Annotated in this window: 216 protein-coding genes, 7 tRNA genes and 1 pseudogene (2 of these 224 only partly in view); 126 read left to right on the forward strand and 98 right to left on the reverse strand. The window is 69.0% G+C overall.

Translation table 11 applies throughout. From position 1 onward, the window contains the following. A protein-coding gene (locus KZC52_RS01715; protein ID WP_247622345.1) for a sensor histidine kinase crosses the window boundary here: on the reverse strand, window positions 1–1,118 show its 5' portion. The gene continues 64 nt to the left of window position 1, outside the view; only the first 1,118 of its 1,182 coding nucleotides appear in the window; the start codon lies at window positions 1,116–1,118; its stop codon lies off the left edge, out of view. Between the two features lie 163 nt (window positions 1,119–1,281). On the opposite strand from KZC52_RS01715, the gene KZC52_RS01720 reads away from it, so the two are divergent. The 4 genes from KZC52_RS01720 to glsA are packed head-to-tail and all read left to right on the forward strand — an operon-like array spanning window position 1,282 to window position 4,394. Beyond that, complete coding sequence (locus KZC52_RS01720) at window positions 1,282–2,349, forward strand: ABC transporter permease (protein ID WP_247622346.1); 1,068 nt, start codon at window positions 1,282–1,284, stop codon at window positions 2,347–2,349. Further along, window positions 2,346–3,041 (forward strand): ABC transporter ATP-binding protein, encoded by a 696-nt coding sequence (locus KZC52_RS01725; protein WP_247622347.1) that lies wholly within the window; start codon window positions 2,346–2,348, stop codon window positions 3,039–3,041. The genes KZC52_RS01720 and KZC52_RS01725 overlap by 4 nt, the downstream gene beginning before the upstream one ends. 42 nt (window positions 3,042–3,083) lie before the next feature. Continuing rightward, window positions 3,084–3,422: a YciI family protein gene (locus tag KZC52_RS01730; RefSeq protein ID WP_247622348.1), complete on the forward strand. Its 339-nt coding sequence runs from the start codon at window positions 3,084–3,086 to the stop codon at window positions 3,420–3,422. A 33-nt stretch (window positions 3,423–3,455) separates the two neighbouring features. Further along, window positions 3,456–4,394 (forward strand): glutaminase A, encoded by a 939-nt coding sequence (gene glsA / locus KZC52_RS01735; RefSeq protein WP_247622349.1) that lies wholly within the window; start codon window positions 3,456–3,458, stop codon window positions 4,392–4,394. 67 nt (window positions 4,395–4,461) lie between these two features. Here glsA and glnA read toward each other — a convergent pair whose 3' ends face one another. Next, complete coding sequence (gene glnA, locus KZC52_RS01740; protein ID WP_247622350.1) at window positions 4,462–5,886, reverse strand: type I glutamate--ammonia ligase; 1,425 nt, start codon at window positions 5,884–5,886, stop codon at window positions 4,462–4,464. A 143-nt stretch (window positions 5,887–6,029) separates the two neighbouring features. Between glnA and KZC52_RS01745 the strand changes: the two genes are divergently transcribed. Next, complete coding sequence (locus tag KZC52_RS01745; protein WP_247622351.1) at window positions 6,030–6,461, forward strand: RDD family protein; 432 nt, start codon at window positions 6,030–6,032, stop codon at window positions 6,459–6,461. A 4-nt stretch (window positions 6,462–6,465) separates the two neighbouring features. Here the strand turns inward: KZC52_RS01745 and KZC52_RS01750 are convergent, their stop codons facing one another. Continuing rightward, window positions 6,466–6,945 (reverse strand): ATP-dependent zinc protease family protein, encoded by a 480-nt coding sequence (locus KZC52_RS01750; RefSeq protein ID WP_282185356.1) that lies wholly within the window; start codon window positions 6,943–6,945, stop codon window positions 6,466–6,468. A 25-nt stretch (window positions 6,946–6,970) separates the two neighbouring features. On the opposite strand from KZC52_RS01750, the gene KZC52_RS01755 reads away from it, so the two are divergent. Then, window positions 6,971–8,158, forward strand: a complete 1,188-nt coding sequence (locus KZC52_RS01755) for a RimK family alpha-L-glutamate ligase (protein WP_247622353.1) — start codon at window positions 6,971–6,973, stop codon at window positions 8,156–8,158. 63 nt (window positions 8,159–8,221) lie between these two features. Here KZC52_RS01755 and KZC52_RS01760 read toward each other — a convergent pair whose 3' ends face one another. Then, window positions 8,222–8,929: a DUF4191 family protein gene (locus KZC52_RS01760; RefSeq protein WP_247622354.1), complete on the reverse strand. Its 708-nt coding sequence runs from the start codon at window positions 8,927–8,929 to the stop codon at window positions 8,222–8,224. A 169-nt stretch (window positions 8,930–9,098) separates the two neighbouring features. Here KZC52_RS01760 and KZC52_RS01765 point away from each other — a divergent pair, with 169 nt between their 5' ends. Then, window positions 9,099–10,571: a hypothetical protein gene (locus KZC52_RS01765; protein WP_247622355.1), complete on the forward strand. Its 1,473-nt coding sequence runs from the start codon at window positions 9,099–9,101 to the stop codon at window positions 10,569–10,571. An 11-nt stretch (window positions 10,572–10,582) separates the two neighbouring features. Here KZC52_RS01765 and sucB read toward each other — a convergent pair whose 3' ends face one another. The 3 genes from sucB to KZC52_RS01780 all read right to left on the reverse strand — a co-directional run bounded on the left by sucB (window position 10,583) and on the right by KZC52_RS01780 (window position 15,224). Then, window positions 10,583–12,307 (reverse strand): 2-oxoglutarate dehydrogenase, E2 component, dihydrolipoamide succinyltransferase, encoded by a 1,725-nt coding sequence (gene sucB / locus KZC52_RS01770; RefSeq protein ID WP_247622356.1) that lies wholly within the window; start codon window positions 12,305–12,307, stop codon window positions 10,583–10,585. Between the two features lie 69 nt (window positions 12,308–12,376). Further along, entirely contained in the window at window positions 12,377–13,750 is a 1,374-nt protein-coding gene (gene lpdA / locus KZC52_RS01775) for a dihydrolipoyl dehydrogenase (RefSeq protein WP_247622357.1), read from the reverse strand. Window position 13,751: 1 nt separating this feature from the next. Next, entirely contained in the window at window positions 13,752–15,224 is a 1,473-nt protein-coding gene (locus KZC52_RS01780) for a leucyl aminopeptidase (protein ID WP_247622358.1), read from the reverse strand. A gap of 114 nt (window positions 15,225–15,338) precedes the next feature. Here KZC52_RS01780 and KZC52_RS01785 point away from each other — a divergent pair, with 114 nt between their 5' ends. The 3 genes from KZC52_RS01785 to KZC52_RS01795 all read left to right on the forward strand — a co-directional run bounded on the left by KZC52_RS01785 (window position 15,339) and on the right by KZC52_RS01795 (window position 18,385). Next, entirely contained in the window at window positions 15,339–16,280 is a 942-nt protein-coding gene (locus KZC52_RS01785; RefSeq protein ID WP_247622359.1) for a proteasome assembly chaperone family protein, read from the forward strand. A gap of 168 nt (window positions 16,281–16,448) precedes the next feature. Beyond that, on the forward strand, window positions 16,449–17,693 hold the full coding sequence (locus KZC52_RS01790) for an RNA polymerase sigma factor (RefSeq protein ID WP_247622360.1): 1,245 nt from the start codon (window positions 16,449–16,451) through the stop codon (window positions 17,691–17,693). Beyond that, on the forward strand, window positions 17,693–18,385 hold the full coding sequence (locus tag KZC52_RS01795; protein ID WP_247622361.1) for a coenzyme F420-0:L-glutamate ligase: 693 nt from the start codon (window positions 17,693–17,695) through the stop codon (window positions 18,383–18,385). Before KZC52_RS01790 ends, KZC52_RS01795 begins: the two co-directional genes overlap by 1 nt. A gap of 67 nt (window positions 18,386–18,452) precedes the next feature. Here KZC52_RS01795 and KZC52_RS01800 read toward each other — a convergent pair whose 3' ends face one another. Continuing rightward, window positions 18,453–19,469: a sugar-transfer associated ATP-grasp domain-containing protein gene (locus KZC52_RS01800; RefSeq protein WP_247622362.1), complete on the reverse strand. Its 1,017-nt coding sequence runs from the start codon at window positions 19,467–19,469 to the stop codon at window positions 18,453–18,455. An 84-nt stretch (window positions 19,470–19,553) separates the two neighbouring features. On the opposite strand from KZC52_RS01800, the gene KZC52_RS01805 reads away from it, so the two are divergent. Then, a complete protein-coding gene (locus tag KZC52_RS01805; RefSeq protein WP_247622363.1) occupies window positions 19,554–20,258 on the forward strand; it encodes an alanine racemase C-terminal domain-containing protein in 705 nt (234 codons plus the stop codon). Then, the gene (locus KZC52_RS01810) at window positions 20,255–21,292 is read left to right on the forward strand and encodes an alanine racemase (RefSeq protein ID WP_247622364.1); all 1,038 of its coding nucleotides are present in this window, start codon (window positions 20,255–20,257) and stop codon (window positions 21,290–21,292) included. Before KZC52_RS01805 ends, KZC52_RS01810 begins: the two co-directional genes overlap by 4 nt. Window positions 21,293–21,371: 79 nt before the next feature. Here the strand turns inward: KZC52_RS01810 and KZC52_RS01815 are convergent, their stop codons facing one another. Then, on the reverse strand, window positions 21,372–21,590 hold the full coding sequence (locus tag KZC52_RS01815) for a DUF7455 domain-containing protein (RefSeq protein WP_247622365.1): 219 nt from the start codon (window positions 21,588–21,590) through the stop codon (window positions 21,372–21,374). A 179-nt stretch (window positions 21,591–21,769) separates the two neighbouring features. Between KZC52_RS01815 and KZC52_RS01820 the strand changes: the two genes are divergently transcribed. Further along, window positions 21,770–23,848 carry a DNA gyrase/topoisomerase IV subunit B gene (locus tag KZC52_RS01820; protein ID WP_372491549.1) on the forward strand — a complete coding sequence of 693 codons (2,079 nt, stop codon included), beginning with the start codon at window positions 21,770–21,772 and terminating at the stop codon, window positions 23,846–23,848. A 22-nt stretch (window positions 23,849–23,870) separates the two neighbouring features. Here the strand turns inward: KZC52_RS01820 and KZC52_RS01825 are convergent, their stop codons facing one another. After that, complete coding sequence (locus KZC52_RS01825) at window positions 23,871–24,107, reverse strand: hypothetical protein (RefSeq protein WP_247622366.1); 237 nt, start codon at window positions 24,105–24,107, stop codon at window positions 23,871–23,873. Window positions 24,108–24,309: 202 nt separating this feature from the next. Between KZC52_RS01825 and KZC52_RS01830 the strand changes: the two genes are divergently transcribed. After that, window positions 24,310–25,128, forward strand: coding sequence for an alpha/beta fold hydrolase (locus KZC52_RS01830; RefSeq protein WP_247622367.1), 819 nt, complete (start codon window positions 24,310–24,312; stop codon window positions 25,126–25,128). A gap of 12 nt (window positions 25,129–25,140) precedes the next feature. Here KZC52_RS01830 and KZC52_RS01835 read toward each other — a convergent pair whose 3' ends face one another. Continuing rightward, window positions 25,141–27,582, reverse strand: coding sequence for a DNA gyrase/topoisomerase IV subunit A (locus KZC52_RS01835; RefSeq protein ID WP_247622368.1), 2,442 nt, complete (start codon window positions 27,580–27,582; stop codon window positions 25,141–25,143). 95 nt (window positions 27,583–27,677) lie between these two features. Between KZC52_RS01835 and KZC52_RS01840 the strand changes: the two genes are divergently transcribed. Continuing rightward, a complete protein-coding gene (locus KZC52_RS01840) occupies window positions 27,678–28,748 on the forward strand; it encodes an alkaline phosphatase family protein (protein ID WP_247622369.1) in 1,071 nt (356 codons plus the stop codon). Window positions 28,749–28,759: 11 nt separating this feature from the next. Here the strand turns inward: KZC52_RS01840 and sepH are convergent, their stop codons facing one another. Beyond that, entirely contained in the window at window positions 28,760–29,845 is a 1,086-nt protein-coding gene (sepH, locus tag KZC52_RS01845; protein ID WP_247622370.1) for a septation protein SepH, read from the reverse strand. Between the two features lie 198 nt (window positions 29,846–30,043). Between sepH and KZC52_RS01850 the strand changes: the two genes are divergently transcribed. Beyond that, window positions 30,044–30,337 carry a DUF4193 domain-containing protein gene (locus KZC52_RS01850; protein ID WP_247622371.1) on the forward strand — a complete coding sequence of 98 codons (294 nt, stop codon included), beginning with the start codon at window positions 30,044–30,046 and terminating at the stop codon, window positions 30,335–30,337. An 89-nt stretch (window positions 30,338–30,426) separates the two neighbouring features. On the opposite strand, the gene KZC52_RS01855 is transcribed toward KZC52_RS01850, so the two are convergent. After that, on the reverse strand, window positions 30,427–30,891 hold the full coding sequence (locus KZC52_RS01855) for a DUF3093 domain-containing protein (RefSeq protein ID WP_247622372.1): 465 nt from the start codon (window positions 30,889–30,891) through the stop codon (window positions 30,427–30,429). A 12-nt stretch (window positions 30,892–30,903) separates the two neighbouring features. Here KZC52_RS01855 and dut point away from each other — a divergent pair, with 12 nt between their 5' ends. The 5 genes from dut (at window position 30,904) to dxs (ending at window position 37,764) form a co-directional block, all read left to right on the forward strand. After that, a complete protein-coding gene (dut, locus tag KZC52_RS01860) occupies window positions 30,904–31,356 on the forward strand; it encodes a dUTP diphosphatase (RefSeq protein ID WP_247622373.1) in 453 nt (150 codons plus the stop codon). Further along, window positions 31,349–31,936: a DUF3710 domain-containing protein gene (locus KZC52_RS01865; protein WP_247622374.1), complete on the forward strand. Its 588-nt coding sequence runs from the start codon at window positions 31,349–31,351 to the stop codon at window positions 31,934–31,936. The genes dut and KZC52_RS01865 overlap by 8 nt, the downstream gene beginning before the upstream one ends. Further along, window positions 31,933–32,679 (forward strand): DUF3159 domain-containing protein, encoded by a 747-nt coding sequence (locus KZC52_RS01870; protein WP_247622375.1) that lies wholly within the window; start codon window positions 31,933–31,935, stop codon window positions 32,677–32,679. Before KZC52_RS01865 ends, KZC52_RS01870 begins: the two co-directional genes overlap by 4 nt. A gap of 154 nt (window positions 32,680–32,833) precedes the next feature. Beyond that, a complete protein-coding gene (locus KZC52_RS01875; RefSeq protein WP_282185355.1) occupies window positions 32,834–35,668 on the forward strand; it encodes an aconitate hydratase in 2,835 nt (944 codons plus the stop codon). A 155-nt stretch (window positions 35,669–35,823) separates the two neighbouring features. After that, entirely contained in the window at window positions 35,824–37,764 is a 1,941-nt protein-coding gene (gene dxs / locus KZC52_RS01880; protein WP_247622377.1) for a 1-deoxy-D-xylulose-5-phosphate synthase, read from the forward strand. Between the two features lie 12 nt (window positions 37,765–37,776). Here dxs and KZC52_RS01885 read toward each other — a convergent pair whose 3' ends face one another. The 5 genes from KZC52_RS01885 to KZC52_RS01905 all read right to left on the reverse strand — a co-directional run bounded on the left by KZC52_RS01885 (window position 37,777) and on the right by KZC52_RS01905 (window position 43,891). Beyond that, on the reverse strand, window positions 37,777–38,472 hold the full coding sequence (locus KZC52_RS01885; protein ID WP_247622378.1) for an SPFH domain-containing protein: 696 nt from the start codon (window positions 38,470–38,472) through the stop codon (window positions 37,777–37,779). Window positions 38,473–38,676: 204 nt separating this feature from the next. After that, complete coding sequence (locus KZC52_RS01890; protein ID WP_372491550.1) at window positions 38,677–40,845, reverse strand: 3-hydroxyacyl-CoA dehydrogenase NAD-binding domain-containing protein; 2,169 nt, start codon at window positions 40,843–40,845, stop codon at window positions 38,677–38,679. Continuing rightward, entirely contained in the window at window positions 40,845–42,050 is a 1,206-nt protein-coding gene (locus tag KZC52_RS01895; protein WP_247622379.1) for a thiolase family protein, read from the reverse strand. Before KZC52_RS01895 ends, KZC52_RS01890 begins: the two co-directional genes overlap by 1 nt. A 73-nt stretch (window positions 42,051–42,123) precedes the next feature. Beyond that, the gene (locus KZC52_RS01900) at window positions 42,124–43,317 is read right to left on the reverse strand and encodes a ribonuclease D (protein WP_247622380.1); all 1,194 of its coding nucleotides are present in this window, start codon (window positions 43,315–43,317) and stop codon (window positions 42,124–42,126) included. Beyond that, window positions 43,310–43,891 (reverse strand): DUF3000 family protein, encoded by a 582-nt coding sequence (locus tag KZC52_RS01905; protein WP_247622381.1) that lies wholly within the window; start codon window positions 43,889–43,891, stop codon window positions 43,310–43,312. Before KZC52_RS01905 ends, KZC52_RS01900 begins: the two co-directional genes overlap by 8 nt. Before the next feature lie 25 nt (window positions 43,892–43,916). Here KZC52_RS01905 and KZC52_RS01910 point away from each other — a divergent pair, with 25 nt between their 5' ends. Next, the gene (locus tag KZC52_RS01910; protein WP_247622382.1) at window positions 43,917–45,071 is read left to right on the forward strand and encodes an alpha/beta hydrolase family protein; all 1,155 of its coding nucleotides are present in this window, start codon (window positions 43,917–43,919) and stop codon (window positions 45,069–45,071) included. Here KZC52_RS01910 and KZC52_RS01915 read toward each other — a convergent pair. Together KZC52_RS01915 and KZC52_RS01920 are read right to left on the reverse strand one after the other, a co-directional pair. Next, complete coding sequence (locus KZC52_RS01915; RefSeq protein ID WP_247622383.1) at window positions 45,055–45,486, reverse strand: SufE family protein; 432 nt, start codon at window positions 45,484–45,486, stop codon at window positions 45,055–45,057. The genes KZC52_RS01910 and KZC52_RS01915 overlap by 17 nt on opposite strands. Window positions 45,487–45,505: 19 nt before the next feature. Next, the gene (locus KZC52_RS01920; RefSeq protein ID WP_247622384.1) at window positions 45,506–46,399 is read right to left on the reverse strand and encodes a sulfurtransferase; all 894 of its coding nucleotides are present in this window, start codon (window positions 46,397–46,399) and stop codon (window positions 45,506–45,508) included. Between the two features lie 130 nt (window positions 46,400–46,529). On the opposite strand from KZC52_RS01920, the gene zapE reads away from it, so the two are divergent. The 4 genes from zapE to KZC52_RS01940 all read left to right on the forward strand — a co-directional run bounded on the left by zapE (window position 46,530) and on the right by KZC52_RS01940 (window position 49,978). Then, on the forward strand, window positions 46,530–47,573 hold the full coding sequence (gene zapE / locus KZC52_RS01925; RefSeq protein ID WP_247622385.1) for a cell division protein ZapE: 1,044 nt from the start codon (window positions 46,530–46,532) through the stop codon (window positions 47,571–47,573). Window positions 47,574–47,687: 114 nt separating this feature from the next. Then, a complete protein-coding gene (locus KZC52_RS01930) occupies window positions 47,688–48,926 on the forward strand; it encodes an ammonium transporter (protein ID WP_247622386.1) in 1,239 nt (412 codons plus the stop codon). Between the two features lie 32 nt (window positions 48,927–48,958). After that, on the forward strand, window positions 48,959–49,513 hold the full coding sequence (locus tag KZC52_RS01935; RefSeq protein WP_247622387.1) for a type II toxin-antitoxin system PemK/MazF family toxin: 555 nt from the start codon (window positions 48,959–48,961) through the stop codon (window positions 49,511–49,513). Between the two features lie 81 nt (window positions 49,514–49,594). After that, entirely contained in the window at window positions 49,595–49,978 is a 384-nt protein-coding gene (locus tag KZC52_RS01940) for an SPW repeat domain-containing protein (protein ID WP_247622388.1), read from the forward strand. Window positions 49,979–50,048: 70 nt separating this feature from the next. On the opposite strand, the gene KZC52_RS01945 is transcribed toward KZC52_RS01940, so the two are convergent. Together KZC52_RS01945 and KZC52_RS01950 are read right to left on the reverse strand one after the other, a co-directional pair. After that, on the reverse strand, window positions 50,049–50,717 hold the full coding sequence (locus tag KZC52_RS01945) for a response regulator transcription factor (RefSeq protein ID WP_247622389.1): 669 nt from the start codon (window positions 50,715–50,717) through the stop codon (window positions 50,049–50,051). Beyond that, entirely contained in the window at window positions 50,714–51,901 is a 1,188-nt protein-coding gene (locus KZC52_RS01950; protein WP_247622390.1) for a histidine kinase, read from the reverse strand. The genes KZC52_RS01945 and KZC52_RS01950 overlap by 4 nt, the downstream gene beginning before the upstream one ends. A 154-nt stretch (window positions 51,902–52,055) precedes the next feature. On the opposite strand from KZC52_RS01950, the gene KZC52_RS01955 reads away from it, so the two are divergent. Both KZC52_RS01955 and KZC52_RS01960 read left to right on the forward strand, forming a co-directional pair. Then, on the forward strand, window positions 52,056–52,757 hold the full coding sequence (locus KZC52_RS01955; protein WP_247622391.1) for an ABC transporter ATP-binding protein: 702 nt from the start codon (window positions 52,056–52,058) through the stop codon (window positions 52,755–52,757). Continuing rightward, on the forward strand, window positions 52,754–54,058 hold the full coding sequence (locus KZC52_RS01960; protein WP_247622392.1) for an ABC transporter permease: 1,305 nt from the start codon (window positions 52,754–52,756) through the stop codon (window positions 54,056–54,058). Before KZC52_RS01955 ends, KZC52_RS01960 begins: the two co-directional genes overlap by 4 nt. A gap of 28 nt (window positions 54,059–54,086) precedes the next feature. Here the strand turns inward: KZC52_RS01960 and KZC52_RS01965 are convergent, their stop codons facing one another. The 3 genes from KZC52_RS01965 to KZC52_RS01975 form a co-directional block, all read right to left on the reverse strand. Beyond that, a complete protein-coding gene (locus KZC52_RS01965) occupies window positions 54,087–55,415 on the reverse strand; it encodes a flavin monoamine oxidase family protein (RefSeq protein ID WP_247622393.1) in 1,329 nt (442 codons plus the stop codon). 132 nt (window positions 55,416–55,547) lie between these two features. Next, a complete protein-coding gene (locus KZC52_RS01970; protein ID WP_247622394.1) occupies window positions 55,548–56,597 on the reverse strand; it encodes a 2,3-butanediol dehydrogenase in 1,050 nt (349 codons plus the stop codon). Between the two features lie 24 nt (window positions 56,598–56,621). Then, window positions 56,622–57,173 (reverse strand): TetR/AcrR family transcriptional regulator, encoded by a 552-nt coding sequence (locus tag KZC52_RS01975; protein WP_247622395.1) that lies wholly within the window; start codon window positions 57,171–57,173, stop codon window positions 56,622–56,624. 85 nt (window positions 57,174–57,258) lie between these two features. Here KZC52_RS01975 and KZC52_RS01980 point away from each other — a divergent pair, with 85 nt between their 5' ends. Next, window positions 57,259–58,035 carry an SDR family NAD(P)-dependent oxidoreductase gene (locus KZC52_RS01980; RefSeq protein ID WP_247622396.1) on the forward strand — a complete coding sequence of 259 codons (777 nt, stop codon included), beginning with the start codon at window positions 57,259–57,261 and terminating at the stop codon, window positions 58,033–58,035. A 9-nt stretch (window positions 58,036–58,044) separates the two neighbouring features. Here KZC52_RS01980 and KZC52_RS01985 read toward each other — a convergent pair whose 3' ends face one another. From KZC52_RS01985 to KZC52_RS02015, 7 genes are all read right to left on the reverse strand, one after another. After that, complete coding sequence (locus KZC52_RS01985) at window positions 58,045–58,884, reverse strand: ABC transporter ATP-binding protein (protein WP_372491551.1); 840 nt, start codon at window positions 58,882–58,884, stop codon at window positions 58,045–58,047. Then, complete coding sequence (locus KZC52_RS01990) at window positions 58,881–59,945, reverse strand: FecCD family ABC transporter permease (RefSeq protein ID WP_247622397.1); 1,065 nt, start codon at window positions 59,943–59,945, stop codon at window positions 58,881–58,883. Before KZC52_RS01990 ends, KZC52_RS01985 begins: the two co-directional genes overlap by 4 nt. Continuing rightward, a complete protein-coding gene (locus KZC52_RS01995; protein WP_247622398.1) occupies window positions 59,942–60,970 on the reverse strand; it encodes an iron chelate uptake ABC transporter family permease subunit in 1,029 nt (342 codons plus the stop codon). Before KZC52_RS01995 ends, KZC52_RS01990 begins: the two co-directional genes overlap by 4 nt. 10 nt (window positions 60,971–60,980) lie before the next feature. Continuing rightward, window positions 60,981–61,871: a siderophore-interacting protein gene (locus KZC52_RS02000; protein WP_247622399.1), complete on the reverse strand. Its 891-nt coding sequence runs from the start codon at window positions 61,869–61,871 to the stop codon at window positions 60,981–60,983. Further along, window positions 61,868–62,833 carry an ABC transporter substrate-binding protein gene (locus KZC52_RS02005; RefSeq protein ID WP_247622400.1) on the reverse strand — a complete coding sequence of 322 codons (966 nt, stop codon included), beginning with the start codon at window positions 62,831–62,833 and terminating at the stop codon, window positions 61,868–61,870. The genes KZC52_RS02000 and KZC52_RS02005 overlap by 4 nt, the downstream gene beginning before the upstream one ends. A 105-nt stretch (window positions 62,834–62,938) precedes the next feature. Next, window positions 62,939–63,727, reverse strand: a complete 789-nt coding sequence (locus KZC52_RS02010) for a helix-turn-helix domain-containing protein (protein ID WP_247622401.1) — start codon at window positions 63,725–63,727, stop codon at window positions 62,939–62,941. Window positions 63,728–63,857: 130 nt separating this feature from the next. Beyond that, window positions 63,858–63,930: transfer RNA gene (locus KZC52_RS02015), tRNA-Val, on the reverse strand. 151 nt (window positions 63,931–64,081) lie between these two features. Here KZC52_RS02015 and KZC52_RS02020 point away from each other — a divergent pair. The 3 genes from KZC52_RS02020 to KZC52_RS02030 all read left to right on the forward strand — a co-directional run bounded on the left by KZC52_RS02020 (window position 64,082) and on the right by KZC52_RS02030 (window position 64,377). After that, a tRNA-Gly gene (locus tag KZC52_RS02020) sits at window positions 64,082–64,154 on the forward strand. A gap of 54 nt (window positions 64,155–64,208) precedes the next feature. Beyond that, a tRNA-Cys gene (locus KZC52_RS02025) sits at window positions 64,209–64,279 on the forward strand. A 26-nt stretch (window positions 64,280–64,305) separates the two neighbouring features. Next, window positions 64,306–64,377 (forward strand) — tRNA-Val (locus KZC52_RS02030). Between the two features lie 72 nt (window positions 64,378–64,449). Here the strand turns inward: KZC52_RS02030 and KZC52_RS02035 are convergent. The 12 genes from KZC52_RS02035 to KZC52_RS02090 form a co-directional block, all read right to left on the reverse strand. Then, window positions 64,450–65,241 (reverse strand): polyprenol monophosphomannose synthase, encoded by a 792-nt coding sequence (locus tag KZC52_RS02035; protein ID WP_247622402.1) that lies wholly within the window; start codon window positions 65,239–65,241, stop codon window positions 64,450–64,452. 19 nt (window positions 65,242–65,260) lie between these two features. Next, complete coding sequence (locus tag KZC52_RS02040) at window positions 65,261–65,887, reverse strand: class F sortase (protein WP_247622403.1); 627 nt, start codon at window positions 65,885–65,887, stop codon at window positions 65,261–65,263. Continuing rightward, window positions 65,887–67,044, reverse strand: coding sequence for a family 8 glycosyl hydrolase (locus KZC52_RS02045; RefSeq protein WP_247622404.1), 1,158 nt, complete (start codon window positions 67,042–67,044; stop codon window positions 65,887–65,889). Before KZC52_RS02045 ends, KZC52_RS02040 begins: the two co-directional genes overlap by 1 nt. Continuing rightward, window positions 67,044–67,886, reverse strand: a complete 843-nt coding sequence (locus KZC52_RS02050) for a DUF4397 domain-containing protein (protein ID WP_247622405.1) — start codon at window positions 67,884–67,886, stop codon at window positions 67,044–67,046. Before KZC52_RS02050 ends, KZC52_RS02045 begins: the two co-directional genes overlap by 1 nt. A 41-nt stretch (window positions 67,887–67,927) precedes the next feature. After that, complete coding sequence (locus KZC52_RS02055) at window positions 67,928–69,931, reverse strand: ArnT family glycosyltransferase (RefSeq protein WP_247622406.1); 2,004 nt, start codon at window positions 69,929–69,931, stop codon at window positions 67,928–67,930. Next, window positions 69,928–71,406 carry a glycosyltransferase gene (locus tag KZC52_RS02060; protein WP_247622407.1) on the reverse strand — a complete coding sequence of 493 codons (1,479 nt, stop codon included), beginning with the start codon at window positions 71,404–71,406 and terminating at the stop codon, window positions 69,928–69,930. Before KZC52_RS02060 ends, KZC52_RS02055 begins: the two co-directional genes overlap by 4 nt. Then, entirely contained in the window at window positions 71,403–71,813 is a 411-nt protein-coding gene (locus tag KZC52_RS02065; RefSeq protein ID WP_247622408.1) for a GtrA family protein, read from the reverse strand. The genes KZC52_RS02060 and KZC52_RS02065 overlap by 4 nt, the downstream gene beginning before the upstream one ends. Window positions 71,814–71,978: 165 nt before the next feature. Continuing rightward, window positions 71,979–72,278: a hypothetical protein gene (locus KZC52_RS02070; RefSeq protein ID WP_247622409.1), complete on the reverse strand. Its 300-nt coding sequence runs from the start codon at window positions 72,276–72,278 to the stop codon at window positions 71,979–71,981. Window positions 72,279–72,376: 98 nt separating this feature from the next. Further along, on the reverse strand, window positions 72,377–73,546 hold the full coding sequence (locus KZC52_RS02075) for a MalY/PatB family protein (RefSeq protein WP_247622410.1): 1,170 nt from the start codon (window positions 73,544–73,546) through the stop codon (window positions 72,377–72,379). A 91-nt stretch (window positions 73,547–73,637) separates the two neighbouring features. Beyond that, a complete protein-coding gene (locus KZC52_RS02080) occupies window positions 73,638–74,984 on the reverse strand; it encodes a cryptochrome/photolyase family protein (RefSeq protein ID WP_247622411.1) in 1,347 nt (448 codons plus the stop codon). A 38-nt stretch (window positions 74,985–75,022) separates the two neighbouring features. Then, window positions 75,023–75,427 (reverse strand): DoxX family protein, encoded by a 405-nt coding sequence (locus tag KZC52_RS02085; RefSeq protein ID WP_247622412.1) that lies wholly within the window; start codon window positions 75,425–75,427, stop codon window positions 75,023–75,025. Between the two features lie 19 nt (window positions 75,428–75,446). After that, window positions 75,447–76,397, reverse strand: a complete 951-nt coding sequence (locus KZC52_RS02090) for an alpha/beta fold hydrolase (protein ID WP_247622413.1) — start codon at window positions 76,395–76,397, stop codon at window positions 75,447–75,449. Between the two features lie 149 nt (window positions 76,398–76,546). Between KZC52_RS02090 and KZC52_RS02095 the strand changes: the two genes are divergently transcribed. The 3 genes from KZC52_RS02095 (at window position 76,547) to KZC52_RS02105 (ending at window position 79,495) form a co-directional block, all read left to right on the forward strand. Next, window positions 76,547–76,906 carry a YnfA family protein gene (locus KZC52_RS02095; protein ID WP_247622414.1) on the forward strand — a complete coding sequence of 120 codons (360 nt, stop codon included), beginning with the start codon at window positions 76,547–76,549 and terminating at the stop codon, window positions 76,904–76,906. Between the two features lie 121 nt (window positions 76,907–77,027). Further along, window positions 77,028–78,953: a threonine--tRNA ligase gene (thrS, locus tag KZC52_RS02100; RefSeq protein WP_247624688.1), complete on the forward strand. Its 1,926-nt coding sequence runs from the start codon at window positions 77,028–77,030 to the stop codon at window positions 78,951–78,953. Next, entirely contained in the window at window positions 78,950–79,495 is a 546-nt protein-coding gene (locus tag KZC52_RS02105; protein WP_247622415.1) for an HIT family protein, read from the forward strand. Before thrS ends, KZC52_RS02105 begins: the two co-directional genes overlap by 4 nt. A gap of 2 nt (window positions 79,496–79,497) precedes the next feature. On the opposite strand, the gene pdxY is transcribed toward KZC52_RS02105, so the two are convergent. Then, the gene (gene pdxY / locus KZC52_RS02110; RefSeq protein WP_247622416.1) at window positions 79,498–80,349 is read right to left on the reverse strand and encodes a pyridoxal kinase PdxY; all 852 of its coding nucleotides are present in this window, start codon (window positions 80,347–80,349) and stop codon (window positions 79,498–79,500) included. Between the two features lie 46 nt (window positions 80,350–80,395). Then, on the reverse strand, window positions 80,396–81,703 hold the full coding sequence (locus KZC52_RS02115) for an aminotransferase class I/II-fold pyridoxal phosphate-dependent enzyme (protein WP_247622417.1): 1,308 nt from the start codon (window positions 81,701–81,703) through the stop codon (window positions 80,396–80,398). A gap of 90 nt (window positions 81,704–81,793) precedes the next feature. Between KZC52_RS02115 and pdxS the strand changes: the two genes are divergently transcribed. The 10 genes from pdxS (at window position 81,794) to KZC52_RS02165 (ending at window position 91,946) form a co-directional block, all read left to right on the forward strand. After that, the gene (gene pdxS, locus KZC52_RS02120; protein ID WP_247622418.1) at window positions 81,794–82,687 is read left to right on the forward strand and encodes a pyridoxal 5'-phosphate synthase lyase subunit PdxS; all 894 of its coding nucleotides are present in this window, start codon (window positions 81,794–81,796) and stop codon (window positions 82,685–82,687) included. Further along, on the forward strand, window positions 82,677–83,285 hold the full coding sequence (pdxT, locus tag KZC52_RS02125) for a pyridoxal 5'-phosphate synthase glutaminase subunit PdxT (protein WP_247622419.1): 609 nt from the start codon (window positions 82,677–82,679) through the stop codon (window positions 83,283–83,285). The genes pdxS and pdxT overlap by 11 nt, the downstream gene beginning before the upstream one ends. 73 nt (window positions 83,286–83,358) lie before the next feature. Beyond that, the gene (locus KZC52_RS02130) at window positions 83,359–84,120 is read left to right on the forward strand and encodes a YebC/PmpR family DNA-binding transcriptional regulator (protein ID WP_247624689.1); all 762 of its coding nucleotides are present in this window, start codon (window positions 83,359–83,361) and stop codon (window positions 84,118–84,120) included. 45 nt (window positions 84,121–84,165) lie between these two features. Further along, entirely contained in the window at window positions 84,166–84,753 is a 588-nt protein-coding gene (ruvC, locus tag KZC52_RS02135) for a crossover junction endodeoxyribonuclease RuvC (RefSeq protein WP_247622420.1), read from the forward strand. 9 nt (window positions 84,754–84,762) lie between these two features. Then, entirely contained in the window at window positions 84,763–85,365 is a 603-nt protein-coding gene (gene ruvA, locus KZC52_RS02140) for a Holliday junction branch migration protein RuvA (RefSeq protein ID WP_247622421.1), read from the forward strand. Next, window positions 85,358–86,383 carry a Holliday junction branch migration DNA helicase RuvB gene (ruvB, locus tag KZC52_RS02145; protein ID WP_247622422.1) on the forward strand — a complete coding sequence of 342 codons (1,026 nt, stop codon included), beginning with the start codon at window positions 85,358–85,360 and terminating at the stop codon, window positions 86,381–86,383. The genes ruvA and ruvB overlap by 8 nt, the downstream gene beginning before the upstream one ends. 73 nt (window positions 86,384–86,456) lie before the next feature. Beyond that, window positions 86,457–86,849, forward strand: coding sequence for a preprotein translocase subunit YajC (locus KZC52_RS02150; RefSeq protein WP_247622423.1), 393 nt, complete (start codon window positions 86,457–86,459; stop codon window positions 86,847–86,849). Between the two features lie 55 nt (window positions 86,850–86,904). Next, complete coding sequence (gene secD, locus KZC52_RS02155; protein ID WP_247622424.1) at window positions 86,905–88,632, forward strand: protein translocase subunit SecD; 1,728 nt, start codon at window positions 86,905–86,907, stop codon at window positions 88,630–88,632. Then, window positions 88,632–89,621, forward strand: a complete 990-nt coding sequence (secF, locus tag KZC52_RS02160) for a protein translocase subunit SecF (protein WP_247622425.1) — start codon at window positions 88,632–88,634, stop codon at window positions 89,619–89,621. Before secD ends, secF begins: the two co-directional genes overlap by 1 nt. 75 nt (window positions 89,622–89,696) lie before the next feature. Then, window positions 89,697–91,946: a RelA/SpoT family protein gene (locus KZC52_RS02165; RefSeq protein ID WP_247622426.1), complete on the forward strand. Its 2,250-nt coding sequence runs from the start codon at window positions 89,697–89,699 to the stop codon at window positions 91,944–91,946. Here KZC52_RS02165 and KZC52_RS02170 read toward each other — a convergent pair. The 3 genes from KZC52_RS02170 to KZC52_RS02180 all read right to left on the reverse strand — a co-directional run bounded on the left by KZC52_RS02170 (window position 91,933) and on the right by KZC52_RS02180 (window position 94,311). Continuing rightward, on the reverse strand, window positions 91,933–92,484 hold the full coding sequence (locus KZC52_RS02170) for a type IV toxin-antitoxin system AbiEi family antitoxin (protein WP_247622427.1): 552 nt from the start codon (window positions 92,482–92,484) through the stop codon (window positions 91,933–91,935). The two genes, KZC52_RS02165 and KZC52_RS02170, sit on opposite strands and share 14 nt — an antisense overlap. A gap of 63 nt (window positions 92,485–92,547) precedes the next feature. Further along, on the reverse strand, window positions 92,548–93,900 hold the full coding sequence (locus tag KZC52_RS02175; protein ID WP_247622428.1) for a DUF349 domain-containing protein: 1,353 nt from the start codon (window positions 93,898–93,900) through the stop codon (window positions 92,548–92,550). Between the two features lie 111 nt (window positions 93,901–94,011). Beyond that, window positions 94,012–94,311, reverse strand: coding sequence for a hypothetical protein (locus tag KZC52_RS02180; protein ID WP_247622429.1), 300 nt, complete (start codon window positions 94,309–94,311; stop codon window positions 94,012–94,014). An 87-nt stretch (window positions 94,312–94,398) separates the two neighbouring features. On the opposite strand from KZC52_RS02180, the gene KZC52_RS02185 reads away from it, so the two are divergent. The 46 genes from KZC52_RS02185 to KZC52_RS02410 all read left to right on the forward strand — a co-directional run bounded on the left by KZC52_RS02185 (window position 94,399) and on the right by KZC52_RS02410 (window position 145,799). Then, window positions 94,399–95,838, forward strand: coding sequence for a replication-associated recombination protein A (locus KZC52_RS02185; protein WP_247622430.1), 1,440 nt, complete (start codon window positions 94,399–94,401; stop codon window positions 95,836–95,838). 48 nt (window positions 95,839–95,886) lie between these two features. Further along, window positions 95,887–97,194 (forward strand): acyltransferase family protein, encoded by a 1,308-nt coding sequence (locus KZC52_RS02190; RefSeq protein WP_247622431.1) that lies wholly within the window; start codon window positions 95,887–95,889, stop codon window positions 97,192–97,194. Window positions 97,195–97,344: 150 nt separating this feature from the next. Then, window positions 97,345–97,974 (forward strand): 30S ribosomal protein S4, encoded by a 630-nt coding sequence (gene rpsD / locus KZC52_RS02195; protein WP_247622432.1) that lies wholly within the window; start codon window positions 97,345–97,347, stop codon window positions 97,972–97,974. A gap of 121 nt (window positions 97,975–98,095) precedes the next feature. Next, entirely contained in the window at window positions 98,096–98,284 is a 189-nt protein-coding gene (locus KZC52_RS02200) for a hypothetical protein (protein ID WP_247622433.1), read from the forward strand. 58 nt (window positions 98,285–98,342) lie between these two features. Beyond that, complete coding sequence (alaS, locus tag KZC52_RS02205; RefSeq protein WP_247622434.1) at window positions 98,343–101,003, forward strand: alanine--tRNA ligase; 2,661 nt, start codon at window positions 98,343–98,345, stop codon at window positions 101,001–101,003. Next, complete coding sequence (gene ruvX / locus KZC52_RS02210) at window positions 101,000–101,473, forward strand: Holliday junction resolvase RuvX (RefSeq protein ID WP_247622435.1); 474 nt, start codon at window positions 101,000–101,002, stop codon at window positions 101,471–101,473. The genes alaS and ruvX overlap by 4 nt, the downstream gene beginning before the upstream one ends. Before the next feature lie 2 nt (window positions 101,474–101,475). After that, entirely contained in the window at window positions 101,476–102,993 is a 1,518-nt protein-coding gene (gene mltG / locus KZC52_RS02215) for an endolytic transglycosylase MltG (RefSeq protein ID WP_247622436.1), read from the forward strand. Beyond that, window positions 102,980–103,810, forward strand: a complete 831-nt coding sequence (locus KZC52_RS02220; protein WP_247622437.1) for a shikimate dehydrogenase family protein — start codon at window positions 102,980–102,982, stop codon at window positions 103,808–103,810. The genes mltG and KZC52_RS02220 overlap by 14 nt, the downstream gene beginning before the upstream one ends. 70 nt (window positions 103,811–103,880) lie before the next feature. Beyond that, window positions 103,881–105,110, forward strand: a complete 1,230-nt coding sequence (gene aroC, locus KZC52_RS02225) for a chorismate synthase (protein ID WP_247622438.1) — start codon at window positions 103,881–103,883, stop codon at window positions 105,108–105,110. Then, entirely contained in the window at window positions 105,094–105,612 is a 519-nt protein-coding gene (locus KZC52_RS02230; protein ID WP_247622439.1) for a shikimate kinase, read from the forward strand. Before aroC ends, KZC52_RS02230 begins: the two co-directional genes overlap by 17 nt. Then, on the forward strand, window positions 105,609–106,697 hold the full coding sequence (gene aroB, locus KZC52_RS02235) for a 3-dehydroquinate synthase (RefSeq protein ID WP_247622440.1): 1,089 nt from the start codon (window positions 105,609–105,611) through the stop codon (window positions 106,695–106,697). Before KZC52_RS02230 ends, aroB begins: the two co-directional genes overlap by 4 nt. Beyond that, a complete protein-coding gene (gene aroQ, locus KZC52_RS02240) occupies window positions 106,694–107,131 on the forward strand; it encodes a type II 3-dehydroquinate dehydratase (protein WP_247622441.1) in 438 nt (145 codons plus the stop codon). Before aroB ends, aroQ begins: the two co-directional genes overlap by 4 nt. A gap of 73 nt (window positions 107,132–107,204) precedes the next feature. Next, window positions 107,205–107,765, forward strand: a complete 561-nt coding sequence (efp, locus tag KZC52_RS02245) for an elongation factor P (protein WP_247622442.1) — start codon at window positions 107,205–107,207, stop codon at window positions 107,763–107,765. A 3-nt stretch (window positions 107,766–107,768) separates the two neighbouring features. After that, entirely contained in the window at window positions 107,769–108,179 is a 411-nt protein-coding gene (gene nusB, locus KZC52_RS02250; RefSeq protein WP_247622443.1) for a transcription antitermination factor NusB, read from the forward strand. A 54-nt stretch (window positions 108,180–108,233) separates the two neighbouring features. Continuing rightward, the gene (locus KZC52_RS02255) at window positions 108,234–111,200 is read left to right on the forward strand and encodes a DEAD/DEAH box helicase (protein WP_247622444.1); all 2,967 of its coding nucleotides are present in this window, start codon (window positions 108,234–108,236) and stop codon (window positions 111,198–111,200) included. A gap of 123 nt (window positions 111,201–111,323) precedes the next feature. Then, entirely contained in the window at window positions 111,324–112,901 is a 1,578-nt protein-coding gene (locus KZC52_RS02260) for a Rieske 2Fe-2S domain-containing protein (protein ID WP_247622445.1), read from the forward strand. A gap of 4 nt (window positions 112,902–112,905) precedes the next feature. After that, entirely contained in the window at window positions 112,906–113,421 is a 516-nt protein-coding gene (locus tag KZC52_RS02265) for a hypothetical protein (protein ID WP_247622446.1), read from the forward strand. A 68-nt stretch (window positions 113,422–113,489) separates the two neighbouring features. After that, entirely contained in the window at window positions 113,490–114,020 is a 531-nt protein-coding gene (gene pyrR / locus KZC52_RS02270; RefSeq protein WP_247622447.1) for a bifunctional pyr operon transcriptional regulator/uracil phosphoribosyltransferase PyrR, read from the forward strand. Continuing rightward, the gene (locus tag KZC52_RS02275; RefSeq protein ID WP_247622448.1) at window positions 114,017–114,982 is read left to right on the forward strand and encodes an aspartate carbamoyltransferase catalytic subunit; all 966 of its coding nucleotides are present in this window, start codon (window positions 114,017–114,019) and stop codon (window positions 114,980–114,982) included. The genes pyrR and KZC52_RS02275 overlap by 4 nt, the downstream gene beginning before the upstream one ends. Then, window positions 114,979–116,283, forward strand: a complete 1,305-nt coding sequence (locus KZC52_RS02280; RefSeq protein WP_247622449.1) for a dihydroorotase — start codon at window positions 114,979–114,981, stop codon at window positions 116,281–116,283. Before KZC52_RS02275 ends, KZC52_RS02280 begins: the two co-directional genes overlap by 4 nt. Beyond that, window positions 116,280–116,792 (forward strand): PH-like domain-containing protein, encoded by a 513-nt coding sequence (locus KZC52_RS02285; RefSeq protein ID WP_247622450.1) that lies wholly within the window; start codon window positions 116,280–116,282, stop codon window positions 116,790–116,792. Before KZC52_RS02280 ends, KZC52_RS02285 begins: the two co-directional genes overlap by 4 nt. Further along, window positions 116,789–117,934, forward strand: a complete 1,146-nt coding sequence (carA, locus tag KZC52_RS02290) for a glutamine-hydrolyzing carbamoyl-phosphate synthase small subunit (RefSeq protein WP_247622451.1) — start codon at window positions 116,789–116,791, stop codon at window positions 117,932–117,934. Before KZC52_RS02285 ends, carA begins: the two co-directional genes overlap by 4 nt. Next, entirely contained in the window at window positions 117,934–121,221 is a 3,288-nt protein-coding gene (gene carB, locus KZC52_RS02295) for a carbamoyl-phosphate synthase large subunit (protein ID WP_247622452.1), read from the forward strand. The genes carA and carB overlap by 1 nt, the downstream gene beginning before the upstream one ends. After that, window positions 121,218–122,063, forward strand: a complete 846-nt coding sequence (pyrF, locus tag KZC52_RS02300) for an orotidine-5'-phosphate decarboxylase (RefSeq protein WP_247622453.1) — start codon at window positions 121,218–121,220, stop codon at window positions 122,061–122,063. The genes carB and pyrF overlap by 4 nt, the downstream gene beginning before the upstream one ends. Continuing rightward, a complete protein-coding gene (gene gmk, locus KZC52_RS02305) occupies window positions 122,056–122,964 on the forward strand; it encodes a guanylate kinase (RefSeq protein WP_247622454.1) in 909 nt (302 codons plus the stop codon). The genes pyrF and gmk overlap by 8 nt, the downstream gene beginning before the upstream one ends. Window positions 122,965–123,029: 65 nt before the next feature. Then, on the forward strand, window positions 123,030–123,287 hold the full coding sequence (gene rpoZ, locus KZC52_RS02310; RefSeq protein WP_247622455.1) for a DNA-directed RNA polymerase subunit omega: 258 nt from the start codon (window positions 123,030–123,032) through the stop codon (window positions 123,285–123,287). A gap of 91 nt (window positions 123,288–123,378) precedes the next feature. Further along, a complete protein-coding gene (metK, locus tag KZC52_RS02315) occupies window positions 123,379–124,572 on the forward strand; it encodes a methionine adenosyltransferase (protein WP_247622456.1) in 1,194 nt (397 codons plus the stop codon). Window positions 124,573–124,588: 16 nt separating this feature from the next. Continuing rightward, entirely contained in the window at window positions 124,589–126,547 is a 1,959-nt protein-coding gene (locus KZC52_RS02320) for a primosomal protein N' family DNA-binding protein (protein ID WP_247622457.1), read from the forward strand. 19 nt (window positions 126,548–126,566) lie between these two features. Further along, the gene (gene fmt, locus KZC52_RS02325) at window positions 126,567–127,487 is read left to right on the forward strand and encodes a methionyl-tRNA formyltransferase (protein WP_247622458.1); all 921 of its coding nucleotides are present in this window, start codon (window positions 126,567–126,569) and stop codon (window positions 127,485–127,487) included. After that, a complete protein-coding gene (locus KZC52_RS02330; RefSeq protein ID WP_247622459.1) occupies window positions 127,484–128,962 on the forward strand; it encodes an RsmB/NOP family class I SAM-dependent RNA methyltransferase in 1,479 nt (492 codons plus the stop codon). Before fmt ends, KZC52_RS02330 begins: the two co-directional genes overlap by 4 nt. Window positions 128,963–128,964: 2 nt before the next feature. Beyond that, the gene (gene rpe / locus KZC52_RS02335; protein ID WP_282185352.1) at window positions 128,965–129,645 is read left to right on the forward strand and encodes a ribulose-phosphate 3-epimerase; all 681 of its coding nucleotides are present in this window, start codon (window positions 128,965–128,967) and stop codon (window positions 129,643–129,645) included. Further along, on the forward strand, window positions 129,642–129,905 hold the full coding sequence (locus KZC52_RS02340) for a phosphoribosyl-ATP diphosphatase (protein WP_017202142.1): 264 nt from the start codon (window positions 129,642–129,644) through the stop codon (window positions 129,903–129,905). The genes rpe and KZC52_RS02340 overlap by 4 nt, the downstream gene beginning before the upstream one ends. Window positions 129,906–129,943: 38 nt before the next feature. Beyond that, window positions 129,944–130,783 (forward strand): ATP phosphoribosyltransferase, encoded by an 840-nt coding sequence (gene hisG / locus KZC52_RS02345; RefSeq protein ID WP_247622460.1) that lies wholly within the window; start codon window positions 129,944–129,946, stop codon window positions 130,781–130,783. Continuing rightward, on the forward strand, window positions 130,783–131,544 hold the full coding sequence (gene hisF, locus KZC52_RS02350) for an imidazole glycerol phosphate synthase subunit HisF (RefSeq protein ID WP_247622461.1): 762 nt from the start codon (window positions 130,783–130,785) through the stop codon (window positions 131,542–131,544). The genes hisG and hisF overlap by 1 nt, the downstream gene beginning before the upstream one ends. After that, entirely contained in the window at window positions 131,541–131,900 is a 360-nt protein-coding gene (hisI, locus tag KZC52_RS02355; RefSeq protein ID WP_247622462.1) for a phosphoribosyl-AMP cyclohydrolase, read from the forward strand. The genes hisF and hisI overlap by 4 nt, the downstream gene beginning before the upstream one ends. Further along, a complete protein-coding gene (locus KZC52_RS02360) occupies window positions 131,897–132,487 on the forward strand; it encodes a Trp biosynthesis-associated membrane protein (RefSeq protein ID WP_247622463.1) in 591 nt (196 codons plus the stop codon). Before hisI ends, KZC52_RS02360 begins: the two co-directional genes overlap by 4 nt. Before the next feature lie 47 nt (window positions 132,488–132,534). Then, complete coding sequence (locus tag KZC52_RS02365) at window positions 132,535–132,765, forward strand: HGxxPAAW family protein (protein ID WP_247622464.1); 231 nt, start codon at window positions 132,535–132,537, stop codon at window positions 132,763–132,765. Beyond that, the gene (gene trpC, locus KZC52_RS02370; protein ID WP_247622465.1) at window positions 132,765–133,544 is read left to right on the forward strand and encodes an indole-3-glycerol phosphate synthase TrpC; all 780 of its coding nucleotides are present in this window, start codon (window positions 132,765–132,767) and stop codon (window positions 133,542–133,544) included. The genes KZC52_RS02365 and trpC overlap by 1 nt, the downstream gene beginning before the upstream one ends. Beyond that, entirely contained in the window at window positions 133,541–134,761 is a 1,221-nt protein-coding gene (gene trpB / locus KZC52_RS02375) for a tryptophan synthase subunit beta (RefSeq protein ID WP_247622466.1), read from the forward strand. The genes trpC and trpB overlap by 4 nt, the downstream gene beginning before the upstream one ends. Continuing rightward, window positions 134,758–135,561 (forward strand): tryptophan synthase subunit alpha, encoded by an 804-nt coding sequence (gene trpA / locus KZC52_RS02380; protein ID WP_247622467.1) that lies wholly within the window; start codon window positions 134,758–134,760, stop codon window positions 135,559–135,561. Before trpB ends, trpA begins: the two co-directional genes overlap by 4 nt. Before the next feature lie 10 nt (window positions 135,562–135,571). Next, complete coding sequence (lgt, locus tag KZC52_RS02385; RefSeq protein ID WP_247622468.1) at window positions 135,572–136,600, forward strand: prolipoprotein diacylglyceryl transferase; 1,029 nt, start codon at window positions 135,572–135,574, stop codon at window positions 136,598–136,600. A 145-nt stretch (window positions 136,601–136,745) separates the two neighbouring features. After that, window positions 136,746–141,269, forward strand: coding sequence for a glutamate synthase large subunit (gene gltB, locus KZC52_RS02390; protein WP_247624691.1), 4,524 nt, complete (start codon window positions 136,746–136,748; stop codon window positions 141,267–141,269). Continuing rightward, complete coding sequence (locus KZC52_RS02395; RefSeq protein WP_247622469.1) at window positions 141,262–142,728, forward strand: glutamate synthase subunit beta; 1,467 nt, start codon at window positions 141,262–141,264, stop codon at window positions 142,726–142,728. The genes gltB and KZC52_RS02395 overlap by 8 nt, the downstream gene beginning before the upstream one ends. A 54-nt stretch (window positions 142,729–142,782) precedes the next feature. Then, window positions 142,783–144,231 carry a pyruvate kinase gene (gene pyk, locus KZC52_RS02400; protein ID WP_247622470.1) on the forward strand — a complete coding sequence of 483 codons (1,449 nt, stop codon included), beginning with the start codon at window positions 142,783–142,785 and terminating at the stop codon, window positions 144,229–144,231. A 99-nt stretch (window positions 144,232–144,330) separates the two neighbouring features. Beyond that, window positions 144,331–145,134, forward strand: a complete 804-nt coding sequence (locus KZC52_RS02405) for an alpha/beta fold hydrolase (RefSeq protein WP_247622471.1) — start codon at window positions 144,331–144,333, stop codon at window positions 145,132–145,134. Further along, window positions 145,131–145,799 carry an esterase/lipase family protein gene (locus KZC52_RS02410; protein ID WP_247622472.1) on the forward strand — a complete coding sequence of 223 codons (669 nt, stop codon included), beginning with the start codon at window positions 145,131–145,133 and terminating at the stop codon, window positions 145,797–145,799. Before KZC52_RS02405 ends, KZC52_RS02410 begins: the two co-directional genes overlap by 4 nt. 15 nt (window positions 145,800–145,814) lie before the next feature. Here KZC52_RS02410 and KZC52_RS02415 read toward each other — a convergent pair. Next, window positions 145,815–145,897, reverse strand: a tRNA-Leu gene (locus tag KZC52_RS02415). A gap of 99 nt (window positions 145,898–145,996) precedes the next feature. Here KZC52_RS02415 and KZC52_RS02420 point away from each other — a divergent pair. After that, the gene (locus KZC52_RS02420) at window positions 145,997–146,614 is read left to right on the forward strand and encodes an ANTAR domain-containing response regulator (RefSeq protein ID WP_247622473.1); all 618 of its coding nucleotides are present in this window, start codon (window positions 145,997–145,999) and stop codon (window positions 146,612–146,614) included. Continuing rightward, window positions 146,614–147,177, forward strand: a complete 564-nt coding sequence (locus tag KZC52_RS02425) for a GNAT family N-acetyltransferase (protein ID WP_247622474.1) — start codon at window positions 146,614–146,616, stop codon at window positions 147,175–147,177. The genes KZC52_RS02420 and KZC52_RS02425 overlap by 1 nt, the downstream gene beginning before the upstream one ends. Here KZC52_RS02425 and KZC52_RS02430 read toward each other — a convergent pair. Further along, window positions 147,152–147,580: a hotdog fold thioesterase gene (locus KZC52_RS02430; RefSeq protein ID WP_247622475.1), complete on the reverse strand. Its 429-nt coding sequence runs from the start codon at window positions 147,578–147,580 to the stop codon at window positions 147,152–147,154. The two genes, KZC52_RS02425 and KZC52_RS02430, sit on opposite strands and share 26 nt — an antisense overlap. 45 nt (window positions 147,581–147,625) lie before the next feature. On the opposite strand from KZC52_RS02430, the gene polA reads away from it, so the two are divergent. From polA to KZC52_RS02460, 6 genes are read left to right on the forward strand one after another with little or no spacing between them, the layout of a single operon-like run. Further along, entirely contained in the window at window positions 147,626–150,259 is a 2,634-nt protein-coding gene (gene polA, locus KZC52_RS02435; protein ID WP_247622476.1) for a DNA polymerase I, read from the forward strand. A 37-nt stretch (window positions 150,260–150,296) separates the two neighbouring features. Next, on the forward strand, window positions 150,297–151,973 hold the full coding sequence (locus KZC52_RS02440; RefSeq protein ID WP_247622477.1) for a DUF885 domain-containing protein: 1,677 nt from the start codon (window positions 150,297–150,299) through the stop codon (window positions 151,971–151,973). A gap of 54 nt (window positions 151,974–152,027) precedes the next feature. Next, a complete protein-coding gene (locus KZC52_RS02445) occupies window positions 152,028–153,062 on the forward strand; it encodes an LLM class flavin-dependent oxidoreductase (RefSeq protein ID WP_247622478.1) in 1,035 nt (344 codons plus the stop codon). A gap of 53 nt (window positions 153,063–153,115) precedes the next feature. After that, a complete protein-coding gene (locus KZC52_RS02450; RefSeq protein WP_247622479.1) occupies window positions 153,116–153,871 on the forward strand; it encodes an SGNH/GDSL hydrolase family protein in 756 nt (251 codons plus the stop codon). Next, complete coding sequence (locus KZC52_RS02455; RefSeq protein WP_247622480.1) at window positions 153,868–154,617, forward strand: formylglycine-generating enzyme family protein; 750 nt, start codon at window positions 153,868–153,870, stop codon at window positions 154,615–154,617. Before KZC52_RS02450 ends, KZC52_RS02455 begins: the two co-directional genes overlap by 4 nt. Window positions 154,618–154,664: 47 nt before the next feature. Continuing rightward, a complete protein-coding gene (locus KZC52_RS02460; RefSeq protein WP_247622481.1) occupies window positions 154,665–155,483 on the forward strand; it encodes an arginase family protein in 819 nt (272 codons plus the stop codon). A 25-nt stretch (window positions 155,484–155,508) separates the two neighbouring features. On the opposite strand, the gene KZC52_RS02465 is transcribed toward KZC52_RS02460, so the two are convergent. Both KZC52_RS02465 and KZC52_RS02470 read right to left on the reverse strand, forming a co-directional pair. Further along, complete coding sequence (locus tag KZC52_RS02465; protein ID WP_247622482.1) at window positions 155,509–156,837, reverse strand: MFS transporter; 1,329 nt, start codon at window positions 156,835–156,837, stop codon at window positions 155,509–155,511. An 89-nt stretch (window positions 156,838–156,926) separates the two neighbouring features. Then, window positions 156,927–157,547: a hypothetical protein gene (locus KZC52_RS02470; RefSeq protein ID WP_247622483.1), complete on the reverse strand. Its 621-nt coding sequence runs from the start codon at window positions 157,545–157,547 to the stop codon at window positions 156,927–156,929. Window positions 157,548–157,597: 50 nt separating this feature from the next. Here KZC52_RS02470 and KZC52_RS02475 point away from each other — a divergent pair, with 50 nt between their 5' ends. Further along, window positions 157,598–158,446 carry a class I SAM-dependent methyltransferase gene (locus KZC52_RS02475; RefSeq protein WP_247622484.1) on the forward strand — a complete coding sequence of 283 codons (849 nt, stop codon included), beginning with the start codon at window positions 157,598–157,600 and terminating at the stop codon, window positions 158,444–158,446. 24 nt (window positions 158,447–158,470) lie between these two features. Here KZC52_RS02475 and KZC52_RS02480 read toward each other — a convergent pair whose 3' ends face one another. From KZC52_RS02480 to KZC52_RS02490, 3 genes are read right to left on the reverse strand one after another with little or no spacing between them, the layout of a single operon-like run. Beyond that, window positions 158,471–160,828: an ATP-binding cassette domain-containing protein gene (locus KZC52_RS02480; protein ID WP_247622485.1), complete on the reverse strand. Its 2,358-nt coding sequence runs from the start codon at window positions 160,826–160,828 to the stop codon at window positions 158,471–158,473. 29 nt (window positions 160,829–160,857) lie between these two features. Then, window positions 160,858–161,268, reverse strand: coding sequence for a VOC family protein (locus tag KZC52_RS02485; protein WP_247622486.1), 411 nt, complete (start codon window positions 161,266–161,268; stop codon window positions 160,858–160,860). Between the two features lie 5 nt (window positions 161,269–161,273). Beyond that, window positions 161,274–161,750, reverse strand: coding sequence for a helix-turn-helix transcriptional regulator (locus tag KZC52_RS02490; RefSeq protein WP_247622487.1), 477 nt, complete (start codon window positions 161,748–161,750; stop codon window positions 161,274–161,276). A 100-nt stretch (window positions 161,751–161,850) separates the two neighbouring features. Between KZC52_RS02490 and KZC52_RS02495 the strand changes: the two genes are divergently transcribed. Then, window positions 161,851–162,447, forward strand: coding sequence for an HdeD family acid-resistance protein (locus tag KZC52_RS02495; RefSeq protein WP_247622488.1), 597 nt, complete (start codon window positions 161,851–161,853; stop codon window positions 162,445–162,447). A 64-nt stretch (window positions 162,448–162,511) separates the two neighbouring features. Here KZC52_RS02495 and KZC52_RS02500 read toward each other — a convergent pair whose 3' ends face one another. After that, window positions 162,512–163,276, reverse strand: a complete 765-nt coding sequence (locus KZC52_RS02500; RefSeq protein ID WP_247622489.1) for an SDR family oxidoreductase — start codon at window positions 163,274–163,276, stop codon at window positions 162,512–162,514. Window positions 163,277–163,396: 120 nt separating this feature from the next. Between KZC52_RS02500 and KZC52_RS02505 the strand changes: the two genes are divergently transcribed. The 4 genes from KZC52_RS02505 (at window position 163,397) to KZC52_RS02520 (ending at window position 166,070) form a co-directional block, all read left to right on the forward strand. Next, on the forward strand, window positions 163,397–163,870 hold the full coding sequence (locus KZC52_RS02505) for an NfeD family protein (protein ID WP_247622490.1): 474 nt from the start codon (window positions 163,397–163,399) through the stop codon (window positions 163,868–163,870). An 8-nt stretch (window positions 163,871–163,878) separates the two neighbouring features. After that, window positions 163,879–164,805, forward strand: a complete 927-nt coding sequence (locus KZC52_RS02510) for an SPFH domain-containing protein (protein WP_247622491.1) — start codon at window positions 163,879–163,881, stop codon at window positions 164,803–164,805. Further along, a complete protein-coding gene (locus tag KZC52_RS02515; RefSeq protein ID WP_247622492.1) occupies window positions 164,802–165,581 on the forward strand; it encodes a glycerophosphodiester phosphodiesterase family protein in 780 nt (259 codons plus the stop codon). The genes KZC52_RS02510 and KZC52_RS02515 overlap by 4 nt, the downstream gene beginning before the upstream one ends. 105 nt (window positions 165,582–165,686) lie before the next feature. Next, the gene (locus tag KZC52_RS02520; protein WP_247622493.1) at window positions 165,687–166,070 is read left to right on the forward strand and encodes an RNA polymerase-binding protein RbpA; all 384 of its coding nucleotides are present in this window, start codon (window positions 165,687–165,689) and stop codon (window positions 166,068–166,070) included. On the opposite strand, the gene lnt is transcribed toward KZC52_RS02520, so the two are convergent. The 9 genes from lnt to KZC52_RS02565 are packed head-to-tail and all read right to left on the reverse strand — an operon-like array spanning window position 166,067 to window position 175,778. Beyond that, entirely contained in the window at window positions 166,067–167,590 is a 1,524-nt protein-coding gene (lnt, locus tag KZC52_RS02525; RefSeq protein ID WP_247622494.1) for an apolipoprotein N-acyltransferase, read from the reverse strand. The genes KZC52_RS02520 and lnt overlap by 4 nt on opposite strands. Window positions 167,591–167,601: 11 nt before the next feature. Beyond that, window positions 167,602–170,076 carry a DEAD/DEAH box helicase gene (locus KZC52_RS02530; protein ID WP_247622495.1) on the reverse strand — a complete coding sequence of 825 codons (2,475 nt, stop codon included), beginning with the start codon at window positions 170,074–170,076 and terminating at the stop codon, window positions 167,602–167,604. Next, window positions 170,073–170,831, reverse strand: a complete 759-nt coding sequence (tatC, locus tag KZC52_RS02535; protein WP_247624692.1) for a twin-arginine translocase subunit TatC — start codon at window positions 170,829–170,831, stop codon at window positions 170,073–170,075. Before tatC ends, KZC52_RS02530 begins: the two co-directional genes overlap by 4 nt. Window positions 170,832–170,888: 57 nt before the next feature. Further along, a complete protein-coding gene (tatA, locus tag KZC52_RS02540) occupies window positions 170,889–171,128 on the reverse strand; it encodes a twin-arginine translocase TatA/TatE family subunit (protein WP_247622496.1) in 240 nt (79 codons plus the stop codon). A gap of 2 nt (window positions 171,129–171,130) precedes the next feature. Continuing rightward, a complete protein-coding gene (locus tag KZC52_RS02545) occupies window positions 171,131–172,150 on the reverse strand; it encodes a helix-turn-helix transcriptional regulator (RefSeq protein WP_247622497.1) in 1,020 nt (339 codons plus the stop codon). Further along, window positions 172,147–173,139 carry a helix-turn-helix transcriptional regulator gene (locus KZC52_RS02550; protein ID WP_247622498.1) on the reverse strand — a complete coding sequence of 331 codons (993 nt, stop codon included), beginning with the start codon at window positions 173,137–173,139 and terminating at the stop codon, window positions 172,147–172,149. The genes KZC52_RS02545 and KZC52_RS02550 overlap by 4 nt, the downstream gene beginning before the upstream one ends. Then, window positions 173,139–174,068 carry an FKBP-type peptidyl-prolyl cis-trans isomerase gene (locus KZC52_RS02555; RefSeq protein WP_247622499.1) on the reverse strand — a complete coding sequence of 310 codons (930 nt, stop codon included), beginning with the start codon at window positions 174,066–174,068 and terminating at the stop codon, window positions 173,139–173,141. Before KZC52_RS02555 ends, KZC52_RS02550 begins: the two co-directional genes overlap by 1 nt. A gap of 10 nt (window positions 174,069–174,078) precedes the next feature. Further along, window positions 174,079–175,098, reverse strand: coding sequence for a tRNA (adenine-N1)-methyltransferase (locus KZC52_RS02560; protein ID WP_247622500.1), 1,020 nt, complete (start codon window positions 175,096–175,098; stop codon window positions 174,079–174,081). Beyond that, on the reverse strand, window positions 175,095–175,778 hold the full coding sequence (locus tag KZC52_RS02565; protein WP_282185351.1) for an HAD family hydrolase: 684 nt from the start codon (window positions 175,776–175,778) through the stop codon (window positions 175,095–175,097). Before KZC52_RS02565 ends, KZC52_RS02560 begins: the two co-directional genes overlap by 4 nt. Window positions 175,779–175,869: 91 nt before the next feature. Here KZC52_RS02565 and KZC52_RS02570 point away from each other — a divergent pair, with 91 nt between their 5' ends. Continuing rightward, window positions 175,870–176,718 carry a PAC2 family protein gene (locus KZC52_RS02570; protein ID WP_247622501.1) on the forward strand — a complete coding sequence of 283 codons (849 nt, stop codon included), beginning with the start codon at window positions 175,870–175,872 and terminating at the stop codon, window positions 176,716–176,718. Between the two features lie 12 nt (window positions 176,719–176,730). Here the strand turns inward: KZC52_RS02570 and KZC52_RS02575 are convergent, their stop codons facing one another. Further along, window positions 176,731–177,555 (reverse strand): undecaprenyl-diphosphate phosphatase, encoded by an 825-nt coding sequence (locus KZC52_RS02575; protein ID WP_247622502.1) that lies wholly within the window; start codon window positions 177,553–177,555, stop codon window positions 176,731–176,733. 44 nt (window positions 177,556–177,599) lie between these two features. Beyond that, on the reverse strand, window positions 177,600–178,895 hold the full coding sequence (locus KZC52_RS02580; protein WP_247622503.1) for a M20/M25/M40 family metallo-hydrolase: 1,296 nt from the start codon (window positions 178,893–178,895) through the stop codon (window positions 177,600–177,602). Between the two features lie 112 nt (window positions 178,896–179,007). Between KZC52_RS02580 and KZC52_RS02585 the strand changes: the two genes are divergently transcribed. Then, window positions 179,008–179,090: transfer RNA gene (locus KZC52_RS02585), tRNA-Leu, on the forward strand. Between the two features lie 129 nt (window positions 179,091–179,219). Here KZC52_RS02585 and KZC52_RS17635 read toward each other — a convergent pair. Beyond that, window positions 179,220–180,119, reverse strand: a pseudogene (locus tag KZC52_RS17635) (glycosyltransferase); the annotation flags it as partial. Between the two features lie 35 nt (window positions 180,120–180,154). After that, entirely contained in the window at window positions 180,155–181,129 is a 975-nt protein-coding gene (locus tag KZC52_RS02600) for a phosphodiester glycosidase family protein (RefSeq protein ID WP_247622506.1), read from the reverse strand. Window positions 181,130–181,312: 183 nt separating this feature from the next. On the opposite strand from KZC52_RS02600, the gene KZC52_RS02605 reads away from it, so the two are divergent. Genes KZC52_RS02605 through KZC52_RS02615 form a run of 3 tightly spaced genes read left to right on the forward strand, consistent with a single transcriptional unit; the run spans window position 181,313 to window position 184,441 of the window. Next, window positions 181,313–181,897, forward strand: coding sequence for a DUF4956 domain-containing protein (locus KZC52_RS02605; protein WP_247622507.1), 585 nt, complete (start codon window positions 181,313–181,315; stop codon window positions 181,895–181,897). Continuing rightward, on the forward strand, window positions 181,894–182,658 hold the full coding sequence (locus KZC52_RS02610) for a polyphosphate polymerase domain-containing protein (protein ID WP_247622508.1): 765 nt from the start codon (window positions 181,894–181,896) through the stop codon (window positions 182,656–182,658). Before KZC52_RS02605 ends, KZC52_RS02610 begins: the two co-directional genes overlap by 4 nt. Window positions 182,659–182,680: 22 nt before the next feature. Beyond that, window positions 182,681–184,441, forward strand: coding sequence for a carbohydrate-binding domain-containing protein (locus KZC52_RS02615; protein WP_247622509.1), 1,761 nt, complete (start codon window positions 182,681–182,683; stop codon window positions 184,439–184,441). Here the strand turns inward: KZC52_RS02615 and KZC52_RS02620 are convergent. After that, entirely contained in the window at window positions 184,438–185,532 is a 1,095-nt protein-coding gene (locus tag KZC52_RS02620; protein ID WP_247622510.1) for a VIT1/CCC1 transporter family protein, read from the reverse strand. The genes KZC52_RS02615 and KZC52_RS02620 overlap by 4 nt on opposite strands. 104 nt (window positions 185,533–185,636) lie before the next feature. Next, window positions 185,637–187,379 carry a DEAD/DEAH box helicase gene (locus KZC52_RS02625; protein ID WP_247622511.1) on the reverse strand — a complete coding sequence of 581 codons (1,743 nt, stop codon included), beginning with the start codon at window positions 187,377–187,379 and terminating at the stop codon, window positions 185,637–185,639. 125 nt (window positions 187,380–187,504) lie between these two features. Here KZC52_RS02625 and KZC52_RS02630 point away from each other — a divergent pair, with 125 nt between their 5' ends. Together KZC52_RS02630 and KZC52_RS02635 are read left to right on the forward strand one after the other, a co-directional pair. Further along, window positions 187,505–188,332 (forward strand): SGNH/GDSL hydrolase family protein, encoded by an 828-nt coding sequence (locus KZC52_RS02630; protein ID WP_247622512.1) that lies wholly within the window; start codon window positions 187,505–187,507, stop codon window positions 188,330–188,332. Between the two features lie 5 nt (window positions 188,333–188,337). Further along, window positions 188,338–188,904 carry a DEAD/DEAH box helicase family protein gene (locus KZC52_RS02635; RefSeq protein WP_247622513.1) on the forward strand — a complete coding sequence of 189 codons (567 nt, stop codon included), beginning with the start codon at window positions 188,338–188,340 and terminating at the stop codon, window positions 188,902–188,904. Here KZC52_RS02635 and KZC52_RS02640 read toward each other — a convergent pair. After that, entirely contained in the window at window positions 188,901–189,710 is an 810-nt protein-coding gene (locus tag KZC52_RS02640; protein WP_247622514.1) for a TrmH family RNA methyltransferase, read from the reverse strand. The genes KZC52_RS02635 and KZC52_RS02640 overlap by 4 nt on opposite strands. A gap of 83 nt (window positions 189,711–189,793) precedes the next feature. Between KZC52_RS02640 and KZC52_RS02645 the strand changes: the two genes are divergently transcribed. Then, the gene (locus KZC52_RS02645; protein WP_247622515.1) at window positions 189,794–190,633 is read left to right on the forward strand and encodes a Sir2 family NAD-dependent protein deacetylase; all 840 of its coding nucleotides are present in this window, start codon (window positions 189,794–189,796) and stop codon (window positions 190,631–190,633) included. Continuing rightward, window positions 190,630–191,217: a histidine phosphatase family protein gene (locus KZC52_RS02650; protein ID WP_247622516.1), complete on the forward strand. Its 588-nt coding sequence runs from the start codon at window positions 190,630–190,632 to the stop codon at window positions 191,215–191,217. Before KZC52_RS02645 ends, KZC52_RS02650 begins: the two co-directional genes overlap by 4 nt. Before the next feature lie 25 nt (window positions 191,218–191,242). Here KZC52_RS02650 and KZC52_RS02655 read toward each other — a convergent pair whose 3' ends face one another. From KZC52_RS02655 to KZC52_RS02675, 5 genes are read right to left on the reverse strand one after another with little or no spacing between them, the layout of a single operon-like run. After that, window positions 191,243–192,049: an HpcH/HpaI aldolase/citrate lyase family protein gene (locus tag KZC52_RS02655; RefSeq protein WP_247622517.1), complete on the reverse strand. Its 807-nt coding sequence runs from the start codon at window positions 192,047–192,049 to the stop codon at window positions 191,243–191,245. Beyond that, window positions 192,046–192,531, reverse strand: a complete 486-nt coding sequence (locus KZC52_RS02660; RefSeq protein WP_247622518.1) for a MaoC family dehydratase — start codon at window positions 192,529–192,531, stop codon at window positions 192,046–192,048. The genes KZC52_RS02655 and KZC52_RS02660 overlap by 4 nt, the downstream gene beginning before the upstream one ends. A gap of 9 nt (window positions 192,532–192,540) precedes the next feature. Next, the gene (locus KZC52_RS02665) at window positions 192,541–193,689 is read right to left on the reverse strand and encodes an acyl-CoA dehydrogenase family protein (RefSeq protein ID WP_247622519.1); all 1,149 of its coding nucleotides are present in this window, start codon (window positions 193,687–193,689) and stop codon (window positions 192,541–192,543) included. Next, window positions 193,677–195,611 (reverse strand): ATP-binding protein, encoded by a 1,935-nt coding sequence (locus KZC52_RS02670; RefSeq protein WP_247622520.1) that lies wholly within the window; start codon window positions 195,609–195,611, stop codon window positions 193,677–193,679. The genes KZC52_RS02665 and KZC52_RS02670 overlap by 13 nt, the downstream gene beginning before the upstream one ends. 5 nt (window positions 195,612–195,616) lie before the next feature. Next, entirely contained in the window at window positions 195,617–197,170 is a 1,554-nt protein-coding gene (locus KZC52_RS02675; RefSeq protein ID WP_247622521.1) for a carboxyl transferase domain-containing protein, read from the reverse strand. A 111-nt stretch (window positions 197,171–197,281) separates the two neighbouring features. On the opposite strand from KZC52_RS02675, the gene KZC52_RS02680 reads away from it, so the two are divergent. After that, window positions 197,282–197,869, forward strand: coding sequence for a TetR/AcrR family transcriptional regulator (locus tag KZC52_RS02680; RefSeq protein WP_247622522.1), 588 nt, complete (start codon window positions 197,282–197,284; stop codon window positions 197,867–197,869). Here the strand turns inward: KZC52_RS02680 and KZC52_RS02685 are convergent. Genes KZC52_RS02685 through pdhA form a run of 3 tightly spaced genes read right to left on the reverse strand, consistent with a single transcriptional unit; the run spans window position 197,866 to window position 201,340 of the window. After that, window positions 197,866–199,221, reverse strand: coding sequence for a dihydrolipoamide acetyltransferase family protein (locus tag KZC52_RS02685; RefSeq protein ID WP_247622523.1), 1,356 nt, complete (start codon window positions 199,219–199,221; stop codon window positions 197,866–197,868). The two genes, KZC52_RS02680 and KZC52_RS02685, sit on opposite strands and share 4 nt — an antisense overlap. After that, the gene (locus KZC52_RS02690; protein ID WP_247622524.1) at window positions 199,218–200,225 is read right to left on the reverse strand and encodes an alpha-ketoacid dehydrogenase subunit beta; all 1,008 of its coding nucleotides are present in this window, start codon (window positions 200,223–200,225) and stop codon (window positions 199,218–199,220) included. The genes KZC52_RS02685 and KZC52_RS02690 overlap by 4 nt, the downstream gene beginning before the upstream one ends. After that, entirely contained in the window at window positions 200,222–201,340 is a 1,119-nt protein-coding gene (pdhA, locus tag KZC52_RS02695) for a pyruvate dehydrogenase (acetyl-transferring) E1 component subunit alpha (RefSeq protein WP_247622525.1), read from the reverse strand. The genes KZC52_RS02690 and pdhA overlap by 4 nt, the downstream gene beginning before the upstream one ends. A 170-nt stretch (window positions 201,341–201,510) precedes the next feature. On the opposite strand from pdhA, the gene KZC52_RS02700 reads away from it, so the two are divergent. Next, entirely contained in the window at window positions 201,511–201,996 is a 486-nt protein-coding gene (locus tag KZC52_RS02700) for an Lrp/AsnC family transcriptional regulator (protein ID WP_247622526.1), read from the forward strand. Here the strand turns inward: KZC52_RS02700 and KZC52_RS02705 are convergent. Continuing rightward, a complete protein-coding gene (locus tag KZC52_RS02705; protein WP_247622527.1) occupies window positions 201,956–202,855 on the reverse strand; it encodes an alpha/beta fold hydrolase in 900 nt (299 codons plus the stop codon). The genes KZC52_RS02700 and KZC52_RS02705 overlap by 41 nt on opposite strands. 66 nt (window positions 202,856–202,921) lie before the next feature. Here KZC52_RS02705 and KZC52_RS02710 point away from each other — a divergent pair, with 66 nt between their 5' ends. After that, window positions 202,922–203,659: an exonuclease domain-containing protein gene (locus KZC52_RS02710; RefSeq protein WP_247622528.1), complete on the forward strand. Its 738-nt coding sequence runs from the start codon at window positions 202,922–202,924 to the stop codon at window positions 203,657–203,659. 11 nt (window positions 203,660–203,670) lie between these two features. Here KZC52_RS02710 and KZC52_RS02715 read toward each other — a convergent pair whose 3' ends face one another. Then, entirely contained in the window at window positions 203,671–204,675 is a 1,005-nt protein-coding gene (locus KZC52_RS02715; RefSeq protein WP_247622529.1) for a YihY/virulence factor BrkB family protein, read from the reverse strand. 164 nt (window positions 204,676–204,839) lie between these two features. On the opposite strand from KZC52_RS02715, the gene KZC52_RS17515 reads away from it, so the two are divergent. The 4 genes from KZC52_RS17515 (at window position 204,840) to KZC52_RS02735 (ending at window position 208,518) form a co-directional block, all read left to right on the forward strand. Then, window positions 204,840–205,766 (forward strand): helix-turn-helix transcriptional regulator, encoded by a 927-nt coding sequence (locus tag KZC52_RS17515; protein ID WP_247622530.1) that lies wholly within the window; start codon window positions 204,840–204,842, stop codon window positions 205,764–205,766. Between the two features lie 84 nt (window positions 205,767–205,850). Next, on the forward strand, window positions 205,851–206,183 hold the full coding sequence (locus KZC52_RS02725) for a DUF7882 family protein (RefSeq protein ID WP_247622531.1): 333 nt from the start codon (window positions 205,851–205,853) through the stop codon (window positions 206,181–206,183). 52 nt (window positions 206,184–206,235) lie between these two features. Beyond that, the gene (locus KZC52_RS02730) at window positions 206,236–206,841 is read left to right on the forward strand and encodes a TetR/AcrR family transcriptional regulator (RefSeq protein ID WP_247622532.1); all 606 of its coding nucleotides are present in this window, start codon (window positions 206,236–206,238) and stop codon (window positions 206,839–206,841) included. Next, window positions 206,842–208,518: an MDR family MFS transporter gene (locus tag KZC52_RS02735; protein WP_247622533.1), complete on the forward strand. Its 1,677-nt coding sequence runs from the start codon at window positions 206,842–206,844 to the stop codon at window positions 208,516–208,518. Window positions 208,519–208,686: 168 nt separating this feature from the next. Here KZC52_RS02735 and KZC52_RS02740 read toward each other — a convergent pair whose 3' ends face one another. The 9 genes from KZC52_RS02740 to KZC52_RS02780 all read right to left on the reverse strand — a co-directional run bounded on the left by KZC52_RS02740 (window position 208,687) and on the right by KZC52_RS02780 (window position 216,564). After that, complete coding sequence (locus KZC52_RS02740) at window positions 208,687–209,535, reverse strand: transposase (RefSeq protein ID WP_247622534.1); 849 nt, start codon at window positions 209,533–209,535, stop codon at window positions 208,687–208,689. A 15-nt stretch (window positions 209,536–209,550) separates the two neighbouring features. Continuing rightward, entirely contained in the window at window positions 209,551–210,711 is a 1,161-nt protein-coding gene (locus KZC52_RS02745; protein WP_247622535.1) for a hydroxymethylglutaryl-CoA synthase, read from the reverse strand. Continuing rightward, window positions 210,708–211,757, reverse strand: a complete 1,050-nt coding sequence (locus KZC52_RS02750; RefSeq protein WP_247622536.1) for a hydroxymethylglutaryl-coenzyme A reductase family protein — start codon at window positions 211,755–211,757, stop codon at window positions 210,708–210,710. The genes KZC52_RS02745 and KZC52_RS02750 overlap by 4 nt, the downstream gene beginning before the upstream one ends. Window positions 211,758–211,771: 14 nt before the next feature. Beyond that, on the reverse strand, window positions 211,772–212,833 hold the full coding sequence (gene fni, locus KZC52_RS02755; RefSeq protein WP_247622537.1) for a type 2 isopentenyl-diphosphate Delta-isomerase: 1,062 nt from the start codon (window positions 212,831–212,833) through the stop codon (window positions 211,772–211,774). Further along, the gene (locus tag KZC52_RS02760) at window positions 212,823–213,926 is read right to left on the reverse strand and encodes a phosphomevalonate kinase (protein ID WP_247622538.1); all 1,104 of its coding nucleotides are present in this window, start codon (window positions 213,924–213,926) and stop codon (window positions 212,823–212,825) included. The genes fni and KZC52_RS02760 overlap by 11 nt, the downstream gene beginning before the upstream one ends. Then, window positions 213,923–214,876 (reverse strand): diphosphomevalonate decarboxylase, encoded by a 954-nt coding sequence (mvaD, locus tag KZC52_RS02765; protein WP_247622539.1) that lies wholly within the window; start codon window positions 214,874–214,876, stop codon window positions 213,923–213,925. The genes KZC52_RS02760 and mvaD overlap by 4 nt, the downstream gene beginning before the upstream one ends. Further along, a complete protein-coding gene (gene mvk / locus KZC52_RS02770) occupies window positions 214,873–215,886 on the reverse strand; it encodes a mevalonate kinase (RefSeq protein ID WP_247622540.1) in 1,014 nt (337 codons plus the stop codon). Before mvk ends, mvaD begins: the two co-directional genes overlap by 4 nt. 38 nt (window positions 215,887–215,924) lie before the next feature. Continuing rightward, a tRNA-Ile gene (locus KZC52_RS02775) sits at window positions 215,925–215,998 on the reverse strand. Between the two features lie 29 nt (window positions 215,999–216,027). Next, window positions 216,028–216,564 carry a gamma carbonic anhydrase family protein gene (locus KZC52_RS02780; RefSeq protein WP_247622541.1) on the reverse strand — a complete coding sequence of 179 codons (537 nt, stop codon included), beginning with the start codon at window positions 216,562–216,564 and terminating at the stop codon, window positions 216,028–216,030. A gap of 140 nt (window positions 216,565–216,704) precedes the next feature. Between KZC52_RS02780 and KZC52_RS02785 the strand changes: the two genes are divergently transcribed. Then, window positions 216,705–217,190, forward strand: coding sequence for a Dps family protein (locus tag KZC52_RS02785; RefSeq protein ID WP_247622542.1), 486 nt, complete (start codon window positions 216,705–216,707; stop codon window positions 217,188–217,190). 61 nt (window positions 217,191–217,251) lie between these two features. Here KZC52_RS02785 and KZC52_RS02790 read toward each other — a convergent pair whose 3' ends face one another. Genes KZC52_RS02790 through KZC52_RS02810 form a run of 5 tightly spaced genes read right to left on the reverse strand, consistent with a single transcriptional unit; the run spans window position 217,252 to window position 222,130 of the window. Then, window positions 217,252–218,748 carry an amidohydrolase gene (locus tag KZC52_RS02790; protein ID WP_247622543.1) on the reverse strand — a complete coding sequence of 499 codons (1,497 nt, stop codon included), beginning with the start codon at window positions 218,746–218,748 and terminating at the stop codon, window positions 217,252–217,254. Continuing rightward, window positions 218,745–219,386, reverse strand: coding sequence for an FMN-binding negative transcriptional regulator (locus KZC52_RS02795; RefSeq protein WP_247622544.1), 642 nt, complete (start codon window positions 219,384–219,386; stop codon window positions 218,745–218,747). Before KZC52_RS02795 ends, KZC52_RS02790 begins: the two co-directional genes overlap by 4 nt. 35 nt (window positions 219,387–219,421) lie before the next feature. Beyond that, complete coding sequence (locus tag KZC52_RS02800) at window positions 219,422–220,420, reverse strand: Fpg/Nei family DNA glycosylase (protein ID WP_247622545.1); 999 nt, start codon at window positions 220,418–220,420, stop codon at window positions 219,422–219,424. A gap of 1 nt (window position 220,421) precedes the next feature. Continuing rightward, complete coding sequence (locus KZC52_RS02805; protein WP_247622546.1) at window positions 220,422–220,907, reverse strand: ribose-5-phosphate isomerase; 486 nt, start codon at window positions 220,905–220,907, stop codon at window positions 220,422–220,424. A 38-nt stretch (window positions 220,908–220,945) separates the two neighbouring features. Then, window positions 220,946–222,130, reverse strand: a complete 1,185-nt coding sequence (locus KZC52_RS02810; protein ID WP_247622547.1) for a ferrochelatase — start codon at window positions 222,128–222,130, stop codon at window positions 220,946–220,948. Window positions 222,131–222,253: 123 nt separating this feature from the next. On the opposite strand from KZC52_RS02810, the gene pepN reads away from it, so the two are divergent. From pepN to KZC52_RS02830, 4 genes are all read left to right on the forward strand, one after another. Then, window positions 222,254–224,806, forward strand: coding sequence for an aminopeptidase N (pepN, locus tag KZC52_RS02815; RefSeq protein WP_247622548.1), 2,553 nt, complete (start codon window positions 222,254–222,256; stop codon window positions 224,804–224,806). A 100-nt stretch (window positions 224,807–224,906) separates the two neighbouring features. Beyond that, window positions 224,907–225,983 (forward strand): mechanosensitive ion channel family protein, encoded by a 1,077-nt coding sequence (locus KZC52_RS02820; protein ID WP_247622549.1) that lies wholly within the window; start codon window positions 224,907–224,909, stop codon window positions 225,981–225,983. Beyond that, window positions 225,980–226,429 carry a globin gene (locus KZC52_RS02825; protein WP_247622550.1) on the forward strand — a complete coding sequence of 150 codons (450 nt, stop codon included), beginning with the start codon at window positions 225,980–225,982 and terminating at the stop codon, window positions 226,427–226,429. The genes KZC52_RS02820 and KZC52_RS02825 overlap by 4 nt, the downstream gene beginning before the upstream one ends. Continuing rightward, on the forward strand, window positions 226,426–228,084 hold the full coding sequence (locus KZC52_RS02830) for an FAD-binding dehydrogenase (RefSeq protein WP_247622551.1): 1,659 nt from the start codon (window positions 226,426–226,428) through the stop codon (window positions 228,082–228,084). The genes KZC52_RS02825 and KZC52_RS02830 overlap by 4 nt, the downstream gene beginning before the upstream one ends. Window positions 228,085–228,099: 15 nt before the next feature. On the opposite strand, the gene KZC52_RS02835 is transcribed toward KZC52_RS02830, so the two are convergent. Further along, window positions 228,100–228,652, reverse strand: partial view of a DUF8185 domain-containing protein gene (locus KZC52_RS02835; RefSeq protein ID WP_247622552.1) — the 3' portion only. 119 nt of this gene lie beyond the right edge of the window; 553 of the gene's 672 nt are visible here — the last part of the coding sequence; its start codon lies beyond the right edge, outside the window — the gene reads right to left on this strand; its stop codon occupies window positions 228,100–228,102.

Genomic DNA, 228,652 nt, shown 5'->3' on the forward strand with positions numbered 1-228,652 from the left:
ACGTCGAGGGTGCCGCCGAGCTGATCCACGCGCTCGCGCGTCGCGCGCAGTCCGAACGAGTCCGAACGGGCGGGGCGGTCGGCGTCCAGGCCGGCGTCGAACCCGCGGCCGTCGTCGGAGATCACGAACTCCAGGTCGCCGGGATTCAGGGTGAGGGCGATCGTCGCGGTGCGCGCATCGGCGTGCTGCACGACGTTCGACATCGCTCCCTGGGCGATCCGCAGCAGCGCGGTCTGCACGTGCATGGGGAGATCGACCGCCTCCGAGACGCGCACGTCGACGTCGAGTCCCTGCGTCGACCAGTGGTCGTCGGCCAGACGGCGGAGGGCCCCCGCGAGACCGTGGTCATCGAGGTCCGGGGGAGCGAGTTCGCGGATGAAGCGGCGCGCCTCGCCGAGGTTGTCTGCGGCGGTCTCACGGGCGAGGCGGATGTGCTCGATCCCCGGGCGCTCCGGATCCGTCCGCTCGGCGGCATGGAGCAGCATCTGGATGCTCGACAGCCCCTGCGCGAGCGTGTCGTGGATCTCCCGTGCGAGACGTGCGCGCTCCGCCAGCACTCCCGACTCGTGCTCGGTGGTCGCCAATCGGTCGCGGGTCGCGAGCAGTTCGCGCATGAGATCTTCCCGCTGCCGTGCCTCCTGAGCGAGGGCTTCGTAGCCGAGGCCGATCAGCAGGGCGACGCCGGCGCCGACGAGGGGCCCCACGACCCCGCCGACGGTCCATCCGCTGTGAAGACCGAGCGTGCAGATCGCCACCCCGGTCGCCAGGAGCAGGGCGAGCGTGCCCCATCGGCGCCCGAGCACGTGCAGGTAGAGGAAGAACAGGGGGAAGACCAGATACGCGGCCTCGGCGGTGAGGAAGACCAGGAGCACCCATTCGACGCTGACCGCCGCGAGCCACACACCCGTGAGCCAGCTCGAGCGAGAGGTCGAGCGAGCCAGCGCAGCCCCGCACCCGTATGTCGCCAGAAGCGCGACGGTGAGGGCGATCGCGGGGATGCTCGTCGGGGTCGGAGCGAGGAAGGCCCGCACGATGACGAGTCCGCACAGCGCGACGAACAGCAGGTGCAATCCCGTCCGCAACCCCGTGAAAACGGGCGTGAGCGGGGTGTGGGCCATGCCTCGAATCCTACGCTTCGGGGTGCGCACCGCATCGTCCGAAAGGACGATTCCGTCCCCCACCGAACGGCCGGTCAGGACCATGCACACGGCCGATGAGCGCGGACCCCCGAGACAGGAGAGTGGAAGCGTCGTCATTCCGACGACAGGAGAGGAACCCCGCATGTACATCGCCCTCCGCGACCTGCGCTTCGCCCGCGGACGATTCGTCCTGATCGGCACCGTCGTCGCGCTCATCACCGTCCTGGTCGGATTCCTCAGCGGACTGACCGGCGGCCTCGCGGTCCAGAACATCTCCGCCGTGGTCGGCATCCCCGGGGACCGCGTGGTCTTCGTCGATCCCGGTGCCGACGACGGCCCGAGCTTCGCCGAGTCACGAGTGACCGCGGAGCAGGCATCCGAGTGGGAATCCACCGCCGGTGTCGAATCCGTGCACCCCCTCGGCATCAGTCAGACCAGAGCGGAGTCGGAAGACACCGTCGCATCGATCGCCGTCTTCGGCGTGCAGCCCGACTTCGCACCGCAGTCGCCGGTCGCCTCCGGAGAGCTCGTGCTCTCGCGTCCCGCAGCGGACGAGCTCGGCGCGCACCTCGGCGACCCGGTAACGATCGCGGGCACCGCGTACACGGTCGTGGGTATCGGGGGAGACGACTGGTACAGTCACACGCCCGTCGTGCGGATGACCCTCGCGGATTGGCAGGCGTACGCGGAAGCGACCGGTGATCCGGATGCCTTCGCCACGGTGCTCGCGGTCACCGGTTCACCCGAGTGGGACGCGGCGGACAGCCGGATCGGCACTCGATCGACGACCATCGTCGGCTCTCTGACGGCGCTGAGCGCCTTCCGTTCGGAGATCGGGTCCCTGCTCCTCATGGTCGCGATGCTCTTCGGCATCTCGGCGCTGGTCATCGGCGCGTTCTTCACCGTGTGGACGATGCAGCGCACACCCGACATCGCGATCCTGAAGGCCCTCGGCGCCCGCACCTCGGTGCTCGTGCGCGATGCGCTCGGACAGGCGGCGCTGGTGCTCGTGGTGGGCATCGGCGCCGGGATCGGCGTCGTGTCGATCCTCGGGGCTCTTGCGGGTGCCGCGCTGCCGTTCCTCCTGAGTCCGCTCACCACCGTGCTTCCGGCCGTGCTCATGATCGTTCTCGGTCTCGCCGGCGCCGCGTTCGCCCTCCGTTCCGTCACCTCCGCCGACCCCCTCACCGCACTTGGGAGCAACCGATGATCCGCCTCGAAGACATCACCCTCACCTTCCCAGACGGAAGTGATCGCATCACCGCCGTCGACCACGTCACGCTCTCGTCGTCCCCGGGCGAGGTGACGGCGATCACCGGGCCGAGCGGCTCGGGCAAGTCGAGCCTGCTGGCGGTCGCGGCCACGCTGATCCGGCCGGACTCCGGTCGTGTCGTGATCGACGGCGTCGATGCCACGACCCTGACGGCAGATCGGGCGTCCGAACTGCGCCGCACGTCCATCGGGATCGTCTTCCAGCAATCGAATCTTCTCCCGTCCCTGACCGCTCACGAGCAACTCGTGGTCATGAACGAGCTCGGTGGCGATCGTCCGCGGCGACGCCGTGCGGCCACGACCCGACGTGCCGAATCGCTCCTCAGGGATGTCGGCCTCGCGGAGCACCTCGACAAGCGTCCGCACCAGCTCTCGGGAGGACAGCGTCAGCGCGTGAACATCGCGCGTGCGCTGATGAACGAACCGAGCGTGCTCCTCATCGACGAACCGACCAGCGCACTCGACCAGGAGCGCGGCGCGAGCATCATCGACCTCCTGCTGCGTCTGACCGACGAGCGGCGCACGTCGACGCTGCTCGTCACCCACGATCTCGTCCATCTGCCACGGATGCACTCCGTGGTCCAGCTCGTCGACGGACGTATCGATCACCCGGCCGCGGTCACGCGCTGACTGGCTCTTGCGCACTCCCGTCCCGCGACGCACCATCGGAGCATGACCAAGTACCTGATCTCGTTCCCCGCCGAAGCGATGGATCTGACGGAGGAGGAGTTCCCGGAAGTCGTCGAGACCTCGCACGCCGTGATCGACGAGGCCAAGGCCGCGGGCGTCTACGTCTTCGGCGGCGGGATCGACGAGGACGTGGCTCCGGTGCTCGTGACCGGTCGCGGTGCCGTGAGCGACGAGACGTACCCCGGGTCGCGGATCACCGGAGGATTCCTCGTCCTCGAGCTGCCCACGCGAGCGGATGCCGTCGACTGGGCGTCGCGCGTCGCGCACGCATGCCGGTGCCCTCAGGAGCTCCGGGAGTTCGGGTACGACCCGGCGAGCTGACCAGCCTCGGCCCGGGCGTGACAGGCTGGGACCATGAACTCCGCGGTCGATCCCCTCTCCTACGATCTCGACGGCGTGCGCGACCGGGCGCTGCGCGAGCGAGGGGGCGCCGTCGACGACAGCATCCCGGAACTCGCCGATGCCGACCCCGACCTGTTGGGCATCGCGCTCCTCACGCTCGACGGCGAGACGAGGGCGACCGCTCAGGCCAACGTGCAGATCAGCATCCAATCCGCCGTCAAGCCGTTCCTCTTCGCCCTGGCGCTCCAGGACCATGGACCCGCGGCTCTCGACCGTCTGGGCATCGAGCCGACGGGGGAGGCCTTCGACGCGATCAAGCTGGAGAGCGGCACCGGCCGCCCGCCCAACCCGATGGTCAACGCCGGGGCGCTGCTCACCTCGGCGCTGGTGGACGGCGCGGATGCCGCCGCCAGGAGTCGACGGATCCTCGCGGGACTGTCGGCTTTCGCGGGTCGTGACCTGAGCGTCTCCGAGAGCGTCGCCGAGAGCGAGCACCTGCTCGGTGATCGCAATCACGCGCTCGCTCACCTGATGCGCTCGGAGGGCACGCTGCAGGTCGGCGCCGACGAGGCGGTCGCCGTCTACGCCCGCGCGTGCGCCGTTCTCGTCGACGCGCGCGACCTGGCGGCCATGGGCGCCACGCTCGCCGCCGGAGGGCGGAACCCCCTCACCGGCGTCGAGGTCGTGGGGGCGGACGTGGCACGCGACGTCGTCTCGGTCATGGCGACCTGCGGCGTGTACGACGGGTCGGGGAGGTGGATGCGCCAGGTCGGTGTGCCGGCGAAGTCGAGCGTGTCCGGCGCGATCGTCCTCGCGGTGCCGGCGGCGCTGGGAGCGGCCGTGGTGAGTCCGCCACTCGACGAGCAGGGGACCAGCGTGCGCGGACATCACGTGAGCGAGGTCCTGAGCCGGGAGCTCGGCCTCCACGCGTTCGCGATGCCGCGCGGGTGACGCCGCTGCAGAACGAAAGAGCGCCCCGCCCGGCCGAAGCCGGTGGGGCGCTCTTCTCGATCCGGGATCAGACGCCGAAGTACAGCTCGTATTCGAACGGGTGCGGGCGCTGCGCCATCGGGAGGATCTCGTTCTCGTACTTATACGAGATCCAGGTCTCGATGAGCTCCTTGGTGAACACGCCGCCCTCGAGGAGGAACTGGTGGTCGGCCGCGAGAGCGTCGAGCGAGTCGAGCAGCGAGTTCGGCACCTGCGGGATGCCCTTGGCCTCCTCGGGCGGAAGCTCGTAGAGGTCCTTGTCGACGGGCTCGTGCGGCTCGGTGCGGTTCTTGATGCCGTCGAGGCCGGCCATGAGCTGCGCGGCGAAGGCCAGGTACGGGTTACCCGAGGCATCCGGCGCGCGGAACTCGATGCGCTTGGCCTTGGGGTTGGAGCCGGTGATCGGGATGCGGATCGCGGCGGAGCGGTTGCCGGCCGAGTAGACCAGGTTGACCGGCGCCTCGAAGCCCTTGACCAGACGGTGGTAGCTGTTCAGCGTCGGGTTGGTGAAGGCGAGCAGGGCCGGCGCGTGCGCCAGGATGCCACCGATGTACCAGCGCGCGATGTCGCTGAGCTGGCCGTAGCCCGCCTCGTCGTAGAACAGCGGCTTACCGTCGTTCCAGAGCGACTGGTGCGTGTGCATGCCGGAGCCGTTGTCGCCGTAGAGCGGCTTGGGCATGAAGGTCGCGACCTTGCCCCACTCGTTGGCGGTGTTCTTGACGATGTACTTGAACTTCAGGATGTCGTCGGCCGCGTGCACCATCGTGTCGAAGCGGTAGTTGATCTCCTGCTGACCCGCGGTGCCCACCTCGTGGTGCGAGCGCTCGAGGATGAAGCCGGCGTCGATCAGCTTGAGCGTGATGTCGTCGCGCAGGTCGGCCGTCTTGTCGACCGGGCTGACGGGGAAGTAGCCGCCCTTGTACGGGGTCTTGTTGGCGAGGTTGCCGCCCTCTTCCTCGCGACCGGTGTTCCACGCGGCCTCTTCGGAGTCGACCTTGTAGAAGCTCTCACCGGCGGTGACGGAGTAGCGCACGTCGTCGAAGATGTAGAACTCGGCCTCGGGGGCGAAGAACGCGGTGTCGGCGATGCCGGTGGAGGCGAGGTACTTCTCGGCCTTCTTGGCGACCTGACGCGGGTCCTTCGAGTAGATCTCACCCGTGCGCGGGTTGTAGATGTCGAAGATCATCACGAGGGTGCTCGCCTCGCGGAAGGGGTCGATGTACGCGGTGGTGACATCGGGGATGAGCTGCATGTCGGACTCGTGGATGCTGGCGAAGCCGCGGATCGAGGAGCCGTCGAACAGCTGCCCCTCGGTGAAGAACGCCTCGTCGACCGTCGATGCAGGAATGTTGAAGTGCTGCTGCACACCGGGGAGATCGGTGAAACGGATGTCAAGGAACTTGACGTCGTTCTCCTTGATGTAGCTCAGAACCTCGGACGAATCTTTGAACATGTACGACTCCTGTAAGACGGATCGATGGCTTCGGGGCCACTCGCAGAGTACGGTCGGGGGATTTCTCCACGGTATCGACTTTGTTTCGGGCGTGTTACAGCGCCTCGCCGGTCGGAGCGCATATCGGCCCTCGGTAGGCTGGGATGGTGACGGATGCTGTGAACGCTTACCCCGGTGAACGCCTCGGACTGCCCGCGTCGGGCACGGGGAGCGTCGGCCGCCTCGGACGACGCATCGGAGCGCTCCTGATCGATTACGTCGCGGCGACGATCATCGCCACCGCGTTCCTCGGTTTCGACCAGTTCGCCCTGCCCGCCGAGGCGGGACTCAGCCAGTTCGGCCCGATGGCTGTGTTCGCCCTGCTGCAGATCCTCTTCATCCCCACGGCGGGAGGAAGCCCCGGGCACCGCATCCTCGGGATGCGCGTAGTGCGCCTCGACGGCGGCTGGGTGGGCCTGTGGCGACCGATCGTGCGCACGGCGCTGCTCATCGTCGTGATCCCCGCGGTGATCTTCGATGCCGACCAGCGCGGACTCCACGACAAGGTCGTGGGCACGGTGCTGATCCGCACCTGAGCGGTCAGATCCTGCCGCGGTTCCGGCGACGGGCCTCACGCGGCGCCCGGCCCCCGAGGAACGATCGCGCGGGGTCGACCGAGAACCCTTGCCGGAGCGCCTCCCGGCCGATGAGCATGCGGAAGCCCATCTCGTCGCGGTTGCTCAGCGTGACCTCCGCCAGCACCTCGCGGTCGACGAGGCGGATGAGGAGCTCCACCACGAGGCGCTCCTGCGCGTGGCCGGAGGAGCTGCGCACCGCGCGGCGGTCGTGCACGGGGGACTCGACGACGACGGCATCCGCCTGACTGTCCTGCCAGGGCTTCACCTTGAATCTGACCCACGGCGCGCCGTCCTGATCGAACTCGTGGATGTCGAACGCGTGGAGCGATGAAGTACGTGCGCCGGTGTCGATCTTGGCCTTGATCCAGTCCACGCCGAGATCGGGCAGGCTCACCCATTCTCGCCACCCCGTAAGAGTGTTTGAATGGGATGTCTTCGTCACCCGACCATCCTGGCAGGAAATCTTCGTGAAGCTCGCAGTGCTCTCCCGTGCGCCCCAGGCGTACTCCACCCAGCGCCTCCGTGCCGCCGCGCTCCAGCGCGGGCACAACGTCAAGGTGCTGAACACGTTGCGCTTCGCGATCGACCTCACCGCGGACGAACCCGACCTGCACTATCGGGGGCGTCAGCTCAGCGATTACGACGCGATCCTGCCGCGCATCGGCAACTCGATCACGTACTTCGGCACCGCCGTCGTGCGGCAGTTCGAGCAGATGGACGTCTACACCCCGAACACCGCCAACGGAATCTCGAGCGCCCGTGACAAGCTGCGCGCGAACCAGATCCTGTCGCGGCACAACATCGCTATGCCGCCCACCGCCTTCGTGCGCAACCGCGCCGACGTGCGCCCGGCCATCGAGCGCGTCGGCGGGGCTCCCGTCGTCATCAAGCTCCTGGAGGGCACGCAGGGGATCGGCGTGATCCTCGCCCCGCAGGTCAAGGTGGCGGAGGCGATCATCGAGACGCTGCACTCCACGAAGCAGAACGTGCTGATCCAGAAGTTCATCGCCGAGAGCCGGGGCCGCGACATCCGCGCGCTCGTCGTCGGCGATCGCGTCGTCGCGGCGATGCGCCGTTCGGCGGCCGGCGACGAGTTCCGATCGAACGTGCACCGTGGCGGATCGGTCGAGGCGGTCGAGCTCGATCCGGTGTACGAGCGCGCCGCCGTCCGGTCCGCTCAGATCATGGGCCTGCGCGTCGCCGGCGTCGACATGCTCGAGGGTGATGACGGCCCTCTCGTGATGGAGGTGAACTCCTCGCCGGGTCTCCAGGGCATCGAGACGGCGACCAAGCTCGACGTCGCGGGAGCGATCATCGACTACATCGCCGGACAGGTCGCGTTCCCCGAGATCGATGTGCGTCAGCGCCTCACGGTCTCCACCGGGTACGGCGTCGCCGAGCTCATGGTGCACGGCGCCGTCGACCTCGTGGGCAAGACGCTCGGCGAGGCGGGCCTGTGGGAGCGCGACATCACCGTGCTGACGCTGCACCGCGGGGTGACGGTGATCCCCAACCCGCGCAAGCACGTCGTGCTCGAGGCCGATGACCGGCTGTTCTGCTTCGGGAAGCTCGACGAGATGCGCTCGATGGTGCCCGAGCGTCGCCGCCGGCGCGCCAAGGTGCGGCGTCTGCCTCGCCAGCCCCTCTCGGAATGAGAGAAGCGCGGCCGTCCCCCGGAGGGGAACGGCCGCGCTTCGTCTTTCTTCGGCTGTCGGCGCTCAGCGCGGACGCTGGGCGCGCACCTTGGTCGGGTCGATCCCCTTCGGGATCGGCAGCGACGACAGCGACTGCGACACCGACTCGATGCGGCGGATGACGGCGGCCATCGTGGCCTTGTCGATCGCCTTCGGGATCTTCTTGATCGTCTTGGCAAGGTCGGAGATCGCGACCTCGTCATCGCCGTGTCCGACGTAGAGCACCGTGACGGGCACGCCGTTGGCGACGCGCTGGGCCTTGCTGCGCTCCTCGTTGATCAGACGGGTGAGGCGTCCGCGCGCGCCCTCGCCGACGACGACGATGCCGCCGCGGCCGACCGCGCGGTAGACGGCCTCCTGGGTCTTGGGGTTGATGCCGACCGGGGTGTCGGATGCCTGCCAGCGGCGTCCGAGGCTGGTGCTGATGACGTGGCCGGTGGCGCCGGGCATGCCGTCGATCTTCGTGTACATCGCCGAGGTCGACAGGCGCGTCATGAGGAACATCGCGGCGAGGACGCCGAGCATGAGTCCGGTGATGCCCCAGAGCAGAAGAGTCCACCACTGCAGCGGGGGGATCAGGTACCCGACGACGAGTCCGATGAGGATGCCGCCGATGAGGATCGCGAGCTGCGCCCAGGGCAGCCAGGGGTACGCCTCCTTGGTGAACCTGAAGAGGGACTTGATCTGGGAGAAGAACCCAGGACGCTTCTCGGGTTCGGGAGTCTTTGCCATAGGGACAAGCCTACCGAGTCCCCGGTGCCGCTGATGCCGTCGTTCGCGCCGAGCGGAGCGCGATCGTCAGGGCGTCGACCGCTCCTGCACAGAGCGCGGATCGTGCGGATCCATCCCCATCAGCCCGTTTCCCGCTCTCGAGCCCTGGGCAGTGCGCTGTCATGGGGACATGACAGATGACGCAGCCGGCACCCCGAGGCCACCGCTCGTGCCGGATGCGCACCGGGTCGTCCGCTCGCTCGACGCGGCGGAGACTCCGTTCGGCGGACTGCTCGTCACCCGCGGGGAGGGCGTGGCGGTGCAGGTGGATGCCGGGGCGCTGGCGGGATGGGCCGGCTGGGGTTTCGCCGGCGCCGAGCACATCGCCGCACCGCTCGACGTCGTGCGGCGTCGCGACGGGCACGACGTGCTGCTGCCGTGGTGCACGGAGAGGGTGACGAGCCTTCTCGCGCGTCGACACGTCGTCGACGAGCATCTGTCGCTGGGGGAGTGCAGCACGCTCGTGGCGAGCGTGCTGCGGGGGATCGACGAACTCGGGGAGCCGGGGGCACGCGAGAGCGGCACCTGGTGGGTCACCGGGGAGGGACGCCCCGTGTTCGTCGTCGGGGAGGGGGAGGCCGCGTGCGCGGGCGCGGCGCGTGTGGTCGAGCTCGTCGCGGAGGGGTGCCGCGACAGGGGAATGGGGCGCGTCCTCGCCCAGGTGCAGATGGGGCTGCATCTGGGTGAGGCGCAGCCACGCGTACCGCAACGTCGGATCGAGGAGTGGGAGGAGGCTCTCCTGCAGATCGCGTCACCGCGCCCGTTGCGGTGCGACGTGCTCACGCCCGAGCGCGCGCGAGACGTCGCCCGAGCGGCGAACGCCCGTCCGAGCGAGCGGCAGGCACTGGGGCGCCGAGCAATCGCGGGGACCGGATCGGTGGAGTCGCGTCGGGCGAGAAGGGCGGAGCGGCCCAGGCTCGTCGGTGAGGCGCTCGGAGCGCTCCGGGGGAGCGTCGCGGAGACGGTGCGGCGCGTCGCTCGTGCCTTACCGGATCGGGACCCGCGGTCCTTGGCCGGACGCCCGGCCTCTCCGTCAGCGAGTGGCACACGGAATCGAACCGACGAGCGGGTCGGGCCCCGCTCACGTCGTCGGAGCCTTCTCATCGCCGCTGCGGCGGCGGTCGCGGTGCTGGTGGGCGGCCTGCTGTGGCCCGGCGGCGAGTCGGGGGAGGGTGCCGAAGGGCACGGCGCTCCGTCTCGGACGGCGCCCGAGAGTGCGACGGCCGCGGAGCCGGCGACCGCAGACGAGACGGCGGGGGCTCCGAGCCCGACGCCGGCGGCCGAGGATCTCGGAACGACTACCCCCGCGTCCGACGAGACGGCGGTTACGGCGGCTGCATCGCTGCTCGTCGGAGCAGCCGCCTGCGTCGAAGCCGAGGCCCCATCGTGTCCGGACGTGATCGCCGAGGGATCGACGGTCGATGTCGTGGAGCTGGGCGAGATCGCCGGCACCGAACCCGCCATCACTCCGGTCGACGAGTACGGCGACGTCGCGGTGATCCGTGCGGAGTCTCCGGCGGCACCGCGCATTCTCGTCCTCGTGCGGATGAACGAGAAATGGCTGGTCCGCGACGTGTACGACGTCGCGGACCAGCCATCATGAGGCGTCGGTCGTCAGGCTCCGAGCTGAGCGGCGAACTGCGCCGACTCGAGGCGGGCCTTCACCGCACCGAGGAAGCGGGCTGCGTCCGCGCCATCGATGATGCGGTGGTCGTACGAGAGCGCGAGGTACACGTACGAGCGGATCGCGATAGCGTCCGAACCGCCGACCTTGACCAGGCCGGGGCGCTTGACGACCGTTCCCGTTCCGAGGATCGCCGACTGCGGCAGGAAGACGACGGGGGTGTCGAAGAGCGCGCCGCGCGAACCGGTGTTCGTCAGCGTGAACGTGCCGCCGGCGAGTTCGTCGGGCTTCAGCTTGTTGTCGCGCGTGCGGGCGGCGAGATCGGCGATCTCGTGCGCGATCTCCGCGATGTTCTTCGACGCGGCGTCGCGCAGAACCGGGGTCAGCAGGCCACGCTCGGTGTCGACGGCGATCGAGAGGTTCTCGGTCGCCGGGTACACGATCTGGTCGCCGTCGACCGTGGAGTTCACGATCGGGAAGGCGCGCAGCGCCTCAGCGGCGGCCAGAGCGAAGAACGGCAGGAACGAGAGCTTGTCACCGGTCTTCTGCAGGAACGACGCCTTCACGCTGTCGCGGTAATCCGCGAGAGCCGTGACGTCGACCTCCACGACGGTGGTCAGCTGCGCCGTCTGCTGCATCGAGGCGACAGCGCGCTCCGCCAGCACCTTGCGCAGGCGCGACATGGGCTGGGTCGTGCCGCGCAGCGGCGACACCTCCAGAGGAGCGGGTGCGGCGGGAGCCGCGGCGGCCGGAGTGGAGCCGACCGACTCGGCGGCCTTCAGCACGTCTTCCTTGCGGATACGTCCGCCGACGCCGGTGCCGGTCACGGAGGCGAGGTCGACACCCTGCTGCGAAGCCAGGCGGCGCACCAGCGGGGTGACGTACAGGTTGTCGTTCTCGGCGGCCGGAGCCGGGGCCGCAGCCGGTGCCGGAGCGGCAGCAGGTGCCGGAGCGGCAGCAGGTGACGGAGCGGCAGCAGGTGCGGGGGCAGCGGCCGGTGCCGGTGCAGCCGCGGGCGCCGGGGCGGCGGCCTCGGGTGCGGGAGCGGCGGCCTCGGGTGCGGCCGGCGCAGCGGTGGGAGCGGCGCCCGATCCGATGCGGGCGAGCACGGCACCGACAGAGATCGTCTCGTCCTCTGCGGCGAGGATCTCCTGCAGAACACCGGCGACGGGCGACGGGATCTCGGTGTCGACCTTGTCGGTCGAGATCTCGAGAAGGGCCTCATCGACGGCGACCTCGTCGCCGACCTGCTTCAGCCAGCGGGTGACGGTGCCCTCGGTCACGCTCTCGCCGAGTTCGGGCAGGACGATGTCCTTGGCGTCGCCGGCCGGAGCAGCGGCGGCGGGAGCGGCCTCTGCGGCCGGAGCGGCCTCCGCGGCAGGAGCGGGCTCTGCGGCGGGAGCGGCGGCCTCGGCCGGAGCGGCCTCGGCAGCGGGAGCTGCGGCTTCGGGGGCGTCGTCCGCCGGTGCGGACGTGCTGCCGTCGCCGATGCGGGCGAGCAGGGCGCCGACCTCGACGGTCTCGTCCTCGGCGACCAGGATCTCCTCGATCACGCCGGTGACCGGCGAGGGGATCTCGGTGTCGACCTTGTCGGTCGAGATCTCGAGCAGGCCCTCGTCCGCCTGCACAGTGTCACCCACCTGCTTGAGCCAGCGGGTGACCGTACCCTCTGTAACGCTCTCTCCGAGCGGGGGGAGGATAACGGATGTGCTCATGACGGAGTCTCCTTCAGAAAGTTGTTCAAACGCTTGTCTAGCTTAGTGACCCTGGGCACCGGTTGGTGTTCAGAGGGCGTGCAGGGGTTTGCCCGCGAGGGCGAGGAAGGCTTCTCCGAGCGCTTCGCTCTGCGTCGGATGCGCGTGGATGAGGGGAGCGATGTCCTCGGGGTGGGCCTCCCACGCGACGGCCAGCTGGCCCTCGGTGATCAGCTCGCCGACGCGATCTCCCAGCAGGTGCACGCCGAGGACGGGCCCGTCCTTTCGGCGCACGACCTTGACCAGGCCGCCGGTGCCGATGATCTCGCTCTTGCCGTTGCCGGCGAGGTTGTACTCGTACGAGACGATCCCATCCGCACCGTGCTCGGCGATCGCGGCCTCCTCCGTCACGCCCACCGAGGCGACCTCGGGGCTGGAGTAGGTGACCTTGGGGATCTGGCTGTCGGGAACGTTCACGGGTGACAGGCCTGCGATCCGCTCCGCGACCGCGATTCCCTGCTGGAATCCGCGGTGCGCGAGCTGCAGGCCCGGCACGATGTCGCCGACGGCCCACACCCCCGGAACGCCGGTGCGCAGGTCGTTGTCGACGGTGACGAATCCGCGATCGAGCACCACACCGGCTTCTTCGAAGCCGAGATCGGCGGTCACCGGGCCTCGGCCGACCGCGACGAGCAGGTAGTCCGCGGTGAACTCCTTGCCGTCCTCGAGGGTCACGGTCACGGAGGCGTCGTCCTGGGTCGCGGTCTGGAAGCGGATGCCGAGCGAGTACTGGATCCCGCGGCGCCGGAAGGCGCGCTCGAGGCCCTTGCTCATCGCGATGTCCTCGTTCGGGACGAGATGGGGCAGAGCTTCGATGATGGTCACGTCGGCGCCGAACGAGCGCCACACGCTCGCGAACTCGACGCCGATGACGCCACCGCCGAGAATGAGAACGCTCTTCGGAACCTCATCGAGGGCGAGTGCGTGCTCGCTCGTGAGGATGCGCCCGCCGATCTCGAGCCCGGGGAGCGTGCGGCTGTACGAGCCCGTCGCGAGAACGACGTCAGCGCCGACGTAGACATCGTCCCCGACGCTCACGCTGCGATCGGCGTTCAGCCGCCCCGTGCCCGCCACGGTCGTGATGCCCCGGGCCTTGACGAGGCCTTCGAGGCCCTTGAACTTCTTCGCGACGATGCCTTCACGGTAGGCGCGGACGCCCGCGGTGTCGATTCCGTCGAACGACGCCGTCACACCGACTGCGGCCGCGTCACGCACGTGCTCCGCAACCTCGGCGGCGTGCAGCAGCGCCTTGGTCGGGATGCATCCGCGGTGCAGGCAGGTGCCGCCGACCTTGTCCTTCTCGATCAGGGCGACGGACTTGCCGAGCTCGCTCGCGCGCAGCGCGGCCGCATAGCCGCCGCTGCCGCCGCCCAGGACCACGATGTCGAAGGTGTGCGTCGTCATGTCAGGCCTCCTGTGCCGATGCGGCCGCGAAGGCGACGATCGACCGGACCATCGCCCCGGTCGGGCCCTTCTCGGTGAATCCGAACGGCGCGCTGCCGTTCTCGCCGGAACCGGCGATGTCGAGGTGCACCCAGGGGATGCGCGGAGCGTCCGCATCGTCGGAGACGCGTCCGACGAATCGACGGAGGAACAGCCCCGCGAACGAGGCGCCCGCCGCGCGGTCGCTCATGTTCGCATTGATGAGATCGGCGATGGGCGAGTCGAGGGAATCCTCCATGTAGTCCGGCAGCGGCATCCGCCAGGCCGGCTCGTCGACGGACGCGGCCGCCGCGAGGAATCGGGTCACGGCGTCGTCGTCGCCCATGACGCCGGTGTGGCGGTGCCCGAGAGCCATGACGATCGCACCGGTGAGGGTGGCGACGTCGATGATCACGTCGGGGTTCTCCCGGCTCGCGGCGACGAGCCCGTCGGCCATGACCAGGCGTCCCTCGGCGTCCGTGTTGAGCACCTCGACCGTGGTGCCGTCGAGCATCCGCAGCACGTCACCGGGGCGCGTCGCCCGGCCGGAGGGCATGTTGTCGGCGATGCAGAGCCACGCGGTGACCCGCACGGGGAGCTCCAGCGTCGCGATCGCGCGGAGCGCCGCGAGGCTGGTGGCGGCACCCGCCATGTCGAACTTCATCCCGACCATCGATGCCGCGGGCTTCAGCGAGAGGCCGCCCGTGTCGAAGGTGATGCCCTTGCCGACCAGGGCGATGTGCTGCGTCGCGCCGGCGGGGGAGTAGTCGAGGCGCACGAGGCGCGGCGGGCGGTCGGACCCCTGTCCGACGCCCAGGATGCCGCCGTAGCCCTGCTCCGTCAGAGCCGACTCGTCGAGGATCTCGACGGTGACGTCGAGGTCGGCGACGCTGTCGACCGCGCTCTGGGCGAGATCGGCCGGGCTCTGCCACTCGGCCGGGACGTTCACGAGATCCTTGACCAGCGCCACGGCATCGCCCGTGGCCTGGATCCGGGCGACCGACGCGTCGTCGAGCGCACCGTGCAGGACGACGGCGGAGGCCCGGACGGCGGGCTTCTTGGAGCGGTAGCCGTCGAAGCGGTGGCCGCCCAGAACGGCGCCTTCCGCCGCCGCCTCGGCGTACTCCTCCAGGCCGGGTGCCAGCGCCAGCGAGACCGTTTCGAACCCGGTCAGCGAACGCAGGGCGGCGCCCGCGGCGTTCCGCACGGCTTCGGCCGACGGGGTGGCTCCGATGCCGACCACGGCGAACGGCAGGCTCGTCACCTCGGGGGCGTGCACCCGTACGAAGGCGGACGCCGAACCGGTGAAGCCCACCGCCGCGAGGGCCTCGGCGAGTCCGGGATACGACTCGAGCGACGTCGCCGCATCGGCGAGATCGGGCACGACGAGCACTGCGGCATCGGCAGCGCTTCCGGGGAACTGATCGGGGGTGTGCGAGAGCACGGGAAGCGTCATGTTCTCCATCCTAGGCAAGCTGCAGGCGGCGCGGGCGCGGACGGGCGGGGGTGTGTTCGCTCTCAGCAAGACCCCGCCAGCCCCTGCGCGCCGCCGTGCTCGTAGCATGGAGGAATGCCCTTCTCCGGTGAGATCCACGAACGAGTCGCGAACGCTCCGGCGGTGCCGCCCGGACTTCCGCTGGTCATGCTGCTGACCGGCTTCACCGATGCGGGCAACGCCGTCTCCGGACTCATCGAGCACCTCCGCGAGACCGCCGACCCGCAGCCCGTCGTGGTGTTCGACAACGACGTGCTGCTCGACTACCGCGCCCGCCGTCCGGTGATCTCGTTCGATCAGGATCACCTGACGCAGTTCCGCCCCGCCAAGCTCGAGCTCTCCCTCGCGACCGACGCCCTCGGGCAGCCGTTCCTGCTGCTCGCCGGATACGAGCCCGACTTCGCGTGGAACGCCTTCGCCCGCACGGTGCTCGACCTCGCCACAGAGTTCGAGGTCTCCGGACTGAACTGGGTGCACTCGATCGCGATGCCGGTGCCGCACACGCGCCCGATCGGAACCACCGTCAGCGGCAACCGTCGCGACCTCAGCGTCGTGCACTCGGTGTGGCGCCCGCGCACCCAGGTGCCGGCGACGGCCGGCCACCTCCTGGAGTTCCGTTTCGCGGAGCGCGGCGATCGCGCCGTCGGGTTCGTGCTGCTCGTGCCGCACTACCTCGCCGAGACCGAGAACCCGAACGCCGTGATCGCGGCGGCCGAGAAGCTCATGGCGTCGACCGGGCTCGTGCTCATGCTCGACGAGATCCAGGAACGCCGCGAGGACTACCTCGCCAAGATCGACGAGCAGGTGATCGGCAACGAGGAACTGCAGCAGATGGTGCACAACCTCGAGCGTCGCTACGACGCCTACATGGCCGGCCGCAACCCCGAGGACGGCAGCTACGACGAGGGCGGCTTCAACGAGCGCGACCTCCCCAGCGCCGACGAGCTCGCCGCCGAACTCGAGCGCTACCTCGCCTCTCGGCCGTCGGGAGACGACGACAAGTCGGGGCGCGGGTGACGTTCGACGCGACGATCTCGGCGCGAATGCACCCGCATCCTTCTGCGTGTGCGATACTGGGTGTCTGACCCGTTGTCAATCGTTCCTTCCGGGGAGCGGACTTGACAAGGGTCTTACTAGTGTCCGAAATGTCCCGGAGGGGCTCTGCCGCTCCGTGAAAGGCGAAACGTGACTCCTGCCACGACCAACAAATCCCGGACGAAGAAGACTGCCGACGACGCCGACCTCGACGTGAAGGCCGAGGTCGAAGAGAAGGCTGCTCCGAAGACCGCCGCCAAGCGCGCGGCCGCGAAGCGCGCTCCGGTCAAGAAGAAGAAGGCGGACGACGTCGTCGAAGAAGACGAGGCCCCCGCCGCCGCGAACGACGATGCCTCGGGCGACGACGAGGACGACGACGACAGCAAGCCGAAGTTCACCGAGCCGCTGCCGACCGGCGCGATCGTCATCTCGTCGAACGACGACGAGGACGTCCCGGTCTACTCGACGCAGATCACCGGCGCGACGGCCGACCCTGTCAAGGATTACCTCAAGCAGATCGGAAAGGTCGCGCTGCTGAACGCGGCCGAAGAGGTCGAGCTCGCGATGCGCATCGAGGCGGGTCTCTTCGCCGAAGAGAAGCTGTCGGCGATGACCGCTGCCGAGAAGACGAGCCAGCTCGGACTCGACCTGCAGTGGGTCGCCCGCGACGGTCAGCGCGCGAAGAGCCACTTGCTCGGCGCCAACCTCCGTCTCGTCGTCTCGCTCGCCAAGCGCTACACCGGCCGCGGCATGCAGTTCCTGGATCTCATCCAGGAGGGCAACCTGGGTCTCATCCGCGCGGTCGAGAAGTTCGACTACACCAAGGGCTTCAAGTTCTCGACGTACGCCACCTGGTGGATCCGTCAGGCGATCACCCGTGCCATGGCCGACCAGGCCCGCACCATCCGCATCCCGGTGCACATGGTCGAGGTCATCAACAAGCTCGCCCGCGTCCAGCGCCAGATGCTGCAGGATCTCGGACGCGAACCCACCCCCGAAGAGCTCAGCCGCGAACTCGACATGACGCCCGAGAAGGTCGTCGAGGTGCAGAAGTACGGGCGCGAGCCCATCTCGCTGCACACCCCGCTGGGTGAAGACGGCGACAGCGAGTTCGGTGACCTCATCGAGGACACCGAGGCCGTGGTCCCCGCCGACGCGGTGGGCTTCACGATGCTGCAGCGCCAGCTGGAGCAGCTGCTCGACTCGCTGTCCGAGCGTGAGGCGGGTGTCATCCGCATGCGCTTCGGCCTCGGCGACGGTCAGCCCAAGACGCTCGACCAGATCGGCGACACCTTCGGCGTGACGCGTGAGCGCATCCGTCAGATCGAGTCCAAGACGATGGCGAAGCTGCGCCACCCGAGCCGCTCGCAGTCGCTGCGGGACTACCTCGAGTGATGCAGGCGAACGAGGGCAAGGCGCTCGAGACCAGCGTCGACGGGAAGACGTTCGCGCGCATTCCGCTGCGCACGCGCGTCGTGATGCCGGACGACGACATCGACCAGGTCATCACGGAGTACGCGGCGTCCGCCGTGCAGCCGGGTGATCTGCTCTTCGTCACCGAGAAGATCGTGGCGATCACGCAGGGGCGCTCGTACCGTCTCGACGAGATCCAGCCGCGCAAGCTCGCACTCTTCCTGTCGAAGTACGTCACCCGCACCCCCTACGGGATCGGACTCGGCATGCCGGAGACGATGGAGATGGCACTGCGCGAGTGCGGAACCCCGCGCATCCTCTTCGCCGCCGCGGTGTCCGCAGTGACGAAGGCGTTCGGCCGACGCGGTGACTTCTACCGCATCGCCGGCGACAAGGCGCGCGCGATCGACGGCCCCACCAAGCACACGATCCCGCCCTACAACCAGGCGGTCGTGCTCGGGCCGAAGAACCCGCGAGAGGTCGCTGCACGCCTCAAGACGCTGCTGGGCGGCACGGCGGAGGTCGCCGTCGTCGACATCAACGACATCGGCGGGAACATCCTCGGATCGACCCTCGACAAGGACGGCGAACGTCGGCTCGTCAAGATCCTCGGCGACAACCCGCTCGGCCAGGGCCTGGAGTCCACTCCGTTGGGCATCGTCCGCGAGATCTGACCGGTCGCGAGAACGACACGGAAAGGGCCCCGGATGCTTCGGCATCCGGGGCCCTTTCGTCTGCGTCTCAGAAGCCGATGACCTCGCGGTAGCGCGGCTTGTGTCCGGTGCGGATGCCGGTGACGCTCGGCTTGTTCTCGTACACGCCGGCACCCCAGTTGCCCTCGACGAGCACGGGGCCGTCGGGGGAGACGACGATGTCCCAGCCCACGTACTGCACCTGCGGGACGACGCGCGCGACCTGATCGATGAAGGCGCGCACCTCGTCCATGTAGGGGAGCTGGAAGTCGGCGATCCGGAAGCCCGAGTCGGGGTGCGTCTCGTGCACATGGCCGTGCGAGTCGTAGCCGGCGCCCACGGCGTGGCCGTTCTCGTCGAGCATCGTGTAGAAGCCGCCGAAGGTCATCTGGTCGCTGACCGCCCCGCGGCCGAACTTCTGCGCCATCGCTAGGATGTGCGCCTTCTCGCCGTCGAAGAACGCCGTGATCCGCGTGGTGTTGACGGTGCCGGGGCAGACCGCGGCGAGGGCGTCGTGCTGACGGATGACCTCTTCGATGAGGAGTTCGCCCCTGTTGAGGAGTCCGCGGTGGAACTCGTCCCAGTCCTCGATGTCGGCCGCGTGGTATCGGTGCACACCGGTGCCGGCCTGGCCGACCGGCTCCTTGGTGACGATCGTGCCGAGACGCTGCGTGAGTTCGCGCACGGCGTCGGCGTTGCCCTCCTCGACCACCAGCCACTCCCGGTGCAGGTGGGCGGAGAAGTGCTTGTCGAACTCGACCTTGTCCTGGAAGATCCATCGGAAGTCCGGGTGGTCGTAGCGCTGCGAGAGCTGGTTGGAGACGGGGTGGGTCATGTACGTCTCGCGCTCCGCGCGGGTCAGCATCGCGAAGTCGTAGTCGATGTAGTCCTGGAACCCGACGTTGTGCCGTGCTGCCGACCAGAGCATGTCGACGACGATCGCGGGCACGGCCTTGTGGTGCTGCTCCGACGCCTCTTTCGCGCGTTCGACGACCGATCCGACGTCGATGCGTCGTGCGCGTCCGATCAGGTAGCGGATGCGGGGCGCGAGGGAAAGACGTGACATGTGACTCCGAAGGTGAGAGGGGGTTCTCCCCAGTCTACGGTGGGCACCGATCGTCTCCTGGGAGACACCGATAGGCTGGAAACCGTGCGTGAGACGACTTCGAGTGCCCGGCCGCGGGCGATGATCTCCCGCTCCGCTCTGGCCTCCGGCGCTGCCGCCGCGCTCCACGCGGGCGGGCACGTCGCCGACCTGCGACGCGATGCCTGGGGGCACGGCGTGCTGGCGGTCGCGCACGCGGTGACGGCGGTCGGCGCCGAGCGCGTGCTCGTCGATTCGCCGGGCGTGCTCGAGGCGCTCGCTCTCGAGGGAATCGCGGCGACGCTCGACGGCGAGGCCGATATCGACTCGACACTGCTCTACGGCCTTCCCGATCGCGACGGCGTGATGCCGGTGCGCGCGGTGATGCGCCTGCACGGTCTCGTGCTCTCGACCAAGCGCCTGCGGGCAGGCGATGCGGTGTCGTACGGCTACACGTTCCGGGCCGAGAGCGACACCACGGTGGCGCTGATCACGGGCGGCTACGCCCAGGGGATCATGCGGGCGCTCGGCAACCGCGCGTCCGTCGAGATCGACGGACGCGAACGACCGATCGTCGGGCGTGTCGCGATGGATGTCTGCGTGGTCGACCTCGGCGGGGCGGATGCCGCGGTCGGAACCGAGGCGACCTACTTCGGCGGCACGGGTCCCGCTGCCCCCGGACTGGCGCGATGGGCGGAGGTCACCGGGCTCACGATGCCCGAGCTGATCACCGTCGCCGGCATCCACGCGGATCGGGGGTGGGAGGCGTGACGCGTCCCGAACTGCGGCTCGACGGAAACGTTCTGCGCGCCAACATCGCGGCGGTGCAGCGGCGCATCGCGCCGTCCGAGCTCATGATCGTCGTGAAGGACGACGCGTACGGCCATGGGCTGCCCTGGGCGGTCGAGACGGCGATCGAGTCCGGCGTGACCTGGATCGGCAGCTTCGACGTGCGCAGCGCCATCGATGTGCGGCGGGTCGCGGGCGGCGGCGCGCGTATCTTCGCCTGGGTCACGTCCACCGACGCGGAGATCGACGAGGCGCTGCTGCACGATGTCGATCTGGGCATCGGCACGGCGGACTACCTCGACCGGGTGATCGCCCGGGCGACGGCGATCGAGGTGCGTGCGCGCGTGCACCTCAAGATCGACAGCGGGCTGCATCGCAACGGCATCCTGCCGGAGGACTGGGCGGATGCCGTCGCCACCGCGCGGGCGGCCGAGGCGGCAGGCGTGCTGGAACTCGTCGGCATCTGGAGCCACATCGCCGAAGCGAGCGATGCCGAGGACGACGAGGCTCAGGCGGTCTTCCTCGAGGCCGTGCGGCAGGTGGGCGACACCGGTGCCGCTCCGACCTTCCTCCATCTGACGGCGTCTGCGGCCTCGTGGTGGCGGCCCGAACTGCGCGGCACGCTGTCGCGCATCGGCGCGTTCTGCTACGGGGTCCGCTCGGCCGACGGCCCCGAGCTCGACGGCATCCGTCCGGTCGCGACGCTGACCGCCTCGGTGGTCGACGTCGTCGACGGCGATGCGGTCGTCGCGATCGGGAGCTTCGACGGCATCCCCTCGACGCTCGCGGGGGTCGCCGTCGGCACACCGCAGGGGGCGCGGGAGCTGCGCCGCATCGATCACACCCGGAGCGTCGTCGCCGGGTGGCCGGGCGCTGCGGTGGGCGACGTCGTGCGCGTCTTCGGAGCGGGCGAGTGGGGGGAGTCGTCCGCGACGACTCTCGCCGAGCGGATCGACACCGTGGGCGAGGAGATCCTCACCCGGCTGACCGCGCGCGTGCGCCGCGTCGTCGTCTGACGCCGAGACGCGGAACCGCGGGAGGGTATGCAGAAGGCCCTCGACGCGTCACCGCGGGAGGGCCTTCGTGGAGTCGGGGTCAGACGGCCTCGACGAGACGCGCGGTCTCATCGTGCCAGCTCGTTGCGATGGCGCGGAGCTTCTCTTCGTACTTGCGTCCGTGGTGGGCGCAGAACAGGAGCTCGGAGCCGTTGACCTCGGCTGCGATGTAGGCCTGCGCGCCGCACGAGTCGCAGCGGTCTGCTGCGGTCAGGCGGAACTCGACCACGGAGGTCTCACGTTCGGTCGTTGCGTTCATCTCGGTGCCTCCTCGATTCGGGTTCGCTGGGGAGCGTGCTCAATACAACCACGGAGTGGGTGGGAGCATGCCCGGATCACGGCGTGTTTCGCTCACCGCGTACGCGCGCGGCACGCGGTGGGCCGGTCCGGGGAGTGTCGGCGGGCCGTGCGGGGTATTCGAACATAGAATCGGAGATTGTGACCGCCGAGTATTCCGCCCATCATCTCCAGGTGCTCGAAGGCCTCGAGGCTGTCCGCAAGCGTCCCGGTATGTACATCGGCTCGAACGGATCGCCCGGGCTCATGCACTGCCTCTGGGAGATCATCGACAACGCCGTCGACGAAGCCGTCGCCGGCAACGGCGCGAAGATCGATGTCATCCTGCATCCGGACGGCAGCGTCGAGGTGCACGACAACGGCCGCGGCATCCCGGTCGATGTCGAGCCGCGCACCGGTCTGACCGGTGTCGAAGTCGTCTTCACCAAGCTGCACGCCGGTGGCAAGTTCGGCGGAGGGTCGTACGCGGCCTCCGGCGGTCTGCACGGTGTCGGAGCTTCCGTCGTGAACGCGCTCTCCGAGCGTCTCGACGTCGAAGTCGATCGCGGCGGCAAGACCTACGCGATGTCGTTCCACCGCGGCGAACCGGGCCTCTTCGACGACCGCGACGGCAAGCGACCGGACGCGGCCTTCACCCCGTTCGAGCAGAAGAGCGAGCTGCGGGTCGTCGGCAAGGCTCCGCGAGGCGTCACGGGCACGCGTATCCGCTATTGGGCCGACCGTCAGATCTTCACGAAGGACGCCGCCTTCCAGCTCGGCGACCTCGAGACGCGCGCTCGGCAGACCGCGTTCCTCGTGCCGGGGCTCGAGATCGTCGTGCGCGACGAGCGCGCGGAGGAGAACGTCGAGACGAGCTACCACTACGAGGGCGGCATCTCGGAGTTCGTCGACTACCTCGCCAGCGACCCGCCCGTGACCGACACCTGGCGCGTGCAGGGCGAGGGGACGTTCAAGGAGACGGTTCCCGTGCTGCAGGCCGACGGCCACATGGTGGCGACCGAGGTCGAGCGCGTGTGCAAGGTCGACATCGCGATGCGGTGGGGGACGGGTTACGAGACCACGACCCGGTCGTTCGTCAACATCATCGCGACGCCCAAGGGCGGTACGCACCAGCAGGGCTTCGATCAGGAGCTGCTGAAGGTGCTGCGCGCACAGGTGGAGCAGAACGCCCGTCGCCTCAAGGTCGGCAACGACAAGCTCGAGAAGGACGACGTGCTCGCCGGTCTCACGGCCGTGCTCACGGTCAACGTGCCCGAACCGCAGTTCGAGGGGCAGACCAAGGAGGTGCTCGGCACGCCCGCCGTGCGCCAGATCGTGGCCCAGGTGATCCGCAAGGATCTCGCGGCTCGTTTCAGCTCCACGAAGCGCGACGACAAGAGTCAGGCGACGCAGCTGCTCGACAAGATCGTCGCCGAGATGAAGGCCCGCGTCTCGGCGCGCGCCCACAAGGAGACGCAGCGTCGGAAGAACGCTCTCGAGTCGTCGACGCTGCCGACCAAGCTCGTCGATTGCCGTACGAACGAGGTCGAGCGCAGCGAACTCTTCATCGTCGAGGGCGACTCGGCCCTGGGGACGGCGAAGAACGCGCGCAACAGCGAGTTCCAGGCGCTGCTCCCCATCCGCGGCAAGATCCTCAATGTGCAGAAGGCGTCGATCGGCGACATGCTGTCGAACGCGGAGTGCGCATCGATCATCCAGGTGATCGGTGCCGGCTCGGGGCGCAGCTTCGACATCGACGCCGCGAGGTACGGCAAGGTGATCCTGATGAGCGATGCCGACGTCGACGGCGCCCACATCCGCACCCTGCTGCTCACCCTCTTCTTCCGCTACATGCGGCCGCTCATCGAGCACGGGCGTGTGTTCGCCGCAGTGCCGCCGCTGCACCGTGTCGTGGTCATGAACCCGGGCTCCAAGCCGAACGAGACGATCTACACGTACAGCGAGCAGGAGATGCACGCGTTGCTGGCCAAGCTCCGCAAGGCCGGCAAGCGCTGGCAGGAGCCGATCCAGCGGTACAAGGGTCTCGGCGAGATGGATGCCGAGCAGCTGGCGAACACCACGATGGACCGCTCGGGGCGGCTGCTCCGACGCGTCCGCATGGAGGATGCCGAAGCCGCCGGTCGTGTCTTCGAACTGTTGATGGGTAACGAGGTCGCTCCGCGTCGCGAGTTCATCATCGACTCCTCCGACCGTCTGTCGCGCGAGGCGATCGACGCCTAGGTCGCGTTTCCGCGAACAAGGCTCATCGAGAGGGGCCGACCTCGTCCGTTCGATCTGCGTCCGCGCGGAACACGACGCGAGCGATCAATGCGGCACCACCGAGGAGGCAGAGCAACGCGAGGCCCCAGGCAACGAAGCCGAGCCACGGATTCGGATCGATCCACGCTTGAGCCTCGTCCGTTCCCTTGGCGAGCATCCAGGTGAGAAAGACTCCGATGAGAACGCTGCCCGCAAGAATGAGTCCGATCTTCTTTCCCACCCTCCGAGGCTACCCGAAAGGCCGCGCCGCGATGCGATGAGCGCGGTGGAGATCAGCCCAGCGTGCGTCCGATGCTGCCGATGACGCCGTCCGTCGGCTGACCCGAGGCGTCGCGTCGCTCCACGTCGCAAGTTCATCATCGACTCCTCCGACCGTCTGTCGCGCGAGGCGATCGGCGCCGAGATCGTCATAGGGTCGGAGCATGAGCGCTCTCGACCGACGTCTCGACCGGCCCGGAGCCGTGATCGCTTTCGCCGATGGCGGGGGAGACGGGCACCCGGTGCTGCTCGTGCACGGTGCCGGGATGGACCACACCATGTTCGACGCGCAGGCGGAGGCTCTCACGGCTGCCGGCCTGCGTGTGCTGCGTGCGGACCTCCGCGGGCATGGGGAGTCCTCTCTCGACGAGGGGGCGCGGTTCTCGGCGGACGCGGCTCTCGGCGACATCGCGGCCCTGTTGGCGGAGCGCCGGATCGACCGAGCCGTCATCGTCGGCCATTCGCTCGGCGGCAACCTCGCCCAGACGTACGCGGCCGCCCAGCCCGACCGGGTCAGCGGAGTGGTCGTGATGGATGCGAGTTGGAACGCGGGACCGCTGTCGAGTGTCGAACGCCTCGCTCTTCGTCTCGCCGCTCCGATGCTCGCTCTGGTGCCGTCTCGTCGATTGCCGGGGATGATGGCGCGTGCCTCGGCCGTGTCGGCATCCGCGATCGCGCGCACCGAGGAGACGTTCGCCCGAATGCCGAAGCCGGTCTTCCTCGACGTCTGGCGCGCGACGGTATCCCTGGTCGCGCCCGAGCCGGCCTATCGCTCGCCGGTGCCCCTCGGATTGATTCGCGGGGCTGAGGACCGGACGGGCAACATCGCCGCAGCCATGCCGCGATGGGCGGACGCCGAGGGGATCGCCGAGTACGTCATTCCCGACGCCGGACACGTCGTCACCTGGGATGCGCCGGACGAGACCTCCGCCGCACTCCTGGGTATCCTCGCCGAGGACCGCTTCGTCGCCGCGATGCGATGAGCGCGGTGGAGATCAGACCAGCGTGCGTCCGATACTGCCGATGACACCATCCGTCGGCTGACCCGAGGCGTCGCGTCGAGCTCCGGACTCGGGCAGCTTCCGTACGGCGCCGGTGGGGTCGACGGCCTGCGCGGGGCTGGCCCCGACCCAGGCCACCGTCAGCCGGTCCTCACCCTTCAGGAAGGCGTGCGCGCGCACGCCGCCCGTGGCGCGACCCTTCGACGGGTACTCCTCGAACGACGACACCTTCGCGCGCCCCGCATCGGTGCCGGGAAGGATGCTGTCGGCGCCCGAGACCGTCGCCACGACGGCATCCGATCCCGCGCCGACGACGCCGAAGAAGAGCACGGATGCGCCCGCCCCGAGCTTCACGCCGGCCATGCCGCCTGCGGGGGCGCCCTGCGGGCGCACGGCCGAGGCCGAGAAGCGCAGCAGTTGGGCGTCGGTGGTGACGAACACCACCTCGGAGTCGTCGGGTGCGTCCGCGGCACCCACGACGCAGTCCCCGGCCTTCATCCCGATGACCTCGACGTCCGGACGCACCGGAATCGAGGTCGGGACGATGCGCTTCACCGTTCCCTGCGCCGTCCCCAGCGCGATCGGGGTCTCGCTGTCGAATCGAACGAATCCGAGGATGCGTTCCCCGCGGGTGGTGATCCCGAGGTAGTCGCGCAGCGGCGTGCCTGCGGCGAGCTGCACCGAGCTGGACGGCACCGAGGGCAGGTCGACGGGGGAGAAGCGCACCACGCGCCCGGCACTCGTCAGCGCGCCGATCTCCGCCCGCACCGTCGTCTCGACCGTCGCGAGGATCGCATCGTGCTTGCTGCGGCGCGCGGGAACCGTGAGCTCCTGTCCGTCGACGAGGTCGACCCGCACCGCGCGCCCGGTCGTCGACAGCACGAGGACGGTCGGCGCATCCGCGATCTGCAGGTCGACGGCGCCCTTCGTCGCGCGGGGCTTCGGCGGTGCGGCGTTCATGAGCAGCGTGCGGCGGGGGGTGCCGTAGGCGTCCGCGGCGGCGTCGAGTTCGGTGGCGACCGCCTGACGCAGCAGCGCGTCGCTGCCGAGGAGCTCGCGGAGCGCCGCGATGTCGGCGAGGAGCGCGTCGCGCTCGGCTTCGAGTTCGATGCGCGAGAACTTGGTGAGTCGACGCAGTCGAAGCTCGAGGATGTACTCGGCCTGGAGCTCGCTGAGATCGAACACGTCGCGCAGCTTGGTGCGGGCCTGCTCGGAGTCGTCGGACGATCGGATGACCTGGATGACCTCGTCGATGTCGAGGATCGCGATCAGGAGGCCCTCGACGAGGTGCAGGCGCTCTTCGCGCCGCGCCAGACGGTAGCGGCTGCGGCGGGTGATGACCTCGAGCCGGTGGGCCACGTAGACGCTGAGCATCTCCTTGAGGCCGAGCGTGCGGGGCTGGCCGTCGACGAGGGCGACGTTGTTGATGTTGAACGAGTCCTCGAGCGGGGTCAGGCGATAGAGCTGCTCGAGCACGGCGTTCGGATCGAACCCGGTCTTGATGCCGATCGCGACGCGCAGGCCGTGATTGCGGTCGGTGAGGTCGGTGACGTCGCTGATGCCCTGGAGCTTCTTGGCCTGGACAGCATCGCGGATCTTCTCGATCAGCCGCTCGGGGCCGACCATGTAGGGCAGCTCCGAGACGATGATGCCGGTGCGACGCGGGCCCAGGGGCTCGATCGAGACCTTCCCGCGCACCTTGAGCGCGCCGCGACCGGTCGTGTAGGCGTCCTTCACACCATCGAGGCCCATGAGGACCCCGCCGGAGGGGAAGTCCGGTCCCGGCACGTACTCCATGAGCTCTTCGGTCGTCGCGTCCGGGTTCTCGAGCAGGTGCGTCGCGGCGGCCACGACCTCGATCAGGTTGTGCGGCGCCATGTTGGTCGCCATACCCACGGCGATACCGCTCGCGCCGTTGACCAGGAGGTTGGGGAACGCGGCGGGCAGCACGGCCGGCTGCTGGAACTGGCCGTCGTAGTTGGGGATGAAGTCGACGACGTCTTCATCGAGGTTCTCGGTGAGGGCGAGTGCGGAAGCGGCGAGGCGCGCCTCCGTGTAGCGGGCGGCCGCGGGACCGTCGTCCAGGGAGCCGAAGTTGCCGTGCCCGTCGACGAGCGGCACGCGGAGGGCGAAGTCCTGGGCGAGGCGCACCAGTGCGTCGTAGATCGCCGAGTCACCGTGCGGGTGCAGCTTTCCCATCACCTCGCCGACGACGCGGGCGCTCTTGACGTGTCCGCGGTCGGGGCGCAGCCCCATCTCGGCCATCTGGTACAGGATTCGGCGCTGCACCGGCTTGAGGCCGTCGCGGGCGTCGGGGAGGGCGCGCGAGTAGATCACGGAGTACGCGTACTCGAGGAAGGACCCCTGCATCTCGCTGGAGAGATCGATGTCCTGGATGCGCTCCTCGACGGGCTCGGGCGGCGGCGTTTTCGGCATGGGGTTCCTGAGGGCGTGCGGGAGCCTGTGTCAGACTGGCTCGGGTGTCCCTCATGCTACCGTCCGAGTCCGCGTCAGCCCGGAGCATCGTCGGGGTGGCGGACAACGTGTTCTCCGCGTTGAGCGGCGATGCCGGGCGTCTTCCCCGAGCCTCGTCGGTCGTGCTCGTCGTGATCGACGGCCTCGGTGCCATCGGACTGCGCGCGCACGCCGGTCATGCGCGCAACCTGACGGCGCAGATGACCAAGCGCGACGTCGCGACATCGGTGTTCCCCTCGACGACCGCCTCCGCATTGACGAGCATCCTCACCGGTGTCTGGCCGGGCGAGCACGGTCTGATGGGCTACCGCGTCGTCGACCCGGATCGCGACCTTCTCGTCAATCAGCTCACGGGATGGGAGAGTGAGGGGCTCGACCCCGCGACCTGGCAGATGGCTCCGACGATCTTCGAGCGTGCGGCAGCGACCGGGCACGGGGCGTTCGCGGTCGGACTCGCCGCCTATGCGCAGAGCGGATTCACCCGAGCGACGATGCGCGGCGCCGCCTTCGCTGCGGAGGCGCGTGCGGCCGATCGCGTGCGTCTCGCCTACGCCCTCGCCGAACAGAACCCCGGTTCCCTGGTCTACTGCTACTTGCCCGAGGTCGACAAGGCGGGGCACAAGCACGGGATGGCCTCCGCGGAGTGGCTGGCCGCGCTCGAGGACGTCGATGCCGCACTCTCCGCGCGCGTGCCGTCCGGCGTGGGAGTGCTGGTCACGTCGGATCACGGCATGATCGATGTTCCCGAACGGCGGCAGATCGTTCTCGACGAGGCTCATCTGACGGGTGTCCGGCACGTCGGGGGAGAGCCGCGCATGCTCCACGCCTATCTCGACCCCGCAGCCGACCCCGAGGAGGTCATCGCCCGGTGGCGCTCCGACCTCGCGGGCCTCGCCGACGTCGCCTCACGGGATGAGGCGATCGCCGCGGGCCTGTTCGGACCGCGGGTCGCGGATGCCGCGGCGGCGCGCATGGGCGACCTGCTCGCCGTCCCACGGGGGAACGGTGCGATCTACGACGGCACTGCCGCCGATCAACGCGGTCGCGGCATGGTGGGACAGCACGGCGGACTCACTCCCGAGGAGCGTCAGGTTCCGCTGATCGGGCTCGGTGCGTTCGCGCACTGAACCCACGAGCGTCACTCGTCGGTGCGCGCTCCGAAGACGATCTCGTCCCAGGATGGCATCGCGTTCCGGCGCCGCTTCCGCGAGGAGGATTCGTTCGAATCGGAGGGGTCACGCGGGGACGGGGGAGCATCCGCGCGGGGCTCGTCGGACTGCTCCGGCTCGAAGGCGTCCTCGAAGAGCGCGATCAGGTTGCGATCCGGCTCGTCGTCGGTGGTTGCGGCCGGCGGGCTCTGCTCAGCAGTCGGCGCGTCGTCGATGGCCGGCGAAGCCTCGCGCTGTCCGCGGCGACGACGGAGCGCCTCCAGCAGATCGGCCGTCTCGGGATTCGTGCTCTGCGTCTCGGGCGCGCGATTGATCGCCGCGGCCTGCGCCGCCGCGTTCGATCGTTCGGGAGCGGACGGCTCCTCGACGGAGACCTCGGGCGCCGGCACGAGACGCGGGCCGAACGCTCCGGAGTCGAACCGGCTGTCGTCCTTGTAGGGCGAGGAGGTGCGGTCGGACTCCACGGCGCGCAGACGCGGGATCAGCCCGTCGGGGAGGGACCCCTGGCGGGAGAGCTGGGTGGCGTCGGCGTTCAGGGGCGACAGAGCGCTGCGGCGGGGATCGAAGCTCCACCGCGCGTCGTGATCGACCTCGTTCGCCGTGAACTCCAGCTTGATGATCCAGCCGGACTCCTCTTTCCAGCTCGCCCAACGCTCGGCGGTCGCCGCGACATCGGAGAGCTTGGCGCGGATGGCCGTGCCGAACGTGGGCTGCGCGTCGGGTTCGACTTCGCTGCCGATCAGCACGGGGACGGCGAGCGCCTGTCCGATGACGTGCTCGCGCTCGGCGAGCACCGGCGCCTCGAAGCGTACGACGTCGTCGACGCTGATTCCGAGCAGCGCGGACACTTCGGATGCCGTGAGACCGGCGCGGATCTGCGCCTGGATGTCGCGCGGGCTGGCGGCGAGCTTCTGGGCGGCCGGTTCGGCCTGCCGGGTCGCCCTGCGCAGCTCCCGCTGCAGCACGTCGTCGATGGCCAGCGCGAACCGCTCGCCAGACTCGGTCGCGAGCACGAGGACTCCTGCCTCGGTGCCGACGATGGTGACGTTTTCCATGCGAATGCCCCTCTGATGGGTGTGCATTCATGGTGTCACGCGTGGCCCGGTTCGGGCGGGAATACCGTGGGCGCGCCGCGAGTTTGCTCTGTCGATCGCACCGGCATTTGCGAAATGCCTCTCGGTCATGCAAACTATGGCCGCCGAATACCCGACGGCGCACCACCACTCGCACCATGAATGTGGAGATCTAACCGCATGGCAACCGACTACGACGCCCCCCGTAAGAGCGAAGACGACTCCGAGTCGATCGAAGCCCTGAAGGAGCGCGTTCCCGACAAGCTCTCCGGATCGACCGGAGACGAGGACGCCGACAACCCGTCCAGCTTCGACCTCCCCGGAGCCGACCTCTCCGACCTCGAGCTGGACGTCGTCGTGCTGCCCGCGCAGCAGGACGAGTTCACGTGCATGAGCTGTTTCCTCGTGAAGCACCGCTCGCAGCTCGACCACGAAGAGGCCGCAGGCCCGATCTGCAAGGAATGCGCGGCCTGACGGCTCAGCGCGACGAATCACGCGCCCCGACCCTCGCGGTCAGGGGCGCGTTGTCGTTTGTGCCTGGTACTCGATCGCGGGCGGCGCGCTCAGCGCTGCGCGGTGCGGATGGCCGCGGCGAGGCGGTCGGGAGTGCGGGTGGAGACCGTCCAGGCGGTCACCGGGTCGGCGGGATCGTCGTTCGGGACGACCACGATGCCGTCGATGCCGCCGCGGATCAGGTGCCATCCGCGAGCGGGCAGTCCGGTTCCTCGGGCGTCCTTCGCATCGTCGCCCGTGAGCGCGAGCGGAGCACCCAGATGGGCGACGTCGATGTGTGCACGGCCGGCGCGGAGCACCCCGTCCTCGACCGAGACGACCGGGGTGATGAGGATGAAGAGCGCCACGAGGAGCGCCGACACGACTGCTCCGGCGACGAGCGCGACCGTCGCGCCGACCGGGACGAAGATGAGTGCCACCATGGGGCCGGCGAGCGCGACCGTGACCAGGAGCCGCAGGCTCGGCGAGAGCCGCTCGCGGTAGCGCGATCGTGCGTCGGTGGTGGGGTTCTGCATTAGCCTCATGGGGTGACCGATTCCGTTGATGTCCCCATTATCGCCGCTCAGCCGCCGGTCTATGCGCATCCCGGCGATGCCGGCGCGGACCTGACGGCCGCGGAGGCCGTGCGCCTCGAGCCGGGCGAGCGCGCGCTGGTGGCCACGGGTGTGCGCATCGCGCTGCCGGACGGCTACGCCGCCTTCGTCGTGCCGCGCAGCGGACTCGCGGCGAAGCACGGCATATCGATCGTGAACTCGCCGGGAACCGTCGACGCGGGCTATCGGGGTGAGATCAAGGTGAGTCTGATCAACACCGACACCCGCAGCGCGTACGATGTGGCGGTCGGCGATCGTATCGCGCAGCTGATCATCATGCCGGTGACGCGTGCCGTGTTCCACCCGGTCGACGAACTGCCCGAGAGCGTTCGCGGCGAGGGCGGATTCGGATCCACCGGATATCAGGCAGGGAAGAGCAATGACTGACAACACCCCCACTCCCCAGGAGTCCGCACCGCTGAACCGTGCCGTCGACGGCCCCTTCGACGACTCCGAGGCGAATCCGGTCCGGCCCTACATCGACCTCGGCGGCATCAAGATCCTGCCGCGCGAGGGCCTCAACCTCCGCCTCGAGGTCGAGGAGCAGTCCAAGCGCATCGTCGCCGTCGGTCTCGACTACGCGGATTCCTCGCTGCAGGTGCAGCCCTTCGCGGCGCCTCGCTCCGGCGGACTCTGGGACGAGACCCGGGTCCAGCTCCGTGACCAGGTCAAGGCCCAGGGCGGCCGCGTCGAAGAGCGCGAAGGCTCTCTCGGCAAGGAGCTGCTGGCGGAGGTGCCCGCCGCCGCGAACGAGGGCAGCGGGCTCCGCCTCGCGCGCTTCATCGGAATCGACGGTCCGCGGTGGTTCCTGCGCGGCGTGATCGGCGGTGCCGCGGCATCCGACCCCGACGCCGCCGCGAAGGTCGAGGATCTCTTCCGTTCGATCGTCGTCGTGCGCGGCGGCTCGCCCATGCCGCCTCGCGACCTCATTCCGCTGAAGATGCCGGCCACGCCGGGATCGGCGTGAGCGGGGCGGCCCCGCAGGGCGACCGCGAGCAGTCGGCCTCGGAGATCCTCGGCGCGGCGCTCAGCGGAGCGGCGCGCCGCGCCGGTGTCGACCCCGCCGAGGGTGCGAACACGCACACGGTCGTCTGGTCGGCGATCGGCGGATGGCGCGGGATCCTCGAGTCCGTGCTGCCCAGTCTGGCGTTCGTCGTTCTGTTCACGATCCGCCCCGAGCCGCTCATCCTCGCCCTCGGGGTGTCGGTGGGGCTCGCCGCCGTGTTCACGATCGTCCGTCTCGTGCAGAAGTCGCCGCCGTCCGCGGCGATCGGCGGGCTGGTGGCCGCGGGTGCGGCCGCCGCACTGGCGCTGATCACCGGGCGCGGGCAGGACAACTTCGTGCCCGGGCTGATCACGAACGCCGCGTACGGCACGGTCCTGCTCGTCACCGCACTCATCGGCTGGTCGCTCATCGGCATCGCCGCGGGCTTCCTCATGGGGGAGGGGATGGCGTGGCGTCAGGATCGTCGCAAGCGTCGCGCGTTCCTCTGGCTCGGCGTGGCCTGGTCGGCCCTCTTCTTCGCGCGCCTCGCCGTGCAGCTCCCGCTGTACCTCGCGGGCGAGGTGACGGCGCTGGGCACGCTCAAGCTGATCATGGGGCTGCCGCTGTTCGCGCCGATGGTCGCCGTGACGTGGCTCGTCGTGCGCGCGCTGTACCCGCCGGAGAAGCGTGAGGCGCAGGCGGCGGAGACCACGTCCGAGGCGTGATAGATTTATCTTGACATCAAGATAAATTGCAGGGCTTCTGCCTGGAGGGTCGAAGGCGCAGACTGGTTAGGTCCGCCTTGCTAGCCCCGGCCCCTCCCAGGCGAGCAAGATGGAATCGCCTGTCGCTTCCATCAGATCAGAAGGAGACGGAATCGTGTCCACGGTGAACAGCTTCGGTGCCCAGAGCACCCTGACGGTCGGCAGCACCGACTACGAGATCTTCCGCATCGACACGGTGCCCGGTTTCGACAAGCTCCCCTTCAGCCTCAAGGTGCTGCTGGAGAACCTCCTTCGCACCGAGGACGGCGCGAACGTCACGAAGGCGCAGATCGAGGCGCTCGGATCGTGGGATGCCGCGGCCGAGCCGAACACCGAGATCCAGTTCACGCCGGCGCGCGTCGTGATGCAGGACTTCACCGGTGTGCCCTGCATCGTCGACCTCGCCACGATGCGCGAGGCCGTCACGGCCCTGGGCGGCGACGCGAACAAGATCAACCCGCTCTCGCCGGCCGAGATGGTCATCGACCACTCGGTGATCGCCGACCTGTTCGGCTCCGAGAACGCCCTCGAGCGCAACGTCGAGATCGAGTACGAGCGCAACGGCGAGCGCTACCAGTTCCTCCGCTGGGGTCAGACGGCCTTCAGCGATTTCAAGGTCGTGCCGCCCGGAACGGGCATCGTGCACCAGGTGAACATCGAGCACCTGGCGAAGGTCATCTACGACCGCGAGGTGGGCGGCGTGCTGCGCGCGTACCCCGACACGTGCGTCGGCACCGACTCGCACACCACGATGGTCAACGGTCTCGGCGTGCTCGGCTGGGGCGTCGGCGGTATCGAGGCCGAGGCCGCGATGCTCGGTCAGCCCGTGTCGATGCTCATCCCGCGCGTCGTCGGCTTCAAGCTCAGCGGTGAGATCCCCGCCGGCGTCACGGCGACCGACGTCGTCCTCACGATCACCGACCAGCTGCGCAAGCACGGCGTCGTCGGCAAGTTCGTCGAGTTCTACGGCGAGGGAGTGGCCTCCGTGCCGCTCGCCAACCGTGCCACGATCGGCAACATGAGCCCCGAGTTCGGGTCGACCGCCGCGATCTTCCCGATCGACGACGTCACGCTCGACTACCTGCGCCTCACGGGCCGCAGCGAAGAGGCCGTCGCGCTCGTCGAGGCGTACGCCAAGACGCAGAAGCTGTGGCACGACCCCTCGCAGGAGCCCGTGTTCAGCGAGTACCTCGAGCTCGACCTCGCGACCGTGGTCCCGTCGATCGCCGGCCCGAAGCGCCCGCAGGACCGCATCCTCCTGTCGGAGGCCAAGTCGCAGTTCGAGCAGGACATCCTCGGATACGCGACCCCGTCGACCTCCGACTCGATCGTCGACCTCGAGTCCAAGCACTCGTTCCCGGCGTCCGACCCCGGTCAGGCCCCCGGCGACGAGGAGCCGACCACGCGTCCGGTCCACATCAACAGCGGAGCACCGGCGAACGCCTCCAAGCCGGTTCCGGTGACGACCCCCGACGGCGAGAAGTACATCCTCGACAACGGCGCCGTCACGCTCGCGGCCATCACCTCGTGCACCAACACGTCGAACCCGTCGGTCATGATCGCCGCCGGTCTCGTCGCTCGCAAGGCGCTCGAGAAGGGTCTCAAGCAGAAGCCGTGGGTCAAGACCACGCTCGGCCCCGGTTCGAAGGTCGTCACCGACTACTACGAGAAGTCCGGTCTCGACAAGGACCTCGAGGGTCTCGGCTTCTACACCGTCGGCTACGGCTGCACGATCTGCATCGGAAACTCCGGTCCGCTGATCGAGGAGGTCTCCGAGGCCATCAACTCGCACGACCTGGCCGTCACCGCGGTGCTCTCGGGCAACCGCAACTTCGAAGGTCGCATCAGCCCCGACGTGAAGATGAACTACCTCGCGAGCCCGCCGCTCGTGATCGCCTACGCGCTGGCCGGCTCGATGCACTTCGACTTCGAGAACGACTCCCTGGGCAAGGGCAGTGACGGCAACGACGTCTTCCTCAAGGACATCTGGCCGTCGCCCGACGAGGTGCAGGAGATCGTCGACTCGTCGATCTCGCGCGAGCAGTTCATCAAGCAGTACGCGACCGTGTTCGACGGTGACGAGCGCTGGCGCAGCCTGCCCACTCCCGAAGACGCGATCTTCCAGTGGGACGAGGACTCGACCTACGTGCGCAAGGCGCCGTACTTCGAGGGCATGACGATGGAGCTCACCCCGGTGAAGGACATCCAGGGTGCTCGTGTCATGGCGACCCTCGGCGACTCGGTCACCACCGACCACATCTCGCCCGCCGGAAACATCAAGCCGGGCACGCCGGCCGCGCAGTACCTGACCGAGCACGGCGTCGACCGCAAGGACTTCAACTCCTTCGGCTCGCGCCGCGGAAACCACGAGGTGATGATCCGCGGTACGTTCGCGAACATCCGCCTGAAGAACCTCATGGTGTCGGCGGTCAACGACGGTGCCGTGGTCGAGGGTGGCTTCACCCGCGACTTCACGCAGCCGGGCGGCCCGCAGTCGTACATCTACGACGCGAGCATGAACTACCAGGAGCAGGGCACCCCGCTCGTCATCTTCGGTGGCAAGGAGTACGGTTCCGGCTCGTCGCGCGACTGGGCGGCGAAGGGCACCAGCCTGCTGGGCGTCAAGGCGGTCATCACCGAGAGCTTCGAGCGCATCCACCGCTCGAACCTGATCGGCATGGGCGTCGTCCCGCTGCAGTTCCCCGCCGGTGAGAGCTGGGAGTCGCTGGGCCTCGACGGCACCGAGATCGTCTCGATCGAGGGCCTGGAAGAGCTCAACAACGGTGTGACCCCCAAGACGGTGCGCGTCACGGCCACGCCGAGCGAGCACTCGCCCGAGGGCAAGCAGGCCGTCGAGTTCGACGCGGTCGTGCGCATCGACACCCCCGGTGAGGCGGACTACTACCGCAACGGCGGCATCCTGCAGTACGTTCTGCGTTCGCTCGTCTGAGCACTCCGACAGGGGACCCGGCGCATCGTAGCCGGGTCCCCTTCGTCATGCCAGGGGGTGCGCCTCCCGGGGGATTCTCCGGGGTTGGCGGTACCATCGATGAGGCCCCGGATACCGAGTCCGCGACCGACGACACAGCAGGTGAGGAGGTGCCGATGCCCATTCTTCCGAGCATCTCAGGACCCAGGGACCTCGACGGTCTGAGCGCCGAGCAGTTGGCCGATCTGGCGCAGGAGATCCGCGATTTCCTCGTCGAGAACGTCTCCCGCACGGGCGGGCATCTCGGTCCGAACCTCGGCGTCGTCGAGCTGACGATCGCGCTGCACCGCACGTTCTCCTCGCCGGACGATCCGTTCATCTTCGACACCGGACACCAGTCGTACGTGCACAAGCTGCTCACCGGGCGCCAGGACTTCTCGGGTCTCCGCGTGCGCGGCGGTCTCGCCGGCTATCCGCAACGCGGAGAGAGCCCGCACGACGTCGTGGAGTCCTCGCACGCGTCCAGTTCGCTGAGCTGGGCGGACGGCGTCTCCCGCGCCCTCACGGCCACCGGACGCGCCGACCGCCATGTGGTGGCGGTCGTCGGCGACGGGTCGCTCACAGGGGGCATGACCTGGGAAGCGCTCAACAACATCTCCGACGACAACGACCGCAACCTCGTGATCGTCGTCAACGACAACGGGCGCTCCTACGCCCCGACCATCGGCGGCATGTCGCGCTTCCTCAACCGCGTGCGCACCGCCGCCGCGTACAAGGACCTGCACCACAAGTCCGATCGGCTCTTCCGCGCCTTCGGTCCCGTGGGGCGCGCCGTGTTCCGCGGAGTCCGCGGCGGAACGCACGGCTTCCTCTCGCGCTTCACGAACAACGAGGCCCTGTACTCGAACCTCGACATCAAGTACCTCGGGCCCGTCGATGGGCACGATCTCCCCGCCCTCCTCGAGACTCTCGAGCTCGCGAAGTCCTACGGCGCTCCGGTGATCGTTCATGCGATCACCGAGAAGGGGCGCGGCTATCAGCCGGCGCGCGACGACGACGCCGACCAGTTCCACGCCGTCGGCAAGATCGACCCCGCGACCGGCGAGACGCTCTCGTCGGGCGGTCGCGGATGGACGGATGTCTTCTCCGATGCGCTCGTCGACATCGGCTCGCGCCGCGAAGACGTCATCGGGATCACGGCCGCGATGCTCCGCCCCACCGGTCTGGCGCCGTTCGCCGAGCGATTCCCCGAGCGCGTGTACGACGTCGGTATCGCCGAGCAGCACGCCGTCGCGTCAGCGGCGGGTCTCGCATACGGGGGACTGCACCCCGTGGTCGCGGTGTACGCGACCTTCATGGGGCGTGCGTTCGACCAGGTGCTCATGGACGTCGCGCTGCACCGCGCAGGCGTGACGTTCGTGCTCGACCGTGCCGGGGTGACCGGTCCCGACGGACCCAGCCATCACGGCATGTGGGATCTGGCGATGCTGCAGATCGTGCCCCACATCCGTATCGCGGCTCCGCGCGACGGCGTCCGGCTCACGGAGGCGTTGGAAGAGGCCGTCCTGGTCGACGACGCGCCCACGGTCATCCGCTTCCCGAAGGGCGAGGTCGCCGCCGAACTGCCCGCGCTCGACCGCCTCCACGACGGCGTGGACGTGCTCGCGCGAGGCGAGAGCGAAGACGTGCTGATCGTGGCGATCGGCCCGTTCGCGGCGATGGCCATGGACGTGGCGGAGCGGTTGCGCGCCCAGGGGATCGGAGCCACGGTCATCGATCCGCGCTGGGCGATCCCGGTGCAGCCGTCGATCGTCGCCCTGGCGGCACGTCATCGTCTCGTCATCACGATGGAGGACGGCATCCGCGTCGGCGGGATCGGCACGCGCGTGCGTCAGGTGCTGCGCGAGGCAGGAATCGATACGGCGGTCGACGAGCTCGGTCTGCCCGACGAGTTCCTCGACCACGCGTCACGGGAGCAGATCCTGGCGGACGCCGGTCTCACCGCGTCGAAGATCGCGCAGGACGTCGTCGCGCAGGTGCTGGGAACACGTATCCCCGTCGCACGGAGCGCCGGGGAGACCGGCACGATCGACCTCCCGCTGCACGAGAAGCGCTGACACCCGCGCTGATCAGTTGAGCGCGTGGAGCGCGGCGACCGCCTGCGCGTCGCGATCGGTGTCGCGGAGCGCCGTCGACAGCAGGTAGCCGTCGGTGAGCGCATCGCCGGTGACCATGACGCGCACGAGCTCGACGCCGCAGGCTCGCCGTACCTCGTCAGCACTCGCGGCGATGACTCGGGTGTTGATCTCGTCGTTGTGCGGGAGCTCCGCACCGTCGAAGCCGCGGATCACGTCACGCAAGGCTGCGCCGACGATGTTCGACGCGCGCTCCTTCACGTTCACGACGTCGAGCTCGAACACCCGGAGATCGCGGCCGGTGGGGATCGGTCTCCACTCGAACGACGCGTGGACGCGATGTTGGTGCCCCTTCGCTCCCGTCATCTCGCGGGCGGGCAGGTCGGTCGCGCGGCAACGCACGTCGACGAGCCTGTACCAGTAGAACAGCGGGAACGCGCCGTGCGACCCGGGATGGAGCACGACCACTTCGCCGACAGCACCGCCGCGACTGCTCGGACGCCGCTGCGGGCGGTTCCGGATGATCGGCTTGCCGTTGCGGGTGCGGATCGCTGCCCAGCCCTCGTCCACCGTCACGATGAAGATCTTCAGGAGCGCCGGAACGACCAGCAGGATCGTGAGGATCGCGGTCCCGGTCTTGAGCAGACCCGAGAGTCCCTTGCCACCCAGCATCGAGAGGAGCATGTCCATGCACACCACTGTGCCCCCTCGTCCGCGATCGGAGTGCCGTGAACGGGCGTGAGGGCGCGCTGTTCATGCGTTGTTCGGTGCGTGTTCGCCCGACCGCCGCCGGACGGATACGGGACGGGGTCGGAACGACCGACCGTCAGCCGAGCGCGTGGAGAACGACGGAGGGGGCCGTGCGCGCTGCACGACCCCCTCCGCTGCGCGTGATCAGCGGTTCTCGACGCCCCGGATCTGCGGGGTGTGGAACGATCCTCCGAAGGCACGATCCGACGCGCCCTCCCGGTCGAGGTACGGCGAGGCGCCGCCGTCGATGAACGGCCAGCCCGCGCCGAGGATCAGGCAGAGATCGATGTCCTCCACCTCCGGGACGACGCCCTCGTCGAGCATCCGCTTGATCTCGTCGGCCAGGCCGTCCTGCACGCGCTGCAGGATCGTCGCGGCCGATGCCGGCGTGGAACCCACGGCGGGCTTCAGCAGTTTCTCGGCCTGCTTCGTCCACCCGGTGACCCGGCCGCCCTTGTCCTTCTCGACGATCGCGTCCAGTTCTGCGAGGGCGTGGAAGTTCTCGTTCGCGTAGAAACGCTCGGGGAACGCCGTCGCCATCGTGTCCTGGACGTGCGCGGCGACCTTCCAGCCGACGAGGTCGATCAACTGGAACGGACCCATCGGCAGGCCGAGCGGACCGAACGCCTTCTCGACGTCGACGATCGGGGTGCCCTCGTACACGGCGCGGGCCGCTTCCCCCATGACCTTCGCCAGCAGGCGGTTCACGACGAATCCGGGAGCGTCGGCGGTGAGCACCGCGTTCTTGCCGAGATTGCGAGCGACGACGAAGGCCGTCGACAGCGCGGCATCCGACGTGCTCGGCGTCTTCACGATCTCGATCAGCGGCATGACCGCGACCGGGTTGAAGAAGTGGAAGCCGACGAGACGCTCCGGGTGCTCCAGCTTCGCGCCGATCTCCGCGACCGACAGCGACGAGGTGTTCGTCGCCAGGATCGCGTCCTCGGCGATGATCTTCTCGATCTCGCCGAACACCTGCTGCTTGACGCCGACCTCTTCGAACACGGCCTCGATCACGAAATCGCAGTCCGCGTAGAGGCTCTTGTCGGTGGTGCCGGTGACCAGCGCGCGCAGCTTGTTCGCGGAGTCCGCGTCGAGGCGGCCCTTGGCCTCGAGCTTGCCGATCTCCTCGTGGATGTACGCCACGCCCTTGTCGACGCGCGCCTGGTCCAGGTCGGTGATGAGCACCGGCACCTGAAGTTTGCGCACGAACAGCAGGGCGAACTGGCTGGCCATGAGGCCGGCCCCGATGATGCCGACCTTGGTGACCTTCTTGGCGAGGGCCTTGTCCGGCGCGCCGACGGGGCGCTTCGCACGCTTCTGAACGAGGTCGAACGCGTACATGGATGCCGCGAACTGGTCACCCGTGACGAGATCGGCGAGGGCCTCGTCCTCACGGGCGAACCCCTCGGCCTTGGTGCCGCTCTTGGCCTTGTCGAGCAGGTCGAGCGCCGCATAGGGCGACCTCGGCACGGTGCCGATCTTGGACTCGAGCATGCCGCGCGCCATCTTGATCGCGATCGGCCACTTGGTGAGCCGCTCGAGCTTGCCGGGCTCGTTCTTCCGCTCGACCTTCTTGCCGCCGAGGACCGCATCGGCCCAGGCCAGTGAATTCTCGAGGTAGTTCGCCGCGGGGAAGATCGCGTCGAAGATGCCGAGATCGAACGCCTGCTGCGGCTTGAGCATCCGATTCTGCTTGAGCGGGTTCGAGATGACGACCTCGAGCGCGTTCTCGATGCCGATCAGGTTCGGCAGCAGGTAGGCGCCACCCCAGCCGGGGATGATGCCGAGGAAGACCTCGGGCAGCGCGACCGCCGCGGCAGAGGAGTCGACCGTGCGGTAGGTCGAGTTCAACGCGATCTCGAGTCCGCCTCCCAGCGCGAGACCGTTCACGAAGGCGAACGAGGGCACGCCGAGCTCGCCGAACTTGCCCAGCACCTTGTGGCCGAGCTGCGCGATGAGGCGGGCGTTGTCGCGCGATCCGACCTTGCCGATGTCGGAGAGATCCGCGCCCGCGGCGAGGATGTACTGCTTGCCCGTGATACCGACCGCCTGGATCTCTCCGGCAGCCGCTCGCGCGGTGAGAGCGTCGAGCGTCTCGCCGAGCTGCGTGAGCGTCGCGGGCCCGAGGGTGTTCGGGCGGGTGTGGTCGCGACCGTTGTCGAGCGTGATGAGCGCGAGCACCTTTCCCGACGCCAGGCGGATGTCGCGGACGGGCGACTGCGTGATCACCTCGCCGTCGGTGAGCGCCCGGATCGGTGCGAAGTCGACGTTCGCGTACTGTTCGGAGATCGTGTTCGCCATGCCTGCCATCACTTCCGCTTCTTGCCGTCGTAGTGCGGGTTCTCCCAGATGACCGAACCGCCCTGTCCGAGGCCGACGCACATCGCGGTCAGGCCGTAGCGGACGTCGGGGCGCTCGGCGAACTGGGCCGCGAGCTGGATCATCAGGCGCACACCGGAGGCTGCGAGCGGGTGGCCGAGCGCGATGGCCCCGCCCCACTGGTTGACGCGGGGGTCGTCGTCCGCGATGCCGAAGTGATCGAGCAACGAGATGACCTGGATGGCGAACGCCTCGTTGAGCTCGAAGAGCCCGATGTCGGAGATCGACAGGCCGGCCTTCTTCAGCGCCTTCTCGGTCGACGGGATCGGACCGATACCCATGATCTCGGGCTGGACGCCCGCGAACGCGAACGAGACCATGCGCATCTTCGGGGCGAGACCCAGTTCCTTGACCGCGCCGCCACCGGCGAGCAGCGACATCGTCGCGCCGTCGGTGAGGGGCGAGGAGGTGCCGGCGGTGACGCGACCGTGCGGGCGGAACGGCGTCTTCAGAGCGGCCAGATCCTCCATCGTGGTCTGGGGGCGGCGCCCCTCGTCCTCGGTCGCGAGTCCCCAGGCGCCCTCGGCATCCTTGATCGCCACCGAGACGAGGTCGGGCTGGATCTTGCCCGCGTCGTAGGCGGCCTGCACCTTGTGCTGGCTGAGCATGCCGAACCGGTCGGAGCGCTCCTTGGTGAGGTGCGGGAAGCGATCGAAGATGCGCTCGGCGGTGACGCCCATGTTGAGCGCTCCGGGGTCGACCATCTTCTCGGCGACGAATCGCGGGTTCGGGTCGGCGTTGCCGCCGATCGGGTGATGACCCATGTGCTCCACGCCACCGGCGAGGGCCAGGTCGTACATGCCCACCCCGATCGAGGCGCCCATGGTCGTCACGCTCGTCATCGCTCCCGCGCACATCCGCTCGACCGCGAGGCCGGGAACGGTCTGGGGGAGTCCGGCGAGGATCGCCACGGATCGACCGAGCGTGAGTCCCTGATCCCCGGTCTGCGAGGTCGCGGCGATCGCGACGTCGTCGATGCGGTCGGCCGGGACGGCCTGATTCCGCTCCATGAGACCGATGGTCGCCTTCACGGCGAGGTCGTCTGCGCGGGTGTTCCAGTACATGCCCTTTTCGCCGGCGCGCCCGAAGGGGGTGCGCACTCCATCGACGAAGAAGACGTCCGAGATCTCGGCCACTCTGCCTCCAAGTTTGTGCGGTGGCCTCAGTCTAGGGAGGCCCCGAAACGGGGAGGAATCGGTTGGATCGAACCTACGAAGCCGTGGCGGGAGCCTCGTCGGGCTGTTGCGCTGCTTCTACAAAAGCGGCGGCGATCTTCTGTGCGGTTTGTTCAACCTGCCAGGTGCGCGCGCCCAGCGCCGTCAGTGCGCCGCCGATGGCTTCCGGGGTGTCTCCCGCGGGCGCCCACGCGACGCGTCGGAGGTACTCGGGCGTCAACAGGTTCTCCGTCGGCATGTGCAGTTCCTCGGCGATCGCCTCGACCACGGGGCGCGCGGCTTTCAGGCGTGCATCGGCCTCGGGGTTGCGATCCGCCCAGGCGCGCGGGGGCGGCAAAGCGTCGCTCGGAACCCGTTCGCGCGGCAGCTCCTCGGTCGCCCGTCCGTCGACGATGGCCTGCCACCAGCGGTCGAGCTGCGTGCGGCTCGCGCGCCCCTGGAACTCCTTGATACCGGCGAGCGCCTGCTTGCTCTGCGGATTCGCCATGACCGCCGCCACCAGCGAACGGTCGGGGATGAGGCGTCCGGGGGAGACGTCCTGGGCCTGCGCATATGCTTCGCGTGCCTGCCAGAGGGAGCGCGCCACGGCGAGATTGCGGGCACCGCGCACCTGGTGCAGTCCGCTCAGACGGCGCCAGGGGTCTTCGCGGGGCGGCTTGGGTGCGCGACTCAGGGTCGCCGCGAACTCCTCGGCGGCGAATGCAGTCTTCTCCTGCTCCTCGAGTTCGAGGGCGAGCGCATCGCGCACGTCGATCAGGTGCAGCACGTCGAGGGCCGCGTACTCGAGCCAGGAATCCGGCAGGGGGCGCGTCGACCAGTCCGCGGCCGAGTGCTCCTTCTTCAGCGTGATGCCGAGCGTGTGCTCGACGACGGCGGCGAGACCCACGCGCTCGTGCCCGAGCAGGCGCGAGGCGAGCTCGGTGTCGAAGATCGTGTGCGGGTCGAGGTCGAGCTCGCGCAGCGAGGGGAGATCCTGACTCGCGGCGTGGAAGACCCATTCGACGTCGCCGATCGCCGCGTTCAGCGGCGTGAGGTCGCCGATGGCGGGCGGGTCGAAAAGGAACACGCCGGCGTCGCGGCGGAAGACCTGTACGAGGTAGGCGCGCTGGGAGTAACGGAAGCCGGAGGCGCGCTCGACATCGACGGCGACCGGTCCGGTGCCGTTCGCGAGCACGGCGCAGGCGGCGCGGAACTCCTCGGCATCCGAGATCACGGAGTATTCAGTCACGTACAGCCTTTCGCGCGCCGAGAACGGCGATGCCCTCGGAACCGGGCGGAAGACCCGCCAGCATTCCGACCAGTTCGGCCCATGCCTCGACGTGCGGACGGAACGGGCCCTGCGGAGTCCAGGACGCCCGCAATTCTATCTGTGCGCCGTCCCCTTCGAGGGCGAGGCCCCCGAATCCCTTCGACAGCGTCTTGGTGGAGGTGCCCGACGCTGCGCCGTACCGGGCCTCCCGGGAGTCGAGGGCATCGACGAGCCACGACCAGGTGACGTCGGCGAGCAGCGGATCCGTGCCGATCTCCGTCTCGAGCGGTGCCTGCGCGAAGATGACGATCCGCCACGATCCTCCCCAGCCCGCCGGTTCGTCCGGATCGTGCAGCAGCACGAAACGTCCCGTTCCGTACACGGAGTCGCCGTCGTCGTCGGGGCGGACATCGGCGGCGAGCGCGAGAGCGAAGGGCGCGAGGCCGGTCGGGGTCGGAATCTCGCGCACGGTGATGTCGTCACGGAACGCCGTCTCGCGCAGTTCTGCGGCGGCGTTCTCGAAGAGGGTCCCGGCATCGGGGGGTGCGGTCACGGCAACAGGCTAGAGTCAGGAAGCGATGAAGAGTCTCAGGCACGCCGTTGCACTCCTTCTCCCTGTCCTGCTCGCACTCGGAGCGGCGTCCGCGCTGCTCGTGCTGAGCATCGCCCGCCGGGTCGTAATGCCCACCCGGAGCGGACCCAACACGAAGATCCTCGCGGTCGACACGGGCGCGCAGACCATCGAGCTCGCTCGCACGCTCGACACCGAGCTTCCCGGGCGTTACGGGCTCTACACGACGGGAACGTACGGATACGTCAAGCTGGGTGCGGTGCTGAGCGCCGACAGCACGACCGTGCGGCGCAAGCTCCTCACCCAGATCGAGCCGGGTGCGCGCGTCGATCGCGACGCCGGTTTCAGCGGCTGGTACTACTCGGCCCCGTCGGAGCTGCATCTGCCCTGGAGCAACGTCCTCATCGGTTCGCCCGCCGGACCCTGCCCTGCGTGGTTCTTCCCCGCGGCGTCGAGCACCTGGGTCATTCAGGTGCACGGACGTGGAACGACCAGGGCCGAGTGCCTGCGTGCGGTGCCCGTCCTCCACGCCGCAGGGCTGCCGAACCTCGTGGTCTCGTATCGCAACGACGGCGAGGCCCCGCGAAGCCGCGGCGGAGCGTATGCCCTCGGAGCCGCGGAATGGCGTGACGTGGATGCCGCGATCGCCTACGCCCTCCGGCACGGAGCCGAGCGGGTGATTCTGATGGGCTGGTCGATGGGCGGTGCCGTCTCGCTGCAGACGGCCGTGAACTCCGGCAACCGCGACCGCATCGCCGGGCTCATCCTCGAGTCGCCGGTGGTCGACTGGCGCACCGTACTGCGTTATCAGGCACGAGAGGCGGGGCTCCGCGCACCGCTTCCGGCATTGGCGATGGGGGCGCTGTCCCTTCCGATGACCGCGCGACTGAGCGGGGCGGAGGACGCGATAGCGTTCGACCGCCTCGACATGGTCGCTCGCGCCGAGGAGCTCGCCGCCCCCACGCTCATCCTGCACAGCGACGACGACGGCTTCGTGCCGGCGGACGCCTCGCATGCCCTGCGGGATGCGCGCCCGGACCTCGTCACGATGCCGGTCTTCTCGGGGGCACGCCACACCAAGATCTGGAACTACGACGAGACCGGGTGGACCGCAGCGATCCGCGACTGGCTCGCGGCGCAGGGATTCAGCGCTTCTGCCTGACCTGCTTCTTCGCTCGCATGAGCATTCCCGTCATACCGCCGATGCGCAGGGGCGAGACGGCCTTGGTCAGACCGATCGCCTGCGGGTAGTCCTCGGGGATCGCCAGCACCTCGTCGGGCGTGAGCCCCGTGATGCCCTGCACGAGGATGCTCGCGAACCCCCGAGTCGTCGGCGCCTCCGGCGGTGCGGTGGCGTGCATGACGACGCGGCCATCGACGATCTCGACGTAGATGTACACGGGGGACTGGCACTCGGCGACACGTTCGCACATCTCCGGATGGTTCGCGACCTCCTCGGACACCGCGGGGAGCTCGTCCGCGAACTCCAGAAGGAGCAGCAGCCGATCGCTCTCGGGCGTGTCGAGGAAGGCGTCTCGGATCTCGGCGAGGGTCTCAGGAACGTGCGTTTCGCTCATCCCTGTCATTGTCACACGCTCAGAGCGCTCCGGGCTCCGAGCCGGTCACGATCGGAACGCGCACCGCGCTGCCCCACTCGGTCCACGAGCCGTCGTAGTTGCGCACGTTCTCGAAGCCGAGGAGGTGCTTGAGGACGAACCACGTGTGGCTGGACCGCTCACCGATGCGGCAGTACGCGACGACCTCGTCGCCATCGGCGAGACCGGCGCCGTCGCGGTAGATGGCGTCGAGTTCGGCGCGGGACTTGAACCCGCCGTCCTCCGCGACCGCCTTCGCCCACGGCACACTCTGCGCGGTGGGGATGTGGCCGGCGCGCAGAGTGCCCTCCTCGGGGTAGGCGGGGGCGGTCGTGCGCTCCCCGCTGTACTCCTCGGGCGAGCGCACGTCGATGAGCGGCTTGCCGATGTGGGCGAGCACGTCCTCCTTGTAGGCGCGAAGGAGCGTGTCGTCGCGCTCGACGATCGGGTACTCGACCGCGGGGCGGTTCGTGGCCTCGCGCGTGATCTCGCGGCCCTCGGAGATCCAGCGGTCGCGGCCGCCGTCGAGCAGACGGACGTCCTCGTGACCGAACAGCGAGAACACCCACAGTGCGTACGCCGCCCACCAGTTGTTCTTGTCGCCGTAGATGACCACCGTGTCGTCACGGGCGATGCCCTTGCGGCTCAGCAGCTCGGCGAAACCCTCGCCGTCGACGTAGTCGCGCACGACCGGGTCGTTGAGTTCGGTGTGCCAATCGACCTTCACCGCGCCGGGGATGTGTCCGGTCTCGTACAGGAGCACGTCCTCGTCGGACTCCACCACGACCAGCCCCGGCTCTCCCAGGTGAGCGGCGAGCCACTCCGTGGTGACGAGCCGGCCGGGCTCGGAGTACTCGGCGAACTTTGCGGACGACGTGTCGAACTCGATGGTCACGGGATGCTCCTCGGGGATGTGCGAGTGAAGGGGGCGGGCGGCGACGGCGTAGTGTTGTTCCGTCGCTTCGACGATAGTTCCCCGCGGTGCCGCAGGCGCCGGATTCGTAAGACTTCGACACAGGAAACGAATGACCGACACGCAGAGCACCACGGGCGTCGTGCGCCTCAGCGACCGCCAGCCGACCGTCACCGGTCCCGAGATGCTCGCGAGCCTCGTCCCGCCGCCGCAGTTCGACGGCGCGACGTTCGACAGCTATCGCGCGGATGAGTCGTACCCCTCCCAGGAGGAGGCGAAGGAGACGCTCCTGCGTTTCGCCGGGCGCGGTGCGCCGGTCAAGAAGGCGTCGTTCTTCAGCCGATCGAAGAAGGAGCCGGCGGTCAAGCCCGGCGTCTACCTCGACGGCGGTTTCGGCGTCGGGAAGACGCACCTCCTCGCGTCGATCTATCACGCCATGCCCGCCCGACGGAAGTACTTCGGATCCTTCATCGAGTACACCGCACTGGTCGGGGCCCTCGGGTACAAGAACACGGTGGATCTGCTGCGCGGAGCCGACCTCCTCTGCATCGACGAGTTCGAGCTCGACGACCCGGGCGACACGATGGTCATGACGCGTCTGCTGGGCGAGCTCGTCACCTCGGGCACGAAGCTCGCGGCCACATCGAACACCCCGCCCAATGCTCTGGGCGAGGGCCGCTTCGCCGCGCAGGATTTCCTCCGCGAGATCCATCAGATGTCGGACAGCTTCCAGACGATGCGGATCGACGGAGTCGACTTCCGTCAGCGGGCGATCGACGGGCACTCGATCGTGCTCTCCGATGAGGACTACGCCTCGGCGATCGCCTCGGCATCCGAGTCCGGGATGGTCTCCGACGACGCGTTCGACGAGGTCGTCGCGCATCTGGCGCGCGTGCACCCCTCTCGGTACATCCGCCTGATCGACGGCCTCCGACTCGTCGGGCTGCGCGATGTGCGCGTGCTCACCGATCAGTCCGAGGCGCTGCGGTTCGTCGCCTTCGTCGATCGCGTCTACGACGCGCAGATCCCGATCGCCGCGACCGGAGTATCGCTGGACCAGGTCTTCGCCGAGGAGATGCTCGGCGGCGGGTACCGCAAGAAGTACCTGCGCGCCATCTCGCGGCTGAATGCACTGACGCATTCCAGCCGCGCGTAACGCGATGGTTACACACCGACGCCGGGTGTAACCGGAGCGAAACACTCCTCGCGCCTTCCCGAAACCGGGCATCGCCACACTGGTGCTCTCAGTTACTCGGATGTGAGGTATTCCATGGATGCTCCCGGCAACATCTCCTGGGCGATCACCGCGACCGCCCTCGTTCTTCTCATGACCCCCGGCGTTGCCTTCTTCTACGGCGGCCTGGTCAAGGCGAAGAGCGTGGTCAGCATGATGATGATGAGCTTCGGCTCCATCGGACTGGTGGCCGTGCTCTGGATCCTGTTCGGCTACTCGATGAGCGCGGTCGACAGCCCCACGCAGTTCGCGGGCAACCCGTTCGCCGACTTCGGTCTCTCGGCGCTGTCCGAGGGCCCCGACGCGAACGTCGCCCTTCTCGGTGTCGCGTACGGCGCGACCTTCGCGATCATCACGGTCGCCCTGATCTCCGGCGCCATCGCCGACCGCGCCAAGTTCGGCTCCTGGCTGATCTTCGCCGGCATCTTCGCCACGGTCGGGTACTTCCCGATCGCCGCGTGGGTCTGGGGCGGCGGCTGGATCATGAACCTCGGCACCACGCTCTTCGGCGAGGACAGCGGCATCGCCGTCATCGACTACGCCGGTGGTACCGCGGTGCACATCAACGCGGGTGCCGCGGCCCTCGCCCTCGCTCTCGTCCTCGGCAAGCGCATCGGCTTCCAGAAGGGCATCCTCAAGCCGCACAACGTGCCGCTGACGCTGCTCGGTGCCGCTCTGCTGTGGTTCGGCTGGTTCGGTTTCAACGCCGGTGCGGAGTGGCTGTCGGAGGACATGGGCGGTGTCGGACTCATCGGCATCAACACCCTCGGCGCCACGGCGGCGGCCATCCTCGGTTGGATCGTCATCGAGAAGATCAAGGACGGCAAGCCCACCTCGGTCGGCGCCGCCTCGGGTGCCGTCGCCGGTCTCGTCGCCATCACCCCCGCCTGCGCCAACCTGACGCCCGGCTGGGCACTGGTCCTCGGCCTCGTCGCCGGTGTCGTCTGCGCCCTGGCCGTCGAGCTGAAGTTCCGTCTCGGCTTCGACGACTCGCTCGACGTCGTCGGCATCCACCTCGTCGGTGGCCTCATCGGTACCCTCTACCTCGGCTTCTTCGCCACCGGACAGGGCATGTTCACCGGTGGTGACTGGCGCCTGCTGGCCGTCCAGGCCATCGCCGCAGGTGGCGTGCTGATCTACTCCTTCGTCGTCGCCTTCATCATCGGCTTCGCGATCGAGAAGACGATCGGCTTCCGCGTCACGAGCGAGGACGAGATCGCCGGTGTCGACTCCGTCGTCCACGGCGAGGAGGGCTACGCGCTCACCAACGCCTGATCGCCCGAGCGCGAGCGACGTAGTGTGAACGTGTGAGTTCATCCAGGAGCATCCTCGTCACGATCGCGCAAGCGCTGCTCGACGCACTGACACCCCGAACGTCCCGGCCCCGCAAGGAGCCGGGACGTTCGGCCGTGCTGAAGGCGTCGAGAACGGATGCCGGGCGCACCCGCGGGGTCGAGACCGTGCGCCTCGATCCCGCGCACCTCGACGACGTCGTCATCAGCTACGCGCCCGATCGCGATGGCGCTCCCGATGCCGGGGAGATCATCTGGACCTGGGTGCCCTACGAGGAGGGCGACGGGCGGGGCAAGGACCGCCCGGTGCTCGTGATCGGCCGGGAATCCTCGGATCGGGTGTTCGCCGTGCGGATGACCAGCCGCTCCCACGACGGCGATCGCGACTACCTGTCGATCGGATCGGGGGAGTGGGACTCCCAGGGGCGGGAGTCCTGGGTCGACGTCGAGCAGCTCTACAGCGTCCACGATGCGGGTATGCGCCGCGAGGCCGCCGTGCTCGCGCGTGCGCGCTTCGACCGGGTCGCCGCCGCCCTCCAGCGGCGCTACGGCTGGCGCGCCGACCGGTAGGAGATTCCTCCAATCCGTTTGCGCCGGGGTGTCGAACTCCTTGCATGAGCCGCTCCCGCGGTTCCCGCACAAGGAGGCATCATGCGTTTCATCCCCACGAAGGTCCACGGAGTCCTCGACTACGTCGTCGGCATCGCACTCATCGCGGCACCGTGGCTGTTCGGATTCGCCGCCGTCGGTGGCGCAGCGGTAATCATCCCGATCGTGCTCGGTGTCGGCCTCATCGTCTACAGCCTGTTCACGAAGTACGAATGGGGACCCTTCGGGTTCATCCCCATGCCCGTGCACCTCGTCTTCGACATCGTCGCGAGCCTGTTCCTCGCCCTCTCGCCGTGGATCTTCGGCTTCTCCGGAGAAGCGCTCAACGTCTGGCTGCCGCACGTCGTCGTGGGCGTGACGGTCATCATCGTCGTGCTGTTCTCGCAGCCGCAGCCCCAGACCACGCCGCGGGCCGCCCGAGCCTGACGCGCGGACGACGGCGCCCCTCCTGTTCTGAGCGGGAGGGGCGCTCTCGTGCGCGGCGGAGGAACGGCCCTCAGCCGCCGTGAACGAGCAGACCGCTCTCGTAGGCGAGGATCACGAGTTGGGCACGGTCGTGCGCTCCGACCTTGGTCATGATGCGGTTCACGTGGGTCTTGGCGGTGTGCGGCGAGATGAACAGCTCTTCCGCGATCTCCTGGTTGGAGCGACCCCGAGCGACCATCAGCAGCACTTCTCGCTCGCGTTCGGTGAGCGAATCGAGCTCGGCGACTCCCGGTGCCGGCGCTCCTCGGACCGGCATCGCGACGAAGCGGTCGACGAGTGCGCGGGTCGCCAACGGGGAGAGCAGGGCGTCGCCGGCGTGCACGGAGCGCACGGCGCGCGGGATGTCGTCGGGCTCGGCGCCCTTGCCGATGAAGCCGCTGGCGCCCGCACGAAGCGCCTGGACGAGGTACTCGTCCTCCTCGAAGGTGGTCAGGATGAGCACGCGGACGCCCTCGAGACCCGGCGCCCGGCAGATCTGCGCGGTCGCCTCGATGCCGTCGAGCACGGGCATCCGGATGTCCATGATCACGATGTCCGGCCGATGCGCCGACACGAAGTCGATCGCCTCCCGCCCGTTCGCGGCAAGCCCGATGACGTCGATGTCGTCCTGCGCGCCGAGGATGTCGGCGACCGCCTGTCGGATCAGTGCCTGGTCGTCGACGATGAGAACGCGGATCATGACTGCTCCTTCGACCGCGGCATCCAGGCGCGGATCTTCCAGCTGCCGCCGTCGGGTCCTGCGTCGACCGTGCCTCGCACGGAGGTCACGCGCTCGCGAAGGCCGAGGAGACCGAGACCGGGGGACTCGCTGCCGCCTGGTGAGGGCGACGCGGTCGTCGGATTGGTGACCGTGATCGCGAGGCCGTCGTCGTCGGCGCGGAGCAGGAGGTGGGCGCGATGCTCGGTGCCGTGCTTGTGCGCGTTCGTGAGTGCCTCCTGGACGACGCGGTAGGCGACGAGCCCGGTCGCACCGGTGACGCGGTCGAGGTCGCCCTCGGTGCGCACCGTCACCTCCAATCCGGACGACGCGAACTGGTGGACGAGCTCGTCGATGCGGTCGGTGCCGGCCTGGGGGCCGGTGCTCCCGTCGCCGACGTCGGCCGTGCGCAGCATCGACATGAGGTCTCCGATCTCGCCGAGCACGCTGCGCGCGGCGCCGCGGATCGTCGCCAACGCCTGCTTGGCCTTCTCCGGGCGATCGTCGATCACCGAGGTCGCGACTCCCGCCTGCAGACTGATGACCGCGATCTGGTGCGCGACCGCGTCGTGCAGATCCCGGGCGATCCGCAGTCGTTCCTCGCTCACGCGCCGCTGGGCTTCGGACTCTCGGCTGCGCACCGCGCGTTCCGCCCGCTCGGTGATGGCGGAGATGTAGTCGCGCCGCGAGCGCGCCGCGTCGCCGAGGGCGGTCGAGAGCGCCACGATCAGCCCGAACTGGAACGCCCGCGGGTCGTACACGGAGCCGATCGCCGAGAGCAGGGACAACAGCATCACGGCGACGACGGCGCACGCCGCGATCAGCAGCGCGCGTCGACGGATGGTGCGCAGGGTGACCTGGTACATCGCGAGGCCGATCGCGATGCCGATACCGGGCGACAGGATGCCGGTGGCGGCTGCGGCGCCGAAGTTGACCAGGAGCGCGGCGAGCGTCAGGAGCGGCCACCGCCGTCGCCAGGGGACGATCGCGAGGGGGAGGAGCACGAGGACGAGGGAGAGCACGCTCGTCGGGCGGAAGTCGGGGATCGGAGTCGGTGCCAGGGCGAAGACGAGCACGACGACAGCGACGAGCACGTCGGGGAGCCATACCGGCATCCGCGGGCGCGGATCCGCGGGCGCCTCGGGAACGTCGGTGTGCTCTGCCATCCCCTCAGTCTGCCGTGGAACGGCCGCCGTCGCGTCGGTCGCCCGGGTCATCGGGAGTACCGCGGACGCGGTACATGCGGAACGCGATCGAGGGATGTGCGGACCCCGGCGCGAGAGGGACGCTGATATCCGTCGATCCGAACGGAGTTCTCCGATGCCCGCACCCCTTCTTCAGATCAGGGATGTCCACAAGTCCTACGGGCGTGGCCCGACCCGCTTCGATGCGCTCAAGGGGGTGAGCTTCGACGTCGGCGAAGGGGAATCGATCGCGATCGTCGGCAAGAGCGGATCGGGAAAATCCACCCTCATGCACCTGCTCGCCCTGCTCGATGCTCCGGACACCGGAACGATCGCTCTGGAGGGTGTGCAGACGGCTCGCCTGCGAGGCGCTCAGCTCAACCGCACGCGCAACAAGACGTTCGGTTTCGTCTTCCAGCAGTTCTTCCTCACCGGCGGCAACAGCGTGCTCGAGAACGTCGTGCTGCCCCTCAAGATCGCGGGCGTCCGGGCGGGCGAGCGCCGCCGGCGCGGCATGGCCGCGCTCGAGCAGCTCGACCTCGCCGACAAGGCGCGCAACCGGGCGGTGGACCTCTCCGGAGGTCAGAAGCAGCGCGTCGTGATCGCGCGGGCACTGGTGAACAATCCGCGCATCATCTTCGCCGACGAGCCGACCGGCAACCTCGACAGCGCGACGGGCGCCGTGGTCGAGGACATCCTGTTCGGACTCAACCGCGAGCACGGTATCACGCTGATCGTCGTCACCCACGACGAGGATCTCGCGGCGCGCTGCGATCGGCGGATCGTCATCCGCGACGGGCGCATCGTCGACGAGAGCGAAGAGCAGGTCGCCGCATGAGGGCCGCGGACCTCGTCGGATCGGCGATCTCGAACACGTTCCGAGCGAAGACCCGCACGATCCTCACCATCCTGGCGATCTTCGTCGGAGCCTTCACGCTCGCTCTGACCGGCGGCCTCGGCACCGGAATCAATCGGTACATCGACGACACGGTCTCGGGGGTCGGCGCCGCCGACGCGATGAGCGTCACGCGGTCGGCGGACGATGCGGCGACGGTGCCGGGCGCGACCGGCGGGGAACCGCGCGAGTACGACCCGGACGCGGTCTCGAGCGGCATCCCCGGGCAGACGGTGATCGCGCTCGATCCCGACGACGTCGCCGAGATCGAGGGGATCGATGGCGTCGTGCGCGTGGACCCCACACGCACGATCACCCCCGATTTCATCCGGGCCGGCGACGGCACGCCGTTCGTCGCCTCGGTCGGGAGCCTCATCCCGGGGCAGACGACCGTGCTCGCCGCCGGAACGGATCCCGACGACGACGCGTCGGAGACGGAGGTCGCGCTGCCCGCCGCCTACGTCGATGCCCTCGGGTTCGCGGACAACGACGATGCGCTCGGCTCCACGGTCACGCTGGGGATCACGGATGCGGCGCGCACCTCGCACACGATCAACGCGACCGTCGTCGGCATCACCGAGGAGGCGCTCGCAAGCCCAACGGGCTCGAGCATCCTCGTGAACCGATCGATGAGCGACGCGCTCGTCGAAGCCCAGACGACCGGCCTGCCCGCGGATCAGGTCGACCGCTTCGCGTCGGCGACGGTGCGGTTCGCACCCGACGCGACGGACGACGAGATCCAGGCGCTGAAGGACCGTCTGGCCGATGCCGGATTCACCGGGACGACCGTGGCCGACCAGCTCGGCACCATCACCACCGTCATCGACGGAATCGTGCTCGTGCTCAACGCCTTCGCGATCATCGCCCTGCTGGCCGCCGCGTTCGGCATCGTGAACACGTTGTACATGTCGGTTCAGGAGCGCACGCGCGAGATCGGGCTGATGAAGGCGATGGGCATGGGCTCGGGACGCGTGTTCGGTCTGTTCAGCCTCGAGGCCGCCTTCCTCGGGTTCCTCGGAAGCGCGATCGGCGTCGGGATCGCGATGCTCGCCGGCGCGGGGATCAGCGCGGTCCTGGCCGACGGCCTCCTCGCGGACCTGCCGGGGTTGACCCTCATCGCCTTCGATCCGGTCTCGATCCTGTCGATCATCGCCCTCGTGATGGTGATCGCCTTCCTCGCCGGGACCCTGCCCGCCGCCCGGGCAGCGCGAGCCGACCCCGTCGAGTCCCTGCGCTACGAGTGAGGTGCGGTCGGTGGCTGTGGTCCGTGGCTCACGGCCGGGACCACAGCCGCTCGACCGCGAGCTCGCGCCCGAGGACCCGGGCCGCCGCGCGGTGCCCCGACAGGAGCGCGGCGGGCACGGTCGCCGGGTCATCGGTCCAGGTCGCCTCTCCGGCGATGTGCAGCACGCCTCCGATCGGGGTCGCCAGGTCGTCGTGATCGGCGGTCGTCGAGCCGAGCGTCATGTACGCGTAGGCACCGTGGGCGAACGGATCGTCCTGCCAGTGCGTGCGATTCACCGCAACGGGGGCCGGCACGTCGGCGCCGAACAGCCGGCGCAGCTGCGCGAGCACCGACTCCACGACCTGATCGTCATCCCAGTCCCGCGTCTCCTGCGCCGCCGGCCCCGCGGCGAAGGTGAGCAGCGTCGGCTCGTCGTCGAGTGCGGTGAGGTCGTACCAGGAGTGCCACCATCGGCCCTCGGGCCCCTGTTGGCGGATCGCATAGACGCCGTCGTCCCAGAACCGCGCGGGGAAGCGGAGGAAGATCTTCTCGAACGCATTCATGCGCAGGCGCGACAGCGCTCCGGCGTTCGGCTCGGGCAGCGCAGGGTCGATCACCAGTGCGGGGGACTGCAGCACCCCGACCGGCACCGTGAGTACCGCCGCCGTCGCGCGGAAGACCTCGTGCGATGTGGTGGCGACCACGCCCTCCGCCGACCACTCGACACGGGAGACGGGGTGGTCGAGCCGTACGTCGAGCCCCTCCGCCAGATGCGTCGCGAGGCTGTCGTACCCGTCGGGGAAGACGACCTCGTCGCCGTCGATCGTGTCGTCGTCGAGCCCGTGAGCGGCGAGGTCCTCGATCCACGCGCCGTACTGCTCCTCGGCGCGGTGCTCGAGGTACTCGCGCACCCGCTGCGTGCGGTCGGCGTTCCATCCCTGCATCGCGAGTGCGGCCTCCGTCACATCGCGATACGACGCATCGGCCGCCGACACGGCGATGGCGTCGCGGAGCGCCGCATCCACCGCACGGATGTCGGCGACGTAGGCACGGGCATCCGCGTCGGACAGACGGATGCCGTCGGGGCCGTAGTGAGCGATCGGACGGCTGTCGGGCTGGTAGCCCCCGACCGTGAACTCCTGCGTGCGCATGCCGAAGGCGGTCGCCGCGGCCGCGACCGGGCTGCCGTCGATGCCGTGGATCCAGGAGGCGCCGAGATCCGTGACCCGGCCGGCGGAGCGATCGGTCGTCACACGGCCGCCGATGCGGTCCCGCGCCTCGAGGACGACGACGCTCAAGCCCTCCGCCCGAAGAAGTCGCGCGGCAGAGAGGCCGGCGATTCCCGCACCGATCACGATCGCGTCAGAGGTGTGCATGAGGGCTCCTTCGCCGGAGGGCATCGCAGGGGGTGATCCCGACGTTAGTCAGTCGGACCCCACCGATGGAAGAGCTCAGGGCGATGGCCGGACCGATCGCGTCGGGTCCCGGCCATCGCCCTGAGGTGCGCGTCAGGCCGACTGGACGAGGATCTTCGCCCCGGCGCCGCCACGGAGTGCGTGGATCGCATCCACGACGCCATCCAGCGGTACGTCCTTCACCCATCCGGTCGTGTCGTACACGCCTGCGGCCATCGCGGCGATGACCGCGTCGAAGTCCTCGGGGAGATACGCCAGCGCGCCGGCGATCTCGGTCTCGGCCATCACCAGCTGGGTCGGCAGGAAGTCCATCGTGCGCTCGTGGATCGCGACGACGACGACACGGCCACCCGGCACGAGGCTCGCGAGCGAGGAGGTGATGGCGGGGCCGGCGCCGGCGGCATCGAACGCCACGTCCACGCCATCGCCGTCGGTCAGAGCGGTGACGGCCGCGCCGAGGTCCTCCGTCACCGGGTCGACGACCGTGGCGCCGAGCGCCGCGATGATCGCGCGTCGATCGGAGCTGGGCTCGGACACGAGCACCTTCTCGATGCCACGGGCTTTGAGGGCGAACCACACGCCGATGCCGATGGGGCCGGCACCGGCGATGAGGGCGGTTCCCCCCGACTCCACGCCGCTGCGCGAGACGGCGTGCCACGCGACCGCCATCGGCTCGACCAGGGCGCCGAGACGCAGGTCGACGTTCTCGGGAAGCACGTGCAGCTTCGACGCGTCGACGGTCGTGAACTCGGCCATGCCGCCGCCGTCCGAGCTCAGACCGTGGAACCCGATCTTCTGGCACGCGTTGTACATGCCGTGGCGGCATGCAGCGCAGTCACCGCAGTAGTAGATCGGCCAGACGGCCACCCGGTCTCCGACCGAGATTCCGTCGACGCCCTCGCCGAGCTCGACGACCGTGCCCGAGAACTCGTGTCCGAGGATCTGGGGGAGGGTCGACCCGGTCAGCGGATGCGGGTGTTCGAAGTCGAGGCCCGCTGCCTCCGGCGTGTAGTAGACGTGCAGGTCGGAGCCGCAGATGCCCGCGAAGGCGTTGCGCAGCTTGACCTGCCCGCGTCCGGGGGAGGGATCCGCGACCTCCTCGATGCGGAGGTCCTCCTGCGCGTGGAAAACTGCGGCCTTCATGTTTCTCTCCTTTTCCGGCGGCCGTCAGCGCAGCCACCACTCCGGGGACGCCGCGAGGATGAGCCTCACGGCGCGGTCGATGTCGTCGTCGCCGCTGCGCAGCCACTCCTCGATGGAACCCACGGTGCCGGCGGCGGCGTAGGCGAACGCGATCGCCATCGCCGCGGGATCGTCGCGGAAGTCAGGGGGCACGATGTCGGGGTGAAGGTGCACCCAGAGTTCGAGGCCCGACCGGATGGACCGCTCGAGGTTGCTGCGCACGGGAGCGGCGAGCAGGGGGTGCATCGCGCCGCGGTAGACGTCCGCGCGGCGGAGGACGTGCTCGAGCAGTGCCCGCTCGCCGTCACCGATCGCGTCGGCGCGCGGGAGGATCTCCATCGCTTCGGCGATCTCGGACGAGAGGGCGTCGGCGAGGAGGTCGACGGGGCTCTCGGCATGGCGGTAGAAGGTGTCGCGGGTCACACCCGCCGCAGTGCAGATCGCGGAGGCGGTCACGTCGGCGATCGGCATCCGTCCGGCCAGATCGAGGACGGCGTCACGGAGGTGCTCCCGTGAACGTCGCGCCCGTGCATCCATGTCGCCCAGTTTATCCGACATGTGTCAGATAAGGCGTAACGTGGCGGAAAGGACGGCACCACGACGGTGCCGCAGAGAGGAAGTCATGTCAGGGTTCGAGAACAGCGTCGCGGTCGTCACCGGCGGAGTGTCGGGGATCGGAGCGGCGATCACGCGCCGCCTGGTCGATCGGGGTGCGAAGGTGTTCGTCGCCGACATCAACGCGGATGCCGTGGCCGCCGCCACCGAGACGTTCGGCGAGAACGTGGCGGGCCTGCGCACCGATGTCACCGACGAGCAGTCGATGGAAGCGCTCTTCGCCGCCGCCGTCGAACGATTCGGCCGGATCGATGCGGTGTACAACGTCGCCGGCGGCTCGAAGCCGGGCCGCGTCATCGACATGGATCTCGCGACCTGGGACTTCAACATCAAGCTGAACCTCTACGGCGCGTTCCTGGGCACGAAGCTCGGCGCGAAGCAGTTCCTCGCCCAGGGCGGCACGGGTTCGATCGTGAACATCGCATCGTTGAACTCCCAGGTGCCGATGCATTCCGGTGCCGGGTACTCGACCGCGAAGGCCGGTGTCGTGATGCTCACGAAGAACGCCGCGCTCGAGCTCGCCGAGCAGGGCATCCGGGTGAACGCGATCTCGCCCGGCCTGGTCGCCACGCCGCTCACGGGCGGACTGCTGGCCGTCTCGGGAGTCATGGACACCTATCTGGATCGCATCCCCGCGAAGCGCGCCGCCGATCCCGACGAGATCGCGGGCGTCGCGCTGTTCCTCGCGTCGGCCGACGCGTCGTACGTCAACGGAGAGAACATCGTCGTCGACGGTGCGTGGGCGACGACCGGCTACCCGGACCTGCGCCCCTTCATGGGCTGAGCCGACGGCTCACAGCGGCACGACCAGGGGCGTCCCGGCGTGCGGGTCGGGGATCACGGAGCAGGCGAGTCCGAAGACCTCCTCGACCCGCTCGGCCGTGACGATCGTCGACGGATCCCCGGACGCCACGATCTCGCCATCGCGCATCATGATCATGTGATCGGCGAAGCGCGCGGCCTGGTTGAGATCGTGCAGCACGGCGACGACCGTGCGTCCCTCGGCGTGGAGGCCATGGAACAGGCGCAACAGGTCGTACTGGTGCGCGATGTCGAGGAACGTCGTCGGCTCGTCCAACAGCATGGTCGGCGACTCCTGCGCGAGCAGCATCGCCACCCAGACGCGCTGGCGCTGTCCGCCGGAGAGCTCGTCGACCAGACGCCCCGCGAGCTCGGTCGTGCCCGTCGCCGCGAGGGCGGCGGCCACGGCGGCCTGGTCGGTGTGCGACCACTGGCGGAGGATCGTCTGGTGGGGGTGTCGACCGCGGGCGACGAGGTCCGAGACGCGGATGCCGTCCGGGGCGAGCGACGTCTGGGGGAGCAACCCGAGTCGCCGCGCGATCTCCTTCGTCGGCAGGTCCGAGATCGCTCGACCGTCAAGCAGCACCTGCCCGGTCGTGGGGCGCAGCAGACGCGCGAGCGCACGCAGCAGCGTCGACTTGCCGCAGGCGTTCGGGCCGACGATGACCGTGAACGAGCCCGCGGGGATCTCGACGTCGAGATGCGCAGACACCACGCGGCCGTCGTAGCCGATCGTGAGGTCGGCGCCCTGCAGGCGGGCGCGGGTGAGGGTCTCGGTCGTCGTCTTCGTCTTCTCGGTCATCGTCTTCTCGGTCATCGTCTTCTCGGTCATCGTCTTCTCGCTTCCTGGACGAGCAGCCAGACCAGGTAGACGCCGCCGAGGCAGACGGTGACGAGGCCGACCGGGATCTGGGTCGGGGCGAACAGCCGCTGCGCGAGCACATCGCTCGCGACCAGCAGCAGTGCGCCGAGAGCGGCGGATGCCGTGAGCGTGACGCTCGCCGAACCGGTGAGGCGGCGGGCGATCTGGGGTGCGGCGAGCGAGATGAAGGCGATCGGTCCCGCCATCGCCGTGACGACCGCGGTGAGTCCCACGCCGAGGATCACGAGCGTCAGACGCACCCCTCCGGTGCGCACCCCGAGGGCGGTCGCCGCGTCGTCGCCGAGCTCGAGCATGTGGAGACGATCGGCGAGCATCGCGACCGCGATCGCGATCGGGATGATCACGCACGCGGCGATGCCGACCTGCTCTGCCGTGATGAGGTTGAGCGAGCCGGCGCCCCAGGCGCTGGCGAGCAGGGCGACGTTCAGGTTCGCGTTGAGGACGATCCAGGTGTTCACCGAGGCGAGCATCGACGCGATTCCGATGCCGACGATGATGAGCCGGAACCCGGTGAACCCGCGGCGGAACGCCAGCAGGTACACGACCAGTGCCGTCGCGGTGCCGCCGACGAGCGCGGCGGCGGCGGTCGATGCGACGCTGACGCCGAACGTCGTGATCACGATCAACGCGCCGGTGTAGGCCCCGGCGTCGAAGCCGATCACGTCGGGGCTGCCCAGAGGGTTGCGCGTGAGCGATTGGAAGATCGCGCCGCCGATGCCGAGCGCAGCGCCGAAGACGAGTGCGCCCAGCACTCGCGGGAGCCGCCACTCGATGATCACGAGCTCGGCCCGGGGTTCCCCGAAGCCGAGGAGCGTCGCGACGACCTCACCCGCACTGAAGACCGCGTCGCCCAGGGTGAGCGCGAACACGCCGATCGCGATCGCGAGCGCCGTGGCGGCGAGGGCGACGATCGTCGCCCGCACACCGATGCGTCGGGAGAAGAAGGACGTCTGCGGCGTGAAGACGCGGCGGCCGGCATCCACCGGCGCGGTCAGGAGGTCGGCGCTCACAGCCCGCTCACCTTCCGACGACGCACGAGGGCGATGAGGACCGGGGCGCCGATGACCGCCGTCACGACGGAGACGGGCAGCTCGCCCGTGCGGAGCACGAGCCGCCCCGCCACGTCTGCGGTGAGAAGCAGCAGCGGGGCGGCGAAGACAGTGCCGAGGAGGATCCAGCCCTGATGAGGCCCGACGAACCAGCGCACGGCGTGCGGCACCATCAGGCCGACGAAGGCGATCGGACCGGCCGCGGCGGTGGCCGCACCGCAGAGCAGTGTCACCGCCACGATCGAGAGCACACGCGTGAGCGCGACACGGGATCCGAGGGCGGTCGCGAGATCGTCGCCCAGCGCGAGAGCGTTGAGCGACGGCGCGAGGCAGAAGGCGAGGACGAGGCCGATGAACACGAAGGGCAGCACGGCGTAGACGTCCGAGGTGAGCGAGGTGAGCGAGCCCGCGTTCCAGCTGCGCATCCGGTCGAAGACGCTCGGGTTGAGGAGACCGATCGCCGCCACGACGCCGCCCATCACGGCGCCGAGCGCGACACCGGACAACGTCATCCGCAACGGATCCGGGGCGGTGCGGCCTGCCGAACCGATCAGGTACACGAGGACCGTCGCCGCGATCGCGCCGGCGAACGAGAACCAGATGTATCCACTCGCGGCGCTCACGCCGAAGAAGGCGACGCCGATCACGACGCCCAGGCTCGCTCCCGCATTCACCCCCAGGACGCCGGGATCGGCCAACGGGTTGCGGGTGAAGCCCTGGATCAGTGCTCCGGCGATGCCCAGCGCTGCGCCGACCGCGAGGCCGACGATCGTGCGCGGGACGCGCATGCCCTGCACGATGGCCCCGGCGTCACCCGTGCCGACCGTGAGGCCGTGCCAGACGTCGGCCGGAGAGATCCGCTGCGAGCCGAACAGCACGCTCGCCACGCAGACGAGCGCGAGCGCGCCGGCGAGGAGGAGCACCACCAGGCCGCGGCGTGCCCCCGAAACCTGCGGTGCTCTCTCCTCGACGAGCGTCGAGGTCATACCGCGCACCTCACAGCCCGAGCTTCTCCAGCTCAGCGTCGTAGGCGTCCTCGATCTCCTCCTCGGAGCGGCCGTCGTCATTCCACATCGCCATGAGTCGCGCGTGGGTGCCCTCGTCGAGGGATTCGTAGCGCTCCCGCCAGGCTTCGGCGTTCTCGGTCCAGTAGCCGAGGACCTTGTAGTCGGTCGCCGGGAGCTTCAGGTCGTGGCGGAGGTGCTTGCGCACGCCGCGCGTGGCCTTCGTCTCACCGGCGACCCAGACGTACCCGCGCCCCGTCGGAAGCTCGGCCGCGCGCAGGATCTCCTCGATGCGCGTGGGACCGTGCCCGTTGCCGCCGTGCACCCAGTGCAGCTCCACTCCGTCCGGGGTGGTCAGGGACAGCTCGTCCTCGGCCGTCGCGACCTCGACGACCACGCGGGTACGGACGCCGCTCGGCGCGTTCTCGGCGAGGCGAGCGGCCGCCGGCAGGCCGGTGGCGTCGGCGATCAGAAGCTGCCACTCGATGTCGGCGGGGGCCGCGTAGAGCGCCTTCGGCGTGTTGACCCCGAGCACGTCACCCGGCTGGGCGCGCAGGGCCCACGCCGCCGCGATCCCCCCGTCGTGCACGACGAAGTCGATGGTGAGCTCGCGCGCCGCGGCATCCCAGTCCCGCACCGTGTACGTGCGCATCGGGGCCGGATCCACACCCTCCGGGAAGTCCCAGTAGCCGTCGTCGGTCGGGAACGGCAGGTTCGGCTCGATCTGCCCCTCGGTCGGGAAGAAGACGCGGAAGTACTCATCGCCCACCCCGGTGGTCACGAATCCATCGAGACCTTCGCCCCCGAAGACGATCCGCATCATGCCCGGGCTCAGCCGTTCGACGCGCTGCACCACGATGCGGTGCACGAGGTTGACGGTCATCCGAGGAGCGCCTTCTCGACGACGGTGAGGAACGCGTCCATGCCGCTGGGGGAGCCGTAGATCATCTCGTAGTTGTAGGGGTAGTACTCGCCGCTCTGGACGAACGAGAGGTTCTGCCAGATCGCGTTCTGCTGCAGGGCCTCGTCCTCCTCGACCCAGACGGTGCCATCCTCTTCGGCTCCGGTGAACACGACGTCGATGCCCTCGAGCTGTCCGAGCTGCTCGGGGCTCAGTTCCGCGTACTCGTCGCTCGCGGGCAGGCCGTCCTCCGTCGCGTTCATCAGGGGCGCCATCTCCAGACCGAGGTCGGCGAAGACGAGGCAGGGCACGCCGTAGCAGGACGTCGTGACCTGACCGTCCCAGTAGCCGACGTCTGCGACGACGGGGTGGATGTCGGCGGCGTCGAGGCGGGAGCGGATGTCGGCGATGCGGGCCTCGTACTGGTCGACCCACTCCTGCCACTGCTCCTCGCGTCCGAGATCGGTCGCGGCCTTCGCGACGACGTCTCGCCAGTCGCCCCCGTCGAATGCGTTGTACGTGTAGGTCGGTGCGATCTTCTGGAGCTGCCCGTCGAGGTCTTCCTCGTAGCCGAGGCCGCTGAGGATGAAGTCCGGTTCGGCCTCGAGCACGGCCTCCAGGTTGAACTCCGGGAAGTTCCCGAAGGTCTCCAGCCCCTCCAGTTCCTCTTGAGGGAAGAAGTCGGGGAAGGCCGTGAAGTCGTCGCGGATCGGCTGTGTGCCGGCGAGGTCGAAACCGAGCGTGATGAGGATGTCGAGGTCGGTCGTGTAGAAGCCGAGTGCCGCCGTCGGCTCGGCCGGGATCGTGATGTCGACGCCGGTCGGAGTCGTGAGCTCCACCGTGTCGTCCGCGGTGGAGGAGCCGCCGGCGGAGGAAGCGGCGCACGAGGTCAGGAGAAGGCAGGTCGCTGCGAGCGCGACGAGGGACACGGGCGTGGAGCGCATGGGAGGGTCTTCCGGAAGAGGATCGGGGAGCCGGGGCTTAGGTAAGGCTCGGCTTACCCAGTATGGATCCGTCCGATGTCGCGGAGATGCCACACCGTGTCGAGGTCACGCCGACTTCGCGGAATCCTCGTCGCGTCGCGCGGCGTACTCGCCGGGCGTGCGCCCGACTTCCCGGCGGAAGGCCTGCACGAACGCACTCGGCGTCGCGTAGCCGGAGCGCCGGCTCACGTGCGCGACCGTGTAGTCGGCGGAGAGCCACTCGATGGCGCGGCGCATGCGTGCTCGGGTGCGCCAGGTGGAGAAGCTCAGGCCGGTCTCGGCGACGAACAGGCGCGAGAGGTTCCGCGCGCTGGCGCCCACGTGATGCCCCCACTCCTCGATCGAGCGATCGTCGGCGGGGTCGGAGAGCAGCGCCTCGGCGATCGCTCGGGTACGCAGGTCGAGGGGGAGGGGAAGGTCGACGACGGATGCTTCGACGGGTTCGAGCAGGCTGACCACGAGTTCCTCCGCATGCAGGCGCGGTCCCGCAGCGAGGTACGGCGGAGCCTCGAGTCGGTCGAGCACGGCGCGCATCACGTCGGGCAGGGCGACCGCGGTCGTGCGCGGCGAGGGGGAGGCGATGTCGCCGTCGATGAAGGTGCAGCGGAACGAGGTGCCGGCCGCGGCGATCACGCGATGGGACGTCTCGGCGGGAATCCAGAGACCCTGCGTGGCGGGGATGGCGAAGTGTCCGTGCTCGGTCTCGGCGGTGAGAACGCCTCGCGCCCCCCAGAGCAGTTCGTGACGATCGGGGTGGGTGTGGGTGTCCCAAGCGGCCCCGTCGACCACGTCGAACTCGTTCGTTCCGATGCGCCAGACGACGCTCTCCTCGGAGTCGGTATCGGTGAGCGACATGAAGCCTCCGCTTGCCTTCCCGTGGGCAGATTAGGACACCCTAAGTTAGCACGGCGCTCGTCTCGCCGAGGGGGCGGGGCGGAACGAAGAAGCCCCGCTCCGTCGAGGCGACGTGCGGGGCTGTGATGTGTGGGCGATACCGGACTCGAACCGATGACCTCTTCCGTGTGAAGGAAGCGCGCTACCAACTGCGCCAATCGCCCATGACCCAGGGGGTCGAGAAACGATACTACCGGACGCGCGCGGGCCGTGATGACCATCCGGCGAGACACGCGCGAGATTCGCTTCCGGTTTGGACAGTCGCGGATCATCGGCTAATGTTTCATAAGTGCCCGGGACAACCGGGAACGAAATGCGGATGTAGCGCAGTTGGTAGCGCACAACCTTGCCAAGGTTGGGGTCGCGAGTTCGAGTCTCGTCATCCGCTCGAGTGCAGAGGGTCTTCTTCGGAAGGCCTTCCGCACGTGGGGTCAATCCACACGGTGGCGTGGCCGAGCGGCTAGGCACCGGCCTGCAAAGCCGTTTACACGGGTTCGAATCCCGTCGCCACCTCACTGAGAACTGAATAGCCTTCATAGGCGCGATTGGCGCAGCGGTAGCGCGCTTCCCTGACACGGAAGAGGTCACTGGTTCGATCCCAGTATCGCGCACACCACAGAAGAAGCCCCCGGAGAGATCCGGGGGCTTCTTCGTTTCTGCGTCGGGCCGACCGACGCGCCCCGTCAGGGGCGCACGGGCGGGAGCATCCGATGCGACAGTGCCCGCACCGAGCGCAGCTTCCTCCCATGGCGGAGGAAGAGCGCGAGTGCGGTGAGACGTCGCCGCAGTCCCCACCAGGTCACCAGCGACAGCGACTCCGTCACGATCGCTCCGCTCATCTTCGACTCGCCGTGCACGCGCTCGACGAAGGTGATCGGAACCTCGACGACGCGCAGGCCGCGCTCCAACGCGCGCCACAGCAGATCGACCTGGAAGCAGTACCCCTGCGAGGCGACGTGGAGCAGATCGATCCGTCGCAACGCGGCGGCGCTGAAGACGCGGTAGCCGCCCGTCGAGTCGCGTACGTCGATCCCAAGCGCCAACCGCGCGTAGAGATTGCCGCCTCGACTGAGGATCTCGCGATGGCGCGACCAGTTGACGACCTCACCTCCCGGTACCCAGCGTGAGCCGAGGACGAGATCGTGGTCGATGAGCTGATCGACGAGCTTGGGCAGCTCTTCGGGACGATGCGACCCGTCGGCGTCCATCTCGACCAGGGCCCAGTAGTCCCGTTCGAGTCCCCAGGCGAAGCCCGCGAGATACGCGCCACCCAGACCGTTCTTCTCGGTACGGTGCAGGACGTGCACCTCCGAGTGGCGGGTCGCGAGGGCATCCGCGAGGTCGCCCGTCCCGTCGGGGGAGGCATCGTCGACGATCAGGATGTCGGCATCGGCCGCCGCCAGCACGCGACCGACGATCGACTCGATGTTCTCGATCTCGTTGAAGGTCGGGATGATGACCAGGGTCTCGTTCACGGTGTGTCCTTTCGAGGGGTCAACGGCGGAGTTCGGCGAAGACGATGAGGTTGTCGAGGTAGTGACCCGTTGACGAGTCGAACACCCCGCCGCAGGTGATCAAACGCAGTTCGGGGGTCGGGACGTTGCTGTAGACGGATGCCGTCGGGAACTCGGCCTTCGCGGATTGAGCCGTACCGGTGACCGAGAAGGTCAGCGCGGCACCGTCCGAGAGGGTGACGACGATCTCGTCGCCGGCGACCAGGTCGCCGATGGCGACGAACACCGCGGGGGCGCTGGGGGAGTCGACGTGCCCGGCGATGATCGCGGGTCCGATGGCCCCGGGGACGACGCCCTCGGCGTACCAGCCGGCCATGTCGTAGTCGACCGGCGCCCCCAGACGTCCCTCGGAGTCGAGCGCGAGGTCCTCCAGCGTCGTATCGACGCCGATGGCCGGAATCTGGACGCGTATCGGAACGGCATCCGCGGCGTGCATCTCGGGCTCGGCCGGATCCTGCAGCTCTCCCGCCGAGAAGGATCCGTCGTTCGCCGACGGCGTGGTTGCGGGCTCGGTCGGTTCCCCGGGCGCCCCGCATGCGCTCAGCGCGAGCGCGAGCACCACGGCGCCCGCGGCCGCGAGCACGTTCCACGTGCGGAGCCGACGCATCAGGCCGCCCGCTTTCCGCACCCGCCGAGGGAATCGTCGCTGAGCATCGCCGTCGACAGCATCACCCACGCGTTGCCGTAGTACGTCGGATACTCGGCCGACAGTTGGGCAGCCTTCTCGAGATCGAGGGTCGCCGCCACATCGTCACCGGATGCATACGCGGATGCCGCCCGAGCGGTGTACCCGAAGGCCGATTCCTCGGAGGCGAGTGATCCACCGCCCAGGTCGAGTCGCGACGACAGCTCGCTCTCGCGATCGAGGGTCGTCAACGGCAGCGCGGCCAGCGCGACATCGCTCGCGGTGCACGACTCGGCGTAGCGCAGCATGAGGCGGGGCGCATCGAAGGCGTACTGCACGGGGTCGCCCTCGCCGAGCGGGCCCGGCATTGGTTCGATGAGCCCGTCGACGTGGACCTGCGCCCAGTCGGGCGGGAGATCGGTCGCGGTCAGGATCTCGTCGGTCACGGAAGCACTTCCCGCCTGCAGCTCATCCCACCGGGGGTCGCCCGTCGCCGCTCTGAGCACCTCGTAGGCCACGGGGGAGGCGTAGCTCGGGTTGTATGCGTACGGTTCGCGCTCTGCGGCCCAGAGTCCGGGCAACAGGATGCGACCACGTTCGGTGACCACTGTCATCCGATCAGCGATGACCGTCGCCAGATCGACGCCATCCTCGCGCAGGTCGTCGCGTCCGAATCTGTCACCGGCGAGGACGAGCGCCCGGGCGGCGTCGAGGTCGGCATCCGAGGCCGGTTCGTCGTCGACGATGGCTCCGTCGTCCCATCGCCAGGCCATCAGCCCGTCGGAACGGACGAGTTCGTCCTGCGTCCACGCCCAGATCTCATCGAACCGCTGTTCGTCGTCGGCGATGACCGCGGCGAACAGGCCGTAGGCCTGTCCTTCGCTGACGGTGTCGCCGCCCTCGTCGTGCCGGACGACGCGCCCGTCCTCGACCCATTCGTCGAGGAACGAGGTCGCGAGTTCCGCGGCGTCGAGCTCGGGCGCTTCTGCTCCGTCGGCCGGGAGAGGCGTGGACGTCGCCTCGGTGTCGGACGCCGGAGGCCCGTGATCGGACGAACTCAGCCCGATGGCGAGTGCTGCGGTGCCGGCGGTCACGACGACGGCACCCGCTGCGATGCCGACCAGTGCGGAGCGGCGCATCAGAGCACCGCGTCCAGGGCCTTCGACGCGGCGAGCAGGAGGCCCGCCGTCGACGAGAGGTACCCGCCGCCGGTGTCGACTCCGCCGTCGGGCACGTCGCCCACCGAAGCGCTGTCGAGGATCGGCAGGATCGTCAGGCCGCCGTTCGCCGTGTCGAGAACGAACAGGGTCGTGACGCTGCCCGGCTCCACCGAGACCTCTGCGGTGTCGGCCACGCCGTCGCCGGCGAGTTCGAGCGACCAGTCGCCCGCGGGGATCTCCGCGTAGCCGGTGGCCGATCCCGCCTTCGCGTCCTGGGCGATCGCATCGCCCTGGGCGGTCGTGACGTCGACCTCGGGGGTGATCGTCGACGCCTGGATGAGGCGGATGCGCGCGGAACCGGCGGCCGGCTCGCTCAGGTCGTCGTCGAAGGAACGCACCTGCAGATCGTTCGTCGGGCCGTAGGCGGCGACGGTGGTGGCAGTGCCCGAGTCGATGGTGACGGTCTCGGAGATCACCGGCACGCTCGAGCCGGAGGCGCCGGCGGGAACCATGCTGACGGTGTACGTACCCGCCGGCAGCTCCTCGTAACCCGACACATCGCCGTACCCGACGCCGTTGAGCTCGAACAGCGTCGATCCGCCGCTGACCGCCGAGACGCGCACATCGACGGATTTCGTGTCGGGGGACAGGTGGCCCAGGCGCAGCCAACCGGCCTGTTCCGTGGTCGCGGTCGGGGCCGTCGAGCTCGGTGAGGTGCCGTCGGCCGCGGTGGCGGCCAGGGGTGCCGCGGTGAGCACGAGAAGCGCGGTCGCGCTCGTGGCCAGGGTCGCCTTCAGGTGCGGGAATCGTGAGGTGTTCATGATGTTCTCCTTCTGAATGGGTCGTGGATCGTTCGGTCGGGTTACGGCAGGGTCGACTGGAGTGAGACCGAATAGCGGAGGACGACCGTGTCGCCGTCGATCGCGACATCGGCGGGCTCGTAGGTTCCGTCCAGGGACTCGACGAGGGCCTTCGCGTCGGGGCCGAGGACGCCATCGACAACGGCGGGAGATCCATCGATCGCCGAGAGCGCCACCTGGCGGAAGGTCATCCCGTCCTCACCGGAGACGATCGGGAAACCGGAGACCGACACCGATCCGGAACCGGCCAGGGTCGCGAGTACGGCGATGATGCGGGCGTCCACCTGCCCCGCCGTCAGTCGGTCGCGGTCCTGATCGCTCAGAGCCACCTCAGGATTCGTCGCGAGCTGGGCGCCGAGGGCGGCGCGGTTGGCTTCGGCAGCCTCCGCCGTCATCGCCGCTTGTTCGGCACCGTCGATGGTCACTCGGCGGACCTCGACCGCTTGGGTCCCCGAGCCGAACCTCGCGACGACGACGGAGTTGTCGATCGCCTCCTGCACCTGCGGGAAGGCGCCGGGGAACGTGCGCATCGAGTCGGTCGTCACGACGTAGTCGGCGTCGCGCCATCCGTTCGGCGATTGCGTCTGCACGGCGGGATCGGTGTCGAGCTTGTAGTACCAGATGACGTTGTCACGATCCCATCCGGCCTTCACCAGATCGACCCACATCGCGTCGTCGACGATCAGCCGCTGGTCGGGCGAGGCATTCTCGATCAGCCACCCCTGTGCACTGCGCAGGGGTTCGTCGAGGTCGGCGAGCACGAAGCCGCGCAGCTGAGTGGTCCACAGCGGCACCGCCACCACGGCTCCGATCGCCGCCACCGACACAGCTCCCAGCGCGAGACCTCTCCGCGTGGCGTTCTTTCGTCGCAGACGAGCGATCGCGCCGTCGGTGACGCCCGCGATCAGCAGCGCTCCGAACGGGATCAGCATGATGACGTACGGCACCGGGAGGTATCCGCCGGGACGCAGCATGAAGACGGTCATTCCCCACAGCAGCAGGGCGTAGGGGCGGAATCGGGGGAGGAAGAGCGCCGCGGTCGCCGAGAGGAGGCTGAGGACGATGAAGACGGGGTCGAGCTGCCACCACATCCCCAGGGTGCGGTTGAGCAGTGAGTCCGGATCCGCGAGGGATCCGCTGCCCTCGCGCGACCCGAGCTGGAAGGTGACACCCTCGATCAGGCTCACCCGTCCTGCGCCGCTGAACAGTTCGCCCTTCACCGCGGCGAGCAGCAGATAGCTCCCGCCGATCAGCACGAGGATGCTCGCGGCGACGGACAGCGTGTAGCGCCGGGTCTCTCGTCGAGCCGCGCGCACCATGACCCAGATCAGGACGGGCAACGCGAGCAGGAACGTCTCCTTGGTGAGGACCGCGATGCCGAAGGCGAGCGCCGAACCGGCGAAGGCGGCGAGCTGACCGCGGCGATTCATGGCGAGGAAGAACGCGAGCAGTAGCCACGGCACCGCGATGTTGTCGAGGTAGACCGTGCGATGGAACTGCACGGCGAGAGGCGAGAGCGCGAAGAGCAGTCCGGTGGCGGCGGCGGCGCCGCGAGACATGCCCAGGCGCCGCGCCAGAGCCCACAGCAGAACGACGGAGACGAGTGCCGCGACGAGAACCGCTTCCCGTCCGGCGAGGACCGCGATGTCCCAGCGCTCGAACGCACCGGTGAGCTGGGTGTACCCCGCGATCTGGAGCCATCCCAACGGGGGATGGTCGTACCAGTACGTGTAGTGGGCGAGTTCGCCGAGATGCGTCACCGCCCAGGCCTGCGCGGTGTACGTGCCCTCGTCGTCGATGCGCTGCGGCGATCCGCCGAGGTTGAGGAAATTGACGACAGCGCTGATCAGGAGGACCGGAAGGAGCCAGAGGAGGTCGCGCCCGTGCGCCCGTAACCAGTTCGCGAGAGGGGGACCGGGACGATGGACCGAGGTCGACGTCGAGCGCTCCTCGGCTGCGAATGCTGCCGGTTCGGTCGGCCGGGGCTTCTCGAGCGTGGTGCTCATGCGGGAACCCCCTCGGCGATCGGCGCGTCGGTGAGCGACACGGTGCCGGGCACGGTCTCGGTGTCGCGGTGCGCACCGGTGTGCTCCGTCTTCTCCCATCCACGCTCACCGCGCAGCTCTCGGAAGACGGCACGGATCGCCGCGAGTGCCAGCAGCACCTGGAAGGGGATGGTCCCGAGCACCAGGCGCACGTAGTCGAGTACGCGCACCTTCTGCCCGTACAGTCGACCGAACTCTCCGAGGCCGGCGATCTCCACGGCCACCGTCACGAGCGTCGGCGCCAGAGGGATGAACGTCAACAGCGCCACGGCCGTGGGCACCTTCACCACGAGGATCAGGAAGACGGACAGCGGGATCAGCAGGCCGGTCGCTGCCTGCAGGAACGGCATGGCGAGCATGTACCGTGCGAAAAGGCGCTGCCCGCGGGTGGGGAGTGAGCGCCACTCGCCCTTGCGGAGCACCTGCAGGAAGCCCTGGTTCCACCGCGTGCGCTGCTTGTAGAACGACTTCAGGGTGCCGGGGGTCTCCTCGCGGGTCACGTACTCGGGGCTGTAGGCCACGACGACCTTCTCGCCCTGACTCGAGAGCCGAACGCCCAGTTCGCAGTCCTCGGCGAGGCACTCGGCGTCCCATCCGTCATTACGCTGCAGGGCGTCGCGCTTCACGAAGACGGTGTTGCCGCCGAGGGGGATGAACTTCGCGCCGGCATGGAAGTGCAGGCGCGAGCGGAACCAGAAGTAGTACTCGAGCACGTTTCGCAGCGACCACCACGTGGTGCGGAAGTTCATCAGCTGCACGCCGCCCTGCACGACGGTGGCGCCGGTCTCCGAGAAGCGGGAATCGATATGGCGGAGCAGCTCGGGGTGGACTTCGTCCTCGGCATCGAAGACGCCGATGATCGAGCCCGCGGCGTGCGGAAGCGCCCGGTTGAGGGCCTTGGGCTTGTTCTTGGGGACGCTGTCGTCGACGATGACCTCGATGCGATCCGGATGCCGTGCGGCCGCTGCGCGGACGACTGCGGTCGTGCCCGGGTCGTCGTCACCCACGATCGCGATGATCTGCACGTCGGGATGCGTCTGGGCGGCGAGCGCGTCGAGCGTCTGACCCATGACCTCCTCCTCGTGCCGGCCCGGTACGAGCAGCGTGAACGTGTGCTGCGGGTCCTGCGGTTCCTTCGAGAAGGCGGTGCTGTCGTAGGTGGTCTTCGAACGCCAGGCGTACAGCATCCACCACAGGGTCGTGACGGCGATCAGCGTGAGCGCGAGGGCGATGACGACGAGACCGGAGTATCCGGCGATCGCAGCCCAGTCGACGCCGGAAGCGGTCGAGGAGGCATCGACGAGGTTCGGATCAAGCACCTCGCGGTTCGGGACGCCGTCGGGTGCCGGGGCCTGCTCCGGCGCGGGGGTGAGGAGCGGTCCGGGAGCGGGCTCGCTCTCGGTGGACGGGGAGTGAAGGGCGGGGAAGAGGATCACGATGTTGCCTCCTGCGGGGTCCGGAAGACGAGGAATCGGTACGTGAAGTAGCGGAAGAGTGTGCCGAGCAGGAGCCCGACGACGTTGCCGGCGATGTTGTCGGCAAGTGCGGAGGTGAAACCGAGCAGGTAGTGCGACACGAACAGGCATCCGGCGGCGATCAGCAGGCCGCCGCCGTTCGCGAGCAGGAAGAGGAGCAACTCCTTGACCACCGCGGGACGGCGTGTGCGTCGGAAGGTGACGTACCGATGTCCGAGCCAGGCGACGCCGGTGGCGATGGTGACCGAGATCACCTTCGCCCAGATCACCTGGTCGGGCATCACGGTGGCGCGGAGCAGGTTGTAGCCGCCCACGTCGACGACGAAGGCGATCAGGCCCACCCCGCCGAAGGAAGCGAGTTGGGGCACGGCTCTCCGCACCGCCGAGGCGATGCGGGACAGCGAGGCGAATGGCGCGGAGGGGGAGAGCGTCATACAGCGAGTTCGGAGGCCCCCAGAGGTGCGGATTGGGTTTATTCGATGATCCGCGAAATACCGGTCAAGGGTTGACCGGGCAGTGCGAGGAGCGTAGCTTCACGCGCGCGAGTCGCCGTCGCTGAAGTGCGCGACCATCCAGATGCCGCCGCCGATGATCACGGCGAGGGCGAACCCCAGGGCGGCGGCGAACCCTCCGCTCCCGTACATCCAGCCCGGGATCAGGGCGCACCCCACAGGTGCGTCCGGTTGCCAGGTGCCGACGAGCCATCCGCTCCGGCAGTAGTCCTGGATCGCCGGCGCGAGGAACATCGCGACGGCGAAACCGCCGATCGCGCCCATGACCGCCGTCCAGACCGCCCCGAACGGCGCGCCGGCGCGCGTCTCCGCTTCGCCCATCGTCGGTACCCTTTCCCCAGTGGTACCCCTCCGAGGACAGCAAAGCACGTTGCTCCAGCAGGCGGAAGAGCAATCGTCCGTGCGGAGCGAGACCGTGCTCAGTCGTTCAGAGCCTGCAGCGCCGCTGCGATCCGGCGCACCGCTTCTTCGAGGAGCGGCCGGGGCAGGGCGAAGACGAATCGGGTGAATCCGATCGCGGCCACGCCGCAGGCGGCGCCGTCCGTCATCGCGACACCGGCGTGCTCGCGGAACCACTCGCCCAGATCCCCCGTCAGCCCGGTCTCCCGGAAGTCGAGGAGCGCGATGTAGGTTCCCTCCGGAACGGTCATCCGCACCTGGGGAAGGTGCTCGGCGACCAGGGCGGCCAGTGCTCGGCGATTACCGTCGAGATAGGCGACCGTCTCGTGCAGCCACTCGCCCCCATCGGCGTACGCGGCGACGTTGGCGACCGCTCCGATCGTCGAGGTGCCGTGCCCCGACCACGCTCCTTCGCGTTCCCAGAGCTCCGCATCCCGCTCGTTCGAGACGATGATCTGCGCGCACTTGAGACCGGCGAGGTTCCACGCCTTGGACGCGGAGGTGGCGGTGAGGGTGTGACCTGCGGCGACATCGGAGATCGAGGCGTAGGGGATGTGCTGGGCGGGGGCGTAGACGATCGGCGCGTGGATCTCGTCCGAGAACACGCGTCCGCCGGCGTCGTGCACAGTCTCCGCCACCCGTTCGAGCTCTTCGCGCGTCGCGACCGTTCCGAGCGGGTTGTGCGGATTGCACAGCACGAGCAGCTCACCGCCCTCGGCGAAGGCCGCGGCCACCGCGTCGTGGTCGAGCACCCAGCGCCCGTTCTCGACGATGCTCGGCACCTCGATGACCCGTCGCCCGTGCATCGGGGGAACCATGAGGAACGGCATGTACGCCGGCGTCGGGACGATCACGGCGGCCCCCGGAGCCGTGTACTGCTCGATCGCGTACTCGAAAGCGGTGATCACGTCGGGGACCTGTTTCACCTGCGCCGACGAGATCTCCCAGCCGTAGCGAGCGGCGTACCAGGTGGCCGTCGCGGCGGCGAGCTGGTCGGCGAGATGCTGTGGAAGGTAGCCCGTGAGGCCCTGCTCGAGGGCATCGCCCACCGCGTCCTTCACCGCGGGCGCGACCCCGAAATCCATCTCGGCGACGAAGGCGCCGATGGTGTCGGGGAAGGTCGTCCACTTGACGCTCCCCGCCTCTCGCAGATCGTTCTCGGTGAGGGTGTCGATGCGGTCGACGGACATACGGGGATCCTTCACGGCAGGGGAGAGGGGGCTCCCTCGATCGTACGGGGAGCGCGCCCTGCCGGGGCCGGAGGGTCGGCCCCGCGGCGGGTCACCGATCGCGGGGTGCGCGTTTGACGACGTCGTACGCGGCGAGCGCCGCCTTCCGCGTCTCCGCGAGGTCGACGATCGGCTCGGCGGGGGCATCCGATGCCCATTGCGAGATGTACAGGCGGTTCGGATCGAACTTCTTGGCCTGGAGCTCGGGGTTGAAGATGCGGAAGTAGGGCGCGGCATCCGCACCGGAGCCGGCGACCCACTGCCAGTTGAACGGGTTGTTCGCCCCATCGGCATCGACGAGGGTGTCCCAGAACCACTCCTCGCCGCGGTGCCAGTCGATGAGGAGGTTCTTCACGAGGAACGACGCAGTGACCATCCGCACCCGGTTGTGCATGTACCCGGTGCGCCAGAGTTCGCGCATTCCGGCGTCGACCAGTGGCACGCCGGTCTCGCCGCGCTGCCACGCGTCGAGGTGCGACGGCTTCAGCCGCGGCCACGGGAAGGCGTCGAACTCGGGGCGCAGGTTCTTCGTCGCGAGGTCGGGGAAGTGGAAGAGCGTGTGCCACGCGAACTCGCGCCACCCGAGCTCCGAGAGGAACCCGCCCGCGCCGTCCGCGGAGACTGCCTCGTGCCAGACCGTGAACGGGCTGATCTCCCCCCAGCGCAGGCAGGGGGACAGGAGCGAGGTGGCTCCGGCCGAAGGCTCGTCGCGTGCGCGGTCGTAGGATCCGAGGTCCTCGTCGAGGAAGGAGCGCAGCCGACGTCGGGCGGCGGGTTCCCCGGGTTCCCAGGTCTCGCGCAGTCCCTCCGCCCAGTCCGGACGGGTGGGGAGCAGAGCCCAGTCGTCGAGGTCGTCCGATGCCGGAGCCGAGGGGATGCCGTCGATCTCGCGTGGCTCGGGGAGGGGGAGTCGCGGTGCGGGCAGCGAGAGGCACGCCCGCCAGAAGGGAGTGAACACGGAGAAGTGCGTACCGGCCCCTGTCGTCACCGTCCAGGGCTCGTGGAGAAGGGATCCCGCGAAGGAGGCGACCTCGACGCCGTCGTTCCGCAGAGCGGTCTTCAGCTCGGCGTCGATGTCGCGCTCGGGTCGGCCGTACCGGCGATTCCAGAAGACGGCGCCGGCGTCGGTATCCGCCACGACCTGGGGGATCACGCGGGCGGCGGGACCGCGGCGCAGCACCAGTGCGCCCCCACGCTCCCGCAGCCGTTCGCTCAGCGAGGCGAGTGAGTGATGCAACCACCAGCGGGCCGCTCCGCCGAGCGGTCGGATGCCGGGGGATTCCTCGTCGAGCACGTAGACGGCGAGGATCGGCTCCCCGCGATCGATCGCGGCGCGCAACGCGGGGTTGTCGGCGAGACGCAGATCATCACGGAACCACACGATCGAGGGGGAGGACATCGCCCCATTCTGGCGCTCGTCGTGCGATCGGAGAAATGTCAGCGTCGGCCTTGACTTCGACCCTCGGCGCTGGTGGCCCACACCGCCCACGCCATGAGGAGCGGCTGCAGGAACAGCCGCCCGAATCGACGGCGGTCGGTGTCGAGCCCGGGCGTGGAACGGCCGGTGCGCCACTGGTGCACGTTGCCGGGCAGCACGGCGGCGAAGAATAGCGCAGTGGCCCATCCGATCCGCGCGCGCTCCCGAGGAAGGGCGACCAACCCCGCGGCGAGCCCGATCTCCACCGCACCGGAGGCGACCACGATCGTCTCCTTGTCGAGCCCGGACATGCGCGTCGCCCAGTCCGGCACGACCACGCGGAAGCCGCGCGTCTGGACGAAGTGCAGGACGCCGATCGCGCCGAGTCCTGCGGCGAGGATCCACCGGGCGATCGTACGGGTCATCCGCTCACGCTACCCCGGTTCACTGCGGAAACGGCATCCGTTCGGCCGCCCAGCTCCGGAATGCGTCCGCGATCTCCGCCGCATGCGTGTGATGGAGATAGTGATCGCCGTCGACAGGTATCACCGTGCCGTCGGCGACGCTCGCCGCCTGGGCCTCGTGCAGGGCGACCCAGTCCGGATTCTTCTCGTTGTCGGCTACGGCGAACAGCAGCACGGGGAGATCATCGGGAAAGGTGCGTCCCTCGGCCTGCGCGAAGTTCGGGGCGATGTGCGCCATCTCGTCGAGGTACGTGGGCGCCATCGACGTGCGATGGGAGATCATCGCGATCTGCTCCCGGTCATGATCGGAGTAGGCCCCACCCTCATGCCCGACGCTGCCCACCGCGAGCAACAGGCGTGCGAGTCCCAGAGTTCGGGCGGCGCCCATGAGTCCTGTCGGGAACTCGGTGTCCATGTGCGGCTGCCCCGGCACGCTGGTGTCGATCCCGACGAAGCCGCGGAGCTCCTCGGGATGCTTCGCCGCCAGCTCGAGCGCATAGATGCCCGCGATGGAATGCCCCATCAGCACGTACGAGTCGATGTCGAGCTGTTCGAGGGCGTCGTGTACCTCCGCGACGATGTTCTCCGTCGTCCGCGCGCGTTCGGTGCCGTCGCTCAATCCGTAGCCGAGGGGTTCGATCACGACGACGCGATAGTCGGTCGCGAGGTCATTGACGAGCGGTGAGAAGTCGATCGCCGGTGACGCCGTGCCGAATCCGGGGAGGAGCACGATATCCGTGGGACCGGAGCCGGTGATCACGACGTTCATCCGATGACCGTCGACGGTGACGAAGGTCCCGTACGGCTCGATCGCCTCCTTCTCGATCTCCGACGCGACGACGTTCACGACGGTCGTCGTCGCCAGCCCCAGGGTGATCGTCGCGGTGACGGCCACGAGGGTGACGAGCCCCCTCTTCACGAACTTCTTCATCGCCAGCCTCTCCGGGCGCGCTCTGCGCCGCAGATCCAGCGTCGCGCGACGGCGCGTGCGCGCACATCGACCGGACGCGGACTCCGGCGTACCGCATCGGCGGTAGCGGACGCTCGTGCCCGGTGGTACGCGACTGCCAGACTGGCCGCATGACCGTGTTCCGCATCATCGTGCTCTTCGTGCTGGCCGCCGTCGCGGAGATCGGCGGAGCATGGCTGATCTGGCAGGCGGTCAAGGAGGAGCGCGGCTGGATCCTCGCCGTGCTCGGGGTGATGGCCCTCGGCGCCTACGGGTTCATCGCGGCACTCCAGCCCGACGTCAACTTCGGCCGGGTGCTGGCCGCGTACGGTGGGGTCTTCATCGCGGGATCGCTCGCGTGGGGCATCATCGTCGACGGCTTCAAACCGACCGTCTGGGACTGGGTGGGGTCATCCATCGCCCTCGTGGGAGCCGCGATCATCATCCTCGCTCCGGTCGTCACGCAGACGGCCACCGAGCCGGGGGCGTGACGGTCAGCACGACCCGGCCATGCGAGTAGCCTAGATCCAGACCCAGATGGAGTGATCAGTGCCTGAAAACGCCCAGCCGAAAGACGGCTTCGCCCTGTTCTCTGACCGATCCGTCGTCGCCATGCGCGTCAACGGCATCCTCAAGGACCTCGCGACCACAGTGACCGACGCCGACGAGGTCGAGGCGGTCACGATCGACAGCCCCGACGGCCTCGGTATCCTGCGCCACTCGACCGCGCACGTGCTCGCCCAGGCGGTGCAGCGCATCAATCCGCAGGCGAACCTCGGCATCGGCCCGCCCATCACCGACGGCTTCTACTACGACTTCGGCGTCGATTCGCCGTTCACGCCCGAGGATCTCAAGGCGATCACCAAGGAGATGCAGCGCATCGTCCGCGAGGGCCAGCGCTTCGTGCGCCGCGTGGTGACCGATGACGAGGCCCGCGCCGAACTCGCCGACGAGCCGTTCAAGCTCGAGCTCATCGGGCTCAAGGGCGGCAAGGAAGCGGCGGAGGGCGCCTCGGTCGAGGTCGGCGAGGGCGAACTCACGATCTACGACAACACCACCCGCGACGGCGAGGTGGTCTGGAAGGACCTCTGCCGCGGCCCGCATCTGCCGAACACGCGCATGATCGGCAACGGCTGGGACCTCACCCGCATCGCCGCCGCCTACTGGCGCGGCAGCGAGAAGAACCCGCAGCTGCAGCGCATCTACGGCACCGCCTGGCCGTCGAAGGACGAGCTGCGGGCATATCAGCACCGCCTCGAAGAGGCCGCGAAGCGCGACCACCGTCGCCTCGGCAAGGAGCTCGACCTGTTCTCCTTCCCGGAGGAGATCGGATCCGGGCTCTCGGTCTGGCACCCGCGCGGCGGCATGATCCGCGGCGAGATGGAGCAGCACGCGCGCAAGCGTCACATCGAGGGCGGCTACACCTACGTGTACACCCCGCACATCTCGAAGGAAGACCTCTTCCTGACCTCGAACCACCTCGTCACCTACAAGGACGGCATGTTCCCGCCGATTGTCATGGACGAGGAGCGCGACGACGAGGGCAACATCACCAAGCAGGGCCAGGACTACTACCTGAAGCCGATGAACTGCCCGATGCACATCCTGATCTACAAGGAGCGCGCGCGCAGCTACCGCGATCTGCCGCTGCGGTTCGCCGAGAACGGCACGGTCTACCGCAACGAGCTCTCGGGTGCGCTGCACGGTCTCACCCGTGTGCGCGGGTTCACTCAGGACGACTCGCACCTCTTCGTCACGCCCGACCAGCTCGAGGGAGAGGTCGCGAAGGTCCTCGACTTCATCCTCTCGATGCTGCGGGACTTCGGCCTCACCGATTTCGAGCTCGAGCTGTCGATGAAGGACGACGAGAAGTCGAAGTGGATCGGTTCTGACGAGTTCTGGGAGTCGTCGACCGACGCCCTGCGTCGCGTCGCCGTCGCCTCGGGACTCAAGCTCACCGAGGTCCCGGGTGAGGCCGCGTTCTACGGCCCGAAGATCGACCTCAAGACCCGCGATGCGATCGGTCGCACCTGGCAGTTGTCGACCGTCCAGGTCGACCCGAACCTGCCGGAGCGCTTCGATCTCGAGTTCATGGACACGGACGGGCAGAAGAAGCGCCCGATCATGATCCACCGCGCGCTCTTCGGTTCGATCGAGCGTTTCTTCGCGATCCTGCTCGAGCACTACGCCGGCGACTTCCCGGTGTGGCTCTCGCCGGTGCAGGTGGTCGGCATCCCCGTGGCCGAGGACTACGCCGACTACCTCGGCGAGGTCATCACGACGCTCCGCGACTCGGGCGTGCGCGCCGAGCTCGACACGTCGGACGACCGGATGCAGAAAAAGATCCGCACGCACACGACCGGCAAGGTTCCGCTGCTGCTCATCGCCGGTGAGCAGGACCGCGCCGCCGGTACGGTCTCGTTCCGCTACCGCGACGGCACCCAGGAGAACGGCGTCCCGATCGCGGATGCCGTCACCCGCATCCGCACCGCGATCGCCGAGCACGCGCTCGTGCAGACGGCGGGGGATCTGGCGTGACCCCGGAGGAGCCGCTGGAGCCTGCGTCGGACTTCGCCGGAGTCCCCGACGAGTTCCAGCGGCTCTGGACCCCGCACCGGATGGCCTACATCCAGGCGGGGCCCGAGCCGCTGCGCGAGGAGTGCCCCTTCTGCGAGGCGCCGAAGCACCCGGATGCCGAGCGGCTGATCGTCGCGCGCGGTGAGACGGCATACGTGCTGCTGAACCTGTTCCCGTACAACTCGGGTCACCTGCTCGTGTGCCCGTACCGCCACATCGCGACGTACGACCAGGCCACCCCGGAGGAGGTCGCCGAGATCGGCGCTCTGACGCAGACGGCGATGCGCGTCCTGACGGAGGTGTCGCGCTGCGACGGCTTCAACATCGGGATGAATCAGGGTGCCGTCGCCGGCGCGGGTGTCGACGGGCACCTGCACCAGCACGTCGTGCCGCGGTGGCGCTCCGATGCGAACTTCTTCCCGATCATCGCGAAGACGAAGGCACTCCCGCAGCTGCTCGGTGAGGTGCGGGAGGCCGTCGCGAACGCCTGGCCTGCGGCCTGAGTTCAGCGCACCTGACGGGCGCTGAACTGCATGCGCGGGTGCGCGTAGAACTCCTGCGCCTCGACGAGCTGCAGCTCGCGCTCCCCGGAGTCGAGCGTCGCCTTCAGCAGGTCGTAGACGCTCGATGCGGTGCGCTCGAGGGCGGTCTGCGCGCTGCCGGTCTCGACGTAGTGCGCGGTGAAGAGTGCAGCGGTGACGTCGCCCGACCCGTTGGCCTTCATCGGAAGGTGCGGCGTCTGCACGATCCAGGCACCCTCGTCGTCGACCGCGAGCATCTCGATGGTCCCCTCCTCGCGGTCCGGCCGCTCGACGCTCGTGACGAGCACCGTGCGCGGTCCCATCGCGCGCGCCAGGTCGACCGAGGCCAGCGTCGACTCGAGCGTGTCGGGCTCGGTCTCGGTGAGGAAGCCGAGCTCGAACTGGTTCGGGGTGATGATGTCCGCCACCGGCACGACCCGCTCCCGCAGCAGCACGGGGATCGCGGGCGCCACGAAGCAGCCGGACTTGGCATTGCCCATCACGGGGTCGCACGCGTAGACCGCGTTCGGGTTCTCCGCCTTGACCCGGGCGACGGCGTCGATGATCACGTCGCCGATGCCCTCCCCGCCCTGGTATCCGCTGAGCACCGCATCGATGCCGCCGAAGACGCCACGGTCCTGGATGCCGGTGATGACCTCGCGCACCTCGGCGGGATCGATCATCGGGCCGCGCCAGGCACCGTACCCGGTGTGGTTCGAGAAGTTCACGGTGTAGACCGGGAGGACCTCGACGCCGATGCGCTGCAGCGGGAACACCGCGGCGGAGTTGCCGACGTGACCGTAGGCGACGGCGGACTGGATGGAGAGGATCTTCATCTCCTGATCCTTTCTTTCAGTGCGGGTGCGTTCCCGCTTCGGGTGGTCATCGGGAAGCCGCGACGAGGTCGGCGACGAAGGCCGCGGCATCCGCGTCGGACAGATCATGGACGGTCAGCCGCAGATGCCGCGATGGCTCGGCCTTCTCGTCGAGGGCGAACTCGTCGCCGGTGCGGGCCAGCCATCCGCGGCGCATGAGCTTTTCGGCGACGGCGCGTGCGGGGCGCGGGAGCTCGACCCAGAGACTGAGACCGTCGGAGTCAGGGGCGTCGAATCCGTGGGTGCGCAGAAGCTGTGCGAAAGCGGCGTTGCGCTCGGCGTAGTGCGCGGCTGCCGTACCGATCGTCGCGAGCGCGGAAGGGTCGGTCAGCTGGGCGTGGGTGAGTCGCTGGAGGAGATGGCTCACCCAGGTCGTCCCCGGGCTGAGCCGCATCGACAGACGCTCGGCCGTCTCGGGGTCGGTGGCCGCGAGCGCCAGGCACATGTCGGGGCCGAGGAACTTCGAGACGGAGCGCACGAGGGCGAACCGCCGGTGCCCCGGTCCGATCAAGGTCTCGTAGGGGCGCTGCGAGAGCATCGAGAAGTGGTCGTCCTCGATGATCAGCACGTAGGGGTGGTCGGCGAGCACGGCGCGGAGCTCGGCCGCGCGCGCAGCCGTCAGGCTGCTGCCGGTGGGGTTCTGCGCGCGCGGAGTGCAGATGATGGCGCGGATGCCGGCGTCGAGCGCCGCGCGGAGGCCGACGACCGTCATCCCCTCGCCGTCGACCGGGACGGGCACGGCGCGGTACCCTCCGAGTCGCACCGTGTGGATGCTCGCGAGGAAGCAGGGGTCCTCGAGCGCGACCGCGTCATCGCGGGTGAGTGCCTGGGCGAGGAGTCGCTCGACGGCATCGACCGCGCCGCTGGTGACGGTGACGCGGAAGTCGGACTGGTCGAGGTCGGTGGCGATCCACTCGTGCGCCCAGGAGTCGAGGCCGCGGTCGATCACGGGCTCGCCGTACAGCACCGGTCGCCCCGTGACGCGGGCGAGCGCGGGGGACGGGTCGGGGATGAGCCGGGGGTCGGGGTTGCCCGTGCCGACGTCGCGGAGGACCGTGTCCGCCGCGTAGCCCTCCTGGGCGACCGCCTCGACGCCGGCGATCGTGGTGCCGGCGCGCCCGCGCGAGACGACGAGCCCCGCCTGCGCGAGCTGGCGGTAGGCGGCCACCGCGGTGTTGCGGTTCACGCCGAGAGTGGCGGCGAGTTCGCGCACAGGGGGGAGCGCATCGCCGGGGCGGAGGGTTCCGCGGTCGCGCAGGGCGCGCACGCTGTCGGCGATGTCTGCTGCGGTCGTTCCGGTGATCTCGGCGCTCATGGGTCCTCGACACCGATTCTAGAAGGTCCGGGACGATGCTACGGTTTGACATAGATCAAACGAGTCATTGGCTTAGCCGAGAGGAATGCGATGAACGACCAGGCAACCACCGGATCCGCGCGGGTCAAGCGAGGTCTCGCCGAGATGCTCAAGGGCGGCGTCATCATGGACGTCGTCACGGCCGAGCAGGCCAAGATCGCCGAGGATGCCGGCGCCGTCGCCGTGATGGCGCTCGAGCGGGTCCCCGCCGACATCCGTGCGCAGGGCGGTGTCTCGCGCATGAGCGACCCCGACATGATCGACAGCATCATCGACGCCGTCTCGATCCCCGTGATGGCCAAGGCGCGCATCGGCCACTTCGTCGAGGCGCAGATCCTGCAGGAGCTCGGAGTCGACTACATCGACGAGTCCGAGGTGCTGTCGCCGGCGGACTACGTCAACCACATCGACAAGTTCGGCTTCACCGTGCCCTTCGTGTGCGGGGCGACGAACCTCGGCGAGGCCCTGCGCCGTATCAACGAGGGTGCCGCGATGATCCGCTCGAAGGGCGAGGCCGGCACCGGTGACGTCTCGGAGGCGACCAAGCACATCCGCAAGATCACGAGCGAGATCAACGTGCTGCGTTCGATGACCAAGGACGAGCTCTACGTGGCGGCCAAGGAGCTGCAGGCGCCCTACGACCTCGTCGTCGAGGTCGCGGCGACGGGCAAGCTGCCGGTCGTGCTGTTCGTCGCGGGAGGCGTGGCAACACCCGCGGACGCCGCGATGATGATGCAGATGGGAGCGGACGGTGTGTTCGTCGGCTCCGGCATCTTCAAGTCGGGCAACCCCGCCCAGCGCGCCGCGGCGATCGTGAAGGCCACCACGTTCCACGACGATCCGAGTGTGATCGCCGAGGTCTCGCGCGGGCTGGGCGAGGCGATGGTGGGGATCAACGTGTCCGACCTCCCCGCGCCGCACCGGCTGTCCGAGCGTGGCTGGTAGTCCGACCGTCGGCGTCCTCGCGCTGCAGGGCGACGTGCGCGAGCATGCCGCCCTGCTCGCGGAGCTCGGTGCGGAGGTGGTGCTCGTGCGCCGCCCGGAAGAACTCGACGCGATCGACGGTCTCGTCCTGCCGGGCGGAGAGTCGAGCGTCATCGACAAGCTCGCGCGACTGTTCGGGCTCCAGCAGCCGATTCGCGCGGCGATCCGTGCGGGGATGCCGATGTACGGCACGTGCGCGGGGCTCATCCTCCTGGCCGACACCGTGCTCGACGCGATCGAGGGACAGCAGTCCTTCGGCGGCCTCGACGTCGACGTTCGGCGCAACGCCTTCGGACGTCAGTCCGAATCGTTCGAGATCGACCTCGACGTGCCGGTGCTCGGCGATGCCCCGGTGTCTGCGACGTTCATCCGGGCGCCGATCGTGGAACGCTCGGGGGCCGCGGTGGAGGTGCTCGCCGCCCTGCCCGACGGCGCGGTGGTCGCGGTGCGCCAGGGGCCGTTGCTCGGCACGAGCTTCCATCCCGAGATGGACGGTGAGCCCGGATTCCACGCGCTCTTCCTCGACGAGGCACGACGCTACGCGAGCGCACCCCGGTAGGCGACGTCTCGATTCGTTAGACTGGACGATGCCCTGGGCCGTGCCCACGGGCGGATACGACGAGTGGAGACTTATGTCCGGGCATTCCAAGTGGGCCACCACGAAGCACAAGAAGGCCATCATCGACTCCAGGCGCGCCAAGTCCTGGGCCAAGCTCATCAAGAACATCGAGGTCGCGGCCAAGCTCGGCGGCGCCGACCTCGCGGGCAACCCCACGCTGTTCGACGCGGTGCAGAAGGCGAAGAAGACCTCCGTCCCGAAGGACAACATCGACCGCGCGGTCAAGCGTGGAGCCGGAATCGGCGGCGAGGCCGTCGAGTACACCTCGATCATGTACGAGGGATACGGACCGAACGGCGTGGCGCTCATGATCGAGTGTCTGACCGACAACAAGAACCGTGCCGCCGCCGAGGTGCGCACGGCTCTCAGCCGCAACGGGGGAACGCTGGCCGACCCGGGCAGCGTCGCCTACAACTTCTCGCGCAAGGGCGTCATCGTCGTCGGTGCCGAGGGGACCACCGAAGACGACGTCATGATGGCGGCGCTCGAGGCGGGTGCCGAGGAGATCGAGCCGCACTCCGAGGGCTTCGAGATCATCACCGAGGCGACCGACCTGGTCACCGTGCGCAGCGCGCTGCAGGAGGCGGGCATCGACTACGAATCCGCCGACGTCGAGTTCGTGCCGAACCTCAAGGTCGAGATCGACGCCGACACCGCGCGCAAGGTCTTCCGCCTCATCGACGCGCTGGAGGACAGCGAGGACGTGCAGAACGTCTTCAGCAACTTCGACCTCTCGTCCGAGGTGCAGGCCGAGCTCGAGAACGACGACAGCTAGGCGCGCCACGCGCCCGACGTCGACGGTGCCGCCTAGCCTGGGGGAGTGACCTCTTCCTCGCTGCGCGTTCTCGGGATCGACCCAGGCCTCACGCGATGCGGTGTGGGCATCGTCGACGTCGACGGATCGCGTCGCGGCACGCTCGTGCACGTCGGGGTGATCCGTTCGTCTCCGGATGCGCCGATCGGCGAGCGTCTCGCGATCGTCGCCGCCGGCATCCGTGAGGTGATCGCCGCGCATTCTCCGCAGGCGGTCGCGGTTGAGCGCGTGTTCGCGCAGCAGAACACGCACACGGTGATGGGCACGGCTCAGGCCAGCGGAGTCGCGCTGCTGCTCGCGGCAGAGGCGGGTCTTCCCGCCGTGACCCACACGCCGAGCGAGGTCAAGGCCGCCGTGACCGGTTACGGATCTGCCGACAAGCGCCAGGTGCAGGCGATGATCGCCCGGATCCTGCGCCTCGACGCGCCTCCGCAGCCGGCGGATGCCGCGGATGCCCTCGCCATCGCCCTCTGCCACGCCTGGCGCCGAGGCGGCGCGGGGGCGGCATCCGCCGCGGGCGGGCTCACGCCGGCCCAGCGCGCCTGGGCGGACGCGGAGCGTGTCGCTCGAACATACGTACGACGCGGGGCCTAGGCTGGGAGGATGATCTCCTCCCTGCACGGCACCGTGCTGCACTCGACCTCCGACCAGGTCGTCGTCGAGGTGGGCGGCGTCGGCTTCTCCGTCGCCGTCCCGGCCGACGTCGCGCACACCGCGACGGTGGGGGAGCAGTTGCGGTTGCACACGAGCCTGATCGTGCGCGAGGACGCGCTCTCGCTCTTCGGGTTCGCCGAGCGCGACGAGCTGGAGGTCTTCGGGCTCCTCATCAGCGTGACGGGCGTCGGGCCGAAATCCGCCCTGGGGGTGCTGTCGCACCTCACCGTCGACCAGATCGCAGAGGCGCTGAACGCCGAGGATGACGCGCCTTTCCGTCGCGTGTCCGGAATCGGTCCCAAGACCGCGAAGCTCATCGTCGTGCAGCTCGCCGGTAAGGTGCAGCCGACGGTCGCGGCAGCGCCGAGTCCCTCGGGCGCCGTGGACGTGGTGGGTCAGGTCGCGGCCGCCCTCGTCGGACTCGGATGGTCGGAGAAGGTCGCCGCCGAGGCCGCCGCGCAGACGGCCGCAGAGGCATCCGATGCCGAGCGTTCGGCCGTCGCACCGCTCCTCCGCCGCACTCTTGCCCTGCTGGGGCCGGCACGTGGCTGACGCACTCGACGCCTCCGAGCCCGTCGACGAGACCGAGCTCGCGATCGAGGGCGCCCTGCGTCCGACGAGTCTCGGCGAGTTCGTCGGACAGCAGAAGGTGCGCGGCCAGCTCCAGCTCCTCCTCGAGGCCGCACGTATCCAGAGCCGACCCGCCGATCACATCCTTCTCGCAGGCCCGCCAGGACTCGGCAAGACGACGCTGGCGATGATCGTCGCGCACGAGAGCGAGCGCCCCCTGCGCCTGTCGAGCGGACCGGCCATCCAGCACGCCGGCGATCTCGCTGCGCTCCTGTCGAGCCTCGTTCCCGGCGAGGTGCTCTTCATCGACGAGATCCACCGGATGGCGCGCTCCGCCGAGGAGATGCTCTATCTCGCGATGGAGGATTTCCGCATCGACATCATGGTGGGCAAGGGGGCGGGGGCCACCAGCATCCCGCTCGAACTCGCACCGTTCACCCTGGTGGGAGCGACGACGCGGTCGGGCCTGCTACCGAATCCGCTGCGCGATCGATTCGGGTTCACCGGTCATCTGGAGTTCTACGAGGAGGGCGAGCTCGAGCGCGTGATCGCGCGATCCGCGGCGGTCCTCGGCGTCGATCTGCCGTCCGATTCGCTGTCCGAGATCGCCCGCCGATCGCGCGGGACGCCCCGCATCGCGAACCGCCTTCTCCGACGTGTGCGCGACTACGCGCTCGTGCACGGTGGGGGAGCGGCGACCATCGCCGACGTCCGCGCCGCTCTCGAACTGTACGACGTCGACCCCATCGGCCTGGACCGCCTCGACCGCGCGGTTCTCGAAGCGCTCGTGCGGCGGTTCCGCGGGGGGCCGGTGGGACTGAGCACCCTCGCCGTCGCCGTCGGCGAAGAAGCCGAGACCGTCGAGAGCGTCGTCGAGCCCTATCTCGTCCGGATCGGTTTCCTCGGTCGCACTCCGCGGGGGCGCGTCGCCATGCCTGAGGCGTATGCGCATCTGGGTGTGGCGCATCCCGACGGAGCGCTTCGCTTCGATGACCTATAATCACAGAAGACTTCCCCCGAAACTTCTGTGCGCCCGTTGATGGTGCGTGCACCTCAGAAAGGCGCTCCGCCCCATGGAAATCATCCTCTTCGGTCTCCTGGCCGTCCTCCTCGTCTTCATGATCTTCAACACGCGTAAGCGTCAGAAGCAGATGAAGGCCGAGCAGGAGGAGAAGGCGACGAAGACGGTTCCCGGCGTGCGCGTGCTCCTGCAGGGCGGCATCTACGGCACGATCGTCTCCTACGACCCCGATGACCTCGACCACCCCGCGTCGGTCGAGGTCGCCCCCGGTGTCGTGATCGAGGTGCACAGCCAGGCGATCCTCCGCATCGTCGAGCCCAAGGACATCGTCGCCGACGACGCCGAGCTCGCTGACGACGACACCGTCGTCGAGGCCGATGCTCCGATCGCCGAGACCCCGGAAGAGACGCGCGCGCGCCTCGACCGCGACGCAGACGACAAGTAAGTCCGCGGCGTTCGACCGCACCCCGGAATCCGGCCTCTCAGAAAGCTGAACTCACGTGGCTTCATCCTCTCCTGTCCGTCACGCCTGGCGGGTCCTTCTCGGCCTGCTCCTCGTGACGGGTGTCCTCTTCGGCATCAACGCGGCCGGGGTGTACGTCTTCGGGAAGAGCTCGTGGGCTCCGGAGCTCGCACTCGACCTCCAGGGCGGCACCCAGATCGTGCTGCAGGCCGAGACCGACGAGGGAGCAGCGCCGTCCGCGGAACAGCTGAACCAGGCGGCCTCCATCATCCGCCAGCGCGTCGACGCCTCGGGCGTGGCGGAGGCCGACATCACCACCGAGGGCGGACGGAACATCGTCGTCCAGATCCCGGGTGTCGCCGACGACCAGACGCGCGAGCGGATCACCAGCAGCGCGCAGCTCGAGTTCCGGGCGGTCCTGGCCACGACCGCCGCGACGACGTCCTTCGTCGGTGACGACGGTAACGAGACGCCGTACCCCAGCCCCGACCCCTCGCTCGAGGCGACGCCGACCGCCGAGCCGACCGACGGCAGCGACCTCAACTGGGCCACGCCCAAGCTCCAGGCCGAGTTCCTCGCCTACGACTGCGCGAACCCCGACAACCCCACCAACGTGCCGAGCGAGCAGCCGATGATCGCCTGCGACGAGACCGGTCAGGCCAAGTTCCTGCTCGGCCCGACCGAGCTCGACGGAACGGCGATCGACGACGCCGCGAGCGGTCGCGACCCGCAGAACGGCGCGTGGCTCGTGCAGCTCACGATGAACCCGGATGGGGCCGACAAGTTCGGCAAGGTCAGCACCCGCCTCAACCAGAACCGCATCGACGGCCTGTCGCCGCGCGACCAGTTCGCGTTCGTGCTCGACGGCGTCGTCATCTCGGCGCCCCGCATGAACGGTGTGATCCTCGACGGTCGTCCGAGCATCTCGGGCAGCTTCACGCAGGACTCGGCGACGACCCTCGCCGACCAGCTCAAGTACGGCGCGCTGCCGCTGAGCTTCACCGTGCAGAGCTCCGACACCGTGTCGGCGACGCTCGGTACGCAGCAGCTGCAGATCGGTCTCATCGCCGGTCTCATCGGCCTGATCCTCGTCGCGATCTATTCGCTCATCGTCTACCGAGCCCTCGGGACGGTGATCATCGCGTCCATCGCGGTGATGGGTGTGCTGACCTACATCGTCATCTGCATCCTGGCGTGGCGACTCGGCTTCCGCCTCTCGCTGGCCGGTGTGGCCGGTCTGATCGTGTCGATCGGATTCACCGCCGACTCCTTCATCGTCTACTTCGAGAGAATCCGAGACGAACTGCGAGACGGCAAGTCGATCACCTCCGCCGTCGAAGACGGATGGGGCCGAGCCAAGCGCACGATCTACATCTCGAAGTCGATCAACATCCTCGCCGCGCTCGTGCTGTACATCCTGGCCGACTCGACGGTGAAGGGGTTCGCGTTCACGCTCGGCCTCACGACCATCATCGACGTGTTCATCTTCGTGATCTTCACGCACCCGGTGATGCAACTGCTCGCTCGCACGCGCTTCTTCGGAGGCGGCCACAAGCTCTCGGGGCTCGACCCCGAAGCACTGGGCGCCGTCTACCGCAATCGGTCGCAGTTCCGCGAGGTCGCGACGGCGTCCGCCGGCCGTGGCGCGCGCAACTCGCGTTCGCGCGGCGAGGCGGAGCGTCGTCAGACCATCGCCGAGCGCAAGCGCGCGGAGGCTCTCGCGGGTGACAGACCCACCAACGCCGGAAGTGAGGGAGACGCCTGATGCCTTCCATGAATGAGTTCGGCAACAACCTGTACACGGGGAAGACCTCTTTCCCGTTCGTCGGTCGCCGCCGCCTGTGGTTCATCATCGCGATCATCCTGGTCGTGGGCTCGGCTCTGGTGCCGCTGATCCGTCCGATCCAATTCTCGATCGAGTTCACCGGCGGGTCGCAGTTCACCGTCGCGGCGCCCGACAGCACCGATCAGCAGATCGCCACCGACGCGGTCAAGTCGGTCGTGCCCGAGTCGGCGACCAAGGTCGTCGTGGTGAACGGCGACGACATCCGCGTCCAGACCGACCAGATGACGGCCGATGAGACGCAGCAGGTCACCGCGGCACTCGCCGACGCGTACGGCGTCGACACTGCGGAGGTGACGTCGTCGTTCATCGGTCCGGCCTGGGGCGAGAGCGTCACGCGTCAATCGCTGTGGGGCCTGGCGATCTTCCTCGCCCTCACCTTCCTGATCCTGGCGATCTACTTCCGAACCTGGAAGATGTCGGCCGCGGCGATCATCGGCCTGCTCGACGTGCTCGTGATCACCGTCGGCGTCTACGCGCTGGCCGGCTTCGAGATCTCGCCGGCGGCGGTGATCGGATTCCTCACGATCTTGGCGTACTCCTTGTACGACACGACGGTCGTCTTCGACAAGATCCGGGAGAACACACATGAAGACGGCGAGAAATCGGCGCGTCTGTTCGGGGAGTCCGTCAACCTGGCGGTGAACCAGACCCTCGTGCGATCGATCAACACCTCGGTGGTCGCGGCGCTCCCGGTCGGAGCGATCCTCTTCATCGGATCGCTGTGGCTCGGTGCCGAGACCCTCACCGACATCTCGCTGTCGATCTTCGTCGGCATCCTCGTGGCGACGTATTCGACGCTGTTCGTCGCCGCTCCGCTCTACTCGCTCTTCCGCGAGAACGAGCCGCAGATCCGCGAGCGCGACGCCCGGATCCGCGAAGCGCGCCTGCGCGCGACGGTCGAAGCCTGACGTATCCGTCCGGTGGGAGCCGCTCCCGCCGGACGGACGTAGGATTGTCTGATGTTCTGATTCGGAGGTGAGCGGATGGCGGAAGCGCAGTCGCCGGCGCAGGGATCGAGCCTGCGGCGTCTGGTTCCCCGCATCTTCTCGCGCGCGTCCAGGGTCAACGACCTCGACAACCTGATCCGCACCGTCCGGGCCAACCATCCCCGCGGTGATTTCTCGGTGATCGAGCGCGCGTACGCGGTCGCCAAGGACAAGCACACCGGCCAGCAGCGGCAGAGCGGCGAGCCGTACATCACGCATCCGCTCGCCGTCGCGCAGATCCTCGCCGAGCTCGGTCTCGGACCGCGCGCCATCGCGGCGGCGCTCCTGCACGACACGGTCGAAGACACCGGCTACGCGCTGACCGACCTCACCGCCGAGTTCGGCGACGAGGTCGCGATGCTGGTCGACGGTGTCACCAAGCTCGACAAGGTCAAGTACGGCGAGAGCGCCCAGGCCGAGACCGTCCGCAAGATGATCGTGGCGATGTCGAAGGACATCCGCGTGCTCCTGATCAAGCTCGCCGACCGTCTGCACAATGCTCGTACCTGGGGCTTCGTCCCGCCGGAGAAGGCGGCGAAGAAGGCCAAGGAGACGCTCGAGATCTACGCGCCCCTCGCCAACCGTCTCGGTATCCAGGCGATCAAGTCCGAGCTCGAAGACCTCTCGTTCGCGGTGCTGCACCCCAAGATCTACAACGAGATCCACAGCCTCATCGCACAGCGCACTCCGCAGCGCGAGAAGTATCTGAGCCAGGTCGTCGAGGAGATCGACGAGGATCTGCGTGATCTGCGCATCCGCGGCAAGGTCTCGGGCCGACCGAAGCAGCTCTACTCCGTGTACCAGAAGATGGTGGTGCGGGGTCGCGAGTTCGACGACATCTACGACCTGATCGGCATCCGCGTGCTCGTCGCTTCGGTGCGCGACTGCTACGCCGTGCTGGGTGCGATCCATGCGCGGTGGACGCCGCTGCCCGGTCGGTTCAAGGACTACATCGCCACCCCGAAGTTCAATCTCTATCAGTCGCTGCACACGACCGTGATCGGCCCCGCGGGGCGCACGGTCGAGATCCAGATCCGTACGCACGAGATGCACCAGCAGGCCGAGTACGGCGTTGCGGCGCACTGGATGTACAAGGAGCGGATGAACGGCGGCAAGGCCGAGGTGCGGGCATCCGACACCGACATGGCCTGGCTCGCGCACATCTCCGACTGGCAGGCCGAGACGGCCGACCCGGGGGAGTTCCTCGACTCGCTGCGGTTCGAGATCGGCGCGAAGGAGGTCTACGTCTTCACGCCGAAGGGGCGCGTCGTCGGTCTTCCCGCCGGTGCGACGCCCGTCGACTTCGCGTATGCGGTGCACACCGAGATCGGCCATCGCACGATGGGTGCGAAGGTGAACGGTCGCTTGGTGCCGCTGGAGTCCGAGCTGAAGAGCGGCGACGTCGTCGAGGTCTTCACCTCGAAGAACCCGGATGCCGGACCGAGTCAGGACTGGCTCGGATTCGTCAAGAGCACCCGTGCGCGCAACAAGATCCGTGGCTGGTTCACGAAGGAGCGGCGCGAAGAGGCCATCGAACAGGGCAAGGAGGCGATCGCGCGCGCGATGCGCCGGCAGAACCTGCCCCTGCAGCGTCTGATGAGCCAGGACTCGTTCGCCGAGGTCGCCCAGCAGCTGCGCTACGAAGACGTCTCGGCGCTGTACGCGGCCGTGGGCGAGGGGCATATCTCGACCCAGTCGGTGCTCGAGAAGGTCACGGCCAACGTCGCCGCCAACGACACCACGACCGGCGCCATCGACCTGCCGGGCAGCGTGCCGACCCGCGAACCGCGTGCGGGCGACTCCGGCGTTCTCGTCCGCGGCGCCGCCGACATCCTCGTGAAACTCGCGAAGTGCTGCACGCCGGTTCCCGGGGATCCGATCGTCGGCTTCGTGACGCGCGGCAGCGGCGTCTCGGTGCACCGCAGCGATTGCGTCAACGTCAAGGCCCTGAGCAACGAGCAGGATCGATTCGTCGAGGTGTCGTGGGCGCCGACCACCAAGAGCGTGTTCCGCGTGCAGATCCAGGTCGAGGCCCTCGACCGTTCCGGTCTGCTGTCCGACGTCACGCGCGTGCTGAGCGAGCACCACGTCAACATCCTCTCCGCCACGGTCAACACCAATGACGACCGACTGGCGATCAGCCGGTTCGTGTTCGAGATGGGCGACGCCGTGCACCTCGACCGCGTTCTCAACGCCGTGCGCAGGATCGATGCGGTGTACGACGTGTACCGCGTCACGTCCTCCTGATACCGAGTCCCTCGAGAAGTTCCAGGGCACGTCGAGAGCCTGGCACGCGCCGCAGGGTGCGGATGCGTTCCCGCGCGGTCCCGATGAGACCCGGGTCGTGCTCGATGAGCATGTGCGCCCAGCGGTCCAGAGCGGGTTCCCGGTGGCTCCCGAGCGCGAGGTCGATCAGCGTGCGTTCGGGAGTCGTGATCGGGATGCCGCCGATGAGGACGAGGTCCTCGGCCGGGAGTGGCGTGTCGTGATATCGCACCCGTGGACTTTGCACGGCGCGGATGCGCCTCGCCACCGCTCGGCGAAGATGATGCGGGTTCGGCGGCGCATCGCATGCACCGTGCACCCATACCGCGCTCGGCCCGCAGACCGCGGTGCCCGGGTGCACGATCGTGGCGATCGACGCTGCCCGCACGTCGGCGCCCTCGACGAGATCGGCGGGGATGAAGGCCTCGCCGATGTCGACGACGTCGCCGTCGAGGCGGGCGGCGGTGAGCTCGGGCAGTGTCAGGCGTTGGCCGGGCAGATACAGGAAAGCGGGATGCACCAGGCCAGTGTGGCCCAGGGCATCCCGCTGTCGTGTGCTCGGACGGGAGCTGTGGAGAACTCGTCAGCCGCCGAGGGCGCTCAGCCAGGCGCGGCGCGCCTCGAGAGCGTCGGACGCTTCCTTGATCGCCTTCTTGTCGCCCGACTTCTCGGCCGTCGCGAGCTCGGACTCGAGCTTCTCGATCGCCTCGAGGAGCTGAGAGCTCATGTCGTTGGCGCGCGCCTTGGTCTCGGGGTTGTTCTTCTTCCAGTCGACCTCTTCGCGGGCCTTGAGGGCCTGCTCGATGACGCGGAGCTTGTCGTCGAGCGCGCGCTCCTTGTCGCGGGGGAAGATGCGGCCGATCTCATCCCACTGCCGCTGGATGCGCGTGAGCAGGGCGCGGGCGCGCTTGATGTTGGACTCGTCGGCAACGGCCTTGGCCTCTTCCAGAAGAGCCTGACGCGCCTCGATCTTGGGAGCGGACTCGGCCTCTTCGGCGGCGGACTGCTCGGCACGCGCGGCGTAGAGCGCGTCTCCGGCGGCCTTGAACCGGGCCCAGAGGGCGTCGTCCGCCTTGCGACCTGCGCGGCCGGCGGCCTTCCAGTCGTCGAGCAGCGTGCGGTAGGCGGGAATCCCGTCGGTGCCGCGCGGGGCGAGGGCTTCGGCGCGCTCGATGAGGCGGGTCTTCGCATCGCGGGCGGCCTTGTGCGTGTCGTCGAGCTCCGAGTAGAACGCACGACGGTGCTTGTCGACGACCGAACGAGCGTCGCGGAATCGCTTCCACAGCTGCTGCGACAGGCCCTTCGACAGGCGCGGGCCGTTCTGCTGCTGAGCCTGCCAGGCGTCGAAGAGCTCACCGAGCTCGGCGGTGACCTGCTTCCACTGCACCTTCGAGAGGTCGCGTGCGGCGATCGCCTCGGCGCGCTCCACCAGTGCGGTGCGCTCGGCGATGGCCTGGTCGAGCAGCTCCTTCGCGCGCTGCTGCTCCTCGGCCGTGGCCTCGGAGAGGGACGCGGTCAGCGTGTGCAGCCGCTCGAGGAGACCGGCGAGGTCACCGACGGCGGCAGCATCCGTGGCTTCGTCGACCAGGTGCCCGGCCTGCTTGACCAGATCGCTGGCGGTCGCGCCGCCGGCCTGGTGACGCTGTTCGAGGGTCTGCACCTTGAAGGCGATGTCCTCGTACTTGCGCACGAAGTAGGCGAGCGCCTCGTCGGGCGTGCCGTCGGGGTACTGGCCGACGACGCGCCAGTTCTCACCCTCGCGCACCTCGACCGTGCCGTCCTCGCTGACGCGACCCCACTTCGCAGCATCGCTGGAGACGGGGGCGGTGGACGCGGCCGGAACGGCGGCGGCGGGGGCGGGCAGCTTGCGCGGCAGCGGCTTCGCCGGGGGAGCGGGGACGGGGGGAGTCGGCTTCGAGGACTCGTTGGCAGACACAGTGTTCTCCTTGCGCGGTTGGCCGCGGGAGGCGGAAAGGACGATGTTCAGCCTAGTACGCCGCGACGATGCGATGCGGTGACGTTCCGCTCCGCGTCGAGCGGGCGCGGATCACTCCGCCGGGGTCTCCTCGGGAGCGGGTGCCTCGGTGGGGGCGGGGGTCTCCACCGGAGCGTTCGGCTCGACGGACGAGGAGGGAGTGGGCGTGGGCTCCGGTGCCGTGACCTGTGCGTGCGCCACCTGGCTCGCGATCGCTGCGAGCACGAGGACCGCGCCACCCACGCCGGCGATCACGTTGTCGCGCACGCGGCGACGGATCTTCTCCTGGTGCTGAGCCGTGCGCGCCGCGTAGACCCGCGCGCGCTCGGCCCGGGTGCGCTCCTGCGCGCTCTTCGAACCGCGTGCCGCCATTGCGTGCTCCTCTCATCGCCGCCGCCGGGCGACGTCGTCTCAGAGCATATCGTCGCCGGTGTCGGTGGACCGCATTAGCCTGGAGGGATGACCCCTGCCGCCGCCCTGCTCTCGGGGCAGACGCCGCTCGCCGTGCGCATGCGTCCCGTCTCGCTCGACGAGGTGGCCGGTCAGCGGCACCTGCTCCGTTCCGGCTCGCCGATCGTCGCCCTCGCCGACCCCGAGGCATCGTCGCCCGGCGCGGTCTCCATCATCCTCTGGGGGCCTCCCGGTACCGGTAAGACGACGCTCGCGCAGGCCATCGCCCGTTCTTCCGGTCGCCGCTTCGTCGAGCTCTCGGCGATCACGGCGGGGGTGAAGGACGTGCGCGAGGTCATGCAGGAGGCCATCACGCAGCGCGACCTCTACGGTCAGACGACGATCCTGTTCCTCGACGAGATCCACCGCTTCACGAAGGCGCAGCAGGACGCTCTCCTGCCCGGTGTCGAGAACGGCTGGGTGATCCTGATAGCCGCGACGACCGAGAACCCGTCGTTCTCGGTGATCTCGCCGCTGCTCTCGCGATCGCTCCTACTCACCCTGCAACCTCTCACCGACGACGACATCGGTCTGCTCGTCGATCGTGCCGTCACCGATGCTCGCGGCCTGCACGGCGCGGTGACGCTCAGCGATGAGGCGCGGGCCGCGCTCATCCGTCTCGCCTCCGGCGACGCGCGCCGTGCCCTCACCGGCCTCGAGGCCGGTGCGGCCGTTGCGCTCTCGCACGGGAGCCCGCCCGACGCGGAAGACGCCGGCGACGACGATGAGGACGCTGAGGTCGCCGACGACGACGAAGCCGGCGTGGCGAGCGGCGATACCGGGGAAGAAGCCGCCGGTGCGGCATCCGTCGTCCCGGAAGTCTCCGCCGATGACGTCGCGCAGGCCGTCGACCGAGCGCTGTTGCGCTACGACCGTCAGGGAGACGAGCACTACGACGTCATCAGTGCGTTCATCAAGTCGATTCGCGGGTCGGATGCCGATGCGGCGTTGCACTACCTCGCCCGGATGATCGAGGCGGGAGAGGATCCCCGGTTCATCGCTCGGCGGCTCGTGATCTCCGCCTCCGAAGACGTGGGCCTCGCCGATCCGCAGGCGTTGGTGATCGCCGTCGCCGCCGCCGACGCCGTGGCTTTCATCGGGATGCCGGAGGGGCGCATCCCGCTCGCCGAGGCGACCGTCTACCTCGCGACGACGGCCAAATCGAATGCGGCGTACGCGGGCATCGACGCCGCGATCGCCGACATCCGGAAGGGCGGCTTCGGCCGGGTCCCGCTCCACCTGCGCGATGCGCACTATCCGGGGGCGAAGCGGCTCGGTCATGGCCGCGGCTACGCGTACCCGCACGACAACGAGTTCGGCATCGTGGCCCAGCAGTACCTCCCCGACGAGTTGCAGGGGCGCCGCTACTACGCGCCGAAGGCTCTGGGGGCCGAGCGCGATGTCTCGGCGCGGCTCGAGAAGATCCGCCGCATTCTCGACGGGCGCTGACCCGCAGCCCCTGCCCGCAGCGGACGCCCGACCCTCTACAGTGTGCGGGTGACGCGTTCTCCTCTTCGCATTCCGCCCGATCGTGATCTCTCGATCGACTTCGTCCGCGCGATCTGCCTCCCGGTGGTGGTCGTGCTGCATGCGATCCAGATGGGCATCGAGGGCGATCCGCCCCGTGCCTTCAACGCACTCGCGGAGTGGACGCCGCTGGCCTGGATCACCTGGATCGGGATGATCATGCCCACGTTCTTCATCGCCGGAGGCTTCGCCGGCATCACCACCTGGCGCCGACTCGAGAAGAGAGGGGAGACGGCGGGGGAGTACATCCGCGTCCGGGCCCTCCGACTCGCGCGCCCGGTGTTCCTCGCGATGCTCGGCGTACTCCTCACCCTCGCGGTGATGGCGGTCTGCGGAGCCGATGCCGAGTTCCTCCGGACCTTCGCGTTCCGGCTCGCCGAGCCACTCTGGTTCATCGCGGTCTACGCGATCTGCACCTCGTTCGTACCGCTGATGGCCGCGCTGCACCGCCGTGCGGCCTGGACGACGTACTTCACACTGGCCTCGCTGGTCGTGATCGTCGATCTCGTCTCTCGTTTCGGGGGTCTGCCGATCGGCGCCCTCAATTGGCTCTTCGTCTGGCTCTTCGTGCAGCAACTCGGCTTCGGCGTGCGGGATCAGTGGTACTCGCGCCGTCCGCGGTGGTTGCTCCTGCTGCTGGCCGTCGCCGCCTACGGCCTCATGTGCGTCGCCGTCTTCGGGCTGGGCTACGACCCCGACATGATCGCCAACCTCAACCCGCCGACCGTGCTCCTGCTCCTGCTCGGTCTGGCGCAGGTCTACCTGTTCACGCTCCTTCAGCCGGCGATCCGCGCGCTCATGCGTCTGCGCCCCGCGCTCGTGATCATCGGCGCCCTCGGAATGTACGGGATGGTCATCTACCTGTGGCATACGGTCGCGATGGCGATCGTCGTCGGTGCACAGCAGGCGCTAGGGCTGCCGTTCCCTCCGGTGCTCACCCCCACATGGTGGATCACACGCATCCCGTGGGTGCTCGCGATCGTGGCGGTGCTCGCCGTGCTCTGCGCGACCGTCCCCCGGATCGAACGGATCTGGCCGGTCGAGAGGGCGCGCACCATGCCGCTGCCGGCGGCGATCGCGGCGACAGCGCTTCTCGTGGCGGGCGTCGGGTGGGTGCTCACCCAGGGCTATCTCACGCTCGGAACCGCTGTGGCTCTGGCGGCGATCGCATTCGCGATCGCGTGGCTCACCGTCGGCGGGCCCGGTCCGGATCGAGAGTCGGAGCCTCTGGAGGATGCGGCGGAATCCGGTGCATCGCGGGACGCGCGGCGCCTCTGATAGACTTGAGCGGCTCGAAACCGAGTTTTCGGGCATCTCCTCGTTCACACCACACCTCGACGGCGCCCCGGCGTGCGCCCCGAGGAAGAGCGCGGGTGATACGTCCGTGAGTCGCGAGAGACGCGACCACGTCATCGGAAGGACAGCTTCGTGACCACGAAGTCCCAGGACCGCCGCAAGGTGCGTCTGAGCCGTGCCCTCGGCATCGCTCTCACCCCGAAGGCCGCCCGCTACCTCGAGAAGCGTCCCTACGCTCCGGGTGAGCACGGCCGCACCAAGCGCAAGGCTGACAGCGACTACGCCGTCCGTCTGCGTGAGAAGCAGCGTCTGCGCGAGCAGTACGGCATCCGCGAGAAGCAGATGCGCAACACCTTCAACGAAGCCCGCCGCCAGGAGGGTCTGACCGGTGAGAACCTGGTCGAGCTCCTCGAGATGCGTCTCGACGCTCTCGTGCTGCGCGCCGGTTTCGCCCGTACGACGGCGCAGGCCCGCCAGCTCGTCGTGCACCGCCACATCCTCGTCGACGGCCAGCTCGTCGACCGCCCGTCCTTCCGCGTGAAGGCCGGACAACTCATCCACGTCAAGGCCAAGAGCGAGGGCACCGAGCCCTTCCAGGTGGCAGCAGCCGGCGGTCACGCCGAGGTCCTGCCCCCCGTTCCGGGCTACCTCGAGGTCGAGCTCGACAAGCTCCAGGCCCGCCTGGTCCGTCGTCCGAAGCGCGCCGAGGTCCCCGTGACCTGCGAAGTGCAGCTCGTCGTCGAGTACTACGCGGCTCGCTGAGCCCACAGGGCGCTGATCTCAGCGTTCGAAACGAGAGGCGTCGGGGTGACCCGACGCCTCTCGTCGTTTTTGCATACGATGGAGACACCGCGCCTTCGCGGGTCAAGGCAAGGATGACGACATGAAGAACATGGTGTGGTTCCTGATCGGCGTGATCGGCGGCTTCGTCGCTGCGCATTTCATGAACAAGGACCCCCGCGGGCACGACATCCTCGCCGAGGTCGATGCCAGGATCAACGGCTTCACCGCGCTCATCGGCGACGCGTACCGCGCGCAGGAGGCCCGGCTCACCGAGCCGGAAGACCACTGACCCCTCGCGCAACCGCGCGGAACTTCTCACCTCCGAACAAGGACACCCGGGCACCCCTATGAATTCTGCGGAAATCGCGCAGCGCTATCTCGACTTCTTCGAGAAGAACGACCACGTCATCGTCCCCTCCGCCTCGCTCGTCAGCGACGACCCCTCCCTGATGTTCACGGTCGCGGGCATGGTGCCCTTCGTCCCGTACCTCACGGGCGTCGTGCCGTCGCCGCATCCGCGGATCGCCGACCTGCAGAAGTGCATCCGTACGAACGACATCGAAGAGGTCGGCAAGACCGCCCGTCATGGCACGTTCTTCCAGATGCTCGGCAACTGGTCGTTCGGCGACTACTTCAAAGAGGGCGCGATCCGCTACGCCTGGGAACTCCTCACCAGCAGCGAGGCCGATGGCGGCTTCGCGTTCGACGAGAAGGACCTCTGGGTCACGGTCTATGAGACCGATGACGAGGCCGAGTCGATCTGGCGCGACATCATCGGACTGAAGCCCGAGCGCATCCAGCGCCTCGGACGCGCCGACAACTACTGGAACACGGGTCAGCCCGGCCCGGGTGGCCCCGACTCCGAGATCTTCTTCGACCGGGGACCGGCGTACGGCAAGGACGGCGGCCCCGCGGCCGACGATTCGAGGTTCCTGGAGATCTGGAACCTCGTGTTCATGCAGGACTTCATCGAGAACATCCGCGGAAAGACCGAGTTCGACATCGTGGGCGAGCTCCCGCAGAAGAACATCGACACCGGCATGGGTCTCGAGCGCGTCGCCTTCCTCAAGCAGGGCGTCGAGAACATGTACGAGATCGACCAGGTGCGCCCCGTCCTCGATCGTGCCGTCGAGCTCTCCGGCCGCACCTATGGCAAGGTCCACGAGGACGACGTGCGCTTCCGCGTCATCGCCGACCACGTGCGCTCCTCGCTCATGCTGCTCTCCGACGGCGTGCGTCCGTCGAACGAGGGCCGCGGCTACATCCTCCGTCGCCTCATGCGCCGCACGGTGCGTGCGATGCGGCTGCTCGGCGTCGACGAGCCGGTCTTCCCCGAACTCTTCGCCACCTCGCGCGACGCGATGAAGTCGTCGTACCCCGAACTCGAGCGCGACTGGTCGACCCTCTCCGCGTCGGCGTTCGCCGAGGAGGAGACCTTCCGTCGCACGCTGGCCCAGGGATCGACGATCCTCGACCTGGCGCTCGACGAGACCAAGAAGGAGGGCAAGACGGCGCTGAGCGGCCCGGAGGCCTTCCTGCTGCACGACACCTACGGATTCCCGATCGACCTCACGCTCGAGGTCGCCGAGGAAGCCGGGCTCGAGGTCGACCGCGGCGCGTTCGACACGCTCATGCGCGAGCAGCGCGACCGCGCCAAGGCAGACGCACGCAACCGCAAGCGTCAGCTCGCGGATGTCTCCGTCTACCGGGAGCTGCGCGCTCTCGGCGAGACCGGCTTCGACGGGTACACCGAACTCGAGGTGCAGTCCCGCATCCTGGGCATCCTCGTCGACGGGCAGCCGGTGCGCAGCGCATCGGAGGGCCAGATCGCCGAGGTCGTCCTCGCTGAGACGACCCTGTACGCCGAGTCCGGAGGTCAGGTCGCCGACAAGGGAACGATCGTGGGCCCCGGCTTCGAACTCGAAGTGCTCGACGTGCAGCGTCCCGTGCCCGGACTCATCAGCCACACGGTGCAGGTGAGCACCGGATCGGTCGCCGTCGACGACGCCGCCACCACGGTCGTCGATGCGGCCAACCGTCGCGCGGCGCGTCAGGCGCACTCCGCGACGCACCTCGTGCACGCTGCGCTCCGCGACACGCTCGGTCCGACCGCCACGCAGGCGGGCTCGTTGAACCGCGCCGGCTACATGCGCTTCGATTTCTCCTGGTCGCAGGCGTTGTCGGCCGACACGCGCACCGAGATCGAGGAGATCACGAACCGCGCCGTCCACGACGCCCTAGAGGTCACCACACGCATCGTCTCGCTCGACGAGGCGAAGGAAGCCGGCGCCATGGCGCTGTTCGGCGAGAAGTACGGCGACGTGGTGCGCATGGTCGACATCGGTGGCCCGTGGTCGCGTGAGCTCTGCGCGGGAACCCACGTCGGCTCCAGCGCCGAGATCGGCCTCGTCAGCCTCGTCGGAGAATCGTCGGTGGGAGCATCCAACCGTCGCATCGAAGCCCTCGTCGGCGTCGACGCCTTCCGTGAGCTCGCTGCCGAGCGTGCGATCGTCTCGCAGCTCACGAGTTCGCTGAAGACGCCGCGCGATCAGCTCGCCGAGCGCATCTCCGACCTCGCTGCGAACCTCAAGGCGGCGGAGAAGCGCATCGCTCAGTTCGAGTCCAAGGAGCGCGCGGGACAGATTCCCGCGATCGCCGACGCGGCGCGCCGGATCGCCGCGTTCTACGTCGCCACGGAGTCGCTCGGTGAGCTGGCCTCGGCCGACGATCTGCGCGAACTCGTGCTCGGCGTCCGCGACCGCCTCGGCTCCGATGCTGCGGTCGTCGCACTCGGCGCCGTGGTGAACGGTCGTCCGGTCGTGGTCGTCGCCACCAACGACGCCGCTCGCACCGCAGGTGCGAAGGCGGGAGCGCTCGCGAAGCGCGCCGCCGGAGTGCTCGGCGGAGGCGGCGGCGGGCGTGACGACGTCGCACAGGGCGGCGGAACGGATGCCGCGGCACTGCCCGCCGCACTCGACGCCATCGTCCAGGAGCTGCACGCAGCGTGAGCGGTTTCCGACGCGGGGTGCGCCTCGGCATCGATGTCGGGCGCGCCCGCGTCGGCGTCGCGCGGTGCGATCCCGACGGAATGCTCGCCGTCCCCGTCGAGACGGTGCCGCGCTCGGAGGCCTCGATCGATCGGCTCGTGGAGCTCGCGGCCGAGTACGAGCCGATGGAGTTCGTCGTCGGTCTCCCGGTGAACATGCAGGGCGCGGACACCGCGTCGACGGTGGACGCACGGGAGTTCGCCGCAGCCCTTCGCACGCGCACCGGTGTCCCGGTACGGCTCGTCGACGAACGGCTCAGCACGGTGTCCGCGCACGCGGCCCTGCGTTCTTCAGGTCGAAATCAGAAGAACTCTCGTAGCATTGTGGATCAGGTCGCCGCGGTGGTGCTGCTGCAGCAGGCGATCGACACGGAGAAGAGCACCGGAAACCCGGCCGGTGCCGCTGTCCCGTCCGACGAGGAGCATCCCTGAACATGTCCGAACGCGATGGCGCGTCCCCCGCGCCCGATGCGAACGAGCCGCTCGGCGATCTCTTCGCGAACCTCCCCGAGCCGACGCAGCAGCATCCGACGGCCGATTACAGCGGCCCGGCTCCCGGCTCCCGGCGCGCCGCCCGTGAGGCCGCGCGCCGAGGCGACGCGTCACCCGAGACGACTCCCGCCGCGCTGCCCGACGCCGTGGACCCGGTCGGCGCCCCCGTCCCGGCAGTCGAGCCCGCGACATCGGCGGTCGAACCGGTGACGTCGGCTGCCGAGCCCGTGCGTCCGTCCGCCGAAGAGGTGCGGATCGCGCCGGCACGCAGGGAACCGGCACCCGTCGCCGCTCCCACCGCCGAAGCCGTCCAGGGAGAGGCCCCGATCGGCGGAGGCCTCGACGCTCTGTTCGTGGCTCCCGATGACGACCGCGCTCTGGCGAAGGCACCGAGGAAGCGACGTCGCGGGTGTCTGATCGCGCTGCTCGTCATCCTGGTGATCGTCGGCGGTATCGCCGCCGCCGGCGCCTGGGCGATGAACACCTACGGCGAGCAGATCAACGACATCATGGGCTGGGGTGAGCCGAAGGACTACGAAGACGGCGAAGCCTCCGGCGAAGCCTTCGTCACGATCAAGGACGGCGATACCGGACGCCCGGTGTCGACGGCACTCTACGAGGCCGGTGTCACCAAGACCGAGGACGTGTTCTACGACTACCTGATCGAGGAGAACATCGCTGTCACCTTCTACCCGGGTGTGTACCGCCTGCAGAAGAAGATGACCGCCGCAGCCGCGCTCGAGGAGCTGGGCAACGAAGACAACAAGCTCGAGAACACGGCGTCGGTGTCGGAGGGCGGCACGATCGAGTCCTCCCTGGCGGCGATGGCCGAGTCGCTCGGTCTGCCGGTGGAGGACTTCGAAGCCGCCGTCGCCGATCCCTCCGTCTACGGCGTCGACGCGCCGAGCCTCGAGGGGTGGCTGTTCCCGGCCGTGTACACCTTCGATCCCGAGGTGACGGCGACGCAGGTCATTCAGCGCATGGTCGATCGCACGCGGGAGGCGTTGACCGAAGCGGGCGTTCCCGATACCGACGCCGAGCGCATCCTGACGATCGCGTCGATCATCCAGCGCGAGGGCCGCACGGCCGACTTCGCGAAGGTGAGCCGCGTGATCGAGAACCGTCTCGACATCGACATGAAGCTGCAGATGGACTCGACGGCCCAGTACGGGTACGGCTCGCTGCACGAGGGAGTCGTGTCGAGCTCGACCGAGGCTCTGGAAGACGACAACGACTGGAACACCTACGTGCGCACGGGGCTTCCGGTGACGCCGATCGCGAGTCCGAGCTTCGCCGCGATCGATGCCGCGATGCACCCCGAGGACGGTCCCTGGCTGTACTTCGTCACGATCGACCTGTCGACGGGCGAGACGCAGTTCTCGGAGACGTACGAGGAGCACCAGGCCGGCATCGAGAAGTGGCGCGAATGGTGCCGGGCGAATCCGGATGCGGGCTGCTGACGCTCGTTCCCCCCACCGGCTCGCGGTGTGGGGGGATCCGATCGCGCACTCGAAGTCTCCGGCGCTCCATGCCGCGGCCTATCGTGTGCTCGGGCTGGACTGGGATTACGACCGCCGCCGCGTGAGCGCCGACGACCTGCCGTCGGCGCTGTCCGGTCTCGACGGATCGTGGCGTGGACTCTCGCTCACGATGCCCCTCAAGGAACAGGCGTTCCGGGCCGCGGCGGTGCGCGATCGCCATGCGACGCTCACGGGAGCCGTGAACACGCTCCTGCTCGACGGCGGGCCGGCGGGGTTCAACACCGACGTCGGGGGGATCGTCGACGCCCTGGCCGATGACGGGATGCGGGCGGCGAGCATCGTGCGCATCCTCGGTGCCGGGGCGACGGCGGCATCCGCCCTGGTCGCTGCGGCGGAGATCGGTGCCGAGCGGGCGGAGATCCGCGCGCGACGGCCGGATCGCGCTGCGGCACTGGTCGATCTCGGCGGCAGTCTCGGCGTGACCGTCTCCGTCGCCTCGTTCGATTCGCCTCCCACCCCGGTGGATCTGACGGTCGCGACGCTCCCGTCGGGTACATCGCTTCCCGCAGACGTCGCCCTGCCTTTGGCGGATGACGGGGGAGTGCTGTTCGATGCCGCCTACGCGCCCTGGCCCTCGGCGCTGGCGGCGGTGTGGAGCGACGCACCCGTCGTGTCGGGCCTCGGGATGCTGCTCCATCAGGCGATCCGTCAGATCCGCGTCTTCCTGCACGGTGACCCGGCGCACGTGCTCGACGACGAGGCATCCGTCCTGGCCGCGATGCGCGCTGCTGTCTGACTCCGCGCGCTCTGTGACACGTCGCTGAAACGCGGACGGCGGGCGCGGCCGCGCATGGGAGACTAGAGGAATGCTCCGCGTGCTGACGGCCGGCGAATCGCACGGCCCCGAACTCATCGCCATCATGGAGGGCCTTCCCTCCGGTGTCCCGATCTCCTCCGAGGCGATCCAGGCCGACCTCCAGCGTCGCAAACTCGGCTACGGGCGCGGCTCGCGCATGAAGTTCGAGCAGGACGAGCTGAGCATCTCCGGCGGCGTCCGCCACGGCAAGACCCTGGGGAGCCCCATCGCGATGCGCATCGGCAACACCGAGTGGCCGAAGTGGACCGAGGTCATGAACCCCGAGCCCGCCGAGCTCACCGACAAGTCCCGCGGCCGCGGCGCCCCGCTCACGCGTCCCCGCCCGGGTCACGCCGATCTCGTGGGCATGCAGAAGTACGACTTCGACGAGGCCCGCCCGATCCTCGAGCGTGCGAGCGCTCGGGAGACCGCCGCCCGCGTCGCGCTGGGTGCCGTCGCCCGTTCCTTCCTCAGCGAGCTCGGCATCCGTCTCGTGAGCCACACCCTCTCGATCGGACCGGTCGCCGTGCCGGCGGATTCACCGCTGCCGACGCCGGACGACGTCGACGCCCTCGACGCCGATCCGCTCCGGTGCTTCGACGCGACCACCTCCGCGCTGATGGTCGCCGAGGTCGACGACGCGAAGAAGGACGGTGACACCCTCGGCGGCATCGTCGAGGTGCTCGCCTACGGCCTTCCGCCGGGGCTCGGCTCGCACGTGCACTGGGACCGCCGGCTCGATGCCCGCCTCGCGCAGGCGCTCATGAGCATCCAGGCCATCAAGGGGGTCGAGGTCGGCGACGGATTCGAGACAACACGTCGTCGGGGCTCGGCCGCCCACGACGAGCTCTTCGCGACCGACGGCGGCATCACCCGCGGCTCCGACCGTGCCGGCGGAACCGAGGGCGGGATGTCGACCGGCACCGTGCTGCGCGTGCGCGCCGGTATGAAGCCGATCGCCACGGTGCCGCATGCGCTGCGCACGATCGACATCGCGACCGGCGACGACGCGACGGCCCACCACCAGCGCTCCGACGTGTGCGCCGTCCCCGCGGCGGGCGTCGTGGCGGAGGCGATGGTCGCCATCGAGCTCGCCCGGGCCGTGCTCGAGAAGTTCGGCGGCGACAGCGTCGGCGAGACCCGTCGCAACCTCGAGGGATACCTCGCGGCGATCCCGGCGGAGCTGCGCACCGCGCCGGCATCCGAGGCCGCGCTGCTCGCGCATGACGAACAGCACTGATCCGCTCACACTGGTGCTCGTCGGTCCCATGGCTGCGGGCAAGACCAGTGTGGGGCGGCGTGTCGCACGCCGCTTGGGTGTGCCGTTCATCGACACCGACAAGCGCATCGTCGCCGCCCACGGACAGATCCCCGTGATCTTCGCCGAGCACGGCGAGGATCACTTCCGCGAGCTGGAACGGCTCGCGGTCGCCGACGCGCTCGCGGAGGGCGGCGTGATCTCCCTCGGCGGCGGCGCCGTGACGGATGCCGGAACCCGCGCGTTGCTGGGCGCGCATCCCGTGGTCTTCCTCACGGTGAGTCCCGAGGCGGTCGCGGATCGGATCCGCGGAGCCGGGCGCCCGCTGCTCGAGTCGGAGGATCCCCTGGAGCGATGGACCTCGATCTTCGAGGCGCGCCGGGACTGGTACGAGGAAGTGGCCACGGCGACGTTCGACACGTCGCGCCGGCCGATGCAGAAGATCGCAGACGAGATCGTCATTTGGAGGAGAGAGCAGCGATGACCACCACGACCATCAGCGTCACCGGAGACGATGCCTACGACATCGTGATCGGTCGGGACATCCTCGACCGCGTGTCGGAGGCGCTGACGCCCACGGTGCGCAAGATTCTCGTGGTGCACCCTCCGACGCTCGCCGCGCGGGCGGCCGAACTGCGCGACAGACTCCTCGCCGACACCGAGAACGGTCCGCGCGAGGTTCTGCTCGCAGAGATCCCGGATGCCGAGCAGGGCAAGCGCATCGAGGTGGCGGCCTTCTGCTGGCAGGTGATGGGTCAGGCGGACTTCACGCGCACGGATGCCGTGATCGGCTACGGCGGGGGAGCGGTGACCGACCTCGCCGGTTTCGTGGCCGCGACCTGGCTGCGCGGCATTCAGCTCGTGCAGGTGCCCACCACCGTCCTCGGTCTCGTCGACGCCTCCGTCGGGGGCAAGACCGGGATCAACACCGCGGAGGGCAAGAACCTCGTGGGGGCGTTCTGGGCGCCGCGTGCGGTGATCGGCGACCTCGACGAGCTGCGCAGCCTCAGCGCCAACGAGGCGACGGCCGGGTTCGCCGAGGTCGTGAAGGCCGGCTTCATCTGGGCGCCGGAGATCCTCGACATCGTCGAGGCGGATCCCGCACGCGCCGTGGATCCCGCCTCTGACGAGTTCCGCCGCGCCGTCGAGCTCGCGATCGGGATGAAGGCCGCCGTCGTCTCGGAGGACTTCCGAGAGGCCGGTCAACGCGAGATCCTCAACTACGGCCACACGCTCGGACACGCCATCGAGCATGCCGAGCGCTACCGCTGGCGCCACGGCGCGGCGATCTCGGTGGGGATGCTCTTCGCTGCCGAGCTCTCGCGTCTCGCCGGGCGTCTGTCCGACGAGGCGGCGCTGCGCCACCGCGCGGTTCTCGAGTCGCTCGGTCTTCCGACCTCGTACCGCGCGGGCGCCTGGCCGCAGCTCCTGGCCACGATGCAGCGCGACAAGAAGAGTCGTGGGGGAATGCTCCGCTTCATCCTGCTCGACGACATCGCCAAGCCGACCGTTCTCCAGGCTCCCGACGAGTCGCTGCTCTTCGCCGCCTACCAGGAGGTCGGCGCGTGAGCGCTCGGATCCTGCTGGTCAACGGCCCCAACCTCAATCTGCTCGGCACGCGCGAGCCCGAGGTCTACGGCACAGCGACGCTCTCCGACGTCGAGCGTCTCGCGACCGATGCCGCCGCCGCGGCGGGCTACGAGATCCGGGCGATCCAGAGCAATCACGAGGGCGTCCTGATCGATGCGATCCAGGCCGCCCGCGAGGACTGCGCCGCGATCGTGATCAACCCCGGCGGGCTCACCCACACGTCCGTGGCGCTGCGTGACGCATTGACCGGTATCGCCCTGCCCTTCGCCGAGGTGCACATCTCGGACGTGCACGCGCGCGAGGAGTTCCGCCACCACTCCTACCTCGAGGACGTCGCCGCCGTGCGGGTGATCGGGCGCGGCGTGGAGGGGTACGCCGAGGCCGTGCGACGGCTCACCGCCCTCATCACGTAGAATCTACTGTCGGCCGGGTCCGCGCCCTGCGAGGGCGGCCGCGAAAACCACACAGGAACGGAACTCTCAGCGCATGGCATCTACCGCAGACATCAAGAACGGCGTCGTCCTCAGCATCGACGGGCAGCTCTGGAGCGTCATCGAGTTCCAGCACGTGAAGCCCGGAAAGGGCGGTGCGTTCGTGCGCACCAAGCTCAAGAACGTCGTCTCCGGCAAGGTCGTCGACCGCACGTACAACGCGGGCGCGAAGATCGACATCGAGAACGTCGACCGCCGCGACTTCACCTATCTGTACAACGACGGCGACGGCTTCGTCTTCATGGACGCCACCGACTTCGACCAGCTCACGGTCGGCGCGGCCACGGTCGGCGATGCGAAGAACTTCCTGCTCGAGAACCAGCAGGTCACGATCGCTCTGAACAACGGCAACCCGCTGTACATCGACCTTCCGGCGTCGGTCATCCTCGAGGTGACGTACACCGAGCCCGGTCTGCAGGGCGACCGCTCGTCGGCCGGCACGAAGCCCGCAACCCTCGAGACCGGCTACGAGATGCAGGTTCCACTGTTCCTCGAGACGGGCACCAAGATCAAGGTCGACACCCGCACGGGTGAGTACCTGGGTCGCGAGAAGTAAGGCGTGAGCGCTCGGACGAAGGCGCGCAAGCGCGCACTCGACATCCTCTTCTCCGCCGACGTGCGCGGAGACGACGTCGCCATCGCCCTCGCGGCCGAGGCCAAGCGGGCGGCGAGCGAACCTGCTCGCGAGGCCTCGTGGCTGTACGCCCGTGAGATCGTCGACGGCATCATCGATCACCGCGACGAGATAGACGAGCAGATCACCACGCACAGCCGTGAGTGGAAGATCGAGCGGATGCCGGCGGTCGACCGCGCACTCCTGCGCATCGCCGTCTGGGAGATCCTGCACAACGACGAGGTCCCGACGGCCGTCGCGATCGACGAGGCGGTGGAGCTCGCCAAGGAGTTCTCGACCGATGACTCGGGCGCGTTCGTGCATGGTGTCCTCGGCCGGGTGTCCCGCGCGGCCTGAACGCTCTGATCGCACCTCCGCCGCGTGTCGGAGGTGCGGGGGAGGATGAGGTCCATGGCGCTCCCGATCGATCCCGCGCGACGCGAACCGTCGCGTCCGGACGACGGATGGCGCGCGCTGCTCGGTTCGCGCGACGACGCTGACGACGACCTCGCTCCGCTCGCGCTCGGTGTCGAGCTCCGCTACCGCGAGGCGCGCGGGGGCAACCCCTGGGCGGCCCGACCGCTCCGTGCGGCGACACCTCGCGACGTCGCCCGGCGCACGGGAGAGATCCTCCTCGGCATCCGCCCTCTGGAGCGCAGCGCCGCCAGCGGTGCGTGGGTACAGGGCGGCGCCACGTGGGACGCCGTTCGGCGGTCGTCGGCGCGGTACGGGCGTGAGCGTTCGCGCTGGTTCGCTGACCTCCTGAGCATCGCGCGCGATTCACTGCTCTCGGGCACAGCGGGTGACTGGTTGCTGGTCGACCACCTCGAATCCCGTCTGCTGTGGTCCCACCTCCGCGCGGGCGCGGCACTCGGCATCCCGCTCGTCCCGACGCAGAAGGATGTCGAGGTCGTGCTGGCCGACCGTGCGGGTGTGCGCGCGGACATCGCCAGGAACGACGAGGGCGACCTCGAGGTGTCGGCCGCGGTCGAGTTCGACGGCGAGACGATCGGCGACGCAGACATCCGCCCGATCGGACGCAGCGGCGTCTACGCCGTGACCTCCCATGGGCACCGGGTGCGGGTGGTCCTGTCCGAGATACCGCTCAGCGACTCGGTGCACGCGCTGGTCGCCGCTCCCGGCCCCCTGGTCGTGCCGCATGCAGAAGAAGAGGCGTTCCTGCGCGAGGCGTATCCGCTGCTGGCGCGGCGCATCGAGGTGCGCGGCAGTGCGCGGGTCGATCTTCCGCCGTTGCCCCTGCCGACACCGGTGCTCCAGCTCACGTTCCGTCGCGGCGACACGATCGCCTTCGCGTTCGAATGGGAGTACCGGGGCTTCGGTCGCGTGCCTCTCGACGAGTCCACCCACGGCGTGCGCGATCGGGCGGCCGAGACGGCAATCCTCGAACCGATCCTCGCGGTCTGGCAGCGGGCGACAGGGGCGCGCTTCACATCGACGGGTGCGTTCCACGACGTCGAAGCCGCCGAGTTCGTCACGCATCTCATCCCCCGTCTCGAGGTCGAGGGGGTGCTCGTCGAGGTGTCCGGTCGACGCAAGACGTATCACGAGCTCACCGGCGAACCGGAGGTGACGGTCTCGACGGTCGAATCCGCCGACCCCGACTGGTTCGACCTCGGCGTGCTCGTGCGCATCGACGGCCGACTGATTCCGTTCGAACCGCTCTTCACCGCTCTGACGAAGGGGCGTAGGAAACTCCTCCTCGTAGACGGGAGCTACTTCTCGCTGCAGCATCCTGCGCTGGATCGCTTGCGCGAACTGCTCGAGGAGGCCGCCGACCTCGACGAGTGGGAGACCGGGCCCCGCATCAGCCGTCATCAGACCGACCTCTGGGAGGAGTTCGAGGATCTCGCCGATCAGGCTCTCCCCGCCGTCACCTGGCGGGCCACGGCCGAAGGGCTGCGCGCTGCCACGGGTGTGCCGTCCGCACCGATGCCGCAGGGGATCACCGCCGAGCTGCGTCCGTATCAGAAGGAGGGATTCGACTGGCTCGCCTTCCTCTGGCAGCACCGGTTGGGCGGGATCCTCGCCGACGACATGGGCCTGGGGAAGACACTCCAGATCCTCACTCTGATCGCGCATGCCCGCGAGACGGGCGAGCGCCGGCCGTTCCTCGTGATCGCGCCGACGTCGGTCGCCGGAACGTGGCATTCCGAGCCGGCCAGGTTCGCCCCCGGGCTGACGGTGCAGGTGCGCGGCGCGACGCGCTCGTCCGGTCTGGCCGAGCCGTTCGGCGCCGACGTGGTCGTCACCACCTACGCGGTCGCCCGTCTCGACGCGGATGCCTTCGCCGCGGTCGAGTGGGCGGGGATCGTGCTCGATGAGGCCCAGTTCGTCAAGAATCCCGCGACCAAATTGCACCGCGCGATCGCGGGCTTCCGCTCGGACGTGACGATCGCCGTGACCGGAACCCCCCTCGAGAACAGCCTCACCGAGCTCTGGGCGCTGCTCCAGCTCACCGCACCCGGTCTCTTCCCCTCCGCCCGAAAGTTCCGTGAGCGCTACCTCCAGCCGATCGAGCAGGGCAAGGTCCCCGAGAACGAGGAGGGCGGCCCCTACCGTCAGCGTCGTCTCGCGCAGCTGCGGCGACGGATCCGCCCCCTGGTGCTGCGGCGCACCAAGGAGCACGTGGCCCCCGACCTCCCCTCGAAGCAGGAGCAGATCCTCGAAGTCGAGCTCAGCGCCTCGCATCGCGCGCTGTACGAGGCCGTGCTGCAGCGCGAGCGTCAGAAGGTGCTCGGTCTGCTGCCCGATCTCGATCGCAACCGGTTCATCGTGTTCCGTTCGCTGACGCTGCTGCGGATGCTGAGCCTGTCGCCGGCCCTCATCGATGCGAACGATCGCCGGATCGGGTCGCGCAAGCTCGACGTTCTCCTGGAGAGGGTGGCCGAACTGCAGGAGGAGGGCCACCGCGCCCTCGTCTTCAGCCAGTTCACGTCGTTCCTCGACCTCGCCGCCGAACGGCTCACCGCCGCCGGTATCCCGTATGCGCATCTCGACGGAGCGTCCCTGCGCCGACAGGAGATCGTCGACGGCTTCCGGGACGGCACGCAGCCGGTCTTCCTCATCAGCCTCAAAGCGGGTGGGTTCGGCCTGACGCTCACCGAGGCCGACTACGTCTTCCTGCTGGACCCGTGGTGGAACCCGGCGGCCGAGGCGCAGGCCGTCGACCGCACGCACCGCATCGGACAGTCCTCGCAGGTCTTCGTCTATCGCATGATCTCGGTGGGCACGATCGAGGAGAAGGTGCTCGACCTGCAGCGGCGCAAGGCACGGCTCTTCTCGGCCGTGATGGACGACGAGGCCCTCTTCGCCCAGGCGCTCACCGCGGACGACATCCGCGGACTCTTCGACGACTGAGTCTCCGACACCGGGTTATCCACGGCCCGGTCGCCGCGGACGCACAGCGGGGCGCGGGTAGAATCGGTGCCGGCCAGGAGGGCGCTCGAACAGGGGCGTCCGGGATGCACCAGGAGGAGCGCAATGCGGATCACGGGACTCGGCCACGCCGGGATGTTCATCGAGACGGTTGGCGGGAACATCATCTGCGACCCCGTGCTCGGACCGTCCTTCTTCGGCTCCTGGTTCCCCTTCCCCGACAACCGCGCGCTCGACTGGGAGCGCTTCGGGAGGGAAGCGGACTTCCTCTACATCTCGCATCGTCACCGCGACCACTTCGACCCGAAGCTGCTCGAGCGGTACATCCGCAAGGACATCGAGGTGCTGCTGCCCGAGTACCCGATCGACGATCTCGAGCAGGACATCCGTGCCCTCGGTTACACCAACATCACGTACGCGCCCGCGGGCGAGATCATCGAGCGCGGCGACCTCAAGATCATGATCACCCCGCTGCGCGCCCCCAGCGACGGCCCGATCGGCGACTCCTCGCTCAGCGTCGACGACGGCACCGGGTCGGTGCTGAACCAGAACGATTCGCACCCGCTCGACCTCGACAGCCTGCTGCACTTCGGCAAGCCCGACGCGTATTTCACCCAGGTCTCGGGCGCGATCTGGTGGCCGATGGTCTACGACCTCCCGATGGATGCGAAACAGAACTTCGCCCAGCTCAAGCGCGAGGCGCAGAACAAGCGCGCGATGTACTACATCGAGAAGGTCGATGCGCCGCACGTGTTCCCGATGGCGGGACCGCCCATGTTCCTGCGCGACGAGCTCTTCGACTTCAACGGCACGGGGCGCAACGGCGAATCGATCTTCACCGACCAGAAGCAGTTCCTCGCGCACATGAAGGAGCTGGCGCCGCAGTACGACGGTCAGCTCTTCATCCCCGGTACGGTCGTCACGGTCGCCTCGGGTGACGTCACGACCGAGCAGACGCTGTACACCGATGCCGAGATCTCGCACATCTTCGACGAGAAGTGGGACTACCTCGAGGAGCAGCGCGCCAGTCGTCAGCAGGAGATCCGCGACGAAGAGGCCTCGCGAGCCGAGGCGCTGCCCGCGGAGGAGATCCTCGCGGCGATCAAGGAGTGGTGGGAGCCGCTGCTGAAGAAGTCCCGCACGATCCGTCTCGGCGTCGGCGGCAACGTGCGGTTCCGGATCGGCGACCTCGACATGGTGGTCGACTTCCCGCGCGCCAAGGTGCGCGAGTACGCGGGGGAGGAGTGCGTCTACTGGTACACGATCCCCGCCGACCTCGTCTCGACGAACATCCGTGATCACGAGATCGACTGGTCGAACTCGATCTTCCTGTCGATGCAGTTCCAGGTAGGGCGCAGCGGCAAGTTCAACGAGTTCCTGACGACGTTCCTCAAGTGCCTGTCGGTCGACCGCATCGAGTACGTCGAGAACTGGTACCAGGAGCAGACCGACCAGACCGAGGACGCCGAGATCGGCGACTGGCTCGTGCAGCGTCGGTGCCCGCACCTGCGCGCCGACCTCACCCGCACCGGAACGGTCGACGGCGACGGCATCCTCACGTGCAGCATGCACGACTGGAAGTGGGACCTGAAGACCGGTCGCTGCCTGTCGACGAGCGGTCACCCGATCCGCTCCTCGAAGCTCGAGGAGCCGGCCGGCGACGTGCTCGCCGAGGCGAGCTGACCGCGTGACGCTCCCGGCCCTTGAGGGCGCGCGGTGGGTGGTGCGTTCGACGACCGATCGACTCCTGCGCATCGCAACGGACTTCTTCGCCGAGCAGGGTTTCGCCGTACGAGAGTCCGCGTTCACCGGTACCGCCGACGAGGCGGGATGGATCGCGGTCGCCCTCGAAGCGAGCGGACGAGGGGCGGCGGCGCACCGGAGGAGTCGCCTGGCGAGCTTCCTGGCCGGACGCCGGGAGGAATCGTCTCGGTCCGACACGCCGCAGGTCGTCATCATCGCGACGGCACGGCGCGTGTCGAACGGGATAGCCGAGCTCGTCGTCTATCCGCACGCCGCCCCGGAGAGTGCTCCCGCGATCGTCGAGACGGCGGCGGCTTCCATCGCAGCCGCGCTCGCGGCGATCACCTCTGCGGCCGGTGCCGAGTCGGCGATGCTTTCACACGAGCGCCTCCGCTCCGCACCAGAGGATGAATGCCCCGCTTCGGACGCGAGGGCCCGCGACGTGCTCGGCTGGCGCTGACACCCCGCTAGACTGGTGAGGAAAGCAACCTTTAACACCGTCCTGTGAGGCGGAGAAGGGAGCGGCTGATGAGTGCACGCACCGTCTTGCACGAAGCCGATATCTCGCGGGCTCTGACCCGTATCGCGCACGAGATCCTCGAATCGAATCGAGGGGCCGATGACATCGTCCTGCTGGGTATCCCGACCCGCGGAGTGACGCTCGCCCGTCGCCTCGGCGCTCTGATCAGCGAGATCGCTCAGCGTCCCGTTCCGGTGGGCGCCCTCGACGTCACGCTCTTCCGCGACGATCTGGCGAAGCATCCGACGCGTTCTCCGCGTCCGACCGAGATCCCCGCCGGCGGTATCGAGGGGCGCACGGTCGTGCTCGTCGACGACGTGCTCTTCTCCGGTCGGAGCATCCGTGCCGCGCTCGACGCGATCCAGTCGATCGGCCGCCCGTCCGTCGTGCGACTGGCGATCCTGGTCGACCGCGGCCACCGCGAGCTGCCGATCCGCCCCGATTTCGTCGGCAAGAACATCCCCTCCGCGCGCACCGAGCGTGTCAACGTGCGTCTCGTCGAGAATGACGGGGCCGAGGAGGTGACGATCGGCGAATGAGGCACCTCCTGGATACCCGCACCCTCGATCGCGCCACCGCGCTGCGCATCCTCGACGTCGCCGAGGACATGTCCGACACGCAGTCCCGCGAGGTCAAGAAGCTCCCGACCCTGCGGGGCAAGACCGTCGTGAACCTCTTCTTCGAGGACTCGACGCGGACGCGTATCTCGTTCGAGGCCGCCGCCAAGCGCCTCTCGGCCGATGTCATCAACTTCGCCGCCAAGGGCTCCAGCGTGTCGAAGGGCGAGAGCCTCAAGGATACGGCCCAGACCCTCGAGGCGATCGGCGCCGACGCGGTCGTCATCCGCCACCCCGGCTCCGGCGCCCCGCAGACGCTGGCGACGAGCGGATGGATCTCCGCCGGCGTCGTCAACGCCGGCGATGGAACGCACGAGCACCCCACTCAGGCGCTGCTCGACGCGTTCACGATCCGCAAGCGGCGGTTCGGTGCTGACAGCCGAGGCCGCGACCTCTCCGGCGTGCGCGTCGTGATCGTCGGCGACGTGCTGCACTCCCGGGTCGCGCGCTCGAACGTCTGGCTCCTCACGACCCTCGGCGCCGACGTCACCGTCGTCGCGCCGCCGACGCTCGTGCCGCAGAACGTATCGCTGTGGCCGATCCGCGTGGTCTACGACCTCGACGAGGCGCTGGCCGGCGAACCGGACGCGGTCATGATGCTGCGGATCCAGCTCGAGCGGATGAATGCCGCGTATTTCCCTACTGAGCGGGAGTATTCACGGCGCTGGGGACTCGACGCACGGCGTGTGGCCGGTCTTCCGGACGGTAGCATTGTGATGCACCCCGGACCGATGAACCGCGGACTGGAGATCTCCTCCGAAGCGGCCGATTCGCCCCGCTCCACGGTGCTGGAGCAGGTCACCAACGGAGTATCCGTGCGCATGGCGGTGCTGTACCTGCTGCTGGCAGGGGAACGAGACGACGAACGAGGGGGAGACCTGTGAGCGAGACCCTCGTCATCACCGGTGCGAAGCTGCTCGGCACGGACAGTGCCGACATCATCATCGAGGACGGCCTGATCGCCGAGATCGGCAGCGGTCTCAGCCGCGCCGGGGCTCGAGTCATCGACGCCGAGGGCCTGGTCGCACTGCCGGGCCTGGTCGACCTCCACACCCACCTGCGGGAGCCCGGCTACGAGGCATCCGAGACCATCCTCACCGGCACGCGGGCCGCAGCATCCGGCGGGTTCACGGCCGTCTTCGCGATGCCGAACACCTCGCCGGTCGCCGACACCGCCGGCGTGGTCGAGCAGGAACTCGCCCTGGGCGAGGCCGCCGGCTACGCCACCGTGCAGCCGATCGGCGCGGTCACCGTCGGGCAGAAGGGCGAGCGGCTGGCCGAGCTCGGGGCGATGGCCTCCTCGCGCGCCCGGGTACGCGTCTTCAGCGACGACGGCTTCTGCGTCTTCGATCCGCTCATCATGCGGCGCGCGCTCGAGTACGTGAAGTCCTTCGACGGCGTCATCGCCCAGCACGCACAGGATCCGCGCCTCACCGAGGGCGCCCAGATGAACGAGGGCACCGTCTCGGCGGAGCTCGGGCTCACGGGCTGGCCCGCGGTCGCGGAGGAGTCGATCATCGCGCGCGACGTGCTGCTCGCCGAGCACGTCGGGTCGCGCCTGCACGTCTGCCATCTGTCGACGGCCGGGTCGGTGGACATCATCCGCTGGGCCAAGAAGCGCGGGATCGCGGTGACCGCCGAGGTCACCCCTCACCACCTGCTCCTCACCGACGAGCTCGTGCGAGGATACGACGCCCGCTACAAGGTCAACCCGCCGCTGCGCCGCGAGGAGGACGTGCTCGCCGTGCGCGAGGGCCTCGCCGACGGCACGATCGACATCGTGGCCACCGATCATGCGCCGCACCCGAGCGAGGCGAAGGCGTGCGAGTGGCAGGCCGCCGCGAACGGCATGGTGGGGCTCGAGAGCGCCCTGCGCGTCGTGCACCAGTCGATGGTGCAGACCGGACTGCTCGGCTGGGAGGACGTCGCTCGGGTGATGAGCGCGACCCCCGCCAGGATCGGTCGTCTCACCGGTCACGGCACACCGCTCCTCGCCGGACAGCCCGCGCAGCTCGCGCTCTACGACGCCTCGGTCGAGGGCGTCTTCAGCGAGGGGGACCTGCACGGGCGCAGCACCAACTCTCCGTACCTCGGTCGGGCCCTGCCCGGTCGGGTGGAGTACACGGTGCACGGCGGACGGCTGACGGTCGACGCCGGCTCGCTGGTCGAGGGCCTGAACGCATGAGCGCACGGGACATCGCGATCGCGATCACCATCGCTTTCGCCCTCCTCGTCCTGCTGACGATGCTGCTCTCGTGGCGACGACGGCAGCGACGCGATTCGGCGATCGTCGCTCCGCTGGGAGTGCCCGAGCACGCCGAGGTCGCGTCGCGTCATGAAGTGCTCTACGTCTCGACGACGAAGCACGACCAGCCCCTCGAGCGCCTCGCGATCTCGCCGCTGGCCTACCGCGCACGCGGTGAGCTCGCGATCACGGACCGCGGCGTGGCGCTCTGCCTCGACGGAGCACCGACCGTGTTCCTCGCCTCCTCCCGCCTGGTCGACATCGGCCGCGCGACCGTCACCATCGACCGCGTGGTCGAGCCGGGCGGACTCGTGCGGATCGACTGGCGGGCCGACGACCTCACCGTCGTCGATTCCTACCTGCGACTCGCCACCGGCGATCCCCAGAACCTCATCTCCGACCTGCGACGGCTCATCCCCGCCGCTCACGACACAGGAGCCACAGAATGACCGCTCTTCCCGAATCCGCCGTGCTCGTCCTCGAGGACGGCACCCGTTACACCGGCCGCGCGTACGGCGCGCGCGGCACCACCCTCGGCGAGGTCGTCTTCTCGACCGGAATGTCCGGTTACCAGGAGACGATCACCGACCCGTCGTACGCCGGCCAGATCGTGCTGCAGACCGCACCCCACATCGGCAACACGGGGATGAACGACGAGGACCCCGAGTCCCGCCGCATCTGGGTCGCCGGCTACATCGTGCGCGACCCCTCGCGCGTCGTCTCGAACTGGCGCGCGAACGCCTCGCTCGACGACGTCCTCGTGCAGGACGGGATCGTGGGCATCAGCGGCATCGACACCCGCGCCATCACGCGCCACATCCGTTCCGCCGGCTCCATGCGCGGTGGCATCTTCTCGGGAGCGGATGCCGCGCTCGACGCCGATGAGCAGGTGCGCATCGTGCGCGAAGCGCCGCAGATGGCGGGTCAGAACCTGTCGGCCGAGGTCTCGGTCGACGCCGTCACGATCACGACGGCGCTGGGGGAGCGGGTCGGCAACCTCGCCGTCCTCGACCTCGGGGTCAAGCAGGCCACGATCGACAACCTCGCCTCCCGCGGTTTCGAGGTGCACGTGATGCCGCAGACGTCGACCATCGACGACATCCGCGCGATCGACCCCGTCGCCGTCTTCTACTCGAACGGCCCCGGTGACCCCGCGGCATCCGGCGACCACGTCGAACTCCTGCGCGCCGTGCTCGACGACGGCCTGCCGTTCTTCGGCATCTGCTTCGGCAACCAGCTGCTGGGGCGCGCGCTCGGCCTCGGCACCTACAAGCTGCCGTTCGGGCACCGCGGCATCAACCAGCCCGTGCTCGACAGGTCCACCGGGCGCGTCGAGATCACCGCGCACAACCACGGGTTCGCGGTCGACGCTCCGCTCGACGGCGCGTTCGACAGCCCGAACGGCTACGGCAAGGTCGAGGTCAGCCATATCGGCCTCAACGACAACGTGGTCGAGGGCCTGCGCGCTCTCGACATCCCCGCCTTCTCGGTGCAGTACCACCCGGAGGCCGCGGCAGGACCGCACGACGCCAACTACCTCTTCGACCGGTTCCGCGACCTGGTCATCGCCAGCCAGAAGGACGCCAAGTAATGCCCAAGCGCGACGACATCAACTCCGTCCTCGTCATCGGCTCCGGCCCGATCGTCATCGGCCAGGCCTGCGAGTTCGACTACTCCGGCACCCAGGCGTGCCGCGTGCTCCGCGAGGAGGGCGTGCGCGTCATCCTCGTGAACTCGAACCCCGCGACGATCATGACCGACCCGGACTTCGCCGACGCCACGTACGTCGAGCCGATCACCTGGGAGGTCATCGAGACCATCATCGCGAAGGAGCGCCCCGACGCGATCCTTCCGACCCTCGGCGGCCAGACCGCGCTCAACGCGGCGATCCAGCTCCACAACCACGGCATCCTCGAGAAGTACGACGTCGAGCTGATCGGCGCGAACTTCGAGGCGATCAACAAGGGCGAGGACCGCCAGATCTTCAAGCAGCTCGTGCTCGACGCCGGCGCCGACGTCGCCGACTCGCGCATCGCCCACACCATGGACGAGGTGCTGGCGGCCGCCGACGAGCTCGGGTACCCGCTCGTGGTGCGCCCGAGCTTCACCATGGGCGGCCTCGGCTCCGGATTCGCCTACGACGAGGAGGACCTGCGGCGCATCGCCGGCGCGGGTCTGCACGACTCGCCCACCAACGAGGTGCTCCTCGAGGAGTCGATCCTCGGCTGGAAGGAGTACGAGCTCGAGCTCATGCGCGACACCTCCGACAACACGGTCGTCGTCTGCTCGATCGAGAACGTCGACCCGGTCGGCGTGCACACCGGCGACTCGATCACCGTCGCCCCGGCGCTCACGCTCACCGACCGCGAGTACCAGAAGCTGCGCGACATCGGCATCGACATCATCCGCGCCGTCGGCGTCGACACCGGTGGCTGCAACATCCAGTTCGCGGTGAACCCCGAGAACGGGCGCATCATCGTGATCGAGATGAACCCCCGCGTCTCGCGTTCGAGCGCGCTGGCATCGAAGGCGACCGGATTCCCGATCGCGAAGCTCGCGGCGAAGCTCGCCCTCGGCTACCGCCTCGACGAGATCCCGAACGACATCACCGGCGTGACACCGGCGAGCTTCGAGCCCACGCTCGATTACGTCGTGGTGAAGGTGCCCCGCTTCGCGTTCGAGAAGTTCCCGGCCGCCGACGTCACCCTCACGACCACCATGAAGTCGGTCGGCGAGGCGATGGCCATCGGTCGCAACTACGCCACGGCCCTGCAGAAGGCGCTGCGTTCCCTCGAGAAGCGCGGCTCGAGCTTCCACTGGGGTCCGGAGGAGCGCTCCGTCGAAGAGCTCCTCGAGATCTCGAAGACGCCGACCGACGGTCGCATCGTGGTGCTTCAGCAGGCGCTGCGCAAGGGCGCGACGATCGAGCAGGCCTTCGACGCAACCGCGATCGACCCCTGGTTCCTCGACCAGATCGTCCTCATCAACGAGGTCGCCGAGATCGTGCGCACCGCTCCCGAGCTCGACGCCGCCACCTTGCGCTACGCCAAGGAGCACGGCTTCTCCGACGCGCAGCTGGCCGAGATCCGCGGCGAGAGCGAGGACGAGATCCGTGGCGTGCGCCGCGGCCTCGGCATCCGCCCGGTCTACAAGACCGTCGACACCTGCGCCGGCGAGTTCCCCGCCCTCACGCCTTACCACTACTCGAGCTACGACTTCGAGACCGAGGTCGAGCCCTCCGAACGCACCAAGGTCGTCATCATCGGCTCGGGACCGAACCGCATCGGACAGGGCGTCGAGTTCGACTACTCGTGCGTGCACGCGTCGTTCGCGCTGTCGGATGCCGGGTACGAGACCGTCATGGTCAACTGCAACCCGGAGACCGTGTCCACCGACTACGACACCTCGGACCGTCTGTACTTCGAGCCCCTGACGCTCGAAGACGTTCTCGAGGTCCTCGACGCCGAGGCCGCCAGCGGCACCATCCTGGGTGTCGTCTGCCAGCTCGGCGGCCAGACCCCGCTGGGGCTCGCGAAGGGCATCGAGGCGGCGGGGTACACGATCCTCGGAACGAGTCCTGCCGCGATCGACCTCGCGGAGGAGCGGGCGCTGTTCAGCGGCATCCTCGATGCCGCCGGGCTCGTGGCCCCGCGCCACGGTACCGCGATCGACGTCGACGGCGCCGTGGCGGTCGCCGAGGACATCGGTTACCCGGTGCTCGTGCGCCCGAGCTTCGTGCTCGGCGGTCGCGGCATGGAGATCGTCTACGACACCGAGAGCCTGCGCGACTACTTCGTGCGCACCGCCGGCGAGGTCGTCATCGAGGAGGGCAAGCCCCTTCTCGTCGACCGCTTCCTCGACGACGCGATCGAGATCGACGTCGACGCGCTGTTCGACGGCACCGAGCTCTACATCGGCGGCGTGATGGAGCACCTCGAGGAGGCCGGCATCCACTCCGGCGACTCGAGCTGCACCCTCCCGCCCGTCTCGCTCGGACGCAGCGACATCGATCGGGTGCGCACCGCGACGCTCGCGATCGCTCAGGGCGTCGGAGTCCGCGGCCTGCTGAACGTGCAGTTCGCGATCAGCGCCGGCGTGCTCTACGTGATCGAGGCCAACCCGCGCGCCAGCCGTACGGTCCCGTTCGTCTCGAAGGCGCTGGGGATCCCGCTCGCGAAGGCGGCCAGCCGCGTCATGGCCGGCTCCACGATCGCCGAGCTGAAGTCCGAGGGCATGCTGCCCGAGAACGACGGTTCGCGGGTGCCGCTCGGCTCGCCCGTCGCGGTGAAGGAAGCCGTGCTCCCGTTCAAGCGCTTCCGCACCAAGGACGGCAAGATCGTCGACTCCGTGCTCGGACCGGAGATGCGCTCGACCGGTGAGGTCATGGGCATCGACAAGGACTTCCCGACCGCCTTCGCCAAGAGCCAGGCGGCGGCATACGGGGGCATGCCCACCTCCGGCACCGTGTTCATCTCGGTCGCCGACTCCGACAAGCGGGCGGTCATCCTGCCCGCGCACCGGCTGCAGCAGCTCGGTTTCACGATCGTCGCGACCGAGGGCACGGCGGAGATCCTCTCCCGGAACGGCATCGCGGTGCAGGTCGTGGAGAAGTTCAGCGAGACCCAGGAGTCGGGCGCGCAGAACATCGTCGACCTGATCAACGACGGAGCGATCGACATCGTCGTGAACACCCCCTCGGGTGGCACGGCGCGTGCCGACGGCTACGAGATCCGCGCGGCGGCCGTCGCCGCCGACAAGGCGCTGTTCACGACCATGGCCGTGCTCGGCGCTGCCGTGAGCGGTATGGACGCGGCCGACGAGGGCTTCCAGGTGAAGAGCCTGCAGGAGTATGCGCTCGACCGTCAGGCCACGGTGTGAGTGCAGGTTTCGGTGAGCGGGCGCGCGCGGGGATCCTCGCGCGCGGCCCGCTCTGCGTCGGCATCGATCCGCACGCGGCGCTGCTGGCGTCGTGGGGTCTCGCCGACGACGCCCGAGGCGTGCGGGAGTTCGGTCTTCGCACGGTGGATGCCGTCGCCGAGCGCGTCGCGTTCGTGAAGCCGCAGGTCTCGTTCTTCGAGCGTTTCGGTTCGGCGGGCTTCGCGGCCCTCGAGGACGTGCTGGCCGCTGCACGGCGAGCGGGCCTGCTGGTGATCGCCGATGCGAAGCGCGGCGACATCGGCAGCACCATGGATGCGTACGCGGCCGCCTGGCTGACCCCGGGCTCGCCGCTCGAAGCCGACGCGCTGACGGTGAACCCGTACCTCGGTGTGGGCGCGCTCGACGGCGCTCTCGCTCTGGCGCACACGCACGGGAAGGGGCTGTTCGTCCTGGCGGCGACCAGCAACCCGGAGGCGCGGTCGCTGCAGGCGTCCACGGGTTCGGGCGGCTCGACCGTTTCCGCCCAGGTGATCGACGAGGTGTCCACGCGCAACGCCGCCGCCGTCTCCGACGGCGAGTGGGGGAGCGCGGGCTTCGTGATCGGTGCGACCGTGGACTGGACGGATGCCGCGATCGCGGCGTTCGCCCCACCCGCGCCCATCCTCGCCCCGGGGTTCGGAGCGCAGGGCGCGACCCCGCAGGATCTGCGCCCGCGTTTCGGCACCATGGCGCCCTGCGTGATCGCGAGCGAGAGCCGGAGCGTTCTCGCCGCCGGCCCGAACGGATTGGCCGATGCCGTGACCGCGCGCGTCGCAGAGTACGAGGAGTCCCTGAATGTCTGATGTCCGGGTGGTTCCCGAGGTCGACCGCGCCGCGGCGGCGCGCAAGGCGGTCGAACGCCGGCGTGCACGCGCATCGCTCAAGCGCGATCTGACCACGCGCGTGGTGACGCCGCAGGCGGTTCTGCGACGCGCGACGGAGGATGCCGACTCGGTCGAGGGTTCGTTGCGGATCACCGACTTCCTGCTGGCGCTCCCGGCGATCGGGGCGGGCAAGCGCGATCGCGTCCTCGACGAGTTGCGGATCTCCCCGGTGAAGCGCCTCGGCGGACTGGGCGTGCGTCAGCGCGCCGCGCTCGCGGAGTGGCTCGACGGCCGCTTCCCGGTTCCGGAGCCGCGCGGGGCACGCAGTCGACTGCTCGTCCTCGCGGGCCCGACGGCTGTCGGCAAGGGCACCGTGGCGGCGCACATCCGCGAGAACCACCCCGAGATCCACCTCTCGGTCTCGGCTACGACGAGGGCTCCGCGACCGGGCGAGGTCGACGGGGTGCACTACTACTTCGTCGACGACGCCGAGTTCGATCGGCTCATCGCCGAGGGTGAGCTCCTGGAGTACGCCGTCGTGCACAACCGCTCCCGCTACGGCACGCCGCGGGCGCCGATCGACGCCGCACTGGCCGAGGGCAGGACGGTGCTGCTCGAGATCGATCTGCAGGGCGCGCGCCAGGTGCGGGCCGCCGAACCGTCGGCCACGCTCATCTTCCTGCTGCCGCCGAGCTGGGACGAACTGGTGCAGCGGCTGGTCGGACGAGGCACCGAGGGCCCCGAGGAACGGGCGCGCCGACTGCGCACCGCGAAGGTCGAACTGGCCGCGCAGAACGAGTTCGACCACCTCATCGTGAACGAGACGGTCGCCGCTGCGGCCGACGAGGTCGTAGAATTGTCTTCAAGCTCTGCGCGCTGAGTGCTCTCGCGCGCCCATCGCACCGTCTTCGCGACGATCCCGTCGCCTGATCAGGAGGTCTCATCATGGCCGGACACCACACCAAGGGCATCATCGATCCCCCCATCGACAACCTGCTCGACCGCGTCGACTCGAAGTACGAGCTCGTGATCTACGCGTCGAAGCGCGCACGTCAGATCAACGACTACTACTCCGATCTGCACGAGGGCAACCTCTTCGACAACGTCGGCCCGCTCGTCGACTCCTCGGTCGAGGACAAGCCGCTCACGATCGCGCTGCACGAGATCAACGAGGACAAGCTCCGCCTGCGTCACGCAGAGTGATATTCGCGGCCCGCGCACCCGCTCTGTCGGTGGCGCGGGCCAGAATGGGTTCATCAGCCCTTCCCCTTCCGATCCCGTTCTGGAGTCCCCGATGAGCGCCCTGCGTCTGTTCACGTCCGAGTCCGTCACCGAAGGGCACCCGGACAAGATCTGCGACCAGATCTCGGACAGCATCCTCGACGGTCTGCTCTCGAAGGACCAGGACTCCCGCGTCGCGGTCGAGACCCTCGTCACCACCGGCCTCGTGCACGTGGCCGGCGAGATCCGTACCGAGGCGTACGTCGACATCCCGACGATCGTCCGCCAGGTGGTCAACGGCATCGGCTACACCTCCAGCGAGACCGGCTTCGACGGCGACTCCTGCGGCGTGAGCGTCTCCGTGGGCGAGCAGTCCACCGACATCGCGCACGGCGTCGACAACGCGCAGGAGCACCGCGACGGCTCCTCCGTCGACCCGCTCGACGGGCTCGGAGCCGGCGACCAGGGCATCATGTTCGGGTTCGCGACGAACGAGACGCCGCAGCTCATGCCCATGGCGGCGTGGACGGCGCATCGCATCGCCGAACGCCTCACCGAGGTCCGCCGCAGCGGCGAGCTCCCCTTCCTCCGCCCCGACGGCAAGACGCAGGTCACGCTCGGCTACGACGGCTTCACCCCGAAGACCGTCGACGCGGTCGTCGTGTCGACCCAGCACCACCCCGACATCTCTCAGGACGAGCTCAAGTCCCTCGTGCGCGAGCGCGTGATCGCGCCCGTGCTCGCGACCACGGGCCTCGACCTCGATGACGTCACGTATTACATCAACCCTGCGGGCCCGTTCGTCACGGGTGGCCCCAAGGGCGACGCCGGCCTGACCGGACGCAAGATCATCATCGACACCTACGGCGGGGCTGCGCGCCACGGCGGGGGAGCGTTCAGCGGCAAGGACCCGTCCAAGGTCGATCGCTCGGGCGCGTACGCGACCCGCTGGGTCGCGAAGAACGCGGTCGCGGCCGGACTGGCGGACCGGCTCGAGGTGCAGGTCGCCTACGCGATCGGCGTCGCGCGCCCCGTGGGCCTCTACGTCGAGACCTTCGGCACCGGCAAGGTCTCCGACGAGATCATCACCCGGGCCATCAACGAGGTCTTCGATCTGCGACCGCAGGCGATCATCGAACAGCTCGACCTGCTGCGCCCGATCTACGCGCAGACCGCTGCCTACGGTCACTTCGGCCGAGAGCTGCCCGACTTCACGTGGGAGCGCACGGATCGGGTCGACGAGCTGCGCCGCGCCGCCGGCCTGTGACGGAACGCCACCTCCCATGAGCGCCGAGAGCCGGCGCATCGCGCGCGTGCTGCTCGACTCACCGCTGCCGCAGCTCGACCGTCTCTTCGACTACGCGGTTCCCGCCGAGCTCGGCGACGTCGCGCCCGGTGTGCGCGTGAAAGTGCCGCTGCGCACGGCGGGGCGGGTGATCGACGGCTACGTCGTCGAGGTCGGCACCGAGGACGACGCCGACCGGCCGCTGTCCGAGGTCGACACCGTCGTCTCTCCGGTCCAGGTGCTGCCGGAGCGATTGCACCGGCTCGCCCGAGCGGTCGCCGATCGCGCGGCGGGTTCGGCATCCGACATCCTCCGCCTCGTCATCCCGAAGCGGCAGGTGCGCGTCGAGAAGGCCTGGACCGCCGACTCCTCGCCGTTCGAGCCGTCCGCCGAGGTCGTCGCCGCAGCGGAGGCCGTCGTCTCCCTGTACGACGGACTGGGGGAGACCCTGAGCGACGGAGGACGTGCGGCGGTCGAGGCCATTCCGGGTCTCGACGACGGCCGACCGGCATGGGCCGTGCTTCTCGCCGGCGCAGCCGTGCGCACTCTCGCCGCCGGGAGATCATCGATCCTGGTCGTTCCCGATCACCGTGATCTCGATCGGGTGCTCGCCGCCCTCGCCGACCTCGTCCCGGCGGAGCAGGTGGTGCGCTACGACTCGCGCCAGACGAACCCGGATCGTTACCGCGCATTCCTCCGCTCGCTCGAGGACGCGCCCTGCATCGTCGTCGGCAACCGCTCCGCCGTCTATGCGCCCGTGCGGGCGGGACTCGTCGTGATCTGGGACGACGGCGACCCGCTGCTCGGCGAGCCGCTGGCCCCGTACGTCAACGCGCGCGATGCGGCCCTCCTCCGCCAGGGCGAAGAGGGGTCCGCTCTGCTCCTCGCCGGGCACACCCGCACGACCGACGTCGAACGTCTCGTCGCTCTCGGGTGGCTCCGCGACATCCGAGCGACACGTCGCGTCCTTCCCCGCGTCATCCTGAGCACGCCGCAGGAGATGGAGCAGCCCACCGCGCAGCGCATGCCCTCGTCGGCCTTCCTCGCCGCCCGTGAGGCGACGGCGGAGGGCCCCGTGCTCGTCCAGGTGTCGCGCCCCGGGTTCGCTCCTTCCCTGGTGTGCGCCGAGTGCCGGGCACCCGCGCGCTGTGCGCACTGCGGCGGTCCCCTCGGCGCACGCCATCGGGGCGCGGTGCCGGTGTGCGGCTGGTGCGGTCGGAGCGCACGCGCCTGGACCTGCCCGACGTGCTCGTCGACGAAGCTGCGCCTCGCGTCCTCGGGCAGTGAACGCACGGCCGATGAACTCGGTCGCGCATTCCCGGGAGTCCGAGTGATCGTGGCGGACGGTGCGCACCCCGTCGAGCGGGTCGATGCCAAGCCCGCGCTGGTCGTGGCGACGCGCGGTGCCGAACCCGCAGCCGACGGCGGGTATCGAGCGGTCGTCCTGCTCGACGGCCCGCGGATGCTGCAATCGCCGGACCTTCGTATCGGCGAGTCGTGTCTGCGCTGGTGGTCGAATGCTGCGGCCCTCGCGGCTCACGGCGCACCCATCCACCTCGTCGGCGTGAACGGCCAGGCCGCGCGCGCGCTGGCGACCTGGAACCAGAGCGGTTACGCCCGCTCCGAGCTCGAGAGCCGCGCACCCCTGCACATGCCGCCCACGACGCGGGTCGCTCTCGTCGAGGGGTCGGCGGCCGCCGTCTCGCGCGCGCTCATCGCGCTCGGAGAGCTCGCGCTGCCCTCGGATGCCGTGCTGGGCCCCGTGCCTGTCGAGTCCGACGACATCCCTGCCCGCGTGCGCGCGCTCGTACGATTCGAGTACGGCGCCGGAACACGGGTGGTGACCGCGCTGCGCGCCGCCGTCGTCGCCGAAGCGGTCGCCAGCCGCCGCGGCCGCGGGAAGAATCCGCGGAGCACCCTCACCGTCCGCCTCGATATCCTCGATCCTGAACTCTGATCCCTCCGGAGAACCTTTCATGCGCCTCGTCTTCGCCGGCACACCGGCCGCCGCCGTTCCCACGCTCCGCCGCCTGGCGACCGAGCACGATGTCGTCGGTGTCGTCACACGACCCGACGCGCCGCTCGGACGCAAGCGGGTGCTCACGCCGTCCCCGGTCGCCCAGGCCGCTGTCGAGCTCGGCATCCCCGTCATCGCTGCTGCCCGCCTCGACGCCGAGGCGACCGAACGCATCCTCGCCCTCGAGCCGGAGCTCGGCGTGATCGTCGCCTACGGTGGCCTCGTGCGGGAGCCGCTCCTCTCGGGGCCCCGCGAGGGCTGGATCAACCTGCATTTCTCGATCCTGCCCGCGTGGCGCGGCGCCGCACCGGTGCAGCGCGCGCTGATCGCCGGCGATCCCGTGCTCGGTGCGAGCGTGTTCCGACTCGTCGCAGAGCTCGACGCGGGCGATGTGTTCGCGACGCGGGAGATCGCGCTTCCCGACTCGTCGACCGCGGACGTCGCCCTCGCGACACTCGCCGACGACGGTGCGGCGCTCACCGCCGACGTGGTCGCCGCGATCGCCGACGGCAGCGCCCGCGCCGTTCCCCAGACGGGAGAGCCCTCCTTCGCCCCCAAACTCACGCTCGAGGACGGCGCCCTCGACTGGTCGGCCCCGGTCGAGGTCGTCTTCGCGCGGTTCCGCGGGGTCACCCCCGAACCCGGCGCGCATACGACCGTCGGCGGACAGCGGGTGAAGATCCTCGAAGCCGCTCCTGCTGCCGAGAGGGCTCAGCTCGCACCGGGGGAGATCAGCGCGACGAAGACGGCGGTGCTGATCGGCACCGCGTCGGCCCCGCTCGCCGTCACGCGCGTGCAGCCCGCGGGCAAGGGAGCGATGAACGCCGCCGACTGGTGGCGCGGACAGCGGGACGCCGAAGGGATGCGTGCAGCATCATGAGCGACGACAAGCGACGGCGCCCGGGCAAGCCCGGGCCCTCCCGTCCCCGGACCGATGCCACGCAGCGATCGGCACGGGGCAGCGGTCAGCGGGTGCAGGCCCGCACCGTGCAGCCCGCACGACGGGTGGCCTACGGAGTGCTTCGTGCCGTGTCCGAGGACGACGCCTACGCGAACCTCGCGCTGCCGCACGCGATCGGCGAGGCCGGTCTCACTCCGCAGGACGCGGCGCTGGCGACCGAGCTGACCTACGGCACGCTCCGCCGCCGCGGCACCTACGACGCGATCATCTCCGCCGCCGCCGATCGTCCGGTCGACTCGATCGATCCTGCGGTCCTCGATGCGCTGCGCCTGGCCGTGCATCAGCTGCTCGCCACGCGCGTGGCATCGCACGCCGCGGTGAACGAGTCGGTGAACATCGTCGCCACCGAGGTGAGCCGGGGAGCGTCGAGCTTCACCAACGCCGTGCTCCGCCGCGTCTCGCGCGAGACGCCGGGCGAGTGGCAGGACAAGATCGAGTCGTCCGCGCGGTCCGACGACGAGCGCCTGGCACTGCGCAGCGCGCATCCCGTCTGGGTGATCCGTGCGCTTCGCCGTGCGCTCGACGCCGAGGGCCGGGTGTCGGAGCTCGATGCGCTTCTCGAGGCCGACAACGCCTCTCCCGAGGTGACGCTGGTCGCCCTTCCCGGGCTCGCCGAGCCGGCGGAGCCCCGTCGCCCGTATGCCGCGACCGCGTTCGGATCGCCCGGCGGCGATCCCCACCGCATCATCACCGATGCGCGCGGAACCGTCCGCGTGCAGGACGAGGGCTCGCAGCTCGTCGCGCTGGCTCTCGCCGCGGCGAAGCCGATAGCCACCGGAGAGAAGTGGCTCGACCTCTGCGCGGGCCCCGGCGGCAAGACCGCACTGCTCGGCGCGATCGCCCACGAGACCGGTGCCGTACTCGAAGCGAACGAGGTGGTCCCGACCCGCGCGGGGCTGGTGCGCAGCGCGCTGCGCCCGGTCCCCGGAGATATCCCGGTGCACGAAGAGGATGGCCGTATGCTCGCCGCCTCTCGCCCCGGCGAGTTCGATCGCGTGCTCGTCGACGCTCCCTGCACCGGTCTCGGTGCGCTGAGGCGACGCCCGGAGGCGCGCTGGCGCAAGTCACCCGCCGATGTCGCCGAGCTGGTTCCGCTCCAGGAGCAGCTGCTGTCGGCGGCGGTCGACGCCCTCGCGCCCGGCGGCATCGTGGCCTACGTCACCTGCTCGCCTCACCTCGCCGAGACGACCGGAGTGGTGCAGGAGGTTCTCCGCGGGAGGGAGGACCTCGTCGAGCTCGATGCCCGGGCCGTGGTCTCCGAGATCTCCCGTTCGCCGATCGATCTCGCATCCGACGGCCGCGCCGAGTCCGGTTCCGTCCAGCTGTGGCCGCACCGTCACGGCACCGACGCCATGTTCCTCGCGCTCCTGCAGCGCGTACCGAAGGGAGAGTGACCGTGGAGCTTCCCCGCGCGCCGCGCATCAACCCGAGCATCCTCGCCGCCGATTTCGTCAACATGCAGAGGGACCTCGCGAAGATCGCCTCCGCCGACTTCGCGCACGTCGACGTCATGGACAACCACTTCGTGCCGAATCTCACGTTCGGACCGCAGATGGTCGAGCGCATCCAGGCGACGAGTCCGATCCCGCTCGATGTGCATCTGATGATCTCGGATCCCGACCGCTGGGCTCCCGGTTACGCCGAGCTGGGGGCCGCGAGCGTGACGTTCCATCTCGAGGCCGCCGCCGATCCGGTGGCGCTCGCCCGCCGTCTGCGCGACATCGGCGCGCGTGCCGGCGTGGCGATCAAACCGGGGACCGCGGGGGAGAGTCTTTACGACATCCTCGACGAGTTCGATCAGATCCTCGTGATGACCGTCGAGCCCGGCTTCGGCGGCCAGGGGTTCATGCCCGAGACGATGCCGAAGCTGCGCGGACTCGCCGACGAGGCGCGGCGTCGGGGATCCGATGTCTGGTTGCAGGTGGACGGGGGGATCTCCGATCGCACGATCGAGATCGCCGCAGCCGCGGGGGCCGACACCTTCGTCGCGGGATCGGCGGTGTACGGTGCCGACGACGTCGAAGCCGCCGTCACGCGGCTCAGGGGCCTCGCGGGAGCCGGTAGCCTGGAAGCGTGAAGACTTTCGACGAGCTGTTCGCCGAGCTCAGCGTCAAGGCCGAGACCCGACCCGAGGGATCGGGCACGGTCGCCGAGCTCGACGGCGGCGTGCACACCATCGGCAAGAAGATCGTCGAGGAGGCCGCCGAGGTCTGGATGGCCTCGGAGTACGAATCCGATGAGGCCGCCGCCGAGGAGATCTCCCAGCTGCTCTATCACGTTCAGGTGATGATGCTCGCGAAGGGACTCTCCCTGCAGGACGTCTATCGACATCTGTGATGCGCTCCGCCCATCCCGATTCGATCTGAAAGTCAGACATGCTGCGCATTGCCGTTCCCAACAAGGGCTCTCTCTCCGAGACCGCCGCCGAGATGCTCGCGGAGGCCGGATACGCCGGCCGGCGCGACCCCAAGACCCTGCACGTGCTCGACGCCGAGAACGACGTCGAGTTCTTCTTCCTCCGCCCGCGTGACATCGCCACCTACGTGGCGTCCGGCGCGCTCGACGTGGGGATCACCGGTCGTGACCTCCTCCTCGACGTGCAGCAGCCCGCGCGCGAGATCGAGCAGCTCGGATTCGGTGGCTCGACGTTCCGCTTCGCGGGCCCTCCAGGCCGTTTCTCCTCGCTGGAGGACCTCGAGGGCGTGCGCGTCGCGTCCGCCTACCCGGGCCTCGTCGGCGCCTTCCTGCGCGAGCACGGTGTCACCGCCGAACTCGTGCATCTCGACGGTGCCGTCGAGTCGGCCGTGCGCCTGGGAGTGGCGGATGCCGTGGCCGATGTTGTCTCGACCGGTACGACCCTCCGCCAGGCGGGTCTGGAGATCTTCGGCCCGGTGATCCTCGAGTCCGAGGCCGTGCTGATCAGCCGTGACGGCGATGCAGATGGAACCGACACGCTGCTGCGTCGCCTGCGCGGGGTGATGGTCGCCCGCCGCTACGTGCTGGTCGACTACGACCTGCCGGCCGAACTCGTCGATCAGGCCGTCGCGATCGCTCCGGGGCGCGAGTCTCCGACGATCTCGCCGCTGCGCGATCCCGCCTGGGTCGCCGTCCGGGTGATGATCCCGCGCAAGCGCGTGAACCAGGTGATGGACGACCTCTACGCGCTCGGAGCGCGGGCGATCCTCGTCACCGCCATCCACGCCGCGAGGCTCTGATGGCTCTCGCGCGGCGCGTGATCCCGTGCCTCGACGTCGCCGACGGCCGCGTCGTGAAGGGCGTGAACTTCGAGAACCTCCGCGACATGGGGGACCCTGTCGAACTCGCCCGGCACTACGCCGCTCAGGGCGCGGACGAGATCACCTTCCTCGATGTCACGGCCACGGTCGACGCCCGTGCGACGACCTACGATGTCGTGCAGCGCACGGCGGAGCAGGTCTTCGTGCCTTTGACCGTCGGCGGGGGAGTGCGCACCGTCGACGACGTGGCTCGGCTTCTGGCCGTGGGCGCGGACAAGGTCGGCGTCAACTCCGCGGCCATCGCGCGGCCCGACCTCATCGGCGAGATCGCCGACCGCTTCGGCGCACAGGTGCTCGTGCTGTCGCTCGACGTCAAGCGCGCGGGGAACACGGCTTCCGGTTTCGTCGTCACCACGCACGGAGGCCGCACGCAGACGACGCTCGATGCCCTGGAGTGGGCGCGCGAAGCCGCCGAGCGCGGCGCCGGAGAGCTTCTCGTGAACTCGATCGACGCGGATGGCACGCGCGACGGTTTCGACCTCGAGCTGGTGAGCCTCATGCGTGAGGTCGCGACCGTCCCCGTGATCGCCTCCGGTGGTGCCGGTGCCGTGGAGCACTTCGCCCCGGCGATCCACGCGGGAGCCGATGCCGTGCTCGCCGCCAGCGTGTTCCACACGGGCGCGCTGACCGTCGGCGACGTGAAGGATGCGCTGCGCGCAGAAGGAGTGCTGGTCCGATGACCGATCTCGATGCCAGAGTCGCCCGGGTGGCCTGGAACTCCGATGGGCTCGCCCCGGTGATCGTGCAGCAGTACGACTCGCACGAGGTGCTCATGATGGCGTGGGTCGACGAGGAGGCCCTGCGGCGCACTCTCACGTCCGGTCGCGCGACGTACTGGTCGCGTTCCCGCCAGGAGTACTGGCGCAAGGGCGACACCTCCGGCAACATCCAGGTCGTGCACGGAGCCCGACTCGACTGCGACGGCGACGCGATCCTGCTCTCGGTCGATCAGACCGGTCCCGCGTGCCACACGGGGACGCGCACGTGCTTCGACACGACCGATCTCGAAGCCGCGGTCGGGGGCGCGTCCGAATGAACGTGGCGCGACGCGGACGTTCGATCACCCTCCTCGGGTTCCTTCTCGCCGGTGCGATCGGGATCATCTCGTCGACGCAGACCTGGCTGACCGTGCAGCGAGCGGATGCCGGGGCCGAGATCCTCGTCCCCGGAGCATCCGCTCTGGTGCTGCTCGCCCCGCTGAGTCTCGCCGTGCTCGCGCTCGGCGCGGCGCTGTCGATCGCCGGCCCGGTACTGCGCCTGATCTTTGCGGTGCTCGCCGCCGTGGCCGCCGTGTTCCTCGGGTGGTCGACGCTCCAGCTGCTCGTCGGGGTGCCGCTGTCGGCCGTGGCTCCGACGGTGACCGAGGCGACGGGTCTCGCCGGTGATTCCGCCGTTGAGACGGTCGTCGCGTCGATCACCCCCTCGGCCTGGCCGGTCATCGCACTGGTCGGGTGGGTGCTGCTCCTCGCCGCCGCCGTGTTCGCGCTGTGCACGTGGCGACGCTGGAAGAGCGGCGGGCGTCGGTACCGCACGGGAGACGATGTCCCCGCCCACACCGACGGCCCCGTCGATGCGATCGATTCCTGGGACGACCTGTCCCGCGGAACCGATCCGACCCGATGACCCCGATAGACTGAATCCGATCCCGCTGTCGTTCCCCGGAGGAGACCATGACCAACCCGATCGCCGACCCCGGCCACGGACACTCGCCTGCGGCGTGGACCGCTGTCGTGATCATGCTCATCGGCTTCACCGCCGCCACAGTCGCGTTCTGCTTCGAGCAGCCGACCCTCGTCTGGATCACGGCCGCGTTGATCCCGATCGGTGCGCTCGTCGGTTGGATCCTCGCCAAGGCCGGTTACGGCGTGAAGGGCCCCAAGTACTCGCCGAAGGCGCACTAGTGGTTCTCGCCGACCTGACGGCCGGCGCTGTCGCAGACGCCGAGCGTCGCACCCTGTCGCGTCCATTGGCGCAGGTCGAGCGAGAAGCCCTCGCGCGGCCCGCCGCGAAGGATGCGCTGTCGTTCCTCGCGCCCGCGGAGCGAGTGAAGATCATCGCCGAGGTCAAGCGTGCGAGTCCGTCGCGCGGGGCACTCGCCGACATCCCCGATCCGGCACTCCAGGCCTCGCTGTACGAGACGGGCGGTGCGTCGGCGATCAGCGTGCTGACCGAGGAGCGTCGTTTCGGTGGCAGTCTGGCCGACCTCGAGGCCGTCACCGCCCGCGTGTCGCTTCCGGTGCTGCGCAAGGATTTCATCGCCACCCGCTATCAGGTGCTCGAAGCACGCGCGGCCGGCGCCGACCTGGTGCTGCTGATCGTCGCCGGACTGGAGCCCGCCGTGCTGCGGGAGCTCTTCGGGTTCATCGGCGAGCTCGGTATGACGCCGCTCGTCGAGACGCACTCCGCCGACGAGCTGGAGGCGGCGATCGATCTCGGCGCACCGCTCATCGGGGTGAACGCACGCGACCTGACGACGCTCGAGCTCGATCGCGATCTCTTCGGACGACTGTCCGACCGCATCCCGGACTCCGCGATCAAGATCGCCGAGTCCGCGGTCCTCACACCCGCCGACGTCGCTCACTACCGGGGGGCGGGCGCCGACGTCGTCCTCATCGGCGAGGCGCTCGTCACCGGCGACCCGGTCGCGACACTCACCACTTTCCTGGAGGCCGGCGAATGAGCCTGCGTGAACAGCATGGTCCGTACTTCGGAAGCTTCGGTGGCCGGTACATGCCGGAATCGCTCATCGCGGCGATCGACGAACTGACGGCGGCCTACGAGGCCGCGGTCGCCGATCCGGAGTTCCGTGCGGAACTCGCCGGGCTCCTGACCTCCTACGCCGGACGCCCGTCGATCCTCACCGAGGTGCCGCGCTTCGCCGAGCACGCCGGGGGAGCGCGCGTCTTCCTCAAGCGCGAGGACCTCAACCACACGGGTTCCCACAAGATCAACAACGTTCTGGGGCAGGCGCTGCTGACGAAGCGCCTGGGCAAGACCCGCGTCATCGCCGAGACCGGTGCCGGACAGCACGGAGTCGCCACCGCCACCGCCGCGGCGCTCTTCGGACTCGAGTGCACGATCTACATGGGCGAGGTCGACACCGAGCGCCAGGCGCTCAACGTCGCGCGCATGCGGCTGCTCGGTGCAGAGGTCGTCGCGGTGACCTCGGGCTCGCGCACCCTGAAGGACGCGATCAACGACGCCTACCGCGACTGGGTCGCCTCGGTCGAGACCACCAACTACATCTTCGGCACCGCCGCGGGTCCGCACCCGTTCCCGGCGATGGTCCGAGACTTCCAGAAGATCATCGGCGAAGAGGCGCGCGAGCAGCTCCTCTCCGAGGTCGGACGCCTTCCGGACGCCGTCGTGGCGTGCGTCGGCGGGGGCTCCAACGCGATCGGCATGTTCGACGCGTTCCTCGACGACGAGGGCGTGCGACTGTACGGCGTCGAGGCCGCGGGCGACGGCGTCGACACCCCGCGGCACGCGGCGTCGATCGAGCGCGGCCGTCCGGGTGTGCTCCACGGTTCGCGCACCTACGTTCTGCAGGACGGCGACGGCCAGACTGTCGAGTCCCACTCGATCTCGGCCGGCCTCGACTACCCGGGGGTCGGGCCGGAGCACTCGTGGCTCGCCGACATCGGGCGAGCCGCATACATCCCCGCCACGGATGACGAGGCGATGCAGGCGCTGCGCCTCCTCAGCCGCACCGAGGGCATCATCCCGGCCATCGAGTCGGCCCACGCTCTCGCCGGTGCGCTGCGCATCGGACGCGAACTCGGACCGGATGCCGTCATCGCGGTGTGCCTGTCGGGACGCGGGGACAAGGACATGGCGACGGCCGCGACCTACTTCGACCTCTACGACGCCTCGACGACCGATGGAGGAGACCAGTGAGTCGCATCGAGCGCGCCTTCGAGAAAGCGGAGTCCGAGGGGCGCAAGGTCTTCGTCGGCTACCTCCCGGTCGGTTACCCCGATCTCGAGACGAGCATCCAGGCGGCGATCACCCTCGCCCGCAACGGGGTCGACATCATCGAGCTCGGACCGCCCTACAGTGATCCGGTCATGGACGGCGCCGTCATCCAGGAGGCGACGACCGCCGCGCTGGCCGCCGGCTTCCGAACGGCCGATCTCTTCACCGCGCTGCGCGCCATCACCGCGGCCACCGATGTTCCGGTTCTCGTCATGACCTACTGGAACCCGGTCGTGCAGTACGGCGTCGACCGGTACGCCGACGACCTGCTCGCCGCCGGTGGGGCGGGGCTCATCACCCCCGACATCACGCCCGAGGTCGCCGACGAGTGGATCGCCGCGAGCGAGCGCACCGGCCTCGACCGGGTCTTCCTCGCCGCGCCGACCTCGTCCGATGAACGACTCGCCCTGGTCGTGCGTTCGTCCACCGGTTTCGTCTACACCGTCTCGACCATGGGAATCACGGGGGAGCGGGCCGAACTGGACCGCGCCGCCCGTACCCTCGTCGGACGCCTGCGCGCACAGGGCGCCACACGGGCCTGCGTCGGGATCGGCATCTCCACGCCCGAGCAGATCGCCGCGGTGTCCGAGTACGCCGACGGTGCGATCGTCGGTACGGCGCTCGTCCGCGCGCTCCGCGACGGGGGCCTCGACGCTCTCGCCGAGGTCACCCGAACCCTGGCCGACGGCACGTCGTCGTCGCGCCCCGTCACCGAGAAGTAGGATCGCACTCATGTCCCTCGCGCTCCACAGCACCCTCACCGGCGTGCTCACCAGCATCCCGAGCCCGCCCGAGCGAAACTTCGTGTTCCTCGGTCTCTCGATTCACTACTACGCGCTGTGCATCATCGCGGGGATCATCGTCGCCACGCTGCTGACCAACCACCGCCTCACCAAGCGCGGAGCGGAGCCGTGGGTCGTCATCGACATCTCGATCCTCGCGGTCCCGCTCGCCATCATCGGTGCGCGGATCTTCCACGTCGCCACCCACCCGAACGACTACTTCGGCGAGGGCATCAACACGTGGAACCCGTTCCAGCCCGGATCCGTCTGGGCGATCTGGGAGGGTGGCATCGCCATCTTCGGCGCCCTCATCGGCGGTGCAGTCGGTGCGTACCTCGGCTGCAAGTGGACCGGCATCCGGTTCTGGACCTTCGCCGACGCTCTCGCACCGGGACTGCTCCTCGCGCAGGCGATGGGCCGCTTCGGCAATTGGTTCAACCACGAGCTCTTCGGCCTCCCGACCGATCTGCCCTGGGGACTCGAGATCGAGTCGACGAACAGCGCCTTCCCGCCCGGACTCCCGGAGGGCACGCTCTTCCACCCGACCTTCCTCTACGAGGTCATCTGGAACGGCCTGGGCGTCATCGTGCTGCTGTGGCTCGGTCGCAAGCTGTTCTTCCAGTGGGGCCGCCTCTTCGCGATCTACCTCATCTGGTACAGCGCAGGACGCGTCGTCTGGGAGTCGATCCGCATCGACCCGAGCGAGATCATCCTCGGCCTGCGAAGCAACGTCGCAGCCGCGATCCTCGGCATCATCGTGGGTCTCGTGATCCTCGTCGTGCAGACGCGTCGCCACCCCGGACTCGAGCCGTCGCCGTACGTACCCGGCCGGTCGCGGAAGGACCAGGACGACGCTGATGTACAATCGCAGGACAATCCCTCTGACTTCGTCGACGTGAGCGAGCCTCCGGCAGACGACGTCACCGCAGGAGCTACCGCCACAAGCACCGCTCCCACGAGCGAGAACGGCTCCCGATAGCCGCCACCTCGTGGCGCGAGAGAACCATTGCACTGAACGAGCGGGCCAACGTCGTCCCCGGTGTCACTTGAATATCTGAGGACGGTAACTGGTGTACTTCCAGCCCCCTTACGGCGCCTCCGGCGCTTATCCCCCGAAGCAGGGCATGTACAACCCGGCGTTCGAGAAGGATGCCTGCGGCCTGGCCATGGTCGCGACGCTGCGCGGCTACGCCGGGCACGACATCATCGCGCTCGCGCTCGAGGCGCTGCGCAACCTCGAGCACCGCGGTGCGATCGGCTCGGATGCCGGCACCGGTGACGGAGCGGGCATCCTGACCCAGATGCCGGATGCGTTCCTCCGCGCGGTCACCGACTTCGACCTACCGCCGGTGGGGGAGTACGCCGCGGGGCTCGCGTTCCTGCCCCGCGATTCCAGCGATCGCCGCCAGCAGAAGGCCGGCATCGAGAAGATCGCCCGCGCCGAGGGACTGCGCGTCCTCGGCTGGCGCGAGGTCCCCACGGTCAACGAGCACCTCGGCAAGCTGGCCGACGAGGCCCGTCCCGCCTTCGAGCAGCTCTTCGTGAGCGCCGGGGGAACGACCCACGCGCATGCGCCCCTCACGGACATCGCGCTCGACCGAGTCGCCTACCGGCTCCGCAAGCGGGCAGGCCATGAGCTCGGCGCCTACTTCGTGTCGCTGTCGAGCCGCACGCTCGGCTACAAGGGCATGGTCACGACACTCCAGCTCGAGCCGTTCTACCCGGATCTCCAGGACGAGCGCTTCGCCTCCGAGCTCGCGGTCGTGCACTCCCGCTACTCGACCAACACCTTCCCGTCGTGGCCGCTCGCGCAGCCGCTGCGCATGCTCGCCCACAACGGCGAGATCAACACCGTCGGCGGCAACCGCAACTGGATGCGCGCCCGTCAGTCGCAGCTCGAGTCCGAACTGCTCGGCGACGTGCGCCCCCTGCTGCCGATCTGCACCGACGGCGCCAGCGACTCCGCCTCCTTCGACGAGGTACTGGAGCTGCTCACGCTGACCGGCCGCAGCCTGCCGCACGCCATCATGATGATGGTTCCCGAGGCGTACGAGAAGCAGACCGACATCACGCCGGAGCTGCGCGCCTTCTACGAGTACCACTCGAACCAGATGGAGCCGTGGGACGGCCCTGCCGCACTCATCTTCACGGACGGCACGCTCGTCGGCGCGACGCTCGACCGCAACGGTCTGCGTCCGGGGCGCTGGACGGAGACCACCGACGGTCTCATCGTCATCGGCTCCGAGACCGGCGTCCTCACCTTCGAGCCGGAGCGCATCAAGCGCCGCGGTCGCCTGCGCCCGGGGAAGATGTTCCTCGTCGACACCGCGCAGCGCCGGATCGTCGAGGACGAGGAGATCAAGCGCGACCTCTCCACTCAGCAGCCGTGGCAGGAGTGGCTCGACGCGGGTTCCGTGCGTCTGGCCGAACTGCCCGAGCGCGAGCACATCGTGCACCCGCCGGCATCCATCACGCGCCGCCAGCGCACGTTCGGCTACACCGAGGAGGAGGTCCGCATCCTCCTGACCCCGATGGGCCAGAACGGCGCGGAGCCGCTCGGTGCCATGGGCTCCGACACGCCCATCGCCGTGCTCAGCAAGCGTCCTCGTCTGCTGTTCGACTACTTCACGCAGCAGTTCGCCCAGGTGACGAACCCGCCGCTGGACTCGATCCGTGAAGAGGTCGTCACGAGCCTCAAGCTCGGACTCGGCCCCGAGAGCAACCTGCTCTCGTGGGGCCCCGAGCACACCCGCACCGTGTCGCTCGACTTCCCGGTCATCGACAACGACGAGCTCGCCAAGATCCGTCACATCGACAAGGCGCTGCCCGACCGCTCGAGCGTCACCATCCGCGGTCTCTACCACTTCGACGCCGGACCCCAGACGCTCACCGATCGTCTCGATGAGATGTGCGCAGAGGTCGATGCGGCGATCGAGGCGGGCGCGGAGTTCATCATCCTGTCGGATCGCGACTCGAATAAGGATCTCGTGCCGATCCCGTCGCTGCTGATGGTCGCGGCGGTGCATCACCACCTCATCCGTCGCGAGAACCGCATGAAGGTCGGCCTGATCGTCGAGGCCGGAGACGTGCGCGAGGTCCATCACGTGGCCACGCTCATCGGGTACGGCGCGTCCGCCGTGAACCCCTACCTGGCGATGGAGACGGTCGAGCACCTCGTGCGCACCGGTTACATCACCGGCATCTCGCCGGAGAAGGCCGTCCGCAACCTGATCTACGCGCTCGGCAAGGGCGTGCTCAAGATCATGTCGAAGATGGGCATCTCCACGGTGTCGTCGTATGCCGGCGCGCAGGTGTTCGAGGCCGTCGGCCTCAGCCAGGAGTTCATCGACGCCTACTTCACCCGCACCGAGTCGAAGCTCGGCGGGATCGGCATCGACGAGGTCTTCGCCGAGAACCAGGCCCGTCACGACTACGCCTATCCTGAGGATGCCGCGGCCCGTGCGCACGAGCGCCTGTGGACCGGCGGCGAGTACCAGTGGCGTCGCGACGGCTCGCCCCACCTCTTCAGCCCGGAGACGGTGTTCAAGCTGCAGCACTCCACGCGCACCCGCCGCTACGACATCTTCCGCGAGTACACCAAGCTCGTCGACGACCAGGCGGCGGAGCTCAAGACCCTGCGCGGTCTGTTCACGTTGCGCGCCGGAACCCGCAAGCCGGTTCCGCTCGATGAGGTGGAACCCGTCTCCGCCATCGTCAAGCGCTTCTCGACCGGAGCGATGAGCTACGGCTCCATCTCCCAGGAGGCGCACGAGACGCTGGCGATCGCGATGAACCGCATCGGCGGCAAGTCGAACACCGGTGAGGGCGGTGAGGACTCCGAGCGTCTGCTCGACCCGGAGCGCCGCAGCGCGATCAAGCAAGTGGCCTCGGGTCGCTTCGGCGTGACGAGCCAGTACCTCACCGAGTCCGACGACATCCAGATCAAGCTCGCGCAGGGCGCCAAGCCCGGCGAGGGCGGTCAGCTGCCGCCGCAGAAGGTGTACCCCTGGGTGGCGCGCACACGCGGCGGCACCCCGGGTGTCGGCCTCATCTCGCCGCCACCGCACCACGACATCTACTCGATCGAGGACCTCAAGCAGCTCATCTTCGATCTGAAGAGGGCCAACCCCGAGGCGCGCATCCACACGAAGCTGGTCAGCCAGTCGGGCATCGGCGCGGTCTCGGCCGGCGTCGCGAAGGCGCTCAGCGACGTTATCCTCGTCTCCGGCCACGACGGGGGAACGGGTGCCAGCCCGCTGAACTCCCTCAAGCACGCCGGAACGCCGTGGGAGCTCGGTCTCGCCGAGACCCAGCAGACCCTCATGCTCAACGGCATGCGCGACCGCGTGGTCGTGCAGGTCGACGGGCAGCTGAAGACCGGTCGTGACGTCATCATCGGCGCGCTGCTCGGCGCCGAGGAGTTCGGTTTCGCGACCGCGCCCCTCGTCGTCAGCGGCTGCATCATGATGCGCGTCTGCCACCTCGACACCTGCCCCGTCGGCGTCGCCACGCAGAACCCGGCGCTGCGCGAGCGGTTCACCGGAAAGCCCGAGTTCGTCGTGAACTTCATGGAGTTCATCGCCGAAGAGGTGCGTGAGCTGCTCGCAGAGCTCGGATTCCGCTCGATCGACGAGATCGTGGGACGCGCCGAGCTGCTTGAGACGAACGCGGCCATCGAGCACTGGAAGACCGACGGCCTCGATCTGACCCCTGTGCTTGAAGGACCGGTCTTCCCGGCCGGCGAGCCGCGTCGCAGCGGACGGACGCAGGACCACGAGCTGGAGAAGCACTTCGACGTGCAGCTCATCGACATCGCGAAGAACGCCCTCCTCAACGGAGAGCCCGTCGTCGTGGAGCTGCCCATCGCCAACACCGAGCGTGCGGTCGGCACGATGCTGGGCCACCAGGTCACGGCGCGTCACGGCGCGGCCGGGCTGCCCCGCGGCACGATCGACGTCACTCTGCACGGCACCGCCGGGCAGTCGCTCGGCGCCTTCATGCCGCAGGGCATCGTGCTGCGGCTCGAGGGCGACGCGAACGACTACGTCGGCAAGGGCCTCTCCGGTGGCGACATCACGATCCGGCCGCCCCGCGGCTCGCAGATCGCGCCGCAGGAGAACGTGATCGCCGGCAACGTCATCGGCTACGGAGCGACCGCTGGCACGATGTTCATCTCGGGCGTCGTGGGCGAGCGCTTCCTCGTCCGGAACTCCGGTGCCACCGCCGTCGTCGAGGGCGTGGGCGACCACGCGCTCGAGTACATGACCGGTGGTCTGGCCGTCATCCTGGGCTCGACGGGCCGCAACTTCGGCGCCGGTATGTCCGGGGGAGTGGCGTACGTGCACGCGCTCGACACCGCCAAGATCAACGCGCAGTCCCTCGGCAGCGGCGAGCTGCTCCTCGAGCCGCTCGATCGCGCCGATCTCGAGGTGCTGCGCAGTCTCCTCGTCGAGCACGTCGAACGCACTGCGTCGCCGCTCGGCACCGAACTCCTCGACCGCTTCGCCGAGGTCTCGGCGGAGTTCGTCAAGGTCCTCCCGCGTGATTTCGCCGCCGTGCGCAGCATGCGCGAGGAGGCAGTGGCCGAGGGGATCGACCCCGACGGCGACATCGTCTGGAACCGCATCCTGGAGGTGACCGGTGGCTGATCCCAAAGGCTTTCTGAAGGTAACCGAGCGCGAGCTCCCCGCTCGCCGTCCGGTTCCCGTCCGCATCATGGACTGGAAAGAGGTCTACGAGCCGGGCGACAAGGCGGTGCTCCGGCGCCAGGCAGGCCGATGCATGGACTGCGGCGTGCCGTTCTGCCATTCGGGTTGCCCGCTGGGCAACCTGATCCCGGAGTGGAACGACCTGACGTGGCGCGGAGAAGGTCGCGCGGCGATCGACCGCCTGCACGCGACGAACAACTTCCCGGAGTTCACGGGCCGTCTGTGCCCGGCGCCCTGCGAGAGCTCCTGCGTGCTGGGCATCAACCAGCCCGCCGTGACGATCAAGCAGATCGAGGTCTCGATCATCGACGAGGCCTTCTCCCAGGGATGGGTCGAGGCGCAGCCTCCGGAGCGCCTGACCGGCAAGACCGTCGCGGTCGTCGGTTCCGGCCCGGCCGGACTCGCCGCCGCGCAGCAGCTCACGCGCGCCGGGCACACCGTCGCCGTCTTCGAGCGCGACGATCGCATCGGCGGCCTGCTCCGCTACGGCATCCCGGATTTCAAGATGGAGAAGGGGCAGCTCGAGTCGCGCCTGCGCCAGATGCAGGAGGAGGGCACCCGCTTCCGTGCGGGCGTCGAGATCGGCAAGGACATCTCGTGGGCCGACCTGCGCGCCCGGTACGACGCGGTCGTCATCGCCACCGGTTCGACGGTTCCCCGCGACCTGTCGATCCCGGGCCGCGACCTCGACGGCGTGCACTTCGCCATGGAGTACCTCGTCGAGTCGAACCATGCCGTCGCCGGAGACACGGTCACCGACCAGATCTCGGCCGAGGGCAAGCACGTCATCGTCATCGGCGGTGGAGACACCGGAGCCGACTGCATCGGCACCGCGCACCGCCAGGGTGCGCTGAGCGTGACCAACCTCGCGATCGGCAAGCAGCCGGGCGAGACGCGCCCCGACCACCAGCCGTGGCCGATGATGCCGACCGTGTTCGAGGTCTCCTCCGCCCACGAGGAGGGCGGGGAGCGCGTGTTCCTCGCGTCGACCGTGGAGTTCCTCTCGAACGAGGTCGGAGAGGTGCGCGCGCTGCGCGTCGCCGAGACCGAGTACATCGACGGACGCCGCGTGCCCAAGAGCGGCACGGAGCGCGAGATCCCCGCGGACCTCGTGCTGATCGCCATGGGCTTCACCGGTCCCGAGACCGACGGCTTCACAGAGGACACCCGTCCGCAGCTCACCGATCGCGGTGCCTTCCGGCGCGACGCGACCTACGAGTCGACCGTCCCGGGCGTGTTCGTCGCGGGTGATGCCGGACGCGGACAGTCGCTCATCGTGTGGGCCATCGCCGAGGGCCGCGCCGCGGCCGCGAGCGTCGACCTGTACCTGATGGGCAGCACCGTTCTGCCGTCTCCCGTTCAGCCGCACGATGTCGCTATCGGCCTTCAGCCCGCGTAGGCTGAGGCCGGCAGTGTCGCCCGAGTTCTATCCCTTTATCCCCTGGAGAATCTGTTGAGACGCGCGAAAATCGTCGCCACCCTGGGCCCCGCAACTTCCACCTATGAGACCGTGCGTGAGCTGATCGACGCCGGTGTGGATGTCGCACGCCTGAACCTCAGCCACGGTGACTACTCCGTGCACGAGAACAACTACGCGAACGTGCGGCGCGCCGCAGAGGACTCGGGACGCGCGGTCGCGATCCTCGTCGACCTGCAGGGGCCGAAGATCCGTCTGGGCAAGTTCGAGGGCGGCCCCTACGAGCTCGCCCAGGGCGACATCTTCAAGATCACGACCGAAGACATCGTCGGCAATAAGGACATCTCCGGCACGACCTTCAAGGGCCTGCCCCAGGACGTCAAGCCGGGAGACTACCTCCTGATCGATGACGGCAAGGTGCGCGTCGAGGTCGTCGAGACCGACGGCGTGACGGTGACCACCAAGGTCGTCGTCGCCGGTGCCGTCTCGAACAACAAGGGCATCAACCTCCCCGGCGTCGCGGTCAACGTTCCGGCGCTGAGCGAGAAGGACGAAGAGGACCTCCGGTGGGGTCTGCGCATCGGCGCCGACCTGATCGCCCTCTCGTTCGTCCGCAACGCGGAGGACGTCACGCGCGTGCACGAGATCATGGCCGAGGAGGGCGTGCGCGTCCCCGTGATCGCCAAGGTCGAGAAGCCGCAGGCGGTCGACGCGCTCGAGGGCATCGTCGACGCGTTCGACGCCATCATGGTCGCCCGCGGCGACCTGGGTGTCGAGCTGCCGCTCGAAGCCGTGCCGATCGTGCAGAAGCGCGCCGTCGAGCTCGCTCGCCGCAACGCGAAGCCCGTCATCGTCGCGACGCAGATGCTCGAGTCGATGATCAACAGCCCGGTTCCGACGCGCGCCGAGACCTCGGACGTCGCCAACGCCGTGCTCGACGGTGCGGATGCCGTCATGCTCTCGGGCGAGACCAGCGTCGGCGACTATCCGGTCGTCACCGTCGAGACCATGGCCCGCATCGTCGAGTCCACCGAAGAGCACGGCCTGGAGCGCATCGCGCCCCTGACGACCAAGCCGCGCACGCAGGGCGGGGCGATCACGCTCGCCGCCCTCGAGGTCGCGGAGTTCGTCGAGGCGAAGTTCCTCTGCGTGTTCACGCAGTCCGGTGACAGCGCTCGTCGCCTGTCGCGCCTGCGTTCGCGCATCCCGATGCTCGCGTTCACGCCGGAGCCCGACATCCGTCGTCGTATGGCGCTGACCTGGGGCATCCAGTCGACGCTCGTCGAGATGGTGCAGCACACCGACCTCATGTACCTCCAGGTCGACGACTACCTGCTCTCCAACGGCCTCGCCGTCGAGGGCGACAAGGTCGTCGTCATCTCCGGGTCCCCTCCCGGAATTGCCGGTTCGACCAACGACATCCGCGTCCACAAGGTCGGAGACGCCGTCAACGGCGCCGCTCCGATCTATAAGGAAGGCGTCTGACCCGAGGGTCGGGAAGGGGCGGGGCTTCGGCTCCGCCCCTTCGTCGTCCGCCACGTCAACCCGGTGACGCACATCGCCTCGCACGGGTAGCGTGCGAACATGGATCTCCGCCGTCGCCGTCTCGTTGTCGACGGAACCGTCTTCGGAGTCGTCACGGGTACGACCCGGCACCACCCGCAGGTCCCGACCGCGCCGGTCCCGACCGTGGTGTTGGTGCACGGCATCGGCATGTCGCACCGGTACCATCGACGCCTTCTGCGGATGCTGTCCGCGGAAGCCCGCGTCGTGGCGGTGGATCTGCCGGGGTTCGGCGGGTTGCCGAAACCCCGAGAGGACGTCGACATCGGTCGGATGGCCCGGCTGCTGATACAGCTCCTCCCGATCGTCTGTGGCGGCCCCGTGATCCTCGTGGGGCACTCGATGGGGGCGCAATGGGCTGCAGAGGTCGCCCACCTCGCGCCGCATCTCGTCCGTTCCCTGGTGCTGATCGGCCCGGTCGCGGACGACGAGCACCGTTCGCTCCCTGCCCAGGCGTTCGCGCTCGCGGTCGACACCGCGGGGGAGAGCCCCGCGACGAACGCCCTCGTCTTCGCGGACTACCTGCGGTGCGGGGTGCCGTGGTACCTCGCACAGGCGCGGCACATGTTGCGGTACGCGCTGGAGGACGTCGTCGGAGGGCTTCTCATGCCGGTGCTGGTGATCCGAGGCCTGAACGATCCCATCGCCGGGTCGGCGTGGTGCCGCCGCCTGCGTGACCGAGCCGTCGTCTCGCATCTCGTCGAGATCCCCGGCGGTCGTCACGTGGTGCATCGCTCGGAACCGCGGGCGGTGTGCTCAGCGATCCTCGACCACGCCGGCGTTGCTCGCGCCCGCGCGCTCGCGAGCGATGACGGGGAGCGATGACGGTCTGCGCGATCCGCAAGGCAGCCTGGTGGGCGGCCGATTACGCCTACGCAGGGTACTGGCAGGCGCGCGCTTTCCTGAGTCGGAGCAGCGCGGAGGCCTACGCCGAGGGGGAGCGTGCACCGTTGGTCATACTCCCCGGTGTCTATGAGACGTGGCGATTCCTGGAGCCGCTGGTCGCTCGACTCAACGACCGAGGGCACAGGGTTCACGTGCTCGAGACGCTGGAGCGCAGCCAGCGTCCGGTCGCAGAGATGGCGGCGCTCGTCGAGGACTATCTGGACGAAAACGATCTGCGTGACGTGATCCTCGTCGCCCATAGCAAAGGGGGACTTGCCGGGAAGATGGTGATGACCGGGCGGGAGGGCGCTCGCGTTCGAGCGATGCTCGCGGTCGCGACGCCGTTCCGCGGTTCGCGCTACGCGAGGCGGATCCCCTCGCGCACCCTGCGCGCGTTTTCGCCCGAGGATCCGGGCATCGTCGCGCTCTCCCGCAGTGTCGATGCGAACGCGCGGATCGTTTCGATCTATGCGGGATTCGACCCGCACATCCCTGAGGGGAGCGAGCTGCCGGGCGCCAAGAACGTCCGACTCGACACCGGAGGGCACTTCCGGATCCTCGCCGATCCGCGGGTCGTCGAGGAACTCGAACTCATGGCGGGATGAGTCGATCTGTCTGTGTGCCGGCGGTGGGACTCGAACCCACACGCCCTTTCGGACAAAGCATTTTGAGTGCTCCGCGTCTGCCATTCCGCCACGCCGGCCCGTGTATCGCGACTACGACTGTAGCGCAGAAGCAGCCGTCCCGACGCCGTGCCGACGCGCACGGCCGTGGCGGAGACGCACTCCAGTAGGATGGGTACGTGACCGAGCAAGAACTGGCTGAACAGCCCACGTCATCCGCACCCCGACGCGTCGTCGTCGCCGAGGACGAATCGCTGATCCGTCTCGACATCGTCGAGATCCTCCGCGACAACGGCTTCGACGTGGTGGGAGAGGCCGGCGACGGCGAGACCGCTGTCGCGCTCGCGACCGAACTGCGTCCCGACCTCGTCATCATGGACGTGAAGATGCCTCAGCTCGACGGCATCAGCGCCGCCGAGAAGCTGCACAAGGGCAACATCGCCCCGGTCGTGCTGCTGACCGCCTTCAGCCAGAAGGAACTCGTCGAGCGCGCGAGCGAGGCCGGCGCTCTGGCCTACGTGGTCAAGCCGTTCACGCCGAACGACCTGCTGCCGGCGATCGAGATCGCACTGGCGCGTCATGAGCAGATCATCACGCTCGAGGCAGAGGTCGCCGACATGGTCGAGCGCTTCGAGACCCGCAAGCTCGTCGATCGCGCCAAGGGCCTGCTGAACGAGAAGATGGGGCTCAGCGAGCCCGAGGCGTTCCGCTGGATCCAGAAGGCGTCGATGGATCGTCGTCTCACGATGCAGGACGTCGCCAAGGCGATCATCGAGCAGCTCGCTCCGAAGAAGTAGTGTTCCGGCTCGACCCCGAGCACACCCTCCGTCCGGTCCGCACGGGTGACGGCGCTGCTCTGGCGCGCGCGTACGCGGCCGATCGTGCCCACCTCGCTCCCTGGGAACCCGCTCGCACAGAGGAGTTCTTCACGGAGGAGTGGCAGGAGCGGGACGTACACCGCACCGTCGCCGAAGCGCAGACGGGACGCAGCATCCGATTCGTGGTGACGGCACCCGACGACCGGATCGTCGGCAGGATGAACCTCAACGGCATCGTGCGCGGGCCGTTCCTCAGCGGGGATCTGGGCTACTGGATCGCCGCGGACTCGACGAGACGCGGACTCGCGACGCGCGCGGTCGCCGCAGTGCTCCGTCACGCGCGCGATTCCCTGGGACTGCACCGCGTGCAGGCGGCGACGCTGCTGCACAACGCCGCCTCCCAGCGGGTACTCGCCGCGAACGGCTTCACCCGCATCGGCATCGCCCCGCGCTATCTGGAGATCGCGGGGGAGTGGCAGGACCACGTCCTCTTCCAGCGGCTGCTGGATGAGGGGATCACCGAGCCTTCGGGGCGTCCTTGATCATGTTGGTGATGCGGATGGTCGAGCAGCGCCGTCCCTGATCGTCGGTCACCACGATCTCGTGCACCGCGATGCTGCGTCCGAGATGGATCGGCGTGCACACCCCGGTCACGATCCCCGAGGTCGCGGAACGCGTGTGCGTGGCGTTGATGTCGACACCGACCGCCAGCCGCCCGGGGCCCGCGTGCAGATTGGCCGCCATCGACCCCAGTGACTCGCCGAGCACCACGTAGGCGCCGCCGTGCAGAAGGCCCACCGGCTGGGTGTTGCCCTCGACCGGCATCGTGCCGACCGAGCGCTCGATGCTGAACTCGGTGAACGCGATGCCCATCTTCTCGGCCAGGGCGCCCATTCCACGGGCCGTGGCCCACTCGAGTCCTTCGCTCGTCGCGACGTCGCTCATGCATCCTCCTCAGCGCGTGTCCGTGGTCCTCGTTAGGCTGACAGGGTGACGGACTCCGCAAAGCCTACCCTCATGGTCGTCGACGGCCATTCGCTCGCCTATCGCGCCTTCTTCGCGCTGCCGGTCGAGAACTTCACGACCAAGGACAACCAGCACACGAACGCGATCTACGGGTTCCTGTCGATGCTGGTGAACCTGATCAAGGCCGAGCAGCCGACGCACATGGCGATCGCGTTCGACACCTCGCGGCACTCGTTCCGCACCGATGAGTACCCCGAGTACAAGGCGACGCGGTCCGAGACGCCGCAGGAGTTCCGCGGTCAGATCCCGCTGCTGCAGGACTGCCTCGCGGCGATGTCGATCCCGGTGCTCACGAAAGAGGGCATCGAGGCCGATGACATCCTCGCCACCCTGTCGTCGCAGGGTGCGGAGCAGGGCTATCAGGTGCTCGTCGTCTCCGGCGATCGCGACACCATCCAGCTCGTGAACGACGACGTCACGCTGCTGTACCCGTCGGTGCAGGGCGTGTCGCAGCTCAAGCGATACGACCCGGTGACCGTGCAGGAGCGCTACGGCGTACGTCCCGAGCAGTACCCCGACATCGCCGCGCTCGTGGGCGAGACCAGCGACAATCTGCCTGGCGTGCCCAAGGTGGGCGAGAAGACCGCCGTGAAGTGGTTGACACAGTTCGGGTCGCTCGACGATCTGCTCGCTCGTGCCGAGGAGATCAAGGGTGTCGTGGGAGGGAACCTGCGCGATCACATCGACGACGTGCGCCGCAATCGCAAGCTCAACCGTCTGCTCACCGACGTCGAGCTCCCCGTCTCACCCGACGATCTGGCAGTCGCTCCCATCGACGCGCAGGCCGTGCGCGACATCTTCGCGCGCCTCGAGTTCCGCACACTGCTGCCGCGCGTGTTCGAAGCCGTCGGCGCCGGCGAGGTCGCCGAAGACCCGGCCGCGGTGGTCGAGCTGCCGGTTCCGCAGCAGGTGGTGGCTGGCGAACTCGCGACGTGGGCGGAAGCCGTGCAGGGCGAGCTCTCACTCCGTGTGCTCACGCAGAGCGGGCTTCCGGTGCGTCTGGGGGTCGCTTCCGACTCCGAGCTTCGCGAGACCGATTGGACGGATGCCGCGGCCGACGAGCTGCGCTCCTGGCTCGAGTCCGATCGTCCCAAGGTCCTGCACGACGCCAAGGGTCAGCTGAAGGCGCTGAACCGAGCAGGCATCCGCCTCGGCGGCCTCGCGTACGACACGAGCCTCGCCGGCTGGCTCCTGCGACCGAGCTTCCCCGACAAGACTCTCGGCGACCTGGTCGAGCGCTACCTCGGTGAGAAGCTCCCCGAGGCCGACCCGTCTCAGCTCGTGCCCGAGACCGAGGGGGCGACTCCCGCGCAGGAGGCGTGGTTCGCACTGCGCGTCGCGACCGCGCTGCGCGACGACATCCCCGAGTCGGTGGCCGCCGTGCTGACCGACATCGAGCTGCCCACGCTGCTCGCGCTGGCCGACATGGAACTGGCCGGGGTCGCGGTCTCCCACGAGGTGCTGTCGACGTTCTCCGGCGAACTCGCGACCCGCGCCGAGGGCATCGCTCAGGAGGCGTTCGGCATCGTCGGCCGCGAGTTCAACCTCGGCTCGCCCAAGCAACTGCAGGAGGTTCTCTTCGAAGATCTCCAGCTGCCCAAAACGCGCAAGACGAAGACGGGCTACTCGACGGATGCCGCCGTGCTCGCCGACCTGCAGGAGTCGAACCCGCACCCGTTCCTCAACCTGCTGCTGCAGCACCGCGAGGCCACCAAGCTGCGTCAGATCATCGAGTCGCTCGACACGGCGATCGGCGACGACGCGCGCATCCACACGACCTACGTGCAGACCGGAAGCCAGACCGGGCGGCTCTCGAGCACCGACCCGAATCTGCAGAACATCCCGGTGCGCACAGAGGAATCGCGGCGCATCCGCAGCGCGTTCCAGGTCGGCGACGGCTACGAAGCGCTGCTCACGGCCGACTACTCCCAGATCGAGATGCGCATCATGGCGCATCTGTCGGGCGATGAGGGCCTGATCGAAGCCTTCAACAGCGGAGAGGACCTCCACCGGTTCGTCGGCGCTCGGGTGTTCGGGGTCGAGCCGGGCGATGTCACCGCCGCGATGCGCACCAAGGTCAAGGCGATGTCGTACGGCCTGGTCTACGGCCTCTCGGCGTTCGGCCTCTCGAAGCAGCTGCGTATCGAGCAGTCCGAGGCGAAGCAGCTCATGATCGAGTACTTCGCGCGCTTCGGCGCCGTGCGTGACTACCTGCGCGCCTCCGTTCTCGCGGCCAAGGAGGTCGGCTACACCGAGACGATCTTCGGACGCCGTCGCCCGTTCCCCGACCTCGCCAGCCCGAACCGCGTGCTGCGGGAGAACGCCGAGCGCGCGGCGCTGAACGCCCCGATCCAGGGCAGCGCCGCCGACATCATGAAGATCGCGCTGTTCCACATCCACGACGACATCCGCCGCGAAGGGCTCCGCTCGCGGGTGCTGCTGCAGATCCACGACGAGCTCGTGCTCGAGGTCGCCCCGGGGGAGTGGGATGCCGCCGAGCGCATCGTGCGCACGCGCATGGGCGACGCCGCGGATCTGTCGGTGCCGCTCGACGTGCAGGTGGGTCGCGGGCACGACTGGAACGAGGCCGCACACTGACCACGGGCGGCGGCGTCCGAGGATTAGTGTGGATCGCATGACTTCCATCCCGCGCACTCCCACCACCATCGACAAGGTCGCCGAGGACTGGGTCGACACTCTGGTCGAGCTGGCTCCGACGCTCGGCACCTACATCGGGCGCGACGAGGTCAACGACCGCTTCGGCGATCTGAGTCCGGCCGGCCACGAGGCGATCGCAGCGGCCACACGGCAGACGCTCGACGCGCTCACGGCCCTCGAGCCGGTCGACACGATCGACGAGGTCACGAAGGCCGACCTCGGCGCCGAGCTGCGTCTCGAGCTGGAACTGCACGAGGCGAATTGGCATCTGCGCGACCTCAACGTCATCGCTTCGCCGGCGCAGGACGTGCGTTCGGCTTTCGACCTCATGCCCACGGCATCCGCCGACGACTGGTCGGTGATCGCCACGCGCCTCGCCGCGGTGCCCGACGCGCTGCGCGGCTACACCGAGACACTGCGCGAGGGCATCGCGCGCGGAGTGACGCCGGCCCGCCGACAGGTCGTCGAGGTGGCGACCCAGATCGACCGGTACACGGCTGATGACGGCTTCTTCGCCGCTTTCGTGGCCGATGCCACGCCCGAGAGCGGCCAGCTTCCGGCATCCCTCGCGCGCACCCTGGCCGACAACTCGGCCGCCGCCCGCGTCGCATACGGCGAACTGCGACGGTTCCTCGCCGAGGAACTCGTGCCCGAGGCCACCGAGGTCGACGCGGTCGGTCGCGAGCTCTACGCGCTCAACTCGCGCCGATTCCTCGGAGCCACGATCGACCTCGACGAGACCTACGAGTGGGGACGCGAGGAACTCGCCCGGATGGTCGCCGAGCAGACGGCGATCGCGAACGAGATCCTGCCGGGATCCACGGTCGAAGAAGCCGTGGCGCATCTCGAGGCCGATCCCGCGCGCAAGCTGGTCGGCACCGATGCGCTGCAGCGCTGGATGCAGGAGACGAGCGACCGCGCCGTCGCCGAACTCGCCGCCTCGCACTTCGACATCCCCGAGGCGATCCGCACGATCGAGTGCATGATCGCGCCGACCCAGGAGGGCGGGATCTACTACACGGGACCCACCGACGACTTCTCGCGCCCCGGACGCATGTGGTGGTCCGTTCCGGAGGGTGTGACGGAGTTCGACACCTGGCGCGAGCTCACCACCGTGTACCACGAGGGTGTGCCGGGGCATCACCTGCAGATCGCGCAGGCCGTCTACAACCGTTCCGAGCTCAACTCCTGGCGCCGTCTGTTCGCCGGCACCTCGGGTCACGCCGAGGGCTGGGCGCTCTACGCCGAGCGCCTGATGGAGCAGCTCGGCTACCTCGACGACCCGGCCGACCGCCTGGGGATGCTCGATGGTCAGCGCATGCGTGCGGCACGTGTCGTGCTCGACATCGGCGTGCACCTCGGTAAGCCGCGTCTCGACGGAACGGGCGTGTGGGATGCCGACTACGCGCTCGAGTTCATGCGCCAGAACGTCAACATGTCCGACCAGTTCGTGCAGTTCGAGGTCAACAGGTACCTGGGCTGGCCGGGGCAGGCTCCGTCGTACAAGGTCGGACAGCGCATCTGGGAGCAGGTGCGCGAGGCCGTTCAGCAGCAGGAGGGCGAGGACTTCTCGTTCAAGGCATTCCACAAGCGTGCGCTCGACATCGGAGGCGTCGGTCTCGACACCCTGCGTGGTGTGCTGCTTCCGCGATGACGGGAATGTCCGATGCTCCGGCGATGTTCATTCACCTGAATAGGAAGGCATGACATGAGCATCGAATTCGGACTGGACACGTTCGGCGACATCACCCGCGACGCCGAGGGCACCCTCCTCAGCGGCGCCCAGACGATCCGCAACGTCATCGCGCAGGCAGAGATGGCGGATGCCGTGGGCGTCGACTTCTTCGGGGTGGGGGAGCACCACCGCAAGGAGTTCGCGGTGTCGGCTCCCGAGATGGTGCTCTCGGCGATCGCCGCGCGCACCGAGAACATCCGCCTCGGCACGGCGGTCACGGTTCTGTCGTCCGACGACCCCGTGCGCGTGTTCGAGCGGTTCTCGACCCTCGATGCCGTGTCGAACGGTCGCGCGGAGGTCGTGCTCGGTCGCGGCTCGTTCATCGAGTCCTTCCCGCTGTTCGGTTTCGACCTCCGCGACTATGACGCACTGTTCGAGCAGAAGCTCGAGCTTTTCGTCGAGCTCCTGAAGGAGCAGCCGGTGACCTGGTCCGGGTCCATGCGCGCGTCGCTCGAGAACGCGGATGTGTTCCCGAAGACGGAGAGGGGTCTGCGGACCTGGGTGGGCGTGGGCGGCAGCCCGGAGTCCGTGGTGCGCGTCGCACGCCACGGACTCGGTCTCATGCTCGCCATCATCGGCGGTCCTGCCGCGCGATTCCGGCCGTTCGTCGATCTGTATCACCGCTCGGTCGACTCCTTCGGAACGACGAAGCACCCGATCGCCGTTCATTCGCCCGGCCACATCGCCGACACCGATGCGGAGGCATGGGACGCCGCGTACTCGGGCTTCGAGGCGATGAACAACACGATCGGCAAGGAACGCGGCTGGCCCGCATACAGCCGTGCCCGCTTCCAGAACGACATCGGGCCGGAGGGGGCGATCTACGCCGGTTCGCCCGACCGGGTGGCCGCGAAGATCGCCGACACGATCACCACCCTCGGGCTGGGCCGATTCGACCTGAAGTACGCCACCGGAACGCTCTCGCACGAGGCGATGATGCGCAGCATCGAGCTCTACGGCAGCGAGGTCATCCCGCGCGTGCGCGCTCTGCTCGACAAGCGCGCCTGATCGGGCCTGCGGGATCGGTACGGGGTCCGGTCCCGCAGGAATAGGCTTGTCCGATGGCAGACGTGCGTTTCGTGGCGATCGGGGACTCCTTCACCGAGGGGGTCGGCGATGTTCTTCCCGACGGCCGAGAGCGCGGGTGGGCCGACATCGCCGCCCAGGGGTGGGCCGATGCGGCGGGGCATCCGATCCAGTACGCGAATCTCGCGATCCGCGGCAAACTCGCGTGGCCGATCGTCGAGCAGCAGCTCGAACCCGCTCTGGCGCTGCGCCCCACGCATCTGTCGTTCAACGGCGGGGGCAACGACATGCTCCGACCGCGCACCGACCTCGAGCACATCGCCGACGCGTTCAGCCGCGTTCTCCGCCGATGCGACGAGGAGGGCGTCACGATGATCCTGCTCTCCGGCGCGAACCCCAGTGGACAGCTTCCGATGGGGTCCCTGATCCAGCGCCGCGGAGATCAGCTCTCCGAGGCGGTGCTGCGACGCGTCGCCGATCGCCCCGACGTGGTGCGCGCCCTGAACTGGCCCGATCGGGAACTCGCGCAGAGCGCGTACTGGTCCGAGGACCGCCTGCACATGAATGCCGCGGGCCATCATCGGGTCGCAGCGCGCGTGCTGCATGCGCTGGGGTACGAACCGCCCGAGACCTGGTGGGCACCGAGCGAGCGCGGGGGAGCGGGACCGAGCGGGCTCGCCTATTACCGACAGCACGTCGGCCCCTGGGTCCGGCGTCGGGTCACGCGCACGTCGTCGGGCGATGGCCGGACCGCGAAGTACCCGGTGTGGACCGAGCGGACTCCGGGGTGACGAGCGACATCGAACTGCGCCGCATTCCCGGCGGTTCGATCGTGCTGCAGGATGCGCGCACGAAGACGCAGCGTCCGGTGGATCTCGAGTCCTTCGAGATCGGTGTCTACCCGGTGACCCAGGAGCAGATGGCCGAGGTGCTGGACGCGGCCGCTCCGCATCCCCGCCGACCGGCGACCGACATCAGCTGGCTGCGGGCCGTGCACTTCTGCAACGCGCTCTCGGAGTGGGAAGGGCTCGAGCACGCCTATCTGTTCGACGGGGAGGGCGTCAGCTGGGACGTCTCGTCCGAGGGGTTCCGGCTGCCCACGGAGGCGGAGTGGGAGTTCGCGTGCCGGGCGGGGTCCGTCGGCCCCCACTACGCGCCGCTCGCGGATGCCGCCTGGACAGCCGCCGATGGCGTGACGACCCCGCAACCGGTCGGCGGCAAGATCCCGAACCTGTACGGCCTGTTCGACACCCTCGGCAACGTGTGGGAGTGGTGCTGGGACCTGCTCGACCCCGCACGCTACGACGAGTACCGCACGTTCCGCGGGGGCGGCTTCGCCGACGACGCCTGGAGTGTGCGCGCCTCGGTCCGCCGCGGCGGAGCCCCTCGGATGCATCACCCCGATGTGGGGATGCGCGTCGCGCGCGGCGGCTTCGATGGCGACGGAGCTGCGCAGGGCTGGTCCGACGCGGTCGACCGCGAACGGGCGCTGCAGGACGGCACCTCGCCGTCGGGATGGACGCCACGAAAGCGGTGACGGGGACGGTTTTGGCCCTCATCCGCGCCGCGTGGGAGAGTGGGAGGGTGCCTGCAGCGTTCTCTCTCATCGTCTCCCAGGGCCGCGTGGCCGACCACACGCACGGCGCACTCGTGGGCGCACGTCGCGTCGGCGATGCACTGTCTACGCTGCTCCGGACCCCTGCGACGACGATCGGCACGCCGAGTCCCTCCCGCACCGACGACTGGAGCACGGCTCTTCCCGAAGCGAACGACACGCTGCACGGCCTGCGGGACGCGGTCGCCGGCGCCATCGACGCCGGGACCGTCCCGCTGCTCGCGACCAACACGTGCGCCGCGAGCCTCGGCACACTCCCGACCGTCGCGGAGCGGCACCCGGATGCCGTCGTGCTCTGGATCGATGCGCACGGCGACTTCAACACGCCCGACACGACCGATTCCGGTTATCTCGGCGGCATGGTGCTCGCCGCGGCTTGCGGACTGTGGGACAGCGGACACGGCGCGGGGATCGACCCGACGCAGGTGATCGTCGTCGGCGGCCGTGACATCGATCCGGCCGAAGGCGAACTCCTCGCCGGCGCCGGAGTGCGCGTTCTCGCCCCCGCCGACAGCACGCCCGAGCGCGTTCTCGAGCTCATCGACGGCCGGCCCGTCTGGATCCACGTCGATTGGGACGTGCTCGAGCCGGGATACATCCCCGCTGCCTACCGAGTGGGGGAGGGCATGCTGCCGCACCAGATCGCGGCGATCTTCGCGGCGCTCCCCGCGGGCTCCGTCCGCGGGATCGAACTCGCCGAGTTCGAGGCCGGTGACACCGAGGTACCCGAACACGTGAGCGTCGAGCTCATCCTCGAGACCTTCCTCCCGCTGCTCCGCGCCGTCTGAGGTCGAGCGTTCAGAGGCGACGCGTCTAGCGGCGACGTCTCTCCGGGTCGAGTCCCATCCGGACCCGCGTGCGCTTGCGCTCGATCACGATGAACACGCATCCGATGATCCAGAGCGGGATCGGCGCGAGGAAGGCAATGCGGAACGCGTCGAGAGAATAGGTCTCGGGCGTGCCCGCGCCCTGGAGGTCGAGCAGCAGTCCGATCAGGAAGATCGCGATGAGCGCGGCGATGAAACCTCCCGCGTTCGTGACGCCCGTGGCGGTGCTCAGTCGGTGCGAGGGGTTATGAGTGCGGGCGTGGTCGAAGGCGATCATCGACGCCGGGCCACCAGTCGCGAGAGCGATCGCGAGAACGTAGAGCAACCAGATCGGTGCGGACTCGGGCAATGCGATCACCGCGCACCACGCGATCAGTTGCAGTCCCACCGCGGGGAGCACGAGGGCGAGGGACCGATGGTTCGGGAGTCGGCGTGAGAGGTCTCCGATGATCGGACCGAAGATCATGCCGGCAACGACATATACGGATATGAGTCCCGCGGCATGTGCCGCCGTGAGACCTTGCGCGGCAGTGAGGAACGGCATCCCCCAGAGCAGGATGAACGCCGTACCCGCGAACGGAGTCGTGAAGTGCGACCAGAACGCGAGCCTTGTTCCCGGGTGCGCCCAAGCGGCGCGGATGCCGACACCGGTGTCGATCGCCGAGGTCACCACGCGCACCACTCCGGTGTCGGTGTTCACCGTCACATCGGTGTCCTGCTCGGCGGGGCGGTTGCGGATGACCAGAGCGACGAGGATCGTGAAGAGCACGCCCAGCCCGGCGATACTCCCGAATGTGATCGTCCAGCTCGTGGCGTGCAGGAGAGCGGCCAGAGGGACGAGCGCCACCAGTTGCCCCGCCTGTCCGATGATGCCCGTGAACTGCACCATCACGGGACCGCGTTGGGCGGGGAACCACACCGCGACCAATCGGAGCACCGCGGGGAAGACGGCCGCATCTCCGGCACCCAGCAGCACACGGGCGAAGATCGCGATGCCGATGCTGGGGGAGAAGGCCATCACCAACTGACCCGCCGCCATCAGGAACATCCCGATCGTGATGATCGGACGCGAGCCGTACCGGTCGAGGAGTACACCGATCGGGATCTGCATACCCCCGTACACCGCGAGCTGCACGACCGCGAAGAGCGCGAGGGTCGAGGCATCCGCCTGGAAACGATCGGCCGCGTCGACGCCGACGGCGCCCAACGACGTGCGGTTCGTGATGGCGACGACGTAGGCCGCGACGCCCACCGACCAGATCAGCCAGGCTCGCCACCCGGGGTTCGAGACGGGGGAGAGGGGAGAGTGCGTCACCCTTCCACGCTACTCGCGTCACCGCGGCCTCGACGCAGACGACGGGGCCCGGCGCGCAATCGCTCGCCGGGCCCCGAGGATCTGGGTGCTCAGCCGGCGCAGAGCGTCGCGAGCACCTGCATGGACTCCTGAACATCGGAGGAGAGCGATGTCGCCTCGGCGGCCGCAGACGCGTCCTTGTCAACGAGGACGCGCTTGAGCAAGTCTCGGAGAGAGGCGAGATCGGTACGAAGCGCGGAGACCGCGTTCCCGACTTCCTGGTTACCGATGGACTCCGTAGCCGCCGCGAAGGCGTCAACGGTCTCCGTGATCTTCGTCACCGTGCCTTCCGGGTCAGCCATAGCGGCACTCATATCCAGCCCAGATAGCTCCGAAGCCACTCCAGAGACTTGAGTGCGCACGGATGCACACGCGTCCGCCACCGACTGTGCGGAGTCCCGCTCAACGGGAGCCGAACTCTCGTCGACGGTTGCCTGACCGCTTGAGGACTCGGCAGCGGGCGCGCCCGAGCATCCGGTGATTCCGAGAAGCGCGACGACGACAATGGTCCAGGCTGCGATCTGACGTTTCATCTTCTTCCCCCGTGGAATGAGCGGACGCATCGGCATACGAATGTGAACCGCGAGCCAGTCAACCACACACGTACGGCGCGCGTCCTTCTCCACGACGGGGAGAAGTCGCCATCCCTCGATCCTGGGTTGATCTGACATAATGTGCATTATCGGTTATAACGGAATCCGCTTCGCTAGGCTGATTCCCCATGAACGGCGAACACGTGGAGATCGACTGGTCGGCGGCGCGCGAGGCCAATCGTGAGAACTGGGACGACCGCGTGCCGCTGCACGCGGTGTCGTACGAGCGCGAGTCGTTCGACGACCCCGAGCACCTCAGCGATGTCATCCGCCACGACGTCCCGGTGCTCGAACGTTTCCTGCCCGCACGATCCATCGTCGGGCTCGACGTGTGCCACCTGCAGTGCCACATCGGCACCGACACCGTTTCGCTGGCGCGCGCCGGTGCGCGACGAGTCACCGGCGTCGATTTCTCGGCGCCGGCCCTGGAGACCGCACGAGCCTTCGCCGAGGAGCACGGCGTCGACGCCGAGTGGGTCGAAACCGACGTGCTCGATGCCCGGGCCGCGGTGTCCGGTGACTTCGATGTCGTCTACACGAGCATCGGGACGGTCTGCTGGCTCTCCGATCTGGACCGTTGGGCCCAGCAGATCCAGGAGCTGTTGCGCCCCGGCGGGACGTTCTTCATCCGCGACGGGCATCCTGCGCTGTACGCGCTCGACGAGGACGCGGAGACGCTCACCGCGCGCTATCGGTACTTCGGCGACGGGACGGCGCAGGTCTGGGACGACGCGAGCACCTACGCGGGCGACGGCACCGTGTCGCACACGCGCACCTACGAGTGGCCGCACTCGATCGCCGAGATCCTGGGCGCCCTTCTCGGTGCGGGCCTGCGCATCGTGCACGTCGATGAAGGCCGCACACTCCCCTGGCGATTCAGCCCGCGGATGGTGGAGGTGCCCGGAGGATACGCATGGCCGGAAGCCCAGCGCGATCTGCTCCCCTGCACCTACACGATCATCGCTCGACGGGACTGATATATCGGTTCCGCTCGTCGGGGATCACACCCCGACGTAGGCCGCGAGATGCTCGCCGGTGAGCGTCGAGCGTTCTGCCACGAGATCCGCGGGCGTGCCTTCGAACACCACACGGCCGCCGTCGTGCCCGGCGCCGGGACCGATGTCGAGGATCCAGTCCGCGTGAGCCATCACCGCCTGGTGGTGCTCGATCACGATCACGGTCTTGCCCGACTCGACGAGACGGTCGAGGAGCCCGAGGATCTTCTGCACATCAGCGAGGTGGAGACCGGTCGTCGGCTCATCGAGCACGTAGACGTCGCCCTTCTCCCCCATCTGGATCGCCAGCTTGATGCGCTGACGCTCACCGCCGGACAGGGTCGAGAGCGGCTGTCCGAGCGAGAGATACCCGAGACCGACGTCGTCCAGCCGGCCGAGGATCGCCGTCACCGCGGGGATCTTGGCGTCACCCTCCGAGAAGAACACCCGCGCTTCGGACACCGGCAGGTCGAGCACCTCGGTGATGTCCTTGCCCGCCAGTTTGTACTCGAGAACCGCGGCCTGGAAGCGCTTTCCCCCGCAGTCCTCGCACGGTGTCTCGATCGTGTCCATGAAGCCGAGCTCGGTGATGATGACACCGGCGCCCTTGCAGGTCGGGCACGCACCTTCGGAGTTCGCGCTGAACAGCGCCGGCTTGACGCCATTGGCCTTCGCGAACGCCTTGCGGATCGGCTCGAGCAGCCCGGTGTAGGTGGCGGGATTGCTCCGACGCGAACCCTTGATCGCACCCTGGTCGATCGCCACGACTCCATCGAGTTTCGAGACGGAGCCGTGGATCAGTGAGCTCTTCCCGGAGCCGGCGACACCCGTGACGACCGTCAGGATACCCGTGGGGATATCGACGTCCACGTTCTGGAGGTTGTTCGCGGTCGCACCGCGCACCTCGATCGCCCCGTCCGCCGCGCGCACCGCGTCCTTGAGCACGGCGCGGTCGTCGAGGTGCTCCCCCGTACGCGTCCCGCTGCTCTTGAGCCCGTCGACCGTGCCCTGGAAGCAGATCTCGCCGCCGGCGCTGCCCGCGCCCGGGCCGAGATCGACGACGTGGTCGGCGATCACGATCGTCTCGGGCTTGTGCTCGACCACGAGCACAGTGTTGCCCTTGTCGCGCAGTTTGAGTAGCAGGCCGTTCATCCGCTGGATGTCGTGCGGATGCAGGCCGATCGTCGGCTCGTCGAACACGTAGGTCACGTCGGTCAGCGACGAGCCGAGGTGGCGGAGCATCTTGATGCGCTGCGCCTCTCCCCCGGACAGCGTGCCCGACGGGCGCTCCAGACTCAGATACCCGAGCCCGAGGGTGACGAAGGCGTCGAGGTTCGCGCTCAGGGCTTCGAGCAGCGGTCCCGCGCCCTGGAGGTCGAGCCCGCGCACCCATCCAGCGAGATCCGTGACCTGCATGCGGCAGGCATCCGCGATGCTGATGCCGTCGATCTTCGACGACCGCGCCCCCTCCGTCAGACGGGTCCCATCGCATTCCGGGCACACCGCGAAGGTGGCGACCCTCTCGACGAACGCACGGACGTGCGGCTGCAGGGCATCGAGGTCCTTCGACAGCATCGACTTGGTGATCTTCGGGATCAGTCCCTCGTAGGTCATGTTGATCCCGGCGATCTTGACCTTCGTCACCTCTCCGTAGAGGAACAGCTGGCGCTGCTTCTCGGAGAACTGGGCGATGGGCTTGTCACCGGGATAGAACCCGGACTGCGAGAACCCCTTCACCATCCAGCCGTCCGCCGTGTACCCCGGCACCATGATGGCGCCCTCGTCGAGGGACTTGGACTCGTCGACGATCTGCGCGAGGTCGAGGTCGGACACCGCTCCCCTGCCCTCGCACCGCGGGCACATGCCACCGAGGTAGATCGCGTCCTTCACGATCTTCTTCTCACCGCCGGGGCCGGTCATCACCCCGCTCGCGCGCTGCGTGGGGATGTTGAAGGAGAAGGCGGTCGGTCCGCCGATGTAGGGGGTGCCGAGCTTGCTGAAGAGGATGCGCAGCATCGCGTTCGCATCGGTCACGGTGCCCACCGTCGAGCGCGGGTTCGCCCCCAGACGCTCCTGATCGACGATGATCGCCGTCGTCAGACCTTCGAGCACATCGACGTCCGGCCGTGGAACCGAGGGCATGAACCCCTGGACGAAGGCACTGTAGGTCTCGTCGATCATCCGGCGGGACTCCGCGGCGATGGTGTCGAAGACGAGCGAGCTCTTGCCCGATCCCGAAACGCCGGTGAAGACGCTCAGCCGTCTTTTCGGGATGTCGACGCTGACGTCCTTGAGGTTGTTCTCACGTGCACCCTGAACGCGGATGAGGTCGTGGCTGTCAGCGGGGTGGTCGACGGTGGTCATCGGCATCCTTCGGAGACGAGGCTGATCTCTCAGCCGGCTTGGTTGATACGGAGCAGGTTGCCCGAGGGGTCGCGGAAGGCGCAGTCGCGCACGCCGTACGGCTGATCCATCGGCTCCTGCACGACGTCGGCGCCGCTCTCGACGAGCCGCTCGAAGAGGGCGTCGAGGTCGTCGCTGGCGAGCGTGAGCGCCCCGTAGCTGCCCTTCGCGATGAGCTCGAGCACCGTGCGGCGCTCGTCGTCGGTCAGACCGGGGTCGGTCGCCGGCGGGTGGAGCACGATCGAGGTCTCCGGCTGGTTCGCGGGACCGACGGTGAGCCAGCGCATGCCGTCGTATCCGACGTCGTTGCGCACCTCGAAGCCGAGGGCGTCGCGATAGAAGGCGAGAGCCGCGTCGGCGTCTGTGTGCGGGAGGAAGGCGTAGTGGATGCTGATCTTCATGGTGTTCACGCTAGGTGGGCGTCGCGGGGCGGCGCTTCTCGATTCCTGATCGGCCGGGTGACCTGCTTGGCCTGGAAGACGGGGATCCCGTCGACGTGGGCGGCGCGTTCACGGTACACGCTGGGTGGGACACCCACCAGCTCCGTGAAACGACTGCTGAACGTGCCCAGCGACGAGCAGCCGACTTCGAAGCACACCTCGGTGACCGAACGGTCCCCGCGCCGGAGCAGAGCCATCGCCCGCTCGATCCGGCGCGTCATGAGATACGAGTACGGAGACTCGCCGTAGGTCTCCCGGAACCGGCGGCTGAGGTGCCCGACAGACAGGTGCACCCCGGCAGCGAGAGCCTCCACGTCGAGAGGCTTCGCGTAGTCGCGGTCGATGCGGTCCCGCACCTTACGCATCGACACCAGCTCGCGCAGGCGAGCATCCACGTCGGGAGTCACGTGTAGATCCTGCCATGACGCCCCGCATCGGCGCATGACCCTGCGCGACGTCCCCTCACGAGATGAGCCCCACGGCGAGGATGGACGGCGCTACTCTGAGGTCATCCACACAGGATTCTCTCAGAAAGGGTCCCCCATGTCCGCACCACTCTCCGAAGCGAAATCGCTGTTCAAGTCGATCCGCATCACGCTCGCCGTCTCGGGCGTCCTCGCCCTCATCGCCGGCATCGTGCTGCTGGTCTGGCCCGTGAAGTCCGCCGTCGTCGTCACGGCGATCTTCGCCGCCTACCTCGTCGTCGCGGGTCTCGTCTACATCGGCCTCGGCATCTTCTCGGGCGCCCGCGGCGGCTGGTCGCGCGTCGGGCACATCCTCCTCGGCCTGCTCTACATCGTCGCCGGCATCATCGCCTTCGCGAACCTCGGCGCGGCCGCGGCTGCTCTCGCCTTCGTCGTCGTCATCTTCATCGGCATCAGCTGGATCGTCGACGGCGTGGTGGCCCTGAGCCTGCTCGGTCAGGACGGCTCGCGCGTGTGGACCCTCCTGTACGCGCTCCTCAGCATCGTGGCCGGGATCATCGTGCTGTTCTCGCCGCTCGTGGCCGGGTTCGCTTTCTGGCTGATCCTCGGCATCTCGCTCGTCGCGCTCGGCATCGTGCAGATCGTCCGGGCCATCACGCTCGGAAAGGACGCCAAGGAGTTCACGGCCGCCGTCCAGGAGGACGCCGCGCACTGACATCCGCACTGCAGATCGGCCCCGTGCTCCGAGGTGGAGCACGGGGCCGATTCGCGTGCGGGTGCTACTCGGCGACGAACGCGCTCACGTCGCCGACGAGGCGGGTGTTGTCGGCGGGGACGGGATCGACGGCCGCCTGAGCGACCTCGGCCGCGAACTCCGAGACGTTGTAGAGCTTGCCCGCGGATTCGCGACGCTCGGCGATCGCTCCGGGGTTCGCACGCTCGAGCAGCGTCGCCGTGATCGTGCCCTCGATCATGTCGCCGGAGACGACCGTGAAGCCGATGCCCTTCTCGGCGAGGCCGGGAATGAGCTCACGCAGCGCATCCTCGCCGGCGCGCTTCGACAGAGCGACCGGCTCGTACTCGGGCATGGTCGGGGTGGTACGGATGAAGTGCGCCTGGTGGCTCGTCACGAAGACCACGCGCGCGCCCTCGCCCAGGAGCGGTTCGGCTGCGCGGAGCACGTTGAGCTGCGCGTCGCGGTTGAGCGCGAGGGCGTAGTCCTCGGCCATGCCGGATTCCATGCCGCCGGAGGCGTTCAGCACGAGCACGTCGAGACGACCGTATTCGTTGGTGACGGCGTCGAACATCGCCGCGACCGACGCGGGGTCGGTCAGGTCGGCACCGACGACGAGCGCGCGGCGTCCGAGCTCGCGCAGCTCACCGGCGAGCTTCTCGGCGCGCGGGGCCTTGTTGCGGAAGTTGATGACGACATCCGCCCCGGCCTCCGCCAGGTAGCGCACGGTGTCGGCGCCGATCCCCCGCGACGAGCCGGTGACAAGGGCGACCTTGCCGTCGAGAGATCCTGCGGGAAGAACAGCGGTCACGGTGACTCCTCATGGTGCGTGAAACGCCGCGATGACGCGGCAACTCAGACTATCAAGAGCGCCCCGCGCCGCCCGATACGGCGTCGGGCCCCGTGATAGGTTGACCGCTAAGGAGGCCGCATGGACACCGTCTCGACTTTCGTACAGTTCATCGACCAATGGGCCTGGATCGGCTGGCTGGTCCTGATCGCCGCGTTCCTCGTGATCGAGATGCTCACGCTCGATTTCACGTTCCTGATGCTCAGCTTCGGCAGCGCCATCGGTCTGCTCACCGATCTGGTCGGCATCCCGGTCTGGGCGCAGGTGATCGTCGCCGCGGCAGCCGCGGCGCTGTTCATCCTCTTCCTGCGACCGCCGCTTCTCCGGCGGCTGCGGCGCGGCGAGGATCCGACCAAGTCGAACGTCGATGCTCTCCTCGACCTCCGGGGAACCGCACTCCACGACATCACGCAGATCTCCGGACAGGTCAAGCTCAGCAACGGCGACACCTGGACCGCTCGCTCCGCCACGCCCGTACCGATCCCCCAGGGATCGCCGATCGCCGTGACGGCGATCAACGGCGCCACCGCCATCGTCCGTCCCGTCAACGACTAGGAGACTCCGTGAACGACGCCTCGTTCATCCCCACCGCGATCCTCTGGATCCTCGCGATCGCGGTCATCATCTTCGTGGTGGTGACCGTCGCGCGTTCCATCCGCATCATTCCGCAGGCCACGGCCGGGGTCGTGGAACGGCTCGGCCGTTATCACAAGACCCTCACCCCCGGTCTGAACATCCTGGTGCCGTTCATCGACCGACTGCGCCCCCTGATCGACATGCGCGAGCAGGTCGTCTCTTTCCCGCCCCAGCCCGTGATCACCGAGGACAACCTGGTCGTCTCCATCGACACCGTCGTCTACTTCCAGGTGACGGATGCCCGGGCCGCGACCTACGAGATCGCGAACTACCTCGGCGCCGTCGAGCAGCTCACGACCACGACGCTCCGTAACGTCGTCGGTGGACTCAACCTCGAAGAGGCGCTCACGAGCCGCGACAACATCAACGGTCAGCTGCGCGTCGTCCTCGACGAGGCGACCGGCAAGTGGGGCATCCGCGTGGGCCGCGTCGAGCTGAAGGCGATCGATCCGCCCATCTCGATCCAGGACTCGATGGAGAAGCAGATGCGCGCCGAGCGTGACCGTCGCGCCGCGATCCTCACCGCTGAGGGAACGAAGCAGTCCGCGATCCTCGAGGCCGAAGGTGCACGTCAGGCCGAGATCCTCCGCGCGGAGGGCGACAAGCAGGCCGCGGTCCTGCGAGCGCAGGGTGAGGCGGAGGCCATTCAGAACGTCTTCACGGCGATCCACCAGGGCGCCCCCGACGACAAGCTGCTCGCCTACCAGTACCTGCAGATGCTGCCGAAGATCAGCGAAGGTCAGTCCAACAAGCTGTGGATCATCCCGAGCGAACTCACGGAAGCACTCAAGGGCATCGGCAGTGCGTTCACGCCGAAGCCCGGTCAGGCACCGACTCCCCCGCCGGGCGTGTGACGCACCCGTACTTCGCGAAGGCACGGCATCCCCGAGTCCTCGCCCACCGTGGTCTCGTGACCGCGGCGGGCGAGGACTCGGGCGTCTGGGAGAACACCGCCGCAGCCTTCGCCGCTGCGCACGCCGCCGGGGTGGAGTACGTCGAGACCGACTGCCAGGTAACGGCCGACGGCGACGTGGTGCTCTTCCACGACGCGACCCTCGAGCGGTTGACCGGCGGCGACCGCCGAGCAGTCCGGGAGGTGCGCACCCGCGACCTCGTCCGTCTCTTCGCCGATCACGGCGGCCTCCTCACGGTCGCCGAGGCCCTAGACCTGTTCCCGACCGTGCGCTTCAACATCGACGTGAAGACCGCCGCCGCGGCGGAGCCCCTCGGGCCGATCCTCGCCGATCACACGCATCGGACCCTCGTGACGAGCTTTTCCGATGCCCACCGGCGCGCGACCGTCGCCGCCGTCCTCCGCGCGGGCGCCGCGCTTCGCCCCGCGACATCGGGGGGAAGCCGAACCATCGCGACGGTGCGCGCGCTGTCCGTCCTGCGCCTCTCCCCCGCACGGGTGCTCCGCGACATCGACGCCCTGCAAATCCCCGAGCGGCAAGGGCCGTTGACCGTGCTCACTCCCGCGCTGCTCCGCGCCGCGCATGCTCGGGGCGTCGAGGTGCATGTGTGGACCGTGAACGATGCCGCGGAGATGAACCGACTCATCGCCCTCGGCGTCGATGGGATCGTCTCGGATCGCGCCGACCTCGCCCTCGACACGCTGTCGCCCTCATAACCTCCCGCGCTGGGATTCCGCTGTGAATAACGCCGAGTTTCCAGAGACGTGGATGAAGCGCACAGGCTGGAGCGTTATACCTGACAGCGACGAGAGGACCACACAATGGCAGATCGCAGCCTGCGCGGCATCCGACTCGGCGCCCAGAGCCTACAGAGCGAAGAGGGCGTCGTTTTCATGGAGCGCCGTGAGACCACCTATACCTGTGACACATGCGGCCACGTCACGAACCTGATGTTCGCGGCCGACGCCGAGCCGCCCCAGACCTGGGAATGCCGCTCCTGCGGTGCCGACGCCCGACTCAACGTCGACGGCCAGGCCGTGACGCTCGAGGCGACCGACGAAAAGGCCGCCCGCACCCACTGGGACATGCTGCTGGAGCGCCGCACGCGCGCCGAGCTCGAAGAACTGCTCGAGGAGCGCCTCGCCTTCATCCGCGCGCGCCGCGGAGCCGGTGAGGACCCGACGCGGGAGAAGATCGGGGCCTAAGCCCGACGAGCGCGCCACCACCCGAGAGCGAGCGCGCCCAGCCCACCCCAGAGCAGGATCTGCTGCACCCAGGGACCCAGCACCACACCCGCCGTGAGGCCGGAGCGGAGCTCGACATCTTCGAGCATCGCCCCGGCCTCATCTGCGTCCAGGCTCGTGATCGTCGACCCGTCCGGACGGATGATCTGGCTCGTACCCACCGTCGAGACGTTGACGACGCTGCGCCCGGTCTCGATCGCCCGCATCCGCGCGAACGCGAGCTGCTGCAGATTCTCGGCGGTCCCCCGGAAGTCCGCGTTGTTGGTCTGGAACACGAGGACCTCGGCGCCGCCCGTCACGCTCTCGTGAATGATGTCGTCGTAGATGACGTCGAAGCAGATCGCGAGACCGATGAGTGCGCCGTCGATGTCCATGATCGGCGGGTTGATCCCCGGGGTGTACTCGCGGCCGATGAGGCCGATCAGATCGGGGGCCAGGGCATAGTAGAAGTCGCGGTCGGGAACGTACTCGCCGAAGGGCACCGGATGCCGCTTGTCGTGGATCTGTTCTGCTCCCCCGGCATCCGTCCACAGCATCGACGTGTTCCAGTAGAGGTCGTTGCGGGCGGTCGCGGCGTTCGCGAGCACCGGCGCGTCGATCCGGGTCGAGACCAGCGTCAGCTGACGCGCGAGCGTCTCGTTCTGGAAGGGGTCGGTGTCGAGGCTGCCCTCCGGCCAGACGAGGAGGTCGACGTCTCCGCCGTACAGGGGCTCGGTGGCTTCGGTCTGCGCGCGGACCACGGCGAAGGGCGTACGCTCGTCGAAATACCCGGTCGGACCGTTTCCCTGTACGGCGGCGATGCGCATCTCACCCGCGGGAGCGGTCGGGAACTGCGGCGTCGCGAGCAGCACGACCGCGAGTGCTACGGGCACGAGCAGCGGCATCGGGCGCCGCCACAGCCTCAGCCGCACAGCCTCGATCAGCATCGCCACGACGAGAACCATCAGGAACCCGAGACCCCCGACGCCGAGCCACGACGACACCGGAGCGAGCGGGCTCTCGGCCTGACTCATCCCGATCCGTGCCCACGGGAAGCCGCCGTAGGGCCAGGAGCCGACGAAGACCTCCCTGCCGACCCAGAGGGCCGCGACGACGATCGGGAGCACCAGCATCCGCCCCCAGGCGCCGGGAAGCGCGCGAGCGATCCACCGGTAGGCGAGGGCGATCGGGATGAGGGCGAGAGCCGTCAGACCGCCCTCGAGGACGCTGAGAGCAGCCCAGGGAACCGGGCCCAGATACCTCGAGGTCCACGACACCAGAAGAGCGAAGAACAGGATGCCGTAGACCAGGCCGACCAGCAGCGCTCCGCCCGCGCGACGGCCGATCAACGCCAGCAGCAGCAGCGCGGTCGCCGGGAACGCGAGAACCCAGATCGCGGCCGCCGGGTAGGCGAGATTCATGAGCAGCGCCGCGGCGGCGGCCGCGATCGACGCCGCCCACAACGGCAGGAGCGGGCGCGGTCGAATCGTGCGTTCAGCCATGTTCACCCCGGTCACATCGAGGAGTAGGCGACGATGCCGCGGCGTACGCCGTCGAGCGCCGTGCGGGCCGTGCGGGCGAGCGCTCCGTCCTCGGCGACGATCGAGAGCTGGTCGAGGAGGTCGATCGTCTGTTTGGCCCAGCGGACGAAGTCGCCGGCCGCCATATCGGCATCGACGAGCACCCGATCCAGCATCCCGCCGCGAGCCCAGGAGTGCATCGCCCCGGCGAGGCCGGCGGCGAGCGGCTCGGAGCCGGGGAGGTGATGATCCTGTTCCAGATCATCGAGAACGGCCCACAGCGCCGTCGTCTTCTCGTATGCGGCACGGAACGCGCCGCGCGGAAGACCGCGCTCCCCCGAGTTCGCCTCATCGCGCCGCGGTTCGTAGACCAGGCAGCAGGCCATGGCCGCGAGCGAGGGTGCATCGAGGCCCGACCACAGCCCCTGGCGCAACGACTCGGCCACGAGCAGATCCCGCTCGCCGTAGATGCGCCGCATCGTGCGGCCCGCCTCGGTGAGCGTCATCTCGTCGCCGTCGGAGCGCAGGTAGTCGAGCGTCTCGAGCACCTCGACCACGCGGTCGAAGACACGGGCCACCGTTCCGGTACGGGTCTCGATCTGACGGCGGATGCGGTCGGTCTGACGCTTCAGCTTCCAGTAGCGCTCCGCCCACCGGGCGTGCGCTTCGCGATCCGGGCAACTGTGGCACGGGTGCCGCTGCATCTTCGTGCGGAGCTGCTGGATGCGCTTCAGCCGCTTGTCACGGGCCGAACGCGGGGCTCCCGAGTCCTGCCGGTTCTTCTTCTCGAGGTCGCTCAGCTCGCGACGGATCGTGGAGTACTCCACGAAATCACCGTGCTCGCACGACATCGACTTCTCGTAGCCCGCGAGCGACACCTCGGCCTCGCGCACCTGACGGGCGAGACCGACCACGGCGCGATCGGCCTGGAACTGCGCGAACGACGACTCGAGGATCTGGCGGGCCCGCGGCTTGCCGAACAGGTCGATGAGGTTCACGGCCATGTTGTACGTCGGCCGGAAGCTCGAGTTCAGCGGGTAGGTGCGCCGCGACGCGAGAGCGGCCACGGCCTGCGGATCCATGCCCTCGGTCCACTGCACCACCGCGTGGCCTTCGACGTCGATGCCGCGGCGCCCGGCGCGACCGGTGAGCTGCGTGTACTCCCCCGAGGTGATCGCGACGCGGGCTTCGCCGTTGAACTTCTCCATCTTCTCGAGCACGACGGTGCGCGCCGGCATGTTGATGCCGAGTGCGAGGGTCTCGGTCGCGAAGACGACCTTGACGAGCTTGCGCTGGTAGAGCTCTTCGACGACCTCCTTGAAGGCCGGCAGCAGGCCCGCGTGGTGCGAGGCCACGCCGCGCTCGAGATTGTCGAGCCACTCCCAGTAGCCGAGGACGCCGAGGTCCTCCTCCTGGAGCGTGCGGGTGCGCTCCTCGACGATCGCGCGGATCTCGGCGCGCTCCTCCTGCGACGTGAGGCGCATGCCCGAACGCCTCACCTGCGCGACGGCGGCATCGCAGCCGACGCGGCTGAAGATGAAGAAGATCGCCGGCAGCAGATTCGCGCGTTCGAGGAGGTGGATGACCTCCGGGCGATCGATCCGCTCGATACGGCGCGCATTCGACGGACGCACTGGCCGCTGCCCTCCGCGCGGTGGGCGCTTCGCCTGGCGACCGGCGTGGCGGTTGCTGACGTAGGACTGCGCACGACGGTTGTTGTCGTAGTTCGAGCCGGTGAACGAGCGGATGCGCATCAGCTCCTGGTTCACCTGCGCCGTGGCGACACCTGCGCGGTCATCGAACAGGGGCAGGAGATCATCGCGAACGAGCACATGTTGCTCCAGCGGGACGGGGCGGATCTCCGAGACGATCACTTCGGTGTCGCCGCGCACCGTGTCGAGCCAGTCGCCGAACTCCTCGGCGTTCGACACCGTGGCGCTCAGCGAGACGAGGCGCACCTGCGACGGCAGGTGGATGATGACCTCTTCCCACACGGCGCCGCGGAATCGGTCGGCGAGGTAGTGGACCTCGTCCATCACGACGTAGCGGAGATCCCGCAGCGCCGCCGAGTCGGCGTAGATCATGTTGCGCAGCACCTCGGTGGTCATCACCACGATGCGCGCGTTGCCGTTGATGTTGGTGTCGCCGGTGAGGAGCCCGACCTCGTCGGCGCCGTAGACGTCGACGAGCTCGCGGAACTTCTGGTTCGAGAGCGCCTTCATCGGGGTCGTGTAGAACGCTTTGTCGCGCGGCGTCTGCATCGCGAGATGGATCGCGAACTCGCCCACGATCGTCTTGCCGGCCCCGGTCGGTGCGGCGACCAGGACGCTGTTCCCGCGCTCGAGCGCGTGACAGCCCTCGATCTGGAACGGGTCGAGATCGAATCGCTGTCGCGCGGCGAACGCGGAGGTCTCCGGGTGCTCCGATGCCTGACGCGCGGCGGCGTATCGCTCCGCCGGCGAACTCATGCGGCGTCCGGCAGGAGGCCGGCGGCCGCATCCTGCTTGCGCTTGCGCCGGTCGAACAGCAGCGACAGACCGGCGGCCGCGAAGTACAGGACGATCAGGATGCCGGCGAGCATCAGCATGCTCACCACGTCGGCGGCCGGCGTCGCGAGGGCGGCGAAGACCGTGGCGATGATGATCGCGACGCGCCATCCCTTGAGGATCGCCCGCCCCGACATGATGCCCGCGAAGTTCAGTGCGACGAGGAAGACCGGCAGCACGAAGGAGACACCGATCACGAGCATAAGTTTGAAGATGAAGTCGTAGTAGTCCTGGGCGGCGTAGAAGTTGGTGCCGCCCTCCGGCGTGAAGCTCCACATCAGCTCGATGATGTGCGGCATGATCATGACGCCGAGGTAGCACCCGCCGAGGAACAGCGGAACGGCGGCAGCGACGAAGCCGATCGTGTAGCGCACCTCTTTGCGGGTGAGGCCGGGCATGATGAACGCCCAGATCTGCCACAGCCAGACCGGCGCGGAGGCGAAGAGACCGATCGACAGGGCGATGCGCATGCGCATGTCGAACGCGGAGGTCACGGTCGAGAAGTTGAGGGCGCTGAAGTCGTCGCCCCGCTTCTCGGTGATGAGACGGATCGGCCCGGTGATGAAGTGGATGATCGGATCCGCGACGATGAACGCCAGCACCATGCCGACGACCAGCGCGATGGCGGCGATCATCAGACGGCGGCGCAACTCGACGAGGTGCGCTCCGAGAGACATCCGCCGGTCGCGGTCCGGCTTCGCCTTCGCGGCCGGGTCCATCACTGCCACGAGCGGTCAGGCGCGCGGCGGAGTCTCAGGTTCTGAGCCCGAGTTCTTCACCGTGGTCGGGTCCACTGCCGCGTTCTCCGCGGCCGCCGGACCGTCTTCTTCCTTCATCGCCTTCATCTCTCCCTTGAAGACGCGGGCCGACTGGCCGACGCTCTTCGCGAGGGCGGGCAGCTTTGCCGCGCCGAAAAGGAGGAGGATCACGGCGAGCACGATCAGGAGGTGCCACCCCTGCAGTCCAGCAAACATCTCTAGTTCCCGTCGTCGGTGGGCGATTCGGCCAGTCTACCCGGCTGTGCTGTGGATGGGCGGTGGTAGAGCGCGAGTCCCGCAGACGCCCATTCCCGGGTCGCCGCGCGCGCGATGCCCGGCTCGAGCACCTCGAGCGCTCCCCCGAAACGGGCCGCGATGCGCTTGATACCGCGCGGATCTGCGAGGTGCAGGTGCGCCGTGACCACGCCATCGAGGGTCTCGACCTCATCCGCGGAGAGAAGCCCGCCCAGGAGCGGAGCGAGTCGTTCGGGAACGCGCACGGTGACCTCGCGGTCGTCCGCCACCTCGGCGAAGGCCTCGGGGACGTGCTCGCCCGCGTGCGTGATCGGGATGTCGGTCAGCTGCGGGCGGCTCACCCGGTCGAGGTGGAAGGTGCGCATCGCCTGACGCAGATGACACCATCCCTGCAGATACCACTGGCCATTGGTGATCAGGATCTGCACCGGATCGACCGTGCGCGTGGTCGGCTGCGCGTCGGGCGCCTGATAGGTGAACGAGATCGCGCGCCCCTCTTGCACCCCACGGGACACCGCCTCGCGCACCTCATCGACCGCCGTGGGCGCGATGACCACCTCGGCGGGAGCGTCGGCCGCTCCTCGGGAGAGCTTCGAGATGAGACCGGCGACGAGCCCCGAGTCCGAGACCGCGGGCACCGCAGCGACCATCTGCAGCCCGGCGAGCAGTGCTGCGGCTTCGCGCGCCGTGAACCGCGGCACCCGGCGCAGCGCGACGTCGTTCGTGATCTCGATGACGTCTTCCTGGTCGAGCAGGTCCCAGTTGATGTCGAACATCTCCTGCGGCTGCTGCCAGAAACCGGCTTCGCCGGGAAGGCCGATGACGGTCAGCTTCTCGACCATCGCCCGCATCTCGCGCGGGGTCACGCCGAACTCCGCGGATGCCTCGGCCAGGGAGACCTGTCCGTGTTCGAGAAGGTACGGCACGAGGGTCAGGTACAGACGCACCCGATCACCGGCGAGCAACGGCTTCTTCGCACTCATCGTCGGACCTCCCGCTCGGCGTGGGTCTCGGCGACCGCGCGGAGACGCGACACCACCGCGTCGCGGAGCTCGTCGGGCTCGACCACACGGACCTCTGGGCCGTACGAGGCGAGCTCGTCGGCGAGGATGTGGACATCGACGAAGGGGACGCGGATGCCCTGGACCGCCGGGACCGCCCTCCGCCCGAGCCGCAGAGACGCCTCGGTACCCGGAGTGATCTCGAGCAGAGCGGAGTTCTGGGACGCCACCTCCTCGAGTCCCGCGAGCGCGCGGTCACCCGCTCCGTCCCGCAGAACGGGGTCGAAGGTCGTCGCCGTCACCGTCACATCCCCGACGATGCGGCTGAGCAGGAACGTACGGTCGCCCGCGGCGTCGATGTCGATGCCGAACACGTGCCAGCGCGCCTCGTAGTCCACCAGCGCGAGCGGCTGGACCCGGCGACGACGAGGAGCATCCTCCCCCGGCTTCAGGTAGTCGAAAGCGACGACTCGGCTCTTCTCGATCGCCTCCTGGAGCGGACCGAACGCGGCATCCCGCGCCGTGATGCGCGGCGCGAACCCGATGATCGGCTCGTCACCGTCGATCCCGAGGGCGCGGATCTTCCGAACACCGGACTGCGCGTCGCCCGATGCGGATTCCGCGCTCCACACGCTGCCCGCGAGACGCAGCACGGCGAGTTCGGCGGGCGTGAAGTCGATGTCGCTCGGCAGGTCGTACTCCGCCTGCGGAATCCGGTAGCGCGCCTCACGCAGATCGTTCGGGTCTGCGGCGTCGCCGATCGTCTCGACCGGCACACCGAGCGAGCGGAGTTCGTCCTTGTCGCGCTCGAACATCTTCTCGAGGGCATCCGACCGCGTTCCGGCATCCGCGCGCTGGCGGTACCCGGAGACGTTGTCGAGGATCTGCTGCTTCGTGAGCCCGATCTCCGTCGCCATGAGAGCCACGACGAGATTCGTCAGGCGCTCCTCGGCGGGAATACGGGCGGCCATCACGGAGTCGGTACCGGACCGGCACCCAGGATGTCGACGACGAACACCATGGCCTCGGTCTGCTCGGTCTTCGGCGCCACCACGAGCACCTGCGAGCCGACCGTCTGGCCGATCAGCGCCTCGGCGATCGGGGGCGCGATCTGAGGCAGATCCAGCGAGACGGCGTCGCCCCACGTGGTGCGGACGATCTTCTTGTCGTCCCAGTTGAGCGCGGTGAAGTTCACCACTGGCGTCTGGCCCTCGACCAGCTTCTCGCCGTCCCCGGCGATGAGCGTCTGCACGGCCTGCGAGGTCGGAGCAGCCGTGTCGGGGATGATCACGCCGGGAGTTCCGTCGGGGGCGCGGACCACGGTCGGCATGCCGCGTGCGTCGTTGAACTGCAGTGCGCCCTCCGCCTTGGGGAGGAACACGTCGAGCACATCGATGACGAAGACCATGTTGTCGTCGGCGTCGAGGCCGAGTGCCTCCGGAGCACCGGGCGCATCGTCGGGGGTCAGTGCCGAGACGATGCGCGATCCGCCCGTGGCGCACTCGAGGGCGTCGGAGAGCCCCGGGAACTGGGCGGACCAGTTGGCGATCGTGGAGACCTGCGTCGCGCTCGGGTCGTACGTGGTTTCGGTGACGAACTCGCCACTGTCTCCGCTGTAGAGCGAGAGTTCGAGCAGCATCGGCTGCTGCGCGCTCTCGACGGCCCGCCCGTCACCCACGATGACATCGGTGAATGCGGACTTCTCGAGGTGCAGGGGCGAGAAGATGCTCACATCCGGCTTGGCGCCGAGATCGCCCTCGACGGTCACCGCATCGGCGAGACCGCTCGAGCCGCCGGAGCGGTCGCACGCGGCGCCATCGAAGGTCGGAGCAGCCGTGCACCCCGTCAGAGCGAGGACGGCGAGGCTGAGAGTGGCCAGAACGGCGGACGTTTTACGCACGCCCTCCAGTCTATTCGGTCGGGTGCTCCGATTCGCGCGATGCCGTCGCGATGCGCGCGCCCTCGGCGGCGCGCGCAGCCTCGCGGGCGCGCTTGCGCAGGTTCTTGTCGGTGATCTCGCGATCGCCGACGGCACCGGGGGTCCACTGCTCCACGTCGTCGTCGCCGTAGCTGGACTTCGAGGCGCGTCGCTTCACGGAGGGTGCGACCGTGCCCGGAGCCAGACGACGCGCGGTCAGCAGGAAGCCGGTGTGCGCGACCATCCGGTGATCGGGACGCACCGCGAGGCCCTCGACGTGCCAGCCGCGCACCATCGTCTCCGACGCGTCCGGATCCGTGAACAGTCCGGTGTTGCGGATGTACTCCGCGACGCGCGAGAGCTGCGTGGCGGTCGCGATGTAGCAGAGCACCACTCCCCCGGGCGTGAGCGCGTCGGCGACGACGTCGATGCACTCCCACGGGGCCAGCATGTCGAGCACGACGCGATCGACGGATCCGGCGGGGAGCTCGGAGGGCAGCTGCTCGACGAGATCGCCGACGACGACGCTCCAGGTGTCCGGCTGCTCGCCGAAGAACGTCGCGACGTTGCCGCGGGCGACTTCGGCGAAGTCCTCTCGCCGCTCGAACGATACGAGCCTGCCCGCCGGCCCCACCGCACGAAGCAGCGACAGCGACAGGGCACCCGATCCCACTCCGGCCTCGACCACCGTCGCTCCGGGGAAGACATCGGCCTGCATGACGATCTGGGCGGCATCCTTCGGATAGACGATCGCCGCGCCACGGGGCATCGACATCGCGAAGTCCTTCAGCAGCGGGCGCAGCGCGAGATACTCGTGGCCCGAGCTGTTCACGGCCACCGATCCGTCGGGCAGGCCGATGAGATCGCGGTGGCGCAGCACCCCGTGGTGGGTGTGCAGCTCGCCGTCCTCCCGGAGGGTGACGGTGTGCAGTCGGCCCTTGGGACCCGTGAGCTGGACGCGGTCGCCCTCGCGGAACGGGCCGCTCGGACGGTGCGTACCGGAGGCGGTCATCGGGTGGCTCCCGTCGTGGCGGAATGGCGGTCGAGGAGGTCGACCAGGTCGTGTGCGGTGCGGCCGTCGAGCGTCGGCCAGAGCTCGTGCGCACCGAGGTCGTCGAGCGGCACGATGTGCGGGACCCCGAGGGTCACGGCGCCGGAGGCGATCCCGGCACGGACACCGGTCGGCGAGTCCTCGATCACGATGGCTTCGGTGATGTCGATGTCGAGCAGGGCGGCGGCCTGCAGGTACGGCTCCGGGTGCGGCTTCGGGTTGTCGACGTCGTCGCCGGCGACGACCAGATCGAAGGCCGGGAAGTCGATGAGATCGACGACGCTCAGCGCCATCCGTCGCAGCGACATCGTCACGAGCGCGGTCGTGATCCCTGCCTGCTTCAGGTCGAGCAGGAGCTCGCGTGCGCCGGGGCGGAAGGGCACTCCCTCGGTGCGCAGAAGGTTCTGCACCTCATCGGTCAGATGGGCGACGATCGCCTCGGCCTCCATGCGCACGCCCGCGTTCTGCAGGATGATCGCGCTGTCGATCAGTCCGCTGCCGACCAGCTGCAGCGCGTCCTCGTGCGTCCACGTCCCGCCGAAGGACTCGACGAGCCGGGTCTCGGCCGCCATCCAGTACGGCTCGGTATCGACGACTGTTCCATCCATGTCCCAGAGGACCGCGCGGGGCTGTGTGCTCACCGAGCCATGTTATCCGGCGCAGGACCCGTCTTCCTCCGAGCGCGACTAGCCTGGGGAGACGACACCGTCACTCGATCGAAAGGGGATCACGATGGATGTTCTCGGTTCGCGCATCGTGATCGTCGCCTTCGACGGCTGGAACGACGCGGGTGAAGCGGCCAGCGGCGCCGTCGCGGCCCTGCGCGCCACGAGCGAGTACGACCTCGTGCACACCGTCGACCCCGAGCTCTACTTCGACTACCAGTACACGCGTCCGTCGACCCAGCTCGACACCGAGGGTCGTCGGCGCCTGAAGTGGCCGGAAGCGACGCTGTGGCGTCCGCGCGACGCGGGCGAGGGGCCCGAGTTCTGGCTGCTCACCGGAGTCGAACCGGCTCGCACGTGGCAGTCTTTCGCCGCCGAGTTCATCGACGTCGCGCTGCGCGACGACGTGAGCGGCTTCATCATGCTCGGCGCGATGCTCGCCGATGTGCCGCACTCCCGGCCGATCTCGATCTTCGCGGCCAGCCAGAACGAGCAGGCGCGCGAGGAGCTCGGACTCGAGAAGTCCCTCTACGAGGGCCCCGTCGGCATCCTGAGCGTCATCGAGCACTACGCCGAGTCGGCCGGCATCCCGACGGCCACGCTGTGGGCGAGCGTGCCGCACTACGTCGCGAACGCGACGCCGTCGCCGAAGGTCACCCTCGCCCTGCTCGATCGCCTCGAAGAGCTCACCGGGGTGTCGGTGCCGCGCGATGCACTGCGCACGGAAGCCGCCGCGTGGGAGGCATCCATCGATGCGGCCGCGGCGGACGACGAGGAGATGACCGAGTACATCCGCCAGCTCGAGCGCACCCGCGACACATGGGACTCGCCGGAGGCATCGGGCGATGCGATCGCCCAGGAGTTCGAGAAGTACCTGCGTCGACGCGGTGACGGTCCGGGCGACCACAAGCGCTGAGCGCGTCCGCGCTCAGGCGGCGATCGCTCCGGTGCCGAGCAGGACCAGGATCACCGTGCCCAGCAGGATGCGGTAGATCACGAACGGCAGGAAGCTGCGCTTCGAGATCCAGCTCATGAAGAACGCGATGACCCCGAGGGCGACGACGAAGGCGATACCGGTGGCCGCCAGCGTGTCGCCGAGCGAGAAGAACGCCGGTTCGTTCCAGCTCTTCGCCAGCTGGTAGAAGCCGCTGCCGAAGACGGCGGGGATCGCCAGGAGGAACGCGTAGCGGGCCGCCGCGGCGCGCTCGTAGCCGAGGAAGAGCCCCATCGTGATCGTGCCGCCCGAGCGCGAGACGCCCGGGACGAGGGCGAGGGCCTGTGCGAATCCGTAGGCGACGCCGTGCGGGTAGGTGAGCTGGTTGAGCGTGCGCTTCTTCGCTCCGACATGATCGGCGATGCCGAGCAGGATGCCGAACACGATCAGCATGATCGCGACCACCCAGAGCGAGCGGAACACGCTCTCGATCTGATCCTGGAAGAACAGGCCCAGGATGACGATCGGGATGCTGCCGATGATGATCATCCAGCCCATCCGCGCGTCGGGATCGGTGCGCGGGGCCTTGCCGACGAGCGACCGGAACCACTGCGTGACGATGCGGACGATGTCGCGCCAGAAGAACACCACCACGGCCGCCTCGGTGCCGATCTGGGTGATCGCCGTGAACGCCGCACCCGGGTCCTCGCCCGAGGGCAGGAACGAGCCGACGATGCGCAGGTGGGCGCTGGAGGAGATCGGCAGGAACTCGGTCAGCCCCTGGACGATACCGAGGATGAGCGCTTCGAAGAGATGCATGGGGGCCTTCAGGGTCGACGGCGGCACGGAGCCGGCGGGAGCGCTCAGTACGTGCGCAGCAGATCGGCCAGCACCCGCTGACCGAAGACAAGCGAGTCTACGGGCACACGCTCGTCGACTCCGTGGAACATGCCTGTGAAATCGAGATCGGCGGGCAGCCGGAGCGGCGCGAACCCGTATCCGGTGATCCCGAGGGTCGACAGCGCCTTGTTGTCGGTTCCGGCCCCCAGCAGATACGGGATGACGGGCACACCGGGGTCGTGCCGACCGATGCTCGCGACCATGGCCTCGACGAGCTCGCCCTCGAACGGGGTCTCCATACCGATGTCACGGACCACGGTCTCGATCACGATGTCGTCGCCGACGATCTGCTGGAGCTCGGCCAGCACCTGGTCCTCGGTGCCGGGGATCACCCGCACGTCGATGAGCGCTTCGGCGCGCTCAGGGATGACGTTGTGCTTGTACCCGGCGGTGAGGCCGGTGGGATTCGTCGTCGTCCGGAACGACGATCGCAGGAACGCCTCGGCGGGACCGGCGGCCGATGCCAGGGCGTCCGGATCGTCGGCGCTCCGCCCGGTGAGTGCGCTCAGTCCCTCGAGGAGCGCGGTGGTGGTCGGCGTGAGCCGGATCGGCCAGCGCGTGCGACCGATCGCCGCGACGGCCTCGGCCAGCGCCGTGATCGCGTTGTCGTCGTGCAGACGACTGCCGTGGCCCGCCCGTCCCTTCGCGACCAGCCGGATCCAGATCAGCGCCTTCTCGCCCACCTGCAACAGGTAGGCCCGACGGTCGTCGACCGTGATCGAGTATCCGCCGACCTCGCTGATCGCGGTCGCCGCACCGGCGAACCATTCGGGGCGGTCGCGCACGACGAGCGCCGATCCCTCGACGCCGCCGTTCTCCTCGTCGGCGAAGAACGCGAGGACGAGGTCGCGCGCCGGCATCTCGCCCGCGCGGAGGATGTCGGCGACGGCCGTGAGGATCATCGCGTTCATGTTCTTCATGTCCACGGCGCCGCGCCCCCACAGCATCCCGTCCTGCACGATCCCGGCGAAGGGATCGACCGTCCAGTCCTCCGCCATGGCGGGGACCACGTCGAGGTGCCCGTGCACGACGAGCGCCGGCAGCGAGCGGTCGCGACCCGGCACCCGTGCCATCACGTTCGTGCGGCGCGGGACGGGCTCGTAGTACTCGACCTCGAGCCCGAGTTCTGCCAGGTACGCACCCACGTACTCCGCAGCCTCACGCTCCCCCTTCGCGTTGCCGCCGCCGAAGTTCGAGGTGTCGAAGCGGATCAGCTCGCTCGCGATGCGCGCGACCTCGGGAAGGGAGGGTTCGGTCATGCGAACCAGGCTATCGAAAGCGCGTGCCACGCCCGGGCGTCACGCCCGATTCGAGGCCGACCCCAGAAGGTGGTAATGTCATTCTTCGGTCGGCAACGATCATCCAAAACCTGCGCGGGTGGCGGAATGGTAGACGCGCTACGTTGAGGTCGTAGTGCCCGTAAGGGCGTGGGGGTTCAAGTCCCCCTCCGCGCACAGATGGCCCCGGTGGATCCCCTGGATCCGCCGGGGCTTTTTGCTTGCCCCCTCGCGCCGTCCGTGGGCGAATACGAAAGCGCGCTGCGCCGCATATCCGGCGATGTACACGACGGCGTCGACCGTGATCTTCGCTGTGATCACGGGAATCCCCGCGTCGACGAGGAGTGCGACACCGACGTACCCGACCGCGAGCAGCACCGCGGCGAGTCCCGCGTAGCGCACGAGCTGTCGTCGGAGAAACCCTCCCTCGCCCGCGCGGAACACCACGGCGCGGTTGAGCAGGAAGTTCACGGCGGCGCTCAGCACGCGTGCGCCGACCATGGACGGCAGCAACATCCCGGAAGCGGCATACAGCAGGTGCAGCGCGGCCACGTCGAGGACGAACGACCCGAACGAGACGAGGACGTAGCGCAGGAGCGGACGCAGGACCGCCAGCGAGTCCCGGACCGGTCGGAAGTGCGATGAGGCGTTACCGTCGAGGTAGACGGTCGCGATCTCGATCTCGCGGATCGGCACGCGACGCCGCGCGAAGTCGAGGAGCACGTTCATCTCCCAGGCGAAGCGCTCTCCCGTCACCGCCAGCACCTCGGGGATGCGGACGGCGGGGATGCCGCGCAGACCCGTCTGTGTGTCGTGCACACGCACTCCCCCGACCGTGCGGAAGAGCGTGCGGGAGACGGCGTTGCCGAAGCGGCTGCGCACGGGTACATCGCCGGTGAATCGGCGTCCACCCAGGACGACAGCGTCCCCCTGCGCGGTCGCCGCGCCGACCGCAGCGATGTCGTCCGGGCGATGCTGTCCATCGCTGTCGGCCGTGACGACGTCTTCCCCCGGCCAGCGACGCGCGATATGCGCGAGTCCTGTCCGCAGCGCGGTCGCTTTCCCGACGTTCTCGGGCTCGTGCAGCACCTCGACCCCGCGATCCTCGACGCGACGGAACAGCTCGGCGTAGGCCTCCCCGCTGCCGTCGTCGACGACGATCATCCGATGCCCTGCGGTATGCAGTGCCTCGACCAGTTCGACCATCCGCTCATCCGGCTCGTACGCCGGGATCAGGACGATCACGAGCCGCTCCCCGCGATGTAGAGGATGTCGCTCGTTCCGCGCTCGCCGCCGTTGGACGGCTGGTTGACGACCTCGCCGTCGAAGTACAGGGTGGACGATCCTCCGCCATCGAGGTTGTAAGCCGTCGTTGCGCCGAGCGACACCATGATGTCGGCGAGCTCCGTCATGGTGACCCCGCGACTGTAGCCCTCATCGCGCCCATCGACGACGACGAAGACGAGGTGGTTGTCGTCGATCACGCCGACGGCGGTGCGCGGCTGCTCGCCCTGGATCGAGTGATTGCCGAAGTTCGTGTCGACCTCGACGTCCTCGATGCCGGCGAGTACCGATCCGTCCTCGACGATCGCCGGCCCGAAGGACAGGGTGTTCCAGACACCGTCGGCGATGAGCTCATCCGCGGTGGTCGCGGTCTCGTCGTACACCTCGACGTGCCCGTCCTGGTAGAAGGCCAGCCCGTCGCGCGCTCCGTCATCGCGGTAGACGACCCCGTTGCGGATGACGATGCCGGTGTCACGGAACCCGTAGTAGTCGCCGTTGATCGCGAAGATCGCGTCGTGGTCCGCTGCGATGGAGCTCGTCGTCTCGGTGATGTTCGTCCCGTACGCATCACCGGCGAAAGCGGAGCGCAGCGCCGTCGCATCCGTCAGCGTGACATCGGCCACGTAGTACGTGACCGTGTCGGTGCCGGATCCGGTGGTGACGGTCGACAGCGTGATGCCGGCCTGATCGGAGGTGTACGAGGTGTCGGTCGTCTCACCGTTGGTCGTCGTCGTGACCGCGTCATCCGTCGTGCTCTGCGCCGCCTCGTAGGACGAGACGTCACTGATCGCGACGTGTTCGATGAGGTAGCGATCCGCGGCCCAGATTCCCCCGCCGCCGAGGGCGAGTGCGGCGACGACGGCGGAGGCGATGACCGGGCGTCGGCCTCGGCGTCGACGCGGGCGGGAAGGGGTGTCGTGTGCGGTGTCCATGCTCCAGGAGTACGGCTCGCGCCTATCGGCATTCTTTCCGGAATCTCGGCGAAGCCGGTCGTTCCGCTATGGGTCCTCGATGAGCACGCACATTCGTCATCCGCGCATAGACGAGACATAGAGAGCGCATAGACGCGAACGCCTGAATGGTCGGACACGTTCCCCACAGACTCAGGAGTCCCCATGGCCAGCATCGTCATGATCGCCGCCGACCTCGTCGCCATCGCGATCCTCGCCCTCGGCATCTACTTCACCCGACACCGTCGCCGCGACCTCCTCGTCGCGTTCGTCGGCGTCAACGTCGGTGTGCTCGCCGTCGCCGTCGTGCTCTCGGGAGCGACGGTAGCGCTGGGCCTCGGACTGGGGCTGTTCGGCGTGCTGTCGATCATCCGCCTGCGCTCCTCGGAGATCTCGCAGCGCGAGGTCGCCTACTATTTCGCCTCGCTCGCCCTCGGACTGATCGCGGGACTCTCCACGGATGTGTCCCCGACGGCCCTCGGCCTGATGGCGCTCATCATCGTCGCGCTGTACGTCGCCGACCACCCGCGGGCCCTCGCGCGCTCGCGGCACCTCACGATCTCCGTCGACCGCGCGTACACCGACGAGCACGCGCTCGCGTCGCACCTGGAGCGCGTGCTCGGCGGTCCCGTGAGGCAGCTCACGGTGCTGCAGATCGATCTGGTCAACGACACGACGCTCGTCGATGTGCGCTACCGCGCATCCGCGTCCGTCGAGGTCGGCGCCGCGCTGAGCGGAGCCCGCCGATGACTCCCCCGACGCTCGCCCCCATCGGACTGGACGAACTCGTGGCCGAGGCCGCCCTCCTCACCCGTGTGGATCGCAAGTACGTGCTCTCGTCGGTGGAGGCAGAGACGGTGCTGGCCGCGCTGCCGCGCGACACCAGGGTGCTGACGATCGACGGCCGAACGGCATTCGCCTACGAGTCGCACTACTTCGACACGCCCGACCTGCTCAGCTACCGCCTGGCCGCGCTGGGCCGGCGCCGCCGCTTCAAACTGCGCACGCGCAGTTACGTCGACACCGCCGACGCCTTCCTCGAGCTGAAGACCCGCGGGGCCCGCAGCACGACGGTCAAGGAACGCATCGATTACGACTTCGACGCGCGCGATGCGCTCAGCCCCGACGGGCTCGCGTACGCCTCCGAGGGTCTCCGCCCTCTCGGGCTCGCCGACGCCTCCGAGCTCGAACTGCAGGCGACCCTCGCGACGCGCTATCAGCGGACGACGCTCCTGGCGCCCGACGGCGGCGGCCGCGCCACGGTCGATGCCGCACTCGCGTGGGAGCTCGCCGACGGAACCCGTATGCGCACCCCGGGCCTCGTCATCATCGAGACGAAGTCCGGGCTGCGCACCGGCGATCTCGATCGGCTGCTGTGGCGCCACGACATCCGCCCCTCGAGCATCAGCAAATACGGCACCGGCCTCGCCGCGATGCGCCCCGACCTGCCCTCGAACAAGTGGACGCGCGTACTCCGGCGCAGCGTCCTGCCCGCGGCGACCGCCGCCTGACCCGCGAAAGAGAGTGACCATCATGAACACGAAGAACCGAATCCTGCTCGCCGCCGCTCCCTTCGCCGTCGCCGGCGTCGTGCTCGCAGGCTGCACCGCGACGACCGCGACCTCGGCCGAGTCGAGGACCACCGAGGCCGCGGCGACCGTTCAGGACGTGGATGCGACGCTGACCGCCGAACAGGTGCTCGCCGACGACGAGGATGCGACGACGGTCGACGCCGCAGAGGCGGAGGGATCGTCGGCGACCGTCACGCTGGACGGGGACACCGCGACGATCGACGGCGACGGCGTGACCGTCGAGGGGTCGACCGTCACGATCACCGCCGGGGGCACGTACACGCTCACCGGCTCACTCGACGGGGCGGTCGTGGTCGATGCCCCGGAGGACGCGGTCGTGGCGATCACCCTCGACGACGCGTCGATCACGAACACCGCCGGATCCGCTCTCTCGATCCTCAGCGCCGACGACGTCGCGATCGTGCTGGCGGACGGCAGCGCCAACAGCGTGTCGGACGCCTCGTCGTACGCCGACGATGCCGAGGCGAACGCCGCTCTCTACAGCGATGCCGATCTGACGATCAGCGGCGGCGGATCGCTCACGGTCCAGGGGAACGGCAACGACGGCATCACCAGCAAGGACGACCTCAAGGTACTCAGCGGCACTCTCACCGTCACCGCCGCCGACGACGGCTTGCGCGGCAGGGACTCGCTGACGATCGAGGGCGGCGACATCACCGTGACGGCCGGCGGTGACGGACTCACGAGCGATCAGACCGACGACGCGACGCGCGGCTACCTCTGGGTGTCCGGAGGCGAGATCTCGGTGACGAGCGCCGGCGACGGGCTTTCGGCGGCCACCGACCTCGTGGTCACCGGTGGAGACATCTCCGTCGCGAGCGGCGGCGGTTCCGCCGACTCCCCGAGCGAAGACGTCTCCTCGAAGGCGCTCAAGGGCGGCGTCTACGTCGTGGTCGAAGGAGGGACGGTCCACGCGGATGCCGCGGACGATGCCGTGCACTCGAACGGCGCGGTGCACATCAATGCGGGAACGCTGACTCTCGCCACGGGCGATGACGGCATCCACGCCGACACCGCTCTGTTCATCGACGGAGGCGAGACCGAGATCACCCGCTCGTACGAGGGACTGGAGAGCGCGCAGATCACGATCGACGCGGGCACCGTGTTCGTCACCGCCTCGGACGACGGGCTCAACGCCTCATCGGGGAGCGGTGAGAGCATGCAGGACAGCGGCGAGATGATCACCATCAACGGTGGCGACGTCACGGTCGATGCCGAGGGCGACGGGTTCGACTCGAACGGCTCGGCGACCATGACCGGGGGCACTCTCACGGTGTGGGGCCCGACCGGGAACGGGAATGGAGCGATCGATGTGAACGGCTCGTTCGACGTCTCCGGGGGCACGCTTCTCGCTGCCGGCAGCGCGGGCATGGCGATGGCACCGACGACCGACTCCGCTCAGGGATGGGTGTTCGCCTCGGTATCGGGTGCGGTGGGATCCACCGTGCAGATCGTGTCGGACGGCACGGTGGTCGCCGAGTACACCGCCTCGAAGGCCTTCGCCACGGTCGTGTACTCGGGTGCCGGGATCGTGAGCGGCGACAGCTACGACGTGGTCGTCGATGGATCCACGACCACCGTGACGGCCGGAGAGGGCGGCACGAGTGGGATGGGCGGCCAGCCCGGAGGCGGTCAGGGCGGTGGGATGCCCGGCGGCGACGCTCCGACCCGTGGCGCCCAGGGCGACGGCGACGCGTCCTAGACCGCGCCCACGCCGAACAGCAGACCGAGCAGATAGGTGATCGCCGCGGCGCCGAACCCGATCGCCAGTTGGCGCAGGGCCCGGCGCAGCGGCGGTCCTCCCGAGAGGATGCCGACCATGGCACCCGTGCTCAGCAGCGCGATGCCCACCAGCACGAGCGCGACGATAACGGCTGCGGCACCCTGCAGACCGAAGATCCACGGGAGCACGGGAATGATCGCTCCGGAGGCGAACAACAGGAAGCTCGAGATCGCAGCGGTCCAGTCGCTGCCGACGACCTCGCTCACGTCGCCGTGGGTGCGAATGGGCCCGGTCGCCGTGCGCCGCACCCCCGCCTGGGCCGCCGTCACGATGCGGCGCGCCTTCGCGAGGGCCTCCTCGGGGTCCGCGCCGCGGGCGCGGTACACCAGGGCGAGTTCGTTCTCGTCGATGTCGAGATCGTGAGCGGATGCCGCGGCATCCTCGTTCGCCTCGGTCGCCGCGAGGAGCTCGCGCTGGGACCGCACGGAGACGAACTCCCCCGCCCCCATCGACAGCGCGCCCGCGAGGAGACCGGCGATCCCGCTGAAGAGCACGAACCCGGAACTGACTCCGGTCGCCCCGATGCCCAGCACCAGCGCGAGGTTGCTGACGAGTCCGTCGTTGGCACCGAACACCGCGGCTCGGAACGACCCCGACAGACGGCGGCGACCACGGGCGGCGAGACCGCGCACCACCTCGGAGTGCACCTTCTCGTCGGCACGCATGGCCGGAGTCGCATACTGCTCCGCGTCATAGGGCGACCGCGCCTCGGCGCTCTGCGCGAGCGCGAGGACGAAGATCGAGCCGAAGCGCCCGGCCATCCATCCCAGCAGCCGCGAGCGGACTCCGGCGCGGGGCAGGCGAGCCGGTTCCCCGCCGAGGAGGTCGAGCCAGTGCTGCTCGTGGCGCCGTTCGGCATCGGCGAGGCGCAGCAGGATGTCGCGCTCCTCCCCCGTCCGGCGCGCCGCGAGACGCTGATACACCGTTCCCTCGGCGCGCTCCTCCACGAGGTAGCGCGCCCAGCGGCGACGGTCGGCGGCCGTGGGTTCGGCGGCGAGCGGAGCGGTCATGTCTGACTCCTCGGGTGCGTGGACAACCGTTCCACGCTATCCGCGGGAAGGCGTGCGAACGCAGCCGACGCCGGGATTGCCAGCATTTCGGGGATCCGAAGCGCTCAGGAGCGTACGCGCTTGCGGAGGATCTCGATCCGGGACTGCAACTGGGTGACGGTGGCCTGCGCGACCGCCGGCCCCCCGCAGATCCGGCGCAGCTCGGCGTGCACCGCGCCGTGCGGTTCGCCCTTCTGCCGCGCGTAGAGACCGACCAGGCTGTTGAGGAGCTGACGCTGCTCCTTGAGGGTGCGGTGCAGAGGCGGCGGGAGGGTCGTCGTCTCGGTCGGGCCGGCCGAGGCTTCACGCGCCTCGCGCAGCCGCGATTGCCGGGACTGCCGCTGCATGAGCAGCTCGTGCACGTGCTCGGGCTCGAGGAGGCCGGGGAACCCGATGAACTCCTCTTCTTCGGGGGTGCCGGGCTCGGCCAACTGCCCGAACTCCTGGCCTTCGAACACGACACGGTCGAAGTGAGCGACGGACGACAGCGCCTGATAGCTGAACTCCTGAGTGAGCGCGTCGGAGGTCTCCTCCTCGCGGTTGGCGCTCTCGAGCAGGGAGTCCTCGAGGCCGTCGTCGTCCTTCGACTGCCGGTCGAGCGCGTGGTCGCGCTGCTTGTCCATCTCGTTCGCGAGGCCCATGAGCACGGGCACCTGCGGGAGGAAGACGCTGGCCGCCTCGCCCCGACGACGCGCGCGCACGAATCGACCGATCGCCTGCGCGAAGAACAGCGGCGTCGACGACGAGGTCGCATACACGCCGACCGCGAGGCGCGGCACGTCGACGCCCTCCGACACCATCCGGACGGCCACCATCCAGCGCTGGTCGCCCGCGCTGAACTTCTCGATGCGCTCCGAGGCGGTGGCGTCGTCGGAGAGCACGATCGTCGCCTGCTGGCCGGTGATGCTGTGCAGGATCTTGGCGTAGGCACGGGCGACCGTCTGATCGGTCGCGAGCACCAGACCACCCGCATCCGGCACGTGGTGACGGATCTCGGTGAGGCGGCGATCGGCGGCGGAGAGCACCGCCGGCATCCACTCGCCCTCGGGATCGAGCGCCGTGCGCCAGGCCTGCGAGGTGACGTCCTTGGTGTTGTCCTGCCCGAGGTGCGTCTCGAGCTCGTCGCCCGACGTCGTGCGCCAGCGCATCTTGCCCGCGTACATGTGGAAGAGCACGGGACGCACGACACCGTCGGCGAGGGCGCGGCCGTAGCCGTAGTTGTAGTCGGTGCGAGAGATGCGCGCGCCGGATTCGTCGGGGTGGTACTCCACGAACGGGATCGGTGCGGTGTCGCTGCGGAACGGCGTGCCGGAGAGCAGGAGCCGCCGCTTCGCGGGGCCGTAGGCGTCGCGGATCGCGTCGCCCCAGCTGAGCGCGTCGCCGCCATGGTGCACCTCGTCGAGGATCACCAGCGTCTTGGCGTCTTCGGTCAGGTGCCGGTGCACGGACGACTTCGCCGCGACCTGCGCGTAGGTCACGACCGCTCCGTGATAGTGCCGTGCCGGCGCCCAGTCGCTGTTGCGGAAGCGCGGATCGAGACGGATGTGCACCCGTGCCGCGGCATCGGCCCACTGCGTCTTGAGGTGCTCGGTGGGGGCGACGACGATGATGCGATTGACCTCGCCCGTGCGCATGAGTTCGACCGCGAGGGTGAGGGCGAAGGTGGTCTTTCCGGCGCCCGGCGTCGCGGCCACGAGGAAGTCCCTCTGGTCGGCGGCGAAGTACTGTTCGAGCGCCTCCTGCTGCCAGGCGCGCAGCTTGTTCGCGGTTCCCCAGGGGGCGCGCTGTGGGAAGGACGGAGAGAGCATCGGCTCAACGATAATCGCTCCGTCGGACATCGGCGCGCGCCCCTCCCCGACGCGCCCGGCGGAGTAGGCTCGGTCACTGCGCAGCCGCGATCGTCGAGCCGCGCGCGTTCGCGAAGGAGAGCTGGATGACAGACCAGGATTCGACCCGGACCCCCTACGTCCCCAACGAGTCGGTGCACCCGTGGCGTCGTTTCGTCGCCATCGGGGATTCCTTCACCGAGGGCATCGGCGACCCCGATCCCACGAACCCCGGGGGCCATCGCGGCTGGGCCGACCGTGTCGCCGAGGTGCTCGCGGCGCAGGTCGACGACTTCGCCTACGCGAACCTCGCGGTCCGCGGCAAGCTCATCTCCCAGATCGTGCACGACCAGATCGAGCCGGCCGTCGCGCTGCACCCCGATCTGGTGTCGATCTGCGCCGGCGGCAACGACGTCATCCGCCCCGGAACCGATCCCGATGCGATCGCGGCACAGCTGGAGGATGCCGTCACCCGGCTCGCCTCCACCGGCGCGGCCGTGCTCCTCTTCACGGGCGTCGACACCGCATTCACGCCGGTGTTCCGCGGGTTCCGAGGCAAGGTCGCGATCTACAACGAGAACGTCCGCGCGATCGCCGAGCGGCACGACTGCATCGTGGCCGATCAGTGGGCTCTGAAGGTCGTGCAGGACATGCGGTTCTTCGACGACGACCGCCTGCACTACAACTCCCTCGGTCACCACGAGGTCGCGCGCATGGTGCTGCGCGCGCTGAACGTGCCGAACGATCTCGAGTCGCTGCAGCCGGAACCGCTGCCGATCCGCACGTGGCGCGAGGCCCGGGGCGAAGACCTCGGCTGGGCGCGCGAACACCTGGTGCCCTGGGTCCTGCGCCGGTTGCGCCACCAGTCCTCCGGAGACCACATCGCGGCGAAGCGCCCGGAGCCGTCGCCGATCATCTTCCCCGATAGCCACTGATCCCCGTGCGCATCGTCGTCTCCGGCACGCATGCGAGCGGCAAGAGCACTCTGATCGCGGACTTCCTCGGCCTCCATCCGGGCGTCGATCATCTCCCCGATCCGTTCGAGGTGCTCGGCGAGGGGCAGGACGATCCCGGGCCGGCGTCGTTCCTCGCCCAGCTGACGATCAGCGCCCGACGGCTCGTCTCGCTCGACCCGCACGAACGCGTGATCGCGGAGCGCGGCCCGCTCGACTTCCTCGCCTATCTTCGGGCCTGGGAAGACCTGGGCCGGGGAAGTGTGCCGGCAGAGGTCCTCGGGCGCGCCGAGGCGGTCTCCGCCGACGCGATGCGGGATGTGGACATGGTCGCGACTCTGCCGTTGAACGCGCACGACCGCATCTGGGTGCACGACGAGGAGGATCCCGCGCTGCGCTCCGCGATGGATGCCGCCCTCCTCGAGATCTACGACGATCGCGACCTGCGCGGAGATCGCGCGACGGTCATCGAGCTCACCGGGGATCGGGAGGCTCGGCTCAGCGCGCTCGCAACTGCGGTCGGCGCCCTCGACAGCGCCTCGGGCCTCGGCTAACGGGTCGCGTAGAAAGCGACCGCCGATGCGGCGGCCACGTTGAGGGAATCCACGCCCCCCATCATCGGGATCGTCACCCGGCGGTCGAGGATCGCGTCGGTGGCGGGCGTGATGCCATGGCCCTCGGTGCCGAACACCAGCGCGAGCCTGTCATGATCCTCGGCGACGAGGTCGTCGAGAGTGATCGCTCCCTCGCCCAGCGTCATGCCCGCGACGACGTAGCCGGCATCCTGCAGTTCATGGATACCCGTGGGCCACTCCGGGATCCGCGTCCAGGGCACCTGGAACACGGTGCCCATCGAGACGCGCACCGCGCGGCGGTACAGCGGGTCCGAGCAGTCCGGCGAGATGAGGATCGCGTCGACGCCGAGCGCCGCGGCTGACCGGAAAAGCGCCCCGATGTTCGTGTGGTCGGCGAGCCCCTCGAGGATCGCGATGCGCGACCGAGCGTTCTTCTGCTCGCCCAGGGTCTCGGCGACCGACGGCAGGGGCGGACGGTGCATCGACGCGATCGCCCCGCGATGGACAGCGAACCCGGTGACCGCCTCGGCGACGTCGTCGGGCACCACGTACACGGGCACGTCGAACCCGGCGACGATGCTGCGGATGCCGTCGAGCCGCCGCTCCTGCACCAGCACCGACCTCGGCGAATGCCCCGCACGGATCGCGCGCTCGATCACCTTCGACGACTCGGCGATGTACAGTCCGCCGGCCGGTTCCCGGATGCTCCGCAGGGCCGTGTCGGTGAGCGACCGGTATTCGTCGAGTCGCGGGTCCGTCGACGAGTCGATGTGCAGGATGTCCATAGACTCCCACCTTCCCATGCGCGGGCCGTGCCTCGAGGGAGCCGGGCATCGGCCGGCCCCGTAGAATCACACGGGGAGGATCAGTGACCACGATCGCAGACGACGAGCTCCGGCTCCGCATCGAGAAGGCGGCCGACCTCCTGCGAGGTCGACGCATCGCCCTCCTCACGGGCGCGGGCGTCTCGACGGACTCGGGGATCCCCGCCTATCGCGGCGAGGGCGCCACGCCGCGGAGCAACCCGATGACGATCCAGACCTACCTCGGCGACGAGGCCGCGCGGCGGCGCTACTGGGTCGGCGGTCATCTCGGATGGCGCGCGTTCGCCCGCGCCGATCCGAACCCGGGGCACCGTGCGCTCGCGGAGATGGAGTCCGCCGGCGTCGTCAGCGGTGTGATCACGCAGAACGTCGACGGTCTGCACCTGCGAGCCGGGAGTTCGCACGTGATCGAGGTGCACGGCACGATGCGCCGCGTGCTGTGCCTGCACTGCGGACAGGTCTTCGACCGCCGCGACGTCGCCGGGCAGATCGAAGAACTCAACCCCTGGATCACGGTGCCGGAGAACGTGCCGCTCGCGCCGGACGGCGATGTTCTCCCCGAGAGCATCGAGGGTTTCGTGATCCCCCGATGCACCGTCTGCGACGGCATGCTCAAGCCCGATGTCGTGTTCTTCGGCGAGTACGTTCCGCAGGACCGCTTCCGCGCCGCGGAGTCCCTGCTGCGGTCGAGCACGGCGATGATCGTCGCCGGCTCCTCCCTCGTCGTGAACTCCGGCGTGCGGCTCGTCGAGCGCGCGCGCCGCCGCAGCATCCCCCTGATCATCGTCAACCGCGAGCCGACCCGCGCGGATGCCTGGGCCGATGTCACCATCGCCGCCGGCACCAGCGACGTGCTCCCCGCCCTGCAGGAGCTTCTCTCGTGACTCTGCTCACCCTCGTCCGCCACGGCCAGACCGACTGGAACCTGGCCCGCCGTATCCAGGGATCGACCGACATCCCGCTGAACGACACCGGCCGGGCCGATGCCCGATGGGCGGCGGAACAGCTCGCGGACGGCGTGCACCACACCATCTACGCGAGCCCACTGAAGCGAGCCCATGAGACGGCGGAGATCATCGCGGCGGAACTCGGACTCGACGCTCCCGCACTCGATGCGGATCTGCGCGAGCGCGAGTTCGGCGAGGGCGAGGGCATGCTCGTCGCCGACTATCTCGAGACCTACGGCGACTGGGACGCCGAGGTCCCCGGCGCCGAGACGCTCCAGGGTGTGGCTGATCGAGCGCTCAGGGCGCTCGATCGGATCGCCCTCGATGCGCGTCGCCGTTCGGCTCCCCTTGCGGAGTCCGTCATCGTGGTCGCGCACGGTGGCGTGATCCGCTCGCTGATCGACCACGTCTCGGGAGGCACGCTCCCCCGCGTCGGCGACATCATCCGCAACGGCTCCGCAACGCGGTTCGAGGCGTCCCCGGGTTCGCTGCGCCTGCTCGAAGAGACCGTTCTGCTCTGAGAGGCGTGGGCGGTCGCGTGCCCGCTCAGTTCACCCGCGCGACGATCGACCGGGCGTGCCGCAGCACCGGTTCGTCGATCATCCGGCCCTCGAACCGGAAGACGCCCCGCTCCTCCTCGGCCGCCGCGAGCACTCCGCGCGCCCACTCGACGCTCGCCGGATCGGGACGGTAGGCCGCGCGGATCACCGGCACCTGCGAGGGGTGGATGCACGCCGTCGCGCGGAACCCGGAGGCGACGGCATCCGAGGCCTCCTCCTCCAGGCCGTCGACGTCGTCGATGTCGACGTGCACGGCGTCGATCGCGCCCTTGCCGTGCGCTCCGGCGGAGAGCAGGACCCGCGTGCGCGCGTATCGGGCGACGTCGCGGTACGTGCCGTCCGGACGACGGCTCGATGTGCCGCCGAGCGAGGCGACCAGATCCTCCGCACCCCACATGAGGGCGACGACCCGCTCGTGCTCCGCGATGCTCTCGGCCGCCTGCACCCCTCGGGCGGTCTCGCAGAGAGCGATCACGGCATAGTCCGTGTCGAAGACGTCGAGCGCCGACGGATCCTCGGTCTTGGCGACCATGACCGTCCGGAACGGCGATGCCGCCACGGCGGCCAGATCGGCGGCGAACTCCGCACTGCTCGGTGCGTTGACGCGCACGATGACGCGCGCCGGGTCGAGGGCGGCCGTCCGCACGTTCTCACGCGCGGACGCCTTCGCCCCAGGGAGCACGGCGTCCTCGAGGTCGAGGATGACGGCATCCGCTCGTTCCACCGCTTTCGCGAATCTCTCCGGACGGTCCGCCGGGCAGAACAGGAGCGCGGGCCCCAGGTCGAAGGTCATGAGGTCTCCTCGGGCCGGCGGTGCACGAGCACCGAGCGGGTGGCGGTCGCGACGATCGTGCCGTCCTGGTTGCGGCCGGTGTGGGCGATCTCCACGATCCCCTGGGTCGGACGCGACGACGAGGGCCGCATGCCGGTCACGACGCTCTCGGTGTAAAGGGTGTCGCCCGCGAAGAGCGGATGCGGGAAGCGGATGTCGCCGAGTCCGAGCTGTGCGACGAGCGTGCCCTGCGTCAGCTGGGCGACCGACGCGCCGACCATCGTCGAGAGCGTCCACATCGAGTTCATGAGGCGGTCGTGGAAGGGCTCCTGCGCCTCGGCGAACGCCGCATCGAGGTGCAGGGCCTGCGTGTTCATCGTGAGGGTCGTGAACAGCACGTTGTCGGCCTCGGTGGCCGTGCGACCCGGGCGGTGCAGATAGCGGGTCTCGAGTTCGAACTCCTCGAAGTACATGCCCCTCTGGACGATCTCCTGCGCGCTCATGCCCCCACGCTACCCGGCGAGTCCGAGGCCCCGCGCGATCACGAGCAGCTGCACCTCGGTGGTTCCCTCGCCGATCTCGAGGATCTTCGAGTCGCGGTAGTGGCGCGCCACGGGGAACTCGTTCATGAACCCGTTGCCGCCGAAGATCTGCGTGGCATCGCGGGCATTGTCCATCGCCGCCTCGCCCGCGACGAGCTTCGCGATCGCCGCCTGCTCCGCGAACGGGCGGCCCTCGTCGCGCAACCGTGCCGCATGGTGCCAGGCGAGACGGGCCGTGTGCACACGCGCCCGCATGCGTGCCAGCGTGAACTGGGCGTTCTGCCGGGTGCTCAGCGCGCTGCCGAAGACCGTGCGGCTCTTCGCATAGGCGACGGCCTCCTCGAGGCAGCCCTCGGCCGCGCCGGTGGCGAGTGCGGCGATGGCGATGCGCCCCTCGTCGAGGATGCTGAGGAAATTGCGGAAGCCCTCTCCCCGCTCACCGAGCAGGTTCGCGGCGGGAACCCGCACCCCGTCGAGGGTGAGCGGATGCGTGTCGGAGGCGTTCCACCCCACCTTGTCGTACGGCGCTTCGACCGTGAAACCGGGAGTGCCGTTCGGCACGATGATCGTCGAGATCTCCTTGCGACCGTCCACACTCCCCGTCACCGCCGTGACGGTCACGAAACGCGTGATCGGAGTGCCGGAGTTCGTGATGAACTGCTTGGTGCCGTCGACGACCCAGTCCTCGCCGTCGAGTCGTGCGGTCGTGCGCGTGGCACCGGCGTCGCTCCCCGCCTCCGGTTCGGTGAGCCCGAAGCCGGCCAGGGCGCGGCCGGCGAGCAGGTCGGGGAGCAACTCGTTCTTCTGCGTCTCCGTGCCGAAGCGGAAGATCGGCATGGCGCCGAGGCTCACACCGGCCTCGAGCGTGATCGCGATCGACTGATCGATCCGGGCGAGTGCCTCGATCGCGATGCCCAGCGCGAGATAGTCACCGCCCTGTCCGCCGTACTCCTCCGGGAAGGGCAGGCCGAACAGTCCGAGATCTCCCATCTGCGCGACCACGTCCATCGGCAGGGTGTGCGTGCGGTCCGCCTCGTACGAGCGCGGAGCGACGACGGTCTCGGCGAACTCGCGCACCATGCCGGCGAGTTCACGCTCCTCGGGGCTCAGGTCGTCCATGTGTCTGTCTCCTCCGTCGTCGTATCCGTCATCACGCGCACGACGGGTTCGCCGCGCCGCACCTGATCGCCCACGGCCACGAGCACCCGCACGACACCGTCGTGCGGAGCGAGCACCGGGTGCTCCATCTTCATCGCCTCGATCGACACGAGCGCTGCTCCCGCCCTCACGCGGTCGCCATCCTGCACGTGCACCGCGACCACGCTCCCCGGCATGGGCGCACGCCCTTCCGGCTCGGTGGCGGATGCCGCGTCGGACCGGGCAGCGAGGCGACGATCGAGCGCTGCGCGACGGTCGAGCGGGCGCAGGCGCACGCCGCGCCCGTCCTCGGCGACCCAGATCGCTCCGTCCGCATCGGCTCGTGCGACCGCGTGGCGCCGCACGCCGTCGAGGGGTGACGCCTTCACGACGGCGTCATGGTCGGTGAGGAACACTCGCGCCGCTGCGGCCGACGGAACACCGCTGAGACGCCATCCAGAGGCGTCGTTCCACGGGAACAGCGCATCGGCGTCCGCCGGGTCGGAGAGCACGACCCGCGAAGCCGCGTCGAGCATGCCGGGTGACGGCGGCTCCGGTGCGATCGGGAGCAGGGTCTCGATGAGCCCGGTGTCGAGGTCGCCGGCTCGCACGCGCTCGTCCTGGCAGAGGGTGCGCAGGAACGCGATGTTCGTCTCGACACCCAGCACGACGGTGCGCGAGAGAGCGGTGTCGAGACGCCGCAGTGCGGTCTCGCGATCGTCTGCTACGGCGATGATCTTCGCGATCATCGGGTCGTAGAACCCCGATACCTCGGATCCGGTCTCGACGGCGGAGTCGACGCGCACACCCGGCGGGGGTGTGAAGAGCAGGACGGTCCCCGTCGAGGGTACGAAGCCCCGTTCGGGCGCCTCGGCGTAGACGCGCGCCTCGACCGCATGACCGTGCACGACGGGCCCGGCATCGAGGGCGAGCCCTGCAGCGACGCGTAACTGCAGCGCCACGAGATCGAGACCCGTCACCTCCTCGGTGACCGGATGCTCGACCTGCAGGCGCGTGTTCATCTCGATGAAGAACACCTCCGTCGGGTCGTCGGCGTCGATCAGGAACTCGACCGTGCCCGCCCCGATGTACGACACGCTCTCGGCAGCGCGCACCGCCGCCCGGAAGAAGTCCTCACGGGTGGCGGCGGAGATGCCGACCGACGGCGCCTCCTCGATGACCTTCTGGTGCCGCCGCTGGAGCGTGCATTCGCGCTCGCCGAGGGCGATGACCGTGCCGTGGACGTCACCGAACACCTGCACCTCGATGTGCCGGGGACGCCGGAGCAGGCGTTCGAGAACCAGGGAATCGTCGCCGAAGGCCGCTGCCGCGACGCGGCGTGCCGAAGCCAGCGCACCGGACAGATCGGATGCCGCCGCGACGACCTCCATCCCCTTCCCGCCGCCGCCGGCACTCGGCTTCACGAGCAGCGGGTAGCCGACGGCATCCGCCTCGTGCGCGATCCGCTCATCGTCGAGCCCCGCGGCGTCGAAGCCCGGGACCACGGTCACGCCGTGACGCACCACATGCTCGCGGGCACGCGCCTTGTCACCCATGATCTGCAGCGCCTCGATGCCGGGGCCGATGAAGACGATGCCGTTCGCGCGGCAGGCTTCGGCGAGGCCGACGCTCTCGGAGAGGAAACCGTAGCCGGGGTGAATGGCCTGGGCGCCCGTGTCGACGGCCGCCGCGATGATCGCGTCGATGTCGAGGTACGAAGCGCTCGCCGGGGCCGGGCCGATCCGCACCGCCACATCCGCCTCGCGCACGTGAGGGGCATCCGCGTCGGCGTCGCCGTAGACCGCGACGCTGCGGATGTCGAGCGCGGTGAGGGTGCGGATCACGCGCCGTGCGATCTCGCCGCGGTTCGCGACGAGGACCGTGTCGAAGTGGTGCTCGCTCATCCCGCTCACATCCGGAAGACGCCGAAGCGCGGTTCGGGCAGCGGCGCGCGCGAGACGACGTCGAGCGCGAGCCCGAGCATCTGCCGCGTCTGCTGCGGGTCGACGATCCCGTCGTCCCAGAGGCGGGCGGTCGCGTAGTACGGCTCGCCCTGCTCCTCGTACTGGGCACGGATCGGTTCTTCGAAGTCCGCGCGCTGCTGCGGCGTCCAGGACTCTCCGCGGCCGGTGAGCTGGTCCTCCTTCACGGTCGCCAGGACGGACGCCGCCTGGTTGCCGCCCATCACCGAGATCCGGCTCGCGGGCCAGGTCCACAGGAAGCGCGGCGAGTAGGCGCGCCCGCACATCGAGTAGTTGCCCGCGCCGAAGGATCCGCCGATGATCACGGTCAGCTTCGGCACCCGGCAGCTCGCGACCGCGGTGACCATCTTCGCGCCGTCCTTCGCGATCCCGCCGGCTTCGGCGTCGGAGCCGACCATGAAGCCGGTGATGTTCTGCAGGAAGAGGAGCGGGATGCCCCGCTGATCGCACAGCTCGATGAAGTGCGCTCCCTTGAGCGCGGACTCGCTGAAGAGCACGCCGTTGTTCGCGACGATGCCCACGGGATGCCCGTGTATCCGGGCGAAGGCGGTCACCAGTGTCGTGCCGTACTCCGATTTGAACTCGCGGACGCTGCCGCCGTCCACCAGGCGATCGATCACCGCGTGCACGTCGTACGCGGCGTTGACGTCGACGGGGACCACGTCGTACAGCGACCCCGCTTCGTCGGGTTCGCGCGTCGGGACGACCTCCCAGACCGGCTCGCGCGGTGCCGGGAGCGTGCGCACGATGTCCCGGAGGATCTCGAGCGCATGTTCGTCGTCCTCGGCGAGGTGATCGACGACGCCGCTGCGGCGCGCATGCATCTCTCCCCCGCCGAGCTCCTCCGCCGTGACGATCTCGCCGATCGCGGCCTTCACCAGCGGCGGACCACCGAGGAAGATCGTGCCCTGCCCGCGCACGATGACCGTCTCGTCGCTCATCGCCGGCACGTAGGCGCCACCCGCGGTGCACGATCCGAGCACCGCCGCGAGCTGCGGGATGCCCTCGGCCGACATCCGCGCCTGGTGGAAGAAGATGCGACCGAAGTGGTCGCGGTCGGGGAAGACCTCGTCCTGCTTGGGGAGGAACGCCCCGCCGGAATCCACCAGGTAGAGGCACGGCAGACGGTTCTCACGTGCGATCTCCTGAGCGCGCAGATGCTTCTTGACCGTTATCGGGAGGTAGGTGCCGCCCTTCACGGTCGCATCGTTGCAGACGACCATCACGTGCCGGCCGTGCACCAGTCCGATGCCGGCGATCACTCCGGCTCCCGGCGCTTCGCCGTCGTACAGCCCGTCCGCCGCGAGTGGCGCCACCTCGAGGAACGGACTCCCCTCGTCGAGAAGTCGGTCGACGCGCTCGCGCGGCAGGAGCTTCCCCCGGGTGACATGGCGCTGGCGCGAGGCCTCCGGGCCACCGAGCGCTGCGGCGGCGAGTCGCGCGTGCAACTGCTCGGCGAGGGCCTGCTGGGTTGCGGGCATCGCGGTGTCCTCCTCGACACGCTTCGGCGCAGCCACGGTGCTGGCGCTGCACACGATCTTTCGGTTAGTGTGCACTAACCCGATGATTCAGGTTAGCGAGGATTAACTGAGATGACAACCCCGGTCACCGCTCGTGATCGCGCCAAGGCGGAGCGCTCGGATGCCATCCGGCACGAGGCCGCGCTGCTCTTCGCCGCCCGCGGGTACAACGGCGTCAGCCTCGAGGACATCGGGGCCGCTGTGGGCGTCTCCGGCCCCGCCGTCTACCGCCACTTCGCGGGGAAGCAGGCGCTGCTCGGTTCCGTGCTCGTGAAGGTCAGCCACGATCTGCTGACGGGTGGCACACGGGTGGCGACCGCCGACGCGGATGCCGAGGAGAGGATGGAGGCGCTGATCCGCTTCCACGTCGACTTCGCTCTGCGGAACGCCGCGGTGATCCAGGTGCAGGACCGGGATGTCGTGCACCTGGCCGACGACGACCGCGCCGATGTCCGGCACGTGCAGCGCGACTACATCGAACTGTGGATCGACACGCTCGCTCCCCTGCTTCCAGCCGACCGCGACGAGCTGCGCCTGCGCGTGCAGGCCTGCTTCGGCCTCATCAACTCCACGCCGCACAGCACCCGTGCTGCGGCGCGCCGCCACGCGGCCACCGGCGACGTGCTGGCGCGCATGGCCTCCGCGGCGCTGCGCAGCTAACCGAAGAGCATCGCCCGACCCGGCTCCTGCAGCACGTCGGCGACATCGCGCAGGAATCGCGCACCCTCGGCCCCGTCCACCAGACGGTGATCGAACGAGAGGCTCAACGTCATCATGTCGCGCAGCGCGATCTCGCCGCGGTGCTCCCAGGGCTGGCGTCGGATCGCACCCACCGCGAGGATTCCCGACTGCCCCGGGGGCAGGATCGGCGTGCCGGCATCGATGCCGAAGACCCCGATGTTCGAGATCGAGAACGTGCCGCCCTGGAGTTCCGCCGGTGTGGTCTTCCCCGCGCGAGCCGTGGCCGCGAGATCGCGGATCGCATCCGACATGCCGCCGAGGCCGAGACCCTCGGCATCGCGGATGTTCGGCACGATGAGTCCGCGGTCCGTCGCCGCAGCGATACCGAGGTCCACGTAGCGGTACTGGACGATCTCCCCGGCAGCCTCGTCCCAGTGGGCGTTCAATCCCGGCGTTCGACCGAGCGCCAGACACACGGCCTTGGCGACGACCGCGAGCGGGCCGATGCGGTGCTCGCTCCAGACACGATCGGCGCGGAGCGAGTCGAGCAGTTCGACCGTGGCCGTGACGTCGACCGTGTGGAAGACCGTGACGTGCGGCGCGGTGAAGGCGCTCTCGACCATCGCGGCCGCCGTGTGCTTGCGCACGCCCCGGATCGGGATGCGCACCTCGCGCGCCCCCTCCTCCGATGCGCCGAACGCGGGAGAGGTCTCGCGCCGTGGCGCCGCGGCCGTCCGGCCTCCGGCCTCCGCCCCGGACGAGGCGAAGGAATCGATGTCTGCGCGGGTGATCACGCGATCGCCGACGACGGCCGCGACCACGGCGAGATCCACGCCCGCGCGCTTCGCATACGCGCGCACGGGCGGGGTCGAGCGCGGGCGCTCCACGACCGGTGGCTCGGCGGTGACCGAGGGGGACGCGTCGTGCGGTGCGGCCTCGATCACGGCCGCATCGATCACCGGCACGCTCGTTGCTGCGCGCCGCGCGCGCCGTGCAGGCCGCCCCGACGTCGACGGGGCCGCCCCGTATCCGACGAGATTGGGCTGAGCCCGCTCCGCTCCGGCCGTCGGAGCGGAGGCATCCGCTTCCTCGCCCACGACCTCGAAGGCGATCAGGGGCGAGCCGACCGCGACGGTCTCTCCGGCGTCGGCGTGCAGCTCGGCCACCGTTCCCTCATAGGGCGAGGGGAGCTCGACGACCGCTTTCGCCGTCTCGACCTCCGCCAGCGTCTGGTTGAGCGCGACCTGCTCACCGGGAGCGACCAGCCATTGCACGACCTCGGCCTCGGTGAGGCCCTCGCCGAGGTCGGGGAGTCGGAACTCGGCGATCATGCGTCCACCCCCGTTCGCGCGCCGCGATCGAGCACGCGATCCACCGCATCCAGCAGCCGGTCGAGATCGGGAAGGTGGTACTTCTCGAGCTTCGCCGGCGGGTACGGCACGTCGTGCCCCGTCACCCTCAGGGGCGCCGACTCGAGGTACTCGAAGCAGAACTCCGTGATGCTCGCGATCACCTCGGCGGCGACACCGGCCTCCCGTGAGGCCTCGTGCGCGACGACGACGCGACCCGTCTTGCGCACGGAGGCGGCCAGTGTGTCGTAGTCGACCGGCGAGAGGGAACGCAGATCGACGACCTCGATCGACACGCCCTCGTCCTCCGCGGCCGACGCGGCCTCGAGCGCGGTGGACACCATCGCGCCGTAGGTGACGAGGGTCACATCCGTCCCCCCGCGGACCACCTGAGCGAGCCCCATCGGTACGGCATCCGCGAGCGGCGCATCCAGGTCGACCTCGCCCCTGTGATGGTAGAGGCGCTTCGGTTCGAAGAAGATCACCGGATCGTCGGAGGCGATCGCCTGTCGCAGGCTGCGATAGGCGTCCTCGGGATTCGAGACGGCCACGACGCGCAGCCCCGCGGTATGGACGAAGTACGCCTCGGGCGATTCCGAGTGGTGCTCGGCGGCGCCGATGCCCCCGGCCCACGGGATGCGGATCGTGATCGGCATCTTCACCCGCCCCTGCGTGCGGTAGTGCAGCTTCGCCACCTGCGCCACGATCTGATCGAAGGCCGGATACACGAATCCGTCGAACTGGATCTCGACCACCGGGCGATAGCCGCGGAAGGCGAGTCCGACCGCCGTCCCGACGATCCCGGACTCCGCAAGCGGCGTATCGATCACACGACCGGCGCCGAACTCGTCGAGGAGGCCGTCGGTGATCCGGAAGACGCCGCCGAGCTTGCCGATGTCCTCGCCGAGGAGCACGACCCGGTCGTCGTCGCGCATGGCCCTCCGCAATCCCGCGCCGAGCGCCTTGCCCAGAGTCAGCTCCGTCATGCCGTCGCCTCCTCGAAGCCGGCGAGGTACTCGGCGTACTCCTCGCGTTGGCGGTCGAGACCCGCGTGCGGTTCGGCGTAGACACCGTCGAAGACCGCCAGCGGCGGACGGGTCACCATGCCGAGGCACTGCGCCCGCATCTCCTTGGCGACCGCGTCGGCGGTCTCCTGCGTCTGCGCGACGTACTCCTCCGACAGCTCGCCCGCGGCGCGCAGGTGCGCTTCGAGACGGCTGATCGGGTCGCGGCGGCGCCACGCGTCGAGCTCGCCCTCCGGCCGGTAGCGCGTGGGGTCGTCGGCAGTCGTGTGCGGCCCCATCCGGTAGGTGACCGCCTCGATGTAGGCGGGTCCCCTGCCCGAACGAGCGTGATCGAGCGCCCACCGCATCGCGGCGAGGCAGGCGAGGACGTCGTTACCGTCGACCCTCAGGCTCGGGATGCCGAAGCCCGGGGCGCGACCGGCGATCGGGTACTGCGACTGCACCGCCACCGGCTCGGAGATCGCCCAGTGGTTGTTCTGGCAGACGAAGACGACGGGGGCGCGGTACGAGGCCGCGAAGATCATCGCCTCGTTCACGTCGCCCTGACTTGTGGCACCGTCGCCGAAGTAGGTCACGGCGACCTCATCGGCCCCCTCGTGCCGGATGCCGAGCGCATAGCCGACGGCGTGCAGCGTCTGCGCACCGATGATGATCTGCAGCGGTGCGACCCGCAGTGCGGCCGGATCGTACGCCGATCCCTCTTCACCGCGCCACATGCGCACGTAGTCGCCGGGCTGAGCGCCCCGGGCATAGATGACGCCGGTCTCGCGGTAGCTCGGGAAGACGTAATCGCGATCCTCCAACGCCCGGGCGGTGCCGATCTGCGTCGCCTCCTGCCCCTGGCACGGCGCCCAGAGGCCTAGCTGACCCTGCCGCTGGAGCGCGACGCCCTCGGCATCGATCCGCCGCAGCACCACCATGTCGCGCAGCAGTCCGCGCAGCACGTCATGGTCGACGTCGGCGACGAAGGGGTCGAGTTGCGGATGCCGCACGCGGGTGCCGTCCGGAGCGAGGAGGCGCTCGGCGAGCTCCAGATCCTGCTCGGTGTCAGCGATGGGAGTGATCTGCGGTGACATCATCGTCCTCCTCGTTCTCAGCAGCCCTCGTGAGGCTCTCGCGCTGGAGCCGGCGACGATGCCGGCATGCCCCGAGCGTACGTCCGCTGAACACGTCGCTCAAGCATCCGAGAGGGGCTTGAGCATGTTGCCAAGCATCCGAGGAATCCGTCCTGCTATCGTTTGGCACTATGCCAGGACTGGACCGCACCGACCTCGAGATCCTCGCCGCTCTCGCCGACGACCCGCGCGTCACGATCGTCGCGCTCGCAGAGACCCTGCGGCTGTCGCGCAACACGATCCAGGCGCGCATGACCCGGCTCGAGCAGACCGGGATCTTCCTCTCCTACGAACGCGCCTTCTCCCCCGACGTGCTGGGTTTCCCGCTGCAGGCGTTCGTCAGCATCGGAGTGCGGCAGACCGAGCTCCCGCGCATCATCAACGAGCTCGCCCGCATCCCGGAGGTCGTGCAGGCGCACGGGCTCAGCGGCTCGATCGACCTGCTCGCACGGGTCGCCTGCCGCGACGCGCGTCACCTCTTCGACACCGACGCGCGGATCCTGTCGATCGAGGGCGTGGAGCGCACCGAGACGTCTCTCGCGATGGGCGAGGTCATCCCGTTCCGCGTCGCCGGACTCATCGGCCTCGCGCGACGGGAATCCGGAGGAAGCGTCTGATCGCACCGGCGGCCTCGGCCGGCGTCTCGTAGTGGATCAGGTGACCGACCTCGGCGATCTCGACGAGCGACGCGTCGTCGAAGAGCGTCGCGAGCGTGCGCTCGGCCTCGATCGGCGTGATGTCGTCGCGCTGCGCGGCCACCAGCAGCGTCGGGACGTGGATGTCGGGAGCGAACCCGCGCACGTCGTGCGAGACGCTCGCCACGAAGGCGTCGCGGAGCACGTCGCGATCCGAGAAGCGCGAGAAGTACGTGTCGTGCTGATCGTGGATGAATCGGCGCAGAGCGGGGTCGGAGGTCTTGGCCATCGTGATGCTCATCACCCGCACGATGAGGCGGTTGCGCAGAAGCGCGGTTCCGAGGCGTTCGGGCAGACGCGCTCCCAGGGCGTAGTACAGCACGGCGAGCCGTGTCATCACACCCTTGGGGCCTTCCAGCGCCGGCGCCCCGATGGGATTGAGGAGGATCAGGCGGGGCGTCACGAGCCCGCGCGCCACGGCCGCGGACGTGACGATCGACCCGAACGAATGGCCGAGGATGACGGCGCCGGGGGCGACCTCGGCCACGAAATCGCCGAGCCACGCCGCGTACTCGTCGAGGTCGTGCGTGCGTCCGGGAAGCGGAGCCGTCTCACCGAAGCCGGGCAGATCGGGCGCGATCACGCGTGCCTCCGGGAGGAAGGCGAGAACGGGCTCCAGCCCGTGATGCTCTCCGCGGAAGCCGTGCACGGCCACGATCGTGGTCTCGGCATCCTCGGGGCCGTACACCCAGTACGCCGTCGTGCCACCGCGCACTTCTGCCTCCCGTCGCTCGACGGGGAGTCGAGCCAGGCGGTCAGTGTACGGAGAGGGCACGGTCATGTCACGAGTCTACGGATTCCCGAGCGCCTCCCTCCGAATGTCCGAGCCCGGATCTAGCGTGGGCCCATGGCCGACGATCTCCCGCTCCCGCCCTGGCTGCGCCGTGTCGGCGTGTTCGACCTGGAGACGACGGGGATCGACGTCACATCCGATCGCATCGTCACCGCGCATGTCGGCGTGCTCGACGCCGAGGGCCACCAGATCGTGGCCCGTACCTGGCTCGCCGACCCCGGTGTCGATATCCCGGAGGGAGCGACCGCGGTGCATGGCGTCACGACCGCTCGGGCACGGGCGGAGGGGCGCCCCGCACGCGAAGTCGTCGCCCAGGTGCTGATCGCCCTGCGTTCGCTCCTCGATCAGGGCATCCCCGTCGTCGCGTACAACGCCTCCTACGACTTCTCACTCCTCGCGCACGAGGCCGTCCGACACGGACTGGCCCCGCTGTCCGATCCCGCGCCCATCATCGATCCCTTCGTGATCGACAAGGCCGTCGATCGCTACCGCAGGGGCAAGCGCACTCTCAGCCTCGTCGCCGCCCATTACGCGGTGGCCCTCGACGGCGCACACGAGGCCGCGGCCGACGCCATCGCCGCGGGCCGGGTCGCCCAGGCGATCGCGCGACAGTTCTCGCTGCCCGACACTCTCGACGATCTGCACACGCGGCAGATCGGGTGGGCACGGGCTCAGGCGGAGAGCCTGACCGAGTACTTCATCAGCATCGGCCGCCTCGATCCGGAAGACGCGGTCGACGGTACGTGGCCGGTGCGTCCGCACGCCGTCGACGCGGCCAACCCGCTCCTCTGACGATCGCGCGATCACGGCCGATCGCGGAGCCGACGCGCCTCGGCGATCTCGGCGCTCCGTCGCGCCTGCTTGCGGACCACCCGTGATCGATCCCGCAGCGGGAGGCGCGGACTCGCCTCTGCCGGGATCCCCGCGCTCAGCTCCCGCGCACGCTCCAGGGACGCATCGAACTCCACTCCGAGAACGAGAGCGAGGTTCGCGATCCACAGCCAGAGCAGAAGCACGATGATGCCGGCGAGCTGCCCGTAGACGCGCTCGTAGTCGACGATGCTCGAGACGTACAGACCGAACGCGAGAGAGGCGATGGCGAGAACGACGATCGCCAGCGCCGCACCCCAACTGAGCCAACGGAATCGCGGATGACGGATGTTCGGCGCACGGTCGTACAGGAAGGCGACGGTGGCGACCACGATCACGACCAGTATCGGCCAGCGCGCGATCCGCCAGACCAGGAGTGCGGCCTCTCCGCCGCCGAGCTGCTCGCCGATGGCCGCGGCGACGGACGAACTCGCGGCGCCGACGGCCACCGCAGCCGCCGTGGCGAGGAGCACGACGAGCGCCACCGCCACCTGCATGGACTTGAGAGCCCATGGCGAGCGTCCCTCGTCGACGTCGTAGACGCGATTCATCCCGCGGCCGAGGACGGCGATGTATCGGGCGACGGCCCAGATCGTGAGTCCCATACCGATGATCAGCGCGGGGCCCGCGAGAGCGGAGTCCGCGAGGCCGTCGACGGCGACTGCGATCGTCATCGCCGTCTCCTCGGGCGCGACGGCGCGCACGACCTCGAGAACGAACGTCACCGCCGTGGAATCGCTTCCGAGGAGGCTGACGACCGAGACGCCGACGAGCATGGCCGGCACGAGGGCCAGCACGGAGTGGAAGGTCAGCGCCGCCGCGATGTCGGCAGCGCCGTCGTCGGCGAACTTGCGCGCGGTTCCGCGCGCCACGAAACGCCAGGACCTGGCGCCGAGATCGTGCGGTGCCGGCGGGCCGTCCGACTGTTGAGTCGCCATCATCCTCCTGAGAGTCGGTGCCGAACTTTGCACACGACGGCGCCCGGGAACAAGGGGGTTGACGCTGTGTGACGCCCGCCGCTATCCGTGAATATGAGCAGCATCACCGTCCGGTACCATCCGAACGCACTGGAATATATCGGTGGCGCCACGAGGGGGACGCGGTGAGGTTCAGATCATACGAGGTCGAGCGGGTCGAGGAGACCTGGCGGCAATACGTTCCCTCTGCCTCCTTGCAGCGCGTGGATCCGAATCGCTTCATGTTCGACTGGACGTCGGCCGAACTCGGAAGTCTGACGCTCGTGCGGTACGACCTCGCGGCGGAGGTGCAGTCCGTCGCGCAACCGGAGAACGAGCTCCTGGTCTGCCGGGTCGCCGCGCCCAACGCCGAGGTCGGCTCCGGGAGGGAGTCCATCGACGCCGGCCAGCCGTGGTTGACCGACGGCGCGCAGGTGCATGCGCGCTGGGAGCACACCGCGCGCGTGCGCGCCCTGGTGATCGACCGGGCGGCGGCGCAGGCACGCGTACGCCAGATCACCGGAGACGACAGACTCACACTCCGATCGTCCGGCCTCGCCCCGCGCGACGAGGAATCCGGACGCCACTGGGAGCGCACGGTCGCGTATCTCGAGGATGCGGTCGCCGAGACCGCCGCCGACGGCATCCTGCGCGCCGAGCTCGAGCGCCATGCGCTGGCGGTCACGTTGTCGGTCTTCCCCACCAGCATCCACGATTCGATGTCGCGCGCGGCTCAGCGCGGGGCCGCTCCGATCGCCGTGCGACGAGCACTCGTGTTCATCGACGAGAACGCGCACCGCCCGATCACGATCGACGACGTCGCCGCTGCCGCGTTCATCTCGACACGCGGCCTGCAGTACGCCTTCCGCCGGGCGCTGGACTCGACTCCGGCCGAGTACCTGCGCCGCGCGCGTCTGGCGGGCGCGCATCGCGACCTCTCCGACGGGGGCCATGGTTCGATCGCGGTGGTCGCACGACGCTGGGGTTTCAGCCACCCGTCGCGCTTCGCCGCGTCATACCGTTCGGAGTACGGGGTGGCGCCGTCGGCCACCGCGGCGCAGGCGCGCAGATGACATCGGGCGCACGGACGTTTCGCGTCAGCGGCGCGTCGTTCCGTGCGGGAGACCGAGCGTCGCGGGGCACCGTAGAGTCCGATTGTGGGCAGTCTCTACTACGGCGATAGCGCCGAACCGATCGGCATCGAGGATCGCGCACTCGCGCACCTGAAGGTCGTGATCTCGACCAAGCTCCGGCGCAACGAGAGCTTCACGCTGTCGTGGAAGCACCCGGAGACGGATGCCGTTGGCCGATCGACGATCTGGTTGCACCCCTCCATTCCCCTCCGCTTCGTCTTCGATGAGGCGGAGCCGCCGGAACTGAGCCGCCAGTGGATCGAGGCGCTCGCCCATTCTGCGAACTCGACCGGCGGGATCGCTCTGATCGATGAGCAGATCAGTTCCGATGCGCCTCTGGAGGCCTCGCGCGGCTGACCCGCCCCTCCATTCAGTGCACTCCAAGGTTTGAAGTGCAAACTTGCACTCTATGGAGAACAATGCACCTTCGCTCCGCGATGTTCGCAAGCGCGAGACCATCCGCGCACTCACCGACACGGCTCGACGCCTGACGATCGAGCGCGGCTTCGCCGGGTTCACCGTCGAAGAGGTCTGCGCCGAGGCGGGGGTCTCCCGCCGCACGTTCTTCAACTACTTCGAGAGCAAGGACAACGCGGTCTTCGGATACACCGAAATCGATCCGCGCCTCGTCGAGCTCGACGACGAGTTCGTGGCGAAGAGCGGTGACCTGCTCGACGACTTCGTCGACGTCGTGGTCCGTCGCTGGGAGATGCTCGACCCGCTGTCCGACGCCCCCGCCCTCCTCCAGGTGATCGAGCACGAACCGCGACTGCTGAAGGGCGCGTTCGAGCGATTGGCCGAGAACGAGCGCCGCGACGTCGCCCTCATCGTGCGCCGCGAAGGCGCCGATCAGACGATGCGCGCCGAGGTCGTCGTCCACACCGTCGGCGCCTGCATCCGCCTGGCCGTCGCTCAGATCCTGGATCACCAGTCCCCCATCCCGTTCGGCCGACTCGTCGCCGAACGCCTCGACATCGCCCGCGACCTCTTCACCTCCGCACAGAAAGACCACTGAATGTCCACCACCGCCACGGCAGATGCGCCCTTCCTGCTCACCAAGCGCCGCATCTGGATCATCTTCAGCGCCCTGATCGCCGGGATGCTGCTCTCCAGCCTCGATCAGACCATCGTCTCGACCGCGATGCCGACGATCGTCGGCGAACTCGGCGGCGTCGACCATCAGGTGTGGATCACCACGGCCTATCTCCTCGCGACCACCATCGTCATGCCGATCTACGGCAAGTTCGGCGACGTGCTCGGCAGACGGAGCCTGTTCCTCGTGGCGATCGCGCTCTTCACCCTCGCCTCGGTCGGCTGCGCGTTCGCGACGGACTTCTGGATGTTCGTCGTCTTCCGCGCGCTGCAGGGCCTCGGCGGCGGCGGATTGATGATCCTCTCGCAGGCGATCATCGCCGACATCGTTCCGGCAAACGAGCGCGGCAAGTACATGGGCCCCCTGGGTGCGGTCTTCGGCCTCTCCGCTGTGGCCGGGCCGCTGCTCGGCGGCTTCTTCGTCGATCACATGACCTGGCAGTGGGCGTTCTACATCAACATCCCCGTCGGCATCGCCGCGTTCATCATCGCCCTCGTCGCCCTCAAGCTCCCCAGCAAGAAGGCCGAGAAGCCGATCGACGTGTTCGGGGTCATCTTCCTCTCGATCGCCACGACCTGCCTCATCTTCTTCACCGACTTCGGTGGCGACAAGGACTTCGGCTGGTCCTCGATGGCCACGTGGGCCTGGGGCGCGGGACTGATCGTCGCGGCGACCGCGTTCGTGATCACCGAGTCCCGCGTGCAGGACCCGATCATCCCGCTGAGCCTGTTCCGCAATCCGATCTTCGTGAACGCCACCGCGATCGGGCTGGTTCTCGGCATCGGGATGTTCGCCGCGATCGGCTTCGTGCCGACCTTCCTGCAGATGTCCTCCGGCACCTCCGCCGCGGCATCCGGACTGCTGATGATCCCGATGATGGTGGGACTGATCGGAACCTCGATCTTCTCGGGCATCGCGATCTCGAAGACCGGTCGCTACAAGGCCTATCCGATCGTGGGAACGGTCCTCACCGGCATCGCGATGGTCGCCATGACCACACTGTCGGCCGAGACGCCCATCTGGCTCATCTGCGTGTTCCTGTTCGTCTTCGGCGCCGGACTCGGCCTCATCATGCAGGTCGTCGTGCTGGTCGTGCAGAACGCCGTTCCGGCTGGTGAGATCGGTACCGCGACGAGCACGAACAACTACTTCCGCGAGGTGGGGGCTTCTCTCGGGACGGCGGTGTTCGGCACGATCTTCACCACCCGTCTCACCGAGAACCTGCTCGGCGTGTTCACGGATGCCGGAGCGTCGTCCTCCGACGCCGCGCAATCCGCCGCGACGATCGACCCGGCCACCCTCAACTCACTGCCCGACGAGGTGCGCGACGGAATCGTCACCGCGTACGCCGACGCCCTCGCTCCGGTGTTCTGGTACCTCGTGCCGTTCATCGTGCTCGCGCTCGTGCTCTCGCTGTTCCTCAAGCAGATCCCCCTGTCGGATCAGGCAGGACTCGTCGCGCGGGGAGAGGCCATCACGGGCGAGGAAGCCGAGAAGCTCGAGGCCGAGCTGCGTGCGCGGCCGACGCCGGGCGCCCACGGCGATGCCCCGGACGCCCCGTCCGGATCGGATGCCGAGACGAGGCGTTCCTCCCGGTGATCAGACGGAAGGCCCCGGCGCATGCGCGCCCGGGGCCTTCCGTCTGCGGTGACATCGGACTCAGCGCACCTGCAGCGGTGTGCCGAGGGGCAGGAGCTGGGAACGGAACGGTTCAGCGCCACCGGAATACTGATATCAGACTCAATTCCTTCGCATACAGTCATCTGTTCATACGGAGTCCAGGTTCGCGCGCGCCCGATCGAGGGCATCGGAGGCGACCTGGACGGCCTCCGTCGCCGTGGCCACGCGCGATCTCGCCGCGTCGGCGTCCTGCCGCGCACCGTCCAACTCGACGCGGGTGCGCGCCAGCTCCCGCTCGAGAGCGACGACGTGGGCGCTCGCCTCGTCGATGCGACGGTCGGCGTCGCGGCCCGCGCTCTCCGCCGCGGCCCGCGCGCGTTCGGCGGACGCGACGGCATCCTCGGCATCGCGCACGGCACGCTCGGCCTGACGTTTGCGACGCCGCTCCGCCAGCTCGTCCACCCGGTGCTGGGGAGCGGCCTCTTCTCCGCGAACCGGTCCCCCGGCCACGACGTCGCCGAGCGCCACGCTCTCGGAGGGGTCGATCTCCCGGATGAGGCGTCCGGATGCGACGGCGATCGATGCCGCCTCGTCGAAGAACGCCGCGCCGATCGTCTGCTGCACGGCATCAAACGTGCCCGGAGTGACCTTCTCGCCGCGGGCGATCGCGAGGTCGCGGGCCTGTTCAGCGAGCCTGCGTGTCAGCGCCCGGCGCTCGCGACCGAGCCGAGCCAGTGCCGGCGCATCGAGATCGTCCTGAGCTTCACGGAGCTCGCGAGCGAGTCGCAGCGCCTCACCCAGCTCCGCAGCGCGTTCCTGCGCGAAGACGTTCACCACCCAGGCGGCGATCGACGGCTTGCGCAGCGTCGCGATCTCCGCCGCGAGCCCGCGGTCGGAGGCCTGTTTCGCGCTCGCACGACGGGCGCTCACGAACTCGCCGAGTGGACGCACGTACAGCTCGGTCGCGATCGTCGTCAGCTCGTCGCCGGCCGTCATGCTCCGAACGCTACCTCATTCGTCAGTGCGGGCGTACCGGCGCGCGCGCCCCTGAACCCCGATGAAGTGGAACGGCGCCGGCGATGTCGGCGCGATCTCACGGTCGACCTCGCTCGACGCCGAGTGCGCGGCGTGCAGCGCCCGATACGCATCGACGTCGAGCGGCTCCCGGGAATCGAGGATGCGCTTCGTCGCCTCGGTACGGAGTGCCGTGCGGTAGCCGGGACGAATTCGCAGCGAGAAGAACTCGCCGATGCTGCCCGAGCCGTAGCTGTACATCCCGACGCGCCGATCGGTCAGGTCGTCTTCACCGTCGAGAAGGGCGGCGAGAGCGAAGTAGAGGGATGCCGTGTACGAGTTGCCCAACCGACGGTTGTACCGAGTGGTCGACTCCATCTGAGCGGGCGTCAGCGCGGCGCCGGTGTGCACCGCCAGGCGCTGGTGCGCCTTCACCGCCATCCGCGTGAACGGCTGGTGGTGGCAGAAGTAGTCGATCGACTCGATCGCCGCGCCCCCGCGCGCCCGATAGTCGTCCCATGCCCCGACGAAGGCGTCGAGATAGGCGTCGATCGAGAGCTTGCCGTTCACGACGGCCGTGTCACTGTCGTTCGGTCGCCAGAAGTCGTCGACATCGGCGGTGTGGATGCCGGTGGCCGGCTCGACCTCGGCGATCGCGGGATCCTGCGTGACGAGCATCGCAACTGCACCGGCGCCCTGCGTGGGCTCCGCGGCGGTGTCGACCGCGTATCGGGCGACGTCCGCCGCGATCACGAGCACCGACTCCTTCGGTTGGCGCGCGACGATCCCGAGGGCGAACTGCAGAGCGGCCGTGGCGGAGTAGCAGGCCTGCTTGAGCTCGACGACGCGGGTCGCGGGATCCAGCCCGAGGAGTTCGTGCACGAACACCGCCGCCGACTTCGACTGATCGACGCCCGACTCGGTCGCGAAGAGCACGGTGCGGATGCCGGTGGCTCCGTGGCGCTCGACGATGGGCAGCGCGGCCGCGGCCGCCATCGTGACGATGTCCTCATCGGGGGCGGGGACGCTCATCTGATCCTGACCGAGGCCGATCCGATACTTGTCGGGATCGATGCCGGCGCGCTCCGCGAGGAGGGCGAGATCGAGAACGCGGCTCGCGGTGGCGATGGACAGGTCGTGGATGCCGACGACGGTCACTTCGCACCTCCCTGACGACGCTCGAGCAACAGATGCGAGGCCATGAGTTCTCCCTGGTTGGTCTGGGCCGCGAGCAACGACAGCTCGCCGCACAGCACCGTCGCGGCGATGAGCGAGGCGAGGCGGCGGGCGTTGCCTCCCGGCGCGCGCTCCTCGCGGCAGCCGAGACGCTCGAGCGCGTCCTCCACGGCCGGGAGGTCCTTGCCGTTGCCGACGGTGCCGACGATGAGGTTCGGCAGCGTGCAGGAGAAGAGCAGGTCGCCGTCTCCGCGCTCCTCCGCATAGGTGATGCCCTGCGAGCCCTCGACGATGTTCGCCGCGTCCTGCCCCGTGGCGAGGTAGAACGCGAGGAGCATGTTCGCGTAGTGCGCGTTCGCGGAACGCAGCGCCCCGGCGATCGTGGAACCCACGAGGTTCTTGCGCACGTTCAGTTCGACGATGCGACGGGCCGTCGAACGCAGCTGCTGCTCGACGATGTCGGCGGGGATGAGGATCTCGGCGATCACGCTGCGCCCCCGACCGAGGATGCCGTTCACCGCGGTGGCCTTCTTGTCGGAGCAGTAGTTGCCCGAGATCGAGCCGTACTCCAACTCGGGGTGCCAGGCGAGAACCCGTTCCATGAGCCCCTCGGCTGCCAGAGTCACCATGTTGTGGCCGGACGCGTCTCCGGTCGTCAGCGCGAACCGCACGAACAGCAGGTGTCCGACGATCTCGGTGTCGAGGTCGATGAGCCGCGCATGACGGCTGCGCTCCGAGACGACCGCTCCGAGCTCGTCTCGGCGCGCCTCGATGCTGCGGGCTGCAGCGACCGCATCGGCCGCCGATGGCGCGACGAACAGCGAGGATCGCGTCATCCGCTCGTCCACCACGGTGGCGCGGATGCCGCCGGCGACGAGCCGCGATACCCGGGCACCCCGCCCCACCGACGGCCACAGCGGCGACTCGTAGGTCGCGAGCGGCACGGACTGCTCGCCCTCGACCTCGCCGCTGAGCAGCAGCGGACCGACCCAGCGCGTGGGGATGGGGGTGAACAGGGCGTCGGACATGGGGAGCCTTTCGGTCATCGTGCGTCGGAGCGCCGCGAGAGGGCCGCGAGGTCGATGCCCCGCGCGCGGCAGAAGTCTGCGGTGTCGCCGGTGACGACGAGATCGGTGCACACCAGGTCGGAGGTCGCTGCGGCGCCGAGGAGCGCCGAGAGCGCTGTGAGATGCGTGGTCCATTCCACGAGGCGCGAGGCGAGCGCCTCGGGACCGCCGTCGAGCACCGTCTTGAGGAACGGGCCGGAGACGCCCACCGCCCGTGCGCCGAGCGCCAGGGCGCGCACGGCATCGAGCGGAGTGCGCACGCCGCCGGAGGCGAGGAGGACCGGGGCGGATGCCGGGGCGTCGATCAGGCACTCGACGGCCGACTGCCCCCATCCCGCCAGGTAGGCGTAGCCCTCTCCCCCGCGGCGGGCGTTCTCGACACGGACGAAGTCCGTTCCTCCGCGACCGGACACGTCTGCGGCGGCGACGCCGAGATCGGCGAGGAGGGCGAGCGTGCGGGCGCTCAGCCCGAAACCGACCTCCTTCACGACCACCGGCACGTCGACGGCCGCCACCAGCGACTCGAGCGACCGCTGCCACGACGAGAACGCGCGGCGTCCCTCGGGCATGACCGTCTCCTGCACGCTGTTGACGTGCACCTGCAACGCGTTCGCCTCGATCAGATCGATGGCTCGGCGCGCGTCGTCCGGCGTGCGTTCGACACCCAGATTGGCGAAGAGGAACCCGTCGGGATGCTCTTCGCGGAGCACACGGAACGTGGAAGCGAGAGAGGGATTCTCCAGCGCGACGCTCATCGATCCCGAAGCCAGCGGCACTCCCGCCTCCCGCGCGGCGATCGCGAGGTCGCGGTTGATGCGTCCGGTGCTCTCGCTTCCGCCGGTCATCGCGTTGACGTAGAGAGGCACGCTCCAGCGTGCTCCCAGCAGGTCACCCGCGAGGCTGACGCGCTCGGCGTCGATCCCCGCGAGGGCGTGATGCACGAACGCGACGTCGTCGAAGCCGTTCGATGCGATGCGCGCTTCGCCCTGCTGGGCTGCGGCGAGCCGCACGTGATCGTCCTTGCGCTCAGAGGACATCGAGCACCCCCTCGGGCGGGTGCACGCCGATCGTGAGGTGACGCACGTCGTGGTGCTCCCACTCGCGGAAGATGTCGGCGAGATCGGTGTGCACGGGAGCGAGCACGATGCCGCAGTCGCCGCCGCCCGCGCCGGAGGGCTTCGCGGCCGCCCCCGCCGCCTCGGCGATATCGCACAGCACTGCGAGCTGCGCGGTCTCGATCGGCAGACCGGCCTGGGCGCCGAGGCGCTGCAACAGTCGTCGGGCTTCCCGGATGCCGTCGAGGGTCGCCGCGTCGTCGCCGCGCGAGAGCGACTCCCACAGGGCCGACACGCACGCGCGCGAGTCGAGCAGGAATGCGGGGTGATCGACCGCTCCCGCCAGCGTTCGGCGGCCGAGTTCGTCGACGAGTCGCGCCGTCGACGCGGGTTCACCGGTCCAGCCCACGACGAACCGCAGCTGCTCCGGCGGATGCAGACGCACGATCTGGAGGCCCGCCCAGAGGTTCTCGTCCGCGAGCAGCGGTGCGATCGGTCCGTTCTCGGATCTCTCTCCGAGGAGATCCCGGTCGGGCGCGCGATAGCCGATCCATCCGCCGAAGGCGCTCGCTGCCAGGTCGCCCCCCGATGCGCTGGGGTTGACCCGGATCGTCGCGAGCATCGACAGCTTGAACGCCGTCAGGCGATCCAGGCCCAGCCCGTAGAACTCGTCGAGTGCGCGCACGGTCGCCACCGTGACCGCCGCCGAGGAGCCCAGGCCGAACTTGCGTCCGCTGACGTCGTCGAGACCGCTCTCGATCCGCAGATCGAAGAAGCGCGGGGCGACCCGCAGGTCGGCGCGGAGCCTCTCGACGATCGTGATCGCCGCCAGCACGTAGTCGTAGGGGTGGTGCTCCGGATCGATGCGCAGTCCGTCGGCACTGCGGGTCCACAGCAGCGGCGAACGCCCGTACTCGGGCGAGTGGATGCTCCCGGCTCCGACGCTCTCCGACACCGAGACCGACACGTACCGGTCGACGGCGACGAGCACGGAGGGCTCGCCCGGGGAGACGACCGCGTACTCCCCCGCGATGAACAGCTTGCCCGGTGCGCGGACCGTGATGACCGGACTCATGCGAGCACCTCCACTCCGGGCCCCGGACGCGCGATCATGGTCTCCGCGAGCGGACGGACCGCCGCGGCCACGGCATCCGCGTCCTGCGGCCGGCACAGGAACACGACGTTGGGCCCTGCATCGGCGGTCGCGTAGACCGGAAGACCGTCGGCTCGGAGCGACTCCGCGAGGTCGAAGAGGGCGACGCTCACCGGCGACAGGTACCGCACGGGCGGATCGCACGACTGGATGACCGCGTGCATGCGGAGCGCGTTCGTCTCGGTGATCCGCCCGAGGCGCTCGACGTCGCCGTCACGGCTGGCCTGCACCGCGGCCGACAGCGTCTCCGTCGTCGACGAGACCCACGCGGGGTAGAACGGCGACGTGAGCGCCGTCCGCTTCATGGCGTCGCGGCTCGAGACGGCTTTCTCCTCGGAATTCACGATCGCGATCACCATCGCGAGATCGGGGGCGTCGAGCGGCTCGGCGAAGGACTCCTCATCACTGCCTGCGTGCCACACCGCGAACCCCGGGATCACCGATCGCGCCGCAGATCCGGACCCGCGGCGGGCGAGACGGCTGAGCGCCGTTCGGTCGAGGTCGAGGCCGTACGCACGCGACGCCGCCGCGGCGAGGGCGGCGAACCCCGACGCGGAGGAGGCGAGACCAGCGGCGGAGGGCACCGTATTCACGGAATCGACCACGGCCGCGGTCCGGGACCCGGCCATCTCCCGCACGATGTCGAGGAAGCGCACGACACGATCACGGACCACTCCCTCACGGACCGCTCCGTTGAGCACGACCTCGTCGTGCGCGGCATCCGGCGCGAGCGTCACGGTCGTGGTCGTGGGGAACACGTCCAGCGTCATCGAGAGGCTGCCCGTCGCGGGCAGGTTCAACGCCGTGTCCGCTTTTCCCCAGTACTTGACGAGGGCGATGTTCGGGTGGGCGCGGGCCGTGACGGCGGTCATCGCGTTCCTCTCAGTTCGGTGGTCCAGGTGGCGGCGGCGCCTCGTCCGCGAAGGTCGTGCGCGAGCTCCGTCGCATGATCGGGATCACGCGCCAGCACGAGCACGCATCCTCCCCGACCGCCTCCGGTGAGCTTGGCTCCGAGCGCGCCGCCCGTGCGGGCGATGCCGGCGAGCCGGTCGAGCGCGGGATCTCCGACTCCCAGCTCCCCGAGCAGCGCATGCGCCTCGTCCATTCGGACGCCGATCTCCTCCGGCCTCGGGGATGCCAGCGCCGCCCGACCCTCGCGGGCGAGCGCTCCGAGCCGATCGAGCCGCCGCTCCACGGCGATCGGATCGGCGTCGCGCAGCGCGCGGACGGCGGCGACGGCCTCGCGCGTGCGTCCCCGCACTCCGGAGTCTGCGATCACGAACGACAGGGGACCCGCGACCTCGAGATCGTGCGCGCTGCTGTCCTGGAACCACACCGGCCGGTCGGAGACGACCGTGCGTGCGTCGAGCCCGCTGGGCGACGTGTGCGCGGCGCGTTCCGCGATCTGGATCAGATGATGACGTTCGGTGGGATCGAGTTCGTGACCGAAGGCGGCGGCGACGGCCTGCACGATGGCCGCCGACACTGCGGCGCTCGATCCCACACCGCGTTCCGCGGGCAGGTCGCTCTCGACGTGCACCCGTACCCCGGAGCGGTCGGCGCCGACCGCGCTCATCGTCGCCTCGACCGCGCGAGCGGTGGAGGCGAGGCGGTCGGGAACCCGACCGAGGTCACCGGTGTAGAGCGCGCTGTGCAGAAGACGGCGCTCAGGCAGCGGCTCCGCCTCGGCACGAACGCGAAGATCGCGCAGCGGAAGGGCGATCGCGGGGTGCCCGTAGACGACGGCGTGCTCCCCGAAGAGGATCGCCTTGCCCGACGCGGTCCCTACGCCGATCACCGGGTCGCTGTCGTGCGCGCCCCTCTGCGGAGCGGCGAAGGATTCGCCCGGTGTTCTGCTGTCGTCGGAAGCCGTGATTCTCATCTTTACTAAGGCAAGCCTAATCCACTGTCACGGCACGGTAGGGCGGGTGGGACTTGAACCCACGATCGTCGGGTTATGAGCCCGCTGCCTTGACCAGCTTGGCCACCGCCCCGTGTACGTCCAGCCTAGCGGTGCCCCGGGTCATACCTCCGTCGCGCGCGCGTGCACCTGCTTGTGCGCGAGATAGATGTCGGCGTTCGCGAGCAGTCCGGCACGCTCCTCCTCGGTCAGGGCGCGACGCACCTTCGCAGGAACGCCCGCGACGAGAGATCCGTCCGGCACCTCGGTGCCTCCCAGCACGACGGCACCACCCGCGATCAGACACCCGCTCCCGATCACCGCGCCGCTGAGGATCACCGCCCCCATGCCGATCAACGAACCGTCGCCGATCGAGCATCCGTGCACGACGGCGTTGTGCCCGATCGACACATGGCGCCCGATCAGCACCGGGTGTCCGGCGTCCACGTGCACCGAGACGTTGTCCTGCACGTTGCTGCCCGCTCCGATCACGATGGAGGCCGAATCGGCCCGGAGAACCGCGTTGTACCAGACGCTCGACGACGCCGCGAGAGTGACGTCGCCGACGATGCGAGCACCCTCGGCGACGAACGCCTCGGGATCGATCGACGGCTCCCGATCGGGGAGGGCGAGGACGGATGCTCCGGATGCGATGCTCATGAGGCGAGACTATCCTCACTTCCGCGTGATTCCGCGGATTTTCGGGACGGTTAGCGGAGCCTCAGCTTGCTTGCGGAATGTTTCAACCTGAGTAGCGTTGTCTTCATCAGGTACGAAAAGGCACCTCGGAGGAGCACAAGATGAGCAAGGTACAGACCGTTTCCACCACCGCCAGCGACCCCACCGTGGCTGCTGCCGCCGCACAGTTCCTCTCGCCCGTCGTCCTGGGCCTGCAGGCGCTCACGATCAACGGCAAGCAGGCGCACTGGCACGTGCGCGGCGCCAACTTCGTCGGCGTCCACGAACTCCTCGACACGATCGTCGCCCACGCCGGCGACTTCGCCGACACCGCGGCGGAGCGCATCGTCGCCCTCGGTCTCCCGATCGACGCCCGCGTGAGCGCGGTCGCCGCGAAGGCCGGCGAGACCGGCGTCCCCGCCGGCTTCACGCAGTCGGACGAACTCGTCCGCGCCGTGATCGCCGACATCGACGCGATCCTGGTCGACACCAAGGCCGCGATCGACGGCCTCGACGAGGTCGACCTCACGAGCCAGGACGTCGCGATCGAGATCATGCGCGGCCTCGAGAAGGACCGTTGGTTCCTCGTCTCGCACATCGCCGCGTAATCTCGTCGCACGAGAACGAGAGAAGGGCCCCGGGATTCGATCCCGGGGCCCTTCGTGCTGTTCAGGCCCGGTGGGTGACGCGACCGGCGAGCAGTGTCGCGACCACCGACATGTCGCGCAGGTGCGTCCCCGTCGCTCGCCGCGGATCCGCGGCGCACAACGCCAGGTCTGCGGGAGCTCCGGGAACGCTCGTCGACCGGATGCTGGCCTGCAGCGCCTGATCGAAGGTCACCGCTTCCTCGGGATGCCAGGCGTCGCGCGCGTTCTCGGTGCGTGTGACGGCGGCGGCCATCGCCTGCCAGGGGTCGAGGGCAGCCACCGGCGCATCGGAACCGAACCTCACATCGGCCCCCGCGGCGAACAGCGATGCGAGCGGGTACCCCAGGGAATCCTGCGTCGCCCACAGCCGCTCCGCGAGATCGCGGTCGTCGATCGCGTGCTGCGGCTGCACACTCGCGGTGACGCCGAGTCGGGCGAATCGCGCGAGATCGGCGTGCCGGACGAGCTGCGCGTGCTCGATGGAGCCCACGGCCCCGGTCATGGCGAAGGCGTCCAGCGCGGTGGAGGCCGCGCGATCGCCGATCGCGTGCACGGCGACGGCGAGGCCCGCGCCGGTCGCGGTGGTCAGCAGTCCGATCAGCTCCTCGCGGGGAACCGTCATCACCCCGAAGTTGTAGGGATCGCCCGGGTACGCGTGCGTGCACGCCGCGGTCCGCGTGCCGAGCGAGCCGTCGCTGATGATCTTCAACGGTCCCACCCGGATGAGGCCTCGTCGCGCCTGCGGAAGGTCCGCATCGTCGACGAGCTCACCGGTACGAAGACCCTCCGCCACCGCCCGAGCCAGGTCGAACGGGTACACCGCGAACTCGACCCGGTGCGCGGCGAACCCGCTCGCGACACGGCGCGGCCAGGCATCCGCGTTCCAGGCCATGTCGAAGTCGACGATCCCGGTCACCCCGCGAGCCGCGGCCTCCTCCCCCGCTCGCTGCACTGCGCGGTCCGCATGCTCGGGGTCGACCGCGTTCAGACGACGCGAGATCTCGAATGCCCCCTCCTCGCGCAGCACCCCGTCGGTGGTCGACATGCCCTCGCGCCGCAGCGCCGCGGAGTTCAGCCACACGCTGTGCACGTCGGCGTTGATGAGGTACGTCGGCACGTCACCGGTCGCCGCGTCCAACACGGCGAGCGTCGGGCGGTCGTCCCAGAGCGCGTCGCGATACCCCGTTCCCACGCGCCGCCCGTCCGACAGAGGCGCGACCGCCCCCATCCGGGACGCCGCCTCGGCGGCCGAGGGCGCGTCACCCAGCGGCTCGCGCTCGGCCGCCAACGCCCACTGCACCGTGTGCACGTGGTTGTCCCAGAGCCCCGGCACCGCCCACGCCCCCTCGGCATCGAGCACCGCACCGTTCGGGCGCAGGGCGCCGGCGGGCGCGATGTCGGCAATCCGTCCGTCCGCGATCACGATGTCCACCGGCTCCTCGTCGATCAGGAACTCGCGGCCGGGTCCGGCGATGCGAACCCCGCGGATCATCCCGACCTCGTCACCGACGACGCTCATGCCCGCTTCTCCTTCCGTGCGTCCTGCGCCCGACGCATCTCCGATGCCAACGCCGGGTTGGCGTACGGCCCCTCGCCGATCAGTTCGCCGATGACCGTTTCGATCGTCTCCGCGGGCTTGTTCTGGCTGAGCTTGCGCTTCGCGACCACGCGCGTCGGGGTCAACCGGAAGCCGACGGTGCCGGCCGCAAGACGCTCGATGAAGGCCGCATCGTTCGGCCGCTCCCACATCCGTCGCGGGTCGGGAAGCTCGCTCTCGAAACGGTCGACGAGACGGTCCAGCACCGCGAGGTTCTCGTCGGCGCTCAGGATCTCGGGCACGCCCGACAGGTGCACCGCGGTGTAGTTCCACGTCGGCACAGCGGCCACATCGCCGTACCAACCCGGCGAGATGTAACCGTGCGGCCCCTGGAAGACGATGAGGATCTCACCGTCGCCGAGTCCGTGGATGAGGTCATCGGGCCGGCCGACGTGACCCACCACCGTCAGGTCGTCGCTCGCGTCGTCCAGCAGTACGGCGTAGTGCGAGGCGACGAGTCCATCGGCGGTGCTGCTCGTGATCGTGGCCCAGGGATTCGCCCCGATCACGCGACGGATCTCCGCCCGATCGGCGAGAGTGAAGCTGGGATTCTGACGCATCCTCCCAGCCTAGGACTCGACTCGATCCCGGGCTCTCACGCCTGGCAGCGCGGGCACCAGTAGAGCTTGCGCGCGCCGATCTCCTCGAGGGCGATCTCGGTACCGCACACGCGACACGGCAGACCCGCGCGGTGGTAGACCCAGTGCCTGTCGTCACGGCTCGCCATGGCTGCTCGATACCGCTCGGGCGACAGGTCGTCCATCGTCATCATCTGGCCGGTCTCGACGCCGATCGCCAGCAGCCGCACCCAATCGTGCCAGAGGGCACGCACGACGTCCTCGGGAACGTCACGTCCCGGGGTGTGCGGGTTGAGCCGCTGCCGATAGAGCATCTCGGCGCGGTACACGTTTCCGATGCCGCTCACGACCGACTGGTCCATCAGCAGGAGGGCGATGACCGTCTGCTTCTTCCGCACTGCGCGGACGAAGCGCTCCTCGTTCTCGACCGGGTCTCCGACGAGCGGGTCCGGTCCGAGCTTCGCGATGGTCGCGAGCATCTCGTCGGGGGTCTGCAGGACGCACGCGGTGGGGCCGCGGAGATCGGCGGCGGTGATGTCGGTCATCAGACGCAGACGTACCTGCCCGACCACGGGCGGCGGCCACTCCACGCCCTCGTCGGCGAGGCCCTTGGTCTGCTCCGACATGCGCACGTGCACGCGCGTGCGCCGCGGGGCGCCGATCGATGCGAGCGAGTTCTCTCCGGCGTCGTCGAGGATCTCCTCGTCGATGACCGTGCCGCGCTGGTTGGTCTGCCCCATCCGACCGTTCGCCGAGGCGATCGTCGGGTCGACGAGGATCTCTCCCGCGAAGTCCCAGGCGCCGTAGAGGCCGAGGTGCACGCGCAGCCACACGTCGCCCTCGGCCTCGAGGAACATCTGCTTGCCGACGGCCTGCACGCTCACGGCGGATCGGCCGTCGAGAACCGCGGCGCCCTCGGCGAATCGGCCCTGCGGGCTGGCGGCGGAGAGCGTCTTCCCGATGAAGTTGCGGTCGAACTGGCGCGCGATCCGGTGGACGGAATGACCCTCGGGCATGTCAGGCCCGCGGGTCCGGCAGCAGGGAGCCGTCGCGCTCGAAGTCGGCGATCTGCCCGATCCGACGAACGTGGCGCTCCTCGCCCGAGAAGGGCGTGGCGAGGAAGAGATCGATGAACGACGTGACCTCGTCGTACGTGTGCTGACGGGCGCCGATCGAGATCACGTTCGCGTCGTTGTGCTCGCGGGCGAGCTCGGCGGTCGACAGGTTCCAGACGAGCGCGGCGCGGATGCCCTGCACCTTGTTCGCCGCGATCTGCTCGCCGTTGCCCGACCCGCCGAAGACGATGCCGGCGGCTTCGATCCCCGCGGCCTGGTCCGCGACGACGGCCTGTGCGGCACGGATGCAGAACGCCGGGTAGTCGTCGAGCGCGTCGTACGCGATCGGCCCATGATCGGTGACATCGTGGCCCGCCGCGCGCAGATGCTCCTGCAACTGGGTCGAGAACTCGAGACCGGCGTGATCGGTGGCGATGTGGATGCGCATGGCCTTCATTCTATTGACGCCACCGACATCGTGTCGGACTACGGGGCGATGCCCGCGGCCGCCGGCTTGAAGCCGGCGCGCACGTTCTCGCAGCAGCCGGGACGGCAGACGTCGAAACCGCCCGGAAGGTCGGTCAGGTGCTGGCGCTCACTCCGCGGACGCCCCTCGAGACGCTCCTGGATCAGGTCGACGATCCCGGCGACGAACGTGGGCGACACACCCGGGGTGGGCGTGCGGGTGAAGGCGAGTCCCGCTTCCTCCGCCGCTTCCTTGGCCTCGGTGTCGAGGTCCCAGAGCACCTCCATGTGGTCGCTCATGAAGCCCAGCGGAACGACGGCGACGGCCCGGCGTCCGCGCCCGGGCAGCTCGGCGATGACGTCGCACACGTCGGGGTCGAGCCACGGCTGCGATGGGGGGCCCGAGCGCGACTGGTAGACGAGCTCCCACGACACACCGGCACCGGTCGGCAGCGTCTGCAGCACGCGGTCCATCACCCAGGCCGCGACGGCCTCGTGCTGCGCCGCGTACGCGCCGCCCTCACCCCAGTCGATGTCGCGCGCGCCGGAGCGCTGCGCGTCCTCCGTCGGGATGCTGTGCGTGGAGAACAGGATCTGGATGTCGGATGCCGCGATCCCGTCGGCGAGGAAGCCCTCGATCGCTTCGCGGACGCCGGTCTCGAAGGCGTCGACGAATCCGGGGTGGTCGTAGAACGGGCGGATCTTGTCGATCGTGACGCTGTCACCGAGGCCGGTCTCCTGCAGAACGCCCGCGAAGTCCTCGCGGTACTGCCGGCAGCTCGAGAACGAGCTGTACGCGCTCGTCGCGAAGGCGAGCAGCGTCGAGTGACCGTTGTCGGATGCCGTCGTCACCGCGTCCGCGAGATACGGCGTCCAGTTGCGGTTGCCCCAGTACACGGGCAGATCGATGCCCCGCGCGGCGAGTTCGGCTTCGAGCGCCGCCTTGAGCGCGCGGTTCTGGCCGTTGATCGGACTCACGCCGCCGAAGTGACGGTAGTGATGTGCGACCTCTTCGAGCCGCTCGTCGGGGATGCCGCGCCCTCGCGTCACATTGCGCAGGAAGGGGATCACGTCCTCCTGCCCCTCCGGTCCGCCGAAGCCGGCGAGGAGGATCCCGTCGTAGGCGACGGGGGTCGTGACGATGGCTGCACCTCCGGCCGCGGCAGCAGAGGCAAAGGGGACGACTACGGGTTCGATCGCGCTCACCCTCCTATCCTTTCACCTCGACGGAGTGGCGAGGGTCGCGCGCTGGCGTAGTCTGTCATGGTTGCCGTCGGCGCCAACTGCGCCATTCCCCGGCGACGACCCCTCACCCCTGGGAGTAAAGCTGTGCCTGGAGAGAACCTCACCCGTATCGAAGCGCAGGAGCGTCGCGACGTCGTCGGCACCGAGTCGTACGACATCGCACTCGACCTGACGAAGGGCGCCGAGATCTTCGGATCCCGGAGCGTCGTCCGCTTCACCGCGACGCCCGACAGCTTCACGTTCATCGACCTGATCGCGCGCGATGTGCGCGAGATCTCGCTCAACGGCGAGCAGCTCGACCCGAACGAGGTCTTTGCGGACTCGCGCATCACCCTCACGGGCCTGCAGGCCGAGAACGTGCTGGTCGTCGACGCCGACTGCCTCTACACGAACACGGGCGAGGGCCTGCACCGCTTCGTCGATCCCGTCGACGGCGAGGTCTACCTCTACTCCCAGTTCGAGGTGCCCGACTCCCGTCGCGTGTTCGCGGTGTTCGAGCAGCCCGATCTGAAGGCCACGTTCCAGTTCACGATCACGGCGCCCGCCGCCTGGAAGGTGATCTCGAACTCCCCCACGCCCGAGCCCATCGTGCACGACGACGACGTCACCGCGACCTGGGGCTTCGAGCCGACCCCCCGCATCTCCTCGTACATCACGGCCCTGATCGCCGGCCCGTACGAGTCGACCTTCTCCGAGCTCACGAGCGCATCCGGCCGCGTCATCCCCCTCGGTGTCTACGGACGCAAGAGCCTCTGGCAGCACCTCGACGCCGACTACATCTTCGACAAGACCCGTGAGGGCTTCGCCTATTACGAGTCCAAGTTCGGCGTTCCCTACCCGTTCGCCAAGTACGACCAGCTCTTCGTGCCGGAGTTCAACGCCGGAGCCATGGAGAACGCCGGCGCTGTCACCTTCACCGAGACCTACGTCTTCCGCAGCAAGGTGACGGATGCCGTGAAGGAGCGTCGTGTCGTCACGATCCTCCACGAGCTCGCACACATGTGGTTCGGCGATCTGGTGACCATGAAGTGGTGGAACGACCTCTGGCTGAACGAGTCGTTCGCCGAGTGGGCGTCAACCATCGCGACCGCCGAAGCCACGGAGTGGACCGAGGCATGGACGACCTTCAACGCGATGGAGAAGACCTGGGCGTACCGCCAGGACCAGCTCCCGTCGACGCACCCGATCGTCGCCGAGATCAACGACCTCGAGGACGTACAGGTCAACTTCGACGGCATCACGTACGCCAAGGGCGGCTCCGTGCTCAAGCAGCTCGCCGCGTGGGTGGGCATCGAGGCCTTCTTCGCCGGTGTCTCGCAGTACTTCCAGAAGCACTCGTGGGGCAACACCGAGCTGAGCGATCTGCTCGTCGAGCTCGAGGCCACCAGCGGACGCGACCTGAGCACGTGGTCGAAGAAATGGCTCGAGACCGCGGGGGTCAACACCCTCGAGCCCGTCATCGCGGAGGACGGCAACGGCACGATCTCGCGCTTCGCCGTGACGCAGACCGCCCCGGCCGACTACCCGACGATCCGCCCGCACCGTCTGGGCATCGGGTTCTACAACCTGACCGACGGTGCACTCAGCCGCACGCACTACGTCGAGGTCGACGTCGACGGCGATCGCACCGAGGTGCCGGAGCTGCAGGGCCTGGCCCAGCCCGACCTCGTGCTGCTGAACGACCAGGACCTCGCCTACGCGAAGATCCGCCTCGACGAGCGCTCGCTCGCCACGGCGATCGCGCACCTCGCCGACATCCACGATCCGCTCGCGCGCTCGCTCGTCTGGGGTGCGGCGTGGGATCAGACCCGCGACGCCGAGAGCGCGGCATCCGACTACATCGATCTCGTGCTCGGCAACATCGGCCGGGAGAGCGAGTCGACGACCGTGCGCACGACGCTCGCGCAGCTGCGCACGGCGGCGACGCTCTACGTCGCGCCCGAGGAGCGCGACGCGGCGCGACTCAAGGTCGCCGACGGCCTCTGGGCACTCGCCGAGTCGGCCGAGTCCGGCAGCGACAGCCAACTGCAGTTCGTCACCGCCTTCGCCACCTCTCTCGTGACGCCGGAGCACGCGGGCATCGTCGGTCGCCTGCGCTCGGGCGAGGAGACGCTGCCCGGTCTCGAGATCGATGCCGACCTGAGCTGGCAGCTGCTGGTGGGCCTCGCGACCATCGGGGCCACGGATGCCGCGACGATCGACGCCGCTCTCGCCGCGGACAACACCTCCAAGGGTGGCGAGTTCGCCGCGCAGGCACGTGCGGCTCTCCCCGACGTCGCATCCAAGAAGGCGGCGTGGGCCTCTCTCGTCGACCGTGACGATGCCCCGAACACGATCGTCCGCTCCGCGGCTCTCGGCTTCGTGCACCCCGCGGGTGCCGAAGCTCTCCGCGAGTTCGTCGGGCCGTACTTCGAGATGCTCCTCCCCGTGTGGGAGTCGCGCACCTATCAGATCGCGCAGTACCTCGTGACGGGTCTGTTCCCGACGGCACTGGCCGATGTCGCTCTTCGCGACGCGACGCGCGCGTGGCTGTCCGAGCATCAGGATGCGGCGCCGGCGCTGCGCCGCCTCGTGCTCGAGAACCTCGCCGACGTCGAGCGCGCGCTCACCGCGCAGTCCCGCGACAGCGACGACTGAGCGTCTGCGGGACGGGGCCCGGGGTGCGTCTGACGACGTCGCCCCGGGCCCCTTCTCGTACCCAGCCCGCACCGAGACCCGATCGCTAGAATCGGTGGCGATGATCATTCCGTTCGAGAACACCGATCCCGTCGAGCCGACCGACGTCCCCGCGATCTGGGAGGAGACGCTCCGCGTGTTGGGGATCGTCGGAGGCAAAGCACTCCTGGTCGCGATCATCATCGTGAGCTGCGTGCTCATCGCCCTCGTGCTGCGCGTGGTCATCCGTCGGGTCGTGCACCGCATCGTCGACAGCGCGAAGAACAAGGCATCCGTAGACGACACGCAGGCCCTGGAACGCTCACCGCTCGCCGACATGCGCCTCGTGCAGCGCACACGCACCCTGGGGTCGATCCTCCAGAACATCGTGAACGTGATGCTGGTGATCATCGCGCTCGTGCTCATCGTGAACGCGATCGACAACAGCCTGCTCGGCTCCCTGACGTTGCTGACCGCCGCGGTCGGTGCCGGCCTCGGTTTCGGCGCCCAGAACATCGTCAAGGACGTGCTGAACGGCATCTTCCTCGTCGCCGAGGATCAGATCGGCATCGGCGACGTCGTCGACCTCGGTCTCGCGACCGGCGTGGTCGAGTACGTGAGCGTGCGCATCACGCAGGTGCGCGATGTCAACGGCACCCTCTGGTACGTGCGCAACGGCGAGGTCCTGCGCATCGGCAACATGTCGCAGGGCTGGGCCCGCGCGATCATCGACATCGGCGTGCCCGTCGACTCCGATCTCGAAGTGGTCGAGCAAACGATGCTCGACACCGCCCTCGCCCTCGCGAAGGACCCGAAGTGGCGCACCCGGATCGTCGAGAAGCCCGAGCTGTGGGGCCTGGAATCGATCGAGGGCGACGCCCTCGTCGTGCGCATCGTGATCAAGGCCCGCGCGAACGCGAAGGACGACGTCGCTCAGGAGCTGCGCAAGCGTCTGCGCTCGGCACTGGCCGAGAAGGAGATCGCGATCCCCCGCATGCACGCCGTGATCCCCACCGGCCTCGACGGAGCGCGACGCGTACGCGGAGCGAATCCCCCCAAGACGCGTCCGAACGCCGTGACCGGCGTTCCGGTGATCCCCGACCGCGGGATCTGGCGGCGCAAGAAGCCCACCACGGGCGACGGGAGCACGGACAAGTGACGTTCTACGACGAGGTCGGCGGCCGCGAGACGTTCGCGAAGATCGTCTCGGTCTTCTACCGCGAGGTCGCGATCGATCCGGTGCTGAAGCCCATGTACCCCGAGGAGGATCTCGGTCCCGCGGAAGAGCGGCTGCTGCTGTTCCTCGAGCAGTACTGGGGAGGGCCCACCACGTACGGGGAGACCCGTGGGCACCCGCGGCTGCGCATGCGCCACATGCCGTTCCACGTCGACCCCGACGCCCGCGATCGTTGGCTCCGCTGCATGCGCACCGCCGTCGACGAGGCGGAGTTGTCGCCTCTGCACGAATCCACGCTCTGGGACTACCTCGAGCGCGCCGCATATGCCATGGTGAACACGTTCGAGCCGTCGGGAATCGGTGCCGGCGCCGACGGACGCCCCACGCTCGAGACCCGCTCACGTCAGGAATCAACGGAGACACCATGACGAACTCACCCCTGTCCACGGATGTCCTGGTGATCGGATGGGGGTTGGCCGGACTCGTCGCCGCTTCCGAGGCGCTCGACGCCGGTCGCCGCGTCGTGCTCATCGATCAGGAGCCGCGCACGAACCTCGGCGGACAGGCGTGGTGGTCGTTCGGCGGACTGTTCTTCATCGATTCCCCCGAGCAGCGACGCCTCGGCATCCGCGACTCGATCGAGCTCGCGACGCAGGACTGGTTCGGCTCCGCCGGTTTCGACCGCCCGGAGGACGAGTGGCCGCGCCGATGGGCGGAGGCCTACCTGCAGTTCGCTGCCGGGGAGAAGCGCGCCTGGCTGCGCGAACGGGGCGTCGGCTTCTTCCCCGTCGTGGGATGGGCGGAACGCGGAGGGTATGGAGCGATCGGCCCCGGAAACTCCGTGCCGCGTTTCCACATCACCTGGGGCACGGGCCCCGGAGTGGTCGCTCCCTTCGCGGCCCGGGTCGAACAGGGCGAGCGCGAGGGGCGGCTCACCGTCTTGCCCCGCCATCGCGTCACCGCACTCTTCACGGCCGACGGCGCCGTATCGGGTGCACGCGGCGACATCCTCGCCTCGAACGGCGAAGAGCGCGGCATCCCCTCCTCCCGAGAGATCGTCGGCGACTTCGAGATCCGTGCGGGCGCGACGATCGTGGCCTCGGGCGGCATCGGCGGCAACCACGATCTGGTGCGTGCGGCCTGGCCCGAGCGGCTCGGCACTCCCCCGGCCCACATGCTCACCGGGGTGCCCGCCTACGTCGACGGTTCGATGCAGCGCGTCTCCGCCGAGGCCGGCGCCCGGCTGATCAACGGCGACCGCATGTGGCACTACGTCGAGGGCATCACGAACTGGGATCCGGTCTGGCCGTCGCACGGCATCCGCATCCTCCCCGGTCCCTCATCGCTCTGGCTCGATGCGACCGGATCGCGCCTTCCCGTACCGCTGTATCCGGGCTTCGACACGCTCGGCACCCTGGCTCACCTGCGCACGACGGGCCATGACCACTCGTGGTTCGTGACCTCCCGTCAGATCATCGAGAAGGAGTTCGCGCTCTCCGGGAGCGAGCAGAACCCGGACCTCACCGGTAAGGACGTCGGGCTGCTGCTGAAGTCGCGTCTCGCCAAGGGACCGACGGGCCCCGTCCAGTCGTTCCTCGATGAGGGCGCTGACTTCATCGTCGAGAACGATCTCGAGTCGTTGCTCGAGCAGATGCAGGCGCATCCGGGCGGAGAACACCTCGACATCGACACCGTGCGGCGCGAGGTGCAGGCGCGTGATCGGGAGATCGAGAACGAGTTCACCAAGGATGCCCAGATCGGCATGCTCCGCTCGATGCGCAGCTACCGCGGCGACAAGCTCATCCGCACAGCCGCACCGCATCGTCTGCAGGACCCGTCCGCCGGCCCCATGGTCGCCGTGAAGCTCCATGTGCTCACCCGCAAGTCGCTCGGAGGCATCCAGACCGATCTCGACGGGCGTGCGCTCGACGGCCAGGGCTCTGCCATCCCCGGTCTCTTCGCGGCAGGCGAGGCGAGCGGCTTCGGCGGCGGTGGCGTGCACGGCTATCGCGCGCTCGAAGGGACGTTCCTGGGCGGCTGCCTGTTCTCCGGACGGCAGGCAGGACGCGCCGCGGCGCGATGAGCCGGCAGCCGGCGGCTAGATCGAGCCCTGGAGTCCCGTACCCCGCACGGCGGTGAGTCCGGTCGCGACGGGACCGCGCGCGAGCACATGCCCGCGACGGAATGCGAGGCGAGACCATCGCCCCGAGCGCGTCACCGGCACCTGCTCCTCACCCGAGATGAATCCCAGCGCGTCGGCCGCGAAGGCGATCCCGCGCGGCAGGCCCGCCACCTCCTCGTCCGGTTCGCCCCAGATTGCCGCACGCAACGCGCGGACGGCTTCCTCTCCGGCGCCGGGAGTCGCACCGCGCGCGACGGCGGAGATCCCCCACTGGGCACGATTCGCGATGACGGATGCCGGAAGCGCGGCGATCTGCTCCCATCCGCTTCGCGGCGGCGCGACACCCGCCCACGCCGGGGAGAGACCCGTCTCGGGTAGTGCGAGTCGCACGTCGTCGTCACCGGCTGTGAGTCGGTCGACCACGATGTCGCACTGCAGCTCGGGATCGGCATGGACGATGCGCATCGCCAGCACGGTGGGGGTCTGGTCGAACAGCCCCTGCGGAGCGAGCGCCGCGGTGGTCAACGCG

Source organism: Microbacterium galbinum, assembly GCF_023091225.1.
In the GTDB taxonomy this organism is placed as follows: Bacteria; Actinomycetota; Actinomycetes; order Actinomycetales; family Microbacteriaceae; genus Microbacterium; species Microbacterium galbinum.

Coding starts and splice junctions, on each gene's coding strand:
- KZC52_RS01720 (WP_247622346.1), top strand. CDS start 1,282: ATGTACATCGCCCTCCGCGACCTGCGCTTCGCCCGCGGACGATTCGTC.
- KZC52_RS01725 (WP_247622347.1), top strand. CDS start 2,346: ATGATCCGCCTCGAAGACATCACCCTCACCTTCCCAGACGGAAGTGAT.
- KZC52_RS01730 (WP_247622348.1), top strand. CDS start 3,084: ATGACCAAGTACCTGATCTCGTTCCCCGCCGAAGCGATGGATCTGACG.
- glsA (WP_247622349.1), top strand. CDS start 3,456: ATGAACTCCGCGGTCGATCCCCTCTCCTACGATCTCGACGGCGTGCGC.
- glnA (WP_247622350.1), bottom strand. CDS start 5,886: ATGTTCAAAGATTCGTCCGAGGTTCTGAGCTACATCAAGGAGAACGAC.
- KZC52_RS01745 (WP_247622351.1), top strand. CDS start 6,030: ATGGTGACGGATGCTGTGAACGCTTACCCCGGTGAACGCCTCGGACTG.
- KZC52_RS01760 (WP_247622354.1), bottom strand. CDS start 8,929: ATGGCAAAGACTCCCGAACCCGAGAAGCGTCCTGGGTTCTTCTCCCAG.
- KZC52_RS01765 (WP_247622355.1), top strand. CDS start 9,099: ATGACAGATGACGCAGCCGGCACCCCGAGGCCACCGCTCGTGCCGGAT.
- sucB (WP_247622356.1), bottom strand. CDS start 12,307: ATGAGCACATCCGTTATCCTCCCCCCGCTCGGAGAGAGCGTTACAGAG.
- lpdA (WP_247622357.1), bottom strand. CDS start 13,750: ATGACGACGCACACCTTCGACATCGTGGTCCTGGGCGGCGGCAGCGGC.
- KZC52_RS01780 (WP_247622358.1), bottom strand. CDS start 15,224: ATGACGCTTCCCGTGCTCTCGCACACCCCCGATCAGTTCCCCGGAAGC.
- KZC52_RS01785 (WP_247622359.1), top strand. CDS start 15,339: ATGCCCTTCTCCGGTGAGATCCACGAACGAGTCGCGAACGCTCCGGCG.
- KZC52_RS01795 (WP_247622361.1), top strand. CDS start 17,693: ATGCAGGCGAACGAGGGCAAGGCGCTCGAGACCAGCGTCGACGGGAAG.
- KZC52_RS01800 (WP_247622362.1), bottom strand. CDS start 19,469: ATGTCACGTCTTTCCCTCGCGCCCCGCATCCGCTACCTGATCGGACGC.
- KZC52_RS01815 (WP_247622365.1), bottom strand. CDS start 21,590: ATGAACGCAACGACCGAACGTGAGACCTCCGTGGTCGAGTTCCGCCTG.
- KZC52_RS01830 (WP_247622367.1), top strand. CDS start 24,310: ATGAGCGCTCTCGACCGACGTCTCGACCGGCCCGGAGCCGTGATCGCT.
- KZC52_RS01835 (WP_247622368.1), bottom strand. CDS start 27,582: ATGCCGAAAACGCCGCCGCCCGAGCCCGTCGAGGAGCGCATCCAGGAC.
- sepH (WP_247622370.1), bottom strand. CDS start 29,845: ATGGAAAACGTCACCATCGTCGGCACCGAGGCAGGAGTCCTCGTGCTC.
- KZC52_RS01850 (WP_247622371.1), top strand. CDS start 30,044: ATGGCAACCGACTACGACGCCCCCCGTAAGAGCGAAGACGACTCCGAG.
- KZC52_RS01855 (WP_247622372.1), bottom strand. CDS start 30,891: ATGCAGAACCCCACCACCGACGCACGATCGCGCTACCGCGAGCGGCTC.
- KZC52_RS01865 (WP_247622374.1), top strand. CDS start 31,349: ATGACTGACAACACCCCCACTCCCCAGGAGTCCGCACCGCTGAACCGT.
- dxs (WP_247622377.1), top strand. CDS start 35,824: ATGCCCATTCTTCCGAGCATCTCAGGACCCAGGGACCTCGACGGTCTG.
- KZC52_RS01885 (WP_247622378.1), bottom strand. CDS start 38,472: ATGGACATGCTCCTCTCGATGCTGGGTGGCAAGGGACTCTCGGGTCTG.
- KZC52_RS01890 (WP_372491550.1), bottom strand. CDS start 40,845: ATGGCAGGCATGGCGAACACGATCTCCGAACAGTACGCGAACGTCGAC.
- KZC52_RS01910 (WP_247622382.1), top strand. CDS start 43,917: ATGAAGAGTCTCAGGCACGCCGTTGCACTCCTTCTCCCTGTCCTGCTC.
- KZC52_RS01915 (WP_247622383.1), bottom strand. CDS start 45,486: ATGAGCGAAACGCACGTTCCTGAGACCCTCGCCGAGATCCGAGACGCC.
- zapE (WP_247622385.1), top strand. CDS start 46,530: ATGACCGACACGCAGAGCACCACGGGCGTCGTGCGCCTCAGCGACCGC.
- KZC52_RS01930 (WP_247622386.1), top strand. CDS start 47,688: ATGGATGCTCCCGGCAACATCTCCTGGGCGATCACCGCGACCGCCCTC.
- KZC52_RS01940 (WP_247622388.1), top strand. CDS start 49,595: ATGCGTTTCATCCCCACGAAGGTCCACGGAGTCCTCGACTACGTCGTC.
- KZC52_RS01945 (WP_247622389.1), bottom strand. CDS start 50,717: ATGATCCGCGTTCTCATCGTCGACGACCAGGCACTGATCCGACAGGCG.
- KZC52_RS01950 (WP_247622390.1), bottom strand. CDS start 51,901: ATGGCAGAGCACACCGACGTTCCCGAGGCGCCCGCGGATCCGCGCCCG.
- KZC52_RS01955 (WP_247622391.1), top strand. CDS start 52,056: ATGCCCGCACCCCTTCTTCAGATCAGGGATGTCCACAAGTCCTACGGG.
- KZC52_RS01960 (WP_247622392.1), top strand. CDS start 52,754: ATGAGGGCCGCGGACCTCGTCGGATCGGCGATCTCGAACACGTTCCGA.
- KZC52_RS01965 (WP_247622393.1), bottom strand. CDS start 55,415: ATGCACACCTCTGACGCGATCGTGATCGGTGCGGGAATCGCCGGCCTC.
- KZC52_RS01970 (WP_247622394.1), bottom strand. CDS start 56,597: ATGAAGGCCGCAGTTTTCCACGCGCAGGAGGACCTCCGCATCGAGGAG.
- KZC52_RS01975 (WP_247622395.1), bottom strand. CDS start 57,173: ATGGATGCACGGGCGCGACGTTCACGGGAGCACCTCCGTGACGCCGTC.
- KZC52_RS01980 (WP_247622396.1), top strand. CDS start 57,259: ATGTCAGGGTTCGAGAACAGCGTCGCGGTCGTCACCGGCGGAGTGTCG.
- KZC52_RS01985 (WP_372491551.1), bottom strand. CDS start 58,884: ATGACCGAGAAGACGATGACCGAGAAGACGATGACCGAGAAGACGAAG.
- KZC52_RS01995 (WP_247622398.1), bottom strand. CDS start 60,970: ATGACCTCGACGCTCGTCGAGGAGAGAGCACCGCAGGTTTCGGGGGCA.
- KZC52_RS02000 (WP_247622399.1), bottom strand. CDS start 61,871: ATGACCGTCAACCTCGTGCACCGCATCGTGGTGCAGCGCGTCGAACGG.
- KZC52_RS02005 (WP_247622400.1), bottom strand. CDS start 62,833: ATGCGCTCCACGCCCGTGTCCCTCGTCGCGCTCGCAGCGACCTGCCTT.
- KZC52_RS02010 (WP_247622401.1), bottom strand. CDS start 63,727: ATGTCGCTCACCGATACCGACTCCGAGGAGAGCGTCGTCTGGCGCATC.
- KZC52_RS02040 (WP_247622403.1), bottom strand. CDS start 65,887: ATGCGTCGGCTCCGCACGTGGAACGTGCTCGCGGCCGCGGGCGCCGTG.
- KZC52_RS02045 (WP_247622404.1), bottom strand. CDS start 67,044: ATGCGCCGCTCCGCACTGGTCGGCATCGCAGCGGGTGCCGTCGTCGTG.
- KZC52_RS02050 (WP_247622405.1), bottom strand. CDS start 67,886: ATGAACACCTCACGATTCCCGCACCTGAAGGCGACCCTGGCCACGAGC.
- KZC52_RS02055 (WP_247622406.1), bottom strand. CDS start 69,931: ATGAGCACCACGCTCGAGAAGCCCCGGCCGACCGAACCGGCAGCATTC.
- KZC52_RS02070 (WP_247622409.1), bottom strand. CDS start 72,278: ATGGGCGAAGCGGAGACGCGCGCCGGCGCGCCGTTCGGGGCGGTCTGG.
- KZC52_RS02075 (WP_247622410.1), bottom strand. CDS start 73,546: ATGTCCGTCGACCGCATCGACACCCTCACCGAGAACGATCTGCGAGAG.
- KZC52_RS02080 (WP_247622411.1), bottom strand. CDS start 74,984: ATGTCCTCCCCCTCGATCGTGTGGTTCCGTGATGATCTGCGTCTCGCC.
- KZC52_RS02085 (WP_247622412.1), bottom strand. CDS start 75,427: ATGACCCGTACGATCGCCCGGTGGATCCTCGCCGCAGGACTCGGCGCG.
- KZC52_RS02090 (WP_247622413.1), bottom strand. CDS start 76,397: ATGAAGAAGTTCGTGAAGAGGGGGCTCGTCACCCTCGTGGCCGTCACC.
- KZC52_RS02095 (WP_247622414.1), top strand. CDS start 76,547: ATGACCGTGTTCCGCATCATCGTGCTCTTCGTGCTGGCCGCCGTCGCG.
- thrS (WP_247624688.1), top strand. CDS start 77,028: ATGCGCGTCAACGGCATCCTCAAGGACCTCGCGACCACAGTGACCGAC.
- pdxY (WP_247622416.1), bottom strand. CDS start 80,349: ATGAAGATCCTCTCCATCCAGTCCGCCGTCGCCTACGGTCACGTCGGC.
- KZC52_RS02115 (WP_247622417.1), bottom strand. CDS start 81,703: ATGAGCGCCGAGATCACCGGAACGACCGCAGCAGACATCGCCGACAGC.
- pdxS (WP_247622418.1), top strand. CDS start 81,794: ATGAACGACCAGGCAACCACCGGATCCGCGCGGGTCAAGCGAGGTCTC.
- KZC52_RS02130 (WP_247624689.1), top strand. CDS start 83,359: ATGTCCGGGCATTCCAAGTGGGCCACCACGAAGCACAAGAAGGCCATC.
- ruvA (WP_247622421.1), top strand. CDS start 84,763: ATGATCTCCTCCCTGCACGGCACCGTGCTGCACTCGACCTCCGACCAG.
- KZC52_RS02150 (WP_247622423.1), top strand. CDS start 86,457: ATGGAAATCATCCTCTTCGGTCTCCTGGCCGTCCTCCTCGTCTTCATG.
- secF (WP_247622425.1), top strand. CDS start 88,632: ATGCCTTCCATGAATGAGTTCGGCAACAACCTGTACACGGGGAAGACC.
- KZC52_RS02165 (WP_247622426.1), top strand. CDS start 89,697: ATGGCGGAAGCGCAGTCGCCGGCGCAGGGATCGAGCCTGCGGCGTCTG.
- KZC52_RS02180 (WP_247622429.1), bottom strand. CDS start 94,311: ATGGCGGCACGCGGTTCGAAGAGCGCGCAGGAGCGCACCCGGGCCGAG.
- KZC52_RS02185 (WP_247622430.1), top strand. CDS start 94,399: ATGACCCCTGCCGCCGCCCTGCTCTCGGGGCAGACGCCGCTCGCCGTG.
- KZC52_RS02200 (WP_247622433.1), top strand. CDS start 98,096: ATGAAGAACATGGTGTGGTTCCTGATCGGCGTGATCGGCGGCTTCGTC.
- alaS (WP_247622434.1), top strand. CDS start 98,343: ATGAATTCTGCGGAAATCGCGCAGCGCTATCTCGACTTCTTCGAGAAG.
- mltG (WP_247622436.1), top strand. CDS start 101,476: ATGTCCGAACGCGATGGCGCGTCCCCCGCGCCCGATGCGAACGAGCCG.
- KZC52_RS02220 (WP_247622437.1), top strand. CDS start 102,980: ATGCGGGCTGCTGACGCTCGTTCCCCCCACCGGCTCGCGGTGTGGGGG.
- aroC (WP_247622438.1), top strand. CDS start 103,881: ATGCTCCGCGTGCTGACGGCCGGCGAATCGCACGGCCCCGAACTCATC.
- KZC52_RS02230 (WP_247622439.1), top strand. CDS start 105,094: ATGACGAACAGCACTGATCCGCTCACACTGGTGCTCGTCGGTCCCATG.
- aroB (WP_247622440.1), top strand. CDS start 105,609: ATGACCACCACGACCATCAGCGTCACCGGAGACGATGCCTACGACATC.
- efp (WP_247622442.1), top strand. CDS start 107,205: ATGGCATCTACCGCAGACATCAAGAACGGCGTCGTCCTCAGCATCGAC.
- KZC52_RS02255 (WP_247622444.1), top strand. CDS start 108,234: ATGGCGCTCCCGATCGATCCCGCGCGACGCGAACCGTCGCGTCCGGAC.
- KZC52_RS02260 (WP_247622445.1), top strand. CDS start 111,324: ATGCGGATCACGGGACTCGGCCACGCCGGGATGTTCATCGAGACGGTT.
- pyrR (WP_247622447.1), top strand. CDS start 113,490: ATGAGTGCACGCACCGTCTTGCACGAAGCCGATATCTCGCGGGCTCTG.
- KZC52_RS02275 (WP_247622448.1), top strand. CDS start 114,017: ATGAGGCACCTCCTGGATACCCGCACCCTCGATCGCGCCACCGCGCTG.
- KZC52_RS02285 (WP_247622450.1), top strand. CDS start 116,280: ATGAGCGCACGGGACATCGCGATCGCGATCACCATCGCTTTCGCCCTC.
- carA (WP_247622451.1), top strand. CDS start 116,789: ATGACCGCTCTTCCCGAATCCGCCGTGCTCGTCCTCGAGGACGGCACC.
- carB (WP_247622452.1), top strand. CDS start 117,934: ATGCCCAAGCGCGACGACATCAACTCCGTCCTCGTCATCGGCTCCGGC.
- gmk (WP_247622454.1), top strand. CDS start 122,056: ATGTCTGATGTCCGGGTGGTTCCCGAGGTCGACCGCGCCGCGGCGGCG.
- rpoZ (WP_247622455.1), top strand. CDS start 123,030: ATGGCCGGACACCACACCAAGGGCATCATCGATCCCCCCATCGACAAC.
- metK (WP_247622456.1), top strand. CDS start 123,379: ATGAGCGCCCTGCGTCTGTTCACGTCCGAGTCCGTCACCGAAGGGCAC.
- KZC52_RS02320 (WP_247622457.1), top strand. CDS start 124,589: ATGAGCGCCGAGAGCCGGCGCATCGCGCGCGTGCTGCTCGACTCACCG.
- fmt (WP_247622458.1), top strand. CDS start 126,567: ATGCGCCTCGTCTTCGCCGGCACACCGGCCGCCGCCGTTCCCACGCTC.
- KZC52_RS02330 (WP_247622459.1), top strand. CDS start 127,484: ATGAGCGACGACAAGCGACGGCGCCCGGGCAAGCCCGGGCCCTCCCGT.
- hisG (WP_247622460.1), top strand. CDS start 129,944: ATGCTGCGCATTGCCGTTCCCAACAAGGGCTCTCTCTCCGAGACCGCC.
- hisF (WP_247622461.1), top strand. CDS start 130,783: ATGGCTCTCGCGCGGCGCGTGATCCCGTGCCTCGACGTCGCCGACGGC.
- hisI (WP_247622462.1), top strand. CDS start 131,541: ATGACCGATCTCGATGCCAGAGTCGCCCGGGTGGCCTGGAACTCCGAT.
- KZC52_RS02360 (WP_247622463.1), top strand. CDS start 131,897: ATGAACGTGGCGCGACGCGGACGTTCGATCACCCTCCTCGGGTTCCTT.
- KZC52_RS02365 (WP_247622464.1), top strand. CDS start 132,535: ATGACCAACCCGATCGCCGACCCCGGCCACGGACACTCGCCTGCGGCG.
- trpB (WP_247622466.1), top strand. CDS start 133,541: ATGAGCCTGCGTGAACAGCATGGTCCGTACTTCGGAAGCTTCGGTGGC.
- lgt (WP_247622468.1), top strand. CDS start 135,572: ATGTCCCTCGCGCTCCACAGCACCCTCACCGGCGTGCTCACCAGCATC.
- gltB (WP_247624691.1), top strand. CDS start 136,746: ATGTACAACCCGGCGTTCGAGAAGGATGCCTGCGGCCTGGCCATGGTC.
- KZC52_RS02405 (WP_247622471.1), top strand. CDS start 144,331: ATGGATCTCCGCCGTCGCCGTCTCGTTGTCGACGGAACCGTCTTCGGA.
- KZC52_RS02410 (WP_247622472.1), top strand. CDS start 145,131: ATGACGGTCTGCGCGATCCGCAAGGCAGCCTGGTGGGCGGCCGATTAC.
- KZC52_RS02430 (WP_247622475.1), bottom strand. CDS start 147,580: ATGAGCGACGTCGCGACGAGCGAAGGACTCGAGTGGGCCACGGCCCGT.
- KZC52_RS02440 (WP_247622477.1), top strand. CDS start 150,297: ATGACTTCCATCCCGCGCACTCCCACCACCATCGACAAGGTCGCCGAG.
- KZC52_RS02445 (WP_247622478.1), top strand. CDS start 152,028: ATGAGCATCGAATTCGGACTGGACACGTTCGGCGACATCACCCGCGAC.
- KZC52_RS02450 (WP_247622479.1), top strand. CDS start 153,116: ATGGCAGACGTGCGTTTCGTGGCGATCGGGGACTCCTTCACCGAGGGG.
- KZC52_RS02470 (WP_247622483.1), bottom strand. CDS start 157,547: ATGTCAGATCAACCCAGGATCGAGGGATGGCGACTTCTCCCCGTCGTG.
- KZC52_RS02475 (WP_247622484.1), top strand. CDS start 157,598: ATGAACGGCGAACACGTGGAGATCGACTGGTCGGCGGCGCGCGAGGCC.
- KZC52_RS02480 (WP_247622485.1), bottom strand. CDS start 160,828: ATGACCACCGTCGACCACCCCGCTGACAGCCACGACCTCATCCGCGTT.
- KZC52_RS02485 (WP_247622486.1), bottom strand. CDS start 161,268: ATGAAGATCAGCATCCACTACGCCTTCCTCCCGCACACAGACGCCGAC.
- KZC52_RS02490 (WP_247622487.1), bottom strand. CDS start 161,750: ATGCGCCGATGCGGGGCGTCATGGCAGGATCTACACGTGACTCCCGAC.
- KZC52_RS02495 (WP_247622488.1), top strand. CDS start 161,851: ATGTCCGCACCACTCTCCGAAGCGAAATCGCTGTTCAAGTCGATCCGC.
- KZC52_RS02505 (WP_247622490.1), top strand. CDS start 163,397: ATGGACACCGTCTCGACTTTCGTACAGTTCATCGACCAATGGGCCTGG.
- KZC52_RS02520 (WP_247622493.1), top strand. CDS start 165,687: ATGGCAGATCGCAGCCTGCGCGGCATCCGACTCGGCGCCCAGAGCCTA.
- lnt (WP_247622494.1), bottom strand. CDS start 167,590: ATGGCTGAACGCACGATTCGACCGCGCCCGCTCCTGCCGTTGTGGGCG.
- KZC52_RS02530 (WP_247622495.1), bottom strand. CDS start 170,076: ATGAGTTCGCCGGCGGAGCGATACGCCGCCGCGCGTCAGGCATCGGAG.
- tatC (WP_247624692.1), bottom strand. CDS start 170,831: ATGTCTCTCGGAGCGCACCTCGTCGAGTTGCGCCGCCGTCTGATGATC.
- tatA (WP_247622496.1), bottom strand. CDS start 171,128: ATGTTTGCTGGACTGCAGGGGTGGCACCTCCTGATCGTGCTCGCCGTG.
- KZC52_RS02545 (WP_247622497.1), bottom strand. CDS start 172,150: ATGAGTGCGAAGAAGCCGTTGCTCGCCGGTGATCGGGTGCGTCTGTAC.
- KZC52_RS02550 (WP_247622498.1), bottom strand. CDS start 173,139: ATGGCCGCCCGTATTCCCGCCGAGGAGCGCCTGACGAATCTCGTCGTG.
- KZC52_RS02560 (WP_247622500.1), bottom strand. CDS start 175,098: ATGACCGCCTCCGGTACGCACCGTCCGAGCGGCCCGTTCCGCGAGGGC.
- KZC52_RS02570 (WP_247622501.1), top strand. CDS start 175,870: ATGGATGTTCTCGGTTCGCGCATCGTGATCGTCGCCTTCGACGGCTGG.
- KZC52_RS02575 (WP_247622502.1), bottom strand. CDS start 177,555: ATGCATCTCTTCGAAGCGCTCATCCTCGGTATCGTCCAGGGGCTGACC.
- KZC52_RS02580 (WP_247622503.1), bottom strand. CDS start 178,895: ATGACCGAACCCTCCCTTCCCGAGGTCGCGCGCATCGCGAGCGAGCTG.
- KZC52_RS02600 (WP_247622506.1), bottom strand. CDS start 181,129: ATGGACACCGCACACGACACCCCTTCCCGCCCGCGTCGACGCCGAGGC.
- KZC52_RS02605 (WP_247622507.1), top strand. CDS start 181,313: ATGGCCAGCATCGTCATGATCGCCGCCGACCTCGTCGCCATCGCGATC.
- KZC52_RS02610 (WP_247622508.1), top strand. CDS start 181,894: ATGACTCCCCCGACGCTCGCCCCCATCGGACTGGACGAACTCGTGGCC.
- KZC52_RS02615 (WP_247622509.1), top strand. CDS start 182,681: ATGAACACGAAGAACCGAATCCTGCTCGCCGCCGCTCCCTTCGCCGTC.
- KZC52_RS02620 (WP_247622510.1), bottom strand. CDS start 185,532: ATGACCGCTCCGCTCGCCGCCGAACCCACGGCCGCCGACCGTCGCCGC.
- KZC52_RS02625 (WP_247622511.1), bottom strand. CDS start 187,379: ATGCTCTCTCCGTCCTTCCCACAGCGCGCCCCCTGGGGAACCGCGAAC.
- KZC52_RS02630 (WP_247622512.1), top strand. CDS start 187,505: ATGACAGACCAGGATTCGACCCGGACCCCCTACGTCCCCAACGAGTCG.
- KZC52_RS02640 (WP_247622514.1), bottom strand. CDS start 189,710: ATGGACATCCTGCACATCGACTCGTCGACGGACCCGCGACTCGACGAA.
- KZC52_RS02655 (WP_247622517.1), bottom strand. CDS start 192,049: ATGACCTTCGACCTGGGGCCCGCGCTCCTGTTCTGCCCGGCGGACCGT.
- KZC52_RS02660 (WP_247622518.1), bottom strand. CDS start 192,531: ATGAGCGCGCAGGAGATCGTCCAGAGGGGCATGTACTTCGAGGAGTTC.
- KZC52_RS02665 (WP_247622519.1), bottom strand. CDS start 193,689: ATGGACGACCTGAGCCCCGAGGAGCGTGAACTCGCCGGCATGGTGCGC.
- KZC52_RS02670 (WP_247622520.1), bottom strand. CDS start 195,611: ATGAGCGAGCACCACTTCGACACGGTCCTCGTCGCGAACCGCGGCGAG.
- KZC52_RS02675 (WP_247622521.1), bottom strand. CDS start 197,170: ATGCCCGCAACCCAGCAGGCCCTCGCCGAGCAGTTGCACGCGCGACTC.
- KZC52_RS02680 (WP_247622522.1), top strand. CDS start 197,282: ATGACAACCCCGGTCACCGCTCGTGATCGCGCCAAGGCGGAGCGCTCG.
- KZC52_RS02685 (WP_247622523.1), bottom strand. CDS start 199,221: ATGATCGCCGAGTTCCGACTCCCCGACCTCGGCGAGGGCCTCACCGAG.
- KZC52_RS02690 (WP_247622524.1), bottom strand. CDS start 200,225: ATGACGGAGCTGACTCTGGGCAAGGCGCTCGGCGCGGGATTGCGGAGG.
- pdhA (WP_247622525.1), bottom strand. CDS start 201,340: ATGTCACCGCAGATCACTCCCATCGCTGACACCGAGCAGGATCTGGAG.
- KZC52_RS02700 (WP_247622526.1), top strand. CDS start 201,511: ATGCCAGGACTGGACCGCACCGACCTCGAGATCCTCGCCGCTCTCGCC.
- KZC52_RS02705 (WP_247622527.1), bottom strand. CDS start 202,855: ATGACCGTGCCCTCTCCGTACACTGACCGCCTGGCTCGACTCCCCGTC.
- KZC52_RS02710 (WP_247622528.1), top strand. CDS start 202,922: ATGGCCGACGATCTCCCGCTCCCGCCCTGGCTGCGCCGTGTCGGCGTG.
- KZC52_RS02715 (WP_247622529.1), bottom strand. CDS start 204,675: ATGGCGACTCAACAGTCGGACGGCCCGCCGGCACCGCACGATCTCGGC.
- KZC52_RS02730 (WP_247622532.1), top strand. CDS start 206,236: ATGGAGAACAATGCACCTTCGCTCCGCGATGTTCGCAAGCGCGAGACC.
- KZC52_RS02735 (WP_247622533.1), top strand. CDS start 206,842: ATGTCCACCACCGCCACGGCAGATGCGCCCTTCCTGCTCACCAAGCGC.
- KZC52_RS02740 (WP_247622534.1), bottom strand. CDS start 209,535: ATGACGGCCGGCGACGAGCTGACGACGATCGCGACCGAGCTGTACGTG.
- KZC52_RS02750 (WP_247622536.1), bottom strand. CDS start 211,757: ATGTCCGACGCCCTGTTCACCCCCATCCCCACGCGCTGGGTCGGTCCG.
- fni (WP_247622537.1), bottom strand. CDS start 212,833: ATGTCCTCTGAGCGCAAGGACGATCACGTGCGGCTCGCCGCAGCCCAG.
- KZC52_RS02760 (WP_247622538.1), bottom strand. CDS start 213,926: ATGAGTCCGGTCATCACGGTCCGCGCACCGGGCAAGCTGTTCATCGCG.
- mvaD (WP_247622539.1), bottom strand. CDS start 214,876: ATGACCGCCGTCACGGCCCGCGCCCACCCGAACATCGCCCTCGTCAAG.
- mvk (WP_247622540.1), bottom strand. CDS start 215,886: ATGAGAATCACGGCTTCCGACGACAGCAGAACACCGGGCGAATCCTTC.
- KZC52_RS02780 (WP_247622541.1), bottom strand. CDS start 216,564: ATGAGCATCGCATCCGGAGCATCCGTCCTCGCCCTCCCCGATCGGGAG.
- KZC52_RS02785 (WP_247622542.1), top strand. CDS start 216,705: ATGAGCAAGGTACAGACCGTTTCCACCACCGCCAGCGACCCCACCGTG.
- KZC52_RS02790 (WP_247622543.1), bottom strand. CDS start 218,748: ATGAGCGTCGTCGGTGACGAGGTCGGGATGATCCGCGGGGTTCGCATC.
- KZC52_RS02795 (WP_247622544.1), bottom strand. CDS start 219,386: ATGCGTCAGAATCCCAGCTTCACTCTCGCCGATCGGGCGGAGATCCGT.
- KZC52_RS02800 (WP_247622545.1), bottom strand. CDS start 220,420: ATGCCCGAGGGTCATTCCGTCCACCGGATCGCGCGCCAGTTCGACCGC.
- KZC52_RS02805 (WP_247622546.1), bottom strand. CDS start 220,907: ATGCGCATCCACATCGCCACCGATCACGCCGGTCTCGAGTTCTCGACC.
- KZC52_RS02820 (WP_247622549.1), top strand. CDS start 224,907: ATGATCATTCCGTTCGAGAACACCGATCCCGTCGAGCCGACCGACGTC.
- KZC52_RS02830 (WP_247622551.1), top strand. CDS start 226,426: ATGACGAACTCACCCCTGTCCACGGATGTCCTGGTGATCGGATGGGGG.